The 227,816-nt window shown below is 63.9% G+C and carries 208 protein-coding genes, 2 tRNA genes and 1 pseudogene (1 of these 211 running past the window's edge); 116 read left to right on the forward strand and 95 right to left on the reverse strand.

What is annotated here, in order from left to right:
- The 3 genes from dnaA to recF all read left to right on the forward strand — a co-directional run bounded on the left by dnaA (position 1) and on the right by recF (position 4,112).
- Positions 1-1,431, forward strand: a complete 1,431-nt coding sequence (gene dnaA / locus P6U23_RS00005; protein ID WP_407177603.1) for a chromosomal replication initiator protein DnaA — start codon at positions 1-3, stop codon at positions 1,429-1,431.
- A 306-nt stretch (positions 1,432-1,737) separates the two neighbouring features.
- A complete protein-coding gene (gene dnaN, locus P6U23_RS00010) occupies positions 1,738-2,856 on the forward strand; it encodes a DNA polymerase III subunit beta (RefSeq protein ID WP_407177604.1) in 1,119 nt (372 codons plus the stop codon).
- 116 nt (positions 2,857-2,972) lie between these two features.
- Positions 2,973-4,112, forward strand: coding sequence for a DNA replication/repair protein RecF (recF, locus tag P6U23_RS00015; protein WP_407177605.1), 1,140 nt, complete (start codon positions 2,973-2,975; stop codon positions 4,110-4,112).
- 5 nt (positions 4,113-4,117) lie between these two features.
- Here the strand turns inward: recF and P6U23_RS00020 are convergent, their stop codons facing one another.
- Complete coding sequence (locus P6U23_RS00020; RefSeq protein WP_407177606.1) at positions 4,118-6,034, reverse strand: acyltransferase family protein; 1,917 nt, start codon at positions 6,032-6,034, stop codon at positions 4,118-4,120.
- Between the two features lie 318 nt (positions 6,035-6,352).
- Between P6U23_RS00020 and gyrB the strand changes: the two genes are divergently transcribed.
- The 3 genes from gyrB (at position 6,353) to P6U23_RS00035 (ending at position 11,233) form a co-directional block, all read left to right on the forward strand.
- Positions 6,353-8,788, forward strand: a complete 2,436-nt coding sequence (gyrB, locus tag P6U23_RS00025; protein ID WP_407177607.1) for a DNA topoisomerase (ATP-hydrolyzing) subunit B — start codon at positions 6,353-6,355, stop codon at positions 8,786-8,788.
- Positions 8,789-9,329: 541 nt separating this feature from the next.
- A complete protein-coding gene (locus P6U23_RS00030) occupies positions 9,330-9,788 on the forward strand; it encodes an inorganic diphosphatase (protein WP_407177608.1) in 459 nt (152 codons plus the stop codon).
- Positions 9,789-10,354: 566 nt separating this feature from the next.
- Positions 10,355-11,233 carry a formate/nitrite transporter family protein gene (locus tag P6U23_RS00035; protein ID WP_407177609.1) on the forward strand — a complete coding sequence of 293 codons (879 nt, stop codon included), beginning with the start codon at positions 10,355-10,357 and terminating at the stop codon, positions 11,231-11,233.
- Positions 11,234-11,369: 136 nt separating this feature from the next.
- Here P6U23_RS00035 and P6U23_RS00040 read toward each other — a convergent pair whose 3' ends face one another.
- Positions 11,370-11,741, reverse strand: a complete 372-nt coding sequence (locus P6U23_RS00040; RefSeq protein WP_407177610.1) for a cupin domain-containing protein — start codon at positions 11,739-11,741, stop codon at positions 11,370-11,372.
- A gap of 222 nt (positions 11,742-11,963) precedes the next feature.
- Between P6U23_RS00040 and P6U23_RS00045 the strand changes: the two genes are divergently transcribed.
- From P6U23_RS00045 to P6U23_RS00070, 6 genes and pseudogenes are all read left to right on the forward strand, one after another.
- Entirely contained in the window at positions 11,964-13,196 is a 1,233-nt protein-coding gene (locus P6U23_RS00045) for an acyltransferase family protein (RefSeq protein WP_407177611.1), read from the forward strand.
- Between the two features lie 100 nt (positions 13,197-13,296).
- A pseudogene (murA, locus tag P6U23_RS00050) lies at positions 13,297-14,620 on the forward strand (UDP-N-acetylglucosamine 1-carboxyvinyltransferase).
- Between the two features lie 199 nt (positions 14,621-14,819).
- Positions 14,820-16,223: an MATE family efflux transporter gene (locus P6U23_RS00055; protein ID WP_407177612.1), complete on the forward strand. Its 1,404-nt coding sequence runs from the start codon at positions 14,820-14,822 to the stop codon at positions 16,221-16,223.
- Positions 16,224-16,231: 8 nt separating this feature from the next.
- Positions 16,232-16,711 (forward strand): DUF2867 domain-containing protein, encoded by a 480-nt coding sequence (locus tag P6U23_RS00060; protein WP_407177613.1) that lies wholly within the window; start codon positions 16,232-16,234, stop codon positions 16,709-16,711.
- An 18-nt stretch (positions 16,712-16,729) separates the two neighbouring features.
- Positions 16,730-17,662, forward strand: a complete 933-nt coding sequence (locus P6U23_RS00065) for a DUF429 domain-containing protein (RefSeq protein ID WP_407177614.1) — start codon at positions 16,730-16,732, stop codon at positions 17,660-17,662.
- A 199-nt stretch (positions 17,663-17,861) separates the two neighbouring features.
- Positions 17,862-19,232 (forward strand): MmgE/PrpD family protein, encoded by a 1,371-nt coding sequence (locus P6U23_RS00070; RefSeq protein WP_407177615.1) that lies wholly within the window; start codon positions 17,862-17,864, stop codon positions 19,230-19,232.
- Between the two features lie 15 nt (positions 19,233-19,247).
- Here P6U23_RS00070 and P6U23_RS00075 read toward each other — a convergent pair whose 3' ends face one another.
- Both P6U23_RS00075 and P6U23_RS00080 read right to left on the reverse strand, forming a co-directional pair.
- Entirely contained in the window at positions 19,248-20,099 is an 852-nt protein-coding gene (locus P6U23_RS00075) for a hypothetical protein (RefSeq protein ID WP_407177616.1), read from the reverse strand.
- 49 nt (positions 20,100-20,148) lie between these two features.
- Entirely contained in the window at positions 20,149-21,513 is a 1,365-nt protein-coding gene (locus tag P6U23_RS00080) for an MBOAT family O-acyltransferase (protein WP_407177617.1), read from the reverse strand.
- A 131-nt stretch (positions 21,514-21,644) separates the two neighbouring features.
- Between P6U23_RS00080 and P6U23_RS00085 the strand changes: the two genes are divergently transcribed.
- The 3 genes from P6U23_RS00085 to P6U23_RS00095 all read left to right on the forward strand — a co-directional run bounded on the left by P6U23_RS00085 (position 21,645) and on the right by P6U23_RS00095 (position 26,122).
- Positions 21,645-22,562 carry a pirin family protein gene (locus P6U23_RS00085; RefSeq protein WP_407177618.1) on the forward strand — a complete coding sequence of 306 codons (918 nt, stop codon included), beginning with the start codon at positions 21,645-21,647 and terminating at the stop codon, positions 22,560-22,562.
- A 63-nt stretch (positions 22,563-22,625) separates the two neighbouring features.
- The gene (locus tag P6U23_RS00090) at positions 22,626-23,540 is read left to right on the forward strand and encodes a phosphoribosylaminoimidazolesuccinocarboxamide synthase (RefSeq protein ID WP_407177619.1); all 915 of its coding nucleotides are present in this window, start codon (positions 22,626-22,628) and stop codon (positions 23,538-23,540) included.
- Positions 23,541-23,923: 383 nt separating this feature from the next.
- On the forward strand, positions 23,924-26,122 hold the full coding sequence (locus tag P6U23_RS00095; protein WP_407177620.1) for an SLC26A/SulP transporter family protein: 2,199 nt from the start codon (positions 23,924-23,926) through the stop codon (positions 26,120-26,122).
- A 284-nt stretch (positions 26,123-26,406) separates the two neighbouring features.
- Here the strand turns inward: P6U23_RS00095 and P6U23_RS00100 are convergent, their stop codons facing one another.
- On the reverse strand, positions 26,407-27,900 hold the full coding sequence (locus P6U23_RS00100; RefSeq protein ID WP_407177621.1) for an NAD-dependent succinate-semialdehyde dehydrogenase: 1,494 nt from the start codon (positions 27,898-27,900) through the stop codon (positions 26,407-26,409).
- Positions 27,901-28,022: 122 nt separating this feature from the next.
- Positions 28,023-28,343, reverse strand: coding sequence for a hypothetical protein (locus P6U23_RS00105; RefSeq protein ID WP_407181731.1), 321 nt, complete (start codon positions 28,341-28,343; stop codon positions 28,023-28,025).
- Between the two features lie 342 nt (positions 28,344-28,685).
- Here P6U23_RS00105 and P6U23_RS00110 point away from each other — a divergent pair, with 342 nt between their 5' ends.
- The gene (locus P6U23_RS00110) at positions 28,686-29,879 is read left to right on the forward strand and encodes a serine hydrolase domain-containing protein (protein ID WP_407177622.1); all 1,194 of its coding nucleotides are present in this window, start codon (positions 28,686-28,688) and stop codon (positions 29,877-29,879) included.
- Between the two features lie 145 nt (positions 29,880-30,024).
- Here the strand turns inward: P6U23_RS00110 and P6U23_RS00115 are convergent, their stop codons facing one another.
- A complete protein-coding gene (locus tag P6U23_RS00115; RefSeq protein ID WP_407177623.1) occupies positions 30,025-31,026 on the reverse strand; it encodes an adenosine kinase in 1,002 nt (333 codons plus the stop codon).
- Positions 31,027-31,166: 140 nt separating this feature from the next.
- On the opposite strand from P6U23_RS00115, the gene murJ reads away from it, so the two are divergent.
- The 4 genes from murJ to P6U23_RS00135 all read left to right on the forward strand — a co-directional run bounded on the left by murJ (position 31,167) and on the right by P6U23_RS00135 (position 35,107).
- The gene (gene murJ / locus P6U23_RS00120) at positions 31,167-32,726 is read left to right on the forward strand and encodes a murein biosynthesis integral membrane protein MurJ (protein WP_407177624.1); all 1,560 of its coding nucleotides are present in this window, start codon (positions 31,167-31,169) and stop codon (positions 32,724-32,726) included.
- Between the two features lie 45 nt (positions 32,727-32,771).
- On the forward strand, positions 32,772-33,824 hold the full coding sequence (gene trpS, locus P6U23_RS00125; protein WP_407177625.1) for a tryptophan--tRNA ligase: 1,053 nt from the start codon (positions 32,772-32,774) through the stop codon (positions 33,822-33,824).
- Between the two features lie 113 nt (positions 33,825-33,937).
- Positions 33,938-34,432 (forward strand): universal stress protein, encoded by a 495-nt coding sequence (locus P6U23_RS00130; protein ID WP_407177626.1) that lies wholly within the window; start codon positions 33,938-33,940, stop codon positions 34,430-34,432.
- 105 nt (positions 34,433-34,537) lie between these two features.
- Entirely contained in the window at positions 34,538-35,107 is a 570-nt protein-coding gene (locus P6U23_RS00135) for a NifU family protein (RefSeq protein ID WP_407177627.1), read from the forward strand.
- A 108-nt stretch (positions 35,108-35,215) separates the two neighbouring features.
- On the opposite strand, the gene P6U23_RS00140 is transcribed toward P6U23_RS00135, so the two are convergent.
- The gene (locus P6U23_RS00140) at positions 35,216-36,898 is read right to left on the reverse strand and encodes a PAS domain-containing protein (RefSeq protein WP_407177628.1); all 1,683 of its coding nucleotides are present in this window, start codon (positions 36,896-36,898) and stop codon (positions 35,216-35,218) included.
- 301 nt (positions 36,899-37,199) lie between these two features.
- Between P6U23_RS00140 and tsaB the strand changes: the two genes are divergently transcribed.
- From tsaB to trmB, 12 genes are all read left to right on the forward strand, one after another.
- On the forward strand, positions 37,200-37,901 hold the full coding sequence (gene tsaB, locus P6U23_RS00145) for a tRNA (adenosine(37)-N6)-threonylcarbamoyltransferase complex dimerization subunit type 1 TsaB (protein ID WP_407177629.1): 702 nt from the start codon (positions 37,200-37,202) through the stop codon (positions 37,899-37,901).
- Positions 37,898-38,383, forward strand: coding sequence for a ribosomal protein S18-alanine N-acetyltransferase (gene rimI / locus P6U23_RS00150; protein WP_407177630.1), 486 nt, complete (start codon positions 37,898-37,900; stop codon positions 38,381-38,383). The genes tsaB and rimI overlap by 4 nt, the downstream gene beginning before the upstream one ends.
- A 45-nt stretch (positions 38,384-38,428) precedes the next feature.
- Complete coding sequence (locus P6U23_RS00155) at positions 38,429-38,884, forward strand: Fur family transcriptional regulator (protein WP_024509608.1); 456 nt, start codon at positions 38,429-38,431, stop codon at positions 38,882-38,884.
- Positions 38,885-39,583, forward strand: a complete 699-nt coding sequence (locus P6U23_RS00160) for an HAD family hydrolase (RefSeq protein ID WP_407177631.1) — start codon at positions 38,885-38,887, stop codon at positions 39,581-39,583.
- Positions 39,584-39,686: 103 nt separating this feature from the next.
- Positions 39,687-41,084: a tRNA (N6-isopentenyl adenosine(37)-C2)-methylthiotransferase MiaB gene (gene miaB / locus P6U23_RS00165; RefSeq protein WP_407177632.1), complete on the forward strand. Its 1,398-nt coding sequence runs from the start codon at positions 39,687-39,689 to the stop codon at positions 41,082-41,084.
- A 65-nt stretch (positions 41,085-41,149) separates the two neighbouring features.
- Positions 41,150-42,145 (forward strand): PhoH family protein, encoded by a 996-nt coding sequence (locus tag P6U23_RS00170; RefSeq protein WP_407177633.1) that lies wholly within the window; start codon positions 41,150-41,152, stop codon positions 42,143-42,145.
- Positions 42,146-42,211: 66 nt separating this feature from the next.
- Complete coding sequence (gene ybeY / locus P6U23_RS00175) at positions 42,212-42,721, forward strand: rRNA maturation RNase YbeY (protein ID WP_407177634.1); 510 nt, start codon at positions 42,212-42,214, stop codon at positions 42,719-42,721.
- A gap of 1 nt (position 42,722) precedes the next feature.
- Entirely contained in the window at positions 42,723-43,841 is a 1,119-nt protein-coding gene (locus P6U23_RS00180; RefSeq protein WP_407177635.1) for a hemolysin family protein, read from the forward strand.
- On the forward strand, positions 43,838-45,454 hold the full coding sequence (gene lnt / locus P6U23_RS00185) for an apolipoprotein N-acyltransferase (RefSeq protein ID WP_407177636.1): 1,617 nt from the start codon (positions 43,838-43,840) through the stop codon (positions 45,452-45,454). The genes P6U23_RS00180 and lnt overlap by 4 nt, the downstream gene beginning before the upstream one ends.
- 249 nt (positions 45,455-45,703) lie before the next feature.
- The gene (locus tag P6U23_RS00190; RefSeq protein WP_407177637.1) at positions 45,704-46,120 is read left to right on the forward strand and encodes a helix-turn-helix domain-containing protein; all 417 of its coding nucleotides are present in this window, start codon (positions 45,704-45,706) and stop codon (positions 46,118-46,120) included.
- A 156-nt stretch (positions 46,121-46,276) separates the two neighbouring features.
- Entirely contained in the window at positions 46,277-47,407 is a 1,131-nt protein-coding gene (locus P6U23_RS00195) for a M20 family metallopeptidase (protein ID WP_407181732.1), read from the forward strand.
- Positions 47,404-48,123: a tRNA (guanosine(46)-N7)-methyltransferase TrmB gene (trmB, locus tag P6U23_RS00200; RefSeq protein ID WP_407177638.1), complete on the forward strand. Its 720-nt coding sequence runs from the start codon at positions 47,404-47,406 to the stop codon at positions 48,121-48,123. Before P6U23_RS00195 ends, trmB begins: the two co-directional genes overlap by 4 nt.
- Before the next feature lie 103 nt (positions 48,124-48,226).
- Here trmB and P6U23_RS00205 read toward each other — a convergent pair whose 3' ends face one another.
- Positions 48,227-49,312, reverse strand: a complete 1,086-nt coding sequence (locus P6U23_RS00205) for a DUF2336 domain-containing protein (RefSeq protein ID WP_407177639.1) — start codon at positions 49,310-49,312, stop codon at positions 48,227-48,229.
- Positions 49,313-49,709: 397 nt separating this feature from the next.
- Between P6U23_RS00205 and rimP the strand changes: the two genes are divergently transcribed.
- The 8 genes from rimP (at position 49,710) to pnp (ending at position 60,188) form a co-directional block, all read left to right on the forward strand.
- Positions 49,710-50,459 carry a ribosome maturation factor RimP gene (rimP, locus tag P6U23_RS00210; protein ID WP_407177640.1) on the forward strand — a complete coding sequence of 250 codons (750 nt, stop codon included), beginning with the start codon at positions 49,710-49,712 and terminating at the stop codon, positions 50,457-50,459.
- A gap of 3 nt (positions 50,460-50,462) precedes the next feature.
- The gene (gene nusA, locus P6U23_RS00215; protein WP_407177641.1) at positions 50,463-52,073 is read left to right on the forward strand and encodes a transcription termination factor NusA; all 1,611 of its coding nucleotides are present in this window, start codon (positions 50,463-50,465) and stop codon (positions 52,071-52,073) included.
- Between the two features lie 23 nt (positions 52,074-52,096).
- Entirely contained in the window at positions 52,097-52,795 is a 699-nt protein-coding gene (locus P6U23_RS00220) for an RNA-binding protein (protein ID WP_407177642.1), read from the forward strand.
- Between the two features lie 73 nt (positions 52,796-52,868).
- Positions 52,869-55,589, forward strand: coding sequence for a translation initiation factor IF-2 (gene infB / locus P6U23_RS00225; RefSeq protein WP_407177643.1), 2,721 nt, complete (start codon positions 52,869-52,871; stop codon positions 55,587-55,589).
- Positions 55,590-55,726: 137 nt separating this feature from the next.
- A complete protein-coding gene (rbfA, locus tag P6U23_RS00230) occupies positions 55,727-56,146 on the forward strand; it encodes a 30S ribosome-binding factor RbfA (protein ID WP_024509593.1) in 420 nt (139 codons plus the stop codon).
- Complete coding sequence (gene truB / locus P6U23_RS00235; protein WP_407177644.1) at positions 56,143-57,249, forward strand: tRNA pseudouridine(55) synthase TruB; 1,107 nt, start codon at positions 56,143-56,145, stop codon at positions 57,247-57,249. Before rbfA ends, truB begins: the two co-directional genes overlap by 4 nt.
- A 2-nt stretch (positions 57,250-57,251) precedes the next feature.
- Positions 57,252-57,521: a 30S ribosomal protein S15 gene (rpsO, locus tag P6U23_RS00240; RefSeq protein ID WP_407177645.1), complete on the forward strand. Its 270-nt coding sequence runs from the start codon at positions 57,252-57,254 to the stop codon at positions 57,519-57,521.
- A 489-nt stretch (positions 57,522-58,010) separates the two neighbouring features.
- Complete coding sequence (gene pnp / locus P6U23_RS00245; RefSeq protein ID WP_407177646.1) at positions 58,011-60,188, forward strand: polyribonucleotide nucleotidyltransferase; 2,178 nt, start codon at positions 58,011-58,013, stop codon at positions 60,186-60,188.
- 35 nt (positions 60,189-60,223) lie between these two features.
- Here pnp and P6U23_RS00250 read toward each other — a convergent pair whose 3' ends face one another.
- Positions 60,224-60,382: a hypothetical protein gene (locus P6U23_RS00250; RefSeq protein ID WP_407177647.1), complete on the reverse strand. Its 159-nt coding sequence runs from the start codon at positions 60,380-60,382 to the stop codon at positions 60,224-60,226.
- 52 nt (positions 60,383-60,434) lie between these two features.
- Here P6U23_RS00250 and P6U23_RS00255 point away from each other — a divergent pair, with 52 nt between their 5' ends.
- Together P6U23_RS00255 and P6U23_RS00260 are read left to right on the forward strand one after the other, a co-directional pair.
- The gene (locus P6U23_RS00255) at positions 60,435-60,899 is read left to right on the forward strand and encodes a GNAT family N-acetyltransferase (RefSeq protein ID WP_407177648.1); all 465 of its coding nucleotides are present in this window, start codon (positions 60,435-60,437) and stop codon (positions 60,897-60,899) included.
- A complete protein-coding gene (locus P6U23_RS00260; protein ID WP_407177649.1) occupies positions 60,896-61,495 on the forward strand; it encodes a glutathione S-transferase family protein in 600 nt (199 codons plus the stop codon). The genes P6U23_RS00255 and P6U23_RS00260 overlap by 4 nt, the downstream gene beginning before the upstream one ends.
- 114 nt (positions 61,496-61,609) lie before the next feature.
- On the opposite strand, the gene fabI is transcribed toward P6U23_RS00260, so the two are convergent.
- From fabI to fabA, 3 genes are all read right to left on the reverse strand, one after another.
- Complete coding sequence (fabI, locus tag P6U23_RS00265; protein WP_407177650.1) at positions 61,610-62,410, reverse strand: enoyl-ACP reductase FabI; 801 nt, start codon at positions 62,408-62,410, stop codon at positions 61,610-61,612.
- Positions 62,411-62,539: 129 nt separating this feature from the next.
- Complete coding sequence (fabB, locus tag P6U23_RS00270) at positions 62,540-63,763, reverse strand: beta-ketoacyl-ACP synthase I (RefSeq protein WP_407177651.1); 1,224 nt, start codon at positions 63,761-63,763, stop codon at positions 62,540-62,542.
- A 59-nt stretch (positions 63,764-63,822) separates the two neighbouring features.
- Entirely contained in the window at positions 63,823-64,344 is a 522-nt protein-coding gene (gene fabA / locus P6U23_RS00275; protein WP_407177652.1) for a 3-hydroxyacyl-[acyl-carrier-protein] dehydratase FabA, read from the reverse strand.
- Positions 64,345-64,696: 352 nt separating this feature from the next.
- On the opposite strand from fabA, the gene irrA reads away from it, so the two are divergent.
- A complete protein-coding gene (gene irrA, locus P6U23_RS00280) occupies positions 64,697-65,188 on the forward strand; it encodes an iron response transcriptional regulator IrrA (RefSeq protein ID WP_407177653.1) in 492 nt (163 codons plus the stop codon).
- A 139-nt stretch (positions 65,189-65,327) separates the two neighbouring features.
- On the opposite strand, the gene P6U23_RS00285 is transcribed toward irrA, so the two are convergent.
- Positions 65,328-65,855: an SH3 domain-containing protein gene (locus P6U23_RS00285; RefSeq protein WP_407177654.1), complete on the reverse strand. Its 528-nt coding sequence runs from the start codon at positions 65,853-65,855 to the stop codon at positions 65,328-65,330.
- A gap of 307 nt (positions 65,856-66,162) precedes the next feature.
- On the opposite strand from P6U23_RS00285, the gene P6U23_RS00290 reads away from it, so the two are divergent.
- Positions 66,163-67,164, forward strand: a complete 1,002-nt coding sequence (locus P6U23_RS00290) for a 2-hydroxyacid dehydrogenase (RefSeq protein ID WP_407177655.1) — start codon at positions 66,163-66,165, stop codon at positions 67,162-67,164.
- Between the two features lie 97 nt (positions 67,165-67,261).
- Here P6U23_RS00290 and P6U23_RS00295 read toward each other — a convergent pair whose 3' ends face one another.
- Positions 67,262-68,176 carry a LysR family transcriptional regulator gene (locus P6U23_RS00295; protein ID WP_407177656.1) on the reverse strand — a complete coding sequence of 305 codons (915 nt, stop codon included), beginning with the start codon at positions 68,174-68,176 and terminating at the stop codon, positions 67,262-67,264.
- 119 nt (positions 68,177-68,295) lie between these two features.
- Here P6U23_RS00295 and P6U23_RS00300 point away from each other — a divergent pair, with 119 nt between their 5' ends.
- The gene (locus P6U23_RS00300) at positions 68,296-69,300 is read left to right on the forward strand and encodes an aldo/keto reductase (protein WP_407177657.1); all 1,005 of its coding nucleotides are present in this window, start codon (positions 68,296-68,298) and stop codon (positions 69,298-69,300) included.
- Between the two features lie 195 nt (positions 69,301-69,495).
- On the opposite strand, the gene P6U23_RS00305 is transcribed toward P6U23_RS00300, so the two are convergent.
- Positions 69,496-70,296, reverse strand: coding sequence for a HesA/MoeB/ThiF family protein (locus P6U23_RS00305; protein WP_407177658.1), 801 nt, complete (start codon positions 70,294-70,296; stop codon positions 69,496-69,498).
- A gap of 140 nt (positions 70,297-70,436) precedes the next feature.
- Between P6U23_RS00305 and P6U23_RS00310 the strand changes: the two genes are divergently transcribed.
- On the forward strand, positions 70,437-71,801 hold the full coding sequence (locus tag P6U23_RS00310) for a serine protease (protein ID WP_407177659.1): 1,365 nt from the start codon (positions 70,437-70,439) through the stop codon (positions 71,799-71,801).
- An 85-nt stretch (positions 71,802-71,886) separates the two neighbouring features.
- On the opposite strand, the gene P6U23_RS00315 is transcribed toward P6U23_RS00310, so the two are convergent.
- Positions 71,887-72,195: a hypothetical protein gene (locus P6U23_RS00315; RefSeq protein ID WP_407177660.1), complete on the reverse strand. Its 309-nt coding sequence runs from the start codon at positions 72,193-72,195 to the stop codon at positions 71,887-71,889.
- Positions 72,196-72,237: 42 nt separating this feature from the next.
- Positions 72,238-72,810, reverse strand: coding sequence for a GNAT family N-acetyltransferase (locus P6U23_RS00320; protein WP_407177661.1), 573 nt, complete (start codon positions 72,808-72,810; stop codon positions 72,238-72,240).
- Positions 72,811-73,094: 284 nt separating this feature from the next.
- On the opposite strand from P6U23_RS00320, the gene P6U23_RS00325 reads away from it, so the two are divergent.
- Entirely contained in the window at positions 73,095-73,886 is a 792-nt protein-coding gene (locus tag P6U23_RS00325; protein ID WP_407177662.1) for an AAA family ATPase, read from the forward strand.
- Positions 73,887-73,914: 28 nt separating this feature from the next.
- Here the strand turns inward: P6U23_RS00325 and P6U23_RS00330 are convergent, their stop codons facing one another.
- Complete coding sequence (locus tag P6U23_RS00330) at positions 73,915-74,829, reverse strand: DMT family transporter (protein ID WP_407177663.1); 915 nt, start codon at positions 74,827-74,829, stop codon at positions 73,915-73,917.
- 94 nt (positions 74,830-74,923) lie between these two features.
- Here P6U23_RS00330 and P6U23_RS00335 point away from each other — a divergent pair, with 94 nt between their 5' ends.
- Complete coding sequence (locus P6U23_RS00335; protein WP_407177664.1) at positions 74,924-75,697, forward strand: AraC family transcriptional regulator; 774 nt, start codon at positions 74,924-74,926, stop codon at positions 75,695-75,697.
- 53 nt (positions 75,698-75,750) lie between these two features.
- On the opposite strand, the gene mutM is transcribed toward P6U23_RS00335, so the two are convergent.
- Positions 75,751-76,656, reverse strand: coding sequence for a bifunctional DNA-formamidopyrimidine glycosylase/DNA-(apurinic or apyrimidinic site) lyase (gene mutM / locus P6U23_RS00340; protein WP_407177665.1), 906 nt, complete (start codon positions 76,654-76,656; stop codon positions 75,751-75,753).
- 301 nt (positions 76,657-76,957) lie between these two features.
- On the opposite strand from mutM, the gene ubiE reads away from it, so the two are divergent.
- The 12 genes from ubiE (at position 76,958) to P6U23_RS00400 (ending at position 95,565) form a co-directional block, all read left to right on the forward strand.
- Complete coding sequence (gene ubiE, locus P6U23_RS00345; protein ID WP_407177666.1) at positions 76,958-77,719, forward strand: bifunctional demethylmenaquinone methyltransferase/2-methoxy-6-polyprenyl-1,4-benzoquinol methylase UbiE; 762 nt, start codon at positions 76,958-76,960, stop codon at positions 77,717-77,719.
- Entirely contained in the window at positions 77,716-79,290 is a 1,575-nt protein-coding gene (ubiB, locus tag P6U23_RS00350) for a 2-polyprenylphenol 6-hydroxylase (protein ID WP_407177667.1), read from the forward strand. The genes ubiE and ubiB overlap by 4 nt, the downstream gene beginning before the upstream one ends.
- A gap of 57 nt (positions 79,291-79,347) precedes the next feature.
- Complete coding sequence (coaBC, locus tag P6U23_RS00355) at positions 79,348-80,775, forward strand: bifunctional phosphopantothenoylcysteine decarboxylase/phosphopantothenate--cysteine ligase CoaBC (protein WP_407177668.1); 1,428 nt, start codon at positions 79,348-79,350, stop codon at positions 80,773-80,775.
- Positions 80,772-81,230 (forward strand): dUTP diphosphatase, encoded by a 459-nt coding sequence (gene dut, locus P6U23_RS00360; protein ID WP_407177669.1) that lies wholly within the window; start codon positions 80,772-80,774, stop codon positions 81,228-81,230. The genes coaBC and dut overlap by 4 nt, the downstream gene beginning before the upstream one ends.
- Positions 81,231-81,505: 275 nt before the next feature.
- Positions 81,506-84,010 (forward strand): ATP-binding protein, encoded by a 2,505-nt coding sequence (locus tag P6U23_RS00365; RefSeq protein WP_407177670.1) that lies wholly within the window; start codon positions 81,506-81,508, stop codon positions 84,008-84,010.
- Positions 84,007-85,545 carry a tRNA (adenosine(37)-N6)-threonylcarbamoyltransferase complex ATPase subunit type 1 TsaE gene (gene tsaE, locus P6U23_RS00370; RefSeq protein ID WP_407177671.1) on the forward strand — a complete coding sequence of 513 codons (1,539 nt, stop codon included), beginning with the start codon at positions 84,007-84,009 and terminating at the stop codon, positions 85,543-85,545. Before P6U23_RS00365 ends, tsaE begins: the two co-directional genes overlap by 4 nt.
- A 310-nt stretch (positions 85,546-85,855) precedes the next feature.
- Positions 85,856-86,179, forward strand: a complete 324-nt coding sequence (locus tag P6U23_RS00375; RefSeq protein WP_407177672.1) for a PilZ domain-containing protein — start codon at positions 85,856-85,858, stop codon at positions 86,177-86,179.
- A gap of 117 nt (positions 86,180-86,296) precedes the next feature.
- Positions 86,297-87,019, forward strand: coding sequence for a nucleotidyltransferase family protein (locus tag P6U23_RS00380; RefSeq protein WP_407177673.1), 723 nt, complete (start codon positions 86,297-86,299; stop codon positions 87,017-87,019).
- A gap of 197 nt (positions 87,020-87,216) precedes the next feature.
- Positions 87,217-90,363 carry a double-strand break repair protein AddB gene (gene addB / locus P6U23_RS00385; protein WP_407177674.1) on the forward strand — a complete coding sequence of 1,049 codons (3,147 nt, stop codon included), beginning with the start codon at positions 87,217-87,219 and terminating at the stop codon, positions 90,361-90,363.
- Positions 90,357-93,860 carry a double-strand break repair helicase AddA gene (gene addA / locus P6U23_RS00390; protein ID WP_407177675.1) on the forward strand — a complete coding sequence of 1,168 codons (3,504 nt, stop codon included), beginning with the start codon at positions 90,357-90,359 and terminating at the stop codon, positions 93,858-93,860. Before addB ends, addA begins: the two co-directional genes overlap by 7 nt.
- A 72-nt stretch (positions 93,861-93,932) precedes the next feature.
- The gene (trxA, locus tag P6U23_RS00395; RefSeq protein WP_407177676.1) at positions 93,933-94,253 is read left to right on the forward strand and encodes a thioredoxin; all 321 of its coding nucleotides are present in this window, start codon (positions 93,933-93,935) and stop codon (positions 94,251-94,253) included.
- A gap of 301 nt (positions 94,254-94,554) precedes the next feature.
- Positions 94,555-95,565 (forward strand): ATP-dependent DNA ligase, encoded by a 1,011-nt coding sequence (locus tag P6U23_RS00400; RefSeq protein ID WP_407177677.1) that lies wholly within the window; start codon positions 94,555-94,557, stop codon positions 95,563-95,565.
- Positions 95,566-95,669: 104 nt separating this feature from the next.
- On the opposite strand, the gene P6U23_RS00405 is transcribed toward P6U23_RS00400, so the two are convergent.
- The 11 genes from P6U23_RS00405 to aroA all read right to left on the reverse strand — a co-directional run bounded on the left by P6U23_RS00405 (position 95,670) and on the right by aroA (position 107,008).
- Positions 95,670-97,013 (reverse strand): bifunctional folylpolyglutamate synthase/dihydrofolate synthase, encoded by a 1,344-nt coding sequence (locus P6U23_RS00405; protein ID WP_407177678.1) that lies wholly within the window; start codon positions 97,011-97,013, stop codon positions 95,670-95,672.
- Complete coding sequence (accD, locus tag P6U23_RS00410; protein ID WP_407177679.1) at positions 97,010-97,951, reverse strand: acetyl-CoA carboxylase, carboxyltransferase subunit beta; 942 nt, start codon at positions 97,949-97,951, stop codon at positions 97,010-97,012. The genes P6U23_RS00405 and accD overlap by 4 nt, the downstream gene beginning before the upstream one ends.
- Positions 97,952-98,044: 93 nt before the next feature.
- Positions 98,045-98,881 (reverse strand): tryptophan synthase subunit alpha, encoded by an 837-nt coding sequence (gene trpA / locus P6U23_RS00415; protein WP_407177680.1) that lies wholly within the window; start codon positions 98,879-98,881, stop codon positions 98,045-98,047.
- Complete coding sequence (gene trpB / locus P6U23_RS00420) at positions 98,878-100,095, reverse strand: tryptophan synthase subunit beta (protein WP_407177681.1); 1,218 nt, start codon at positions 100,093-100,095, stop codon at positions 98,878-98,880. The genes trpA and trpB overlap by 4 nt, the downstream gene beginning before the upstream one ends.
- Entirely contained in the window at positions 100,092-100,751 is a 660-nt protein-coding gene (locus P6U23_RS00425) for a phosphoribosylanthranilate isomerase (protein ID WP_407177682.1), read from the reverse strand. Before P6U23_RS00425 ends, trpB begins: the two co-directional genes overlap by 4 nt.
- A gap of 55 nt (positions 100,752-100,806) precedes the next feature.
- Positions 100,807-101,193, reverse strand: coding sequence for a lipopolysaccharide assembly protein LapA domain-containing protein (locus P6U23_RS00430; protein WP_407177683.1), 387 nt, complete (start codon positions 101,191-101,193; stop codon positions 100,807-100,809).
- Positions 101,194-101,311: 118 nt separating this feature from the next.
- Complete coding sequence (locus P6U23_RS00435) at positions 101,312-101,611, reverse strand: integration host factor subunit beta (protein ID WP_024509552.1); 300 nt, start codon at positions 101,609-101,611, stop codon at positions 101,312-101,314.
- A 171-nt stretch (positions 101,612-101,782) separates the two neighbouring features.
- The gene (gene sppA / locus P6U23_RS00440) at positions 101,783-102,763 is read right to left on the reverse strand and encodes a signal peptide peptidase SppA (RefSeq protein WP_407177684.1); all 981 of its coding nucleotides are present in this window, start codon (positions 102,761-102,763) and stop codon (positions 101,783-101,785) included.
- Positions 102,764-103,067: 304 nt separating this feature from the next.
- Entirely contained in the window at positions 103,068-104,786 is a 1,719-nt protein-coding gene (gene rpsA, locus P6U23_RS00445) for a 30S ribosomal protein S1 (protein ID WP_407177685.1), read from the reverse strand.
- A 249-nt stretch (positions 104,787-105,035) separates the two neighbouring features.
- Positions 105,036-105,674 (reverse strand): (d)CMP kinase, encoded by a 639-nt coding sequence (gene cmk / locus P6U23_RS00450; RefSeq protein ID WP_407177686.1) that lies wholly within the window; start codon positions 105,672-105,674, stop codon positions 105,036-105,038.
- Positions 105,671-107,008, reverse strand: coding sequence for a 3-phosphoshikimate 1-carboxyvinyltransferase (aroA, locus tag P6U23_RS00455; RefSeq protein WP_407177687.1), 1,338 nt, complete (start codon positions 107,006-107,008; stop codon positions 105,671-105,673). The genes cmk and aroA overlap by 4 nt, the downstream gene beginning before the upstream one ends.
- Positions 107,009-107,153: 145 nt before the next feature.
- Between aroA and P6U23_RS00460 the strand changes: the two genes are divergently transcribed.
- From P6U23_RS00460 to P6U23_RS00470, 3 genes are all read left to right on the forward strand, one after another.
- A complete protein-coding gene (locus P6U23_RS00460) occupies positions 107,154-107,561 on the forward strand; it encodes a TIGR02300 family protein (RefSeq protein ID WP_407177688.1) in 408 nt (135 codons plus the stop codon).
- A 76-nt stretch (positions 107,562-107,637) separates the two neighbouring features.
- A tRNA-Ala gene (locus P6U23_RS00465) sits at positions 107,638-107,713 on the forward strand.
- 197 nt (positions 107,714-107,910) lie between these two features.
- A complete protein-coding gene (locus P6U23_RS00470; protein ID WP_407177689.1) occupies positions 107,911-108,180 on the forward strand; it encodes a GIY-YIG nuclease family protein in 270 nt (89 codons plus the stop codon).
- Positions 108,181-108,185: 5 nt separating this feature from the next.
- On the opposite strand, the gene P6U23_RS00475 is transcribed toward P6U23_RS00470, so the two are convergent.
- Positions 108,186-108,644: a MarR family winged helix-turn-helix transcriptional regulator gene (locus tag P6U23_RS00475; RefSeq protein ID WP_407177690.1), complete on the reverse strand. Its 459-nt coding sequence runs from the start codon at positions 108,642-108,644 to the stop codon at positions 108,186-108,188.
- Between the two features lie 167 nt (positions 108,645-108,811).
- Between P6U23_RS00475 and P6U23_RS00480 the strand changes: the two genes are divergently transcribed.
- The 8 genes from P6U23_RS00480 (at position 108,812) to P6U23_RS00515 (ending at position 116,189) form a co-directional block, all read left to right on the forward strand.
- A complete protein-coding gene (locus P6U23_RS00480; protein WP_407177691.1) occupies positions 108,812-109,237 on the forward strand; it encodes an organic hydroperoxide resistance protein in 426 nt (141 codons plus the stop codon).
- 138 nt (positions 109,238-109,375) lie between these two features.
- Positions 109,376-110,578 (forward strand): CaiB/BaiF CoA transferase family protein, encoded by a 1,203-nt coding sequence (locus P6U23_RS00485; protein WP_407177692.1) that lies wholly within the window; start codon positions 109,376-109,378, stop codon positions 110,576-110,578.
- A 385-nt stretch (positions 110,579-110,963) separates the two neighbouring features.
- Positions 110,964-112,280 carry a sn-glycerol-3-phosphate ABC transporter substrate-binding protein UgpB gene (gene ugpB / locus P6U23_RS00490; RefSeq protein WP_407177693.1) on the forward strand — a complete coding sequence of 439 codons (1,317 nt, stop codon included), beginning with the start codon at positions 110,964-110,966 and terminating at the stop codon, positions 112,278-112,280.
- A 52-nt stretch (positions 112,281-112,332) separates the two neighbouring features.
- Complete coding sequence (ugpA, locus tag P6U23_RS00495) at positions 112,333-113,214, forward strand: sn-glycerol-3-phosphate ABC transporter permease UgpA (RefSeq protein WP_407177694.1); 882 nt, start codon at positions 112,333-112,335, stop codon at positions 113,212-113,214.
- Positions 113,215-113,344: 130 nt separating this feature from the next.
- On the forward strand, positions 113,345-114,193 hold the full coding sequence (gene ugpE / locus P6U23_RS00500; RefSeq protein ID WP_407177695.1) for a sn-glycerol-3-phosphate ABC transporter permease UgpE: 849 nt from the start codon (positions 113,345-113,347) through the stop codon (positions 114,191-114,193).
- 7 nt (positions 114,194-114,200) lie between these two features.
- On the forward strand, positions 114,201-115,292 hold the full coding sequence (locus P6U23_RS00505; RefSeq protein WP_407177696.1) for a sn-glycerol-3-phosphate import ATP-binding protein UgpC: 1,092 nt from the start codon (positions 114,201-114,203) through the stop codon (positions 115,290-115,292).
- Between the two features lie 157 nt (positions 115,293-115,449).
- Positions 115,450-115,875, forward strand: coding sequence for an Hsp20 family protein (locus tag P6U23_RS00510; RefSeq protein WP_407177697.1), 426 nt, complete (start codon positions 115,450-115,452; stop codon positions 115,873-115,875).
- Between the two features lie 50 nt (positions 115,876-115,925).
- Positions 115,926-116,189, forward strand: a complete 264-nt coding sequence (locus P6U23_RS00515; RefSeq protein WP_024509537.1) for a DUF1150 domain-containing protein — start codon at positions 115,926-115,928, stop codon at positions 116,187-116,189.
- A 278-nt stretch (positions 116,190-116,467) separates the two neighbouring features.
- On the opposite strand, the gene ptsN is transcribed toward P6U23_RS00515, so the two are convergent.
- From ptsN to P6U23_RS00550, 7 genes are all read right to left on the reverse strand, one after another.
- Entirely contained in the window at positions 116,468-116,929 is a 462-nt protein-coding gene (ptsN, locus tag P6U23_RS00520) for a PTS IIA-like nitrogen regulatory protein PtsN (protein ID WP_024512959.1), read from the reverse strand.
- A 235-nt stretch (positions 116,930-117,164) separates the two neighbouring features.
- On the reverse strand, positions 117,165-117,752 hold the full coding sequence (hpf, locus tag P6U23_RS00525; RefSeq protein ID WP_407177698.1) for a ribosome hibernation-promoting factor, HPF/YfiA family: 588 nt from the start codon (positions 117,750-117,752) through the stop codon (positions 117,165-117,167).
- Between the two features lie 176 nt (positions 117,753-117,928).
- Positions 117,929-119,524 carry an RNA polymerase factor sigma-54 gene (gene rpoN / locus P6U23_RS00530; RefSeq protein WP_407177699.1) on the reverse strand — a complete coding sequence of 532 codons (1,596 nt, stop codon included), beginning with the start codon at positions 119,522-119,524 and terminating at the stop codon, positions 117,929-117,931.
- Between the two features lie 92 nt (positions 119,525-119,616).
- Positions 119,617-120,630, reverse strand: coding sequence for an LPS export ABC transporter ATP-binding protein (gene lptB, locus P6U23_RS00535; RefSeq protein WP_407177700.1), 1,014 nt, complete (start codon positions 120,628-120,630; stop codon positions 119,617-119,619).
- A gap of 297 nt (positions 120,631-120,927) precedes the next feature.
- Positions 120,928-121,629 carry an LptA/OstA family protein gene (locus P6U23_RS00540; protein WP_407177701.1) on the reverse strand — a complete coding sequence of 234 codons (702 nt, stop codon included), beginning with the start codon at positions 121,627-121,629 and terminating at the stop codon, positions 120,928-120,930.
- 5 nt (positions 121,630-121,634) lie between these two features.
- Positions 121,635-122,396, reverse strand: a complete 762-nt coding sequence (gene lptC / locus P6U23_RS00545) for an LPS export ABC transporter periplasmic protein LptC (RefSeq protein WP_407177702.1) — start codon at positions 122,394-122,396, stop codon at positions 121,635-121,637.
- 143 nt (positions 122,397-122,539) lie between these two features.
- Positions 122,540-123,154 carry a ribonuclease D gene (locus P6U23_RS00550; RefSeq protein WP_407177703.1) on the reverse strand — a complete coding sequence of 205 codons (615 nt, stop codon included), beginning with the start codon at positions 123,152-123,154 and terminating at the stop codon, positions 122,540-122,542.
- Between the two features lie 338 nt (positions 123,155-123,492).
- On the opposite strand from P6U23_RS00550, the gene P6U23_RS00555 reads away from it, so the two are divergent.
- The gene (locus P6U23_RS00555; RefSeq protein WP_407177704.1) at positions 123,493-124,488 is read left to right on the forward strand and encodes a catalase family peroxidase; all 996 of its coding nucleotides are present in this window, start codon (positions 123,493-123,495) and stop codon (positions 124,486-124,488) included.
- A gap of 67 nt (positions 124,489-124,555) precedes the next feature.
- On the opposite strand, the gene P6U23_RS00560 is transcribed toward P6U23_RS00555, so the two are convergent.
- Entirely contained in the window at positions 124,556-124,924 is a 369-nt protein-coding gene (locus tag P6U23_RS00560) for an antibiotic biosynthesis monooxygenase family protein (protein ID WP_407177705.1), read from the reverse strand.
- A 98-nt stretch (positions 124,925-125,022) separates the two neighbouring features.
- On the opposite strand from P6U23_RS00560, the gene P6U23_RS00565 reads away from it, so the two are divergent.
- Genes P6U23_RS00565 through P6U23_RS00575 form a run of 3 tightly spaced genes read left to right on the forward strand, consistent with a single transcriptional unit; the run spans position 125,023 to position 127,178 of the window.
- Positions 125,023-125,487: a MarR family winged helix-turn-helix transcriptional regulator gene (locus P6U23_RS00565; RefSeq protein WP_407177706.1), complete on the forward strand. Its 465-nt coding sequence runs from the start codon at positions 125,023-125,025 to the stop codon at positions 125,485-125,487.
- A 15-nt stretch (positions 125,488-125,502) separates the two neighbouring features.
- Positions 125,503-125,910, forward strand: coding sequence for a hypothetical protein (locus tag P6U23_RS00570; RefSeq protein ID WP_407177707.1), 408 nt, complete (start codon positions 125,503-125,505; stop codon positions 125,908-125,910).
- The gene (locus P6U23_RS00575; protein WP_407177708.1) at positions 125,907-127,178 is read left to right on the forward strand and encodes an MFS transporter; all 1,272 of its coding nucleotides are present in this window, start codon (positions 125,907-125,909) and stop codon (positions 127,176-127,178) included. Before P6U23_RS00570 ends, P6U23_RS00575 begins: the two co-directional genes overlap by 4 nt.
- Positions 127,179-127,297: 119 nt before the next feature.
- Here P6U23_RS00575 and P6U23_RS00580 read toward each other — a convergent pair.
- Positions 127,298-127,384, reverse strand: a tRNA-Leu gene (locus P6U23_RS00580).
- Positions 127,385-127,534: 150 nt separating this feature from the next.
- Here P6U23_RS00580 and P6U23_RS00585 point away from each other — a divergent pair.
- Together P6U23_RS00585 and P6U23_RS00590 are read left to right on the forward strand one after the other, a co-directional pair.
- Positions 127,535-128,503: a complex I NDUFA9 subunit family protein gene (locus P6U23_RS00585; RefSeq protein WP_407177709.1), complete on the forward strand. Its 969-nt coding sequence runs from the start codon at positions 127,535-127,537 to the stop codon at positions 128,501-128,503.
- A 106-nt stretch (positions 128,504-128,609) separates the two neighbouring features.
- Positions 128,610-128,819, forward strand: a complete 210-nt coding sequence (locus P6U23_RS00590; protein ID WP_407177710.1) for a hypothetical protein — start codon at positions 128,610-128,612, stop codon at positions 128,817-128,819.
- Between the two features lie 543 nt (positions 128,820-129,362).
- Here the strand turns inward: P6U23_RS00590 and P6U23_RS00595 are convergent.
- Positions 129,363-130,169 carry an undecaprenyl-diphosphate phosphatase gene (locus P6U23_RS00595; RefSeq protein ID WP_407177711.1) on the reverse strand — a complete coding sequence of 269 codons (807 nt, stop codon included), beginning with the start codon at positions 130,167-130,169 and terminating at the stop codon, positions 129,363-129,365.
- Positions 130,170-130,365: 196 nt separating this feature from the next.
- On the opposite strand from P6U23_RS00595, the gene P6U23_RS00600 reads away from it, so the two are divergent.
- Both P6U23_RS00600 and queG read left to right on the forward strand, forming a co-directional pair.
- Positions 130,366-131,058, forward strand: coding sequence for a glutathione S-transferase family protein (locus tag P6U23_RS00600; RefSeq protein WP_407177712.1), 693 nt, complete (start codon positions 130,366-130,368; stop codon positions 131,056-131,058).
- A complete protein-coding gene (gene queG / locus P6U23_RS00605) occupies positions 131,007-132,194 on the forward strand; it encodes a tRNA epoxyqueuosine(34) reductase QueG (protein WP_407177713.1) in 1,188 nt (395 codons plus the stop codon). Before P6U23_RS00600 ends, queG begins: the two co-directional genes overlap by 52 nt.
- A gap of 26 nt (positions 132,195-132,220) precedes the next feature.
- Here queG and P6U23_RS00610 read toward each other — a convergent pair whose 3' ends face one another.
- Complete coding sequence (locus tag P6U23_RS00610) at positions 132,221-133,033, reverse strand: alpha/beta hydrolase (RefSeq protein WP_407177714.1); 813 nt, start codon at positions 133,031-133,033, stop codon at positions 132,221-132,223.
- A gap of 231 nt (positions 133,034-133,264) precedes the next feature.
- Between P6U23_RS00610 and infC the strand changes: the two genes are divergently transcribed.
- On the forward strand, positions 133,265-133,804 hold the full coding sequence (infC, locus tag P6U23_RS00615; RefSeq protein WP_407181733.1) for a translation initiation factor IF-3: 540 nt from the start codon (positions 133,265-133,267) through the stop codon (positions 133,802-133,804).
- Positions 133,805-133,925: 121 nt separating this feature from the next.
- On the opposite strand, the gene P6U23_RS00620 is transcribed toward infC, so the two are convergent.
- The gene (locus P6U23_RS00620) at positions 133,926-134,384 is read right to left on the reverse strand and encodes a hypothetical protein (RefSeq protein WP_407177715.1); all 459 of its coding nucleotides are present in this window, start codon (positions 134,382-134,384) and stop codon (positions 133,926-133,928) included.
- Positions 134,385-134,647: 263 nt separating this feature from the next.
- Between P6U23_RS00620 and rpmI the strand changes: the two genes are divergently transcribed.
- Positions 134,648-134,848 (forward strand): 50S ribosomal protein L35, encoded by a 201-nt coding sequence (gene rpmI, locus P6U23_RS00625; protein WP_407177716.1) that lies wholly within the window; start codon positions 134,648-134,650, stop codon positions 134,846-134,848.
- A 79-nt stretch (positions 134,849-134,927) separates the two neighbouring features.
- On the forward strand, positions 134,928-135,287 hold the full coding sequence (gene rplT, locus P6U23_RS00630; protein ID WP_024512940.1) for a 50S ribosomal protein L20: 360 nt from the start codon (positions 134,928-134,930) through the stop codon (positions 135,285-135,287).
- Positions 135,288-135,303: 16 nt separating this feature from the next.
- Here the strand turns inward: rplT and P6U23_RS00635 are convergent, their stop codons facing one another.
- Positions 135,304-135,714, reverse strand: coding sequence for a hypothetical protein (locus P6U23_RS00635; RefSeq protein WP_407177717.1), 411 nt, complete (start codon positions 135,712-135,714; stop codon positions 135,304-135,306).
- A 152-nt stretch (positions 135,715-135,866) separates the two neighbouring features.
- Here P6U23_RS00635 and pheS point away from each other — a divergent pair, with 152 nt between their 5' ends.
- The 3 genes from pheS to P6U23_RS00650 are packed head-to-tail and all read left to right on the forward strand — an operon-like array spanning position 135,867 to position 140,127.
- Complete coding sequence (gene pheS, locus P6U23_RS00640) at positions 135,867-136,949, forward strand: phenylalanine--tRNA ligase subunit alpha (protein ID WP_407177718.1); 1,083 nt, start codon at positions 135,867-135,869, stop codon at positions 136,947-136,949.
- Positions 136,946-139,354, forward strand: coding sequence for a phenylalanine--tRNA ligase subunit beta (pheT, locus tag P6U23_RS00645; RefSeq protein ID WP_407177719.1), 2,409 nt, complete (start codon positions 136,946-136,948; stop codon positions 139,352-139,354). Before pheS ends, pheT begins: the two co-directional genes overlap by 4 nt.
- Positions 139,351-140,127: a sulfite exporter TauE/SafE family protein gene (locus tag P6U23_RS00650; protein WP_407177720.1), complete on the forward strand. Its 777-nt coding sequence runs from the start codon at positions 139,351-139,353 to the stop codon at positions 140,125-140,127. Before pheT ends, P6U23_RS00650 begins: the two co-directional genes overlap by 4 nt.
- Positions 140,128-140,137: 10 nt before the next feature.
- On the opposite strand, the gene P6U23_RS00655 is transcribed toward P6U23_RS00650, so the two are convergent.
- A complete protein-coding gene (locus P6U23_RS00655) occupies positions 140,138-141,562 on the reverse strand; it encodes a flavin monoamine oxidase family protein (protein ID WP_407177721.1) in 1,425 nt (474 codons plus the stop codon).
- Between the two features lie 192 nt (positions 141,563-141,754).
- On the opposite strand from P6U23_RS00655, the gene P6U23_RS00660 reads away from it, so the two are divergent.
- Positions 141,755-142,723, forward strand: a complete 969-nt coding sequence (locus P6U23_RS00660; RefSeq protein WP_407177722.1) for a YiiX/YebB-like N1pC/P60 family cysteine hydrolase — start codon at positions 141,755-141,757, stop codon at positions 142,721-142,723.
- Positions 142,724-142,885: 162 nt separating this feature from the next.
- Here P6U23_RS00660 and P6U23_RS00665 read toward each other — a convergent pair whose 3' ends face one another.
- Positions 142,886-143,161 (reverse strand): metal-sensitive transcriptional regulator, encoded by a 276-nt coding sequence (locus P6U23_RS00665; RefSeq protein ID WP_024512933.1) that lies wholly within the window; start codon positions 143,159-143,161, stop codon positions 142,886-142,888.
- A gap of 52 nt (positions 143,162-143,213) precedes the next feature.
- Between P6U23_RS00665 and P6U23_RS00670 the strand changes: the two genes are divergently transcribed.
- The 4 genes from P6U23_RS00670 (at position 143,214) to P6U23_RS00685 (ending at position 150,077) form a co-directional block, all read left to right on the forward strand.
- Positions 143,214-145,646 (forward strand): heavy metal translocating P-type ATPase, encoded by a 2,433-nt coding sequence (locus P6U23_RS00670; RefSeq protein WP_407177723.1) that lies wholly within the window; start codon positions 143,214-143,216, stop codon positions 145,644-145,646.
- Between the two features lie 96 nt (positions 145,647-145,742).
- The gene (locus P6U23_RS00675) at positions 145,743-146,669 is read left to right on the forward strand and encodes a LysR family transcriptional regulator (protein WP_407177724.1); all 927 of its coding nucleotides are present in this window, start codon (positions 145,743-145,745) and stop codon (positions 146,667-146,669) included.
- 1,044 nt (positions 146,670-147,713) lie between these two features.
- Complete coding sequence (locus tag P6U23_RS00680) at positions 147,714-149,123, forward strand: MFS transporter (protein ID WP_407177725.1); 1,410 nt, start codon at positions 147,714-147,716, stop codon at positions 149,121-149,123.
- 201 nt (positions 149,124-149,324) lie between these two features.
- Positions 149,325-150,077 carry a sulfate transporter family protein gene (locus P6U23_RS00685; protein WP_407177726.1) on the forward strand — a complete coding sequence of 251 codons (753 nt, stop codon included), beginning with the start codon at positions 149,325-149,327 and terminating at the stop codon, positions 150,075-150,077.
- Positions 150,078-150,249: 172 nt separating this feature from the next.
- Here the strand turns inward: P6U23_RS00685 and P6U23_RS00690 are convergent, their stop codons facing one another.
- The 6 genes from P6U23_RS00690 to nth form a co-directional block, all read right to left on the reverse strand.
- On the reverse strand, positions 150,250-151,881 hold the full coding sequence (locus tag P6U23_RS00690; RefSeq protein ID WP_407181734.1) for an MFS transporter: 1,632 nt from the start codon (positions 151,879-151,881) through the stop codon (positions 150,250-150,252).
- A complete protein-coding gene (locus P6U23_RS00695; protein ID WP_407177727.1) occupies positions 151,868-153,028 on the reverse strand; it encodes an HlyD family secretion protein in 1,161 nt (386 codons plus the stop codon). Before P6U23_RS00695 ends, P6U23_RS00690 begins: the two co-directional genes overlap by 14 nt.
- 149 nt (positions 153,029-153,177) lie before the next feature.
- Positions 153,178-154,716: a DHA2 family efflux MFS transporter permease subunit gene (locus P6U23_RS00700; protein WP_407177728.1), complete on the reverse strand. Its 1,539-nt coding sequence runs from the start codon at positions 154,714-154,716 to the stop codon at positions 153,178-153,180.
- A complete protein-coding gene (locus tag P6U23_RS00705) occupies positions 154,713-155,228 on the reverse strand; it encodes an isoprenylcysteine carboxyl methyltransferase family protein (RefSeq protein WP_407177729.1) in 516 nt (171 codons plus the stop codon). The genes P6U23_RS00700 and P6U23_RS00705 overlap by 4 nt, the downstream gene beginning before the upstream one ends.
- Positions 155,225-156,277, reverse strand: coding sequence for a type III polyketide synthase (locus P6U23_RS00710; RefSeq protein WP_407177730.1), 1,053 nt, complete (start codon positions 156,275-156,277; stop codon positions 155,225-155,227). The genes P6U23_RS00705 and P6U23_RS00710 overlap by 4 nt, the downstream gene beginning before the upstream one ends.
- A 135-nt stretch (positions 156,278-156,412) precedes the next feature.
- On the reverse strand, positions 156,413-157,228 hold the full coding sequence (nth, locus tag P6U23_RS00715) for an endonuclease III (RefSeq protein WP_407177731.1): 816 nt from the start codon (positions 157,226-157,228) through the stop codon (positions 156,413-156,415).
- A gap of 22 nt (positions 157,229-157,250) precedes the next feature.
- Between nth and P6U23_RS00720 the strand changes: the two genes are divergently transcribed.
- Complete coding sequence (locus P6U23_RS00720) at positions 157,251-157,772, forward strand: DUF2244 domain-containing protein (protein WP_407177732.1); 522 nt, start codon at positions 157,251-157,253, stop codon at positions 157,770-157,772.
- A 54-nt stretch (positions 157,773-157,826) separates the two neighbouring features.
- The gene (locus P6U23_RS00725) at positions 157,827-158,723 is read left to right on the forward strand and encodes a methylated-DNA--[protein]-cysteine S-methyltransferase (protein ID WP_407177733.1); all 897 of its coding nucleotides are present in this window, start codon (positions 157,827-157,829) and stop codon (positions 158,721-158,723) included.
- A gap of 99 nt (positions 158,724-158,822) precedes the next feature.
- Here P6U23_RS00725 and P6U23_RS00730 read toward each other — a convergent pair whose 3' ends face one another.
- The 9 genes from P6U23_RS00730 to dnaK form a co-directional block, all read right to left on the reverse strand.
- Positions 158,823-159,353, reverse strand: a complete 531-nt coding sequence (locus P6U23_RS00730) for a GNAT family N-acetyltransferase (protein WP_407177734.1) — start codon at positions 159,351-159,353, stop codon at positions 158,823-158,825.
- Positions 159,350-159,973 carry a 2,3-bisphosphoglycerate-dependent phosphoglycerate mutase gene (locus P6U23_RS00735; RefSeq protein ID WP_407177735.1) on the reverse strand — a complete coding sequence of 208 codons (624 nt, stop codon included), beginning with the start codon at positions 159,971-159,973 and terminating at the stop codon, positions 159,350-159,352. Before P6U23_RS00735 ends, P6U23_RS00730 begins: the two co-directional genes overlap by 4 nt.
- Before the next feature lie 28 nt (positions 159,974-160,001).
- On the reverse strand, positions 160,002-160,817 hold the full coding sequence (gene dapB / locus P6U23_RS00740) for a 4-hydroxy-tetrahydrodipicolinate reductase (RefSeq protein ID WP_407177736.1): 816 nt from the start codon (positions 160,815-160,817) through the stop codon (positions 160,002-160,004).
- Between the two features lie 162 nt (positions 160,818-160,979).
- Entirely contained in the window at positions 160,980-161,282 is a 303-nt protein-coding gene (locus P6U23_RS00745; RefSeq protein WP_407177737.1) for a DUF1330 domain-containing protein, read from the reverse strand.
- A gap of 95 nt (positions 161,283-161,377) precedes the next feature.
- A complete protein-coding gene (gene pyrF / locus P6U23_RS00750; RefSeq protein WP_407177738.1) occupies positions 161,378-162,088 on the reverse strand; it encodes an orotidine-5'-phosphate decarboxylase in 711 nt (236 codons plus the stop codon).
- 7 nt (positions 162,089-162,095) lie between these two features.
- Entirely contained in the window at positions 162,096-162,674 is a 579-nt protein-coding gene (locus tag P6U23_RS00755; RefSeq protein WP_407177739.1) for an NADPH-dependent FMN reductase, read from the reverse strand.
- A gap of 51 nt (positions 162,675-162,725) precedes the next feature.
- The gene (locus tag P6U23_RS00760; protein ID WP_407177740.1) at positions 162,726-163,325 is read right to left on the reverse strand and encodes a class I SAM-dependent methyltransferase; all 600 of its coding nucleotides are present in this window, start codon (positions 163,323-163,325) and stop codon (positions 162,726-162,728) included.
- Positions 163,326-163,530: 205 nt separating this feature from the next.
- A complete protein-coding gene (gene dnaJ / locus P6U23_RS00765; RefSeq protein ID WP_407177741.1) occupies positions 163,531-164,667 on the reverse strand; it encodes a molecular chaperone DnaJ in 1,137 nt (378 codons plus the stop codon).
- A 257-nt stretch (positions 164,668-164,924) separates the two neighbouring features.
- Positions 164,925-166,820: a molecular chaperone DnaK gene (gene dnaK / locus P6U23_RS00770; protein WP_407177742.1), complete on the reverse strand. Its 1,896-nt coding sequence runs from the start codon at positions 166,818-166,820 to the stop codon at positions 164,925-164,927.
- A 388-nt stretch (positions 166,821-167,208) separates the two neighbouring features.
- On the opposite strand from dnaK, the gene P6U23_RS00775 reads away from it, so the two are divergent.
- Positions 167,209-168,147: a hypothetical protein gene (locus tag P6U23_RS00775; protein WP_407177743.1), complete on the forward strand. Its 939-nt coding sequence runs from the start codon at positions 167,209-167,211 to the stop codon at positions 168,145-168,147.
- 6 nt (positions 168,148-168,153) lie between these two features.
- Here the strand turns inward: P6U23_RS00775 and P6U23_RS00780 are convergent, their stop codons facing one another.
- The 3 genes from P6U23_RS00780 to hrcA all read right to left on the reverse strand — a co-directional run bounded on the left by P6U23_RS00780 (position 168,154) and on the right by hrcA (position 170,741).
- Positions 168,154-168,597 carry a transposase gene (locus P6U23_RS00780; RefSeq protein WP_407177744.1) on the reverse strand — a complete coding sequence of 148 codons (444 nt, stop codon included), beginning with the start codon at positions 168,595-168,597 and terminating at the stop codon, positions 168,154-168,156.
- A 326-nt stretch (positions 168,598-168,923) separates the two neighbouring features.
- The gene (gene grpE / locus P6U23_RS00785) at positions 168,924-169,547 is read right to left on the reverse strand and encodes a nucleotide exchange factor GrpE (protein ID WP_407177745.1); all 624 of its coding nucleotides are present in this window, start codon (positions 169,545-169,547) and stop codon (positions 168,924-168,926) included.
- Between the two features lie 105 nt (positions 169,548-169,652).
- Complete coding sequence (gene hrcA, locus P6U23_RS00790; protein WP_407177746.1) at positions 169,653-170,741, reverse strand: heat-inducible transcriptional repressor HrcA; 1,089 nt, start codon at positions 170,739-170,741, stop codon at positions 169,653-169,655.
- Between the two features lie 211 nt (positions 170,742-170,952).
- Here hrcA and rph point away from each other — a divergent pair, with 211 nt between their 5' ends.
- Genes rph through hemW form a run of 3 tightly spaced genes read left to right on the forward strand, consistent with a single transcriptional unit; the run spans position 170,953 to position 173,474 of the window.
- Positions 170,953-171,666: a ribonuclease PH gene (gene rph, locus P6U23_RS00795; RefSeq protein ID WP_407177747.1), complete on the forward strand. Its 714-nt coding sequence runs from the start codon at positions 170,953-170,955 to the stop codon at positions 171,664-171,666.
- A gap of 7 nt (positions 171,667-171,673) precedes the next feature.
- Complete coding sequence (gene rdgB / locus P6U23_RS00800; protein ID WP_407177748.1) at positions 171,674-172,309, forward strand: RdgB/HAM1 family non-canonical purine NTP pyrophosphatase; 636 nt, start codon at positions 171,674-171,676, stop codon at positions 172,307-172,309.
- Positions 172,299-173,474, forward strand: coding sequence for a radical SAM family heme chaperone HemW (hemW, locus tag P6U23_RS00805; protein WP_407177749.1), 1,176 nt, complete (start codon positions 172,299-172,301; stop codon positions 173,472-173,474). The genes rdgB and hemW overlap by 11 nt, the downstream gene beginning before the upstream one ends.
- A 7-nt stretch (positions 173,475-173,481) precedes the next feature.
- Here hemW and P6U23_RS00810 read toward each other — a convergent pair whose 3' ends face one another.
- The gene (locus P6U23_RS00810) at positions 173,482-174,711 is read right to left on the reverse strand and encodes a penicillin-binding protein activator (protein ID WP_407177750.1); all 1,230 of its coding nucleotides are present in this window, start codon (positions 174,709-174,711) and stop codon (positions 173,482-173,484) included.
- 231 nt (positions 174,712-174,942) lie between these two features.
- Here P6U23_RS00810 and rsmI point away from each other — a divergent pair, with 231 nt between their 5' ends.
- From rsmI to P6U23_RS00845, 7 genes are all read left to right on the forward strand, one after another.
- A complete protein-coding gene (gene rsmI / locus P6U23_RS00815) occupies positions 174,943-175,887 on the forward strand; it encodes a 16S rRNA (cytidine(1402)-2'-O)-methyltransferase (protein ID WP_407177751.1) in 945 nt (314 codons plus the stop codon).
- On the forward strand, positions 175,874-176,287 hold the full coding sequence (locus tag P6U23_RS00820) for a YraN family protein (protein ID WP_407177752.1): 414 nt from the start codon (positions 175,874-175,876) through the stop codon (positions 176,285-176,287). Before rsmI ends, P6U23_RS00820 begins: the two co-directional genes overlap by 14 nt.
- Positions 176,288-176,323: 36 nt before the next feature.
- Complete coding sequence (gene gshB / locus P6U23_RS00825) at positions 176,324-177,277, forward strand: glutathione synthase (protein ID WP_407177753.1); 954 nt, start codon at positions 176,324-176,326, stop codon at positions 177,275-177,277.
- Positions 177,278-177,403: 126 nt separating this feature from the next.
- Positions 177,404-178,375, forward strand: coding sequence for an MBL fold metallo-hydrolase (locus tag P6U23_RS00830; protein WP_407177754.1), 972 nt, complete (start codon positions 177,404-177,406; stop codon positions 178,373-178,375).
- Positions 178,376-178,549: 174 nt separating this feature from the next.
- Positions 178,550-180,088: a YifB family Mg chelatase-like AAA ATPase gene (locus P6U23_RS00835; RefSeq protein ID WP_407177755.1), complete on the forward strand. Its 1,539-nt coding sequence runs from the start codon at positions 178,550-178,552 to the stop codon at positions 180,086-180,088.
- 111 nt (positions 180,089-180,199) lie between these two features.
- Positions 180,200-180,676 (forward strand): hypothetical protein, encoded by a 477-nt coding sequence (locus tag P6U23_RS00840; protein ID WP_407177756.1) that lies wholly within the window; start codon positions 180,200-180,202, stop codon positions 180,674-180,676.
- A 144-nt stretch (positions 180,677-180,820) separates the two neighbouring features.
- Positions 180,821-183,058, forward strand: coding sequence for an ATP-binding protein (locus P6U23_RS00845; RefSeq protein ID WP_407177757.1), 2,238 nt, complete (start codon positions 180,821-180,823; stop codon positions 183,056-183,058).
- 136 nt (positions 183,059-183,194) lie between these two features.
- On the opposite strand, the gene coaA is transcribed toward P6U23_RS00845, so the two are convergent.
- The 7 genes from coaA to hisB all read right to left on the reverse strand — a co-directional run bounded on the left by coaA (position 183,195) and on the right by hisB (position 187,903).
- Entirely contained in the window at positions 183,195-184,151 is a 957-nt protein-coding gene (gene coaA, locus P6U23_RS00850) for a type I pantothenate kinase (RefSeq protein ID WP_407177758.1), read from the reverse strand.
- Positions 184,152-184,169: 18 nt separating this feature from the next.
- Entirely contained in the window at positions 184,170-184,493 is a 324-nt protein-coding gene (locus P6U23_RS00855; RefSeq protein WP_407177759.1) for a phosphoribosyl-ATP diphosphatase, read from the reverse strand.
- Positions 184,494-184,573: 80 nt separating this feature from the next.
- Positions 184,574-185,350, reverse strand: a complete 777-nt coding sequence (gene hisF, locus P6U23_RS00860) for an imidazole glycerol phosphate synthase subunit HisF (protein ID WP_407177760.1) — start codon at positions 185,348-185,350, stop codon at positions 184,574-184,576.
- A gap of 10 nt (positions 185,351-185,360) precedes the next feature.
- Positions 185,361-186,110, reverse strand: coding sequence for a 1-(5-phosphoribosyl)-5-[(5-phosphoribosylamino)methylideneamino]imidazole-4-carboxamide isomerase (gene hisA, locus P6U23_RS00865; protein ID WP_407177761.1), 750 nt, complete (start codon positions 186,108-186,110; stop codon positions 185,361-185,363).
- Positions 186,098-186,751 carry an imidazole glycerol phosphate synthase subunit HisH gene (gene hisH / locus P6U23_RS00870; RefSeq protein WP_407177762.1) on the reverse strand — a complete coding sequence of 218 codons (654 nt, stop codon included), beginning with the start codon at positions 186,749-186,751 and terminating at the stop codon, positions 186,098-186,100. The genes hisA and hisH overlap by 13 nt, the downstream gene beginning before the upstream one ends.
- The gene (locus P6U23_RS00875; protein WP_407177763.1) at positions 186,748-187,278 is read right to left on the reverse strand and encodes a DUF2628 domain-containing protein; all 531 of its coding nucleotides are present in this window, start codon (positions 187,276-187,278) and stop codon (positions 186,748-186,750) included. The genes hisH and P6U23_RS00875 overlap by 4 nt, the downstream gene beginning before the upstream one ends.
- Before the next feature lie 31 nt (positions 187,279-187,309).
- The gene (gene hisB / locus P6U23_RS00880) at positions 187,310-187,903 is read right to left on the reverse strand and encodes an imidazoleglycerol-phosphate dehydratase HisB (protein ID WP_407177764.1); all 594 of its coding nucleotides are present in this window, start codon (positions 187,901-187,903) and stop codon (positions 187,310-187,312) included.
- 167 nt (positions 187,904-188,070) lie between these two features.
- On the opposite strand from hisB, the gene hslV reads away from it, so the two are divergent.
- Together hslV and hslU are read left to right on the forward strand one after the other, a co-directional pair.
- Positions 188,071-188,631 carry an ATP-dependent protease subunit HslV gene (gene hslV / locus P6U23_RS00885; protein ID WP_407177765.1) on the forward strand — a complete coding sequence of 187 codons (561 nt, stop codon included), beginning with the start codon at positions 188,071-188,073 and terminating at the stop codon, positions 188,629-188,631.
- Positions 188,632-188,744: 113 nt separating this feature from the next.
- The gene (gene hslU / locus P6U23_RS00890; RefSeq protein WP_024511823.1) at positions 188,745-190,046 is read left to right on the forward strand and encodes an ATP-dependent protease ATPase subunit HslU; all 1,302 of its coding nucleotides are present in this window, start codon (positions 188,745-188,747) and stop codon (positions 190,044-190,046) included.
- Between the two features lie 97 nt (positions 190,047-190,143).
- Here the strand turns inward: hslU and P6U23_RS00895 are convergent, their stop codons facing one another.
- Genes P6U23_RS00895 through P6U23_RS00905 form a run of 3 tightly spaced genes read right to left on the reverse strand, consistent with a single transcriptional unit; the run spans position 190,144 to position 193,020 of the window.
- Positions 190,144-190,740, reverse strand: a complete 597-nt coding sequence (locus P6U23_RS00895) for a Smr/MutS family protein (protein WP_407177766.1) — start codon at positions 190,738-190,740, stop codon at positions 190,144-190,146.
- Positions 190,737-192,338 (reverse strand): MltA domain-containing protein, encoded by a 1,602-nt coding sequence (locus P6U23_RS00900; protein WP_407177767.1) that lies wholly within the window; start codon positions 192,336-192,338, stop codon positions 190,737-190,739. Before P6U23_RS00900 ends, P6U23_RS00895 begins: the two co-directional genes overlap by 4 nt.
- On the reverse strand, positions 192,316-193,020 hold the full coding sequence (locus P6U23_RS00905; protein WP_407177768.1) for a Tim44/TimA family putative adaptor protein: 705 nt from the start codon (positions 193,018-193,020) through the stop codon (positions 192,316-192,318). The genes P6U23_RS00900 and P6U23_RS00905 overlap by 23 nt, the downstream gene beginning before the upstream one ends.
- A 370-nt stretch (positions 193,021-193,390) precedes the next feature.
- Between P6U23_RS00905 and secB the strand changes: the two genes are divergently transcribed.
- A complete protein-coding gene (gene secB, locus P6U23_RS00910) occupies positions 193,391-193,882 on the forward strand; it encodes a protein-export chaperone SecB (protein ID WP_407177769.1) in 492 nt (163 codons plus the stop codon).
- 94 nt (positions 193,883-193,976) lie between these two features.
- Here secB and dnaQ read toward each other — a convergent pair whose 3' ends face one another.
- The 4 genes from dnaQ to P6U23_RS00930 are packed head-to-tail and all read right to left on the reverse strand — an operon-like array spanning position 193,977 to position 196,820.
- On the reverse strand, positions 193,977-194,705 hold the full coding sequence (gene dnaQ, locus P6U23_RS00915; RefSeq protein ID WP_407177770.1) for a DNA polymerase III subunit epsilon: 729 nt from the start codon (positions 194,703-194,705) through the stop codon (positions 193,977-193,979).
- A gap of 27 nt (positions 194,706-194,732) precedes the next feature.
- Positions 194,733-195,332, reverse strand: a complete 600-nt coding sequence (coaE, locus tag P6U23_RS00920) for a dephospho-CoA kinase (RefSeq protein WP_407177771.1) — start codon at positions 195,330-195,332, stop codon at positions 194,733-194,735.
- Between the two features lie 31 nt (positions 195,333-195,363).
- Positions 195,364-195,972 (reverse strand): Maf family protein, encoded by a 609-nt coding sequence (locus P6U23_RS00925; protein ID WP_407177772.1) that lies wholly within the window; start codon positions 195,970-195,972, stop codon positions 195,364-195,366.
- 8 nt (positions 195,973-195,980) lie between these two features.
- A complete protein-coding gene (locus P6U23_RS00930) occupies positions 195,981-196,820 on the reverse strand; it encodes a pyruvate, water dikinase regulatory protein (RefSeq protein WP_407177773.1) in 840 nt (279 codons plus the stop codon).
- Between the two features lie 445 nt (positions 196,821-197,265).
- Here P6U23_RS00930 and hemJ point away from each other — a divergent pair, with 445 nt between their 5' ends.
- The 7 genes from hemJ (at position 197,266) to P6U23_RS00965 (ending at position 205,645) form a co-directional block, all read left to right on the forward strand.
- Entirely contained in the window at positions 197,266-197,688 is a 423-nt protein-coding gene (gene hemJ, locus P6U23_RS00935) for a protoporphyrinogen oxidase HemJ (RefSeq protein WP_407177774.1), read from the forward strand.
- 252 nt (positions 197,689-197,940) lie between these two features.
- Positions 197,941-199,206 carry a transcription termination factor Rho gene (gene rho, locus P6U23_RS00940; RefSeq protein WP_024511833.1) on the forward strand — a complete coding sequence of 422 codons (1,266 nt, stop codon included), beginning with the start codon at positions 197,941-197,943 and terminating at the stop codon, positions 199,204-199,206.
- Between the two features lie 320 nt (positions 199,207-199,526).
- Positions 199,527-200,879: a tRNA uridine-5-carboxymethylaminomethyl(34) synthesis GTPase MnmE gene (gene mnmE / locus P6U23_RS00945; RefSeq protein ID WP_407177775.1), complete on the forward strand. Its 1,353-nt coding sequence runs from the start codon at positions 199,527-199,529 to the stop codon at positions 200,877-200,879.
- A gap of 185 nt (positions 200,880-201,064) precedes the next feature.
- Positions 201,065-202,948: a tRNA uridine-5-carboxymethylaminomethyl(34) synthesis enzyme MnmG gene (gene mnmG / locus P6U23_RS00950; protein ID WP_407177776.1), complete on the forward strand. Its 1,884-nt coding sequence runs from the start codon at positions 201,065-201,067 to the stop codon at positions 202,946-202,948.
- A gap of 99 nt (positions 202,949-203,047) precedes the next feature.
- The gene (rsmG, locus tag P6U23_RS00955; RefSeq protein ID WP_407181735.1) at positions 203,048-203,665 is read left to right on the forward strand and encodes a 16S rRNA (guanine(527)-N(7))-methyltransferase RsmG; all 618 of its coding nucleotides are present in this window, start codon (positions 203,048-203,050) and stop codon (positions 203,663-203,665) included.
- Between the two features lie 27 nt (positions 203,666-203,692).
- Positions 203,693-204,544 (forward strand): ParA family protein, encoded by an 852-nt coding sequence (locus tag P6U23_RS00960; protein WP_407177777.1) that lies wholly within the window; start codon positions 203,693-203,695, stop codon positions 204,542-204,544.
- A 222-nt stretch (positions 204,545-204,766) separates the two neighbouring features.
- Entirely contained in the window at positions 204,767-205,645 is an 879-nt protein-coding gene (locus tag P6U23_RS00965; RefSeq protein WP_407177778.1) for a ParB/RepB/Spo0J family partition protein, read from the forward strand.
- 123 nt (positions 205,646-205,768) lie between these two features.
- On the opposite strand, the gene holA is transcribed toward P6U23_RS00965, so the two are convergent.
- The 4 genes from holA to P6U23_RS00985 form a co-directional block, all read right to left on the reverse strand.
- Positions 205,769-206,797: a DNA polymerase III subunit delta gene (gene holA / locus P6U23_RS00970; protein ID WP_407181736.1), complete on the reverse strand. Its 1,029-nt coding sequence runs from the start codon at positions 206,795-206,797 to the stop codon at positions 205,769-205,771.
- 107 nt (positions 206,798-206,904) lie between these two features.
- On the reverse strand, positions 206,905-207,456 hold the full coding sequence (lptE, locus tag P6U23_RS00975) for an LPS assembly lipoprotein LptE (protein WP_407177779.1): 552 nt from the start codon (positions 207,454-207,456) through the stop codon (positions 206,905-206,907).
- Complete coding sequence (gene leuS / locus P6U23_RS00980; RefSeq protein WP_407177780.1) at positions 207,443-210,067, reverse strand: leucine--tRNA ligase; 2,625 nt, start codon at positions 210,065-210,067, stop codon at positions 207,443-207,445. The genes lptE and leuS overlap by 14 nt, the downstream gene beginning before the upstream one ends.
- A 115-nt stretch (positions 210,068-210,182) precedes the next feature.
- The gene (locus tag P6U23_RS00985; RefSeq protein WP_407177781.1) at positions 210,183-211,877 is read right to left on the reverse strand and encodes a diguanylate cyclase domain-containing protein; all 1,695 of its coding nucleotides are present in this window, start codon (positions 211,875-211,877) and stop codon (positions 210,183-210,185) included.
- A gap of 107 nt (positions 211,878-211,984) precedes the next feature.
- Between P6U23_RS00985 and P6U23_RS00990 the strand changes: the two genes are divergently transcribed.
- A complete protein-coding gene (locus P6U23_RS00990) occupies positions 211,985-212,674 on the forward strand; it encodes a YggS family pyridoxal phosphate-dependent enzyme (RefSeq protein ID WP_407181737.1) in 690 nt (229 codons plus the stop codon).
- Positions 212,675-212,713: 39 nt separating this feature from the next.
- Here the strand turns inward: P6U23_RS00990 and P6U23_RS00995 are convergent, their stop codons facing one another.
- Positions 212,714-213,283, reverse strand: a complete 570-nt coding sequence (locus P6U23_RS00995; protein ID WP_407177782.1) for a L,D-transpeptidase — start codon at positions 213,281-213,283, stop codon at positions 212,714-212,716.
- 200 nt (positions 213,284-213,483) lie between these two features.
- On the opposite strand from P6U23_RS00995, the gene P6U23_RS01000 reads away from it, so the two are divergent.
- Positions 213,484-214,170, forward strand: a complete 687-nt coding sequence (locus tag P6U23_RS01000; RefSeq protein WP_024511845.1) for a response regulator transcription factor — start codon at positions 213,484-213,486, stop codon at positions 214,168-214,170.
- 51 nt (positions 214,171-214,221) lie between these two features.
- Positions 214,222-214,665 carry a cyclic nucleotide-binding domain-containing protein gene (locus P6U23_RS01005; RefSeq protein ID WP_024511846.1) on the forward strand — a complete coding sequence of 148 codons (444 nt, stop codon included), beginning with the start codon at positions 214,222-214,224 and terminating at the stop codon, positions 214,663-214,665.
- Between the two features lie 801 nt (positions 214,666-215,466).
- On the opposite strand, the gene P6U23_RS01010 is transcribed toward P6U23_RS01005, so the two are convergent.
- The 10 genes from P6U23_RS01010 to P6U23_RS01055 all read right to left on the reverse strand — a co-directional run.
- A complete protein-coding gene (locus P6U23_RS01010; protein ID WP_407177783.1) occupies positions 215,467-216,615 on the reverse strand; it encodes an L-dopachrome tautomerase-related protein in 1,149 nt (382 codons plus the stop codon).
- A 277-nt stretch (positions 216,616-216,892) separates the two neighbouring features.
- The gene (locus P6U23_RS01015; RefSeq protein WP_407177784.1) at positions 216,893-217,996 is read right to left on the reverse strand and encodes a hypothetical protein; all 1,104 of its coding nucleotides are present in this window, start codon (positions 217,994-217,996) and stop codon (positions 216,893-216,895) included.
- A 130-nt stretch (positions 217,997-218,126) separates the two neighbouring features.
- Positions 218,127-218,942: an exodeoxyribonuclease III gene (locus tag P6U23_RS01020; RefSeq protein ID WP_407181738.1), complete on the reverse strand. Its 816-nt coding sequence runs from the start codon at positions 218,940-218,942 to the stop codon at positions 218,127-218,129.
- Positions 218,943-219,079: 137 nt separating this feature from the next.
- Positions 219,080-219,910, reverse strand: a complete 831-nt coding sequence (locus P6U23_RS01025; RefSeq protein WP_407177785.1) for an outer membrane lipoprotein carrier protein LolA — start codon at positions 219,908-219,910, stop codon at positions 219,080-219,082.
- Between the two features lie 107 nt (positions 219,911-220,017).
- Entirely contained in the window at positions 220,018-222,477 is a 2,460-nt protein-coding gene (locus tag P6U23_RS01030) for a DNA translocase FtsK (RefSeq protein ID WP_407177786.1), read from the reverse strand.
- A gap of 13 nt (positions 222,478-222,490) precedes the next feature.
- Positions 222,491-223,705, reverse strand: a complete 1,215-nt coding sequence (locus P6U23_RS01035; RefSeq protein ID WP_407177787.1) for an aminotransferase class I/II-fold pyridoxal phosphate-dependent enzyme — start codon at positions 223,703-223,705, stop codon at positions 222,491-222,493.
- A 351-nt stretch (positions 223,706-224,056) separates the two neighbouring features.
- Positions 224,057-225,556 (reverse strand): ammonium transporter, encoded by a 1,500-nt coding sequence (locus P6U23_RS01040; protein ID WP_407177788.1) that lies wholly within the window; start codon positions 225,554-225,556, stop codon positions 224,057-224,059.
- 37 nt (positions 225,557-225,593) lie between these two features.
- Positions 225,594-225,932, reverse strand: coding sequence for a P-II family nitrogen regulator (locus P6U23_RS01045; protein ID WP_008142813.1), 339 nt, complete (start codon positions 225,930-225,932; stop codon positions 225,594-225,596).
- A gap of 332 nt (positions 225,933-226,264) precedes the next feature.
- On the reverse strand, positions 226,265-227,572 hold the full coding sequence (locus tag P6U23_RS01050; RefSeq protein ID WP_407177789.1) for an ammonium transporter: 1,308 nt from the start codon (positions 227,570-227,572) through the stop codon (positions 226,265-226,267).
- A 67-nt stretch (positions 227,573-227,639) separates the two neighbouring features.
- Positions 227,640-227,816 carry the 3' portion of a P-II family nitrogen regulator gene (locus P6U23_RS01055; protein WP_407177790.1) on the reverse strand. Its footprint extends 162 nt past the window's final position, so the window shows 177 of its 339 coding nt (coding positions 163-339); its start codon lies off the right edge, out of view; it ends in the stop codon at positions 227,640-227,642.

The following is a 227,816-nucleotide window of genomic DNA, read 5'->3' on the forward strand; positions in this document are numbered from 1 at the left end:
ATGACAAATTCGGAACAAGAACGCTGGTCACGCGTCAAGGGGCGGTTGCGCTCGAGCGTCGGAGAGGACGTCTATACGAGCTGGTTCGCGCGGATGGATCTCGAAGGCGTGCAGGACGAGAGCGTGCATCTTTCGGTTCCAACCCGTTTCCTCAAGAGCTGGATCCAGGCGCATTATGCCGAACGCGTGCTCTCGGCCTGGCAGGCCGAGATGCCGGAAGTGCATCGCATCGACCTCACCGTGCGCTCGGCCGTGCGCTGCGCGACGCCGGTCAAGGAAGCCGCACCTCAACTGGAAGTGCGCCGTCCCGAGCGTGCCGATGCGCGGCCTGCGGTCGAGCTGCGCGCAACCGCGACTGCGCCGGTCTCTGCCGGCCATGATGCGCTGGGCGGCTCGCCGCTCGATCCGCGGCTGACCTTTGCCAGCTTCGTCGTCGGCCGCTCCAACACGCTGGCGCACGCGGCCGCTCGTCAGGTCGCCGAGGGGCGCCGCGGCGATCCCGTGATGTTCAACCCGCTCTACATCCACGCCGGCGTCGGCCTCGGCAAAACCCATCTGCTGCAGGCCGTGACCTGGGCCGGCAATGCGAGCGGCGAACGCAAGGTGCTCTATCTCACCGCCGAGAAGTTCATGTACGGCTTCGTCGCCGCGCTGAAGACGCAGACCTCGCTCGCCTTCAAGGAGGCGCTGCGCGGCATCGATGTGCTCGTGATCGACGACCTGCAGTTCCTGCAGGGCAAGTCGACGCAGGCCGAGTTCTGCCACACGCTGAATGCGCTGATCGACGCCGGCCGCCAGGTCGTGATCGCCGCCGATCGTCCACCATCCGACCTGGAGAGCCTGGACGACCGCGTGCGCTCGCGGCTCGCCGGCGGCCTCGTGGTCGAGATGGGATCGCTCGGAGAAGAGCTGCGGCTCGGCATCCTCAAGTCGCGCGTCGCGGCAGCACGCGTGCATCACGCAAGCTTCGACGTGCCGGAACCGGTGCTCGACTATCTCGCCCGCAGCATCACCCATAACGGCCGCGATCTCGAAGGCGCGATCAATCGCCTGCTCGCGCACTCCAAGCTCAACAACCAGCCGGTGACGCTCGACATGGCGGAGCGGGAGGTGCGCGACCTGATCCGCCCGCAGGAGCCGAAACGGATCAAGATCGAGGACATCCAGCGCGTGGTGGCGCGGCAATACAATGTCAGCCGCTCCGACCTGCTGTCCTCGCGCCGCACCGCGAATGTGGTGCGTCCACGCCAGGTCGCGATGTACCTGGCCAAGACGTTGACGCTGCGCTCGCTGCCCGAGATCGGCCGCCGCTTCGGCGGACGCGACCACACGACCGTCCTGCACGCCGTGCGCAAGATCGAGGCGCTGGTCGCCAAGGACACCGCGCTCTCGGAAGAAGTCGAGTCGCTGAAGCGCCAGCTCCAGGAATAAGGGCCGCCCGTCCCTTGCGGCTGCGTCCGCCCTCCCCCGCGCCGGGAGGGCGGATTTTTTTGCCCCGGACGCTTTCTTGCCCTCGCCTTTAGACCAAGGGCGGAAATCCTCTCCCGTCCCGGTGGGCGCCGGCCAAATCGTTGAAAAGAGGCCCGCAATCCCTTGCGCTCGGGCCCCATCCGCGCCACTTTACGGTCCCCCCGAAAGCCGTATGCTTCAGGCTTGACGGGTGTCATCAGCCGCGGCGCGCCTTGCGCCCGCCGGCATTCCCAAAGACATGCTCTGTCGGATCGGGCGGATATTGCTATGAAGGTCACCGTCGAACGCGCGCAACTCCTCAAATCCCTCGGCCACGTCCACCGGGTGGTCGAGCGCCGCAACACCATTCCGATCCTCAGCAACGTGCTGCTGCGCACCGACAGCACCCAGCTCTCGCTGAAGGCGACCGACCTCGACCTCGAAGTGACTGAAACCCTGGCTGCGGAAAGCGCGGCCGGCGGCTCGACCACGGTTCCCGCGCACATGTTCTACGACATCGTGCGAAAGCTGCCCGACGGCTCGCAGATCGTGCTGGAGGCCGATAGCGACCGCGCGGTGCTGGCGATTCGCGCCGGGCGGTCGCGCTTCACCCTGCAGACGCTGCCCGAAAGCGATTTCCCGGACCTCGCCGCCGGCGATATGGCGCATTCCTTTTCGCTCGCGGCAGCCGACGTGAAGCGGCTGATCGATCGCACCCAGTTTGCGATCTCGACCGAGGAGACCCGGTACTATCTCAACGGCATCTATTTGCACACGGCCGGCAGCGGCCAGGCCGCGACCCTGCGCGCGGTGGCAACCGACGGACACCGCTTGGCGCAGGTCGATCTGCCGCTGCCAGCCGGCGCGGCCGGCATGCCCGGGGTGATCGTGCCGCGCAAGACGGTCGGCGAGGTGCAGCGCCTGATCGAGGACAATGAAGCCGAGGTCAGGATTGAACTATCGCAAGGCAAGATCCGCTTCACCATCGGCAATGTCGTGCTGACGTCGAAGCTGATCGACGGCACCTTCCCCGACTACGGGCGCGTGATTCCGCAGAACAACGACAAGGAACTATTGGTCGACAAGACAGACTTCGCCGCCGCCGTCGACCGCGTCTCGACGATTTCCAGCGAGCGCGGTCGCGCCGTGAAGCTTGCACTATCCTCCGGCAAGCTGGTGCTGAGCGTCACCAATCCGGATTCGGGCAGCGCGACCGAAGAGCTCGAGGTGGAGTATGCCTCCGACCCGCTCGATATCGGCTTCAACTCGCGCTACCTGTTGGACATCGCCGCACAGATCGAGGGCGAGGTCGCGGTGCTGCGCCTCGCCGATCCGGGTTCACCAACCCTGATCCAGGACCGCGATAACAAGAACGCGCTGTATGTGCTGATGCCGATGCGGGTGTGAACCCTTCCCTGTCATGCCCGGCCGCGAAAAATCCCGACTGGCGTGACCTCTACGATGAAATTGTCCGCTAATGCGGACGATCGATTGCCGGGTCAAGCCCGGCAATGACACCGAACATGACCCGTTCCCGCATCCATCGCCTGGCGCTGACGCATTTCCGCAATTATCGCGCGGCCGGCCTTGAGGCGCGCGCCGACATGGTCGTGCTGGTCGGCCCCAACGGCGCCGGCAAGACCAATTGCCTGGAGGCGCTCTCATTTCTTTCACCGGGCCGGGGCCTGCGCCGCGCGACGCTGGAGGATATCGCGGACAATCAAGGTGACGGCTCCTGGGCCGTATCCGCCGAGGTCGAGGGGGCGCTCGGCCTGGCAACGCTGGGCACCGGCATCGAGGCACAGCACGGCGAAGTGCAGACCACCAGCCGGCGCTGTCGGATCGACCGCGAACCGGTCGCCTCCGCAAACGCGTTCGGCGATCATTTACGCATGGTGTGGCTGACGCCGTCGATGGACGGCCTGTTCGTCGGGCCAGCCTCGGAGCGGCGGCGCTTCTTCGATCGACTGGTGCTTGCCATCGACAGCGAGCATTCCAGCCGCGTCTCGGCACTGGAGCGGTCTTTGCGATCGCGCAATCGGCTGTTGGAGGTGCGCAATTTCGACGATCATTGGTGTGACGCGATCGAGCGCGAGACCGCGGAACTCGCGGTCGCGGTGGCGGCGACGCGCGGCCAGACGGCGCTGAAACTGGCAGCGATGCTGCGCACGCGCGGCCAGGCCTCCGCCTTTCCCTCAGCGGAAATCGCGCTGGACGGCTGGATGGAAAATGCGTTGCTCAGCGAACCCGCAACCGCCGTCGAGGACCGCTATCGCGAGATTTTACGCACCAGCCGCGCCCGCGATGCCGCCGCAGGCCGCACGCTGGATGGGCCGCATCTCACCGATCTCCAGGTGATCTATGCGCCGAAAAACATGCCGGCGCGCGATGCCTCGACCGGCGAGCAGAAAGCGCTGTTGATCGGGCTCGTGCTCGCACACGCTACCCTCGTTGCCGAAAGCACCGGCATCGTGCCGCTGCTCCTGCTCGACGAGGTGGTGGCCCATCTCGACCCCAACCGGCGCGGTGCGCTGTTTGCCGAACTGGCCAAGCTCGGCGCGCAGGTCTGGTTGACCGGCGCCGACCCACTGCAATTCAGCGGCATCGGCGAGGCCAGCGATATTTTCGATGTCGAGAGCGGCCGCATCACGCGCCGTGCTTGAAAGACTCAATGCGCCGCCGCCGCGGCTTGCGCCGGTTGGCCATCGAGCACCCTGTCGATGATCGATTGCACCAGGAACACCGATCCCTTCTCGGTGAGGTGGATCGTGTCGCTCGAGGTGATGTCGCTGGCCTGATCGCCGAGCCGCGCCAGACAACCATCGTCGTTGCAAAAGACGTCCCAGGCGGAAATGAATTCAGCCCCCTTCGGCACGAGCTTGGCGCGCAGCTCCGCGTCATACCAATTCGCCGAGACCGATTCAGTCGTGCGCGCTGGAATCAGGCGATGGTGCAGCATGTAATATCGGAGCACCTCGTTCGGCAGTCCGCGCTTCCAGACCGGCTCCGCGCCGAGCACCACGATCCGCGCGCGGGTCTCGCGTTTCAGCACGGCCACGGTCTCGGCGATGTTGTCGATGAACTTGTCCGCGCCTCCATGTAACAGCACGATGTCGGGCTTGAGCTCAACCGCGAGCGCGAGCACTTTGTCGTTCATGGCGCGGCAATTGGGGACACCAGGAATATCGGCGTGCAAGGCCGGAGCGCACGCGCTCGAGGTGAATTGGGCGATGCCGAAGTCGCGCCTGCGTTGCGCCTCGCGCAAGCCCGGCATCAGCGAACCAGCGGTGGAATCGCCCCAGATCAAGAGCAGCGGGCGGCGGTCGCGGTCGACGCAATCATCGGCAAACGAGCTCTCGTGGCTGAGATCGAGCATGCATTGATGCACGCGCCATTTGGCGGCCTGCGTCGGCACCTGCGCCATGGCGCGGATCTCCGCCGGCAGGCGGAAATCGAAGCCGTTCTGACTGACAACAATCATGCCGCCGAGCGCAACCAGCGCCATGGCCGTGCCAAGCGAGGCGACCTTGGCGCTGCTTGGCCGGCCGAAGCGAATTGGGGTTTCGACGAAACGGTACGTGGCCCAGGCCAGTAGGATGCTCAGGCCGATCACCAGGGGCCGCTCCAGCGTCGTCAGCGGCGCGAATTTGATGATCGCGAAAAACACCAGCAGCGGCCAGTGCCACAGATAGAGCGGATAGCTGATCTGGCCGAAAAAGATCATGGTCCGGCTCGACAGCAGATGTCGACAGCCCCAGGCGCCGGGCGCGGACAGCAACAGCACGCTGCCGGCGACCGGCAGCAGCGCCCACCAGCCGGGAAACGCACGCCCGCTGTTGAGCAGCACGGCCGCAACCCCGATCAGCACGGCACCTGCGCCCGCCCGCAGATTGCTTGCAACCTGCGCGCGCCCGAGACGATCGAAGGTACAGGCCAGGGCGCCGCCCGCCAGGAGTTCCCAAGCTCTGGTGAAAGGCAGGTAAAAGGTCGCAACCGGATCCGGGCCAACCAGCGCCAGGTTGAGGGCGAATGACGCAATACCGATCACCAATGCCACCGCGAGCAGGCTCACCCGCGCCCGCGTCGCCAGCATCAGGAGCAGCGGCCAGGCGAGGTAAAACTGCTCCTCGATGCCGAGCGACCACAGGTGCAGCAGTGGCTTTCTGGCCGACTCGACATCGAAATAGCCGGACTGCAGCAAGAGTGCGATGTTGGAGGCAAAGCCGGCGCTGGCGAAGACGTCGGCGCTCAGGCTTGCATAGGCCGACGGCAGCATCCAGAGCCAGCCCAGGACCAGCACGGCGCCCAAGACGACGATCAGGGCCGGAAAGATCCGCCTGATACGCCGCCCATAGAACGCGAGCAGGCTGAAGCGGCCGCGCTGAAGTTCGCGGGCGATGATGCCCGTGATCAGAAACCCGGAAATGACGAAGAAGATATCGACCCCGATGAAGCCGCCCGGCAGGGCGTCGGGAAACGCGTGAAAGATCACGACCAGCAGCACCGCCACGGCGCGCAAGCCGTCAATGTCCGGCCGATAGCGATCTGGAAACACAGGCAGCATCAGCCGGTCCGTAAAGTTCAACGCGTCACCTGCATCAGCAGCGACGGATGGCAGGAGACCTGCGCCCTGCGATCGCCGGCCGATCGGGCGGCCCGTGAGGAGCGATTTCAGACCGGAAAAACCGGTATTTTTAAGGGAAAAGCAGCTTGCGAATCGCGCTTTTTCGGACCTTGAGAACAGGCCTTCCGGCGCCTTGAAAAAGAGCCAAAAAAATCTATGTATTCAAAAGCTTAACCACGGATACTTTGCGCTAGGCGCATCGCATCTTTCGTGGCAGAAATGGCGTCATCAGCGCCTCATCTTCCGCCGCTGATTTGGGACATCCGCAAAAGGTTTCACATGACAGAACCCGCCCGGCAAACCGTTGCCGACACTGAGCATTCGATCGCGAGCGATTACGGCGCGGAATCGATCCGGGTTTTGAAGGGTCTCGATGCCGTTCGCAAGCGGCCGGGCATGTACATCGGCGACACCGACGACGGCTCGGGCCTCCATCACATGGTCTACGAGGTCGTCGACAACGCGATTGACGAGGCGCTGGCCGGCCATGCCACCCGCGTCGAGGTCATTCTCAACCCCGACAATTCCGTGACGGTACGCGACGATGGGCGAGGCATTCCCGTCGACATTCACAAGGGCGAGGGCATTTCGGCCGCCGAGGTCATCATGACCCAGCTCCACGCGGGCGGAAAATTCGACCAGAATTCGTACAAGGTGTCGGGCGGCCTGCACGGCGTCGGCGTCTCCGTGGTCAATGCGCTCTCCAGCAAGCTGCAGCTCCGGGTCTGGCGCGACGGCAAGGAACATTTCGTCGAGTTCGTCCATGGCGAGACGGTGGCGCCGCTGAAGGTCGTCGGCGAGGCCAATGGCAAGCGCGGCACCGAGGTGACCTTCCTTGCCTCCACGGAGACCTTCAAGAATATCGAATATGACTTTGCGACGCTCGAGCACCGCTTGCGCGAGCTCGCCTTCCTCAACTCCGGCGTCAACATCGTGCTGTCCGACATGCGCCACGCGGTCGAGAAGCGCGAGGAGATGCACTATAGCGGCGGCGTCGAAGAGTTCGTCAAATATCTCGACCGCAACAAGAAGGCGATCGTCCCCACGCCCATCATGGTGCGTTCGGAGATGAACGGCATCGGCGTCGAGGCCGCGCTGTGGTGGAACGATAGCTATCACGAGAACGTGCTGTGCTTCACCAATAACATCCCGCAACGTGATGGCGGCACGCATCTGGCCGGCTTCCGCGGCGCGCTGACGCGCCAGGTCAACGGTTATGCCGAAGCCAACGCGAAAAAGGAAAAGATCCAGCTCACCGGCGATGACTGCCGCGAAGGGCTGACCGCCGTGCTTTCGGTGAAGGTACCGGATCCCAAATTCTCGTCGCAGACCAAGGACAAGCTGGTCTCCTCCGAAGTGCGCCCGGTGGTCGAGAACGTGCTCAACGAAGCCTTGGCGGCGTGGTTCGAGGAACATCCGACTGAGGCCAAGGTCATCGTCGGCAAGGTGATCCAGGCCGCCGCGGCACGCGAAGCCGCGCGAAAGGCGCGCGAGCTGACCCGCAAGAATCCGTTGAGCGTGTCTTCGCTACCCGGCAAGCTCGCCGACTGCCAGGAGAAGGACCCGGCGAAATCAGAGCTCTTCATCGTCGAAGGCGATTCGGCCGGCGGCAGCGCCAAGATGGGTCGCAACCGCGAGTTCCAGGCCGTGCTCCCCTTGCGCGGCAAGATCCTCAACGTCGAGCGCGTGCGCACCGACAAGATGCTCTCGAGCGAGCAGATCGGCACACTGATCACGGCGCTCGGCACCGGCATCAGCGACGATTTCTCGATCGAGAAGCTGCGCTATCACAAGATCATCCTGATGACCGACGCCGACGTCGACGGCGCCCACATCCGCACGCTGCTTCTCACCTTTTTCTACCGGCAGATGCGCGAGATCATCGATCAAGGCTATCTCTATATCGCTCAGCCGCCGCTCTATAAGGTGACGCGCGGCAAGTCCGAGCAATATCTGAAGGACGAGCGCGCGCTGGAAGACTATCTGATCGAGGCGGGGCTGGATGACTGCGTGTTCACGCTCGGGACCGGCGAGGAACGCAAGGGTCTCGATCTGCGATCGCTTGTGGACGATGCGCGCGTGATCCGCTCCGTGCTTCGCAACCTGCATAGCCGCTACAACCGGGCCGTTGTCGAGCAGGCCGCGATCGCAGGCCTTTTTGGAAGGGAAATCTATACCAATCCGGAGAATGCCACTGCCGCGGCACAATACATGGCCGGACGTCTGGATAAGCAGGCGGAGGAGGTTGAACGGGGCTGGATCGGACAATTCGTGGAAGGCCAAGGCTTCGTATTCGAACGCACGGTGCGCGGCGTCAAGGATGTCGCCGTCATCGACGACGCCTTCCTTGGTTCGGCCGATGCCCGCAAGCTCCATGAATTTAGAAAGAGGCTGCAGGAAGTATATGACAGTCCCGGCAAGTTGCGGCGGAAGGATTCCGAAACCACCATTTACGGGCCGGTCAGCCTATTCGAGGCCGTCACCGAGGCCGGCCGCAAGGGCCTCAACCTGCAGCGCTACAAAGGCCTCGGCGAGATGAATCCGGATCAGCTCTGGGAGACGACGCTCGACACCGAAGCGCGCTCGCTCTTGCAGGTGAAGGTCAAGGAGGTCGACGAGGCCGACGACATCTTCACCAAGCTGATGGGCGACGTGGTCGAACCGCGCCGCGAGTTCATCCAGGACAACTCGCTCAGCGCGACCGTCGACGTGTGACGGCGTTCCCGCCCGTCGGGGGAACACGCATCGCTGACTCTGCAGCGCAAATCCTTGGCTCAATTCGCGCCTAGCCCTGTCGCAATCCGGGGTTGAGCAGGGCCAACATGTGACGACCCTGTTTTTGCGGGCCGGGCACGGGTCCCGAATTGTCCCATATGGCTGCGTTCCCGGCCAATGCAGGCTCAGTAGCAGCCGTTCACCTTGATTCCCTTCGTTGTGGTCTGCTGCCTGCCGCGGCGCGCTAGCTGCGCAAAGCGCAGCGGCCGTTGTGCTGCACCGCGGCGCCGCACCGAAATGGCTCCAGTGAGAGCCTGTAGAAACCCTCTTGCGGCCGCAACGTTGTCATGCGCGCAGGGATGATTTCGGAGGCGCGCGGAAATCGGGCGCGCACTTGTCGCCGCGCCAACGCACCTAGCGTCCACGATGCTTTTGCCGGCGAGCCGACGCGTCGCCTTGCTGTGTGAGGCGATCGCGGGGCTCTAACATGACGAACCTATCAAAGCTGCCGACCTGGGCTGACAAAAAGCACATCTATGCAGTGGTGGAAACGCCGCGCGGCAGCCGCTGCAAGATCGAGTTCAACCCAAAGCTCAACGCATTTACGCTCGCCAAGCCGCTCTTCGTCGGGCTGACCTATCCTTACGATTGGGGCTTCATTCCGTCGACCAGAGCGGAGGACGGTGATCCGTTTGATGTCATGATCATCCACGAGGCGGCAACGCACCCGGGCATGGTGCTCCGTTGCCGTCCAATCGGCGTTATCGAAGTCCTTCAAAAGACGAACGGCGCAAAGAAAAGAAATGATCGCATCCTGGCGATACCGGACCGGTCCCCATTCGAAGGCGAATTACAGGACGTAAGGCATCTCCCGCCAGCGGCGCTCGATGAATTGCAGCAATTCTTCATTGCCACTGATGCTCTCAAGCAGAAGCGCCTGGAGTTCTTGGGATGGCGCGGCCCGTCACATGCCATGAAGCTCATCAGGAGAGCGTGTTAGTAGGAGCTTGCCATCGGGCTAGGGTCAGATGTCCCATGCCTGCTATGCGCAGTGCAGCGCATCCTTCCCGGAGATCAGGCCGAGCGGCTCTTCCCTAACTTGCTACGCTCAACGCTTAGCCTACGCATCTCCGCTACGGAAGTTCTCATTTCGCGCCTCGAGGAACGTTGGTTCTTCCGGCCGGTTTAAGCGCTTGACAGTTCGGACGCGCACTCCTCAGCAGCGTTCGCCATTAGATGATGGTCGTGCTTGCCGCAGCGCCCTCGGTTCCGGCTCGCGGCAGCGCGGCCGGTAATCTCATGGCGTGGCTGGAGGAAAGGAAAGCGATGACCGATCAAGTCAAGCAGCGAGAACACCGTCGCCGTCGCGATTGCTCGTGCCCCTGCGACCGATGTCGCGCATCCGATCGCGCCGCCCGGTCACGTGACCGTAACGAGCCTTCTGCGCGCCGTCGGGCTTGGATTCGCCGGGCTCGCTGCCCGATGCGGCGGAGGTCTCAGAGTAACGGCGCAAATTCCATTGCGCTTGACGGAGCCGCCAATCTGTTGGGAGCAATGTAGGACAGCATGCCGTACCAGCAGGGCTCCCGAGACTCTCGCCCCAATGCCGAGGGGGCGCAACAGCATCGTTCCGGCGACCAGAACGCGCAGATCACGCAGCGCGAGATCGAGGACGTTGAAGAGCGGTCAAGCCCACGCACGCCGATCATTTATGAGGTCGTCCGGCGACTAGGCGAGGAGGAGATGGCGCGCCCGGCCACCTCGTTATGGTGGTCGGGACTGGCTGCCGGTCTCTCCATCAGCTTTTCGCTGCTGGCCCAGGCTATTCTGCAACTGCGCATTCCGGAGGAAGGCTGGCGTCCGCTTGTGACAAGCCTCGGTTACTCCGTTGGTTTCGTGATGGTCGTACTCTCCCGTCAACAGCTTTTCACCGAAAATACCATTACCGTCGTATTACCGGTCATGGCCAGTTGGTCGATGGCGAATGTCGGGCGCGCCGCGCGGATGTGGGGGATCGTGCTGCTCGCCAATCTCGTCGGCACCCTCTTCGCTGCGGCGTTCTGCACCTTCACGCCGGTGCTTTCGCCAGATCTCAGGAATGAGATGCTCGAAATCAGCAGCCAGATTCTTCAGCATGACTGGATCGAAATGCTGTTCAGGGGCATCGCGGCGGGCTTTCTGATCGCCACCATGGTCTGGCTGCTTCCGGGCGCAGAGAGCGGACAGTTCAGCATCATTGTCGTGACCACGTACCTGATCGGAGCCGGAGGATTCATGCATATCGTGGCGGGCAGCATGGAGGCATTCATGCTGGTGCTGAACCGCATGATGAGCCCGGATCTCATGTTCGTGGCCTTCCTCATGCCGGTGCTCGCGGGCAACATCATCGGCGGCACGGCCCTGTTCGCATTGTTGGCCTATGCGCAGGTCATGAGGGAGATCTAGGCCCCCCGATCGAACAAGGCTACGACGTTCAGATCGATGACAGAGGCCTTGATCCCGACAAGCAAGGCCGGAAGCCTGTTGACGTCATCTCGTCACGATCGGCACCTTGCTCGCAGGCAGGTTCGAAAGAACGTCATCACCCACATTGAGGTGTGCTTCGACGAGCTGCCGGGGTGTCAATGCGAGCCATTGATTGAGCGAGATGTCCGCGTAATGGTCGCTTTTGAAAATTTCGAAGAAGCGCAGCAGGGTCGAACCGGTATTCTCGATATGAACCGGTATTCTCGATATAATGACCCATGGCGAACGGCACGTAACCGACGTCGCCGGCGCGGTAATCAAAGGTTCGCGCTTTCTGCTCTGCCGCAAACACGGTCATGCGACCTTCGCCCTCGATATAATATTGCCACTCGTCGGCTGTGGGATGCCAATGCAGCTCCCGTAAAGCTCCGGGCTCGAGTTCCACCAGTGCGGCATGCAGAGCTTGGGAAGATTTTTGACTTTGCATCTCGAGCGACCCCTGATTCCATGCGAAATCTCGGGCACCCGAGTCTGGGTTATTTCAAGCGAACACCCGCCTGCCTGCGCCAGCCCTCGATTAAGCCTGTCGCTCAAAGGTAGCGTGCACTATAGTTGGACGAGCTAGGGATGCGTCTCGATGAGACAATGCGTGGCGCGAAAGCGCCTCGCAGGATTGATCCCTGAGGTATCCGGCGCGGAGGCGTAGCCGATGGTGAACGGCCTTTCGACCGGTGAGCTGCCGGTCAGCGATCATCTCCGGCCGCGCGCCGGCGGCGACCAGGACCTTGTTGCATCGGTGCCTGCCAAGGCCGGCGCGACGGGGCGCAATGGTGGAATCGATGCGCTCCGCGCGGCGGTGACGCTGCTCGTCGTCTTTCATCATACCGCGATCACCTATGGCGCCATCGGCGGCTGGTATTACAAGGAAATCGCCCCATCGGATACCCCGAGTGGTCTGCTGCTGATCCTGTTCTGTACGGTGAACCAGGCCTGGTTCATGGGCCTGTTTTTTCTGTTGGCCGGCTACTACACACCCCTCGCCTATCAGCGTCACGGTGCAGCCTCCTTTGCCCGCGAACGGTTGACGCGGCTTGGCGTTCCGCTGCTGGTCTATTTCTTCCTTCTCCATCCGGCCACGGTGGCATTGGCTCAAACGGCCAACGGGCGGCCTTTCTTCCGCGTCTTCGAATACCTATGGATGCACGGAAGGTTCGAACCCGGTCCTTTGTGGTTTGCCCAAGCACTGCTGATATTTGGGGGCGTTTGGTTGCTTTGGCGCCTCACATACAAAAGGGCCGAAACCAAGATGCCTGAGAGGATGTACAAGCGTCCGTTTCCGTCCGATGCCGCTCTGCTCACGGCCGCCATCGTCACCGGCATCGCGGCGTTTTTGCTGCGCCTGATCTGGCCCGTCGGAACGAACGTGGCTTTTCTGCAGCTCGGCTATTTCGCCTCCTACATCATGTTGTTCTTTGCCGGCTGCGCGGCGGCCGAGGGACGATGGCTCGAAAATATTCCAGAACGCCAACGGAAAAAATGGCTGCGCCTTGCCTGGATCGCTCTGCCGATTTTTCCTCTCGCGGGCTTGATCGCGCTGAAATTCCACTGGCCGACCGGCAAGGCCGAAGGCGGCTTGAACCTGCAGGCTTTCCTGTACGCCTTCTGGGAGCCGTTCGTCGCCTGGGGATTCATCCTCGGCCTGCTAGCCATGTTCCAGCGTCGCTTTGTCGACTTGAACGGCATCTGGCCGGACCTCGCGCGTCGCGCCTACCTCGTCTACATCATCCACCCGCCGATCCTGCTCGGAGTGGCGCTGGCCTGGCGGGACATCGCGGCGCCCGCGCTCGTCAAATTCCTCATTACCGGCTCGATCGCCTGCGCGCTGTGCTATCTGGCGGCGGGAGCTCTCCTACGCGTGCCGGCCGTTGCGCGGATCGTCTGATTGACGCGCTTGCCAGGTGCGCTGAGCTGTGATGATTGCCCCTGGACATTTGCGACGACCGGCGACGGCACGTGCCTGCGTCACGTCGAAGAGGAACCTTATGGATCACGAACTTCGAAAACCCGAAGCCGTCCGCGCGCCGATCCAGTACATCGTCGAGGGCGGCCATCGCCTGAAGGGCGCCATCGAGCCCTCCGGCAACAAGAACGCGGCACTGCCGATCATCGCGGCCGCGCTCCTCACCGAGCACCCCGTCACACTCGATAACGTGCCACGCATTCGCGACACCGAAACCCTGGTCGAACTGATCCGCTCGGTCGGTGCCGCAGCGGAGTGGCGCGGCCGCAACCGGCTCGTCATTCACGCCAAGGACATTCGCGCCGCCGATCTCGACCCCACTCTCTGCGCCCGCATTCGCGCTTCCATCCTGTTGGCTGGCCCCCTGCTGGCCCGCTGCGGCTCGCTGACGTTGCCGCCGCCCGGCGGCGACGTGATCGGCCGGCGGCGGCTGGACACCCATTTCCTGGCCTTCGAACAGCTCGGCGCCAGCGTGACGGCGACCGATCGGCTGGAGTTCCGCTCTTCGCAGCTCAAGGGCGCCGACGTCTTCCTGGATGAGCCGAGCGTTACCGCGACCGAAAACGCGCTGATCGCGGCGGTGGCGGCACGGGGCACCACTTACTTGCGCAACGCGGCATCCGAGCCGCATGTGCAGGATCTCGCCCATTTCCTGACCGCGCTTGGGGCGAAGATCGAAGGCATCGGCACCAACACCATGGTGATCCACGGCCAGGCCACGCTCGGCCCGGCCACCTATTCCATTCAGCCCGATCATATCGAGGTCGGCTCGCTGATTGGGCTTGCCGCGGTGACGCGCTCGTCACTGCGCATCGTGCGCGCCGGTGTCGAGCATCTGCGCTCGATCCGCATGGGATTCGAGCGGCTTGGCATCACCTGCGAGGTTGCCGGCGACGACCTGATCATACCCTCCCAGCAGACGCTGAAGATCAAGGACGATTTCGGCGGCCATGTGCCGAAGCTCGAGGACCAGCCCTGGCCTGCTTTCCCCGCCGATCTGATGTCGATCGCGATCGTCACCGCCACGCAATGTGACGGCGTGATCCTGATGTTCGAAAAGATGTTCGAATCGCGGATGTTCTTCGTCGACAAGCTGATCGCGATGGGCGCCCGCATCGTGCTATGCGACCCGCATCGCGCCATCGTGGCGGGTCCCAGCCGGCTGCACGGCGCCTCGATGATTTCCCCCGACATCCGCGCCGGCATGGCGATGCTGCTCGCCGCCGTCTGCGCCGAAGGCACCTCCACCATCAAACAACGCCGACCAGATCGAGCGCGGCTATGAGCGCATCGACGAACGGCTCAACGCGCTCGGCGCAAGGATCACCCGCGTGCCGGCGCGGTAGCGCTGGCTAAGCGAATTTGCCTTAGTTTGGTGCGAGCTCTCGAGTATTCTTCGAGGCTCGCTTCGCGAGGCCCCAGGATGACGGCTCGAGCAAATGTGTGCTCGAATACGAAGCGAGCGAGCCCTGCGACCATGCTTCGCATGCGCTAAAGTGCAGATCGCTTTGCCCTGACGCGGCAAACACGGCAGCATGGCGCCCCATGGAACATGCAGTTGAAGCACAGCCCGCCCCGGCGTCGCACGATTTGAGGCGCGCACGGAACCATCTCGCCCTCGAACTTGGCGAAACTGCGAGACTCGCGCTGCCGATGGCGCTGACGCAGCTCGGACAGATCGCGATGATGACGACCGATCTTGCCTTCATCGGACGCATCAGCGCCGAAGCGGTCGCCGCGGCCGCGCTGGCCGGCACGGTCTATTTCGTCGGTTTCACCTTCGGCATGGGCCTGATGTCGGCGGTGGCGCCCCTGGCGGCGCAGGCTTTTGGTGCGGACAATCCGGCCGTGGTCAGGCGCTCGCTGCGCGTGGGCCTGTGGGCCGCGCTTCTGCTGTCGCTGCCGATCATGGTGCTTCCGCTGCGCGGCGAACGAATCCTGCTTGCCCTCGGTCAGGCGCCGCAAACGGCGCAGCTTGCCCAGCAATATCTGTTCGGCCTCGCCTGGGGCGTCGCGCCGGCGCTGTGGTTTCTGGCCATCCGCAGCTTCATGGGTGCGGTCAACCGGCCGGAGCCGGTCTTGTGGATCACGCTTGCGGCTATCCCGGTCAACGCTGTGCTGGTCTATCTCTTGATCTACGGCGAGCTCGGCCTGCCACGGCTGGGATTGTTCGGGGCGGGACTTGCGACCACGCTGGTCAACTGCGCGACATTTCTGGCGGCGCTCTGGTTCGCAACGCGCCGCCGTCCTTTCAGCGATTATCACGTACTCGCCCGTCTCTGGCATTTCGATTGGCCGCTGATGCGACAGCTCATCGTGATCGGCGCGCCGATTTCGATGGCCTTTCTCATGGAGTACGGGCTGTTCTCGGCCGCTGCGCTCTTGATGGGCTTGATCAGCACCACGGCGCTTGCCGCCCATCAGATCGCGCTCCAGGTCGCGGCGATCCTGTTCATGATCCCCTTCGGCATCAGCATGGCGGCGACCGTGCGGGTTGGCCATGCCGTCGGGCGCGACGACGGTCCCGGCATCAGGCGCGCGGGCCTGGTTGCGATGCTGCTCGGCATGGTAATCGCAGCCCTGCTGACGCTCACCGTGGTCGCAGCCCGCTTTGAGATCGCCCGATTTTTTCTGGGCGAGGCCGCCGACAATGCTGACGCGACGATCGAACTGGCTGCAAACCTCCTCCTGATCGGCGCAAGCTTCTTCATCACCGATGCCATACAAAGCATTGCGGTAGGCAGCCTGCGCGGGCTGAAGGACACACGGGTGCCGCTCTTGTTTGCCTGCATCGGCTATTGGCTGATCGGATTCTCCCTTAGGTACGTGCTTGGATTCCACGCCGGCCTTGGCGCCATCGGCGTGTGGATCGGATTATCGATCGGCACTGCCGTGTATGCCGCGCTGTTGGTGCTGCGGTTCCGGCTGCTGGCGAACGCTGAGAATTGACATTCGCCATGAAAGCCCATGAAATCACACCCGAGGTCGATCCCGCCGCCCTGCTCTTCGGCGCGCAATTCATTGACGCGTTTCGTATTGCGACAACCGCGACCAAACTCGATGCGCGCCAGGCGGCGGAGAAGATGTTGACGTTCGGACCGCGCTGGATCGAGGCGCTTCTGACGCTGCGCAACATCCTGGTCAGGCCCTTCGGCCTGAAGACCTCGGGCGCAGGCGAATCAGTTTCGGGCGAGGCAATCGGAATATTCCCGGTGCTCGGCGCGACGCCCGAGCGGCTGGTTGCCGGCTTCGACGACCATCATCTCGATTTCCGCATCGTCATTGACGTCGCCGCCACCGACAACGGACAGCAGATCACCGCAACCACGTTGGTGCGCACACATAACCTGCTCGGCAGGACGTATCTGCAACTGATCATGCCCTTCCACCGCCTGATCGTGCGGACATTGCTCCGGCAGGCCGCGGCGACGCTGTAAGCAGAAGCGGAGTGTGCGGTGACCAGCCCCTTCCGCTTCAACCGTCTCGTCCATTCGGACTGGAGCGTCTTGCCGGCCAAGCGCTGGACGGCTGTCGCGCTTTCGTTGCAGGATAATTGGCTGATCGAGCATCTGGTGCCAACGCCGTCACCCGACCGGCTCCTCGATGATCTGTTGAAGCCGGGCATCCGAACGCTCGCCGGCTTCGATTTTCCCATCGGTCTGCCTTCCGCCTATCTGGACAGGACGGGGCTCAACTTTCTCGACCTCATGTCCGAGCCGTGCTCCATGCATGCGCGGCGTTTCTTCACGCCGGCGGAAACGCTGTTCGACATCTCTCCCACGCAGCCGTTCTATCGAACGCATCCTGCGGGCGGACGGCATGCGGACTTATGCGAGCGCCTCGGATGCGTCTCGTTCGACGAGCTGCTTCGCGACTGCGATAAGGCAACCGAAAACCGGCTCCGCGCGGAGTCGGTTTTCTGGACCGTCGGGGCAAAGCAGGTCGGTAAGGCCGCCCTTTGCGGCTGGCGGGAGGTCCTCATCCCGGCGCTGCGCCGCGGCGGCCGCCTCTGGCCATTCGACGGCGTGCTTGCGGAGTTGGATACGGGCGGCTTGACGATTGCAGAAGCCTATCCCGCCGAGGCCTACCGGCACATTGGAATCCGAGGATTGGTCGGAAAGCGTTCGCAGCAGGGACGGACGACCGCCAGCCGTATCTTGCTCGAATGGGCGTCAAGGCACGGCGTGCGTTTCGATCCAGATATCGTACGACGCCTCTACGACGGCTTTGGCGCGGGCGGCGATGGCGAGGATGCCTTCGACGCCCTTGCCGGATTGTGCGGAATGATCGAGGTCGTTGCCGGACGCCGGGCCGAGATGGCCGATGATCGGACCGTCCGGGCGCAGCGGGAAGGCTGGATTCTGGGGCAGACCGACCTACCCCTCTGATGCCTTGCCGTCCAGAGCCCAAAGAGGCTTTCGTGCCCTACTCATCGATCTCTTCTTCGGGGCTGTTTCCATCCGCGACCATGGCGCCGCGCTTGGCGCGGCTGGCTGGAATGCGGATTTGGGGCGCCCGCAGCATTGAAGATCGCCGGCCGCAGACTTAGAGTTCGCGCAAATTTTCCGTGGTCACAAGGACACCAGGATGGCAGAGGAAACCGCCACGCTGGCCGGCTATGTCGCCGGTTTGAAATTCGAGGAGATTCCACCGGAGGTGCTGGACCGGGCCAAGGTGCTGACGCTGGATTTTCTCGGCAGCACCATCCGCGCGCGGAGTGAGGCCGAATCCACGCCCTCGCTGCTTAGGACGCTCAAGGGACTTTCCCTCGACGGCAAGGGCGAATCGACCGTGTTCGGCGACAGCAAGACCTGGACCCCTGCAGTCGCGGCACTGCTCAACGGCGCGCTCGGCCATTCGCTCGATTTCGACGACACCCACGCGGATTCCTCGTTGCATCCGAGCGCGCCGGTGGTACCGGCGGCCTTTGCTGTCGGCGAGATGGTCGGGGCGTCGGGCCGCGAGGTGCTGACCGCGATCGTTGCCGGTTATGAAGTCTGTTGCCGGCTCGGCAATGCGCTCGATCCGACCTCGCACTACGCACGCGGCTTTCACCCGACCGCGACGGCGGGCACCTATGGCGCGGCAGCAGCGGCCTCAAAACTGTTTGGCCTCTCGGAGGCGCAGACCATCTCGGCCTTCGGCGTGTCCGGCAGCCAGGCCGCGGGCTCGCTGCAGTTTCTGGTCAACGGCGCCTGGAACAAACGCTACCAGGTCGGCGCCGCCGCGATGAATGGCGTGATCGCCGCCACGCTCGCGCGCAACGATTTCGTCGGCTCGATCGAAGCGGTCGAAGGCAAGCATGGGCTGCTCGTCGGCTATAGCGACAATCCGCATCCCGACAAGGCGACCGCGGGCCTGGGCTCGACCTACGAGACCATGAAGATCGGCGTAAAACCCTATCCGAGCTGCCGCTACACCCATGCTGCGCTGGATGCGATTATCGCCATGCGGCGCGAGCACAATCTGACGCCGGACCAGGTCAAGCGCGTCGAGATCGGGCTGCACCGCAACGGCATCACGCTGACAGGCGACGCCGCCACCAAGCGGCACCCGCGCTCGATCGTCGGCGGGCAGTTCTCGATGTTCTTCACCGGCGCGGTTGCGCTCGACCAGGGCCGCTTCGGCTGGGACGATTACGATCGGCTTGGCGACGCCGCAATCGACGCGCTTGCCGACAAGTTCGACGTGGTGCAGGACGATCGCCTCGAAATCGGCCGCACGCATCCCTTCGGCGCCCGCGTCTCCATTACGACCGATGATGGCGTGCACGAGCGGCTGCATGCCGACCCCTCGGGCGAGCCGAATTCCTTCCCCGACGCGAAGGCGATGCAGCAGAAATTCCTGACGCTGGCTCGCCCCGTTCTCAACGGCCGCGCGGAGCAGTTTGCGAATGCGATTCTTGCGCTGGAGCGCTTCGAGAGCGTCGCACAGGCCACGCAGTTGGGGCGGCAGTAACGCCTCTCGCCTGGTTCAGCGCGAGGCGTTATGGCTTTCCAGCTTGGCGAGACTCTCATCGAGAGCGCGGCTCACCAGGACCGCAGAGCGCTCGTCGAGATGGACGCCATCCGCCCAGCGCAGCTCGGCCCTGTCGACATCGATCGACAGCCATTGCTTTGCGTCCGGAAACGCCTTGCGGACGATCTTGCGGGTGATGCGCGTATAGCGCGCCGCTTCGATCGGCCCTTCGCAAGGCAATTCCATCAGCAACACGCGGGTGCCGCGCTGCTCCAGCGAGCGGCTCAATCGGGCGATCTCTGCGACATTCGCCATGGCGGCAGCGGTCGGATCCTCCGTCTCCCGCTCTTGCAGAGCGCGCGCGAGATAGACGCGATTGTCGAAATTGCTGGGCGGCTGCGCGATCAGTTGCTGCAAGGAAGCCGCGACTTGCTCATGCGTGGCGGGCGCATGCCTGAAATTCTCGTAGGCCGCGATCGCGGCGCGAACGGGCCGAAAGAACAGTTCTTGGTGCGACGCGGCGGAGAACCGCTCGATCAGCGCCGCATCGGGCGCGCGCGACAGCACATTGGTTTCGACGAGGACCAATTTTGGGAGCCGCCGCTGGTTCGCGACGATCGCAAGCCCGGTCACCGGCGAGCCGCCGGCCAGCGCCAGATTACGCAGGCCCGGCGTGGCAAAAAATTCTTCCCGGAGGCGGAAGGTGAGCGAGCTGCCGACCAGCACGACATCAGCCACGGGATTATCGATATACCTGTTCAGGGTGACCAACGTGCCGTCCCTGGCGGTCGTCGCGGGCATCTGCAGCCCGTGTCCGAAATGCGCCGTGGCGAGGCCGCAGGCGGCGAAGATCAGCGCTGCGGACATTCCGCATCTCGCTAGCCAGGCCCATGATCCCTGCTGCTTCTGCATCGCGTCAGAACTGGAAGTAGATGAACGCGGTCGTGGGTCCGGCCTCGAGATAGGCCAAGGCCCCCAACGCACCGTAGAGATAGGGCTCCCATGTCGCCAGTCGTCGCTCGAACAGCGCGCTCAGGCGAAGATGCTGCAGGATCACCGGCAGCGAATACAACAATGCGAGATCATGGAACAGTTTTGTCGGGTTCGGATTCGTGCTGGGCGTGAACATGCCCGAGATATAGCTGACCGCGTGATCGAAATTCGGCAGCTTGAAGAAGATCCAGAGCATGGTCACGCAGGAAAACACGACCGCGATGCGAAGCGCACGAAACCCCGCCGAATTGATCGTCTCAAACGTCTTCAGGAACGGCCGCTCGACCGCGAGCAAGAGCCCGTGCATGAGGCCCCAGATGAGATAGCTGAGACCCGCACCGTGCCAGAGGCCGCCCAGGCCCATCACGATGATCAGATTGAGATAGGTGCGGAGCTTGCCGCATCTGTTGCCGCCCAGGGGAATGTAGAGATAGGTGCGCAGCCAGGTCGAGAGCGAGATGTGCCAGCGTGTCCAGAACTCGGAGAACGAGGCCGAGATATAAGGCAGGTCGAAATTGATCGGCAGACGATAGCCGAACAGAAGTCCAAGCCCGATCGCGATCGCCGAATAGCCGAAGAAATCGGCGTAGATCTGATAGCCGTAGAGAATGACGAGCAGCCAGCGATCCTGCGTTTGCAGCGTCTCATAAAAGGGGAAGTCCATATAGGACGTCATCTCGTTGAGGTTGTTGGCCACGTAAAGCTTGAAGAAGAAGCCGGTCAAAATCCATTTCGCGGCCTCGACGACCGGGATGTCCGAAAATCGCTTCGGCTCGATCTGCGGCAAGAAGAGACCGGCGCGCGTGATCGGCCCGGACACGAGCTGCGGGAAGAAGATGATGTAGAGAAAGACGTCGGTCAGGCTTGGGGCGGGCGTCTTCTTCTCGCGCGTCAGATCGACCAAGAGGCTGATGTTGTGAAAGACGAAAAACGAGATGCCGACCGGCAGCGGCAGCCTGAGGAGAAAGTCGATCGCGGCGACGTCGACGAGAACGGGCGCCTTGGGATCGAAGAACAGGAATTTGTATTTGAAGAAGGCAAGCAGTGCGAGGTTGAAGATGATGCCGGCGGGCAGCCAGCGGCGATCGCGGAGCGCCAGCACCAGGAAAAGATAAGTGCCGCCGACGGCAACCCCGAGCAGCGGCAGCAGCTCCGGCTGGCCATATCCGTAGAACAACAGGCTGGCCGCGACGAGAAGGTGGACCTGGAACGGCCTGACCGGCGGCAGGTAATAGACGCCAAACACGATCGCGGCAAATACGGCAAACTGCCACGACGTAAAGGTCATGCCTCGAGGCCTCGCACAGCGCGGGTCTTATGCCATGTTGCGGCCGGCGGGAGCAATCCCCTGCATTCCCTTGGACGGCGGCCGCGCGATCCTGCTATGCTCCTCGGCGATCAACAGAAGAGGCTCTTGTCATGAGCTGGATGCCCTCAAACGATCCCGTGCTCGGTGATCCCCTGTCCTGCGATGCGCTGGAACTCGTGATCGTGCCGCGCACCCGCGACCTCGGCGACGGATTCCAGGTCCGCCGCGCGCTGCCGCATGGCAAGCGCCAGATGGTCGGCCCCTTCATCTTCTTCGATCATTTCGGCCCCGTGCAATTCGTCTCGGGCGCCGGCATGGACGTCCGGCCGCATCCGCACATTGGCCTTGCCACCGTCACTTATCTGTTCGACGGCAAGATCATGCATCGCGACAGCGAAGGCAACGTCCAGGAGATCGAGCCCGGTGCGATGAACCTGATGACCGCCGGGCGCGGCATCGCCCATTCGGAGCGCACGCCCGCCCTCGAGCGCCGCGACGGCCAGAAGATGCTCGGGCTGCAGAGCTGGATCGCCCTGCCGGCAGGCAAGGAGGAGATCGCGCCCAGCTTCCAGCACTATGCGGCCGGCGACCTGCCGATGATCGCCGAACGCGGCTTCACCGCGCGCATCATCGCGGGAAAATCCTTTGGGATTGCCTCTCCGGTGGCGATGGTATCGCCCTGGTTCTATACCGAGGTCACGGCCGACGCCGGAACCAGCGTGCCGCTCGACCCCGACCACGAGGAACGCGCGATCTACCTGGTCGATGGCGAGGTCGAGATCGCGCATGAGCGCTATGAAGGTCCGCGGCTGCTGGTCTTCCGGCCCGGCGATGCCATCACGGTGAAGACGCTTCAACCGACGCGCATGATGTTTCTGGGCGGCGACGCGCTGGAAGGACCGCGGCACATCTGGTGGAATTTCGTTTCCTCCAGCAAGGAGCGGATCGAGCAGGCCAAGCAGGATTGGAAAACCGGCAAATTCGCCCCCGTTCCGCAAGAACATGAGTTCATTCCGCTGCCGGAATAGGCTAGCTCAAGCGCATCTGCCCGCGGACGCTGCCGCGGGCGCGTCAATTCGAAAGTTCTGCCGATGACGACCGTGCTCGCAAGCGATTTACCCCTGCCGAAGATCGGGCGCGGCAAGGTGCGCGACATCTATGCCATCGGCGACGACCGGCTGCTCTTGCTCACCACCGACCGCATCTCTGCCTTCGACGTGGTGATGGCCGAAACCATTCCGATGAAAGGTGCGGTGCTGACGCAAATCAGCGCCTTCTGGTTCAGCGAGCTCGAAGGCGTCGTGCCGCATCACATGATCACCGCCGATACCGACGAGATCATCCGCGAAGTGCCGGCACTGCGGCAGCATCGCGCGGACATTCTGGGCCGCGCCATGCTGTGCCGGCGCACCACGGTGTTTCCCATAGAGTGCGTGATCCGCGGCTATCTCTCGGGCTCGGCCTGGAAGGAATATGCCGCTCAAGGCACGCTCGCCGGCGAGAAGCTCCCGGCCGGCCTCGTGGAAAGCGCCAAGCTCGAGCCTGCGATTTTCAGCCCGGCCACCAAGGCCGAGACCGGGCATGACGAGAACATCACGATCCCGCGCATGCGCGAGATCGTCGGCAACGAGGTCACCTATACGCTGGAGAGCATGACGCGCGCGATCTACAGACTCGGCGAAGAACTCGCGCGCGAGCAGGGCATCATCATCGCCGACACCAAGTTTGAGTTCGGCCGGGATCAGGATGGCCGCATCATTCTGATCGACGAGGTGATGACGCCGGACTCCTCGCGCTTCTGGGCGGTCGACAATTATGTGCCCGGCCAGCCGCAGCCGAGCTTCGATAAGCAGCCCTTGCGCGATTATCTCGACGCCGAGCGCCGCGCCGGCCGATGGAACGGCGAAGCCCCGCCACCGCCTTTGCCGGCGAGTGTGGTAGAGGCGACCAGCAAGCGATATCTCGAGGCTTACAGGCGGATCACGGGGCGCGAGCTGAAAATCTGAGTTCGTCGTTGCGAAGCATCGGTCCGCGCTTCGCGCGGACCCGTTGGCTCGCAATGACGGCGTCTAGCAGCGTGATCTCAATGTTTGACTCCGTCATTCCGGGGCGGCTCGTAGAGCCGAACCCGGAATCTCGAGATTCCGGGTTCACGCTTCGCGTGCCCCGGAATGACGGGAGGGAAAAGAAGGAGCCTACATCTCCGAAACCGATGCTCGCAGACGCCCGCCGCTTCGCATCGGGCGTCGCCCCTCATGGCGGATTGGGGACGAGTGAACCGCCGTCGCCGCATCGGCATCGGGCGAGTTCCACAGTCATAAAAATATGGTTGTGATGACGCGCGCTCCTCGTCTACCACAGGCACGGGTGTCTGGGGTGAATTCACGCGGTGTCAGCTCGAACGGTCAGTTTCCATCCGCCGCTTGCACGCGCGCTCAATGACGTCCTTGGTGGCACCGCTGCCAGCGTTCTGACCGTCACCTTCGGGCTGTCCTATGCGCTGCTGATCTTCGCCGGTCCGCTGGCGCCTTATCTCTCCTATGGGGTCGGCAGCACCTTCATTACCTCGGCGATCATTGCCGCGATCCTCGCGCTCGGCAGCTCACTGCCCTTCGCCGTCGGCGCACCCGACAGTTCGACCGCGGCGATGACGGGCATCCTCGCCTCCTCGCTGGCCGAACGTATCATCGCGACCGACCCGGCCGCGCCGGTGCTTGGACCGGTTTTCCTCACCCTCGCGATGGCGAGCATCTTGACGGGCGTCGTGCTCTGCGGCTTTGGGCTGACGCGGATGGGCCGCGCCATCCGTTATGTGCCCTATCCCGTGGTCGGCGGTTTTCTCGGCGCCACCGGCTGCCTGATCCTGCTCGGCGCGGTCCGCGTCATCACCGGGCAGCGGCTGCAATTGGCCACGCTGGATAGCTTCGCCAACCTGATGACCCTCTACGAGCTCGCGGCCGCCTGCGCGATGGCCCTCGTGCTCTACCTGACCTGGCACCGCTCGCGCACGCCGTTCGGCCTGCCCGTCATCCTGATCGTCGGCACCATTGCAGCGCACCTCGCCTTCCGCCTGTTCGGCATTTCGACGACGGAAGCGCAGAGCCTCGGCTGGACATTTCAGCCGCCATCGCAGATCGCTTTCATGTCGCCATGGGACGTGACTGCGATTGCCCACTATCCCTGGTTCGCACTGCCGGATCTCACCGGCAATCTGATTGCCGTCATTTTCGTCACGGCTTCGAGCACGCTGTTCAACACGACAGGCATCGAGGTCGCAATCCATCGCGAAGCCGATCTCGAGCGCGAGCTGAACGTGACCGGCATCGCCAACATGCTGTCGGGCGTACTCGGCGGCTATACCGGCTGCATTTCGGTCAGCCGTTCCGTGCTCAATTTCAGTGCCGGCGGCAGCGGCCGGCTCTCCGGGCTGACAACAGCCGCAATCTCGGCCTTGATGCTGATCGTCGCGCCGGCGCTGCTCGGCTATATGCCGAAATTCGTGCTCGGCGGCCTTCTGCTCTATCTCGGCGCGGACACCTTGCACAAATGGATCGTGCAGTCGCGTCGCCGCCTGTCGCTGACCGAATACCTTTCGCTGCTCGCGATCATCGGCATCATCCTGCAATGGGGATTCATCGCCGGCATCCTGATCGGCGTGGTGATCGGCTGCGGCACTTTTGCGCTAAGCGCTTCGCGGATCAATTCCATCAAATTCGCCTTTGACGGGTCCGAATATCGCAGCTCGCTCGACCGCTCGCGCGACGATCAGACGATACTGTCGGCGCATGGCAGCGAGGTCCAGGGCCTCAATCTGCAGAGCTATCTGTTCTTCGGCTCGGCCAACCGGCTCTATCAGCACGTCAAGGCGCTGCTCGCGCGCCACCGCGCATGCCGCTATCTCATCTTCGATTTCAAGCTCGTGACCGGCATCGATTCGTCCGCCGCGTTCAGCTTCGCGCAGATCAAGCGTACGGCACAGGATCGCGGCATCAGGCTGGTCCTGGTCCATCTGCCTGTAATGGCCGAGAAGGCGCTGCGCTCGAGCGAGTTCATCTCGCCCGACGTTCTGATCATGTCGGAGCTCGATCATGCGCTGGAGTGGTGCGAGAACGAGATCATTGCGCAACATCAGGGGCGGGTGCGGGAGGAAGCGAATTTGCGCGAATGGTTCACGCAAATCCTCGGCACTGAGGACGACGCCTTCGAGCTGATGCACCGCTGCGAGCGGATCGAGGTCAAGGCCGGCCAGACCGTGGTCAGCGCAGGGGAAGCGGCCGATTCCATGCATTTCATTCTCGACGGCCGGGTTGGCGTGATGATTGCCGCCGAGAATGGCGGCACGAGCCGGGTGCGCAGCCTCGGCCGCTACACCACGATCGGCGAGATGGGCCTGGTCTCACATGCGCCGCGCAGCGCAACCATTCAGGCCGAGGTCGCAAGCGTGCTCTATGCACTGACGGCGCAGCAATTCGAGGCGATCAAGCGCGAGCATCCGGTGCTCGGTCAGAAGCTGCTGACCTATTTCGTCTCTGTGATGGCCGAGCGCCTGAGCTTCGCCAACCGCATGATCGCGGTGCTACGGCGGTAGTGTAGCCCAAGCCAACGCCTCTTAGTGCGTCGTCCGAGCGAAAGCCGGGACCCTCCGCGCAAGCGCTTGGGCTCGTCGCGATACCGCGTGATCTATCGACGGGTTCTCGGTCATGGCGGCACGATCTAGCCGCTGCCGAGAAAAGGCGTGGATGCCCGGGACAAGCCCCGGGCATGACGAGCAAGGTTTGACAGCCTTCGTAACAACCACGGCCGGTGGTTATGGGCCCCCGCTTTCGCGGGGGCGACACAGTGTGACCTCCGGCCTACGTGTGACCTGTGGCCCTACACCCCCGCCATCATCACATACTTGATCTCGAGATATTCCTCCATGCCGTGATGCGAGCCCTCGCGGCCCAGGCCGCTTTCCTTCACGCCGCCGAAGGGTGCAACCTCGGTCGTGATCAGGCCGGTGTTGACGCCGACCATGCCCGACTCCAGCGCTTCGGCGATGCGCCAGACGCGGCCGAGATCACGCGCATAGAAGTAGGAGGCAAGTCCGAACGGCGATTTGTTGCACATCGCGACGACGTCGGCCTCGTCCTTGAAGCGGATCACCGGCGCGAGTGGCCCAAACGTTTCCTCCTGCGCGACCAGCGCATCGGCGCGCACGTCGGAGAGCACCGTCGGCTCGAAGAAAGTGCGCCCGAGTGCATGGCGCTTGCCGCCGGTGACGACTTTGGCCCCGCCCTTTACCGCATCCGCAATATGGCGCTCGACCTTCTCGACGGCGTCCATGTTGATGAGCGGCCCCTGGGTGACGCCGGCTTCGGTGCCGTCGCCGATCTTCATCGCCGCGGCCTTTTGGGAAAGCTTCCGCACGAACTCGTCGTAGATCTTGTCCTGCGCGTAGATGCGGTTGGCGCACACGCAGGTCTGGCCCATGTTGCGGTATTTCGAAACCATGGCGCCTTCCACGGCGGCATCGACATCCGCATCGTCGAACACGATGAACGGCGCGTTGCCGCCGAGTTCGAGCCCGAGCTTCTTCACGCCGACGGAAGCCTGCCTATACAGGATCTTGCCGACCTCGGTCGATCCGGTGAAACCGACGAAGCGCACCGCCGGATGCTCGCACAGCACCTTGCCGATCGGCGGCGCATCACCGGTGATGATGTTGAAGACGCCCTTGGGCACGCCCGCTTTCTCGGCAAGTGCTGCCAGCGCGAGCGCGCTGAGCGGCGTCTCGTTGGCCGGCTTGAGCACCACCGTGCAGCCGGCCGCGAGTGCCGGCGAGACCTTGCGGGTGATCATCGAGTTCGGGAAATTCCATGGCGTGATCGCGCCGCAGACGCCGATCGGCTGCTTGATCGCGAGCAGGCGCGCATCCGGCTTCTGCGTCGGGATGGTTTCGCCATAGACGCGCCGCGCTTCTTCGGCGAAGAATTCGACATAGGCACCACCGATATCGACTTCGCCAAGCGCTTCCGCGAGCGGCTTGCCCTGCTCGGAGGTGAGGATCAGCGCGAGATCCTCGCGGCTGGCGACGATCAGTTCGTACCATTTGCGCAAAATATTCGAGCGCTGCTTGGCCGTGAGCTTGGCCCAGGCGGGGAAGGCGCGTTCGGCGGCCTCCACGGCTTGCGTGCAATCGGCGGCGCTCATCTGCGGCACCTTCGTAAGCTCGACGCCCGTTGCCGGATTGTTCACGGCGAAGACGGGGGTACCGACCCACGCGCCATCGATATAGCAGCGATCCCGCAGCAGCGAAGGATCCTTGAGCCTCTCGCGAAGTGTTTGGGCGCCCTGCGAAGCGCGTGCAGCAGCGGTAGGGGTCATGGCGTTACTCCTCGGATTTTCTGGAATTGACCGTGAATATAGGCGGAAACTCACGCAGGCGCGACCTCCCGAGGACGCGCGGCTGCTTCAAGCTGCATTCAGGGCTACGCCCAAGCGGGCAGTCAGGCGGCGCCGCTCAGATAGGTTTCGCGCCGGCCGATCATGCGTTCCGCGGCGGCCTTGGCGTCCGCCTTCGTCGAGGTGGCGCAGGTGCGGTATTCGAGGTCGGGCAGCACGGCTGGGTCACGACGGCCGAACCAGGACTTGCCACCCACCGGCAACAGCGCAAGGGCCTGTGCAACATTGTCGACCGCGCCGAAGGAATGCAGCGCGCCTGTTGCGGCATAACGAACCTCGTAAATGCCCGGCGAGATCGGTGCTTCCAAGTTCTCGCCGCGCCCTGGCCGGGGATAGCGCTTCCATTCGCTCCAGGTCGAGATCATCATCGCCCCCTCGCGGCCGGTGGCAGCCGCCAATATTCGAAATAAAAAACTTGTCGCCCGTCAGCGTCGATTTGACTGCGGTGCGAACGCGTTACTGCGAAAATAGTTTCAGCGGCAGTACCAAAGGAGCATATCGCCGATGCAACGCAGGCTCATCGCTGCGACGCCGGCTTTGCCCGGCAAATTGCTGCAGAATTTCGAGTAGTCCCCTTTTTGCCACTCCGAGCACGCCGCCCCGATCACGAGATTGCGACCCGTGCGGTGCACAGAAAGCGTTACTTGCGGGATGAAGCGACCGAGAGGAAGATCATCCCGCCAATAAGGTTAACGGGAGGATCCCCTATGCAGAGCGACGTTCAGATCGACGAGGTCCTGCGTCAAAAATCCGACGCGAAAGAAATTCCCGGCGTGGTCGCGATGGCCGCGAGCGGGGACGAGGTGATCTATCAGGGCGCATTTGGCAAACGTGACCTCGCCAAGGACGACCCGATGACGATCGACAGCGTGTTCTGGATCGCGTCGATGACGAAAGCGGTGACCACCGCCGGCGCGATGCAGCTCGTCGAGCAAGAAAAGCTCGCGCTTGACGAGCCGATCGGAAAGGTGCTGCCCGATCTCGCCTCGCCCATGGTGCTCGAAGGGTTCGACGCGCAGGGCGAACCGCGACTGCGTCCGGCCAAGCAGCCAATCACGCTGCGCCAGCTCATGACCCACACCGCCGGCTTCTGCTACGACATGTGGAACGGCGACATGGGGAAATATCTGGAGAAGACCGGCGTTCCCGGCATCATCACCTGCAAGAACGATGCGCTGAAGACTCCCATCATGACCGATCCCGGCTCACGCTGGGAATACGGCACGAACATCGACTTCGTCGGCAAGGCGGTCGAAGCCGTATCGGGCAAGCGGCTCGACGCCTATTTGCGCGACAATCTGTTCGCGCCGCTCGGCATGACCGACACCGGATTCAAAATCAGCGACGACATGCGCCGGCGGCTGGTCGGGATGCATGCCCGCGGGGCCGATGGCGTGCTCGCGCCGATGCCGTTCGAGCTGGAGCAGGACCCGGAATTTCACATGGGCGGTGGCGGCCTTTACAGCACCGCGGGCGATTACATCAAATTCTGCCAGATGATCCTGAACGAGGGCAGCGGCAACGGCCATCAACTGCTCAAGCCGGAGACGGTCGCGTTGATGGCGCAGAACAACATCGGCGACCTCGTGGTCACGAAGATGAGTACGGCGGCCCCGATTTACACCAACGACGTCGATCTCTACCCCGACATGGTCAAGAAGTGGGGTTTGAGCTTCCTGATCAACACCGCGCAGACGCCGGAGGGACGCAGCCCCGGCAGCCTCGCCTGGGCCGGACTCGCCAACACCTATTTCTGGATCGATCCGGCGCGCGATGTTGCCGGCGTGATTCTGATGCAGACGTTGCCGTTTGCCGATCAAAAATGCCTGGAGGCCTTCGCCGGCTTCGAACGCGGCATCTATGATGGTCTCGGTGCCGCCGGCGGCAAGAAGGCGGCGTGAGAGCTACCAAGCTCCCGTTCTCGGCATGGCCGGGCTTGTCCCGGCCATCCACGAACGGGCGATCAGCCCACGTGGATGCCCGGGTCAAGCCAGGTCAAGCCCGGGCATGACGTGCTGAGAGAGCGGTGAATGGAATAGTTCCCTCCTACACCGGCAGTCCGTTCTGCTGCACCAATTCCTTCAACGACACCTGCGGCCGGGCGCCGATGTGCTGAATCACTTCGGCGGCCGCGAGCGCGCCGAGACGGCCGGCATTCTCGTAACCCGCGCCGCGCACCAGGCCGAACAGGAAGCCGGCTGCGAAGAGATCGCCGGCACCGGTGGTATCGACGATCGTCTTGACCGGGAATGCCGGTACCGCGACCACGCCTTCGTTTGAGGCCACCACGCAACCCTTCTCGCTGCGCGTGACGACGCCGAGCTTCGCATCGAGGCGCAACTGCTTGAGCGCGGTATCGAAGTCCGACGTCAAATAGAGCGAGCGCAGTTCGGCTTCATTGGCGAAGACGAGATCGACCGCGCCCTTGCGCATCAGATCCAGGAACTCATCGCGATAACGATCGACGCAGAAAGAATCCGACAGCGTCAACGCGACTTGCCGGCCTGCTTCATGGGCAATCTTGGAGGCCTTCACAAAGGCGTCCTTGGCGTCTTTCGGATCCCACAAATAGCCTTCGAGATAGACGATGCGCGCCGCGGCGATTTGCGCCGGATCGATATCGGCCGGCGTCAAGTGCTGCGCCGCGCCCAGATAGGTATTCATGGTGCGCTCGCCGTCCCCGGTCACCAGGATGTAGGAGCAACCGGTCGCCGGGCCGTCCGCTGCGGGCTTGGTCTCGAATGCGACACCGGCGGCGCGGATGTCATGGGTATAGAGCGCTCCGATCTGATCGTCCTTGACCTTGCCGACATAGGCGGCGCGCGCGCCCAGGCTTGCGATGCCGACGATGGTGTTGGCCGCCGATCCGCCGGACATTTCGGTCGCGGGTCCCATGTCGCGGTAGATCGCGGTCGCACGCGCCTCGTCGATCAGGGCCATGCTGCCTTTGGTCATGCCGTGGCGGCTCAAAAAGGCCTCGTCGGTCCGCACCAGCACATCAAAAATCGCATTGCCGATGGCGAGAACATCATATTTCGCGTCAGTCATTCGGTTGGGGGTCCTGTTACGGCAATTGCGGTTAAGCCCAGAATCCGGTTTCCAGGCGGCGAGAATGCAGGTTAATCCTGTCGCGGCCTATCATGCCCGCCCCCGCAGGAGCAAGCCACGGTTCCGTTCTCGAGAAACGCATGATCCGCTCTTTCCTCACCGTCTCGACAGGAACGCTGGCCTCGCGCCTGCTCGGCTTTGTGCGCGACTCCATGATTGCCGCATTGCTGGGCACTGGCCCGATCGCGGATGCCTTTCTGCTCGGGTTCCAATTGATCAACGTGGTCAGGCGGCTGCTGACGGAGGGCGCGTTGAACGCCGCGCTGGTTCCGGCGTGGCTGCGGCTGCGCGAGAGCAAGGGGGAGGCGGCCGCCGCGGCGTTCGCCGGCAAGGTGCTCGCGACCGTCAGCACCGTCCTGATCGTCGCGACGGCGCTGATGGGCCTCCTCATGCCGTTCGTCCTTACCGCGCTGGCTCCCGGTTTCGCCGGCCGGGAGACGCTGAGGCTCGCCGTCGATGACGCGCGGCTGATGCTGCCTTACGTTGCGTTCGCAGGCCCCTCGACCGTGATGCTGGCGCTGTTTTCCGCGCAATCACGCTTCGCGCTCACGGCCTTCTCGCCGCTCTTGTTCAACATCGCGCTGATCGCGGTGATGATCGCTCTCATCTTTGCCAAGGAGGACGCCGGTTTCGTCGCGCTGACGCTCGCCGCGACGGTGGGCGTCGCCGGCCTCCTGCAATTGCTGATACTGGTTTCACGACGGACAGACAGCCGCATCGCGAGGCCGCTGCGGGTCTCGCTTGACGCGGAGACGCGCGGCTTCTTCGCGCGCGCTGTTCCCGGCATGGTTGCCAACTCCGCGCCGCAGCTCCTGATGGTCGGCGGCGCTATCATCGCTTCATCCTCATCCTCGGCGGTATCCTGGCTCTATTTCGCCAACCGCCTGATCGAACTGCCGCTCGGCATTGTCGGTGTCGCGATGGGCACCGTGCTGGTCAGCGAACTGACCCGCGGCGTCCGTAGCGGCGATGAAAGCGCAATTGCGCAGGCGCAGTCGCATGCGCTCGAACTGGCTGCGGGGCTGGCGCTGCCGGCGACGCTGGGACTGATCGTGCTGAGCGAGCCGATTGTGCGACTTCTGTTCGAGCACGGCGCGTTCACGGTGCAGGACACGAATGCCACCGCGCAAGTGCTGGTCTGGCTTGCGCTGGCCTTGCCGGCGCACGTGCTCACGAAGGCGCTGGCGCCTGCGTTCTTCGCGCGCGAGGACACGGCCACGCCGCTCAAGGCAAGCCTCATCGGCTTGGCCGTCGCGATCCTCGCGGCCTTCATCTTCGATCGCCTGTTCGGCGCAGGCGGCATTGCCGCGGGTGTCGCCCTTGGCGCCTGGAGCAATGCAGGTGCGTTGGCCCGAAGCGGCGTGGCGGCATTCGGCTTTTCGCTGGCGGCTGCGACGCGGCAACGTCTGGGGCGGATTGCAGCAGCCGCCTTCATCATGGCCGGGCTGTTATGGCTTGCGGCGCGTCTGTCGGTGCTGGGCGCACCCGCGCACGGCATGGCCCAGGCCATGTCGATCATTCTGGCGATTGCCGGGGGTCTCGCAATTTACCTCCTCTTGCTCGGACTTTTCGGCGTCGCCGGCTGGCGCGCGGCGGTCAACGCGATCAGGAGCGGCAAGCCGCGCGACTTGCGTAGCTGACGCTTCTCGTGGCAAACGACGGCCCGAAACAGCAGGAAGCTAGCCATGGCCTTCGTGGAACGGGTTTTTTCGGGCGTCCAGCCGACGGGCAATCTGCACCTCGGCAATTACCTCGGCGCCATCGTCAACTTCGTGAAGATGCAGGAAACCCATAACTGCATCTATTGCGTGGTCGACATGCATGCCATCACGGTCGACGTCGACGTCTGGGGCGGCCCTACCCAACTTGCCCATAACACGCGCGAGGTGACGGCTGCCTTCATCGCGGCCGGCATCGATCCGAAAAAGCACATCGTGTTCAATCAGAGTCAGGTCTCGGGCCATGCCGAGCTCACCTGGATCTTTAACTGCGTGGCCCGCGTCGGCTGGCTCAGCCGCATGACGCAGTTCAAGGAGAAGGCGGGCAAGGACCGCGAGAATGCCTCCGTGGGTCTCTACGACTATCCGGTGCTGATGGCGGCCGACATCCTGCTCTACCGCGCCACCCATGTGCCTGTCGGCGAGGACCAGAAGCAGCACCTGGAGCTGTCGCGCGACATCGCGCAGAAGTTCAACAACGATTTCGGCGACTCGATCCGCGGCCATGGTTTCGTCGGCGGCCAGTTCTTTCCGCTGCCGGAGCCGATGATCACGGGACCCGCGACCCGCGTGATGAGCCTGCGCGACGGCACCAAGAAAATGTCGAAGTCGGATGCGTCGGATTATTCGCGCATCAACCTGACCGACGACGCCGATACCATCGCGCAGAAGATCCGCAAGGCGAAGACCGACCCCGAGCCGCTGCCGACGGAAGAGAAAGGGCTGGAGTCGCGGCCTGAGGCCGACAATCTCGTCGGCATCTATGCTGCGCTGTCGGGCCGCAGCAAGCAGGACGTGCTGCGCGATTTCGGCGGCGGACAGTTTTCGAGCTTCAAGAACGCGCTGGTCGAGCTTTGCGTGACCAAGCTATCGCCAATCGCTTCCGAGATGAAACGGCTGGTTGCCGATCGCGACCACGTCGACAACATCCTGATCGATGGCGCCGAGCGCGCAGGCGCGATCGCCGAGGAGACGATGAAGGCGACAAAGGACATCGTCGGCTTCGTCCGTAAGCGCTAGGGTGCTGCGCCGCGCAACGCGGCGCAAGTTGCAAGCTGATGCTCTTCCCTCTCCCCAGGCGGGAGGGGATGTGGCAGCATGCGGCTCGGTTAAGATGCATTGCCGGGACATGCATGGCCACCCAGCGACGAAGCTACCAGGCAGGTCACAAGCCGAAATGCCTGGTCATTGTCGACGATAGCGCTGAATGGGATCGCGCGGTCTATTACGCCAGCCGCTGGGCCATGCGGGTCGGCGGCGGCGTGGTGATGCTGCGCCTCATCGAGACCGAGGACCAGAACCAGCAATGGCTTGGGGTCGCCGACATCATGCGCGCGGAAGCGCATGAGAACGCGAATGCCGCGCTCGACCGCGCCGCCGGACGCGCCAATGGGATCGCCGCGATCACGCCGGAACGCGTGATCCGCGAAGGCGATCCGGCCGAGCAGATTCTCGACGTCATCGAACAGGATGTCGACATCGCGATGTTGGTGCTGGCCGCCAATCCCGGCGCCGAAGGGCCCGGTCCGCTCACCACCATGCTGACCAAGACAGTCGCCTCGTTTCCAATTCCCCTGGTGATCGTACCCGGCGACCTCAGCGACAGCGACCTTGATGCCTTGTCCTGAAAGGGGGGAACCTGCTGTTTTGCGCCCTTGATCGTGCGTTTGCCGTCGCCATCTGCTAGACAGCCCCCACGCGCCGGCCTTGAACCGGCGACGCCGGAGAAAACCATGTTCATTCAGACTGAAGCGACCCCCAATCCCGCCACCCTCAAGTTCATTCCCGGCCGCATCGTGCTCGATGCCGGCACCATGGAATTTTTGAGCCGCGAGGCCGCCGCGCGCTCGCCGCTCGCCGAACGCCTGTTCGACGTGCCCGGCGTCACCAGCGTATTTTACGGCTCGGACTTCATCACCGTGACCAAGGAAGGCAGCGATTGGCAGCATTTGAAGCCCGCCATCCTTGGCGCCATCATGGAACATTACATGTCGGGCGAGCCGCTGCTCGCTGACGGCAGCGCAGGCAGCGATGCGACGCTTGATGAGGACGGCGAGTTCTTCAATGAGGAGGACGCCGAGACCGTCGAGATGATCAAGGATCTGATCGAGACCCGGGTGCGGCCCGCGGTCGCCAATGATGGCGGCGACATCACCTTCCGCGGCTTCAAGGACGGTGTCGTCTATCTCAACATGAAGGGTGCCTGTTCGGGCTGCCCGTCATCGACCGCAACCCTCCAGCACGGCATCCAGAACCTGCTGAGGCACTTCGTTCCCGACGTGGTCGAAGTCCGGCCGATGTGACCGCGGGCGTCGCACCGCGACGCACACGGTCTTCCCGGGGCGGTCCGAAGCACCGACCCCGGGATTCCCGGTTCACGCTGCGCGTGCTCGGGAATGACGACCTAGACCCTACGCCAGCTTGCGCCCGATCGCGGCGGCTTCCGCCGCGGCGCGCTGCATGTTGGTCGACATTTCGCTGGTGACCGCGCTTTGCTCCTCGACCGCGGCCGCCGTCGAGTTCACATATTCCGCGACGTCCTGGATCGCCTTCTTGATCGAGACCAGGGCGCCGACGACGTCGCCCGAAATCCCGTTCAGATTGCCGATCTCCTGATCGATCTTGTCCGTGGCCTGCTTGGCCTGGTTGGCGAGGTTCTTGACCTCGGCGGCAACTACGGCAAAGCCGCGGCCGGCCTCGCCGGCGCGCGCCGATTCGATGGTGGCGTTGAGCGCGAGCAGGTTGATCTGCCCCGTAATGTCGCCGATCAACTGCACGATGCTGCGCATCGACTCCGCCGCGGCCGACAGCCGCTGCGCCTGCTGGTCGGCCACCTCGACCCGGTCGACTGCGGTCGCGGCCGTATCCTTGGATTTGGTCATGGCCTCGGAGATTTCGCGCACCGAGGTGTTCAGTTCCTCCGCGCCGGCCGCGACCTGGTCCATCATGCCGCTGACCTTCTCGCCCTGCAGGCGCGCGATCACCTGGGCCGTGGTCTCGGCGGCGTATTTGACGACCTTGAAAGGCTTACCGTTCAGATCAAGAATCGGATTGTATGTCGCCTGAATCCAGACGTCCCTGCCGCCTCTTCCGATCCGTTTGAACTCGCCGGACTGGAATTCGCCGCGGTTGAGCTTGGCCCAGAAGTCGCGATAGCCTGCGCTGTCCCGTTCGGCCGGGTCGACGAACATGCTGTGATGGCGCCCCTTGATGTCCGACAGCGAATAGCCAAGCGCCTTGCAGAAATTCTCGTTGGCCGTGATGACGGTACCGTCCATGTTGAACTCGATCACCGCCTGCGACTGGCCGATCGCCGCGATCTGGCCGGCGAGATCGGCATTGCGCAGCTTGGTCGCGGTCACGTCGGTTGCGAATTTGATGACCTTGAACGGCTTTCCGTCCTGGTCGAGCAGCGGGTTGTATGAGGCCAGGATCCAGACTTCCTTGCCGCCCTTGCCGATGCGCTTGTATTCCGCCGCATCATATTCGCCCCGATTGAGCTTGGCCCAGAAATCGCGATAGGCCATGCTGTCGCGATAGGAAGGCTCGACGAACATGCTGTGATGCTTGCCCTTGATCTCGGCGAGCGTGTAGCCCATCACGCGCAGGAAGTTCTCGTTGGCCGTGATGACCTTGCCGTCCATGTTGAACTCGATGACGGCCTGAGCCTTGCCGGCCGCAGCGACTTCCGCGGCGAGTTCGAGGTTTTGCAGCCTTACCGACGCATCGCTCCATTCGACCGCAACACCAACCGGCTTTCCCTGACCGTCGCGCAGGGGCGTCGCCACGAGATCGAAGCTGCGGCCGCCTATCTCGATGGTGGCGCGGTGCTGCTCTTTCAGAGAGCCGAGCAATTGGCGCTGGCGCTCGGAACGCTTGTGGAAAATATCGATGTTGCTGCCGACCAGCTTCGTCGCCGAAAAGCCTGGCAGGTCCTTGCGGATGTCGGCCTCCGCGCGTGTGAACAACTGCGTCAACGCGCGGTTGACATGGACGATGTTCAGGTTGGCATCCGCGATCATGACATTGGCGGTGATGAACTCCAGCGCCAGCGATTTCGCCAGCTCCGCTCCACGTGCGCGGCCGTTGAACATCTTGAAATCTCCTTGAGGATCAAACCGATTGTGATGTCCATGGCGACGAGCGCGATCGACGCGAGGGACGGAAGCCTTGCTTGCTAACACCCCAGTTTTTTCATTTTCGGCTAATTTTCGATTAATTATCGTAGTTTCAAGGAGATATATCAATTTCCAGTTGCGTCTACGAGGCAAGACACCGGTTGAGGGTGGCCGCTCAGAACGACCTGCCCAGACGATATTCACAGCCGGCCGGAGGGACTTGGGCGGCGAACGAAGCCTTGACCTGTTTCGCCGCAAAGCATGGTAAGAGCGGAGCATGTTGATCCTTGCCATCGATACCGCGCTCGACGCCTGCGCGGCCGCGATCCTCGATTCCGGCACCGGTACCCTGATCGCGCAGGCCACGCAGCCGATGAAACGTGGGCATGCGGAAGCATTGATGCCGCTGGTTGCCGGTGTGATGAGGGATGCGGGATTGCCGTTTGCCGCTCTCGACCGCATCGCGGTGACCACGGGCCCTGGCAGCTTCACCGGCTTGCGCGTCGGGCTGTCGGCGGCGCGCGGAATTGCGCTTGCGGCGGAAAAGCCGGTCGTCGGATTGACCACGCTGTCGGCTTACGCGGCGCCCGTCGTCAGCGAGAATGACGAGCACCCGATCATCTCCGCGATCGATGCGCGTCACGACCAGGTGTATTTCCAGGTGGTTGGCGGCGACGGCAGTTCGCTGGTCGAACCCAAGGTCGCGCCAATCGGTGAAGCGTTGCAGGCCTCTCGGTTCGGCGCACCTTACCTCGTCGGAAATGCCGCGCGGATATTGGCCGAGCGCTGGCCGAGCGAGGCGCCGCCGCCGGTCAAGGTCGACGCACAGGCAGCGCCCGACATTGCCTGGGTGGCCTGGCTCGGCGCCGCCGTCGATCCCGCTACAGCGCCGGCCCGCCCGTTTTATCTGCGTCCCCCCGATGCGAAGCCGGCCTCCAATCAGCCGGCCCGGGCTCCGCAGGCGGCGGCGACATCATGAATTGGCTCTCCGATTTCTGGGGCGGCGAGGGCAGCGCGTTGGTCGAACCGGCGACGCTCGCGGACGCGCCGCGACTTGCCGAGCTGCACGGCGCCTCGTTTCACCGCGGCTGGGGTGAAGGCGAATTCGAGAGCATGCTGGGCGAGGCCAACACGCTCGTGCATCGCCTGAAGCTGGGGCGAAAAATCATCGGCTTTGCGGTTTCCCGCTTCGGCGCCGACGAGGCGGAGATCCTGTCGATCGCGATCGATCCGCGCTGTCGCGGCCAGGGACTGTCCCGCAACCTGCTTCTCACCCATCTCGGCCACCTCGCAGCCCGCGGCGTGCGCACTATATTTCTGGAGGTTGAGGAAAGTAACCGCCCGGCGCTACGGCTTTACGAGCGGGCCGGATTTGCCGTCGTCGGCCGCCGCGAAAGATATTATCGAGACGCCTCCGGGGAACAATCGAACGCGCTTCTGATGCGCCGTGACTTGTCGTAACATGGACATGGTGGCACAAGGCGCCAGCTCTCAGGGCAACAATCCATGACCGCATTGAAACCTTCGTCAGCACCAAAAACGTCGGGCATCGAAGCGCGTTGCGCCGCCACCGGCATGCGGATGACCGAGCAGCGCCGCGTGATCGCCCGCGTGCTGGCGGAAGCCGAGGATCATCCCGACGTCGAGGAACTCTATCATCGTTGCGTCGCGGTAGACGACAAGATCTCGATTTCGACGGTCTACCGCACGGTGAAGCTGTTTGAGGATGCCGGCATCATCGAGCGGCACGATTTCCGCGAAGGCCGCGCCCGCTACGAGCAGATGCGCGATAGCCACCATGATCACCTCATCAACCTGCGCGACGGCAAGGTGATCGAATTTACCTCCGAGGAAATCGAGAAACTGCAAGCCGAAATCGCCCGCAAGCTGGGCTACAAGCTGGTCGATCACCGCTTGGAGCTGTATTGCGTCCCGCTGGACGAGGACAAGACCTCAACCTAAGTGGCGATCGATCTCATCATCTTCGACTGCGACGGCGTGCTGGTCGACAGCGAGGTCATCTCCTGCCGCGCGCACGCCGACGTGTTGACGCGACACGGCTACCCGATCACGGAAGACGAGGTGTTGCGTCGCTTTCTCGGTGTCTCCGATCGCGAGGCACGCCTGATCATCGAAACCGAACTCGGCCGACCGCTTCCAGATGAAGTCGAGCATCAGGTCAAGAATGCGACGCTGCAGTTCTATGCCGGAGATCTCAAGGCGATTGCCCATGTCGCCGAAGCGATTTCCGCGATCGCCCTGCCGAAATGCGTGGCCTCGAGCGGCACTCCCGAGAAGATCCAGCACGGCCTGACCTGCGCCGGGCTTTACGGCCTGTTCGCGCCGCATATCTTCTCGGCCACTCAGGTCAGACGCGGGAAACCCGCACCCGACTTGTTCCTGTTCGCGGCCAGCCGAATGAACGTATCGCCGGAACGATGTCTCGTCATCGAGGACAGTGTTCCCGGAGTAACCGGAGCCCGTGGGGCCGGAATGGCCGTCCTTGGCTTTCACGGCGGTAGCCATTGCGGCGCCGGCCACGCGGAAATCCTGGAGAAGGCCGGGGCGATGGCGATCTTTGACGACATGCGGCATTTGCCCGCCCTGATTGCTCAAACTGAGCAAAATTCGGCCTCTGTCGCTGGATTTTCACCGGTTTAGCCTATATCTGAGCCACGTGCGTGGCGCATGATCGGGGGTACGTCTTTCCGAAAAGATCATGTTTTAGACCAGCGCGCGCCGTGCCGACACTTAAACAGGGTTCATGAGTCCGAAGCGCAAACTCCACATCAAGTCCTATGGCTGTCAGATGAACGTCTACGATGCCCAGCGCATGGTGGATACGCTGGCATCCGAGGGCTATGTCGAGACCGACAACGCCGATGATGCGGATCTCGTAATCCTCAACACCTGTCACATCCGGGAAAAGGCTTCCGAGAAGGTCTACTCCGAACTGGGCCGGTTGCGCGTCGCCAAGCAGGAAGCCGCTCGCGAGGGGCGCGAGATGCGCATCGCGGTTGCCGGCTGCGTCCCGCAAGCCGAAGGCGACGAGATCGTCCGCCGCGCGCCGGCCGTCGATATCGTGGTCGGGCCGCAGAGCTATCATCACTTGCCGCAGCTCATCGCCCGCGCGAGCAGCGAAGGCCGCGCGACCGAGACCGAGTTTCCGGCCGAGGACAAATTTTCCTTTTTGCCGCAGCCTGCGCCCAGCGCGATCCGCGCGCGCGGAATTTCCGCCTTCGTGACCGTGCAGGAGGGCTGCGACAAGTTCTGTACCTTCTGCGTCGTGCCCTATACGCGGGGTGCGGAAGTATCGCGTCCGGTCGAGAAGATTGTCGATGACGTCAAGCGGCTCGCCGACAACGGGGTGCGCGAGATCACGCTGATCGGCCAGAACGTCAACGCCTATCACGGCGAAGGACCGGACGGGACGAGTTGGAGCCTCGGCAAGCTGCTATATCGGCTTGCCGACATTCCTGGCATCGCACGGCTGCGCTATTCGACCAGCCACCCCCGCGATGTCGACGACAGCCTGATCGAGGCCCATCGCGACGTGCCGGCGCTGATGCCGTTCGTGCATCTGCCGGTGCAATCCGGTTCCGACCGGATTTTGGTCGCGATGAACCGTAAACATACCGTGCGGGATTATTGCGAAACCATTGAACGTTTTCGGCGGGCCCGCCAAGATATTGCTTTTTCATCGGATTTCATCGTCGGCTTCCCCGGCGAGAAGGCGCAAGATTTTTCCGCCACCCTCGCGCTTGTCACGCAAATCGGGTACGCTGCCGCCTATTCGTTCAAATATTCGCCGCGGCCCGGCACGCCGGCGGCGGAGATGCAGGAGACGGTGTCGACGGCTGAGATGGACGAGCGTTTGGCGCGGCTTCAGGACCTGATCAACAGCCAGCAATCGGCCTTCAACGCGGCGGCGATCGGCACCACCATGGACGTGCTCTTCGAGAGCCCCGCGCGCAATCCCGGGCAGATCGTCGGACGCAGCCCCTATCTGCAGCCGGTCCATGTCATGGCACCGCACGGCATCATCGGCCAGGTGCTGCCGGTGCGGATCGAAAAGCTTGAGCGCTTCAGCCTGTTTGGCACGCTTGCCAGCCCCCTATCCGACGTTCGGCCCGCGCCTTCTCAAATGACCATTGGAGCCTGAAACCCTTGCCAAAAAGCGCATCGGATTCGTCTTCGCTCGCTCCCAGCCGCAAATTTGACCGCGACATGCAGATTCCGCCCGAGACGCAGGTCGTCATCGACTTCGACGACAACCGCGCCGTCTCCGCGCTGGTCGGCCCTTACGGCCAGAACCTGGCGCAGATCGAACGCCGGCTCGGCATTGTCGTCGATTCCCGGGGCAACCACATCACCATCGCGGGCTCCCGCGATGGCTGCGACGCCGGCCGCCGTGTGCTCGAGGCGCTCTATGCCCAGGCCGTGCAAGGCCACGATCTCGATCAGGGCGAGGTCGAAGGCGCGATCCGCGCCGTGATCGCGCAAGGTTCGCTGTTCGAATATGACGCCAAGGCCGCCAAGAGCGCGTTCGAGATCATCAACTTGCGCAAGCGCCCGGTGCGGGCACGCACCGCCGCGCAGGACTCCTACATCCGCGCGCTCAAGCGTCATGAGTTGGTGTTCGGGATCGGTCCTGCCGGCACCGGCAAGACCTGGCTTGCCGTCGCCCATGCCGCACAATTGTTCGAGCGCAAGGAGGTCGATCGCATCATCCTGTCCCGGCCCGCGGTGGAAGCCGGCGAGCGGCTCGGGTTCCTGCCGGGCGATCTGCGCGAAAAGGTCGATCCCTACCTGCGCCCGATCTATGACGCCTTGTACGATGTGATGGATGCGCGGATCGTGGAACGCGCGCTGCAGACCGGCGAGATCGAAATCGCGCCGCTTGCCTTCATGCGCGGTCGCACGCTGACCAACGCCGCGATCATTCTGGACGAGGCACAGAACACCACGTCCATGCAGATGAAGATGTTCCTGACCCGGCTCGGCGAGAACAGCCATATGATCGTCACCGGCGATCCCTCCCAGGTCGACCTGCCGAATGGGCAGACCTCGGGTCTCGCCGAGGCCACGAGGCTGCTCAATGGCGTCGAGGGGATCGCACAGGTGAGGTTCACGGCGGACGATGTGATCCGCCACGAATTGGTGGCGCGGATCGTCGCGGCCTATGAAGCCTCGCCCGAAAAGCAGGCGGCCAATCAGATGTGATGGAAGGATCGCGCTGCGCCCGAAGGCGATCTTCGGCCGAAGAGATATTCCGCTCAACCCACTGACATGCCGAACCCAGTCCACCCCATCACCGAAGTCGTTATCGCCGCCGAAGGCTGGCAGAGCGAGCCGGATGCAGAGAGGATCGTCCAGCGCGCGATCGAGGCGGCCGCCTCCGCGTCCGACGCCGACGTCGGCAACGCCGAGCTCGCGGTGATGCTGACCGATGATGAGCGTATTCGCACGCTCAACAAGGATTTCCGAGGTATCGACAAGCCGACCAACGTGCTGTCGTTTCCGGCGCCCGAGATCGGCGGCGCGGACGGCGAGGATGATGCGCCGCGCAGCCTCGGCGACATCGCGATCGCCTATGAGACGGTACGGCGCGAAGCCGACGAAGAGGGCAAACCGTTCGCCGATCACTTGAGCCACCTCGCGGTGCATGGGTTTCTGCATCTGATCGGCTACGATCACGAAACGGACGACGACGCCGAGGAAATGGAAGCCCTGGAGACCGAGGTTCTGGCGCAACTCGGGATTCCCGACCCCTATACGGAACGGGAACGGATGGACTGAGATGCCGGACTCCGAACCGATCCACGACAATCCGCGCAACACGCGCAACCTGCCGGCCGTCGTTCCTGCGAACGAACTCGGCCGCCCCGCCACGGACAACTGGTTCATCCGCGCCATCCGCACCCTGTTCGGCTGGAAACCGGGATCCGTGCGCGACGATCTGCAGGTGGTGCTCGAGGCCGCCGCGCCCGACGATGTCGGCTTCACCGCCGTCGAGCGCACCATGCTGCGCAACATCCTGTCCCTGCATGAGCGGCGCATCGCCGATGTCATGGTGCACCGCGCCGACATCATCGCGGTCAAGCGCGACATCCAGCTCGGCGAGTTGATGGACCGGTTCGAAAGCGCGGGTCATTCGCGCCTCGTCGTCTACAACGAAACACTCGACGATCCCGAGGGCATGGTCCACATCCGCGATCTCTTGGCCTTCATGACCGCGAAGGCCCGCGTCCGCGATCCGGCCAAGACCCGGCGGAAAAAGCCCTTCCCCGCCGGCCTCGACCTGCGTTCGGTCGATCTCGCGATGCCGCTCGCGGATGCCAACATCATCCGCAAGCTGTTATACGTGCCGCCCTCGATGCGCGCGATCGACCTGCTCGCGCAGATGCAGGCTTCGCGCATCCATCTCGCGCTCGTGGTCGACGAATATGGCGGAACCGACGGGCTGGTCTCGATTGAGGACATCGTCGAGCAGATCGTTGGCGAGATCGACGACGAGCACGACAGCGACGAGCCGCCCTCGATCGTGCGGCAGCCGGACAATTCCTTCATCGCCGACGCACGCGCGAGTCTCGAGGATGTCCGCTCGGTGATCGGCGAAGAGTTTGTACCCGGCGAAGCCGGTGAAGAGGTGCAAACGTTGGGAGGCTATCTCGTGAGCCATGTCGGCCGCCTGCCGGTGCGCGGCGAGGTCATCTCCGGTCCCGGCAATTTCGAGGTCGAGGTGCTCGATGCCGATCCGCGCCGCGTGAAACGGCTGCGCATCACCACGCGCAAAGAGCGCCCCGCCTCGCGAACGCAGCGCGAAAGCCGCCGCCGCGAAGCCGCGCCCGACGCCGGTTCGCCCCAGGCCAACGACAACTCCCCGCCAGCTCCCGGTGACGGAGCCGGCCCCCAGTGAGCGTTTCCGACAAATTGCGCGCCGCGGCGCTGTCGGTCATTCTGTCCTGGGGCTGGAAGCGCGCGCTCATCGCCTTTGCCGCAGGGGCGCTCTCGGATCTTGCCATGGCGCCGTTCAACGCCTGGCCGGTGCTGTTCGTGACCTTTCCCGTGGCGGTCTGGCTGATCGACGGGGCCGCCGCCGGCCGCGCGCAAGGGCTGCCGGCAGCGGCGCTGGCGGGCTTTTGGTTCGGTCTGGGCTATTTCGTGCCGGGCCTCTACTGGATCGGCGATGCCTTCCTGGTGGACGCCGCGACCTTTGCCTGGCTGATGCCGTTCGCGGTGCTGGGCCTGCCCGCTTATCTCGCGCTGTTTTCGGCATTCGGCTTTGCCCTCGCGCGCCTGGTCTGGACCAAGGATGGATCGCGGGTGGTGGCGCTTGCCGCCAGTCTCACCATCGCGGAATGGCTGCGCGGGCACCTGCTGACCGGCTTCCCCTGGAATGCGTTTGGCTATGCGCTGACCGAGCCGCTGGCGCTCGCGCAAACGGCTTCGCTGATCGGCATCTGGGGCATGACCTTCCTGACCGTGCTGATCTTTGCCGCGCCCGCCGTACTGATCGACCGCACGGCCCGCGCGCGCGCCTCGTGGACGGCGCCCGTCGCGGCTGTGGTGCTCTTAATCGCGATGGGCGCGTTCGGCGCCGTCCGCCTGGCGATGCACCCGACCAGGATGGTTGCGAACGTCAAGCTCAGGCTCATGCAGCCCAACCTGCAGCAGGACGAGAAATTCAATTATTCCGCCAAGGCGGCGGTGATGAAGAAATATCTCGCACTGTCCGATCGCGCCACTGGACCGAACGCCACGGGCGTGCGCGATGCAACCATTTTGATCTGGCCCGAATCCGCCTTTCCGTTCTTCCTGACGCGCGAGGCGGACGCGATGGCGCAGATCGCCGATCTCTTGTCGAGCGGCCCGAACACGGTGCTGATCACCGGGGCCGTGCGCGCGCCCGACGATCTGCCGCCAGGCGTGCGCGTCACGCGGGCCTACAATTCGATCTACGTGATCGACCATGACGGCGGCGTGCTCTCCATCTATGACAAGTTGCATCTTGTACCATTCGGTGAGTACCTGCCGTTCCAGGACTGGATGGAACGGCTCGGCTTCGAGCAACTCACCCGGGTTCAGGGCGGGTTCATTCCGGGCACCGTGCGCCACACCCTGAAGATCCCGAATGCCCCGCCGGCCCTTCCTTTGATCTGTTATGAAGCGATCTTTCCCTCCGCCGTCGCAACCGCCGACGGGCGTCCTGGCTGGATGGTCAATCTGACCAATGACGGCTGGTTCGGCATCACGACCGGTCCCCACCAGCATTTGCAGCAGGCGCGGCTGCGCGCCATCGAGCAGGGCCTGCCGCTGGTGCGCGCGGCCAATACTGGAATTTCCGCCGTAATCGATCCGGTGGGACGCGTGGTTGCGCAGCTTCCCCTCGGCATCGAGGGCGTCCTGGATTCGGCCCTGCCGGCGGCGATCGTACCGACCGTTTACACGCGCGTGGGCGATAGTCCTGCCGCGATTTTTGTCGCTCTCGCCCTCATCTTCGTCATTCGTCGCCGGCTCTCGCGCGGCTGACGCTTGCATCCTGTTGCTGATTGTTGCTGGAGTTCTGCGCTATCAAGAATTTTTGCAACCGGCGTGCTCCACCAGTTGACAGATCGGCATGGCTCTTCGCATTTTCTGGCACACGAAAAGTCAGGTCACTGTCAGGTTCTCCGCATCACCCCCCGATCTCCCCGCAAGGTTTGACGGTGCTGGCGCCTGTGGCCCATTTGTTTTCGCTTGCCTCGCCGGTTCAGGCCTGATCGCATAGGAGCATCGGAGATGTCGACCAAAGCACCGAACCCTGTTGACAAATATGTCGGCAGTCGGGTGCGGATGCGCCGTATCATGCTGGGAATGAGCCAGGAAAAGCTTGGCGAAGCCCTAGGGCTCACGTTCCAGCAGATACAGAAGTACGAGAAAGGCACCAACCGGGTGGGCGCGAGCCGCATCCAGCAGATTGCGGAAGTGCTGCAGGTCCCGGTCTCGTTCCTGTTCGAAGGCGGGCCAAGCAGCAAAGGCGGCAGCGAGGCCTTTACGGACGGAGCTTCGCCGACTTATGTGTCCGATTTCCTCGCCACCTCCGAAGGGCTGGCGCTGACCCGGGCCTTCACGCGTATCGCCGACTCGAAACTCCGGCGCAGCATTGTCGATCTGGTCGAACAGATCGCCGCGCAAGAGGCAACCGAGAAGGGCTAGAGAGCATGATCCGCCCCGCAGGGCCGCGGTAGCTAACGAACCGGGACGCATTTGCGCGGCGATCATGCTCGAGCAAAGACATCAGCTTTAGGTTTGAGCCAGCGTGAAATCTGGCCTATGTCGTGAGAGGCTTGATCCTCCTCACAGGGCCGCATGATGCTCGAAGTTTCCAATCCCTTTGACGCCTTGACCATCCTTGCCGGCATCCGCCGCTGGGTGGAAATCGAGACGCCGACCGATGCGCCCGCAGAGGTCAACCGGCTGGCGATGCTGGTCGCCGAAGGTTATCGCGATCTGCCCGCACGGGTCGAACGCATTCCGGGGCAGAGCGGCTGCGGCGATCATCTGGTGGCGCGATCGTCCTGGGGCCAGGACGCGCCGGGCATTCTGGTGCTGAGCCATCTCGACACCGTTCATCCCATCGGCTTCATCGAGCGCCTGCCGTTTCGAATAGAGGGCGACAGCGCGTTCGGGCCCGGCATCTACGACATGAAAGGCGGCGCCTATCTCGCCTATCATGCCTTCCGGCAGCTTTGCTTGAGCGGTGAACATTCCGGCCTCGGTATTACCCACCTCTTCGTCTCCGACGAGGAAATCGGCAGCCCGACGTCACGCCGGCTGATCGAGGCCGAGGGAGAAAAGGCCAAATACGTGCTGGTGACGGAGCCCGCGCGCGACGGCGGCAAGATCGTCACGGCTCGCAAGGGCGTCGGACGCTTCGAAATCTTCATCAAGGGCGTGCCCGCGCATGCCGGCGCGCGTCCGGAGGACGGCCGCAGCGCCATCCGTGAACTCGCCAATGTTATCGCGACGCTGGAGTCGATGAACGATCTGCAGCGCGGCATCACCGTCAATGTCGGTGTCGTACGCGGCGGCACCCGCCCGAACGTGGTGGCGGAAGACGCCTATGCCGAGGTCGATCTGCGCGTACCAACCATGGCCGACGCCGACGATCTCGTGTCGAAGATCCTCGATCTGAAATCGCGCAGCGAAGGCGTCAGCGTCACGGTCACCGGCGACTTGAACCGGCCGCCTTACGAGAAAAGCAATGCGGGCGCGGCGTTGTTCGAGCATGCCAAGCAGCTCGCCGCCGAAATCGGCTTCGAGCTTGTCGACACCGTCACTGGCGGCGGCTCCGACGGCAATTTCACGGCCGCGCACACTGCGACGCTTGACGGGCTCGGCGTCGACGGCAAGGGTGCGCACACCCACTACGAACAGCTTTACATCTCCTCGATCGAACCGCGGGCACGGCTGCTGCACCGCCTGTTCCAGACGCTGCGATGAGCGCGGCGGAACGCGATTTCCCGCATCGGGAGGGCGCGCGGCAGTCGGGCTCGTTTTTCGGCCGCCGCAAGGGACACAAGCTCCGCGCCCATCAGACCGAGCTGATCGAACATCTCTTGCCTCGCCTTGCGATCGATATCGCAGAGGCGCCGCCTGGCGATGTCGCGAGCCTGTTTGATCCGCGCGCCGATCAGGTCCGGCTCGAGATCGGCTTCGGCGGCGGTGAGCATCTGGTCGCCGAGGCGCAAGAATTTCCGAGCTTCGGATTCATCGGCTGCGAGCCTTACGTCAACGGCATGGCCAAGATCCTGGCCCAGATCGAAGCCACCAACGTCCGCAACATCCGCCTGCTCGCCGGCGATGCGGCCGAGCTGTTGGCCTGGCTGCCGCCGCGCTCGCTGTCGCGCATCGACCTCATTCATCCCGATCCCTGGCCGAAGCGGCGACACTGGAAGCGGCGTTTCGTCCAGGATGCAACGGTGGCAGCGATGGCACGTGTCCTAAAAGCGGGCGGCGAGTTTCGTTTCGTCAGCGACATCGACGATTACGCCGCCTGGACGCTGTCACATCTGTTGCGTTCGCCCGATTTCGAATGGTTGGCCGAGCGCGCCGATGACTGGCGCTTGCCATGGGCAGGATTCATCATGACGCGCTACGGCCGCAAGGCCGAACGCGAGGGACGCAAGGCGACTTATTTGCGATTTCGGCGCATCTGAGCGTTGCGCGATGGAAGATTGCAGCAGGCTCGTCGTGCCCGGGCTCGACCCGGGCATAACGGAGCGAGTATGCTGTCGCATCGCCCCGGAATGACGGCCCACCTCACACCGGCTGCTGCATCTTCCAGAAACTCACGACGCGGTCCGCGGTCGACGGCATCAGGCGCGCGAAATTGACCCGCGCGGCCTCGATATCCGCCGGCGCGGGGATTCGGTTTGGGCCGAGCCGCAGCAGAATCAGCGCGCGCACGGTCGCCCATTGCAGCCCGACGGTTTTGCCGATGATCAGGATCGGGTCGTGGCGGTCGCCCGAGATCAGCCGGTCCAGGGTCGGGATGCTCACGCCCGACATTGCGGCGAGCGCAGCGACCGACTCTTCGTAAGCGTACTGCTTGGCAAAGCCGAGCAGCGCCGCCTCATTGAGCTGGCCAGCCTCGTGCAGCGCCAGGATCGTGCGGTGAGCCGGGACGAAATCGCGTGTGGCCTTCTCGAACTGCTCCGGGCGACCGAGAATCTCGCTCAGCGCCTGCCTGATCGCAACCTGCCTGTCGGGCTTGACGACGTCGAACAGGCGACGGCGGATGACGTCCAGCGACCCCGCCAGCAACTCCTTCAGGCGCTGCTCCGGCAGATCGTCGCGCTGGCCGACCGTCAACGTCAGCACGGCATCGCGGGCGGCCCGCTTGGTCAGTTCGACAAAGCCCTTCTCGGAAAACACCGCGCCGGCATTGCCCGCGGTACGGCGCACCACATCGCGGTCGCCTCGACGCACCATGACGTCGGTCAGGTCGGCCGAGAGCCTATGGCGCTCCGCCATGGCCAACAAATGGCCCTGGCCCTTCAACCGAGCGACTTCGAGCAGGACCTCCTCATCGAGCACAGGCGAGCGGCGCAACACCGGTGCCGCCACCAGGATTTCGTTCTCCCGCGCAAACTGGCCGACAAGGCTGCGCGGCGCATTGCCCAGCAGCGAGAAGCGCTCGGAGAGCTCGGCGCGCACGACCGTTTCCACATAGGGAACGAGGTCGATCAGGATGTCGTCGAACAGGTCGACGTGGCTCGGACGCAGCCGGGCGGCGTCCCGAAAGAACAGCTCGGCGATCCGGCGCGCAACCTCCGCGCGCCGCTCAGGATTGCCATGCCTGACGATGTCATCGAGTCCCGGAATCAGCGACGCAGCGGCTAACATCAAACCTGCTCGGAACGCATCCGGACCCCACGCAACGCAAGCCACCTCCGTCCCGTTGCGCGGGGCGGGCTTGGTCGACAATTTAGGTTTGGTTGGTGAAGGAAGGGTTAGGCCGGAAGCGGCTGGCCAGCACTCCAAATTCGTCGCGACGCCCGCCCGCCGACCCTTGTCGAACGCCCGAAATATCGCTATATCGGGCTCAACTTAGAGTTCTCACATACGGACAGCGTATTGAGGGTGGGCTCCCCCGGGAACCCGCTCTTTTTTATTACCTGAAGCCGCGCGGCGCCGATACGGATGCCGGCCGAGCTTTGAGGTAAGCGCTGCCGGTCCGGACTTCGGGCAAGCGGAAAGTCCGGCCCAACCAATGCAAAGCTAACTCGTTTTGACGCTGGATATGATCGATCTGACCGCCGCTCGAGAGGATGCCGACCTCCTGGCCGAACCGCGCCTGGTCGTCGAATCCGGCGTGGCGGCACGGGTCGCGGCGATTGCCGGCCCGGTGCTGCAGGGCATGGGCTATCGGCTGGTGCGCACCAGGGTCACTGGTGAGGCCGGCTGCACGGTCCAGATCATGGCGGAACGGCCCGATGGTTCGATGCAGATCGAGGATTGCGAGGCGGTGTCGCGGGCGCTGTCGCCGGTGCTCGACATCGCCGATCCCATCGAGCGCGCCTACCGGCTCGAAATTTCCTCGCCGGGAATCGACCGGCCGCTGGTGCGCCGCTCCGATTTCGAACGCTTCCGTACCCATCTCGTGAAAATCGAGATGGCGGTCGCGCATGAGGGCCGCAAGCGGTTCCGCGGCACGATCGACGGCGTCGAAGGCGATTGCGTGCGCCTGCATCGGGATGACACGCCGGCGGACGAAGATGCCGATGTGCTCCTGAGAATGGAAGACATCGCGGATGCCCGGCTGGTGCTCACCGATGAGCTGATCGCCGAATCGATGCGGCGCGGCAAGGCCGCCGAACGCGAGCTGAAACGTAATCTTGGGCTCGAGCCTCCGATGCCGGAATACGCCAAGAAACAGGCCGATAAGGCCGCGCCGAAACAGAAGAAGCCCGCGCCAAAGAACACAAAGCAACACCGCCTCGCAGCCGAAAGGGCGCGCAGAGGCGAGACCGATCCTGAGAGAGGAGATTGAACCATGGCAGTCAGTGCCAACCGACTTGAACTGCTGCAGATCGCCGACGCGGTGGCGCGGGAGAAGTCGATCGACCGCGGCATCGTGATTTCCGCGATGGAAGACGCGATCGCCAAGGCCGCCCGCGCCCGCTACGGCAGCGAGACCGACGTGCACGCCGAGATCGATCCGAAGAAGGGCGAGCTCCGCCTGTCGCGTCATATGCTGGTGGTCGACAAGGTCGAAAACTCGGCCAACCAGATTTCGCTGGAAGACGCCCGCCGCGCCAATCCGGGCGCCCAGATCGGCGACACCATCGCCGACACGCTGCCGCCGCTCGAATATGGCCGCATCGCCGCGCAATCGGCCAAGCAGGTCATCGTGCAGAAGGTACGCGAGGCCGAGCGCGACCGCCAGTACCAGGAATTCAAGGACCGCATCGGCGACATCGTCAACGGCATCGTCAAGCGCGTCGAATATGGCAGCGTGATCGTCGATCTCGGCCGCGGCGAAGGCATCATCCGGCGCGATGAAATGCTGCCGCGCGAGGTGTTCCGCAACGGCGACCGCGTCCGCGCCTATATTTTCGACGTGCGGCGCGAGACCCGCGGTCCGCAGATCTTCCTCTCGCGCACCCATCCGCAGTTCATGGCCAAGCTGTTCGCGCAGGAAGTGCCGGAGATCTATGACGGCATCGTCGAGATCAAGGCGGTGGCTCGCGACCCCGGCTCGCGCGCCAAGATCGGCGTGATCTCGCGCGATTCCTCGGTCGATCCCGTCGGCGCCTGCGTCGGTATGCGCGGTTCGCGCGTGCAGGCCGTGGTCAACGAGCTGCAGGGCGAGAAGATCGACATCATTCCCTGGTCGCCCGACATCGCGACCTTCGTGGTCAATGCCCTGGCGCCCGCCGAGGTCGCCAAGGTCGTCATTGACGAGGACCGCGAGCGGATCGAAGTCGTGGTTCCCGATACGAACAACCAGTTGTCGCTCGCGATCGGCCGGCGCGGCCAGAACGTGCGGCTCGCCTCTCAGCTCACCGGCTGGGACATCGACATTCTGACCGAGCAGGAGGAATCGGAGCGCCGCCAGGCCGATTTCGAGAACTCCACGCGCGTGTTCATGGAGTCGCTCAATGTCGACGAAGTGGTCGGCCAGCTCCTGGCTTCGGAAGGATTCACCTCGGTCGAGGAACTGGCGCTGGTGGACGTCAAGGAACTCGCCGGCATCGAGGGCTTCGACGAGGAGACCGCAACCGAGCTGCAAAACCGCGCCAAGGAATATCTCGAGCAGCAGGAGGCCGAGCTCGAAACCAAGCGCAAGGAACTGGGCGTCGAGGACGCGCTCAAGAGCGTGCCCGGCGTGACCTCGAAAATGCTGGTGAAGTTCGGCGAGAACGACATCAAGACGGTCGAGGATCTGGCCGGCTGCGCCACCGATGATCTGGTCGGCTGGACCGAGCGCAAGGATGGCGGCGAACAGGCCAAGCATGCCGGCGCGCTCGACGGCATCGACATCTCTCGTGACGATGCGGAACAGCTCATCATGCAGGCCCGCGTCAAAGCGGGGTGGATCACCGAGGCCGATCTCGCCAAGCAGACCGCCGCACCCGAAGCCGCCGACGCGGCGACGGCGTAAGGTCTCGAAGAGATGGCCCGCGCATGCTCGCATCAATCGACCCCGAGCTCGACTTTGGACCGCGGACTGAAAAGTCCGCGACCATGCGAATGTGCGCGGTCAGCCGCGAGGTCCGCCCCATCGACGAGCTGATCCGCTTTGTCGTTGCGCCCACCGGCGAGGTGGTCGCGGATGTGAAACGCAAGCTCCCGGGCCGCGGCCTGTGGGTCAGCGCGTCGCGCCGGACGGTTGCGGAAGCGGTTCGCCGTCACCAATTTAGAAGGGGGTTCAAGCGGGACGTTCGCGTCTCGCCGGCGCTCGCCGACGAAACCGAAGCCCTGCTTGTCCGCAGTGCCATCGAGGCGCTTGCGATCGCTGCCAAGGCTGGCCAGGTCGTCTGCGGTTTCGCCAAGGTCGAAAGCGCGCTGAGGGACCGCCGCATCAGGAACACGGTCCAGGCGCTGATTCATGCCGCGGACGGCGCGCCCGACGGAATCCGCAAGCTGGACGCGCTTCTGAGGCAAAATGCCGGGAATAATACCGAGCCGGAAGGGTTTCCGACCATCACCGCCTTAACTTCGGCAGAATTGGATTTGGCACTCACCCGGTCAAATGTGATACATGCTGCCCTGCTCGCGGGCCCGGCGAGCAAGACATTCCTGTCGCGCAGCCAGACCTTGGTCCGATACCGGATGGCCGACGCGGACAAGACTGCCGGAACCGGGACCAAGAATTCGGACTAGCATTCGAAATAGCGACGACTTGCGGTAAAGACGGTGCGTCTTTCGCACCAGGTAACGAGATTAGGACGACTGAATGGCCGATAAGAATACGCCTGGCGACAAGAAACTGAGTATGCCCAGCAAGACCTTGACGCTGAAGCCGCGGGTCGAGACGGGCACCGTGCGCCAGAGCTTCCCCCATGGCCGGAGCAAGCAGGTCGTGGTCGAAAAGCGCGGTAAGCGCCGTATTGGCGGCGACGCGCCGGTCGAGGCCACGCACGCGCCCGAGCCGGCGGCTCCAAAGGCGCCGCCGCCGAGGGCTCCGATGCCAGGTGGCCGTGCCGGCGCGGGCCCGCAGCAGCCACGCAATACGTCCGGGGTCGTGCTTCGCACGTTGACCGAGGACGAGCACGCCGCGCGGGCCCATGCGCTCGCCGACGCAAAGCTTCGCGAGATCGAAGAGCGCCGCCAGGCCGAAGAGGAAGCCAAGCGGCGCGCCGCGCGCGAGGCCGCCGAGAAGGCCGAGCGTGAGGCTGCCGAGGCCCGCCGCAAGGCCGAGGAAGAACGTCACCGTCAGGAAGAGGAAGCCAAGCGCAAGGCGGAAACCGAAGCCAAGAAGCGGTTTGGCGAGGCCGAGGCTCCCCGCGCGCCGGCCCCTGCTGCCGCTGCCCCGCAGCCCGCGATGGCCCGCACCCCCGCAGGCGCGACCGCGCCTGCCGCCCGCACGCCCGCGGGAGCGCCCGCCGCCCGGACGCCCGCAGCGACACCGGCGGCCCGCGGACCTGCGCCTGTCCGCGCGGCCCCTGCCGTCGCCGCCGAGGCCGACGAGGACGAGGGACCGCGTCAGGTCCGTCGGGGCCCAGGGGGCGCCATGCGCCCGGTGGCAGCACCCAAGACAACGCACAAGCCTTCGCCGCAGAAGCAGCGCGGCCGCCTGACCGTCGTCACTGCTCTCGATGCGGACGACGTGCGCGAGCGCTCGATCGCCTCGTTCCGCCGCCGCACCCAGCGTCTGAAGGGGCACGCGTCGAACGAGCCCAAGGAGAAGCTGGTTCGTGAGGTGACGATTCCGGAGGCCATCACCATCCAGGAACTCGCCAACCGCATGTCGGAGCGCGCGGTCGATGTCATCCGCCTGCTGATGAAGCAGGGTGCGATGCACAAGATCACCGACGTGATCGACGCCGACACCGCGCAGCTCATCGCCGAGGAGTTGGGTCACACCGTCAAGCGTGTGGCCGCCTCCGACGTCGAGGAAGGCCTGTTCGACGTCGTCGACGATTCCACCGACACCGAACCGCGTTCGCCGGTGGTGACCGTGATGGGTCACGTCGACCACGGCAAGACCTCGCTGCTCGATGCGCTGCGCCAGACCAACGTGGTGTCAGGCGAAGCCGGCGGCATCACCCAGCACATCGGCGCCTATCAGGTGACGACGCCGGAGACCGGCAAGAAGATCACCTTCATCGATACGCCCGGCCACGCCGCATTCACCGCGATGCGCGCCCGCGGCGCCAAGGTGACCGATATCGTAGTGCTGGTGGTCGCCGCCGACGACGGCGTGATGCCGCAGACGGTGGAAGCGATCAACCACGCCAAGGCGGCGAGGGTTCCCATCATCGTCGCCATCAACAAGATCGACAAGCTGGAGGCGAGGCCCGACCGCGTGCGAACCGAATTACTGCAGCACGAGGTGCAGGTGGAATCGCTCGGCGGCGACGTCGTCGATGTCGAGGTGTCCGCCAAGAACAAGACCAATCTCGATCGGCTGCTCGAAATGATCGTGCTGCAGGCCGAAATCCTCGACCTGAAGACCAACTCGCATCGCCCGGCCGAAGGCACCGTGATCGAGGCGAAGCTCGACCGCGGCCGCGGTCCTGTCGCGACCGTGCTGGTCCAACGCGGCACGCTGCACGTCGGCGACATCATCGTGGCCGGCGCCGAGATGGGCCGTGTTCGCGCGCTGATCTCCGATCAGGGCGAGACCGTCCAGGAGGCAGGTCCGTCGGTGCCGGTCGAAGTGCTCGGCTTCAACGGTCCGCCGGAAGCCGGCGATCGCCTGGCCGTGGTCGAGAATGAAGCCCGCGCCCGCCAGATCACGAGCTACCGCGCGCATCAGAAGCGCGAGAACGCGGCGGCTTCGATTTCCGGCATGCGCGGCTCGCTCGAGCAGATGATGTCGCAGCTCAAGACGTCGGGCCGCAAGGAATTCCCGCTCGTCGTCAAGGCCGACGTGCAGGGCTCGCTCGAAGCCATCCTCGGTTCGCTGGAGAAGCTCGGCACCGACGAGGTCGCCGCGCGCATCCTGCATGCGGGCGTCGGCGGAATCTCCGAATCCGACGTGACGCTGGCGGAAGGCTTCAATGCCGCGATCATCGGCTTCAACGTGCGCGCCAACAAGGAAGCGGCGGCATCCGCGAAGCGGAACGGCATCGAAATCCGCTACTACAACATCATCTACGACCTTGTGGATGACGTGAAGAAGGCCATGAGCGGCCTGCTTGCGCCCACATTGCGCGAGACCATGCTCGGCAATGCGCAGATCCTGGAGATCTTCAACATCTCCAAGGTCGGCAAGGTGGCGGGCTGCCGGGTCACCGACGGTACCGTGGAACGCGGCGCCAACGTCCGGCTGATCCGCGACAACGTCGTGGTGCACGAAGGCAAGCTGTCGACGCTGAAACGCTTCAAGGATGAAGTGAAGGAAGTGCAGGCCGGCCAGGAATGCGGTATGGCGTTCGAGAGCTATCACGACATGCGTGTCGGCGACGTGATCGAATGTTATCGCGTGGAGACCATCCAGCGCTCGCTGTAAGTCCAAGCCTTACGAAGCGCTTGAAGTCTCGTTCGTCATTGCCGGGCTTGACCCGCAATGCATCCGCCGCAGGCGGACTCTTGAAATGATTTGATGGATGCCCGGGTCAAGCCCGGGCATGACAAGGTCAATTTTCCATGCCCCGTCCTCACCAGAAGCGAAGCTCGACATCAGGCGCTTCGCAGCGCCAACTGCGAGTCGGCGAAGCCGTGCGCCACGCTGTTGCCGATATTCTTCAGCAGGGTCACGCGCACGATCCGGACCTTGAGGGCCACATCATTACGGTGCCTGAGGTCCGGATGTCGCCGGACCTGAAGCTTGCAACCATTTATGTCATGCCACTCGGCGGACGCGACACGGACATTGTGCTCGCGGCGCTCGATCGCAACAAGAAATTCCTACGCGGCGAAGTCGCTCGGCGCGTTAACTTAAAATTTGCTCCCGATATCCGCTTTCGCGTCGACGATCGATTCGACGAAGCGGAACGGATCGAGAAATTACTGAGAACGCCTGCGGTGCAAAGAGACCTCGCACCCGATTCGGACAAAGATCAATGAGCGTGACCCCCGCCAAGGGCGCAATCGGCTCCCAAATGGAGGCCGATTCGCGCGACGATGAGAAAAATATTTTCGCCGAGCTGCGGAGCAATGAGCCACGCGGCCACAATGATCCGCGCGCCAGGAAGCAGCAGCAGAACAACCAGCCGCGTCGCGACAAGCGCGACATCCATGGCTGGGTCGTGCTCGACAAGCCGATCGGCATGACGTCGACACAGGCCGTTGCGGTGGTGAAGCGCCTGTTCCAGGCCAAGCGTGCAGGCCATGCCGGCACGCTCGATCCGCTGGCCTCAGGCGGCCTGCCGATCGCGCTCGGTGAGGCGACCAAGACCGTGCCCTTCGTGATGGACGGCCGCAAACGCTATCGCTTCACCGTGCGCTGGGGCGAGGAACGCGACACCGACGACACCGAGGGCCAGGTCGTCAAGACCAGCGATATCAGGCCGGCGCCGGAGGCCGTCGAAGCGCTGCTGCCGCAATTCACCGGGCTGATCGAGCAGATTCCGCCGCGCTATTCCGCGATCAAGGTCCAGGGCGAGCGGGCCTACGATCTGGCGCGCGACGGCGAGATCGTGGAGCTGGCGCCCCGGCCGGTCGAGATTCACCAGTTAACGCTCCTTGGCCAGCCCGATCGCGACCATTCCCTGTTCGAGGCCGAATGCGGCAAAGGAACCTATGTGCGGGCCCTGGCCCGCGATATCGGCCGGATTCTGGGCTGTTTCGGCCATATCTCGGCCCTGCGGCGAACCGTGGTCGGACCTTTCGGCGAAAACGACATGATTCCGCTGGAACAGTTGGAGGCTTTATGCAATAGAGCCGCGTCGGGCGAGGGAAGCCTCGCCGATGCGCTTTTGCCCGTTGAGACCGCGCTGGACGACATCCCGGCACTGGCCGTCACTCGGGCTGATGCGGCAAGGCTCCACAGGGGCCAGGCCGTTTTGTTGCGCGGACGGGATGCGCCCAGTTGTAGCGGCACAGTCTATGTCACGGTGGCAGGCCGGCTTCTCGCGCTTGCCGAAGTCGGCAATGGCGAAATCATCCCCAAGCGTGTGTTCAACCTGACCGGGCTGACTGCGAGCTCCGGTCGCAACGAAAGAGTTTGACGATGTCGATTACCGCCGAACGCAAAGCGGAAGTCATCAAGGCAAGTGCCACCAAGGCCGGCGATACGGGCTCGCCGGAGGTCCAGGTCGCGATCCTGTCGGAGCGCATCAACAACCTGACCGAACATTTCAAGACCCACGTGAAAGACAATCATTCGCGCCGGGGCCTCTTGAAGCTCGTCTCCACGCGCCGCTCGTTGCTCGACTACTTAAGAAAGACCGACGAGGCGCGTTACAAGGCGCTGCTCGAAAAGCACAACATTCGTCGTTGAGCTTGTTTGGAAGTGCACGCGCGCAGGATTGCGCGCGTTTTTGCATGATTTTTTCGGCAGCCACACATGGCGTTCGAAAGAATCATCGTACGCAGGAGCATGATCCGGAAAGGCCAACCCGGTACTTGGTCGGGGTGGTCACGATTTTCCAAACGGATCATGCTCGCGTGATGAGCATGATCCGGACCGGAAGGCCGCGTAGCAAGGTGGCGGCCGGTTTTCCAGGACAACCATGCTCCGAAGAAGGCGGGCGGAATGGCATTTTGATGAAGCCGTTGCGCTCGAGGTGCGGCCAGCAGCAATTCGGCGGCTGGACGTAACGGGCGAGGTGCCCGTGAGAATCCGAAAGGATGGACGCCATCCGAAAGATGACAACCATGGCAGGATCGCCGGACGCTGACCTCTTGCCGTCAGCGTCCCGCCATCTTGCGCATGGTTTTTGTGTTTTGGGGCGGCCGTTCTTTCGTAAACCGATGAAAGAAGACCTCTATGTTCAATATTCATTCCGTCGAAATCGACTGGGGAGGACGTCCCCTCAAGCTTGAAACCGGAAAGATCGCCCGGCAGGCCGACGGTGCCGTCGTCGCGAGCTATGGCGAGACCGTGGTGCTCGCCACCGTTGTTGCTGCCAAGGCGCCGCGCGAGGGCGTCGATTTCCTCCCCCTGACCGTCGACTATCAGGAGAAGGCCTATGCCGCGGGCCGCATTCCCGGCGGCTATTTCAAGCGCGAGGGACGGCCGACCGAGAAGGAAACGCTGGTTTCCCGCCTGATCGATCGTCCGATCCGCCCGCTATTCGTCGATGGCTGGCGCAACGAGACCCAGGTGATCGTCACCACGCTCTCGCATGACATGGAAAACGATCCCGACGTGGTGGCGATGGTCGCGGCCTCCGCCGCGCTGACGCTATCGGGCGTGCCGTTCAAGGGCCCCATCGGCGCGGCGCGCGTCGGCTTCGTCAACGACGAATACGTGCTGAACCCGACGCTCGACGAGATGGCCGATACCCAGCTCGATCTCGTCGTCGCCGGCACCACCGATGCCGTGCTGATGGTGGAATCGGAAGCCAAGGAGCTCAACGAGGACATCATGCTCGGCGCCGTGATGTTCGGCCACCGCCACTTCCAGCCGGTGATCAATGCGATCATTGATCTCGCGGAGAAGGCCGCCAAGGAGCCGCGCGAGGTCCAGGCCATCGACGATAGCGAGCTGGAGAAGGAAATGCTCGGCGTGATCGAGCAGGACCTGCGCCAGGCCTATGCCATTGCAGTGAAGCAGGACCGCTACGCCGCGGTTGCCGCCGCCAAGGACAAGGTGATGGCGCACTTCTTCCCGGAAGGGCAGGAGCCGAAATACGACAAGCTGCGGGTCGCCGACGTCTTCAAGAATCTCGAAGCCAAGATCGTGCGCTGGAACATTCTCGACACTGGCCGCCGCATCGACGGCCGCGACGTCAAGACCGTGCGCAACATCACCTGCGAGGTCGGCGTTCTGCCGCGCGCCCACGGCTCGGCGCTGTTCACCCGCGGCGAGACGCAGGCACTGGTGGTGACCACGCTCGGCACCGCCGAGGACGAGCAGTTCGTCGATGCGCTGTCGGGAACGTACAAGGAGACGTTCCTGCTGCACTACAACTTCCCGCCCTTCTCGGTCGGCGAGACCGGGCGCCTCGGCGGCACCAAGCGGCGCGAAATCGGCCACGGCAAGCTCGCCTGGCGCGCGATCCATCCCGTGCTGCCGCCGCATCACGAGTTTCCCTACACGGTGCGTGTGGTCTCGGAAATCACCGAGTCCAACGGCTCCTCGTCGATGGCGACCGTCTGCGGCTCGTCGCTGGCACTGATGGATGCCGGCGTGCCGTTGAAGCGGCCGACCGCGGGCATCGCGATGGGCTTGATCCTCGAGGACAGCCGCTACGCCGTGCTGTCGGACATTCTCGGCGACGAGGACCATCTCGGCGACATGGACTTTAAGGTCGCGGGCACCGAGACCGGCGTCACCTCGCTGCAGATGGACATCAAGATCGAGGGCATCACCGAGGAGATCATGCGGGTGGCGCTCGGCCAGGCGCGCGAGGGCCGCATGCACATCCTCGGCGAAATGGCCAAGGCGCTCACCGCCGCGCGTGCCGAGCTCGGCGAATACGCGCCGCGCATCGAGACCTTCAAGATTCCGACCGACAAGATCCGCGAGGTGATCGGCACCGGCGGCAAGGTGATCCGCGAAATCGTGGAAAAGACCGGCGCCAAGATCAACATCGAGGACGACGGCACCGTGAAGGTCGCTTCCAACGATGGCGAGGCGATGAAGGCCGCGATCAAGTGGATCAAGTCGATCACCTCGGAGCCGGAAGTCGGCCAGATCTACGACGGCACGGTCGTCAAGGTGATGGAGTTCGGCGCGTTCGTGAACTTCTTCGGTTCCAAGGACGGCCTCGTTCACATCAGCCAGCTCGCGGACAAGCGCGTGCAGAAGACCACCGACGTCGTCAAGGAAGGCGACAAGGTCAAGGTCAAGCTGCTCGGCTTCGATGATCGCGGCAAGACCAGGCTGTCGATGAAGGCGGTCGACCAGACCACCGGCGAGGATCTGGAAGCCAAGCAGAAGGCCGAAGAGGCCAAGCAAAAGGCCGAGGCCGCGCCGCCGCGCGAAGCCGCCGGCGAGTAAGGCTTGTTGCGACGGGATAAGAAAAGGGCGGCTGTTCAGCCGCCCTTTTTTGTTTCCCGCTCGGATGTCATCGTCCGCGAAAACGGACGATCCAGTGTTCCGGAGACCGGATTGATATGCGGATGCGCCGCGGCGTACTGGATCCCCGCATGCGCGGGCATGACGAGCGGAGTGCGTTCTTCGCGTTGCGCCATGCGGGACAGCCATTTCGGGCTGCGCTATGCTGCCGCCTCGAGGAATGCCTGCATGACATCGCCGATCATTCGCCCCGCGCGATCCGATGAATATGACCAAGTGGCCCGCGTCTGGATGGAGAGCTGGGTTTCCACCGGACTTGCCGAGCCAAGCGGTTTTCTGCTCGCGAATCTGCGCGCACGCATTCCCAGGGAGATCGAAAAGGGCTGGACCCTGTTCGTCGCCGATGACGACGGCGCGCTCGCGGCCATGCTGGCGCTGCATCTGCCGAAGCTCTATCTCGACCAGCTCATGGTGGCGCCGGCCTATCAGGGGCGCTCGCTGGGGCGGCAACTGCTCGCCTTCACGCGAACGCAATTGCCGGACGAGATTTATCTGCGCTGCGTCCGCGAAAACGAAAAAGCCTGGCGCTGGTATGAGCGCGAAGGATTTGTCTTCGAAATGGAAGCTGTTGAGCCGATGACGGGCTTCATGATGAAGCACTATCGCTGGAAAAGGGAGGGAAACGCAACATGATGCAGCTCTACTGGTCGCCCCGCTCGCGCTCGTTCACGGCGCTCTGGCTGATGGAGGAAACCGGCAAGCCCTACGAGCGCGTGCTGACGGACATTTCCACCGGCGCCCAGAAAAGGGTCGAATATCTCGCGATCAACCCGATGGGCAAGGTACCGGCATTGAAAGACGGCGACACCGCCGTCGCGGAGTCGGCTGCGATCTGCGCCTATGTGGCCGAACGCTATCCCGACGCCAGGCTGGCGCCGCCGGTCGGTGATCCCTTGCGCGGCAAATATCTGCAATGGCTGTTCTTCGCGCCTGGCTGCATCGAACCTGCGATGGTGCAGATCGCAACCAAGCTCGAGATGAACCCGGTTGCGGCCGGCTGGGGCGATGCACAACGTGTATTCGACGTGGTCGACGCCGCGCTCGAGAAAGGCCCGTGGATTCTCGGCGACAATTTTTCCGCTGCCGACATCGCGATCGGCTCGGCGCTGAATTTTTCCGTGCGGCTGTTCAAGATGGTGCCATCGCGCCCGTCATTCGACGCCTATCTCGCGCGCTGCGTCGCGCGCCCGGCGTTCCAACGCGCCGAGAAGATCGCGGCGGGCTCTTAAGAGCCGAAGCGGCTTGTAGGGTGGGCAAAGGCGCGCATGCGCCGTGCCCACCATCACGCGGCGAAGCCCGGGCTGGTGGGCACCCTTGCGCTTTGCCCCCACAACGCTCCTGCCTTATTGCGTCTTTAAATCCTCCGGGCGCGGCATCGAGATCACGTTGTAGCCGGAATCGACATAGTGAATCTCGCCGGTCACGCCACCGGACAGCTCTGAGAGCAGATACAGCGCCGAGCCGCCGAGCTCGTCGAGCGAGACGCCGCGACCGAGCGGCGAGTGCTTTTGCTGGAAAGCGAACATGGTGCGCGCGTCGCCAATGCCGGAACCTGCAAGCGTGCGCACGGGACCGGCTGAGATCGCATTGACGCGGATGCCGCGTGCGCCGAAATCGGCGGCGAGATAGCGCACCGACGCCTCCAGCGCCGCTTTCGCCACGCCCATCACGTTATAATTCGGCATCACGCGCACCGAGCCGCCGAATGTCAACGTGACCATCGCGCCGCCGGACGGCGGCATCAGGTCGGCCGCACGCTTGGCGAGCTCGGTAAAGGAAAAGCAGGAGATCAGCATGGTGCGCGAGAAATTCTCGCGCGTGGTGTCGGCGTAACGGCCCTTCAGCTCGTTCTTGTCGGAGAAGGCGATGGCATGCACCAGAAAATCGAGGCCACCCCATTTGTCGCGCAAGGACTGGAAAACCGAATCGACACTCTCGAGGTTTTCGACGTCGCAGGGCAGGACAAGGTCGACATTGAGCGACTCCGCCAATGGCCGGACCCGCTTGCCCAACGCCTCGCCCTGATAGGTGAAGGCGAGCTCCGCGCCGGCGCCCGCGAGCGTCTTGGCAATGCCCCAGGCGATCGAATGATCATTGGCGATGCCCATGATCAGACCGCGCTTGCCCTTCATCAGATTCTGCATCGCCTCTCTCCCTCGTCATGCCCTGGCTTGGCCTGGGCATCCACGTAGATCATCCGCACGCTAAGACGTAGATGGCCGGGACGAGCCCGGCCATGACGACAAATGTAGCTCTCCATGTCATGGAGAAGATTACGCATCCAGCCGCTTGAACACCAGCGTGGCGTTGGTGCCGCCGAAGCCGAACGAGTTCGACAGCACCGTGCCGAGCTTGGCGTTGTCGATGCGCTTGCGCACGATCGGCATGTCGGCAAAAACAGGATCGAGTTCGCTGATGTGGGCGCTTTCGCAGATGAAGCCGTTGTTCATCATCAGAAGCGAATAGATCGCCTCCTGCACGCCGGTGGCGCCGAGCGAATGCCCCGTGAGCGCCTTGGTCGCGGAGATCGGCGGACACTTCTCGCCGGTGCCGAACACCCTGCGGATCGCGTCGATCTCCGGCGGATCGCCGGCCGGCGTCGAGGTTGCGTGCGGGTTGATGTAGTCGACCTTGGTCTTCACGGTCGAGAGCGCCTGTCGCATGCAGCGCTCGGCGCCCTCGCCCGACGGCGCGACCATGTCATAGCCATCGGACGTGGCACCGTAACCGACGATCTCGGCATAGATGCGCGCTCCGCGCGCTTTCGCATGCTCGAGCTCCTCGAGCACGACGACGCCGGCGCCGCCGGCGATCACGAAGCCGTCGCGGTTGATATCGTAGGGCCGCGAAGCCGTGGCAGGCGTATCGTTGTACTTCGACGACATCGCCCCCATCGCGTCGAACAGCACGGACAAGGTCCAGTCGAGCTCCTCGCAGCCGCCCGCGAAGATGACGTCCTGCTTGCCCCACTGGATGGTCTCGTACGCATTGCCGATGCAATGGTTGGAGGTCGCGCAGGCGGAAGAGATCGAATAGTTGACGCCCTTGATCTTGAACCAGGTGGCGAGCGTCGCGGACGCCGTCGACGACATCGCCTTCGGCACCGCAAAAGGCCCGACCTTCTTCGGTCCCTTGCTTCGAGTGATATCGGCGGCCTCCACGATGGTGCGCGCCGAAGGGCCACCCGAGCCCATGATGATGCCGGTGCGCTCGTTCGAGATTTCGGTGGGCCCCAGGCCCGAGTCCTGGATCGCCTGCTCCATGGCGATGTGATTCCAGGCGGCGCCCTGGCCCAAGAACCGCATCGCGCGGCGATCGATCACGCCTGAAGGGTCGAGCGTCGGCGCACCTTGCACCTGCGAACGGAAGCCAAGTTCCGCATACTTCTCAGCCCGCGTAATTCCCGACTTCGCGTCGTAGAGGCTCGCAAGCACTTCCTGGGTGTTGTTTCCGATGGATGAGACAATGCCCATCCCCGTGATGACAACCCGCCTCATGTTCGCCTCGCCTGCCGTTATGCCCTTAAGTCCCTGTTCAACGTTTCCCGGTTCAACGTTCAGCCCGGCGCGGTGCCCTGCTTGAACAGTCCGACCTTCAAATCCTTGGCGCGATAGATAATCTGGCCGTCCACGGAAAGCCACCCGTCGGCGATCCCCAGCACCAGCTTTGAGCGCATCACGCGCTTAATGTCGACGTTGTACACAACCTTCCGCGCGTCCGGCAGCACCTGGCCGCCGAACTTCAATTCACTCAAGCCCAGCGCGCGGCCGCGCCCCTCGCCGCCGACCCAACCGAGATAGAAGCCGACCATCTGCCACAGCGCATCGAGACCGAGGCAGCCCGGCATGACGGGGTCGTTCTTGAAATGGCAGCCGAAGAACCAGAGGTCCGGCTTGACGTCGAGTTCGGCCCGCACCAAGCCTTTGCCGAACTCACCGCCGGTATCGCTGATCTCGGTGATGCGGTCGAACATCAGCATTGGCGGCAGCGGTAATTGTGCATTGCCCGGCCCAAACATCTCGCCGCGGGCGCAGGCCAGCAAATCCTCATATTCGTAACCGGAGCGCCGTTGCAGCATGCTAGGTCGCCTCTCCTCTAAAATCCTCGATCGAGCAGTTTTCCGCGAAACGGACCCCAAATCGCGTGGCAAGCGCACCGGATCGTCGCTTTAACCGGTGCATCTACCTCAGAGTGTCACGACACACTCATACACGCCTGCGCCGATATCGGTGATCGGGTCCGCGCGCTCTCTAACACAGGCTCCGCGGAGGGCAAAGCTCGGCGACACCAGCTAAATCGCCGCATCGGGCTTATAGTTCCGAAAGGCGGGGCAGGCCGGCTCTAGTTGCGAAAAACTTGCATCTGGCGAATTTCCTTCTTATATTGCTAGGCCATAGTCTGAACTCTCCAGCCCGGTGCCTGACGTGGAAATGAACGAAAAGGCGGCGCGTTTGAACGACGAGACCGCTCCTCTCGCGGCCCCAGAGAAGGGCCGGCAGCCGGCTTTGAACGGCTGCCCTTGGCACGATGTTAACGAAATGCTGCAGTCGGCGGGCCTGCGCCCGACGCGACAGCGCATGGCGCTCGGATGGCTGCTGTTCGGCAAGGGCGCCCGGCACCTCACTGCAGAAATGCTGTACGAGGAGGCGACGCTCGCGAAAGTGCCGGTGTCGCTCGCGACCGTCTACAACACACTCAATCAGCTCACCGATGCCGGCCTGCTGCGTCAGGTCAGCGTGGACGGCACCAAGACTTATTTCGATACCAACGTCACCGCCCATCACCACTTCTATCTCGAGCACAATCACGAGCTGGTCGACATTCCCGACCCGCATTTGGCGCTGTCGAAAATACCGGACGTGCCCGACGGCTACGAGATCTCGCGCATCGACATGGTGGTACGCCTGCGCAAGAGGCGCTGAGACGCCTTTGCTACCGGTTATATCGGCATAGCTTTCACACCGTCATTCCGGGATGGTCCGAAAGGACCAGATCCGGAATCTCGAGATTCCCGGTTCGATGCTTGCGCATCGCCCCGGAATGACGCGCTTTAAGCGCGCGTCAGTTCACATGCTCGTCGGCATAAACGCCCCACAGCCGCTGCTGCTCGATCCAGCCGTCAAAGCCATTACCGGCGATGTGGCACCAGTGCGAATCGCATTTCTTGACCTGGGCGATAACGCCGGCCTGCAGGCGCGCAGTCACGTCGCTCGCCATGTCGGCGCTCTCGTGCAGCGCGGCGAGATCATCCTTGTGCTTCATGGTGACGACCGCCGTGCGGCGCCCGGATAGCAGCGAGTGATAGACCCAGCCCTCGGAACCTTCGGAGTCCCGCACGCGCCGCCAATTCTCGAACTCCGCCGTGACTTCAACCGGCAGCCCTGCGCGCGTGTAGACCCAGGCGACGTCATTGTCCTTGGTTGGGCCGGCGCGGACATTCACATGGTCGGATTTCAGGCTGACATAGCGCGGAACGGGCAGCCCGCTCGTGGTGACAATCGTATCCTTCGCCGAAAAACCTGTCGTGACCGAAGCCCCGAGCCAACCGCCAACGAGCACCGCGACCAAACAGAAACGCCCCAACGCCATTCCACTCGCTCCTGCCGAGATTCGCGCAATTCAATTCTTGCGAGCTGAATTGCAGCAATCTGCGCCAGATCCCCTTAAGTCCCCGCCGACGGCCCAGGCTAACGCAGGCCTCTCCCCGCGCGCGGGGTTCTTGTCTTGGCCCCGCCTTCTGCTAGAGAGGACGGAACACCTTAGCGCCAAGACGCGCCCGAGGCCCTCTGACGACCTGAGGCAGATCGGGAACCCCAGGAAACGCCGGGACCAAGCGGCCATGGCAGTGTCGAACAACCGGGTTAATGAGGTCTGAACGGCCTCATGAGTACAGGCCATGTCGGGTAAGAAAAAACCTCTTGTTGTCGTCACACGCAAGCTGCCGGATACGATCGAGACCCGCATGCGCGAATTGTTCGACGCGCGGCTCAATCTCGACGATACGCCAATGACGGCCGAGCAGCTCGCGGAAGCGGCGCGCACCGCCGATGTGCTGGTGCCGACCGTCACGGACGAAATCACCGCCGACCTTCTCAATGCGCCCGACTGCAAGCTGAGGCTGATCGCCAATTTCGGCAACGGCGTCGACAATATCGACGTCGCGGCGGCGCATGCGCGCGGCATCACCGTCACCAACACGCCGAAGGTTCTGACCGAAGACACCGCCGACATGACCATGGCGCTGATCCTGGCGGTGCCGCGGCGGATGATCGAAGGCTCGCTGATTCTGACCGAGGGGCGGAACTGGCCGGGCTGGTCGCCGACCTGGATGCTCGGTCATCGTATCGGAGGAAAGCGGCTCGGCATCGTCGGCATGGGCCGCATCGGGCAGGCAGTGGCACGGCGCGCCCGCGCTTTCGGCCTGCAGATTCATTACCACAACCGCCGTCCCGTAGCGCCGCGCATCGCCGAGGAACTCGGGGCGACCTATTGGGAAAGCCTCGACCAGATGCTGGCGCGGATGGACATCATTTCGGTGAACTGTCCGCATACGCCGGCGACCTTCCACCTGCTCTCGGCGCGGCGCCTCAAGCTGATCCGCAAGGACGCCTATATCGTCAACACCGCGCGCGGCGAGATCATCGACGAGGATACGCTGGTCAAGCTGATCGAAGCAGGCGACATCGGCGGCGCAGGCCTCGACGTGTTCGAGAACGAACCCGCGGTCAACCCGAAGTTCGTGCGCCTCGCGAAAGCCGGCAAAGTGACGCTGCTGCCGCATATGGGCTCGGCCACGATCGAGGGCCGCGTCGAGATGGGCGAGAAGGTCATCATCAACATCCGCACCTTTCTCGACAACCACAAACCGCCGGATCGCGTGCTGCCCAGCATGCTCTGAGACAACGGCCTGTGGTCATGGGTCCCGGCTCGCGCGGAGCCTGTCATCGGGCCGCGCTTTCGCGTGGACCCGTTGGCTTGGCCGGGACGACGGCAAACTATTTGCCGCTCCGCCGCTCCCGCTTGCGCCATTCTCCGACGAAGGCGACGAACGCGGCGAGCGCGGGCGGTGGCTGGCGACGGCTCGGGTAATAGAGAAACGGCCCCGGGAACGGCGGACACCAATCCTCGAGCACGCTCACGAGCGCGCCCGACTTCACTGCCTCGCGGACCCAGCCCTCGAACGTCATCCAGAATCCGACGCCATCGATGGCCGCCCGCAGCGCCAGCGGCTGATAGACCGCGATCAGGCTTGCCGGCGGCGACACTTTGACGATACGGCCCGCCTTCTCGAATTCCCAATCCAGCATGGTGCCGCTGCCGAAGCGGGTGCGGATCGCGGGGTGATCGAGCAGGTGGTTCGGCTCGGTCGGCAATCCATGCTGCGCAATATATTGCGGCGACGCCACGACGGCGTAGCGCTGCGGCGGACCGAGCGACACTGCGATCATGTCCTGCGCGAGATGCTCGCCATAGCGTACGCCGGCATCGAAGCTGGCGCCGACGATATCGACGAACGTGCTCTCGGCGGCGATCTCCAGGTCGACTTTGGGGTAGGCCCGCAGGAACGGACCGACCATCGGCGCCAACACCAGGTCGACCGCCGGCGGCGGCGCGTTGATGCGGAGCCGCCCCGATGGCGCCTCTCGCAGGCCGCGCACCTGCTCCAGCGCCTCGTTCACCTCGGTCATCGCCGGCCCCACGCGCGCCAGGAGCATTTCGCCGGCCTCGGTGACCGCGACACTGCGGGTGGTGCGGTTGAGGAGGCGCACGCCGAGCCGCTCCTCGAGCTCGCGCAGTCGCTGGCTGAGGCTTGAGGTCGAGACCCCCTGCTCGCGGGCTGCGCGGCGGAAATTGCGGGTGCGGGCGACGGCGACAAAGGCCGCGAGATCGCGGTAATCGAAGTCAATCATTGTTCGGTATACTGAACAAGATGTTCAGCATTGTCTAGCTTATCAGCGCAATAAGACACCCTCATATCAGTGGCAACTTCAACTGCGGGCATTGGCCCGCCTCTTCGAGGAGAGCCACGATGGAGAGACGCAGACTCGGTTCGACCGGCCCCAGCGTGTCGGCGATCGGCCTCGGCTGCATGGGCATGTCGGACTTCTATGGCCCCGCCGACCGCAGCGAGAGCATCGCGACCATTCATGCCGCGCTGGATGCCGGCATCACCCTGCTCGACACCGGCGACTTCTATGGCATGGGCCACAATGAAATGCTGATCGGCGAAGCGCTCGCCGGCCGTGACCGCGATTCGGTGCAGATCTCGGTCAAGTTCGGCGCGTTGCGCGATCCGGCCAAGGGCTGGTTCGGTTATGACAGCCGCCCGGTCGCCGTGCGCAATTTCCTCGCCTATTCGCTGCAGCGCCTCGGCGTCGACTACATCGATATCTATCGCCCGGCTCGGCTCGATCCGTCGGTGCCCATCGAAGAGACCGTGGGCGCCATCGCCGACATGATCAAGGCCGGCTATGTCAAGCATATCGGGCTGTCCGAGGTGGGCTCGGAGACCATCCGCCGCGCGCATGCGGTCCATCCGATCTCGGATCTACAGATCGAATACTCCCTGGTCTCACGCGGCATCGAGAGCGACATCCTCAAAACCTGCCGCGAGCTCGGCATCGGCATCACAGCCTATGGGGTGCTGTCGCGCGGACTGATCAGCGGCCACTGGTCGAAGGACCGTTCTGGGCAAGCGGATTTTCGCAAGATGAGCCCACGCTTTCAGGGCGCCAATCTCGACGCCAATCTCACGCTGGTCGAGAAACTGCGTGCAATCGCCGAAGACGTCGGTGCCACGCCCGCGCAGCTCGCGATCGCCTGGGTGGCCGCGCAAGGCGCTGACGTCGTGCCGCTCATCGGCGCCCGCCGCCGCGACCGGCTGACGGAAGCGCTTGGCGCGCTGGATGTCGTGTTGACGCGGGACGATCTCGCCGCACTCGCCAAGACCTTCCCACCCGGCATCGCCGCCGGCGAGCGTTATCCGGAATCGCAGCTCGCGCACATGGACAGCGAGCGAAAGCTGACGGCGTGAACGTCACCGGCGCGCGTCTTTACCTCTCCCCGCTCGCGGGGAGAGTCGGATCGCATCAAAGATGTGATCCGAGTGAGGGGGAGTCTCCGCATGCTCCACTCTCACTGAATTCGCGGAGATAGCCGCTGACCCTGACCCTCTCAGTGCTAGCTTTGCTCGTCGCGCCCCCATGAAGGACGGGAAGAGGGAGGAAGGTCACACATGCGCGCTGAGATCGGTGATCGTCAGCCCATCGCCGTTGAGCGGATTGTTCGGATCGCGCGCATAGCGGAGCGTTTCAAAACGCATGGTGCGCGCGTCCACCATCAACAGCCGTCCGACCAAGCCTTCGCCGAAGCCGACGATCTCACGGATGGCCTCCAGCGCCATCATCGAACCCAGCATGCCCGCGAGCGCACCCATGACGCCCGCTTCGACGCAAGGCGGCACGGTGCCGGGCGGCGGCGGTTCGGGAAACAGGCAGCGATAGGTCGGGTTGAACTCGCCGTTCGCGTTCCTCTCGTGCGCCCGGATGGTGGTGAGCGAGCCGTCGAAAGTCCCGAGCGCAGCCGTGATCAGCGGTTTCGCCGCGAGGAAGCAGGCATCGGAAACCAGATAGCGCGTTTCAAAATTGTCGGAGCCGTCGAGCACGAGATCATAGCCACCGATGAGATCGAGCGCGTTGTCCGCCTTGAGCCAGGTGGCATGCGCGGCGAAGCGGACATGCGGGTTGAGCGCATGGATGCGCTCGGCCGCGGTGTCGACCTTGCGTCGCCCGATGTCGGGCGTGGTGTGAATGATCTGGCGCTGCAGATTGGACAACGAGACCACGTCGTCATCGACCACGCCAAGCGCGCCGACACCGGCCGCCGCCAGATACATCAGCGCGGGCGCGCCCAGGCCGCCGGCGCCGATCACCAGCACGGAGGCCTCCTTCAGAGCGGTCTGCCCAGGACCGCCGACCTCGCGCAGCACGATGTGGCGGGCGTAGCGCTCGAGTTCTTCCTCGCTGAACATGGTCTTGCCACTCCTTACCTTGTTCGCCTGCCGCCCCTCACGATGAGGATACCGAGTTTTCCATGAACCCTGGCGCTGTTGTTGCCGACCAACGAGATGTGCTTAAGCCAGAGCAAGTTCAATCGCCTGCGGGATTTGTCATGAGAGCGATGCTCGCCGCAATGGTCTTCCTGACCTCGACCGTTCTTGCGCAGGCGCAGATGAGCCAGCCGAGCACCGTCGGCACCAAGCCGAAGCAGGTGGCGACCACGCCGGTCCGCCCGGCCGTGCAGACGCCGACCGACAGCGCCAACGCCATGGCGCAGGCCGAACGGCTGGCGCTGCAATCCGACCTCGCCTGGGTCGGCGAATATAACGGCGCCATCACTGGCGACGTCAGCGAGCGCATGGTCGCCGCGATCAAGGAATACCAGAAGTCCCACGGCGGCAAGCCGACCGGCGTGCTCAATCCGCAGGAGCGCAGCGTGCTGGCCGAGACCGCACGGCGGCGCCAGGAGAATGTCGGCTGGAAGATGGTCACCGATCCCGTCACCGGCGCGCGTCTCGGCATCCCCACAAAATTGGTGCCGCAGCAGTCGAGCGACGCCACCGGCAGCAAATGGAGTTCGCCGACCGGCACCATCCAGATCCTGTTGACCCGGCGCAAGGAAGCTGATCCCACCACCACAAAGCTCGCTGACCGCGAAAAGAAGGAGCCGGCAGGACGCAGCGTCGACTACACCGTGATCAAGCCGGACTTCTTTGTTCTCTCCGGCCTGCAGGGCCTGAAGAAGTTTTATGTGCGCGGCACTTTCAGGGGCGATGAAGTCCGCATCATGACCATCCTCTACGATCAGGCAACCGAAAATACCGTCGAGCCCGCGGTGATCGCCATGTCGAGCGCGTTCAATGCGTTTCCGCCGGCCGCGCAAGCCGGAGGTCCGCCGCCGCGCCGGACGGTCGAATACGGCACAGGCGTTATCGTCAGCGACGACGGCGCGATCGTGACGGACCGCGAGGTCACCGACGGCTGCATCGCCATCACCATTGCAGGCTTCGGCCATGCCGACCGCGTCGCCGACGACCCCGAGCACGGGCTTGCGCTGTTGCATATCTATGGCGCGCGCAGCTTGAAGCCTTTGTCACTGGCGAGTAGTGCAGCAGCAGCGGCCGTTGACGTCATCGGCATCGCCGATCCGCAAAGCCAGGGCGGGGCCGCGGCGGTGAGCATCATCAAGGCGCAGCGGTCGCAAGTCGGAGAGGCCGGCGATGCCGCGCTATCCCCGGCGCCAGGGCTCGGCTTTTCCGGTGCCGCAGCACTCAATGATGCGGGCAAGTTTGCCGGCATCGCGCTGCTGAAGCCGGCGACCGTCGCCGGGCCATCGAACGCCACGGCCGCAGCCCAGGCCGCGCTGGTCTCGCCGGAGACGGTTCGTACTTTTCTCAAGGCGAACGGCATTGAGGCGAATGGCTCGTCGACAGACGCCAAGAGCGCCGTAGTCCGCGTGATCTGTGTGCGGAAGTAAGCAATTCCTCGCCACGTCCGGCGTGCGGAAGAGATCAGGCTGCCTTGATGCTTCTCAGGAACGGCCGCAAGCTCCCCAGTCTTGATCATGTTCTCTTTGAAGACAACGACGGCGTGGCCATGAGCCCGATCTCGTCCTGCTTGTCGGCGGCATCCGCAGTCAAGAGGTAGGCGCGGATGGCGCCGATCGCCATCGCCATGCTGCCGCGCAGATCGGCGAAGTCGATCAAGAGGCTCTTGCGTCCATCAGTCGACAGGACGTTGCTTTGGGTTCGGTAGAATGCTGCCGCGTCAATGTTCAGCGCGCGCAGAGCACGGGCCGCGCGAAAGCGCTGCCGTAAGGCGAAGCGGGCGACAGCAGCATTGATGGCACTGCCACCGGCCGCCGCTCGCATCGAAAGATCCTGCCCGTCGGATTCCGCCGGCCTAGCTAACCGTCACTTCCGGCCCTTTTGATGCGCCTGCCGGGCCAGCCAGCTATCGCGGGTGACTTCCCACTTCTCCGAGACCTTCTGGCCGCTGTGGTTCTGCAGCTCGACATAGCCCATGAATCTCGCCCCGGTCTTTTCCTTCACCCGGCGCGAGGCCACGTTGGTGACGACGTTGCAGGCGTAGAAGCGCTCAAGCCGCAGCGTGCCGAATACGAAGTCGTCGACCGCCGCTACTGCCTCGGTCATCAAACCCTGGTTCCAGTACGGCTCCGCCAGCCAAAAGCCGCGGCTGCCGTTCGGAAGGTCCGCCTGCGGCTCGAAGCGAATATTCCCGATCGCCTCCCCGTCGCCCGAGCGCAGCACCAGGACCCACTGATAGATCTCCTCGCCCGCGGCGATCTTCTCCAGCTCGCGTTTGATGAAGGTCTCGGCGCCATCAGCCGGATAGGGCCAGGGAACGATCGTCGCCAGGTTCTTGATGATGTTCCAGTTGTTGAAGTGACGCTGAATCGCCGGCGCGTCCGATAGCGCAAGCGGTCGCAGGATCAGTCGCCGGGTCTCTAGAGTCGGAGTTTCCATCAATCTTCTCACCGCGGGATGAGTGGTCTTGGACTAATCAGCCCGCTCCATCTTCGTGCTCCAGGTAGCGCAGCCGCGACATCACGCACGATCGTACTCGTACGGAGTTGTCACGACTGGCATAATCGGTCATCCTCGGCCATTAGCGAATCGGACTACCGCGATCTCCCTCTCCTTGGGATCGGGCCGGAACGTCCTGAGCGAGAATCGCTCCGCATCGCGAAAGGCGATGCAGCTCAGTGTGGCGTATCCGCAAAACCCCGTAAACTCCTAAGGATAGCTCCATGTATACGATCGTTTTGGCCACCCAAAAGGGCGGCAGCGGCAAGAGTACGCTCGCCATCGGGCTCGCGGTGGCGGCGAGGGGCGCCGGACACAACGTCCGACTGATCGAAACCGACAAACAGGGCACGCTCTCGAACTGGCAGGCCCGCCGCGGCCTGGCCGAACCGATCGTCGAGGCCGTCTACAATGCCGGAGATATCGAGCGGCGCTTACAGGCTCTGGAACGCGGCGGCGTGACGCTCACCGTGATCGATACCGCGAGCGGCACCAATGCCGCGACCACGGCCGCCATCCGCTACTCCGATCTCTGCATCATTCCCGCGCGCCCCAGCGTCGCCGACATCGAGGCGATGGTGCCGACGCTGGCCGTGGCCCGCGCCTGGCGCACCCCGTTCGCCTTCGTGCTCAACCAGACGCCGATTCGCGGCGGCCATCGCGTGAACGACGCGAGTTCGGTGCTCGACGAGCGGGCGCCGCGCGATCTCGCCGAGGTGTTGGCGCAGCCCTTCATCGTGATGCGCAACGACCACCAGGACGCGCTTGCTGCCGGCCTTGCCGTGAGCGAATACGCGCCATCGGGCAAATCCGCCGTGGAAATGCGCGAATTGTGGCAGTGGATCGACAACAGGCTGCACGGCTCGACGGTGGCCCAGGACGAAACTGCGAGCGAATTCAGGGAGGAGCCGTTCCGATTCGTGTTCGCAGAGACTTCTGCCCGGCCGACTGCGCCGGCGGTCCCGCCGCCTTCGGTCTGGCGAGACATCGACCCATCCTGGGACGCTTGCCTTTAGCGTGCGCTGTGAAACGCAAGGCGCTCACTCACTCGGCCGCCAGCGCCGCGCGGCGGAGCAAGGGGCGCCTGACGATCTGCGCGACGGCGACGCCGAGCAGGGCGAGCCCGCCGCCGACGACGTGATAGGATCGAATCGGCTCGCCGAGCACCACGATGGCGCCGGCAGCCGTGAACACGGGCAGCAAGTTCATGAATACGGCACAGCGATTGGGCCCGAGATGCTGAACGCCGCGGACCCAGAAGAACGGCAGCACCACCGAGGCTAGACCGCCGGCATAGGCGATCAACGGCAGGGTATCCCGGTTGAGCTCACGCAGCGGCGCCGGGGTCGCAAGAAAGGCCGGAAACATGATCGCGAGCGCGCATAGCGCCTGCAGATAGGTGGATTGCCAGCCGGTCACGCCGAGATTCCAGCGCTTCAGCAACACCCCGTAAAGCGCGTAGACGACAGCGGCCAGCAGCATCAAGGGGTCGCCGACATGAACACCGGCATGCACGAGCGAGGCGGGGCTGCCGCCGCTGACGAGGTACACGAGCCCGGCCAGCGATAGGAGGCCGCCACCCACCATGCCGACCGTCGGCGGTTCGCCCAGCAGCAGCGCGCTGAGGCCAACGGTCAGCAGCGGGGTCAGCGCGGTGAAGACCGCCATGTTCGTCGCCGTGGTCGTTTCCGCCGCCAGATAGGACAAGCTCTGGAAGAGACACATGGCGAGAAAGCCGAGGATGACGAACTGCCCGAGATGCGGCCAGATCGCGTGCCGGCTGCGCCAGGCCGGGCCGGCGACGAACAGACTCATCAGGAGAACCGCGAGCAGCAGGCGATAGAAGGTGATGGCCTGCGGGCCGATGCTGTGCACTGACAGCCGCGAGACGATGACATTTCCCGCCCACAGGACGATGGCAAGGAAAGGATAGAGGAAGGCAGCATTGCGCTTGAGCATGAGACCTCGCGAGACGGGGGGCAGGCCTGTCTGTTAACGAATCGCGATCTGGTCAGTCTCGCGGTAGAGTGACGAGATCTAGCGAGATTGGGACATGCTCGACGAGCTGGTAAGACGTCACCTCGACTATCACGCGACCCCGCGGCCAATCGCGGCGATGGAGATCGATTATCCGAACGGCACGTCGACCGGATTGCACGCGCATCCACGCGACCAGCTTCTTCATGCGATTACAGGCGTCATGATCGTTCGTTCCGCCGCCGGCTCCTGGGTTGTGCCGCCGAATCGGGCACTCTGGCTGGTCGCGGATCTCGAACATGAGGTGCAGATGTGCGGGGAGGTGAAGATCCGCACGCTGTTCGTCGATCCGGATGCGGCGCCGCATCTGCCGCGAGCAAGCTGCGTCATCGCCGTCTCGCCGCTGCTGCGCGAATTGATCGTTGCCGCCGTCGCCGTGCAGACAGAATATGCGAAAGGCTCGCGCGACGAGCGCCTTCTACGTCTGCTGCTCGACGAGCTCAGGGAGTTTGACGTGTTGCCGCTCCATCTCCCTGCGCCGCACGATCTCCGCTTGCGGACGATTTGCCAAGCGCTGACCTCAACGCCCGACGACATCGCGACCGCCCAGCAATGGGCCGACCGGATCGGCGTGACGGCGAAGACGCTGCACCGTCTGTTCTCGAAGGAGACCGGCATGACCTTCGGCCAGTGGCGGCAGCAGGCGCGGCTCCTGTTTGCCTTGCAGCGGCTCGCGCGCGGCGAGAAGATCATCGACGTTGCACTCGACAGCGGCTATGCGAGCCAGAGCGCTTTCACCGCGATGTTCCGCAAGCATTTTGGGATGCCGCCCAGCGCCTTCTATCGATAGTCGAACGACATGAGCGCCCGGGCCGGCGCATCGACGGCTCCTCCACGCTCATCTCACTTCTGGCACTTCGGGCACCAGAAGGTGGAGCGGCCGTTCTGAGTGAAGCGGCGGATGATGCCGCCGCATCCCTTGGTCTGGCACTTTTCGCCTTCGCGGTCGTAGACCTGAAACGAATGCTGGAAATAGCCGAGGTCGCCGTTGGCCTGCCGGTGATCCCGCAACGATGATCCGCCGGCCTTGATCGCCTCATTGAGCACCGCGTGGATCGCCTCCACCAGACGCGCCGCGTGCTCGGTCGGCTCGCCACCGGCAACGCTCCTGCGTTGCCCGGCCTTGGTGGCAAGTGTTGCCGCCAGGCGGCGCGGCGACAGATGAGCGCGGTACAAGGCCTCGCACACATAGATGTTGCCGAGCCCCGCAACCACGCTCTGGTCGAGCAGCGCGGCCTTCAGGCTCGTCTTCTTGTTGGCACAGGCGCGCGCCAGCATGACGGCATCGAATTCGTTGCCGAGCGGTTCGGGGCCGAGCCCCTGCAACAGCGGCTCCTCGTCGATCGCATTGCGCGCGATGATCTTCATGTAGCCAAAGCGCCGCGGATCGTTGAAGACGACATCCGCGCCCGAGGACATGTGAAACACCACATGGTCATGGGCCTCGTCCTTGTCGCGCGGGTGGTGAAACTGGCCGGGTGCCTGCTCCTCGCCCGCTTTCCGGATACGAAACGACCCGGACATGCCCAAATGCATCAGCAAGACGTCGCCGGAGGCGAGATCAGCGAGCAGATATTTGGCCCGCCGCCCCAGGCCGGTGACCGTCTGGCCCTGCAGGCGGTCGGCAAAATCCTTCTGAAACGGAAATCGCAGGTCCTTGCGGCGGGCTTCCGCCTTGACGATTTTGGCCCCTTCCATCACGGGCTGCAGGCCGCGGCGGACGGTTTCGACCTCGGGCAATTCGGGCATTTTCTCTCGTTCACCTTATGTGGATGACGTGATACCGCCATTGCGCCGGGCGCGCTATGGTCCCGGCGCGGCAAGTCGCCGCCGTCGCGAGCGCCGCGAAGCGGGGAAGCAGTCGGTCTTGGACGCCGTCGTTCCGGGCCGATGCGCCGGCATCGAAGCCCGAAAATCGCGAGATTCCGGGTCTGGTGCCGATGCACCATCCCGGAATGACATAGCCAGTGTGGCCTCGCTGCGCTCGCAATGACAGGCCAAATGTCCTATGTCCGCATCGATCCCGCGGGCACCTCCAGGACTACGAGTAATGAGTCAACCGGACCAGACCACGCATTTCGGCTTTCGAGACGTGCCCCTGGGCGACAAGCAGACGCTGGTCAACCAGGTGTTTCACAGCGTTGCCTCGCGCTATGACCTGATGAACGATCTGATGTCGATGGGCCTGCACCGGGTCTGGAAGGACATCATGATCAACACCCTCAATCCGCCGCAGAGTGATGCGCCCTTTGCGCTGCTCGATGTGGCCGGCGGCACCGGCGACATCGCTTTTCGCGCGGCGAAAGCCTCCGGCGCCGGCTTTCATGCTACCGTCTGCGACATCAACGAGAATATGCTCAATGTCGGGCGCGAACGTGCGCTTCTCCAGCATCTCGACGACCGGGTGTCGTTTGTCGACGGCAATGCGGAGGCGCTCGCCTTTCCCGATCGCAGCTTCGATGGCTACACCATCGCCTTCGGCATCCGGAACGTGCCGCGCATCGATCTGGCGCTGAAAGAGGCGTTTCGCGTGCTGAGGCCCGGCGGACGCTTTCTGTGCCTGGAATTTTCAACCGTCGAGGTGCCGGGGCTCGATCGGCTTTACGATCTATTCTCGTTCAAGGTGATCCCGCCGCTCGGCCGCGTGGTGACGGGCGATGCCGAGTCCTACCAGTATCTCGTCGAGTCCATCCGCAGATTTCCCAAGCCCGCCGCTTTCGCCGACATGATCCGCGCCGGGGGATTCTCGCGCGTCGGCTGGCAAATGCTGTCCGGGGGCATCGTGGCACTGCATTCGGGCTGGCGTTTGTGATTTCGGCAGCAACCCATGTCTTGCGGCTGACCCGCGCCACCTTTGTGCTGGCGCGCGAAGGCGTGTTCGGCGTCGTCGACCCCGCGCTGGTGCCCCCGCCAAGCCAGCTCGCGATCAAGATCGCGCGGCTGATCGAGCGGCGCGGCGCCAAATCCGGCCCCAGGCTGTCGCGCGCGCTGGAGCGGATGGGCCCGGCCTATCTGAAGCTCGGCCAGTTTCTGGCAACGCGCCCGGACGTGGTCGGCGTCGGGCTGGCGCGTGACCTCGAAAGCCTGCAGGACCGGCTGCCGCCCTTCCCGCAGGACGAAGCCGAGGCTGTGATTGAAGCCTCGCTGGAGCGGCCGATCAAGGAAGCCTTTGCCAGCTTCGGTCCGGCGGTCGCGGCAGCCTCGATCGCACAGGTGCATCGCGGCGAGGTGTTGCGCGACGGGGTGCGCCGCCCGGTTGCGATCAAGGTGCTGCGGCCGAATGTGGCCACCCGCTTCCGCCGCGATCTCTCCGACTTCTTCTTTGTCGCACACAAGGCCGAGGCGCATTCGGCGGAGGCGCGGCGATTGCGGCTGGTCGAGGTCATCAACACCATGTCGCGCTCGGTCGCGATGGAGATGGATCTGCGGCTGGAGGCGGCCGCGCTCTCCGAGATGGCGGAAAACACCCAAGGAGATCCGGATTTCCGCGTTCCCGCGGTCGACTGGGACCGCACCACCCACAACGTGCTGACGATGGAGTGGATCGACGGCATCCCGCTGTCGGATCATGCGCGCCTGTTGCAGGCCGACGTCGACCTCCCCGATCTCGGCCGCAAGGTGATCCAGAGCTTTTTGCGCCACGCGCTGCGCGACGGCTTTTTCCACGCCGACATGCATCCGGGCAATCTGTTCCTCGACGATGAGGGGCGGCTGGTGGCGGTCGATTTCGGCATCATGGGCCGGCTCGGCACCAAGGAGCGCCGCTTCCTCGCCGAAATCCTGCTCGGCTTCATCACCCGCGATTATCGGCGCGTCGCGGAGGTGCATTTCGAGGCCGGCTACGTGCCGCCACACCATTCAGTCGAGAATTTCGCGCAAGCCATCCGCGCCATCGGCGAACCGATCCACAACCGCACCGCCGAGGAAATCTCCATGGCGCGGCTGCTGACGCTGCTGCTCGAGGTCACCGGCCTGTTCGACATGCGCACCCGGCCTGAGCTGATCCTCTTGCAGAAGACGATGGTCGTGGTGGAGGGCGTGGCACGCAGCTTCGATCCCAAGCTCGACATCTGGCGGATCGCCGATCCGGTGGTGCGGGAGTGGATCGAGCGCAATCTCGGCCCGATGGGACGCATCCAGACTGCGGCAACCGGCGCCGGCGAGCTCGCGCGGGTGTTCGCGGGACTGCCGACCATCGCCGGCCGTGCGGTGGCCGTGCTGGAGCAGCTCGAGCGCATGACCCGCGAAGGGGTGCACCTGTCACCGGAAACCATCGCCGCCATGGGGCGCAGCGAAAGCAGGAAGACCCGCTGGCGCACCGTCGCGCTCTGGATCATCGCCGCCACGTTCATTGGCATCCTCGTTGCCGTCACACGCCTCTGATTGCATTGCAATCAACGTAGTGCTAGCATTGCAGTCACCGCCACCTCGGAAGCTGCCATGGCCAGCCTGACCATCCGAAAGCTCGATGACGCCATCAAAGCTTCTCTCCGCCTGCGCTCGGCCAGGAACGGCCGCTCGGTCGAGGAGGAAGTCCGGGTGATCCTGCGCGAGTATCTGGATGATAACCCGGTGACCGCGACGGCCGCTCCGGCATCGTCGGCAATGGCGCCTGCTGCATCCCCGCAGCCTGCCCGTGCTGCGGGCGAGGCCCGCGTCACCCTGATCATCGGCGGCGGAATCGCGGCCTATAAGGCGCTGGATCTGATCCGGCGGCTGAAGGAGCGCCATATTCGCGTGCGCTGCGTGCTGACCAAGGCGGCGCAGCAATTCGTCACCGCGCTTGCGGCCAGCGCCCTCTCCGGCGAGCGCGCCTATACCGACCTGTTCGATCCCGAGAGCGAGTTCGACGCCGGCCATATCCGCCTGGCGCGCGACTGCGACTTGATCGTGGTGGCGCCGGCGACCGCCGACCTGATGGCGAAGATCGCGCATGGTCATGCCGATGATCTCGCCAGCGCCATTCTGTTGGCCGCGAGCCGGCCGATCCTGCTCGCGCCCGCGATGAACCCGATGATGTGGAGCAATGCGGCCACGCGCCGCAACGCCGAGCAGCTCAGGCGCGACGGCATCCATTTTGTCGGCCCCAATGCGGGCGAGATGGCGGAAGCGGGCGAAGCTGGCGTCGGCCGCATGGCCGAGCCCTTGGAAATCGCGGCCGCCGCGGAGCGCTTTCTGCGCCCGGTGGCGCCGCAGCCGCTCTCCGGCAAGCGCGTGCTGATCACGGCCGGCCCCACGCACGAGCCGATCGATCCCGTGCGCTACATCGCCAACCGCTCCTCCGGCAAACAAGGCTTTGCGATTGCCGCCGCCGCACGCGCCGCCGGCGCCGAGGTCACGCTGATCGCAGGCCCGGTCGAACTCGACGATCCCAACGGCGTTGCGGTGGTGCATGTGGAATCCGCCCGCCAGATGCTGGAGCGTGTGGAAGCGGCGCTGCCGGCGGATGTCGCGATTTTCGCCGCCGCGGTCGCCGACTGGCGCGTCGCGCATGAGGGCGGGCAGAAGCTGAAGAAGACTTCAGGTCACCTGCCGCCGCCGCTTGAACTGGTCGAAAACCCCGACATCTTAGCGACCATCTCGAAACTGAAGGAAAGGCGGCCGGGCCTCGTCATTGGTTTTGCCGCCGAAACGCAACATCTCATCGCCAACGCCAAGGCCAAGCTGGAGCGCAAGGGCTGCGATTGGATCGTCGCCAACGACGTGTCCCCCGCAACCGGCGTGATGGGCGGCGACCGCAACACCGTGCATCTGATCAGGCGCAAAGGTACCGAGGTCAGTGTCGACGACTGGCCGATCATGACCAAGGACGAGGTCGCCGTCGCGCTGGTCGCGCAGGTCGCCGAAGCAGTAGGGAAGCCCGCATGAGCAGCGCCATCAAAGTCGAGGTTCTGCGGCTGCCGCATGGCGAAGGCCTGCCACTGCCCGCCTATCAGACGACGCATGCGGCCGGACTCGACCTGCTGGCGGCGGTTCCCGAGACCGCGCCATTGGTGCTCGGGCCGGGCCAATACGCGATGGTGCCGACCGGCCTCAGCATTGCGCTGCCGGAAGGCTATGAGGCCCAGGTGCGGCCGCGCTCGGGTCTCGCCGCCAAGCATGGCGTGACGGTGCTGAACGCGCCGGGCACGGTGGATGCGGATTATCGCGGCGAGATCTGCGTGCTCTTGATCAATCACGGCCGCGCGCCCTTCACGATCCGGCGCGGTGAGCGCATCGCGCAAATGGTCATCGCAGCCGTGTCGCAAACCGAACTCATTCCGGTGAAGTCGCTCTCGCCCACCGAGCGCGGCGGCGGCGGATTCGGTTCGACCGGCCGCTAGGACGTGATGAGTTTTGGTTGGATCGGTCCGCGCCGCGCACGCGGCTCACCTCTCCCACTGGCAGAGGTGGACCACCGCGCTCACGACGAACAAGCGAATTCATTTTCATCAAAATGAAACGCGCGCGGTTCCACTTTTTGCACAACAAGATTCACGTTCACGGTCTGGACTCTTACCCCTAGAGTCCCCCTGGCGATATTGTTCTTTGATTCGCGAACGGCGCGGCAAGGCGATCCGCGACCGCTCGCGAAAATTCGTGCGGTTTTGGGGCAATCATGTCAGGCGTAATCGTGGCGATGCGTCGGACGCTGCTGTCGTGCACATCGCTGGCACGCAACGGCCTGGGCGGACTTGCCACAGCAACGCTGTGGCCGGGCAGCAGCGCTCAGGCCGCCGACATCTCGGCGCTCGACAGCATCGCGACCACCCTCGCCTTCAACCGCCAGGACATCGCGGTACTCGCCGGAGTCCTGGCACTGCTCGGTTTCTCGGTGGTATCGGCCATTCTGCTGGTGCGCGCCCGCGTGGGCGCGGCACGCGACGAGGCGCGGCTGCGTGGCCGCATTGGCGATCTCCAGGTCGAGGCCGACAGCTACCGCGCGTTGCTGTTCGCCGAGCCGCAGGTGCTGATCGCCTGGGCCGCCGGCGACGACCGCCCGCAGATCTCCGGCGACATCTCGCTTCTGGTGCATCAGGATCTGCCGCAGCGCGTGCTTGCCTTCGGCACCTGGCTGCCGCCGGAACCGGCGCTGCAGATGGATCATGCGGTGGATGCCTTGCGCGAGACCGGCGAAGGCTTCTTGCTCAATCTCACCACCGCGAACGGACGCGCCATCGAGGCGATGGGCCGCGCCATCGGCGGGCAGGCAATCGTGCGCATCCGCGAGCTCAGCGGGCTGCGCAGGGAACTTGCGGAAACCAACCTGCGCTATCGACAGCTCACGGAGGAAACCGAGCTATTGCGCGGCTTCGCCGCCGCGGCACCCTGGCCGATTTGGGCCCGCGGCACGCAGGGCGGCCTGACCTATGTCAATGACGCCTATGCCCGCGCGGCCGACGCGGCCGGCATCACCGATGCCATCAGCCGCAATCTCGAACTGCTCGACAGCGCCGACCGCACCGACATGGAACGCGCGCTGAAGAGCGGGACGAGTTTCAGCGCGCGCCTGCCGATCGTCGCCGGCGGCGAGCGGCGCATCTACGACGTGCGTGCCGTCAATATCGCAGGCGGCAGCGTCGGCATCGCCATCGATGCCAGCGAGGCGCATGCGCTGAGCTCGGCCCTGGTGCGGATGGCGGAAGCGCATCGTCGGACGCTCGACCAGCTCTCCTCCGGCGTTGCCGTCTTCAACGGCCAGCGCCGGCTCGCCTTCTATAACGATTCCTACCGGCGGCTATGGGACCTCGAGCCGGCCTTTCTCGACGGCCATCCCGATGATTCCAGTGTCCTGGATCGGCTGCGCGCCGCGCGTAAGCTGCCCGAGCAGGCGGATTTCCGCGCCTGGAAAGCCAAGCTGCACGAGGCCTATCGTGCGGTCGAGACCGCCAAGGACACCTGGTTCCTGCCCGACGGCCGCGCGCTCAGCGTGGTCACCACGCCCAATCCCGAAGGCGGCGTCACCTATCTGTTCGACGACGTCACCGAAAGCCTCGATCTGGCGCGGCGGTTCGACGGCCTGATCCGCGTCCAGCGCGAGACGCTGGACAGCCTGGCCGAAGGCGTCGCCGTGTTCGGCAGCAACGGAAGGGCGCGTCTGTTCAACCCGGCCTTTGCCAAAATGTGGAAGCTGTCGGCGGAGGCGCTGCGGGAGGAGCCGCATATCGATACCGTCGCCGCCTGGTCCAAGCCGCTGTTCGACGACGCACGGGCCTGGCAAATCGTCCGCGAGGCGATCACCGGAATCGAGAACCGGATCGACGTGCCGCTCAAGATGGAACGCAAGGACGGCAGCGTGCTCGACTGCCTGATCCGGCCGCTTCCGGACGGCGCCACCATGGTGACCTTCCAGGACATCACCGATACCGAAAATGTCGAGCGCGCACTGCGCGAAAGCAACGAGGCGCTCGAGGCCGCCGGCCAGATGAAGATCGATTTCGTCCACCACGTGTCCTACGAATTGCGCGCGCCGCTGACGACCATCATCGGTTTTGCGCATTTCCTCAGCGATCCCTCGACCGGGCCGCTGACACCGAAACAGGCCGAATACCTGGACTACGTCACCAAATCGGCCAACGCGCTGCTGGCCCTGACCAACAACATTCTCGACCTCGCCACCATCGATGCCGGCGCGATGCGACTGGAACTCGGGCCCGTCGACGTGCCGAAGGCGATCGCCGCCGCGGCCGAAGGCGTCCAGGACCGGCTCGCCACCGACCGCATCCACCTGAGGGTCAATATCGCCCCGAACATCGGCAGGTTCGTCGGCGACGAGCGCCGCGTGGTCCAGGTGTTGTATAATCTGCTGGCCAACGCTGTCGGATTTTCGCCACAGGACGCAGCCGTCGTGATCAACGCCATCAGGACCGATCACAGCATCATCTTCACCGTGACCGACTCAGGCCCGGGCATCCCGCCCGACATGAAGGACAAGGTGTTCGACTGGTTCGAGAGCCGCTCCCACGGCTCACGCCACCGCGGCGCCGGGCTCGGGCTGTCGCTGGTGCGCTCCTTCGTCGAGCTGCACGGCGGCAAGGTGCGGGTGGATTCGGCGATCGGCAAGGGCACCACGGTGACTTGCGAATTTCCGACCGATCAGGCGCAGCGTCACGCAGCGGAATGACGGAAGCTGCGACATTCTCGGCGCTGCTGGCCGACGAGGCCGCGACCGCGCATCTGATGGCGGATCTCGCGCTGCTGATCGGCCCCGGCGATGTCATCACGCTGTCGGGCGACCTCGGCGCCGGCAAGACCACCGCGGCGCGGGCGATGATCCGCTACCTCGCCGACGATGAGGAGCTGGAGGTCCCAAGCCCCACTTTCACGCTGGCGCAATCCTACGATCTGCCATCCTTTCCGCTCGTTCACGCCGACCTCTACCGCGTCAGCGACGCGAGCGAGCTGGAAGAGATCGGACTCTCGCCATTGCCCGAGGCAACGGTTGTCCTGATGGAATGGCCGGAGCGCGCCGGCGACATGCTGCCGGCCGACCGCATCGACATCAATTTCAGCCATCGCCCCGAGCACGACACCGGCGCACGCGCCGCCGAGGTCAAAGGCTTCGGCAGGGGCGCGGCGCAGGTCGAACGGCTGAAGTCGCTCAGGCAATTCCTCGAGCAGGCCGGCTTTCTCGCAGCCAGGCGACGCCGCATGGCCGGCGATGCCTCCATCCGCTCCTATGCGCGGCTGCTGCGCGACGGCGAAAGCCTCATCCTGATGAACTCGCCGCGGCGGCCGGACGGGCCGCCCGTCTATGACGGCAAGCCCTATAGCGCCGCGGTGCATCTGGCCGAGGACGTTAAACCCTTTGTCGCCATCGCGGGGGGCTTGCGTGCGCATGGTTTCTCCGCGCCCGAGATTTATCACGCCGATCTCGAGAGCGGGTTTTTGATCACGGAGGATTTCGGCAGCGAGTGCTTCTTCGAAGGCGATCCGCCACACCCGATTCCGGACCGCTATGAGACGGCGACCGACATGCTGGCGGCGCTGCACGGCAAAACGCTGCCGGAAACGCTGCCGCTGGCACCGCATGCGGACTTTCGCATTCCGCTGTTTGATACCGATGCGCTTTTGGTCGAGATCGGATTGATGGCGGAATGGTATCTACCGGATCGCGGCGTCACGCTGACTGAAGTCTTGCGCGCCGAATTCCTCGAGCTATGGCGGGAGCTCCTGGAAACGCCGGCGGCGGCCGCAAAGAGCTGGGTGCTGCGCGATTTCCATTCCCCCAACCTGATCTGGCTGGAGGAGCGGGCTGGAATCGCCCGGGTCGGCCTGATCGATTTCCAGGACGCGGTGCTGGGCCCGGCTGCTTATGATTTGGTGTCGCTGCTGCAGGACGCGCGGCTCGACGTTCCAGAACAGCTCGAGCTCTCGCTTCTGTCGCGCTACATCAAGGCGCGGCGTGAGGCCGATGCCAATTTCGATGCGAGCGCCTTTGCCGCGCTCTACGCCATCATGTCGGCACAGCGCAACACGCGCCTGCTCGGCACGTTCGCCCGGCTGAACCGGCGCGACGGCAAGCCGCATTATCTGCGCCATCAGCCGAGAATCTGGACCTATCTGACGAGGTCATTGGCCCACCCCGCCCTCGCGCCGATCAAGGCCTGGTATGCGGCCCACGTGCCGCCGCCTGCTCCGTCATTTACCGCTTCTTAGTCAATATTCCGTTAGTCTCGCGCGAGCGGCATTGTGTCCAGAAGTCGCGGCGCTGCTCTCAAACCATCATCCCCGCGCAAACGGGCTTCGTCGTTTGTCGCTGGAGGTGCTCGCCACCGGGTCCGCGCGAAGCGCGGCCCGATGACAGGCTCCACGAGCCTCGAAGGATGAACGGCCCGGCCGTAACAAACGTGGCCGTCCACCTTTCGAGACGGCTGCATAGCGGCCTCCTCGGGGCGAGCGGGATGGTTGAGCGCCCGGCCCTCTGGAAGGACCAACTTGCCTCCTGACGTGAAGGCTGGAGCGGAAGATGACGAATGAACGGCGCACCGGCGACCGCGTCGTGTTCGAACGCGGCATACCGGCGTTTATGATGGGCATCGACGGAACCTGGCGGCGCAACTGCATCCTGGAGGATGTGTCCGAGACCGGCGCGAAGCTGACCGTCGAGGGCTCCGTCGAAGGGCTGCATTTGAAGGAATTCTTCCTGCTGCTGTCGTCGACCGGCCTCGCCTACCGGCGCTGCGAGCTGTCCTGGGTCAATGGCGACCAGATCGGGGTGAATTTCATCAAACAAGGCGACAAAAGCAGGCGGGACGGACGACGGCAGACGCTTGACCCGGCGGTCGTATAATCGTCATCTCGGATCGCTATGGCAGCGGGAATGCGTGCCGACCGAATCAGCGCGGGTAGCATCATCAGCGCGATAGGACCGGCCTCCAGAAGGAAAACAGCTCGAGACTCCCTGAACATGTCGGTCAAGCCCACCAAAGCCATGGTTCTCGCCGCAGGCCTCGGACTGCGCATGCGCCCGCTGACCGATCACAAGCCGAAGCCGCTGGTCGAGGTCGCGGGGCAACCGCTGCTCGACCATGCGCTGGACAAGCTCGCAGACGCCGGCGTCAGCGAGGCCGTGGTCAATGTGCATTATCTGCCCGACCAGATCATCGCCCATGTCGCCTCGCGCACGCGTCCGCGCGTGATCATTTCCGACGAGCGCGATCGCGTGCTCGGCACCGGCGGGGGCGTGGTCAAAGCGCTGCCTCTGCTTGGCACGGCTCCGTTCTTCCATCTCAATTCGGACACGATGTGGATCGACGGCGTGCGCCCCAACCTGACGCGGCTGGCCGAGACCTTCGATCCCGCGCGGATGGATATTCTGCTCTTGATGGCGCCGACCGCGAGCAGCATCGGCTACAGCGGCTGCGGCGATTACGCCATGCTGCCCGACGGCGCCTTGCGCAAGCGTCGCGAGAACCAGGTGGTGCCGTTCGTCTATGCGGGTGCGGCGATCATGTCGCCCGCGATCTTCACGGAGGCCCCCGCCGGCGAGTTCTCGCTCACCAAGATGTTCGACCGCGCCAACGAGCAGGAACGCCTGTTCGGCCTGCGGCTGGACGGCGTCTGGATGCACGTGGGAACGCCGGACGCGATCGCCGCCGCTGAAGAGGCGTTTTTGGAGAGCGTGGCGTAACGCGCTTTCGTCGTAGGATGGGTTGAGCGTAGCGAAACCCATCACAACCGGCCGTGGAGCGATGGGTTTCACTTCGTTCAACCCATCCTACAAAGCCTTGCTCGATCTATCCCCGCAATCCCCTGGACAACTCCCGCGCATGACCAACGCGCCGCTAACCCCTATATTGCGCGCAAATCGGTCGAATCACCAATCTCATGCGCGTCTACAGCGTTCCCCTCTCCGTCCCCTTTCTGCGCACCGTGATTGCCGCCCTGATTGACGGCAGGCTGGTCGCGGGCTTTGACGCGCGCGAGGATCCGGCGCGGCTTGCGGCGGCGACGCTGTATCTGCCGACCCGCCGCGCCGTGCGCGTGGCGCGTGAAGTCTTCCTCGACGAATTGAGCACCGATGCCGTGGTGCTGCCGCGCATCGTCGCGCTCGGCGATATCGACGAAGACGAGCTCCTGTTCGGCGACGAGGCCGACCTAACAGGTGGAACCGCGGCGCTCGAGATTCCGCCAAAGCTCGGCGAGCTGGAACGCCGCCTGACGCTGGCACGGCTGGTGGCCGCCTGGGCCAAGGGCGAAGTGCTGGCGCCGCTGGTCGTCGGCGGCCCTGCCTCGACGCTGTCGCTCGCCTCGGACCTCGCGCGGCTGATGGACGACATGGTCACGCGCAACGTGCCGTGGGACGCACTTGACGATCTCGTGCCCGATCAGCTCGACCAATATTGGCAGCACTCGCTGCAATTCCTGCAGATCGCGCGCCAAACCTGGCCCGCTCATCTCGCCGAAATCGGCAGGATCGAGCCGGCGGCGCGGCGCGATCTATTGATCGCGGCGGAAGCGAAGCGGCTGAGTCTGCATCATGCCGGCCCGGTCATTGCGGCAGGTTCGACCGGCTCGATGCCGGCCACCGCAAAATTTCTTCACGCCGTGGCGAAGTTGAGAAACGGCGCCGTGGTGCTGCCGGGCCTCGATACCGATCTGGACGAAGCGGCCTGGAAAACCATCGGCGGCACCAAGGACGCGCAAGGCAAATTCGAGATTCATCCCGCCTCGAACCATCCGCAATATGCCATGCACGCCCTGCTCAAGCGTTTCGGCATCGAGCGCCGCGACGTCGAGAGTCTCGTCCCGCCGGCACCGCATGGCCGCGACGTGCTGCTGTCTGAGGCGATGCGGCCTTCGCATGCGACCCACCATTGGCACGAGCGGCTGCAGCAGCCCGACGTCGCCGCCGCCATTGCGCGCGGCATGACCAATGTGGCCGTCGTCGAGGCGCCGAACGCCGAGATAGAGGCGCTCGCGATTGCGGTCGCCATGCGCGAAGCACGGCACTTGCAGAAATCCGCCGCGCTCGTCACACCCGACCGCGCGCTGGCGCGCCGCGTGATGGCCGCCCTGAGCCGGTGGAATCTCGATTTCAACGATTCCGGTGGTGAGGCCTTGATCGAAACCTCCGCCGGAGTTTTCGCACGCCTCGCGGCCGAGACGATCGCAAAGCGGCTGGAGCCGCCGACGCTGCTCGCGCTGCTCAAGCACCCGCTGTGTCGCTTGGGCGGCACGGCAGGCGCGTTCAAGCCCGCCATCGAAGCCTTGGAACTGGCGCTGCTGCGCGGCACGCGGCCGCAACCGGGCACGGCGGGCCTTTCGCACGAGTTCGCGCGCTTCCGCGATGAACTCGGTAAATTGCGCCGCGGCGAGCCCTGTTCGCTGCATGTGGCCGAGCTGCGGGCGCGGCTCACGCAGACACAGCTCGACCGCATCGAAACCCTGATCGCGATGCTGAAGGCCGCGCTCGCGCCGCTGGAAAGCCTCGCTCCACTAAAGCCCTACGACTTCGCCGAGCTGGCGCAGCGCCATCACGAGGTGCTGATCGCCTTGTCGCGCGACGAGCGCGGCATTGCGCTGGCCTTGGAGGGACAGGATGGCGCGGCGCTCGCCGCGGCGTTCGACGATCTGCTTGCGGAGCAACGGCGCAGCGGTCTGATGCTGCAGCTCCCCGACTATCCCGAGCTGTTCCAGACGGCCTTTGCGGATCGCGCGGTGCGGCGGCCGGAACGTGCCGGGGCCACGCTCCACATCTACGGCCCCCTGGAATCGCGGCTGATGCAGGCCGACCGCATCATCGTGGGCGGGCTGATCGAAGGCGTCTGGCCGCCGGCGCCGCGCATGGACCCCTGGCTGAGCCGACCGATGCGCCATGAGCTTGGCCTTGACCTGCCGGAGCGGCGTATCGGCCTCTCCGCCCACGACTTCGCCCAGTTGCTTGGCGGCGAGGACGTCATCCTCACCCATTCCGCCAAGGCCGGCGGCGCGCCGGCCGTGGCGTCGCGTTTCCTGCATCGGCTGGAGGCGGTCGCGGGCGAGGCGCTCTGGAAAGCCGCCAAGGGCAGAGGCGCGCATTACGTCCGCTTCGCCCAAGAACTCGATCGCCCGGACAAGGTCGAGCCGATCGCGCAGCCCGCGCCAAGGCCGCCGCGCGCCACCCGGCCCCTCAAACTGTCGGTTACCGCGATCGAGGACTGGCTGCGCGATCCCTACACCATCTACGCCAAATATATCCTACGGCTGGATGCGCTCGATCCTGTCGACATGCCGCTGTCGGCGGCCGATCGCGGCTCGGCGATCCACGATGCCATTGGCGAGTTCACCAAGGCGTTCGCCGAGAAGCTTCCCGAGGAGCCGGCGCGGACCTTGCGCGAGATCGGCGCCCAATATTTTGCACCGCTGATGGAGCGCCCCGAGGCGCGGGCGCTGTGGTGGCCGCGCTTTCAGCGCATCGCGGCCTGGTTCGCCGATTGGGAGGTGGCGCGGCGTGAGACGATCGAGGCGATCGAGGCCGAGATCCGCGGTGAGATCGCGATCCCGCTCGACAACGAACGCAGTTTCAAGCTTTCGGCGCGCGCCGACCGCATCGAGCGTCGCCGCGACGGCACGTTCGCCATTCTCGACTACAAGACCGGCCAGCCGCCGACCAGCAAGCAGGTGCGCATGGGCCTGTCGCCGCAGCTCACGCTGGAAGCCGCGATCCTGCGCGAAGGGGGCTTCGCCGGCATTCCAGCCGGCAGCTCCGTCGGCGAGCTGATCTATGTCAGGCTCTCCGGCAACAATCCACCCGGGGAAGAACGCGTGCTGGAGTTGAAGATCAACAAGGGCGACCAGCCGCAGCCGCCCGATGTCGCCGCCGACCAGGCGCGGCGCAAGCTCGAAGCGCTGGTGCGGGCTTTCGATGATGAACACCAGGCCTATACCTCGCTGAACCTGCCGATGTGGAGCAACCGCTACGGCACCTATGACGATCTCGCCCGCATCAAGGAATGGTCGGCGGCGGGCGGTTTGGGGCTGGAAGAATGGTGAAGGCGCCGCGTCCCATACCGGAGGCCGTGCGCGCCACGCAAGCGCGCGCGTCGGATCCAACCGCATCGAGCTTCGTCTCGGCGAATGCCGGCTCGGGCAAGACGCATGTGCTGGTGCAGCGGGTGATTCGGCTGTTGCTCGCCCGCGTGCCGCCGGAGAGAATCCTCTGCATTACCTTCACCAAGGCCGCCGCCGCCAACATGGCGGAGCGAGTGTTCTCGACGCTCGGCCACTGGGTCACGCTCGATGATGCCGCGCTCGATGCCGCGATCCGCGAGGCCGGCATTCCCTATCCCAACGCGCGCTTGCGTGCGGAGGCGCGCAAATTGTTTGCCAGCGCGCTGGAAACGCCCGGCGGCCTGAAGGTGCAGACCATCCATGCGCTCTGTACCCGCCTGCTGCAGCAGTTTCCCTTCGAGGCCAACGTTCCCGCGCGCTTTGCCGTGCTTGATGACCGTGACCAGGCCGAGATGATGGAGCGCGCCAATCTCAAAGTGTTCCTGGAAGCGTCGCGCGATCCGCAAAGCGCCACCGGACGGGCGCTTCTAACCGCGATGGCGAGCGCAGCCGACGTTACCTTCAAGGATGTGGTGCGCGAAGCCTGCCTGTCCCGCGATCACTTCATGCGCTGGACCGATGCCGCCGGCACCGCCGAGGCCGCGGCGGCGCAAATGTCGGCAGCGCTAGGCGTCAGCGCCGCCGATCGCATCGAGGACGTCGAAACCGACATTCTGGATGGGCGGTTCCTGCCGCGCGCACGCTGGCAGGAGATCGCCTTGGTGCTCGAGACCGGCAGCAAGTCGGACCAGGAGCAGGCAAGCCGCTTGCGCGCGGCGCTGGCGTTTTCCGGCAGTGCGCAGGTCGACGCCTACCTGACCGTGTTCCTGACCGACGACAAGACGCCGCGCAAATCCGTCATCACCAGGAAATTTGCCGATGCCAATCCGAGCGTGGCGCGGCTGTTCGAGGCGGAAGCCGCACGTCTGGACAGGCTGATCGAGAAGCGGCGGGCACTGGCGGTGCGCGACCGCACCCAGGCCCTGCTTTACATCGCAACCGCCGCCGCGGCCAATTACCGCCGCGAGAAGACGGAGCGCGGCCTGCTCGACTATGACGACCTGATCGACAAGACACTCGAGATGCTGAACCGCTTCTCCTCGAGCTGGGTGCATTACAAGCTCGACCGCGGCGTCGATCATGTACTGATCGACGAGGCGCAGGATACCAGCCCCAAGCAGTGGGACATCATTGCTCATCTGATCGAGGAGTTCACCTCGGGCGAAGGCGCGCGCGAGGGCGTGACCCGCACCATCTTCGCCGTCGGCGACGAAAAGCAGTCGATCTTCTCCTTCCAGGGCGCCGCTCCCCATGAATTCGACCTGCGCCGCCGCGCGCTGAAAAAGAAGTTCGAGGACGCCGGGCTCAAATTCGATCCCGTCTCCTTCACTTATTCGTTCCGCTCGGGGCCGGCCATCCTGCAATCCGTCGACCACGTGTTCCGGGACGAGGCGATCTACCGCAGCATCCATGCGGAAAACACTTATCCCGTGCATGAATCGCTGACCGACGCCGGCCCCAGCCTGATCGAGTTCTGGGATTTGGCGCAAGCCGATGACAAGCAGGACATCGAAGGCTGGCGCGCGCCGTTCGATGGCGTCTCTGCGACCAGCCCCGAAGTCAAGCTCGCGCGCCGCATCCAGGCCGAGATCAAGCGGCTGATCGAGAGTAGCACGATGACCGGACATGCCGGCGCGCGGCGGCCGCTGCGCTACGGCGATGTCCTGATTTTGGTGCGCAGGCGCGGCAACGCGTTCGATGCCGTGATCCAGGCCTTGAAGCACGCCAATATTCCGGTCGCCGGTGCGGACCGCCTGAAGCTGACCGAACACATCGCCATCATCGATTTGATGAATCTTGCCGATGCGCTGCTGCTCCCGCAAGACGATCTCGCCTTGGCGGTGGCGCTGAAAAGCCCGCTGTTCGGCCTGGACGATGACGATCTCTTCGAACTCGCCTGGGAGCGCAAGGGCAGCCTGCGCCAGGCGCTGGCGCAGCATGCCGCAACAGACGAAAAATTCCGCGCGGCGTTCAAGCGGCTCGAGCAGTGCGAACGCCGTTCCGCCAATGAGACGCCGTTTGCCTTCTACGCCTGGCTGCTCGGCGGCGACGGCGGCCGCAACCGGTTCTTGCGACGGCTGGGCCAAGAGGCCAATGACGCGCTCGACGAATTTCTCGAGCTTGCCTTGAACTACGAGCGCAAGGCACCGGCTTCGCTGCAGGGCTTCCTCGCCTGGCTGCGCGCGGCCGACACTGAAGTGAAGCGCGACATGGAAATCTCGCGCGACGAAGTCCGCGTCATGACCGTGCACGGTGCCAAGGGGTTGGAGGCCTCCGTGGTGTTCCTGGTCGACACGACCTCTTCGCCGGCGGACACGCAACGGCTGCGGCTGATCCATCTGCCCGATGGCAGAGACGGCGAAGTCGTGGTCTGGGCCGGGCGCAAGGCGGATGATCCGGCCGCAGTCGCCGGCGCCCGCGCCGCGATGCTGGGCGACATTGAGGACGAATATCGTCGCCTGCTCTATGTGGCGATGACGCGCGCGGCCGATCGCCTGATCGTCGGCGGCTGCATGCCCGGCAACATGAACAGCGTGCGAAAGCTGTGCTGGTACGACCTGATCGCGAGGGGCCTCGCCAATTCCGGACTGACGGAACAAACCATCGAGACACCCGATGGTCCGGTGAAGCGCTTTTCGCGGCCACAGGATGCGCTTCCCGCCGCGGGCGCCGCGGAGCCGACCGCGACCGGCGCGCCTTGTGAACTGCCGGAATGGCTGGCAGTCCCGCTGCCGGCACTCGCTCGCATCGACAATCCGCTGCGCCCGTCGGATGCGGGTGGCGCGGGCCGCGGCATGCGGCCGGGCGAATCGCCCGTGCTGCGCTCGCGCGCCATGCAGCGTGGCACGCTGGTGCACCGTCTGCTGCAATCGCTGCCTGACATCGCGGCGCCGCGACGGCGCGACACCGCGCTTGCCTATCTCGCCCGCAATGCGGCTGACTGGAGCGCGGACGAGCGGGGCGCGCTCGCGACAAACGTGCTGGCGCTGATCGAGGATCGCCGCTTCGCGCCCGTGTTCGCGGAAGGAAGCCGCGCCGAAGTCTCGATCGTCGGCCGGCTCGACTTGCCCGGGCGGCCGCTAGTATCAGGCCAGATCGACCGCCTGGTGGTGACGGACCGCGAGGTGCTGATCGTCGACTTCAAGACCAATCACAATCCGCCCGCCAACGCCGCCGAGGCGCCGGAGCATTACGTCCGCCAGCTTGCCCTGTACCGGGCGGTGCTGGCCAGGCTTTATCCGCAACGCAGCATAAGGACCGCGCTTCTCTGGACCGAAACCCCTGAATTCATGGAGATTTTACCGCCCGCGCTGGACGCGGCGCTGGCATCCCTGGATCGGGCCCCAGGCGCGCTTGACCCGGCAAGACCCCGTTCATAGGTTTTGTTGCATGATCCCGGGCGCGATTCTTTCACTTGCCGCGCCTTTCTCCAACTTAAGCGAGGTAGTCCCATGGCCGTTGGTAAAGTATCTGACGCCGATTTCGAAGCTGAAGTGCTCAAGGCGTCCGGCCCGGTCGTCGTCGATTTCTGGGCCGAATGGTGCGGCCCCTGTCGCATGATCGCGCCCGCGCTTGACGAGATCGCCGGCGCCATGGGCGACAAGGTCAAGATCGTCAAGCTCAACGTCGACGAGAGCCCCAAGACGGCTTCCAAGTATGGCGTGATGTCGATCCCGACCTTGATGATCTTCAAGGGCGGCGAAATGGCGTCCCGCCAGGTCGGCGCCGCGCCGAAGCAGAAGCTGCAGCAGTGGATTTCCGCTGCGGTCTGACCCCTAGCGTCGATAGCAATCTTTTTAGAATGGCCGGCGATTTTCGCCGGCCGTTTGCGTTGAGAGGACAGTTGTCGCCTTACGGCATAACCGTTTTGGACTGAAACGAACTCCTAGCTCTCACCGGCAGCCTGAGGTGCTCGCAGGGCGAGCGCCTCCAGCGACAAACGGCGACGCCGTTTGCGCGGGGATGACGGTCAAGCAGCGTGCCTGCTCCGGTCCAAAATAATCACCGCCCGGAGGTCTTTCCTTGTCTCCTCGCGCCCGAAGAGCCGCTTCCCAACACCGCACAACCGAGGCGATGGAAGCGCGATCGGTCGATGTGATCCCGCAAGGGAACGAATGGCAATACGAACCGAAGTGGGACGGCTTTCGCTGCCTCTTGTCCCGCGACGGCGACAAGGTCGATCTGCGCTCGAAATCCGGCGAGGCGCTGGCGCGCTATTTCCCCGAATTGGTCGAGGCGGCGCTGCGGCTGAAGGCGACCTCCTTCCTGCTCGATGGCGAGATCGTCGTGCCGCACGGCAAGGGCTTCTCCTTCGACGATCTCTTGCAGCGGATTCATCCCGCCGCCAGCCGGGTGAAAAAACTGTCGCAGGAAACGCCGGCGCTCTTTATCGCTTTCGACCTGCTCGCCGACCCGAAGCATCGCGAGCTTGCCACGCAGGCGCTCAGCGAACGCCGCGCCGCGCTGGAAGCCTTCGCCAAAGCCAATTTCAAATCCAACCCGACCTTCCGCCTGTCGCAAACAACGACCAGCTACGCGACCGCACGAAAATGGCTGGCGGAGTCGGGCGGCGGCTGCGACGGCGTGATCGCGAAGCGGCGCGACCTGCCCTATCAGGCGGGAAATCGCGAGGGCATGCAGAAGATCAAAAAGCTCCGCAGCGCCGATTGCGTGGTCGGCGGCTTCCGCTATGCGACCAAGAGCATCGCCGGCAAGAAGGTCGTCGGCTCATTGCTGCTCGGGCTCTATGACGATGACGGCCTGCTCAATCATGTCGGTTTCACCTCGGCGATCAAACAGCAGGACAAACCCGCGCTCACCGAAAAACTCGAACCGCTGATCGCCCCGCCCGGCTTCACCGGCAATGCGCCGGGCGGCCCCAGCCGCTGGTCGACCGAACGCTCGACGCAGTGGTGTCCGCTCAAACCAAAGCTCGTGATCGAGGTCTGCTACGACCATTTCTCCGGGATGCGGTTTCGCCACGGCACCTCGATCCTGCGCTGGCGCCCGGACAAGGCACCGCGGCAATGCACCTTCGATCAGCTCAAGCAGAAGGCGGCCGATCCGAGAAAGCTGCTGGCTTGAGGGATACCGAGTGAGCGGAGCTGAGTTGGTTCACTCGGTTCACCTCTCCCCGCTGGGGAGAGGTCGATCGAATTCGTGGCCCGACCGATTTAAGCAATCATCCTCTACACCGGCGGCGTGCCGTTGAGCGCCAGCACGTGGCCGGCCAGATAGAGCGAGCCCGTGATCAGGATCCGCGGCGGCACCTCGTAGGCGAGCCGCGCAATCGCGCACAGCGCCGCCTCCACGCCATCGGCGATCTCCACGCGCATGCCGAGCGCACGTGTGGCATCGGCGACCTTTTCCGGCGGCATCGCATTGTCCTGCCCGGGAATTGGCACGGCGATGATGTGGCGCGTCAGTCCGGCGAAATTGGTGAGAAATGCCTGGGCGTCCTTGTTGGCCATCATGCCGGCGACCACCACCAGCGGGCGCGACACACGTTCTTCCAGATCGCCGAGCGCCGCCGCGGCGACGCGGCCGCCTTCCGCGTTGTGACCGCCATCCAGCCAGATCTCGCAACCTTGCGGGCCAAGGCCGATCAGGCTCCCTGCGGAAAGCCGCTGCATCCGCGCCGGCCATTCGGCATTGACCATGCCGGCCTCAAACGCGGCATGCGGAATCCTGAGCTTGTCGACCACGCGTAAGGCCGCAATTGCAAGCCCGGCATTGTCGAACTGATGCCGCCCGAACAATTTTGGCGCGGCGAGATCCATGAGACCGCGATCATCCTGATAGACCAGCCGGCCGCGCTCCACGCCGACATGCCATTGCTGGCCCGCGGCATAAAGCGGCGCACGCCGGCGCCGCGCCTGCAGCTCGATCACGTCCATCGCTTCTGGCGGCTGCTCGGCGCAGACGACCGGGACGTTGCGCTTGATGATGGCGGCCTTTTCGCCGGCGATCGAGGTCAGGCTATCCCCGAGGAAGTCGGTGTGATCCATGCTGATCGGCGTCAGCACGGCGGCAAGCGGCGTCTCGATCACATTGGTTGCGTCCAACCGGCCGCCGAGTCCGACTTCCAGCAGCACCGCATCGGCCGGATGCTCCGCGAAAAGGCAAAAGGCCGCCGCGGTCTTGGCCTCGAAAAAGGTGATGGGATCGCCGGCATTGGCCTGCTCGCAGCGAGCAAACGCCGCGCATAATTCATCGTCGGTCGCCAGTCGGCCGCCGCCGGCTTGGCCGAGCCGGAAGCTCTCATTGATGCGCACCAGATAGGGCGAGGTATAGGTGTGAACGCGCAAACCTGCGGCTTCCAGGATCGCGCGCAAATAGGCGACCGTCGAGCCCTTGCCGTTGGTGCCGGCAACATGGATCACCGGCGGCAGCTTTTGCTCGGGATGATCGAGCTGCGCGAGCAGACGATGGACACGATCAAGCGTGAGATCGATCCGCTTGGGATGCAGCGCGGAGAGCCGTGCGATCAGCTCGTCGAGCCGCGCTCGCGGTGTATCGGCGGCCGCGTTCACGCGTGCGGAGCGGCCGGCGCGACGTCGGGCGCCGCGATGATCGTCGCCGGCTCGGGAACGAGCGGCGCTGTTTTCGCCCCGCCCGGCAGCGCAGGCGATTTGGTCAGCAGCCGTAACAGGCGCGCCAGCGTCGGACGCAGATCGTGGCGATGCACGACCATGTCGACCATGCCGTGGTCTTTCAGATATTCGGCGCGCTGAAAGCCTTCCGGCAGTTTTTCGCGAATGGTCTGCTCGATGACGCGCGCGCCGGCAAAGCCGATCAGGGCGCCGGGTTCGGCGATGTGGACGTCGCCGAGCATGGCATAGGAGGCGGTCACGCCGCCGGTGGTCGGGTTGGTGAGCACCACGATATAGGGCAGCCGCGCCTCGCGCAGCATCTGCACGGCCACCGTCGTGCGCGGCATCTGCATCAGCGACAGGATGCCCTCCTGCATGCGCGCGCCGCCGGAGGCCGCGAACATGATGAACGGCGATTTCTTCTCCACGGCCAGTTCCATGCCGCGGACGATCGCCTCGCCCGCCGCCATGCCGAGCGAGCCGCCCATGAACTCGAAATCCTGCACGGCGATGACGACGCCCGCGCCTTCCAGCTTGCCGTAGCCGACCTTCACGGCATCATTCAGATTGGTGCGGGCGCGCGCGTCCTTGACGCGGTCGGCATAGCGCTTCTCGTCGCGGAATTTGAGGGGATCGGGCGTCACCTCGGGCAGCGCCACGTCGAACCAGGTCTCGTTGTCGAAGATCGATTTCAGCCGCGCCACCGCGCCCATGCGCATGTGGTAGTTCGAGCCGGGGATCACGAACTGGTTGGCCTCGACGTCCTTGTAGAACACGAGCTGCCCGGAATCGGGGCACTTGATCCACAAATTCTCCGGCGTCTCCCGCCGCAGCATGTTGCGGATCTTCGGCCGGACCACGTTGGTGAGCCAATTCATGTTTCGCTCCGGTTTGCGATAAGCCTTGCCGATCGCATGGGATATATGGCGGCTGCGCACGGGCCGGCAAGCCGCCGCTGAACTCCAAGCGGCCTATTCCGCAGCCGCTTGCGCGCCTCGGACGCCCTGCGCCAAGGACGCAGCCAGCTCCGCTACCGCATCAACGGTGTTCGCGGTCGCCTGCCCCTTGGCATCGAGGCTCGCGCGCAAGGCATCGACCAGCGCGGTGCCGACCACCGCACCGTCGGCATGCTCGGCAATGGCGCACGCCGCTTGCGGGGTCTTGATGCCGAAACCGACGCAGACCGGCAGGCTGGTATGCCGCTTGATCCGCGCGACCGCCTCGCTGACCGCCTTGGAATCGGCGGCCGCCGCACCGGTGATGCCGGTGATCGAGACGTAATAGACAAAGCCGGAGGTATTGGCGAGCACCGCGGGCAGCCGCTTGTCGTCGGTGGTCGGCGTCGCCAGGCGGATGAAGTTGAGCCCAGCCTTCAACGCAGGCACGCAGAGCTCGGTGTCTTCCTCCGGCGGCAGGTCGACGATGATCAGGCCGTCGACGCCGGCGGACTTCGCGTCCGCGAGGAACTTGTCGACACCATAGATGTAGATCGGATTGTAATAGCCCATCAGCACCAGCGGCGTCGCATCGTCGTCCTTGCGGAAGGCGCGCACCAGCTCCAGCGTCTTCTTGAGCGTCATGCCGCCCTTGAGCGCGCGCACGCCCGCGGCCTGGATCGAAGGCCCGTCCGCCATCGGATCGGTGAAGGGCATGCCGATCTCGATGACATCGGCACCCGCCTTCGGCAGCGCCTTGATGATGGCAAGCGAGGTCTGGTAATCGGGATCGCCGGCCATGACGAAGGTCACGAAAGCCGAGCGTCCCTCGCGCTTGAGCTGAGCGAAACGCGCATCGATGCGGGTGGTCATGACTTCTTTCCCCGCAGGATGTCGCCGACTTGCGGGACGTCCTTGTCGCCGCGGCCGGAGAGATTGACGACCATCAAATGATCCTTGGGCCGCTGTGGCGCGAGTTCCATCACTTTGGCGATCGCATGCGCGGACTCCAGCGCCGGGATGATGCCCTCCAGGCGTGACAAAAGCTGGAACGCAGCGAGCGCTTCGTCGTCGGTCGCGGAGAGATATTTCACGCGCCCGATTTCATGCAGCCAGGAATGCTCCGGGCCGATGCCGGGATAATCGAGCCCCGCGGAGATCGAATGAGCGTCCTGGATCTGGCCGTCATCGTTCATCAGCAGATAGGTGCGGTTGCCGTGCAGCACGCCCGGCCGCCCGCCGGCGATCGAGGCGGCGTGCAATTGCGTCAGCCCGTGGCCGGCCGCCTCGACCCCATAGATCTCCACACTGGGATCATCGAGGAACGGATGAAACAGCCCGATCGCATTGGAGCCGCCGCCGACGCAGGCAATGAGCGAATCCGGCAGCCGTCCCTCGGCTTCCTGGAGCTGCTTGCGCGTCTCGTTGCCGATCACCGACTGGAAGTCGCGCACCATCATCGGATAGGGGTGGGGGCCTGCGACCGTGCCGATGCAATAGAAGGTGTTGTGCACGTTGGTGACCCAGTCGCGCAGCGCTTCGTTCATCGCGTCCTTCAGCGTGCGCGAGCCCGACTGCACCGGAAACACTTTTGCCCCCAGCATCTCCATGCGGATGACATTGGGCTGCTGCCGCGCCACGTCGACCGCGCCCATATAGACCACGCATTCCAGGCCAAAGCGCGCGCAGAGCGTCGCGGTGGCGACACCATGCTGGCCGGCGCCGGTCTCGGCGATGATGCGCTTCTTGCCCATGCGCCGCGCCAGCATGATCTGGCCGAGCACATTGTTGACCTTATGTGAGCCGGTGTGGTTGAGCTCCTCGCGCTTGAGATAAACCTTGGCGCCGCCGAGATGCTCGGTCAGCCGCTCAGCCAAGTAGAGCGGCGAGGGCCGGCCGACATAGTCGCGCAGGTAGCCGTTCATTTCCGCCTGGAACGCCGGATCGGCCTTGGCCTCGGCATAGGCCTTCTCCAGGTCGAGGATCAGCGGCATCAAGGTTTCCGCGACAAAGCGGCCGCCGAAGATGCCGAAATGGCCGCGCTCATCGGGGCCGCTGCGGTAGGAATTTGGTCTTGCGGGAGTCATCGGATGGCCAGCTCTTGCGTCGCGCGCGCGGCGCGGATGAAGCGTTCGATCATTGCGGGATCCTTCACACCGGCCGCACGCTCGACCCCGGAGGAAACGTCCACGCCGCCTGCGCGCGTGACGCGGACGGCCTCGGCGACATTGTCGGCGGAGAGCCCGCCGGAGACCATGAACGGCAGCGTGATGTCCAGATTTTGCAGGACGCGCCAGTCGAAAACGGCGCCCAGCCCGCCCGGCCGCGTCGCGCCCTTGGGCGCACGGGCGTCGAACAGGATGCGATCACAGACGGCGGCATAGTCCGGCAACACGGCAAGGTCGGCAATGGTTTCGACGGCGAGCACCTTCATCACCTCGAGCCCGAATTTGCGCTTGAGGTCGGTCACGCGGGCGCCGCTCTCGCGACCATGCAGTTGCAGGATGTCGGGCTTGAGTGCCTCCACGACATCGGAAAGCGTGGCATCGTCGGCATCGACCGTCAACGCGACCTTTTTCGCGCGGCCGCGCACCTGGCCGCCGAGCTCGCGCGCGGCCTCAAGCGACAGGTGCCGCGGCGAGGGCGGGAAGAAGACGAACCCCACCATGTCCGCACCCGCGCTGAGCGCCGCATCAAGCGTCTCGCGCGTGGACAGGCCACATATTTTGACCAGCAGGGACATGGGTCTCGGTTAACGAAAAACGCTTCTGACGAAAAGGGTTTCTGACCGGGGCGGTTTACAACGTCGCGCCCTGCTTGTCTCGCCCGGAAACCCCGTAAAAGCCGCCTTGCGAGGGGGCCGGAAGCCCCCGGGTTTCCGGCCCCCTGCTGGTCGCGCGCAGACCGGCCAACTCAGCCCGCAGCGAGCGGGCGTCGGCCTCGTGCCGACGTGCTGCCCGCCGCCAATGCCGCTGACCGAGCCAGGTTGCGCAGCCGCCTGCAATGACGCCGACGATCGCCACCGCGATGATCAGCGCGAACAGCGGCATGGATACCGCAAGCGCGGGATCGGCCGAATTGAAGGGATCGAACGAGACCGTGACGAAATGCCGGTTCGCGACCGCAAAGGCGATGAAGATCAGGGCCAGCGGAATCACGATCACATAGGTGATGAATTTTCGCATGAATCGCGCTCGCGTTGATCGCCGTTGTGCGGCCGCCGCATCGTACGCCATGGCCGATACGGCAATTGAGGCCGATACAGTATTTTTGAGGCCTCTACTTAGGCCATCGCGCTAAACCTTAGCCGCCGCTTTCTGGATTGTCGCGGTTCAGCCGTTCGCGCATTTCCTTGCCGGTCTTGAAGAACGGCACGTTCTTCTGATCGACCGGAACATGCGCGCCGGTGCGCGGATTGCGCCCCGCACGCGCCGGACGGTGCTTGACCGAGAACGCGCCGAAGCCGCGCAACTCGACCCGATCGCCGCGCGCCAAGGCCGCAACGATCTCATCGAGGATGGCGTTCACGATGTTCTCGACATCCCGCTGGTAGAGATGCGGGTTGTGCTCGGCAATGCGCTGAACCAGTTCGGATTTGATCATCGAAAGGTGGGCCCGGGAGCGTGGGCCATCATTTCCGTGAAAATACCTTGAATTGTCAAGACGCTAAATCAAATTTGGGCGCGATGAAAAGGTGTGACAAAGGGCGGAAATTGGGGTTTGTCCCGATACCCGCAATACGGGAAAACTCGTCATAAATGGAATTCGTGCCCCTCAATTGGTTCCGGCGGGCTCCCAAAGCGCCAACATTCCATCCAGACTGACGCGATCTACGGCTTGCGTCATGCCGGTCAGCTCGATTTGCTGCGCGATGCCGCGCAGGCCCAACGCATCCAGCGTAATGGACGCGGCCGTGCGCAGGAATGTGAGATCGCCGAAGCTCGGGGTGAGCTTGTAGTCGCGCACGGGCAGATCTTTTTTGACCTTCTTCTGCTCGACCAGCCAGGCGATCGCGGTTCTTTCATCGCCGAGCTGATCGATCAACTTGAGATCGACCGCCTGGCGTCCGGTGAATACGCGCCCATCTGCGACTTTCTCGAGCAGTTCGTCGTCCATGCCGCGACGTTCCTTCACCAGCCCGCGGAACCACGCATAGGAATCCTTCACCAGCGCATCCAGCGCCGCGCGCGCTTCGGGGCTTGTCGGTTCATAACCGTTGGGCGCCGCTTTCAGCGGCGATGACTTCACTTCCTCGATCTTGACGCCGATCGTCTTCAAGAGCTCGGCGACGTTCGGATATTGAAACAGCACGCCGATCGAGCCGACCAGCGAACTCTGCTGCGCGACGATGTGGTCCGCGGCAATCGCTGCGATATAGCCGCCGGAGGCCGCGAGGCCCTCGACGACCACGACCAGCGGCTTCTTCGCTTTCAGCTCCGTCAGCGCGTTGTAAAGCTGTTCCGAGCCGGCTGTGGTGCCACCGGGCGAATTGATATGAACGATCACGGCCGCGGCATTTGACTTACCAAGCCGCTCCAGCGCCTCGACGCGCTCCTGGTTGCTGCGAATCAGGCCTTCGATGTTGACGCGCTCGATCGAGCCCGCGGTGGTGAACGTGCTGCGCCCGCGCGGCGACACCATGACGGCGACCGCGACAATGGCCGCGATCGCAATCACGGCGGCGGACACACGCCAGAACGTCAGCTTGCGGCGCATCCTGCGGCGATCGACGATCACGTCCGAATCAAGCGACATCGAAATGCTCCCAATTACCTCTCGCGCGCGTTTCGCATTGGCTACGTCAGCAACGCGGGATCTCCATACACCAATTGCCGCCTAATATGAAGAAACCGTGGCCCATCGTCGCATTGCGAAAGCTGGGGCCTCGAACCGAAGGCCCTCGCGAACCGTCATCCCCGCGCAAACGCTTCGCCGTTTGTTGCTGCAGGTGCTCGCGAAAGCGAGCCTCGAACGGACGATGCGCACGAGGGAGATAAGCCAACAAAAAGGCCCCGGCAAAGTGCCGGGGCCCTGATTGCGGCGAACGCCAAGCGTCCGCTTACTTGTCCTTGTCGACGCCGCGGTTCTTGAGCGCGGTGCCCAGGATGTCGCCCAGCGTCGCGCCCGAATCGGACGAGCCGTACTGCGCGATCGCCTCCTTCTCCTCGGCGACTTCCAGCGCCTTGATCGAGACCTGCACCTTGCGGGCCTTCTTGTCGAACTGGATCACCCGCGCATCGACCTTCTCGCCGACGGCGAAGCGGTCGGCACGCTGGTCGTTGCGGTCGCGCGCCAGCTCCGAGCGCTTGATGAAGGTGGTGAAGTCTGTACCGACGATCTTCACCTCGATCCCGCTCTCCTTGACCTCGAGCACTTCGCAGGTCACGACGGCGCCCTTCTTGACGTCGCCGGGCTCGGCGAACGGATCGCCTTCGAGCTGCTTGATACCGAGCGAGATGCGCTCCTTCTCGACATCCACGTCGAGCACCACGGCCTTCACCATGTCGCCCTTCTTGTAGTTGTCGATCACCTGCTCGCCCGGAAGCTTCCAGTCGAGATCGGACAGATGCACCATGCCGTCGACGTCGCCCTCGAGCCCGAGGAACAGGCCGAACTCGGTCTTGTTCTTGACCTCGCCCTCGACCACCGATCCGACCGGGTGCTTCTCGATGAAGACCTCCCAGGGATTGCGCATGGTCTGCTTGAGGCCAAGCGAGATGCGCCGCTTGACGGAATCGACTTCCAGCACCTGCACTTCGACCTCCTGCGAGGTCGAGACGATCTTGCCGGGATGCATGTTCTTCTTGGTCCACGACATCTCCGAGACGTGGATCAGGCCTTCGATGCCCGGCTCCAGCTCCACGAAGGCGCCGTAGTCGGTGATGTTGGTGACGCGGCCGTGGAAGCGGGCACCGAGCGGATATTTCGCTTCGATCCCCTGCCACGGATCGTCCAGGAGCTGCTTCATGCCGAGCGAGATGCGGTGCGTCTCGTGGTTGATCTTGATGATCTTGACCTTCACCGTCTGGCCGATGGTCAGAACCTCGGTCGGATGGTTGACGCGGCGCCAGGCGATATCGGTCACGTGCAGGAGGCCGTCGATGCCGCCGAGATCGACGAACGCACCGTAATCGGTGATGTTCTTCACCACGCCGTCGATGACCTGACCCTCTTCGAGATTCTGCACCAGTTCCTGGCGCTGCTCGGCGCGGGTCTCTTCCAGCACCGTGCGGCGGGAGACGACGATGTTGCCGCGCCGGCGATCCATCTTGAGGATCTGGAACGGCTGCGAGTTGTTCATGAGCGGAGCGACGTCGCGGATCGGGCGGATATCGACCTGCGAGCGCGGCAGGAAGGCCACCGCGCCGTCGAGATCGACGGTGAAGCCGCCCTTGACCTGGTTGAAGATGACGCCCATCACCTTTTCGTTGTTCTGGAACGCCTTCTCCAGCTTGCCCCAGCTCTCCTCGCGCCGCGCCTTGTCGCGCGACAGCACGGCCTCACCGAGCGCATTTTCGATGCGGTCGAGGAACACCTCGACCTCGTCACCGACCTTGAGATCGCTGTCGCGGCCGGGGCCTGAAAATTCGCGCAAGGCGACGCGGCCCTCGGTCTTCAGGCCGACATCGATGACGGCCATGTCCTTTTCAATCGCAACCACCTTGCCCTTGACGACGGAGCTTTCCTGCAGGTTCCCGCCGGCGAAGGACTCATCCAGCATCGCGGCAAAATCATCGCGAGAAGGGTTGTAAGTATTAGCAGCAGTAGTCGAAGCCATTTGCTCTCCACTTGCGGAAATCTTGCCGGCCATTGCGGTGAGGGGGCGTATCGCACGTGAAGTGGTCCGAGGTCCGCAAAGCCCTTGGACGACCGCCTGTCGCGCTCGGAAGCGCACCATGGCGGGCCGGCAGAAGCCTGCACGTTCGATACGGTGATTTAGGTCCGGAAACGGATCAATCTCGAGATCATTCGAGATTTCGATCAGATCAAGGCGGGAGCGGGTATTCCTCCAATGACGGCGACGGGATCAGCCCCGCTGCCGGCCCGCTCGGACGGCCTCGACGATGTCGATGGCGGCCCGGACGCCCGCCTCTATATCGAGATTGCTGTTATCTAGCAAGTAAGCATCCGGGGCCGGCTTTAAAGGGGCAACGGCCCTGTTCTTGTCACGCTCGTCGCGCTGCAGGATGTCCTGAAGCACGGCGGCCTCGTCGGCGTCCTCGCCCCTCGCCCTCGCCTCCAGGGTACGGCGGCGGGCCCTGACCTTGGGGTCGGCGACGACGAAGATCTTCACATCCGCATTGGGGCAGATCACGGTCCCGATATCGCGGCCGTCAAGCACCGCTCCCGGCGGATCGGCGGCGAATTGACGCTGGAAGTTGACCAGCACCTCCCGGACCTTGGGGAAAGCGGACACCACGGAGGCGGCCTCCCCGACCTTCTGCGTCTTGAGCACAGGATTGCCGAATTTTTCCGGATCGAGCTCCAGCGCAGCGGAGACGGCGAGCACCTCGCTGTGGAGGTCCGCCCCCGCCTCGATCAGCGCATAGGCGACGGCGCGATAGATCACGCCGGTGTCGAGGTGGCGATAGCCGTAATGCTTGGCGAGGCGCTTGCCGAGGGTCCCCTTGCCGGATGCGGCCGGCCCGTCGATGGCGATGATCATGAAAACTCCGCCCCGAGCGCGCGCATCATCGGAATGAAATCCGGAAAGCTGGTGGCGATGAAGGCCGTATCGTCGACCCTGACCGGCTTGTCGGACGCAAGCCCCATCGCCAGCGCGGACATCGCGATGCGATGGTCCATATGCGTTGAGACCAGGCCGCCGCCAGGCACATGCCCCCGACCCTCCACGATCAAATCGTCGCCGGAGATTTCGACCTTGACCCCATTCACGCGCAGCATGTCCGCGGTGGCCGCAAGACGGTCGGATTCCTTGACCCGCAGCTCCTGCAGGCCGCGCATGATGGTAGTGCCCTCGGCAAAGGAGGCCGCGACCGCCAGGACGAGGTACTCGTCGATCATCGATGGCGCGCGTTCGGGAGGAACCTCAACCCCGCGCAGTCTGGAGGCGCGGACGCGCAGGTCCGCCATCCCCTCGCCGGCGTCGGTGCGCACGTCGGCTTCCTCGATGGAAGCGCCCATTTCCCGTAGCGTGGCGATGAGCCCGGTGCGAAGCGGGTTGGTCATGACATCGGACAGGAGAATGTCGGAACCCTCCACGATCAACGCCGCCACCAGCGGAAATGCCGCCGAGGACGGATCGGCCGGCACCACGACCTCGGCGCCGTGCAGCTCGCCCTGACCGGTCAAGGCGATGCGGCGGCCGTGGCGACCCTCCGGCGTGGAGACGATCTCGGCGCCGAAATGTTTCAACATCAGCTCGGTATGATCCCGGCTCGCCTCCTGTTCGATCACGGTGGTGACGCCGGGGGCCGCGAGCCCCGCCAGCAGCACGGCCGATTTGATCTGGGCCGAGGCGACCGGCGTGCGGTAGGTGATGGGCACCGGGTCGCGCGCGCCTTGCAACGTCAGCGGCAGGCGACCGCCTTCGCCGCCGGCGGTCACCTTCGCCCCCATCAGTTCCAGGGGATCGAGCACCCGCCGCATGGGGCGGCTGCGCAAGGAGGCGTCGCCATCGAACACGCCCGCGATGGGACAGCCTGCGACCGCGCCCATCACCAGGCGGCAGCCGGTGCCGGAATTGCCGAAATCGAGCGGGGCCTTGGGCTGGGCGAAGCCGGACACGCCGACGCCCTGAACCTGCCAGGCGAAATCGCCGGTGCGTTCGACGGAGGCGCCCAGCGCGCGCATGGATTTAGCGGTGTTGAGGACGTCTTCACCCTCGAGCAGCCCGGAAATCCGGGTCTTGCCGACGGCCAGGGCGCCGAGAATCAGAGCCCGGTGCGAGATCGACTTATCGCCGGGGACGCGCGCTTTTCCACCCAAGGGGCCGCTGGCGCGCGCCTCCAAGGGGGTCGGATGGTCGGAATGGGTCAACTTTGTGTCCTTTGCCGGCGGCAGGTAACACAGGGGCGGCGCCACGTCACGACCCTCTAATTTCTTGGCTGCCGCGCTATTGACAGCGGGCGCTCAACTAGCCAAGTGAAGCTCCGCTTTTTCCGACATTGCCAGGATTCCGCACGTGGCCAAACCCGATCTTGGAACCAAACGCATTTGCCCGACCACGGGCAAGAAATTCTATGACTTGAACAAGAATCCCGTGATCTCGCCCTATACCGGCGAAGTCGTACCGATTGCCCCTGTTGCGCCCGTCCGTGCCCGCGGCGAGGCCGCGCGCGCCACTGCCTCCAACGAAACCATGCCGGAGACGATGGAAGCCGAAGAGCTGGTGCCGCTCGAGGAGGCCGATGCCGAGGAGAACACCGGCAAGGTCAAGGCGATCGTTCCGGAGTCGGAGGACGATATCGAGATCGACGAGAGCCTCGAGGACGATGATGACGATTCGACCTTCATCGCCGACGATGAGGAAGAGGGCGAGGAGGACGTCACCGACATCATTGGCGACGTCGGCGGCGACGAGGAGACTTGAGCTTCTCGCCGAAGTGTGATCAACGAACGTCCGTGATGATCCGGCGCGCTGCCCAAAGTACGCCGGCCTACCTGATGGGGCCATAGCTCAGCTGGGAGAGCGCTTGCATGGCATGCAAGAGGTCGGCGGTTCGATCCCGCCTGGCTCCACCACGCTTCGCCTTCGGCTACGCGTGGCGCAGCCCGCGTAACCGAAGGCGAAGCGTGCCCGGCGTAGCCCAAAGGGCGAAGACGGGCCTGCCAACAAACGCTCAGTTCTGCCTCCATAGACTCGGCGGCTTCTAGTCTAGGCGAAGGTACCAGCTTGAGGCTGCGCTCTGCCTCCTGCCGACCATCACCCTGGGGCAACGATGTGGTACGTCTATATCATCCGGAGCGTCGATTTCCCTGAGCAGGAGTACACTGGTGCGACCGAGGACTTGAAACAGCGAATACCTGATCATAACGCCGGAAAATCAGCCCACACCGCCAAATACAAACCCTGGAAATTGGTTTGGTATTGCGCTTTTCCCGACAAGCGGAAGGCGCTGGAATTTGAGACATACCTCAAGTCCCATTCAGGCCGGGCGTTCGCGAAGAAGCGCTTGCTATCATCGGCCGAAGTGGACGGCTCCCGGTAAGCCCCCTACTCCCCCACGGCCGCATTGAGCTGATCCCTTAGCGCCACCAGGCTCTTGCGCAGGCCCGACGCCTCCCCGATCGAGCAGCCGGACGCCGCGAGAATCGCCTGCGGCACTGTCCTCGCCTTGTCCCGCAGAGCCTGGCCATGCGGCGTCAGCGCGATCAGCACCTGTCGCTCGTCCTCGGCCGACCGCGTCCGCTTGATCAGGTGGGCGGCTTCCAATCGCTTCAGCAGCGGCGTCAGCGTACCGGAGTCCAGCAACAACCGCTCGCCGATCTCCTTCACGGGCACGTCGTCGCGTTCCCACAGCACCAGCATGACGAGATACTGCGGATAGGTCAGACCGAGCCGGTCGAGCAGCGGCTTGTAGACGCGGTTGAACGCATGCGCGGTCGAATAGATCGCAAAACAAAGCTGATGGCCCAGCATGAGCTGAGCGTCATTGAGGGATTTCTTCACCATTCTGCGTCTCTTCAAGCCTCGCCGCCGGGAACATTCCAGCGCCCGCCCGCACCCCGGATCGATTGCGCACAATGTAATCACGAAAATTCGATCGGCCAATTATATTGTGCACAATATAATTGTGTGCAATGTAGACGCACCTAAACCGATAGACCCCGGAGACGATCATGTCCGTGAATGTGCTCTACAAGACCAGCGCCAAGGCCACCGGCGGCCGCGACGGCCACGCCGCGACGCTCGACGGCGCGCTGGACGTCAAACTCACCACGCCGAAGGAATTGGGCGGCGCCGGCGGTGCCGGCAACAATCCCGAGCAACTCTTCGCCGCAGGCTACGCCGCCTGCTTCATCGGCGCGATGAAGTTCGTGGCGTCCCAGGGCGGCCCGAAGGTGCCGGCCGACGCCTCGGTGACCTCGACGGTCGGCATCGGACCGCGCTCGGAGGGCGGCTTTGGGCTGGACATCGAGCTTGCGATCTCCCTGCCCGGGCTGGCGCGTCCCGAGGCCGAAGCGCTGGTGACCAAGGCGCATCAGGTATGTCCTTACTCCAACGCGACCCGCGGCAATGTCGATGTCCGCCTGAAGGTCGTCTGAGGAGCGGGCCTCGCGCTGCCTTCCGCGGCGCGGCATGCGTCGGCGGAAGCCAGGGGCAGGCGGCGGCGCATTTGCGCTGCCGTGTCCGCGATGCTTAATGGTTCGCGAATCCCAAACCAAGCTCGCGAACGCATCTCCATGACCACTCAACCTGCTCCCGGCGCGATGGCCGGACTGCGCGTGATCGACCTCACGCGCGTGCTCGGCGGCCCCTACTGCACGCAGATCCTGGCCGATCACGGCGCCGACGTCATCAAGGTCGAGCCGCCGGCCGGCGACGAGGTGCGCGACTGGGGTCCGCCCTTCCACGAGGAAGACGCGGCCTATTTCGTCGGTATCAATCGCAACAAGCGCTCGATCGGCCTCGACCTCGCATCCGAGGGCGGTCGCGCGGTGCTGATGAAGATGCTCGAGGGCGCCGACGTCTTGATCGAAAATTTCAAGCCGGGCACGCTGGAGAAATGGGGCATCGGCAGCGAGAGCCTGCGGGAAAAATTCCCTGCCCTGGTGCATTGCCGCATCTGCGGCTTCGGCGCCGACGGCCCGCGCGGCGGCAATCCCGGCTATGACGCGATCATCCAGGCGATGACCGGCATGATCGCCGCCACCGGCTCGCCGGAGAGCGGGCCGATGCGGATCGGCGTGCCGCTCGTCGACATCACCACCGGGCTTTATGCCGCGATCGGCATTCTGATGGCGCTCTCGGAGCGGCAGAAATCAGGGATCGGACAGTTCCTGGAAGTGACGCTGTACGAGACCGGGCTCGCCATCATGCACCCGCACACCGCGAATTATTTCATGCACGGCAAGCCGCCGGCCCTGACCGGCAACGAGCATCCCAACCTCGTGCCTTACGCGATCTTTCCGACGAAAACCGACAACATCTTCATCGGCGTCGGCAATGACGGCACCTTCCGCAAGCTCGCCAAAGAGATCGGCAAGCCCGAACTCGCCGCCGATCCGCGCTTTGCGCGCAACAAGGACCGCGTCGCCAACCGCGAAGCGCTGCGTGCCGAACTTGCGGCGGTGTTCTCGCAGCACCAGGCCGAGCCGCTGTGCAACCGTCTGCTCGCCGCCGGCCTGCCCGCCGGTCCCGTGCAGAAGATCGACCAGGCGCTGACCAATCCGCACACGATCTACCGTGGCGATGTGATCGAGAAGGATTGGTACAAGGGAGTCGCCTCGCCGATCCGCCTCGATCGCACCAAGCCAAGCCTGCGCCGCGTGCCGCCGAAATTCAGCCAGCACGCCCAGGAGGTGCTCGCCGAGCTTGGTTATTCGGACGATGAGATCGACGCGTTGGTGGCGAAGGGCGTGGTCTGCCCGGAACGGAAGCGATGATCTGAACCAACGAGATAAATCGTACGGTCGTCCTGGCGAAAGCCAGGACCCATAACCACAAGCGTCAATCGCGACGCGACTCACGATCCTCCGTCATGCCCGGGCCTGTCCCGGGCATCCACGTCTTGGGTTGCTCGGGCGATCACGTAGATGGCCGGGACACGCCCGGTCATGGGCCGCGGGTCGGCTGTTGCCGGCTTCATTAACGTTTGCGGTTATGGGTCCCGGCTTTCGCCGGGACGACAGCGGTGAGGGCCTTCTGCGGCCAATTTCCCGTTTCCCCATTCCCACTTTTCCCCTCTAACCTCCCCTTGTCATAAGGTCATTTGCGCGTCATTGAGCATTGCTAACGCGCAAGAACATCGTACCAACGGGAGGGGGTTTGATGGCTTATCGAGGGTTTGGTGCTGCCGCAGCCGGCGTTGTCACGCTTGCGTTTGCCGCCTCGCCTGCGTCGGCGGTGACCGAGATCCAGTGGTGGCACGCCATGACCGGCCCGAACAACGACGTGGTGGTCAAGCTCGCCAACGACTTCAACGCCTCGCAAAGCGACTACAAGATCGTGCCCACCTTCAAGGGCTCTTACGCCGACACGCTCAATGCCGGTATCGCGGCCTTCCGCGCCGGCAATGCGCCTGGAATCATGCAGGTGTTCGAGGTCGGCACCGCGACCATGATGTCGGCCAAGGGCGCCATCAAGCCGGTGTTCGAACTGATGAAGGAACAGGGCGAGAAATTCGATCCGCAATCCTATCTGCCGGCGATCACAGGCTATTACTCCACCTCGAAGGGCGACATGCTGTCGTTCCCCTTCAACTCGTCGAGCATGGTGATGTGGGTCAATCTCGACGCGCTGAAGGAGGCCGGCATCGCCGAGCCGCCAAAGACGTGGCCGGAGGTGTTTGCGGACGCGAAGAGGCTCCATGCCACGCATCCGACCTGCGGCTTCTCCTCGTCCTGGATCACCTGGGGCCTGATCGAGCAATTCTCGGCCTGGCACAACGTGCCGATCGGCACCAAGGCCAACGGCCTCGACGGCTTTGACACCGTGCTGGAGTTCAACACGCCGCTGGAGACCAAGCTGCTGGAAAACCTGGTCGAGCTGCAAAAGGACAAGAGCTACGATTATTCGGGGCGCACCAACACCGGTGAAGGCCGCTTCACCTCGGGTGAATGCCCGCTCTACATGACCTCGTCGGCCTTTTATCCGAACGCCAAGGCCAACGCGAAGTTCGCCTACACGGCGGTGCCCATGCCCTACTTCCCGGATGTCGCCGGCGCGCCGCAGAACTCCATCATCGGCGGCGCCTCGCTGTGGGTGATGGCCGGCAAGTCGGCAGACGAATACAAGGGCATCGCAAAATTCTTCACCTTCCTGTCCGACACCGACCGCCAGGTCTACCTGCACGAGGTCTCCGGCTATCTGCCGATCACCAAGGCGGCCTATGAGAAGACCAAGGAGTCCGGCTTCTACGACAAGAACCCGATCCTGGAGGTGCCGCTGAAGGAACTGACCAACAAGCCGCCGACGGAGAACTCGCGGGGCTTGCGCTTCGGCAGCATGGTGCAAATGCGCGACGTGTGGTCGGAAGAAATCGAAGCGGCGCTCGCCGGCAAGAAGTCGGCCAAGGCCGCGCTTGACGCTGCGGTGTCGCGCGGCAACCAGATGCTGCGGCAGTTCGAACGCACGGCCGTGAAGTAACGGCCTGGATCGCGGCCGGGCGCGCCGGCCACGATCGCCACGCGGGGGCAGCATGGAGAACAGGGCGATCTTTTCCGGCAAGCTGCTGGCGTTTCTGCTGGTGGCCCCGCAGCTCGCGGTCTCCCTGATCTTTTTCTATTGGCCGGCGGCGCAGGCGCTATGGCAGTCGTTCCTGGTACAAGATGCCTTCGGTCTCTCGACCGAGTTCGTCTGGTTCGAGAACTATGCAGCGCTCTTGAAGACGCCTGAATATTACCAGGCCATCGGGGTGACCTTCGTCTTTTCGATCCTGGTGGTGACCTTCTCGCTCGCCATCGGGCTACTGCTTGCGGTGATGGCCAACCGCAACATCGCTGGCGTGCAGATCTACCGCACCTTCCTGATCATTCCCTACGCGGTGGCGCCGGCGGTCGCGAGCGTTCTTTTCATCTTCATGTTCCAGCCCGGGCTCGGCATGATCGCCCGCACTCTGCAGCGCGCCGGCATCGACTGGAATCCGGTGCTCAACGGCACCCACGCGATGATCCTGGTCGTCATCGTCGCGGTCTGGAATCAGATCAGCTACAATTTCCTGTTCTTCCTCGCCGGGCTGCAGTCGATTCCGAAAAGCGTGATCGAAGCCGCCGCAATCGACGGCGCCAGGCCGATGCGGCGGTTTTGGACCATCGTCTTCCCGCTGCTGTCGCCGACGACGTTCTTCCTGATCATCGTCAACATCACCTATGTCTTCTTCAACACGCTCGGCATCATCGACACCGCGACCGGCGGCGGGCCGAACGGGGCGACGCAGACGCTGGTCTACAAGGTGTTCCAGGACGGCAAGGTCGGCGCCGATCTCGGCGGCTCGGCGGCGCAATCGGTGATCCTGATGATCATCGTGGTCGTGCTGACAGCGTTTCAATTCCGCTACGTCGAGAAGAAGGTTCATTACTAGAGCATGATCCGGAAAAGTGGAAACCGGTTTTCCTCGCGACAAACGGCAAGCGTTTGCGCGGAGATCATGCGCAAACAAGGAGATGAGATCATGATCCGATTCCGTCTAACCGGATCATGATCGGAACGCCATGGTCGAGCATCGTCGTTTTGGAAATCTCCTTCCGCACCTGGTCTTGCTCGCCGGCGTCATTGTCGTCGCCTTCCCGGTTTACCTCGCCGTGATCGCCTCGACCCACGACAACGCCGTGATCGCCAACGGACAGATGCCGCTCTATCCCGGCACCGAGGGTCTCGAGACCTATTGGCACACGATCGCCTCGGGCACTGGCAAGACCACGCGTCAGCCGGTCGGCGGCATGATGCTGGCGAGCCTGATCATGGCGACCGGGATCGCGGTCGGCAAAATCGCGATCTCGATCATCTCGGCCTATGCCATCGTGTTCTTCGCCTTCCCGTTCCGGATGATGGCGTTCTGGACCATCTTCATCACGCTGATGCTTCCGGTCGAGGTGCGGATCTACCCGACCTACAAGATCACCTCCGACCTCTCCATGCTGGACTCCTATTCCGGCCTGATCCTGCCGCTGATCGCCTCGGCAACGGCGACGCTGCTGTTTCGCCAGTTCTTCATGACGGTGCCGAAAGAACTGGTCGAAGCCTCCAAAATGGACGGCGCGGGCCCGATCCGCTTCTTCTTCGATACGCTGCTGCCGCTGTCGGTGACCAACATCGCCGCGCTGTTCGTGATCCTCTTCATCTACGGCTGGAATCAATATCTCTGGCCGCTCCTGATCACGACGCGCGACGACATGCAGACCATCGTCATCGGCATCAAGAAGATCATCGACGTGCATGACGCGCTCACCGAATGGTCGGTGGCGATGGCGACCGCCGTGCTGGCGATGCTGCCGCCGGTTGCGGTCGTGGTGCTGATGCAGCGCCTGTTCGTCAAAGGCCTGATCGAGACGGAGAAGTAAGGCAGCCATGGCCAACGTCGCGCTTCGCAATGTCCGCAAGGCCTATCCCAACGGCTTCGAGGCCATCAAAGGCGTCGATATCGAGGTTGGCGACGGCCAGCTCTGTGTGCTGGTCGGCCCGTCCGGCTGCGGCAAATCCACGCTGCTGCGGATGGTCGCGGGCCTCGAGACGGTGACATCGGGCGAAATCGACATCGGCGGACGCGTGGTCAACAAGGTCGAGCCGGCCGATCGCGACATCGCGATGGTGTTCCAGAACTACGCGCTCTACCCGCATATGAGCGTCTATAACAACATGGCTTACGGCCTTCGTAACCGCGGCATGGCGAAGGGCGAGATCGACACCCGCGTGCAGGAAGCGGCGCGCATTCTCGAGCTCTCCGCCCTGCTCGATCGCAAGCCCGGACAATTGTCCGGCGGCCAGCGCCAGCGTGTGGCGATGGGCCGCGCCATCGTGCGGCAGCCGAAGGCGTTCCTGTTCGACGAGCCGCTGTCCAATCTCGATGCCAAACTCCGGATCGCGATGCGCGTCGAGATCCGGAAATTGCAGCGGCGGCTCGGCACCACATCGATCTATGTCACCCACGACCAGCTCGAGGCGATGACGCTGGCCGATATTCTCGTGGTGATGAATGGCGGCCAGGTCGAGCAGATCGGAAACCCGTTGGAGGTCTATCAGAGGCCGGCGACGACCTTCGTTGCCTCCTTCATCGGGGCGCCACCGATGAACCTGATCGGCTTGCGCGAGGCCGGCATCACGCTTGCGGGCGCAGGCAGCGAGGCCGGCATTCTCGGCATTCGCCCGGAGGACCTGCAGATGGTGGACGGCGCGGTGCCCGATGGTGGCGTCGCGTTCGAGCTGACGGTGGAGGCGATCGAGCGCGTAGGCGCGGAGACCTACGTCTACGGCCTGCGCGCCGAGCAGGCTGGCGGCGCGGCCGTCAGCACCAGGCCCGGAGAATTGCCGCCGGGCGAAATCCTGGTCCGGATCCCCGGCCAGAGCGGGCCTGCGATCGGCGAACGCATCCGCGCCGCCGCGGTGCGGGAGAAGCTGCATCTGTTCAGCACCGACGGGCGAAAGCGAATCGCGTTGGGTTAAGCCGCCTTAAGGAAGCCCTGGATTATGATTCGCTCGTTGCCAGGAGACGGTTCCAGCGCGCTTGAACAGGCTTCCATTCGTGCCCATATTGCCGCTCAAGGGGTGCCGCAAGGGCCCTGAAACATCAAAGTCGCTTTCCGCGAGGACTTTGTAAACTATGTCTCGTGTTCCATCGTTATCCAGTCCGTTCCTGCTGGGATTTGACGAGATCGAGCGCGTGCTCGACCGGGTCGTCAAAGGGGCCGACGGCTACCCTCCCTACAACATCGAGAGGTGCGACCGTACCAACGGCCAGCCCGAACGGCTGCGCATCACGCTGGCGGTGGCGGGATTTACCCGCGACCAACTCGATGTGACCATCGAGGAAAACCAGCTCGTGATCCGCGGTCGCCAGCAGGACGACAAGGCACGGCAATACATCCATCGCGGCATCGCCGCGCGCCACTTCCAGCGTACTTTCGTGCTGGCGGAGGGGATGCAGGTGCTGGGCGCGGACCTGAAAAACGGGCTGTTGTCGATCGATCTCGCCCGGCCTGAGCCGGAGCGGATCGTTAAGACAATCGCTATCAATGAACACGAATAATGGAACGAGTGGCGGACTCGACCGCTTGTGGCTCAGAAGGAGTCGAGACCATGACTGAAGGTAATGTTGCGTCAGAAACCCCTGTGTCCCCGGAGGCATTGGCCCATCTGGGTGAGGGTCATATCGCCTATGTGAAGCAGATCCGTTCCGAGGATGTGCCGGAGCTGTTTCCGCAGGCGCCGAAAATCGCGCCGGGCTTGAAGCTTTTCGCGCTCCACGCCGCCGACGGTACGCCGATCATGCTCACCGACTCGCGCGAAGCGGCGATTGCCAATGCCTGGAGCAACGAGCTGCAGGCCGTCAGCGTCCACTGACGTAAGGCACCAGAGAGGAATTCGAAGACGGCGGGCGCCTCTGATCGATCAGAGGCAGCCCGCCGTTTTTATTTTGTTTACCGGGCGTCGACCCTGAACCGTCATGCTGAGGCGCCGGAGCGAAGCGGAGGCCTCGAAGGATGAACGGCCCCGCTGATACAGCGGGGCCATCGCCCTTCGAGGTTCGCTGTCGCGAGCGCCTCCAGCGACAAACGGCAAAGCCGTTTGCGCGGGGATGACGGTTTGAGATTAAACGCGTGCGGAAACAAAGCCGCTGATCAAGCCGCGCTCGCCGGCGGCAGCGCCAGGACCGAATAGATCGCCTGTGCGTCGCGCGAGGCGCGGAGCTTCTTGGCGATGTCCTGGTCCCGCAGCAGCCGGGCGATCCGCGCCAGCGCCTTCAAGTGGTCGGCGCCGGCGCCCTCGGGCGCGAGCAGCAGGAAGACCAGGTCCACAGGCTGGCCGTCCATGGCTTCGAAGTCGATCGGGCGCTCCAGGCGGGCGAACAGGCCAAAGATCTTTTCCAGCTTCGGCAGCTTGCCGTGCGGAATGGCAACGCCGTAACCGACGGCGGTGGTGCCAAGCTTTTCGCGCTGCAAGAGGACCTCGAAAATGGCCCGCTCGTTCTGCCCAGTAAGCTCCGCCGCCTTCGCGGCGAGTTCCTGCAGCGCCTGCTTTTTGCTGTTGACCTTCAATGCCGGGAGAATCGCCTCGGGTGCGACCAGATCGGTAATCGTCATGGGGCGTTCCGAGGGTGAATTGAACCGTCAGGTTGCGAAATAGGCCTTTACTGGCCGTCGTCAAGAAGTTGGAGAGGAAGGCGGGGTTTACGCCCGAGCCCGGGTCCTTGGTTGGGGGGCTTCTACTCCAACGCAACGGCTGTGCCAACTCCCGGCATGCGTTCCGCGCGTCCTAATCCTAAAAACCGTGGACGACGGGGCGAGCGCCAAAATTGTCATGTTTGCCACCGGTTTATCAGGATTTGACGGTCGGCGGATCGATCCAGCCGACATTGCCGTCCGCGCGGCGGTAGATGATGTTCACACGGCCGCTCGAGCCATGCTGAAACACCAGGCAGGGCGCGCCCGTCAGGTCCAGTTCCATGACCGCCTCGCTGACCGACAGCCGCTTCAAGGACGTCGTTGCCTCCGCAATGATCACCGGGCTGTAGCCGGTGACCTCTTCCTCGCCTTCGTCCGGTGCCTCGATGACATAGCTCGGCGCTTCCAGATCGGCCATCGCCGCCGCGGCCGCATGGGCCTTGCGCGCAGAGCGATCCTTGAGCCGGCTCTTGTACCGGCGCAGCCGCTTTTCGATCATCAGGAGCGCCTGGTCGGCGCTGGCATAGGCGTCGGGCGCGTTGTAGTCGGCCTCTAGGGTGATTCCGGAATCAAGATGCAATGCGCAATCGGTGCGGAAGCCAAAACCGTCCTTGCTCAAGGTGATGTGGCCGGAAAAATTGCCGTCGAAATATTTCCGCAAAACCTCCTCGGTGCGCTCGCTGATGCGACCGCGCAGCGCCTCGCCGACGCTGATGCTTTTTCCCGAGATCCGGAGAGTCATTTAAAGCCTCCCTTGGGATGCCTTGCATGGTTGCCTTGCTCGGCATGATCGTCCGGGCAAAGCGGTCCGCGCTCGTTCCGGATCATGCTCTCGCAGGAATCGACACTATCCCGATTTGAGAGGGACGCAATCCGGGGAAGCAGGGAAGCGGCCGCGCGCTGTGTCGCAGCGGAACTTCACACCGGCAGCACCAACGCGCTCTGCTTTTCGCGGCGGCGTTGCACCGAGGAAGGAATGCGCATCGCTTCGCGATATTTCGCGACCGTGCGGCGCGCGATGTCGATTCCGGCCTCGCGCAGTTTTTCCACGATGGTGTCGTCGGACAGGATCGCGTTCGGATCCTCGCCATCGATCAGCCGCTTGATGTGATGCCGCACGGCTTCCGCGGAATGAGCTTCGCCGCCATCGGCGGAGGCGATCGAAGCGGTGAAGAAATATTTCAGTTCGAAGGTGCCGCGATTGGTCGCCATGTATTTGTTGGCGGTGACGCGCGAGACCGTCGATTCATGCATCTGGATCGCGTCCGCCACGGCTTTCAGATTGAGCGGCCGCAAATGCGCGACGCCGTGGGTGAAGAAGCCGTCCTGCTGCCGCACGATTTCGGTCGCGACCTTCAGGATAGTGCGGGCGCGCTGGTCGAGCGCGCGCACCAGCCAGGTCGCGTTCTGCAGGCAATCGGTGAAGTAGGATTTGTCGCCGTCTTTCTTGATGGTCTTCGACAGTTCCGCGTAATAGGTCTGGTTGACCAGCACGCGCGGCAGCGTGTCGCTGTTGAGCTCGACCTGCCAGCCGCCGTCCGGACCCGGCCGCACATAGACGTCGGGCACCATGGTCTGCAGCCGCGAGGTGCCGAACCTCAAGCCCGGCTTCGGATCGAGACGGCGAATCTCGCCGATCATGTCGGCGATGTCTTCGTCATCGACGCCGCACACCTTGCGCAAGGCAGCGATGTCGCGCTTGGCCAGCAGATCGAGATGCTCGACGAGGGCCTGCATCGCGGGATCGTAGCGGTCGAGCTCGCGGAGCTGGATTGCAAGACATTCGCTCAAATTGCGCGCGCAGACACCGGGCGGATCGAATTTCTGCAGCACCGCGAGCACCGCCTCGACCTCTTGCGGCGTGGCGCCCAGGCGCTCGGCCGCCTGGCCCAGATCCGGCGGCAGATAGCCGGCTTCGTCCACGAGATCGATCAGGTATTGTCCGATCATGCGCTCCGCCGGCGAGCTGAAGGCCACCGCGAGCTGCTCGGCAAGGTGATCGGCGAGCCGCACTTCGGCCGCAACAAAAGCCTCGAGATTGTACTCCTCGTCACTCGAGGCGCCGCCGCCCCATTCGGTATAGGCGGTCGGGGTGGCTTCCTGCGCGTGGCGCGCGGCCGCCTCGGCCGGCTCCTCGGAAAAGACGTTGTCGAGCCCGGTGTCGAGGGTCTGTTCGATCTCGGCGCGGCTGCCGAGATCGGGGCTCAGCCACTCTTCCTGGCCCGGTTCGAAGCCCTCGCCGCCGGCCGCTTCGGATTGGCCGGGCGTAAAATCCTCGCCGCCATCGGCGTCCGAATCGGAGAAATCGGCCCGCCCCTCGGCCTGCTCGCCAGCGATCGCAGGCTCGGGGCCGTCGTTGGCCCGCTCGAGCAGCGGATTGCGCTCCAGTTCCTCTTCGACGAAGGCGGACAGGTCGAGATTGGACAATTGCAGCAGCTTGATCGCCTGCATGAGCTGCGGCGTCATCACCAGCGACTGCGATTGACGGAACTCTAACCTTTGCGTCAGCGCCATCGAAGCAAAAACCGTTCCTTAAAAATTGGTCCGATTCTTGCTTATCTTACTCTGAGGCCGATGTACACGGCTTGACGAATTGAAATAAAGAACTACAGGCGGAACTCTTCGCCGAGATACAGGCGGCGAACGTCGGGATCGCTGACGATCTCCTCGGGACTGCCCTCCGTCAAAATCTCGCCGGCGTAAACGATGTAGGCGCGGTCGGTCAGGCCTAGCGTCTCGCGCACATTATGGTCGGTGATCAACACACCGATGCCGCGATTGGTGAGATGGCGAACCAGGTCCTGAATGTCGCCGACCGCGATCGGATCGATGCCTGCGAATGGCTCGTCGAGCAGCATGTAATTCGGGCGGGTGGCGAGCGCGCGCGCAATCTCGACGCGGCGCCGTTCGCCGCCTGAGAGCGCGATCGACGGCGTCTTGCGCAGCCGTGTGATGTTGAATTCGTCGAGCAGCGAATCGAGTTCCGCCTCGCGCTTCTTCTTCGAGGACTCCACCACTTCGAGCACCGCGCGAATGTTCTGCTCCACGGTCAGGCCGCGGAAGATCGAGGCTTCCTGCGGCAGGTAGCCGATGCCGAGCCGCGCGCGCTGATACATCGGGAGCTGCGTCACGTCATGACCGTCGAGCTCGATCGCACCGCGGTCCGCCTTGATCAGCCCGGTGATCATGTAGAACACGGTGGTTTTGCCGGCGCCGTTCGGCCCGAGCAGGCCCACCGCCTCGCCGCGGCGGACATAAATGCTCACGCCGCGCACGACTTGGCGGCTGCCGAAGCTCTTTTCCACGCTATGCACAGCCAGGTAGCCCTGCCGTCCCAACAGGCGGGGCGCGGCCGCCCCGTTGCCCCTCGCGCCGGTCTTGGCTGGCGGCTTGGCCGGTCTCTGCGGCGGGCGCGCCCGCGGCGCCTGTGGCGCTTCCGCGTGCTGGGTGCCTCTCAGATCCACGCCGGGGATCGGCGTTTCACGCGCGATCGGCGGCGCCTCGCGCACCGGGCTCGCCACCATGTCGCCGAAGGCGGTGATATCCTCGCGCGCGCGCGCAAACCCGCTCCGGCCGCTTTTTGCGGGGCGCCGACGGAACATGCCGAAAAAATCCACCATCCCCGCTTCGCTTTATGCCTCTTGAAGGTGTTCCGTGGCTCGCTGCCGGCGGTTCGATCGGTTCGCCCAGCATGCAGCAATGGGTGTTCCTTGCCCAGCGGAACGCCCGGTCTCAGGACGCGCAGCTATATTCCCCATCATTTGGGACCGAAAGCGGGCACCTTACGCGACCCGTCATCCTCAGGGTGACGGGACGCGTTGAGAGCTCGTTTCGAGCTACACGACCGTAAGCTAGATACAGGCTTGCGCTCCCACCTTCAACTGCACCGCCTCAAGCGGCCTCGGAAGTAATTGAAATCACTTCGGTTTATTCGAGCCTAGGGCGGGCAAGGGCGATCCGCTGCCCTGCCCTGGCGCGCCGCAGCCGCTGCCGCCCTGCCCCGACTGGTTGATGAACAGGCCCTGCACCTTGCCCGAATCGGACTCCACCCGCGAGACGCCGGTGGTCATGTCGACGAACAGCCGGTCGCCCCGCAGCACGTTCTTGCACTGGGTCAGCACCACCCCGCCGAGCATGGTGATCAGGTTGGTCTTGGTATCGAAAACCGCGGTCTCGCCGGTGACGACCTGGTCCTTCTGGGTCACGACCACGTTGCCGTGCGCCTCCAGCCGCTTGATCGACGAACTGCCGCTGGGCCCTGGGGTGGCCGACTGCATGGGCGCGCCTTTCGCCGGGGCCTTGCCCTTGGCGGGCGGCTGCTGCTTGTCGGAACTTGATTCGTAGAACACCACGAGCGTCTTTGAGGTCATGGTGGTGTCGCCCTGCACCACCTTCACATTGCCCGAGAAGGTTGCTTCCTTCTGCTTGTCGCGCATCTCCAGCGACGCCGCCTCGATCTGGATCGGCTGGTCGCGATTCTGCGAAAAGCCCTGCATCGCATTGGGCACGCCTTGCACGGCACTTTGCGCACTGGCGCCGAACGCGACCGCGAACGTCACGGCAAAGCCGCACAGCAAAAGCTGTCCGCTCGAATTGCCCAACCGCGAGAGCTTGCGCATGCGTATCACTTGGAATGCGTGGGTTTGCCGGAAGCGGACCGCGGCTTCGGCGATGGGGCAGGCGGCGCCGGTTCGACCGGAGCTGCGGTCGCGCTGGTCTGGTCGCCTGCTGGCTGCTCGGCGTCGAGGTGATCCAGATGCATCACGACATTGCCTTCGAAACGCACCACCGCGCCGCCGTCGATGATCTTCATGCGATCGGAGGACAGCGTTCCATTGGTCAGCTTCACATCGACATGTTCGTCGGAATCGACGGTGTTCTTCGCCATGTCGACGAAGGCATGGGTGAGGCGCGCCTCATAGCCTGTCGTGGTCTGCAAGAAGATATCCTTGCGCAGGTCGATCGTCTGCTGCTTGTTGTCGAACAGCCCGGTGAGGGCATCGAGCGTCACGGTCGAGCGGTCCTCCATCAGCACCTTGGCGCGCACCTTGTTCAGCTCGACATGATCGGGGTCGGTCAGGTCCTGGGTCGCGGTCTTCGCCCAGAGCTCGTACGGGCGCTGGTCGGGCGTGTAGCCCGACAGATGCGGCGATTCCATGGTGATCTTGGTGCCGGAGACCACGAGGTTTCCGACGTCCAGCGGCAATTTGGGCATCAGCATCCGGAACGGATTGAAGATCGAGATGCCGACGATCATGGCCAGCGCCAGCAGCACGGCCGCCGGTACCGCGACGCGCAGCGTCCGCACCATCCGGCTGTGGCGCGCGGCAATGGCAAAGCGCGCCTCGAGGCTGGCCTGGTAGGCTGGGTTCTGGACCGAATTCACCGCTGCTCCGCGTGCGAGGGTTGCCCCTCATTGTAACCCGCATTGCCCCATGACGCAGTCGGGAACTGGACGCGCGACTGTGACCGAAACGGGGCAGGGAGGTCACCTCTCCGAAAAGGCAGAGGTGACCCAGAGCCTTCGCCTCACGAATGGGCAAAAATATCCTCTAGCTCCCAACCCTGCAGGTCGAGCTTGGCCCGGGTCGGCAGGAACTGGAAACAGGCCTGGGCCAGTTCGGTGCGCCCCTCGCGCGCCAGCATGGTATCCAGGCGCTCGCGCAGGGCGTGCAGATGCAAGACGTCGGACGCCGCGTAGGCCAGTTGCGGCTCGGACAACTGCTCCGAGCCCCAATCGCTGGACTGCTGCTGCTTCGACAGATCGATGTTGAGCAGCTCGCGCACCAGATCCTTCAGGCCGTGGCGATCGGTATAGGTGCGGGTGAGGCGGGAGGCGATCTTGGTGCAGTACAGCGGCTGCGGCATCACGCCGAAAGCCTGGTACAGCACCGCGATATCGAAGCGGGCGAAGTGAAAGATCTTGGTGATGCCGGGATTGGCGAGCAGCGCCCTCAAGTGCGGCGCGTCGGTGTGCCCCTGCGGGATCTGCACCACGTCGGCACTGCCGTCGCCGTTCGACAATTGCACGACACACAGCCGGTCGCGATGCGGATTGAGCCCCATGGTCTCGGTATCGATCGCAACCGACGTGGTGTAGCGGGAGAGATCAGGCAGGTCGCCGCGATGCAGGCGTACGGTCATGAAAATCTGGCCTCTGGAAATAGAGCCTCTGGTCGATTCGAATGCGGCAAACAGCCTAACGCCCAAAGCCGCCAGGGGCGAGCGGGCGAGCGGGTCTTTTCGCTAGCAAAATCCGCCAAATTAGCAACCCACCGGCGCGACCATCGCCCCCGCCGGCACCAGGCGCGCCGTCACCGCCCAGTCCGCCGGTGGGTAGGCAGCTTGAAAGTTAATGGCTGTCAGCCCGGGCGAACTATGTTGGTGGCGCGGTTTGGTTTAGATTGATCGCAGTGGGCGCTTTTTTAGCCAATCTGAAACCGCTTTCCGTATGCGCTCCTTCGTCAATCGGGAGGATGGTCATGCGATCGTTTCAAAGCATTGCTCTGACCGCTGCATTGTCCGCGCTGATCGCTGCAGCCGCGACCTGCACGGGCGCCGAAGACGAACCGCTCGGCGTTCGGCTGGTCAATCAAATGAATGCGCTTTACGGCCAGCATCCGGGGGTTCGCGCGAACCACGCCAAGGGCGCCGTATTTGAAGGCACGTTCACGCCGGCTCAGGGCGCCGACGTCCTCAGCTCGGCTGTCTTTCTCAAGGGCGCTCCGACGCCGCTCGTTATTCGCTTTTCAAATGCCGGAGGCGTGCCGGATGCGCGCGACAACGACCCTTCGACCGGGGGTGTCCGCGGCATGGCCATCAAATTCCGTCTCCCTGACGGGAGCGAGCAAGACATGGTCTGCATCTCGGCAAACAGCTTTCCGGTGGCGACCGGAGAGGATTTTCTGGCTCTGCTGCAGGCGATCGGCGCGAGCGGTCCCGACGTACCCAAGCCGACGCCGCTCGAGAAATTCCTGTCGACCCACCCGGCCGCGGCCGCGTTTGTCGGCACGCCTCGACCCGTGGCGGTCAGTTACGGCACGCAGCCTTTCTTCGGCGTCAACGCTTTCAAGTTCACCAATGCGCAAGGAACAGCCAAGTTCGGCCGCTATCGCATCGTGCCCGAGAGCGGAGCTGCTTACGTGAGTGACGAGGAGGCGGCGAAGCGTCCTCCTGACGCCCTCGCTGACAATCTGCGGGCATCGGTCGAAAAGGGGCCCGTCAAATTCCGCCTTCTGGTGCAGGTTGCCGCCGCCGATGATCCAACAACGGATGCCACGAAAGTCTGGCCGGATGACCGGCCGACCGTGGAGCTCGGCGAAATCGCTGTCACCAAGGCCTTGGATACCAAGAAGGTCGAGAACGATTTGCTGTTCCTGCCAACCAACCTGGCGGCCGGCATCGAGGCGTCGGACGATCCGATCATCAATACGCGCACCGAGGCGTACGCGGAGTCGTTCAGCCGCCGGACCAAATAGACCGTCGACGATCGCGGAAAGCGCGCAGGGCGGATGAGCCGACCGCGTAATCCGCTGTCTGCCGTGCTCATGCGACGCAGATGCCCGATACCGCGACCTTCTGGAACAGATGCGGGGAGGCAACGGCCGAGGAGGGGTAAGCCGAGAGTTTCGCCCTGAACTCCGGATGCGTGAACGCGGCCCGAAAATCTGCGGTGGACGCCCAGATCGCATAGTTGAGATAGGTCGGGCTGTCGCCGATCGCGCGGTGAAGCTGGGTGGAGATGAAGCCCGGCTGGCGCTTCATGAACTCCGCATCGTCCTGCCAAACCTTGAGGAAGGTCTCTTCGTCCGCCCGGTCGAGCGTGAAGACGTTCACGAGGACGACGGGGCTCGCATCGATCGTGATCTGGCGGTCAATCGGGAAGGCGGGGTCGAGAGGGCGCAACGATGGCATGACACACTCCCCTGAATTTGGTTGTATAGCACCAACTTGGTACGATATGAGCATAATGACATTGACATCATGATGTCAATAGTGCCTGATGGTGACGTATGAAAAGGATCGAGCGGACGCCCGCGGGCGAGGCCCTGAGCGGCCTCGTCCTCGACATGTTCAGGGTCAACAGCCTGCTTCTGACCGCCGGCGACCGCCTGGTTGAGGCGCTCGGGCTGACCAGCGCGCGCTGGCAGATCCTTGGCGCCATCATCGCCGCCGAACGGCCGCAGCCGGTGGCGTGGCTGGCGCGCGACCTCGGCGCCAATCGTCAAAACGTGCAGCGGATCATCAATGACCTGCACGCGGAGGGGCTCGTTGCCTTCGAAACCAACCCGCACCACCGGCGGGCGCAACTCGTGGTCTTGACCGAGAAGGGCAGACAGACGTTCGAGGCCGCCATGCGGTTGCAGGCGCCCTGGATCAACAGCCTCGCGGACGGACTCGCGATCAAGGACATCCAGGCGACGCACCGCGTCATTCTGGCCTTGCGGCAGAGGCTGGAGGGGAATGGGCGGGAGTAGCGAACGCAGGATGGATTGGCCGAAGGCGTAATCCGCCGTCGGGACGGGCAGGCTATCGGCGGGTTACGGCTGATCCTTGGTCAGTTGGCCCTGCATCCGAACCACAGCGGCGGGCGCGCAAGGCTTGCCGCTTTCGCTCTCGAAGCCGGCTTTCTCCTGTTCGGCGGCAATCGCTCTCAAGGAGTGGCGGCCACCCCAGAGCGTCTTTCGGCGCAACCGATTCGCGCTTTCCTCGTGCAGCTCATTGCCTTTCCGAATTCCCTGAATTCCTTCGATCCGTTGCACAGATCCCACAATCCGGCGCGAACTCCGCGTTTCCGCGGAACTTCTGCGATGCGAGGCCGTGAAATCGTCCCGGACCACCCTATCTGTTGCCAGTTCCTCGCCCCCTTTCTCCCCCTTCGCAACGAACGAGAGCCATGACCGAACAAACCCTGGCAGCGCCAATCGACGATCAGCAGGAACGCCAACGCGGCTTTTCGCGCTACCAGTCACTCCTCATCGCGCTGCTCGCGTTCACACAGTTCACGATCATTCTCGACTTCATCATCATGTCGCCGCTCGGCGCCATCCTGATGCCCTCGCTCAACATCACGGCCGGGCAATTCGGCGTCGCGGTTTCGGCCTACGCGTTCAGTGCGGGAATTTCGGGTATTCTGGCCGCCGGCTTTGCCGATCGCTTCGATCGCAAGCGCCTGCTGCTGTTCTTCTATGTCGGCTTCACGCTCGGAACCCTGCTCTGCGCGGTGGCGCAGAACTACCATGTGCTGCTGCTCGGCAGGATCGTGACCGGATTGTTCGGCGGCGTGATCGGCTCCGTCGTGCTTGCCATCGTCACCGACCTGTTCCCGCTGCATCTGCGCGGCCGCGTGATGGGATTCGTCCAAACCGCGTTCGCCGCGAGCCAGGTGCTCGGCATCCCGGCCGGGCTGTTTCTCGCCAATCACTGGAACTGGCACGTCTGCTTCGCTGCGATCGTCGGCCTGTCGATCGCAGCGATCGCTCTCATCGCCTTGGCGATGGAGCCGGTCAATGCGCATCTGCGGCTCAAGCAGGACAAGAATCCCTTCCACCACCTGATCGCGACCGTCGGACAGCCACGCTATACGCTGGCCTTCGCAGTAACGACGCTGCTGGCGACCGGCGGGTTCATGCTCATGCCGTTCTCCAGCGCCTTCACCGTGCATAATCTCGGCATCGATATCGTGAACCTGCCGACGATCTATCTCGTCTCCGGACTGTTCAGCATCGTCACGGGCCCGCTGGTCGGCAAGGCGAGCGACGCTTTCGGCAAATATCCGACCTTTGTTTTCGGTAGCGTGGTGTCCGTCATCATGGTGCTGATCTACACCCATCTCGGCCACGTCTCGCTCACGACCGCGATCCTCGTCAACGTGCTGATGTTCGTCGGCATCTTTTCACGCATGATCCCGTCGCAGGCCTTGATGTCGGCGATCCCCGACGCGAGCCAGCGCGGCTCGTTCAACGCAGTCAGCGCGTCGCTGCAGCAGTTCTCCGGCGGGCTTGGCGCGACGCTCGCCGCCGCGATCATCGCGCAAGACCCTGACGGTTCGCTGATCCATTTCGACCGGCTCGGATACGTCGTCGTCACGACATCGATCCTCTCGCTGATCGCGATGTACTTTGTGCAGAAATCGGTGGCAAATCGGGCCGGCAGACGGATCGTCTGACCGCAAGCGTACTGGCTTGGCGCAATGGGGCGCCCCGTCACGACGGCGATGCATGGGTCACCGGCCTGCTACCTCCATCGATCGCAGGCAACACCATTTTGCGTCGAAATCCCGCAAAATGGTGCCCAGGAAAGGACTCGAACCTTCACGGCTGTGAGGCCACTGGCACCTGAAGCCAGCGCGTCTACCAATTCCGCCACCTGGGCATGGGGGCGGTTACTACGGGGCCGTCGCGCGCTTGTCAAATTGCAGATTGGCGTTCTGATTAAGCTGTACAGAAATCGCCTGATGGCGTATCGGCAAATCCGCTAAATAGCCGCCGTTCCCTCGAATTTGGCCCTTAGGACACGTTACCCATGCCCTCCAATCTGGACACCCTGGTTACGGTTTTCGGCGGATCGGGTTTTCTGGGCCGAGCCGTGGTTCGGGCGCTGGCCAAGCGCGACTACCGCATCCGTGTGGCGGTGCGGCGGCCGGAGCTGGCCGGGTACCTGCAACCTCTGGGGCGGGCCGGGCAGATCCACGCGGTGCAGGCCAATCTGCGCTACCCGGTTTCCGTCGAAGCGGCGATGCGCGATTCCCATCTGGCCATCAATCTGGTCGGCATCCTCGCCGAAAGCGGCGCGCAGACCTTCGATGCGGTCCAGACGGCCGGTGCCGAGACCGTGGCCAAGGCAGCGGCCGCCGCTGGAGCCGAGATGGTGCATGTCTCCGCAATCGGCGCCGACGACAAGTCGACCTCGGCCTATGCCCGCGCCAAGGCTGCCGGGGAAAAGGCGGTGCTGGCCACGCTGCCGTCCGCGACCATCATGCGCCCCTCGGTCATGTTCGGGCCTGAGGATCAATTCACCAACCGTTTTGCGGCCTTGGCCCGGATCTCGCCGCTGCTGCCCCTGATCGGCGGCGGGGTCACGAAGCTGCAGCCGGTCTATGTCGGCGATGTCGCCTCGGCGATCGCGGAGGCCGCCGACGGCAAGACCAGGCCGGGCGCCACATACGAGCTCGGCGGCCCCGAAGTTCTCTCCATGCGCGAGATCATGGAGCTGATCCTTGAGATCACCGATCGCAAGCGCGCGCTGGTCTCGCTGCCGTTCGGACTTGCGAAATTCCAGGCCGCGTTCCTGCAGTTCGCGCCCGGCGCGCTGAAGCTGACGCCGGACCAGGTGGAGCTGCTGCGCACCGACAATATCGTGTCGGAGGCCGCGAAAGCCGCCGGGCTGACGCTGGAAGGGCTCGGCATCACGCCCGATTCGCTGGAAGCGATCGCCCCGCAATATCTCTGGCGCTTCCGCCCCGCCGGGCAGTTCCAGCGCAAGAGCGCGTAACGGCGCCGTTACACCGCGACGTCCACTCGTCATGGCCGGGCTTGTCCCGGCCATCCACGTCTTGGTGCCGCGGGAAAGACAAACGATGCCTGGGACAAGCCCGGGCATGACGACCTTTTTGCTTGCCAGCCGGCATGCATCACAAAGCCAAAATCGATTCGCCCGTCAGGCAAACCTGTTCGATACCAGCTTGCCGCTTCTCGCACGAGGCTCTTCAAGCCGGCGAAAACGCCTGCGCGCAAAAGCCAATTTCGCCCGCGCTCTCAAGCTGATTTGGGTCGTCCAGATCCGCGCGCAAAAATATTCCGCTTTGTGATCACCCCAAATCAGTCGCATCCTTCGCGCGTCCCGCCTCGATTGAAGAGGGGCGTGTCGCGAACGTCACGGACGTGGAGGCGGGATGCGGTGGACGCGGATGTATCGAAGACGAACGATACGGATGCGGACGGCGAAGTCGTGTGGTCCTGGCGCCCCAAGGCTGGCGCCAAGTTTTGCGAAGATGCGTGACCGCATCTCGCTGGCGACGGTGACAACAAAGTCTGGCTCACCGGGGAGAGCGCGGAGTAAGCCGTAAAACCACTGTGCAGGGAATGCCGGGTTGTCTCGGCTGAACCTGTGGTCAACGCCCCGCGCACTTTTTTCGCGCGGGGGCCATGGGTGCAGCCAGCACCCGGCATTCCCTGCTCCCTCTATGTTTTAGGGAGGGTGGTCGTTGAAGCAAAACTCGGGCGAATTCCGTCGCGAGAAGGCGCACGCGCATCCTCCTGCTGTTTGAAAATCGAATCCGCCTTTGTTGCCGCGCGCTGACGCCTCAGGATGACGGGTCAAGAGCTTTCGAGCGAGGCAGGCTGTGAAAGCCTCACCGCCCCATCGCCAGCGCGACCAGCCCGAGCGTGCCGACAATCACGCGCCACCATGCGAACAGTGCAAAGCCGTGACGCGTGACATATTCCAGGAAAGTCTTCACCACCACGATCGCGGTGACGAACGACACGACGAAGCCGATCGCAATGATGCCGAGATGATCGGCGGTCATGTCGGCGCGGTTCTTGTAGAAGTCGTAGGCGAACGCGCCGATCATGGTCGGGATGGCGAGAAAGAACGAGAACTCCGCCGCCGCGCGCTTGTCGGCTCCGAGCAGCATCGCCGAGACGATGGTCGCGCCGGATCGGGACGTGCCGGGGATCATCGCCAGACACTGCGCGATGCCGATCCACAGATACATCGGCAGCGGAAATTTCGTCGCGTCATGTTCGCGCGGCTTGTGGTCGAGCTGGTCGACCCAGAGCAAGATGGCTCCGCCGACGATCAGCGAGAAACACACGACCCAGGGATTGAACAGGAACTCCTTGATGTACTTTCCGGCAAGCAGGCCGATCACGACCGCAGGAAAGAACGCGAGCAGCACGCCGATGACGAAGCGTCGAGCGGCGGGGTCACTGAACGTGCCGAGCGCGATCCGCGACAATTTCGTGAAGTAGAGCGCGACGATCGCCAGGATCGCGCCGAGCTGGATCAGGATGTCGAAGCTCTTCCAGAAATTGTCTTCGCCGAGCTCGAAGAAACGACCCGCGAGCAGCAAATGGCCGGTCGAGGACACGGGCAGGAACTCGGTGACGCCCTCGACGACGCCGAGGATTACCGCACGCAGCGTATCTGAGATCATTCTCTGTCCTGTTGTGGGTCGGAGGTCTGATACGATCGGAATTCGGCCAAAATGACGCGTTCTTGTGGCGTATTCGTTTCCTTGCCGCAATCGCAAAATGCGCGCGGCCATTGCCTCGTACGTTTGCTTAGGTAGTTTCGCCGCTTCCAACCAAAGTTGGTGGTTTCTTAAGCACCCCCTAATATTCACAAGGCTGATGTTCACACTGTTCCATCACCCGTTCTGTCCGCATTCGCGCTTCATCCGGCTTGTGCTCGGCGAATACGGCCTCGATCTCAAGCTGGTGGAAGAGCGCGCCTGGGAGCGGCGCGAGGGTTTTTTGGCGATGAATCCGGCCGCTACCACGCCGGTATTATTCACCGAAGGCGAGCCTGCCATACCCGGTGCCGCCATCATCGCGGAATACATCGACGAGACCCGCGGGCGTGAGATGGGCGACCGCCGGCTGTTGCCGACCTCGATGAGCGAACGCGTCGAGGTGCGCCGCCTGATGGCCTGGTTCAACGAGAAATTCTTCGAGGAGGCCTCGAATCCGCTGGTCACCGAGCGCATCTATAAGCGCTTCATGAGCGAGGAAGATGGGGGCGGCCCGCCTGCGGCCGACGTGATCCGCGCGGCCAAGACCAATGTGCGCTATCATCTGGCCTATATCGGCTGGCTGGCGCAGCGGCGGAACTATCTGGCGGGCGAGCGGCTGACTTATGCGGATCTCGCCGCGGCGGCGCATCTTTCGGCGATCGATTATCTCGGCGACGTGCCATGGATCGAGAACGACGCAGCAAAGGCCTGGTATGCGCGGATCAAGTCGCGTCCGTCGTTCCGTCCGCTGCTGTCCGAATGGCTGGCGGGCGTGCCGGCGTCGCGGACCTATGTGGATCTCGATTTCTGAGCGAGAGCGACAAGAAACGGCTCACCGAACTGAAGGCCGCGCTGACGAGCGAAGCGCACGCGCTCGGATTCGACTGCGTCGGCGTTGCCGCGCCCGACACGATCGCGGATGCGGGACGGCACTTCTACGAGTTCCTCGCGACCGGGGCCCACGGCGATATGGATTGGCTCGCCGCTCAACCGGAGCGCCGCGCCGACCCGCGCGGGCTGTGGGGCGAGGTGCGCTCGGTGATCATGCTTGGGGTGAACTACGGGCCGGACCAGGATCCGCTCGACATCCTCAAGCAACGCTCGCGCGGTGCGATCTCGGTCTATGCGCGCGGCGACGACTATCACGACGTGATCAAGAAGCGCCTGAAGACGCTGGCGCGATGGCTGGTCGCCGCCAGCCCTTGCGAGGTGAAGGTGTTCGTCGATACCGCCGCCGTGATGGAAAAGCCGCTCGCGCAGGCGGCCGGGCTGGGATGGCAGGGCAAGCACACCAACCTGGTGTCGCGCGAATTCGGATCGTGGCTTTTTCTCGGCGAGATCTTCACCACGCTCGATCTGCCGCGCGACGAGCGCGAGATCGATCATTGCGGCTCCTGCCATGCTTGCCTCGATATCTGTCCGACGGCGGCGTTCCCCGCGCCCTACAGGCTCGATGCGCGCCGCTGCATCTCCTACCTCACCATCGAGAACAAGGGCGCGATCCCGCGCGAATTTCGCAAGAGCATCGGCAACCGCATCTATGGCTGCGACGACTGCCTGGCGGTGTGCCCTTGGAACAAGTTCGCGCAAGCGGGGCGTGAGACCAAACTTGCCGCCCGTGCCGAATTGCGCAGCCCTGAGCTCGCACGGCTTGCGCAGCTCGACGACGCGGCCTTTCGTGCGCTGTTTACGAAATCGCCGGTCAAGCGCATCGGCCGCGACCGGTTTGTCCGCAACGTGCTGATCGCAATCGGCAATTCGAATGATCCGGCGCTCGCGCCGGCAGCGGAGCGACTGCTTTGCGACGCCAGCCCGCTGGTTCGCGGCGCCGCCGTGTGGGCGCTATCGCAATTGCTGCCGCGGGAGCGGTTTGAGGTGCTGGCGGCGGAAGCAAGCCTTGCGGAGAGCGACGAAGCCGTGCGCGAGGAATGGCGATGCGTTTCCTAGCCGTCGCACCGGGGCATTGTCGCAACTCACGCCATCTCGGCAACAGCGGCGATGATGCGCGCGATGTCCTGCGGCCGCGACAGACGGTGATCGCCATCCTGGATCATGGTCAGCACCACGTCTTCTGCCGGCAGTCGATGCGCCAGCCGCAACGCGTGCTGCCAGGGCACGTCGGGATCCTGCGCCCCCTGCAGGATGCGAACCGGGCACCCGACGTCAATGCTCGCGCCAAGAAGCAGGTGGTTGCGACCGTCCTCGATCAGGTTCCTGGTGATGGGGTAGGGATCGCCATAGTCGGACGGCCGGTGCCAGACGCCCTTTTCCTGGATCTCGCGGCGGGCCTGCGGCGAAAAGCCCTTCCACATCAGCTCCTCGGTAAAATCCGGCGCGGGCGCGATCAGCACGAGGCCGGCGATGGACGCACTGCTTTGAGGCGAAGCATCAGCCCCAGGGGCATCGCCTTGGCGCTTGGCGATTTCGCGCGCCAGCAACAGCGCCATCCAACCGCCCATCGAGGAGCCGATCACCACCTGCGGCCCGCGGCAGAATTGCGCGAACACGGCCAGGCTCTCTTCCAGCCAGTGCCCGATGGTACCATTGAGGAAATCGCCGCCGGATTCGCCGTGTCCGGAATAATCAAACCGCACGCAGGCGCGGCCATGCTCGGCGGCCCAGGCGTCGAGCGCCAGCGCCTTGGTGCCCTTCATGTCGGATTTGAAGCCGCCGAGCCAGAACAACCCGGGCGAGCCACCTTGGCGGGCGCGCACTGCGATCCGGCGCGCCGGCTCCTTGCCAACCTCGATGAAGGCCGGCTGATCGGTTGCGGCGGAACTGGTCATGGAACGTTTACTCGGCTCTGCTGTTTGAGTGGGCACGCCCAACGCAAGGGCGACCAGGCTTTAGGGCTTTCCATGTGCTTGCGAAATACTCGCGCGCTCGCTATCTCGACCGGCGTGGCCAAAATGCCTCGTGCGTCGTGCTTTTTCGCACACCCTCACGCGAGTGCGCTTGCCCCTTGAAGCTTATTACTTCAAAATATCGACATCGTTCACAACCTTGGAGAAGGACCCATTCGCCGTCCCAATAGAGCCCCGCCCGCTGCCAGCAAAGACGGGCCGCGCGTCAATGATGATATTCGTAATGCGCAGATCCAGTTGATCGATCAGAACGGCACTAACCGCGGCACTGTCGAAACCGTGGTTGCTATCAAGATGGCCCTCGAAGCGGGCATGGATCTGGTAGAGATTTCGCCGAACACCAGCCCTCCCGTCTGTAAGATTATGGACTACGGGAAGTTTAAATATTCGGCGCAGAAAAAGGCCGCGGAAGCCCGCAAGAAACAGAAGACGGTCGAGATCAAGGAGATCAAGCTCCGGCCGATGATCGACGACCACGATTACGACGTGAAGATGCGCGCGATGCAGCGCTTCTTCGAGGAGGGCGACAAGGTCAAGATCACGTTGCGCTATCGCGGTCGCGAGATGGCGCACCAGGAGATCGGCACCAAGCTCCTGGACAAGATCAAGGGCGACGTCGCCAACATTGCCAAGGTCGAACAGGACGCCAAGTTCGAGGGACGCCAGGTCGTGATGGTGCTCGCACCGCGCTGATTTGGATCCAGCCCCGGCGAAGGCCGGGGCCTGCCTCCGGCACCATCGAGGCCCACACCTGACGGCAAGACGGAAACGGCCCCGGGGGTGGCGGGGCTGCTTCTTTTGACTCAATTGCTTTTCAGCCGCGCGTCGCCTGCCAGGTGCCACTGCAGGGGGCGCCGGAAATGATCCCGCGCCAGCCGCCGGCGCCGTAATTGCCCGCTAACCGGCCGCCGCCCGACGCGTGGGACGCACCGACGCTGACGCTGACCGCCACCGTGCCGGCGGGGCTGACCCGGCCATTGACCCTGCCACCGCCCGCGGAGGACACGCGGCCACCCCAGACGGTGAAGGGAACGCTGAGGCCGGAACTGCAGGTCCCGCGCGTGGTCGCGAAAACGACGTTCCAGATGCCGTCATAACGGCCCGGATAGGCATAGGGGCTTGGATAAGCATAGGCGCCGTGGGCTCGCGTTCGTGCATCCGCCGTACCGGGAGCGATTGCGGCGGCCATCGCCGCAACGGCCAGCATCAGGAGCGGGGTTCGAAAGCGGCGAAACGGAGTGAGATTCGCTGAATTTTGGACTGCAGTCGTCATCGTCCTGCTCCGATCTGCTTCGGGAGGCCAATATCGGGTCCTCGGCATATGGGTTGCGCGGTTCATCGTTGCCAATTGCGCCGCTCTCTGTCATAAGCGCAGCCTTCGATCGCCCGGCTGATTACGGGCTGCCGTGGCGATCAACGGTGCGGTTGCCTGCCTTTGTCAGGAAAACCTGAGCACTTCCAACGCTCTAACGAGCATTTTAGCCGGCCGACGCCCCTCGCGGGCGCGTTGGTGTTGCGGCCATGAAGGAGAGCCAAATGCCCAAGCTGAAGACCAAATCGGGCGCCAAGAAGCGCTTCAAGGTGACTGCCAACGGCAAAGTGATGCATGCCCAGCGCGGCAAGCGCCACGGCATGATCAAGCGGACGAACAAGCAGATTCGTCAGCTCCGGGGCACGCGCGCGCTGTTCAAGACCGACGGCGACAATATCAAAAAGTACTTTCTGCCGAACGGCTGATCGGACTTTTCGCGCAACGAGTTTTGGCCGCCTCCGCGCGGCATCCCCCATCACCAGTTCACATTGAAGGATATACGTCATGTCTCGCGTCAAACGCGGTGTGACCGCCCACGCCAAGCACAAGAAAGTCTACAAGGCCGCCAAGGGCTATTACGGCCGCCGCAAGAACACCATCCGCGTCGCCAAGCAGGCGGTCGAAAAGGCCGGCCAATATGCGTTCCGTGACCGCAAGCGCAAGAAGCGCACCTTCCGCGCGCTCTGGATTCAGCGCCTTAACGCCGCGGTCCGCCCGTTTGGCCTGACCTATAGCCGCTTTATCGACGGACTTTCCAAGTCCGGCATTGTCGTCGATCGCAAGGTGCTGTCGGATCTCGCTATTCGCGAACCGGCCGCGTTCCAGGCGATCGCCGAGAAGGCCAAGGCGGCGCTCGCCGCCTGAGGGCGAAAACGCGAGGCTAGCGGGCGCCGGCGCCCGCTGCTTTCAGCGTCTGATGCGAGTAGCGCTGGGCGAGCTCCGCCCGGCAGAACGCTGCGAACGAAAGATACATGGTGCCGGACTCGTTCTGGTATTTCCGGTCGCAGGCCCGCAGGCCGCGCTGATAGCCGAGCTTTTGGGGCGCCCTCAGGCGCGTCAAGAAATCCGCCTCGCACTTTTTCTGCACGACAGCCCCGAACCGGACGTCGCCGCTCGCGCCGTATTCGCAGGCCTCGAACACTTTCATTGCGCGGTCGCAACTTGGAGCTTCGTTCAGCGCGGCGATCACATCGTCCATCTGGGTGGACTTGGCGGGGCATTGGTCGGCAAATGCCGGGGCCGCGGAGACGAGATACACGACCAGGGCGGCCAGAGGGAGTTTGCTACGCATCGCGCGACACCTTCTGTGTTCGCTCCATTGGTGAAGCCCGCAACCGAAAGGGTTCAACAACGCCGAAAGCGTCGAGGTTTACAGGCTTTTCGCTTGACGTTCCGGCCCTTGCACGGCGACAACGAGCCGCCTTTTGAAGAAAGGGACTGACCGTGTCCGACCTCGCCAGCCTTGAACAAACCATCCTTGCCCAGATCGCCGCGGCAGGCGACGAGGCCGCCCTGGAAGCGGTACGCGTCTCGGCGCTCGGCAAGAAAGGCTCCATCTCGGCGTTGCTTTCGACGCTCGGCAAGATGTCTCCGGAGGAGCGCAAGACGCAAGGCGCCGCGATCAATCTCGCCAAGGACAAGGTGACATCCGCGCTAGCCGCGCGCCGCGAGGTCCTGAAATCCGCCGCGCTTGACGCACGGCTCGCCAGCGAGACCATCGACGTCACCCTGCCGGTACGCGAAGCGCCAGCCGAGGCGGGCCGCATTCATCCGCTCAGCCAGGTGATGGACGAGCTGACGACGATCTTTGCCGATATGGGCTTTTCCATCGCCGAAGGTCCCGACATCGAGACCGACGATTACAACTTCACCAAGCTGAACTTCCCGGTTGGCCACCCGGCGCGGGAGATGCACGACACCTTCTTCTTCAACCCGAAGGAAGACGGCTCGCGCCTGTTGCTCCGCACCCATACCTCGCCGGTGCAGGTGCGTACCATGCTGAGCCAAAAGCCGCCGATCCGTGTGATCTGCCCGGGCCGCACCTATCGCATCGATTCGGACGCGACCCACACGCCGCAATTCCACCAGGTCGAGGGGCTCGTCATCGACAAGGGGTCGCATCTCGGTCATCTCAAATGGATCCTGCACGAGTTCTGCAAGGCATTCTTCGAGGTCGATCACATCAATATGCGCTTCCGGCCGTCGTTCTTCCCCTTCACGGAGCCGTCGCTCGAGGTCGACATCCAATGCCGGCGCGACAAGGGCGAAATCCGCTTCGGGGAGGGCGAGGACTGGCTGGAGATTCTCGGCTGCGGCATGGTGCATCCGAACGTGCTGCGCGCCTGCAACATCGATCCCGACGAGTACCAGGGTTTTGCCTGGGGCATGGGTATCGACCGTATCGCCATGCTGAAATATGGCATGCATGATTTGCGGCAGTTATTCGACGGCGACGTGCGCTGGCTCACCCATTACGGCTTCCGGCCGCTCGAAGTCCCGACGCTGGCGGGAGGGCTGAGCGCATGAAATTCACGCTGTCCTGGCTGAAGGAGCATCTTGAGACCGACGAGCCGCTCGAAAGGCTCGCCGATAAGCTCACCATGATCGGACTCGAGGTCGAAAGTCTCGAGGACAAGGCCAAGCTGCTCAAGCCCTTTACTATTGCGCGAGTGATTTCGGCCGAGCAGCACCCGAATGCCGATCGCTTGCGCGTCTGCATGGTCGATACCGGCAACGACAGCGCCCCCGTGCAGGTCGTCTGCGGCGCGCCGAATGCGCGCGCTGGCCTGATCGGCGTGTTCTCACCGCCGGGCACCTTCATCCCCGGCAAGAACGTTACGCTCTCGGTCGGCACCATCCGCGGCGTTGAGAGCCGCGGCATGCTGTGCTCGGAGGCCGAACTTGAGCTGTCCGAAAATCACGACGGCATCATGGAGTTGCCGGCGGACGCGCCGGTCGGCAAGAGCTACGCCGAATGGGCGGGACTGGGCGATCCCGTGATCGAGATCAATCTCACCCCAAACCGGCCCGACTGCACCGGCGTGCATGGCATTGCGCGCGACCTGGCCGCCGCCGACATGGGCAAGCTCAAGGAGCCGGCGATCAAGCCGATCAAGGGCGAGTTTCCCTGTCCGGTGAAGGTCACGGTTGACGACGAAAACCTCTGCCCGGGTTTCGCGCTGCGGCTGGTGCGGGGGGTGAAGAACGGTCCCTCGCCCAAATGGCTGCAGCAGCGTCTGGCCGCGATTGGGCTGCGCCCGATTAACGCGCTGGTCGACATCACCAACTTCATGACGTTCGACCGTGCCCGCCCGCTGCACGTATTCGACGCCAGGAAGGTGAAGGGGAATCTCGTCGTGCGGCGCGGCCGCGAGGGCGAGAGCCTGCTGGCGCTCGATGGCCGGACGTATAAGCTCGACAGTAGCATGTGCGTCATCGCTGACGAGCATGGCGTGGAGTCGCTGGCTGGCATCATGGGCGGCGAAGCTTCCGGCTGTGACGAGAACACCACCGACGTGCTGATCGAATCGGCGCTGTGGAATCCGATCAACATCGCCCAGACCGGACGCAAGCTCGGCATCAATTCGGATGCACGCTACCGCTTCGAGCGCGGCGTCGATCCGGCGTTCATGGTGCCAGGGCTCGAGCTCGCAACCAAGATGGTGCTGGAGCTGTGCGGCGGCACGCCATCGGAAAACGTCGTGGTCGGCAAGGCTTTCGCCGATGACCGCGTCGTCGATTTCCCCTTGACCGAAGTCAAGCGGCTTGCCGGCCTTGAGGTGTCGCTCACCGAGACGCGGCGCATTTTGTCCCATCTCGGCTTCATGATGGCCGGCAACGGCGCCGTCGTGAAGGTCGCGATTCCGTCCTGGCGCTCCGATGTCGAAGGCAAAGCCGATATCGTCGAGGAGATCGTGCGCATTGTCGGCGTGGACAAGGTGCCGGAGACGCCGTTCGAACGCGGTGAGGCGCCGCGCAAACCGGTGCTGACGCCGATCCAGCTGCGAACTCGGCGCGCCAAGCGCGCCGCCGCCGCGCGCGGCATGGTGGAAGCGGTGACCTGGTCCTTCATCTCCAAGCCGGCGGCTGAACTGTTCGGCGGCGGCAAGAGCGAACTCGCGCTGGCGAACCCGATTGCAGCGGATCTTTCGGACATGCGGCCCTCGCTTCTGCCGGGGCTGATCGCGGCCGTGCAGGCGAACGTCGATCGCGGCTTTTCGGACGTCGCGCTATTCGAGGTCGGACAGGTCTTCCGTGGCGATCGGCCGGAGGATCAGTTCGTCGCCGCGGCGGGCGTTCGCCATGGCTTTGCGACCTCGCAAGGGATCGGCCGACATTGGTCGAGTTCGAAGACAGCGGACGCATTTGACGCCAAGGCCGACGCGCTGGCGGTGCTTGCAGAAGCGGGCGCGCCGATGCAGGCGTTGCAGATCGTGCCCGGCGGCCCTACCTGGCTGCATCCGGGACGTTCGGGCACGATCCAGATCGGTCCGCAGAATGTGCTGGGCTATTTCGGCGAACTGCATCCGCGGACCCTCGAGGTGCTGCGCGCGGACGGACCGCTGATGGCGTTCGAAATCATCCTCGACCGGATTCCGCTGGGCAAGCAGCGGCCGACGCGAGCGAAGCCGCCACTCGAACTGTCGGCATTCCAGCCGGTGTCGCGCGATTTCGCGTTCATCGTCGATCGCGATGTGAAAGCGGGCGATATCGTGCGGGCAGCACAAGGGGTCGAGAAGAAGCTCATCACCGACGTCAGCGTTTTCGACGTGTATGAAGGCAAGGGCATCGATGAAGGCAAGAAGTCGATCGCGATCGCTGTCGTCATGCAGCCGCGCGAAAAGACCATGACCGACGAGGAGATCGAGGCGGTTGCCACCAAGATCGTCGCCGAGGTCGCCAGGAAGACCGGCGGCACGTTGCGGGGATGATGCCGCTCGGCTTGGTTCCGGCCGAAGTCGGCATCCGGGCGGCCATCGGCATCTGTGCCATTGCCTTCGTTTCCGGAACGGCGCGGGGCTTTTCCGGTTTCGGCTCTGCGCTGATCTTCATGCCCCTGGCAAGCAGCATGGCCCCGCCGCAACTTGTCGCGGCACTGCTGCTGATCATCGATTTCATCGCCGCCGCGCCGCTGATTCCGAATGCGTGGAAGCATGCCGACCGCAAGGCCACCGCAACCATCGTCGCTGGCGCTTTGATCGGCGTACCGCTCGGAACCTACTTTCTCACGCGGCTCGATCCGGTCACCACGCGCTGGATCATCTCGGCGTTTGTAGCAGCGCTGCTGGTGCTGCTGCTCTCCGGTTGGCGCTACCGGGGCAAGGACCACCTCGCGCTGTCGGTCGGCATCGGCGGCTTGTCCGGCTTTTGCAGCGGACTGGCGCAGACCGGAGGTCCGCCGATCGTCGGCTATTGGCTCGGCCGCCCCATCAAGGCCGAGATTGCGCGCGCCAATATCGTGTTGTTTTTCGCGGCGTCCGATTTCTTCTCGCTCGCGAGCTACGTGCTCGCAGGCCTCATCAATCTGGACGCCATCAGGCTCTCACTTCTGGTCGGACCCGTCTATGCGATCGGCGTTGCATTCGGGGCGTTGCTGTTCGGCCGCGCGAGCCAGGCCGTATTCCGCGCGATTTGCTACGTCCTGATTGCCCTGGCTGTGATCGTCGGCCTGCCGATCCTCGACGGCGTGCTGCGCCACGGCTGACGCGGCTATATCAATCGAAAGGCGCAGCCGATCGCCTCGGTCCGCTGCGGCGATAGGTTTTTGCACCTCGCGGCGGTGGCGGGGCCGGCTCGGCCTCCTTCAGCGCGCCGATCTTGCGCAAGGCCGCGTCTGCGGCGCGTTCGCCGCTTTCCCAGGCGCCGTCGACTGTTCCCCACAGGGTCTCGTGAGTTGCCTCGCCGGCAAAAAACAGGCTGCCGACCGGCTCGCTCAGGATCTTGCGCGATGGCTGGCCGCCGGGCACCGCCGCCGACATCGCGCCGCGCACGTAAGGCATCGCGTTCCAAAGCGTCGTGCTGGTCAGCTTGATCGCCGATGTCGCATCGCTGCCGAACAGCTTCGTCAGCCACTCCGTCGCAAAGGCGACCATCGCCTTCTCGCCCAGCGCGGTGAGATCGCGGCCGAAGGAGCCCGCGACATCGACCACGCACAGCGACGAGCCGCCGACATTGGCCAGCAGCATCGCGGTTCGCGTTGCACTGCTTTGCTCGATGAGGATCTCGTCATGGCCTAGACCCATGGGATTGCCGGGCAGTTGCAGCGCGATGTGATCATAACTGCCGAGGCCGAGGTTCGCCGCAGCGTCGAGCTGGCGCTTGGGAAGATCGGGCATGAACTTGATGGCGCCGCCGGCAAGGACGTTGCTTGATGCGGTGATAATGGCGGCGCGCGCTACGATCTTGCCGGCGGGCGTCTCCACCGCAACGTCGCGATTGGACCAACCGACGCGGGTAGCGGGTGTCGAGAGCGATATGGGCAACTGGCCACCGAGCTTCGCCATCAACGTGCCGAGCCCCTGGCGACAGCCGAGCACGGCAGAGCGGTCTTGCGCGCGGGCCTTGTCGAACGCGGAAAGCTCCTTCAGATCCTTGCCCGTCGCGTTCGGGCCAAGCATGAATTCCACTGTTCCGGTCCAATCGCCGAGATCCTTGGGCAGGACCGAGGCGCAGGACACATCGAGCCGACCGCGTGCGGCATCGTCGATGGCCCGATTGGCGCGCACCAACGCGGCGAGAAATTCTTCCGTTTCGCCGGCGCGGGCAAATCGACGCCCAATGCGAATCTTTTGACCGAGCGAGGCAGGCGCGACATCCAGCCCCACATCACGGGCCAACTTGATGAGCGGATTGGTCTCGGGATTATGGATCCAGCGCGCGCCCCGATCGAAGGGGACGTCAAAGGTCGTTACATCGGTGGCGCAACGACCGCCGATCTGGCTCGTCGCTTCGACCACGATGACCTTGCGGTTGGCGGCCAAGACGCGTCGTGCCGCAGCAATGCCGGCCGCGCCCGCGCCGATCACGACAATATCGGCCTCTCTCGGCGCAGGTGCCGCGGCCCGCGGAGCCGCGGCGAGAACGGGCGTTGCCGCAAGGGCCGCGGATGCCGAGAGAAAGCCGCGGCGCGTTATCGTCATGGCATGGTTTCCGAAACTTTGAGATCGCGAGAACGTGAGGCGAACTTGCCGCATCTCCCCCTGCGCGGCAACCCGTCATGGTGAATCAATCATGATTGATCCGCCTCGCCTCGTGAACGAAATTGCAACGGCCGTTTGTCATGATATGAGAAGGGAAAAAGGCGGCCGGCAAGGCCGCTCGGGGGGATCCTTATGGGCGTCATGCTCGATACCATCGGCAAGCTGATCGCCGGTTACCTGCAAACCGAGCTGCCCGGCTATGAACCGTTTACGCCGAGCGACCCGGAATATCTGCGCGGCGTGATCGCTCCCGGCGACGTGCTACTGGTCGAAGGCAATAACCGCGTTTCCGGCATCATCAAATACCTGACGCAGTCCACCTGGTCGCATGCCGCGCTCTATGTCGGCCCGGTCGACGGCGCCGCGGAGCCCAATGGCGAACCGCACGTGCTGATCGAGGCCAATGTCGGCGAGGGCGTCGTATCGGCGCCGCTGTCGAAGTATTATTCCTACCACACACGAATTTGCCGGCCGGTCGGCCTGTCCTATGAGGACCGCAACACCGTGTGCCGCTATGCCATCAACCGGATCGGCTTCGGCTACGACACCAAAAATATCCTCGACCTGATGCGCTATTTGATTCCGCTGCCGGTGCCGCAGCGCTGGCGGCGGCGCTTGATCGCCTTCGGCTCGGGCGATCCCACCAAGATGATTTGCTCGGCGCTGATCGCGCAGGCTTTCGACGCCGTGCGCTATCCAATCCTGCCCAAGATCACCCGCGCAGGCTCGCGGCAGGCTCGACGCGAGATCCTGCATATTCGCGATTCCTCGCTCTACATGCCGCGCGACTTCGACATCTCGCCCTATTTCGAAGTCGTCAAACCCACTATCGTGCACGGCTTCGACTACACGGCCCTGCATTGGGCGGACAAGCAGAAGCCGCTCCCGGAGGTAGCGGGCGAGTTCAGTGTGTTTCAGGAAGCGGTCGACTCGCCGTCGCTTGTTCCTGAAGAGACTGACGCGCAGGCGCCGCTTGCGCCTGAGGAAGTGACGCCGGTGGACGAGGCGCGCATCACCGTGGACGAGCACGCCCTGCGCAGCGCAGATGCCGAGTTGGGGCGCCCGGAGCGGCGCGGCGCGGACGGCGCGATCGCAGCTTAGCGTCTCCGACACTCGATCCGTTCTCCCTGTGCAAACGGCTTCGCCGTTTGTCGCTGGAGGCGCGAGCCAACGCCTCCGCGCGAAGCGCGACCCGATGACAGGCGCCACGAGCTTCGAAGGATGACGGGGATAGTCCGAATGCAGGGCCCGGCCTGATCGCGCCTACCTGTCCGACCGCCCAATCACCGCCATCAGCTCCGCGATCTTCTGACGTTGGTCTGCCTTGTCGCCGCTGGCGATCGCGTGCTCGACGCAATGCGCGACATGATCGCGCAAGACCTCTTCCTCGACCCGGCGCAAGGCGGCGCGGACCGCCGCGATCTGGGTGACGATGTCGATGCAATAGCGGTCCTCTTCAACCATTTTTGAGAGGCCGCGAACCTGGCCTTCGATCCGGCTCAGGCGTTTCTGCACGGATGCCTTGATGTCGTTTCGCATGTCGCCTATATACCCCTACCGGGTATGGGTTGCAAGGGACCGGAGCATTGAGATGGCGAAGACGGCGGATACGCATTCGGATCACAACGCTCATTCAGGCTGCTGCGCTGCCAAACCCTCCGCTCCGACTGCGCAATCCGCTTGCTGCGGCGCTCACGCGGATCACGCCGCCCATGCCGACGGGCACCATCATGAGGCTCAGAGCGTCCGCGATCCCGTCTGCGGCATGAGCGTCGATCCGGCAACGTCCAAGCACCGCTTCGACCATCGCGGCGAAACCTTTCATTTCTGCTCGGCCGGCTGTCGCACCAAGTTCGCGGCCGATCCGGCAAAATATCTCGACAAGGCGAAGCCGGAACCCGAAATGCCCGCCGGCACGATCTACACCTGCCCGATGCATCCGGAGGTGCGGCAGGTTGGACCCGGCACTTGTCCGATCTGCGGCATGGCGCTCGAGCCCGAGGTCGCAAGCCTGGAGACCGGACCCAATCCCGAGCTCATCGACATGACGCGGCGCTTCTGGATCGGACTCGCGTTGTCGGCGCCCGTGGTGGTCCTTGAAATGGGCGGCCATCTCGTCGGCGGCCACAGCCTCATTGACCAGACCCTCTCGAACTGGATCCAATTCGTTCTCGCAACGCCCGTGGTGCTGTGGGCGGGCTGGCCGTTCTTCGTTCGCGGTTGGCAATCCATCGTCACGCGCAACCTCAACATGTTCACGTTGATCGCGATGGGCACCGGTGTGGCTTATCTCTACAGCCTTGCCGGCACGCTTGCGCCGCAGATCTTCCCCGCCACGTTCCGTGGACATGACGGCGCGGTCGCGGTCTATTTCGAGGCAGCCTCCGTCATCACCGTCCTCGTTCTGCTCGGGCAGGTGCTGGAATTGCGCGCGCGCGAAGCCACATCGGGCGCAATCAAGGCGCTGCTGCAGCTCGCGCCAAAGACCGCCCGGCGCATCGGCGAGGACGGCGCCGACCATGAGGTCGCGATCGATACGCTTGAGGTCGGCGACAGATTGCGGGTCCGTCCCGGCGAAAAAGTGCCGGTCGACGGCGTCATTCTCGAAGGCCGCTCCGCGCTCGACGAATCCCTGGTAACAGGCGAATCGATGCCGGTCACCAAGGACGTCGGTGCCAAGGTGATTGCCGGCACGCTCAATCAGTCCGGCAGCTTCGTCATGCGCGCCGAAAAGGTCGGCCGCGACACGCTGCTTTCGCAGATCGTCAAGATGGTCGCGGACGCGCAGCGCTCGCGCGCACCGATCCAGCGGCTCGCAGACCAGGTCGCGAGTTGGTTCGTGCCGACGGTGATCGTCGTAGCGATTCTCGCCTTTGCCGCCTGGAGCTGGTTCGGGCCCGAACCGAAGATGGCGTTCGGCTTGGTGGCCGCTGTGAGCGTGCTGATCATCGCCTGTCCCTGTGCACTGGGATTGGCCACGCCGATGTCGATCATGGTGGGCGTGGGACGTGGCGCGCAGGCGGGCGTGCTGATCAAGAACGCCGAGGCGCTGGAGCGCATGGAGAAGGTCGACACGCTGGTGGTCGACAAGACCGGCACGCTGACCGAAGGAAAGCCGAAGGTGGTTGCCATCGTTCCGGCTGCCGGATTTGAGGAAAGCGAACTCCTGCTGCTTGCCGCAAGCGTCGAGCGCGCCAGCGAGCATCCGCTGGCCGATGCGATTCTGCGCGCCGCCAAGGAGCGCGCGCTCGAGCTGAAGCCGGTCGAGCAGTTCGATTCGCCGACCGGCAAGGGCGCGACCGGCAAGGTCGACGGCCAATCCATCGTGCTCGGCAATACAAACTATCTCGGCTCGCTCGGCATCGAGGTGGCCGTGCTCGCCGGCGAGGCGGAGCGTTTGCGTCAGGACGGCGCGACCGTGCTCAACATGAGCGTCGATGGCAAGCTCGCCGGATTGTTCGCGATCGCTGATCCGGTCAAAGCCTCGACGCCGGAGGCGTTGAAGGCGCTTGGCGCCGAAGGCATCCGCGTGATCATGCTGACCGGCGACAACCGCACCACCGCGCAGGCGGTCGCGCGCAAGCTCGGATTGTCCGAAGTCGAGGCTGAGGTGCTGCCCGACCAGAAGAGTGCGGTGGTGACCAGATTGCGCGATGCCGGCCGCATCGTTGCGATGGCCGGCGACGGCGTCAACGACGCGCCGGCGCTTGCGGCCGCGGAAGTGGGCATCGCGATGGGGACCGGAACCGATGTGGCGATGGAAAGCGCCGGCGTCACGCTGCTGAAGGGCGATCTTGGCGGCATCGTGCGCGCGCGCAAATTGTCGCAGGCCACCATGAGCAATATCCGCCAGAACCTGTTCTTCGCGTTCATCTACAACGCCGCCGGCATCCCGATCGCCGCGGGCATCCTCTATCCCGCATTCGGCATCCTGCTGTCGCCGATCATCGCGGCGGCGGCGATGGCGCTCTCCTCCGTGAGCGTGGTCGGGAATGCGTTGCGGCTGCGGGCTGTGAAGCTGTAGCAGTTCCGGCTGGCGTGGATGCACGTGAGGCTTTCGCGAGCCATCTGAAAAATATAAGCTGCCGGACGTTACATTCGTGCTTCCAGAACGTTCGGCATGGACTCCCGGCAGCTTCGCTACTTCATCGCCGTTTACGAGCAGCGCAACCTGTCGCGCGCGGCGGACCAGGCGAGCGTCGCGCAGTCCGCGCTGAGCCATCACATCTCCAATCTCGAGGCCGAGTTCGCAACGCCGCTGTTCGAGCGCAAGCCGCGTGGCATGGAGCCGACCGCGGCCGGCGAGCGCCTCTACGAGCATGCGCGCATCATCCTGCGCGCGATGGCGGCCGCCGAGCGCGAGATCCGGGAGGGCAGCCGGGCGGTCGCCGGCGACATTTCGATCGGCATGGCCAATTCCGGCGTGAAGGCGATCGGCGTGCCTTTGATGCGCACGGTGCTGAGCAAATATCCCGACCTCAAATTGTCCCTCACCGAGAGTCTGTCCGGCGCAACGCTGATGCATCTGATGGCCTCGGAGGTCGATCTCGCGCTGGTTTACAATCCACCATCGGAAGAGGATCTGATCGCCGAGCCCGTGCTGGAAGAGCAGATGTTCTGCGTCGGGACCTCCAAGCTCCTCGGCAGTCGCAAGGTCCCGATCAGCTTCGAGGAGGTGACGACGCTGCCGCTGATGACGCTGGTGCACGGCCTTTCCTCCCGCGCCTTGCTCGACGACGCGGTATTGTTGAAGCGACTCGAAGCCAACACCATCCTGCACCTCAATTCGATCACTGGAATGACGGGGGCGCTCCTGGCCGGGCTCGGCTGCGCAGTCGCCACCAAACTCTTTGCGCAGGAACATCTGGAGGCGGGACGCCTCGTCGCGCGCGAAGTGATCGAGCCGAAGCTGACGCGCACGCTCTATCTCTGCCGCCTGCGCAACCGTCCCATGACCTACGCCATGGAAGAAATGCGGCGGCTGATATTGACCCTGATCGCCGATCAGGTCGGGCAGGGCGCCTGGAAGGCGGAGTTATTGATCTAGAGTTCCGTTTCATCGACATCGGCCATTTTCCGATTCAACTTTCGAAGAGCCAAGCTTCTGATGCTTCGGGGGCCTCATGGTTCGAGACGCGCTGCGCGCTCCTCACCACGAGGGTCTTGCTTCGTGCTGCGCCGGACGCCTCATCCTGAGGAGCCGGCAACGGCTCCGCGCAAAGCGCGGCCCGATGACAAACTCCGCGGCATCTCGAAGGATGGGCCGCGAGTTATGCTGCCGCGCGTTCGCATTCTCGCGACGCCTTTCGCCCGAGTCATGCATCACCATCGCCCTCCCTGGAGAACAGAGGGCGCAGGGAAGGCCGGGTGGCCGCTGCACCCGGGGCCCCGCGCAAAGGAAATTGCGCGAGCGCGCGTTGACCACAGGTACAGGCGGTGATCACACCGGCCTTCCCTGCGCGCATGGTTTACGGCTTCCTTCGTGCTCTTCCCGGTGAACCAGGCTTGATTGCCACCGTCGTCAGCGCGCTGCGATAAGCATCGCCGCCAACTTGGCGCCTGCATGGGCGCGCCAGAACCACACGACTTCGCCGTCCGCGATCACGCCGCTCGTCTGTCGGCATTTTCGCGGCCACCCGCAGCCCGCCTCACGTTCGTGACGATCGCGATCCGTCCCTCTGCATCGAGGCGGGATGCGCCAACGATACGCCTGATTCTGGTTTCGGAAAAACAGAAATATTTTCGATTGCGAGGATTGACAGGAATTCGCGCCGGCTGCTTGTCGGGCAAATCAATGCCAGGAATGTCCTTGCGCCACGCGCTGACAAGGGCCGGGCTTTCCGGCCGCCCACGTTTGAGCCGGTGGATGGGCCACGGTGCGGCTTCGCCCGACACACAGCAAGGCCGTTTGCGCGAGGGATGACGGGGCAAGGATCTCACGCCATCGATTTTCTCGAACGCTCTGATCGATATGTTCGTCTGGATTTCCGGATGATAAGCGCCAACATGGCGGCTGGACCATTCTCGTCAAGAAAGATGGCCGATCGGCAAGAACATCGCGGCATCATCCGCGCTTTCCGGGGAGGACAGTATGAGCGCCGTCGGGATCGACACGACCCTTGACTTGGCGGATGCGGCGAGCGGCCCGAGCGAGATTTCACGTCGGCTCGAGCGCTTGCCTGCATCACCCCATCTCTGGCGGCTGGTGATCCTACTGTCGCTCGGGGGCTGCTTTGAGATCTATGACCTGTTCCTGACCGGCTACATCGCGCCGGGTCTCGGCCGCAGCGGGCTCCTGAGCACTACCACCGACAGCTTCTTCGGTTTTTCCGGTATCGGTGCCTTTATCGCCGCGACATTCGCAGGCCTGTTTGTCGGCACGTTCTTCCTGGGTTTCCTGGCGGACCGGTTTGGACGCCGCTTGATCTTCACCTGGGCACTGCTGGCCTATTCGGCCGCGTCCGTCCTCATGGCCTGCCAGACCACGTCCGGCGGGTTGCTGCTATGGCGCTTCATCGCCGGCATCGGCATTGGCGTCGAGATCATCACCATCGACGCCTATATCACCGAGCTCGTGCCGAGCGGCATGCGTGGCCGCGCCTTTGCAGTCAATCAGGCGGTGATGTTCGCCGCCGTGCCCGTGGTCGCTTTTCTTGCCTGGTGGCTGGTGCCGCTATCGCCTTACGGGATCGATGGCTGGCGCTGGGTGGTGCTGATCGGCGCCACCGCCAGCATGGTGATCTGGATCCTGCGGCTGTACCTGCCGGAAAGCCCGCTCTGGCTGGCGCGCCACGGCCGCACCAGCGAGGCTATTGCGATTCTCAGGACGCTCGAAGGCGCAACCGGGACCCACGCGGCCTCCGAACGTGTGGTGATCGGACGCGCGACCGGCATCGTTCCAAAGGCCGCCTTTGCCGACCTCTTCAGGGCGCCCTATCTGTCACTCGTCGTCCTGTTCATGATCTTCAATCTCTGCCAGGCCTTCGGCTTCTACGGATTCGCCAATTGGGTCCCGACGCTGCTGGTGGAGAAAGGCATTACCGTCACCAAGAGCCTGCAATATTCCTTCATCGTTGCTTTCGCCTACCCGATCGCGCCCCTGCTCGCCGCGAGCTTTGCCGATCGCTTTGAGCGCAAATGGATCATTGCGGGCTCCGCCCTCGCCATCATCCTTTTCGGGCTGATGTTTTCCCAACTCATCGCGCCGGCGCTGCTGATCCTGTGTGGCGTCCTGCTCACGGCGGCCAACACGACGATGTCCTACGCGTATCACGCCTACCAGACCGAGGTGTTCCCGACCGCCGTGCGGGCGAGGGCGGCAGGCATCGTCTACTCCATGAGCCGGGTCAGCGCGATGTTTTCGGGCTTCATCGTCGCCTTCATGCTGCGGGAGAGCGGCGTCACCGGTGTGTTCGGACTGATCACCGCCGCGATGGCGGTCGTGATCGTGGCGCTCGTCGCTTTTGGACCGAACGTCCGGGGCCGGCCGCTGGACGCTTAGAACGGCGGCCGAGCTCAACGAATTTGAGCGGACGCATCCAGCCTCTGGCGTGATTGCGAGCGCAAGCGGAGCAATGACGGATCTTGTTACAGGCACTCGCCCGGCCCGCGACGTCACCGGCGAATGCTCCGGAACGAGCCTTGCGCTGTCCGCAAAGCATGTCTACCTCTCGCACGACCCTTCGGGAGAGGTAATACCGATATGCTCGACGCTGCCGTCAAGGCGCTTGCGCAAATGCTGTCGCCGCCGATGCGCTCCATCCTGTGGCGATCGATCGGGCTTGCTTTGGTGCTGATCAGCGTGCTGGCGATCGGGTTGCAGCGGCTCCTGAGCTGGCTTGCGACGTCAGGCGAGAGCTGGGCGGAGGCGGCGCTCGGCCCCGGCGCCCACACGCCGCTCTACGTGCTCGCCTGGATCGTTTCCGTCGCCGCCGGGCTCGGCATCGTGTTCGGGGCGATCCTGTTGATGCCGGCGATCACCTCGCTGGTCGCAAGCCTGTTTGTCGATGAGATCGCCGATCATGTCGAACGCGAATATTATCCGGCCGAGCGCCCCGGCATCGCTTTGCCGTTCGGCGTCGCGATGCAGGAAGGCATCAAGGCCGCGCTCTTGAGCATCATCGTCTATCTGATCGCGCTGCCTTTCGTGTTCGTGGCCGGCGCCGGATTCATCGCCTTCTTCATCGCGACCGCCTGGCTGCTCGGGCGCGAATATTTCGAGCTTGCCGCCATGCGCTTCCGTCCCCCGGAAGAGGCCAAGGCGATGCGACGGGATAACGCGGCGGTCATCTTTACCGCCGGCCTCTTCATCGCCGCCTTCGTGTCGATCCCGATCGTCAATCTGGCGACGCCCTTGTTCGGCATGGCTTTCATGGTTCACATGCACAAGCGCCTGTCGGGGTCGCGGCCTGAACTGATCGAACCGACGCGGCGGCCGCAGGCCTCATTGCGCTGAGCTGGCAGTCGCTGCTGAGCGCGCAGAGCCGGACGAACCTCATTGCGAGGAGCGAAGCGACGCAGCAATCCAGACTGTATCCGCGGAGAAAGTCTGGATTGCTTCGCTTGCGCTCGCAATGACGGGCCTTGGTTGAAGGCGCTCGCCTCACCAGCTTGAGCGGCGAGATACGCTACGCCTTAACGGACACACCGCAGCGGCGCATCACTGTCTTTGCGAAGCCAAACGGCTCCGGCGTAAATGGACCCGGCGGTGGAGGGGTGATGAAGGCCACCACGATCAAGGCGGCGATCGCAAGCCAGAAGCACAGCCAGAAGCCGTCGATATAGGCGAGCACGTTGGCCTCGCGCTGAACCTCTGCGGCGAGCATCTCCACCGCGCGGGCCGAGGCTGTACCCGTGCCATGGCTGGCAAAGTAATCCGAGAAGCTCTTCAGCATCCGCGTCACCTCGATGCTGCCATTCTCGACATGCAGTCCGATATAATTGGAATGGATCTGCTCGCGCACGCGCAGCCAGGTGCCCATCAGCGCCACGCCGATCTCGGCGCCGCCCAGCCGCATGATCTGGATATAGGCCGCGAACGCGGTGGCGCGCGTCGGATCGGAGTTGGACAGCGCCATGATGATGATGGGCAACAGCGTTAATGCCTGCCCGATCGATTGCAGCAGCACGATCGCGACAAAATTCTCGCGCGCCCAATCATTCGTGAGCTGCGTCCCAAGCAGATTTGCCGCCGCGAACACCGAAAAGCCCAGCACGACCACGGTGCGCGGGTCGAAGTGGCGTAGCGCATAGATCGACAGCGGCACCAGCACGACCATCGGCAGCGCCCCATAGGTGAGCAGCAACACGCCGGTTTGTTCCGGCCGCAGGGCGGCGACGACAGAGAGAAAGTTCGGCACCAGAGATGAGTTCGACAGGCTGGTGAGGGTGTAAAGCAGGATGACGACCAGCGAGAGCCCGACATTGCGCGAAAACAGCACGTTGACATGGGCCCAGGGCTGCCGAACCAACGTCTCGTTAATGAGAAAGGCGACGAACAGCACGCCGCCGCCGATCAACAGGGCCATCACCGTACCCGCCTCCAGCCAGTCGAGGCGATTGCCCTGATCGAGCCCGGCGTAGATCATCGACACGGACGTTCCGAGCAGCAGCATGCCGCCCCAATCGGCATCCTTGAGCAGCGCCCTGTTCACCGGCTCGTGCGGCGTGCCGAGATAGACCATCAGCGCCATCAGCGGCGCAATCAACGCGCCCTGCCAGTAAATCCACTGCCAGCCGAGATGCTCGACATAGAAGCCGACCGCAGACGGGCTGGTGTCGAGGGCGAAGCCGACCCGGATCGCGTAGATGGAAATTGCCGGCAGCCACCATCGGATCGGAAGATTGCGGAAGATGATCATCAGCGTCGCGGGCACGAAGGTGCCGAGCAGCATGCCATGAGCGATGCTGAGCGCGATCAGGATCGGGTAGTGGTGGACGAGGGGGATCACCAGCGAGATCACCGCGTAGACCAGGCTCGGAACGCCCAGCACGCGACGCAGGCCGAACACCGTCGCTAGCCACGCCACGGCAGGCGCGATGAAGATCTGCGAGCCGATCGCTGCGGTGGAAAGCCAGGCGCCTTCGTCGAAGCCGAGCGAGAACGCGCCGCGCAGATCCGGCAATCCGATCGAGGTCAGCCGGCTGTCGAAATTCGCCAGGAATGCGCCGAGCAGAACGGCGCCGACGGCAAACAATGGCCGGCGGCCGACCTCACCGCGAGAGACGGGGCCGCGATTGACCTCATCATTTTGCGCCATTTGCGCCGGCATCATCGGTGTGAATCCGGGTCTCGACCGACATCCCCGGCAGCAGATGTTCGAGCAGCGGCTGGTTCGGGTCGAAAGCGATGCGGACCGGAATCCGCTGCACCACCTTGGTGAAATTGCCGGTCGCGTTATCGGGCGGCAGCAGCGCGAATTGCGAGCCGCTGGCCGGCGCGATCCGCTCGACACGGCCGCGCAGCTTCTGCTTGGAGAAGGTATCGACGGTGATATCGACGGGTTGGCCGGATCTCACATTGGTGAGCTGCGTTTCCTTGTAGTTGGCGATCACGTAGACATTGGGCAGCGGCACGATGTTGATCAAATTGCTCCCGATGTTGACGTAATCGCCCGGCTGCACCTGCCGCTCGCTGACGACGCCATCGAACGGCGCCGTGATCCTGGTGTAGCCGAGCTTGAGCTTGGCCGCGACCAGCGCCGCCTTGGCGGCTTCGAGATCGGCGGCACGTTGCTTCTTGGTTCCCTGCAGGACCTCAAGCTGATGACGTTGCGCGGCGACGACCGCGCGGCTCGCACGGACATCGGCCTGCGCTTTTGCGTAGGCCGCGGTGGCCTGCTCCAGGCGCTGCCGGGTTCCCGCATCGGTCTGCGCCAATGATTGCTGACGCTGCTGTTCCTGCTGCGCCTCGACCTCCAGCGCGCTGGCCGAGACCTGCTGGGCTTCGGCCTGTGCGATGGTCGCATATTGCAGTTCGATCTGGTTAGCGAGGTTGTCGAGCGCCGCCTGTGCGGCGGCGACGTTCGCATCGGCCTGCGCCACCTGCGCCTGGTAGTCGGCGGGATCGATCTGGACGAGAAGGTCGCCGGTCTTGACGCGCTGGAAATCGCTGACCGCGACGGTGAGGACTTCGCCCGCGACCCGGCTGCTGAGCCTCGTCAGATCGGCGCGAACATAGGCGTCATTGGTGGTCTGGATGGCTCTGCTGCCGACCCAGGAGTCCCAGCGCAACGTGGCCAACGCGACAAAGGCGAGCGCAACAATCACGGCAAACAGCGGGATCGCGAGCCGGGCCAAGGTGCTGCGTACCGGCGGTGACGCAGCCATGAATGGTTCGGATGACGGCGCGGGCGGCGTCGGCTGATCCGGTAGCGCCACCCGCATGGTCTGGTCCTGCTGGCTCAAATCCGCTCTCCCATCGATCGATCCGCCGCCGAGCAGATCAGCCTGACCTCAGGTCTCGATGATGACCCTACGGCAAAGCGTCCGCTACGGCGAGGGGGCGCGGATCGTCAATCGTGCTCAGGTATAACCGAGGACAGGCGGGCCGAGCGTCAGTTTGGGCGTTCCCGCGCGAGCATCGCCAGCAACAGACCCAGCACGGCCACGCCGGCGAGCATTGCCCAGGCCTCATTGACGCAGAGCGCGAGCGAGGCTTTTTCCACCATGGGGCGAACGAAGGCGATTTCCTCCGCAGTGGGCGGTCCCGCTGGCCGGTTCGCCAGCAGTGATGGATCGAGCCCGATCGCCTGCGCGGCGGTGAGATCGCCCGCGACAAGTCGCGCGCGAAAATCCTCGGCGTAGATCGCGACCCGGCCATAGAGGATCGTATCGATCAAGGCGATGCCGATGGCGCCGCCGAGGTTCCGCATCAGATTGAACAGGGCGCTGGCATCGGCGATCTCCTTCTCCACCAGCGCACCGAGCGCGATGCGGGTCGGGGGCAGCAGACAGAACATGATCGCAACCCCGCGCAACACCTGCGGCCAGAACATCTCGGCAAAGTCGGCCGTTCGGGGTTGAAAGCTGCTCAGGCCGAGGCCCAGCGCGAACAGCGCAAAGCCGGCCGCCGTCAGCGCCCGCGCGCCAAGCCGGCTCTCCAGGATGGCCGCAAACGGCGCGGCGAGAAGCTGGGCCGTCCCGGTCACCAGCATGATGGTGCCGATCTCGAACGCACCATGTCTGCGCACAAAAGAGAGAAACACCGGCATAAGATAAACCGAGCCGTACAATCCGACCCCGAGGCAAAAGCTCAGCGCGCAACCGACGGCAAATGAACGCTGCTGCAAGGCCGCCAGCCGCACGATCGGATGCGCGCTGCGCAGCGTCCGCCGGACGAAGGTGCCGATGCAAAAGCTGCTCGCGAGCAGCAGCCCCGCACAGGCTGGCGACAACCACCCCCGATGAGGAGCTTGCTTGAGCCCGATCTCGAGACTTGCGAGCGCGACGACCAATAACAGAAGCGCGAAGGCGTCCAGCTTGACCAGTTCGGCAAGATCGGTCGGCTGGCGGGGCACGAGCCGCGGCGTCAGCACAGCGACGATCAATCCCGGAATGACATTGATCAGAAACAGCCACGGCCAGGACCAGGTCTCGGTGATGAAGCCCCCGACCACGGGTCCGATCGTCGGCGCCAGCACCGCGACCGCGCCGCCGATTGTGGTGGCGATCGCGTGAAGCCGCGGCGGAAACAACAGGAACACGGCCGCAAACACCGCCGGAATCAGGACGCCGCCGGAAAAGCCTTGCACGACACGGAAGACGAGCAGCGTGGAAAGACTGCCGCTGAAGGCGCAGCCGATCGAGGCGGCCGTGAACAGGCTGACGCCTGCGGCAAACAGCCAGCGCAAGCTCAAGACGCGCGTGAACAGGCCGGTGAGGGGAATGGCGATCACTTCGGCAATCAGATAAGCGGTCTGGATCCAGCTCATCGCTTCAGGTGAAATATGCAAAGCGCCCTGAATGCTCGGCAGCGAGGTCGCGACCACCTGGATGTTGAGGATCGCCATGAACATCCCAAGGCACATCAGCAGGAAGCCACCCCAGATCGCGATGGGCGGCGCCTCCTGACAAATCTTCGGCGGCTGCGTCATGGCACGGCGCGCGCGAATGGCCTGCTGAACGTCGCAAGCGCGCGGGCCTCGGTGCGAATGCGGATGAAGAGCGCAATGCCGTTCAGCACCGAGAAGAGCAGGGCCACTGAGGGCAGGTGCAGGGCCAGCGGCAGCAAGGCAATCTCGCCGGCGACAACGGCGTAATTGGGATGCGAGACATAACGATACGGCCCGGACGCGATCAGCGGTTCGCCCGGCACCACGATGATGCGCGTGGTCCAGCGTGAACCGAGGCTTGAGAGAATCCAGAGGCGAAGGCCCTGCAGCACAACGAACGCCGCAAGCAGCAGCCAATCGACCTGCTGGTTGCGGCCGAGCATCCACAGCGCGATCAGCCAGGCCACGTGCACGGCGACGATGAACGGATAATGGCGGGCGCCGACCTCGATCGCACCGCGCGCCAACAGCCGCTTGGTATTGCGGCGAGACAGCATGAGCTCGCCGAGCCGCTGCAGCGTGACCAAGGCAAGAATGATCGCAGCAGCGCTCACGCGGCGTGCCGCAGCGCGACGCAGCTTGCGGTGAAACCGGGGCCGAGCGCGGTCAGCAACGATCGTCGCGGCAGGCCCTTCGCGACCGCGCGCTCGAGCACGAACAGCACCGTCGGTGCGGACATGTTGCCGTAGTCGGCGATGATCTCACGCTCGTGGTCAAGCATGCCCTGATCGAGCGATAGCGCCCGCTCCAGGGCGGTTATGACCTTGCTGCCGCCGGGATGGCAGACAAAGCGATCGATATCGCTGGCAGCCAGCTCCATTCGCGCGAGGATTTCGGCAACAGCGGGACCCAAATGTCCGGCGACGAAGTCGGGAATGGTGCGCTGGAAGATGACGCCAAACCCTTCCGGATCGACACTCCAGCCCATGATGTCGAGCGTCTCGGGCCACAGTTTCTCGCCCGCGGCCTCGATCCGCGTCGCACCGCCATCGCCGGCGCGAAGGACAAGCGCGGCCGCGCCATCGCCGAATAGGCTCGCCGCAACGATATTGGCCTTGGTCAGTTCATCATGGCGGACCGCCAGTGTGCAGAGCTCGAGGACGACGAGCAGCACGTTGGTCCCCGGCCGCGCCTGCGCCAGTCGGCCGGCGATCGACAAGCCCGAGACGCCGCCGGCGCAGCCAAGCCCAAACACCGGCACGCGTGAGACGTCGGCGCGAAATCCCATTTTGCCGGCAAGCCGCGCCTCCAGCGTCGGCGTGGCGATGCCGGTCGAGCAGACGGTCACGACAGTGTCGACGTCGCGGGCCGCAAGATCGGCACGCGCGAGCGCCGCTTGCGCCACGTTGACGAACAGAGCCTCCGCGCCTTCGAGAAAGGCGCGGGTCCGCTCCGGCCAGCCGCGCGGCTCGAGATACCATTCGATCGGCTTCACGCCGTAACGATTGCGGATGCCGGTATTGGCGAACAGGCTCGCCAGTGTCTCGAATTGCTCGTAGCGCGCGGAAAGGATGCTGCGCGCCGCTTCAAGAACCTGCCGCTGGTGAAACTGGTGCGGCGGTACCGAGGTCGCGAGCGACACAAGCGCGGCCGTGTGGTCCATGTGATTGTCCCTGCCTCTGCGATGAACCCCGGGGGATTCAACCGCACGCCGGTGCGGTTATTTCGGCGGCGGACCGGCAGCGGCCGACACATGTCTTCAATATAAATTGAATAGCGCGAGCGCGTGGGCGCGCGGCTAGACCGTCTTTTCCGGCCAGCGGCAGAGATCGTTGATCAGGCACACTTCGCAGCGCGGCTTGCGGGCAAGGCAGGTGTAGCGGCCGTGCAGAATGAGCCAATGATGCGCGTGTAGCATGAACTCGGGAGGGATCACCTTCTCCAGCCCAAGCTCGACGTCGAGCGGCGTCTTGCCGGGCGCGAGCCCGGTGCGATTGGCGACGCGGAAGACGTGGGTATCGACCGCCAGCGTATGCTCGCCATAGGCCATGTTGAGCACCACATTGGCGGTCTTGCGTCCCGCGCCGGGCAAGGATTCGATCTCGGCGCGGGTGCGCGGCACCTCGCCGCCGAACTCCTCGATCAGCTTTCGCGAGAGCGCGATCACGTTCTTCGCCTTGGTGCGGTACAGCCCGATGGTCTTGATGTAATCGCGCAGGCGCTCCTCGCCGAGTGCGAGCATTTTCTGCGGGGTATCGGCGACCTCAAACAGTTCGCGCGTCGCCTTGTTGACGCCGGCATCGGTGGCTTGCGCGGAGAGCACGACCGCAACAAGCAGCGTATAGGGATTGAGATGCTCCAGTTCGCCCTTCGGCTCCGGGTTGGCTTTGCGAAACCGCTCGAACGCCTCGCGGATCTCGGCAGGCGTCCAAGGCCTTGATGCTTTGAGTGATTTGGCTTCAGACGACTTTGCCTTAAGCGCCTTTTTGGCGACGCGCGTGTGGCCCGGCCTGGCCTTCTTGACCTTTTTGGCTTTGGCCTTCTTTGCCGATTCTTTCGGCAGCGATTGAACGCGCGTGGGTTTGGCGCGTTGAGCGCGGGTGATTTTCGCCATGATCGGGATATACTGACAGGCCATGACCGCAGGCAATGATTTTGATCCCGATACGGCCGACCCGGAGTTGTTCAGGGCGCTGTTGACGCCGCATCGGTCGCTCAACCGCACCGGCTTTGTGCTGGTGATGGTGCTTGTGAGCGCGATCAGTTTCGCGGCCGGCATGGTCTTTCTGCTGATGGGCGCCTGGCCGGTATTCGGCTTTTTCGGGCTCGACGTGCTCGCGATCTATTGGGCATTCAAGATCAATTTCCGCCGCGCCCAGGCCTGCGAGCAGATTTCGATCACCCCGTCCGAACTGCGGTTGCGCCGCGTGAGCCACCGCGGCCATGTGTCCGAATGGGTATTCAATCCGCTGTGGGTGCGGCTCGACCGGGAAACCCACGAGGAATTCGGCATCGAGCACCTCTATCTCTCCTCGAAAGGCCACCGGGTGGCGATCGGGAGCTTTCTGGGTCCCGACGAAAAGGCCAGCTTTTCCAAGGCCCTGATCGCGGCATTGAACGCAGCCCGGCGGGGACCCAGCTACAATCCGGTAGCCTGAGGCGAATCGGAAATCGGGTGGTTTCGAAGACCTGACTGCCCTACATCGTGGGTCATGATGTCATTTGCCATACATGACCATCGCCTGGCCAAGCCAGGCCCACAGAGCGCGGCGCTCCGCGACTATGATTCCGTGCGCAGGGCGATCGCCTTCATCTCTGAACATTGGCGCAGCCAGCCGACCATCGAGGCGATGGCGGATGCAGCCGGCGTGACGCCTGATGAGCTGCATCATCTGTTTCGCCGCTGGGCCGGGCTGACGCCCAAGGCCTTCATGCAGGCGCTAACGCTCGATCACGCCAAGAACCTGTTGCGCGATTCCGCCAGCATCCTCGATGCCGCGCTCGACTCCGGCCTCTCGGGACCGGGCCGGCTGCACGATCTGTTCGTCACCCATGAAGCGATGTCGCCAGGCGAATGGAAGAATGGCGGCGCGGGACTGATGCTGCGCTACGGCTTTCATCCCTCGCCCTTCGGCACCGCAATCGTGATGACCACGGCGCGCGGGCTTGCGGGGCTGGCCTTCGCCGATCCCGGCGAGGAGCAGGCGGCGCTTGCCGACATGCAGAGCCGCTGGCCGAAGGCGACCTATGTCGAGGATTATCTGTCCACCGCGCCGGTGGCGCAGCGCATCTTCGACCCCAAATTGTGGCGAGCGGACCAGCCGCTGCGCGTGGTGCTGATCGGCACCGATTTCGAGGTGCGGGTCTGGGAGACGCTGCTCAAGATCCCGATGGGCCGCGCGGTGTCCTATTCCGATATCGCCTGCAAGATCAAAGCACCCACCGCCTCGCGCGCGGTCGGCGCGGCTGTCGGCAAGAACCCGGTGTCCTTCGTGGTGCCGTGCCATCGGGCGCTCGGCAAGGACGGCAAGCTCACCGGCTATCACTGGGGCGTCACCCGCAAGCAGGCGATGCTCGGCTGGGAGGCGGGGAAAGTAGGGATGCAATAAACTGTTGCGGTCATTCCGGGGCGCGCGCCAGCGCGAACCCGGAATCTTGAGGTTCCCCGTTCGCGTCTTCGACGCGCTGGGGAACGATATGCGAGACAATCACCGCTGCAGCCGCTTCCAGAACACCGCGGTGTCGCAGAGGCGTCCATCTGGAAATAGCGCGTAATTCGGAATGACGCCGCTTTCGGTCCAGCCCGCGCGCTTGTAGAGCCGGTAGCCGCTTTCGCCGGGCACGGTGTCGAGCACGAGCAGCCAGCGTCCCCGCCGCCTTGCCTCCTGTTCGACCTCCGCCATCAAGGCCGCGCCGATGCCGCGGCCGCGCGCGGAGCGATGCACCAGCATTTTCTTTACGTCGGCGCGGTGCGGCTGGTTCGGCGGCGTATCCAGCCCGAGCTGCACCGTGCCGACAATGCGGCCGTCGAGTCTTGCCGCGAGCAGCACCGTATCGCCCGCACCAACGGACGCCGCGACCTTGCGGAAAAATCCAAGCCCGTGCTCTTGCGAGAACGGCGCCATGAAGCTGACGCTGGCACCGCCCGTGACGCAATCGACGAGCACGGTGGCGAGCTGATCGATCGCGCTCTCCGCGATCGGCGCATCGAGAATGGAAATCGCGAGCTCGCCGCTCACGCCGCCAGATCAAGCTTTGACGCCACCGTCGCGTCCGCGTTCAGGCGATAGATGATGGGCACGCCGGTCGCGAGCTCGCGCTTCAAGATGCCTTCCGGCGTCAATCGTTCCAGCACCATGATCAGCGCACGCAGCGAGTTGCCGTGCGCGGACACCAGAGTGCGTTCACCGCGCAGCACGCAGGGCAGGATCTCCTGCACATAATAGGGCAGGGCGCGCGCCAGCGTATCCTTCAGGCTTTCGCCGCCGGGCGGCGACACATCGTAGGACCGCCGCCAGATGTGGACCTGCTCCTCGCCCCAACGCTTGCGAGCGTCGTCCTTGTTGAGACCGGCGAGATCGCCGTAATCGCGCTCGTTCAGCGCGAGATTTGTCTTGGTCGCAAGCCCGGTCTGTCCGAGCTCGCCAAGAAGGATATCCAGCGTGTGCTGCGCGCGCTTCAACACCGAGGTGAAGGCGATGTCGAATTGCAGGCCCTTCGCCTTCAGCTTGTGGCCGGCATCCTTCGCTTCCTCGATGCCCTGCGGCGTCAGGTCCGGATCCTTCCACCCCGTGAACAGATTCTTCAAGTTCCATTCGCTCTGGCCGTGGCGCACCAGCACAAGAAGTCGCTCGCTCATTGTTCTGATTTCCGAAGTTGTTCGAGATCTAGATGTCGCCCAAGCCCAGCACGTCGGCCATGCTGTAGAGCCCGGGCTTCTTGCCATGCGCCCAAAGCGCCGCCTTCAGCGCACCATGAGCAAAGAGAACCCGGTCCTCGGCGTGGTGCGAGAGGATCAGACGCTCAAATGGACCGGCAAAGATCACGCTGTGATCGCCGGCGGCGGTGCCGCCGCGCAGGGACGCAAAGCCGATGTCGCCGCAGCGCCTTGAGCCTGTGACACCGTCGCGGCCGCGCGCCGAATGATCTTCCAGCTTGATGCCGCGGCCGGCGGCTGCGGCTTCGCCCAGCATCAGCGCGGTACCCGAGGGCGCGTCGATCTTGCCCCTGTGGTGCATTTCCAGGATCTCGATGTCGAAGCTTTCGTCCAGCGACTGCGCCACGCGCTTGACCAGCGCGGCGAGCAGGTTGACGCCAAGGCTCATGTTGCCAGACTTCACCACGACGGCGCGCGAAGTGACGCTGTTGATCACGGCTTCGTCCGACGACGACAGCCCGGTCGTGCCGATGACATGCACCAGGCCTCGCTCGGCGGCGATCGCGACATTGGCAATGGTGGCCCGTGGCACGGTGAAATCGAGAATGCCGTCGGCATTGGCCGACAGCGTCCAGAGATCGGCCGACAGTTCGACGCCGTTGGCGGGCAGGCCAGCGAGGACGCCGGCATCCTTGCCCAGAAGTTCCGAGCCGGGCGCCTCCAGCGCACCGGTCAGCACCGCGCCCGGTGTTTCCGAAATCACCCGCGTCAGCGCGCGGCCCATGCGGCCGCCGGCGCCTGCAACAATCAATCGCATGTCGGCCATGGTTCTTCCTCTTCGCCGCCTCTTGTAGCCGGGCCGGACCGTTCCAGCAACCGACCGGCGCGCACGCCGCTCGCGCCAAGCCGACCGGACTGAGGTCAGCCAGCCCGTGCCAGGGACAACGAAACAAGGCGCCGCCGGTGCCCGGCGACTCTCACCAGCGCTTTATGGCTGCGGGCCGTCGTAGCCCTCGATGATAATGAGATCGGCGGTCGAATGCGGCTGCCGCACCTTGATGTTGTCCTGATATTCCGGCGAGCGATAGCACGCGAGGGCCGTCTCGTAGTCCGGAAATTCGATCACCACGTTGCGCGAGCGGCTTTGACCCTCGACGCCTGTAAATTTGCCGCCGCGCACCAACAAACGCCCGCCGAATTTCTTGAAGATGGCCGGGTTGGCTGCTGCGTAGGCCTTGTAGCCCTCTTCGTTGTGAACGTCGACGCGTCCAATCCAATAGCCCTTCGCCATGTTCGTTGTTCCTCCTTCTTTCGTCCTCTGAGGCGTGATCGGATTAAGCTCGATCGGTTGCCCGGCGGCTCCGACCGATTCATCCTCATCGCAGTTTAACGAGCCGATGCCTGCGCGATCTCGACCACGATGGCCTCGGCCGCCGCTTTGGGATCGGCCGCTTCGAGAACGGGACGTCCCACCACGAGATAGTCGGCGCCCGCGGCGATCGCACGCGCCGGCGTCATGATGCGCTTCTGATCGCCGCTGGCCGCACCCGCCGGCCTGATGCCCGGCGTGACCAGGCTCAGCCGATCGCCGACCACCTTGCGCAAGGACGCCGCCTCCTCGGGCGAGCAGACCAGCCCGTCGATGCCGATCTCCTGCGCCTGCCGGGCGCGTGTGGCCACGAGATCGGCGACGCCGAGCCGGTAGCCGGCCGCATTGAGATCGTTGTCGTCGTAAGAGGTGAGCACGGTGACTGCGAGGATCTTCAAACCGGAGTCGGCGCGGCCCTCGAGTGCCGCTTTCATGGTTTGCGGATAGGCGTGCACGGTGAGAAAGGTCGCGCCGAGCTTGGCGATGCTTTCGACGCCGCGCGCAACCGTGTTGCCGATGTCGTGCAGCTTGAGATCGATGAAGACCTTCTTGCCCTCGTCCGCGAGCTTGCGCACCAGCGGCAGGCCGCCGGCAAAGGCAAGCTGATAGCCTATCTTGTAGAAGGTGACCGCATCGCCGAGCCGCGCCACCATCGCTTCCGCCGGCTCAAGGCCGGGCAGGTCGAGCGCCACGATCAACCGGTCGCGCGGAGCAATCTGGGACGGCATTCTCACCTCACATCATGCGCTGGGAAACATCGATCAACTGCCTCACCAGCGCTTTCAGCGCCTCGATATCGGCCGGATTCCTCAATCTGTCCATATCGTCATAGGCCTGATCCGCGAACGAAAGCGCGAGCTGGCTTGGAATCACGGTGGCCTGCAAGGCCGACAGAATCAGCCGCAAGGCTGCCAGCACCCGCGTTCCGCCGAGGCGGCCCTCCGAAGCGGCAGCGACCGCGAACGGACGCATCCGAAACACCTGACCGCGCGCCTCATGCGGATCCTGCACCCGGCTCACCCAGTCGATCGTGTTCTTCAATAGCGGCGGCACCGAGGAATTATATTCGGGGGTGACGAGCAGAATGCCGTGATGGGCGGCCATCATGCGCTTGAGATTGACCGCATTCTTCGGCACGCCGGATTTCGCCTGCAGGTCGCCGTCATAGATCGGCAGCGGAAAATCGGCCAGCGACAGCCGCGTGACGTCGACCCCGGCTTGTGCGAACTCGTAGGCCGCCTGCGCCGCGAGCTTCGCATTATGCGAGCCGGTGCGCAGCGAAGCGGGGATCACCAGGATTTTCAGTGCGGCCATGACCGATAATGCATTCGCCGTCATTGGCCCCGACGAATGCGCCGGGCGGATTTAACGCTTGCGATACACCCACACGCGCGCCGGCGGAAGATTCATCCAGATCCGCTCGGAGGCTTCCGTCGACACCCCGGGCAGCGATTTCGGGATCGGCGGCACCACCGAATAGGTATACTGGACGAAGGGCGCGCCCGGCGCCAGCGCCGTGAACGCGTCGCGGATGAGGCGGAGCCGCGTCAGCATCGGTTTGGTCACCAGCGGCAGGCTGGAGACGATCGCCGTCGCGGGCTGGCTCAGTACGTTCCAGAGCGTATCGCGCAGCCGGTAAGCATCGCCCTGCACCACTTTGGCCTGCGGATAGCGGTCGCCCAAAAGCGCGCAGAAGCCCGGATTATATTCGACCAGCACCAGTCGCTTCGGATCGATGCCATGGTCGATCAGCGCGCTGGTGATCGCGCCGGTACCCGGTCCAAGCTCGATCACCGGGCCGTTGGAATTGCGATCGACATATTGCGCCATGGTGCGGGCAAGCGGCCGACCCGAGGGCATCACTGCGCCGACATGGAGTGGCTTCTCAATCCACGAACGCAGAAAACGAACCTCGTCGTCGAGACGAGGCTTTTTCAACGTACGCACGGATGATTGCGAGGGCATATCCACTAACCAGACGGGACCGCGGCATCGCGGCGGATGTCAGAAAACAGTCACAAAGACGTATAGGTAGCCGACGAGGTGGTCAAGACGAACCGCCGCCGGGCCGGCCCTCCGCGCCCGACGTGATTTGACGATAACAGCATGCGTTCGCTGATGTTTTTGCGGCGAGCCGCGTGTGAAAACGAAACGGCCCGACGCATGGCAGCTAGCTGGTTGCCCGATTGCCGAAGAAATCCTTGACTTTGGCGAAGAAGCCTGCGGCTTCCGGCTGCGTCGCACCGGACGACAGCTTTTCGAACTCGGCCAGCAACTCCTGCTGCTTCTTGGTGAGGTTCTGCGGCGTCTCGACCATGACCTGGACGTACATGTCGCCCATCTGGCGCGAGCGCAGCACCGGCATGCCCTTTGACGCAATGCGGAAACGCCGGCCGGATTGAGTCCCCGCAGGGATCTTCACCTTGGTCTTGCCCTTGTCGATGGTCGGCACCTCGAACTCGCCGCCCAATGCCGCCGTCACCATCGAGATCGGCACGCGACAATGCAGATCGGCGCCATCGCGCTGGAAGAACGGGTGCGAGGCCAGGGAGAGGAAAATGTAAAGGTCGCCGGGCGGGCCGCCGCGAACACCGGCCTCGCCTTCGCCCGCAAGCCTGATCCGCGTACCGTCTTCGACGCCCTGCGGGATGTTGACCGAGAGCGTTCGCTCGCGCGCCACCCGGCCCGAGCCCGAACAGGACGGGCAGGCGTCTTCGATCATCTGGCCGCGGCCCTGACAGCCTGGACAGGTCCGCTCCAGGGTGAAGAAGCCCTGGGCCTGGCGCACCCGACCCGCCCCGCCGCACATGCCGCAAGTCTTCGGCTTGGTGCCGGCCTTGGCACCGGTGCCCGAACAGGCCTCGCAGGTGACGGAGACCGGAATCTCGATCTGCGCGGTCTTGCCCTGAAAAGCTTCCTCGAGCGTGATTTCCATGTTGTAGCGCAGATCCGCGCCGCGCTCGCGGCCGCCGCTCCTGCGCTGCCCGGCCATGCCGAACAGGTCCTCGAAAATATCGGAGAAGGACGACGCAAAGCCGGCGCCGAAGCCCGCACCGGCGCCGTTGAACCCGCCGCCGTTCTCAAAAGCGGCGTGACCGTAGCGGTCGTAGGCCGCGCGTTTCTCGCTGTCCTTGAGGACCTCGTAGGCCTCGTTGATTTCCTTGAAGCGGATCTCGCTGCTGGCATCGCCCGGATTGCGGTCGGGATGCCATTTCATGGCAAGCTTGCGAAACGCCGCCTTCAACTTGGAATCGTCGGCGTCACGTTCGACCCCGAGGGTTTCATAGTAGCAGCGCTTGGTAGACATTGCTGAACTCTGCTGAGCCAATCGCGGTTATCGTAGCGCGCGAAATCGCCGCGCAACGGCACCCATACCCTTGCCCCTCACGGGGAAGGTGACGGGTTCAACATAATTGATTGACGTTGACCGATCGTAACAGGCGGGGCTTGCGCACCCGCCAAACCTTTCGAAGGCGAGTCGCCCGGGGGCGGCCTCCCCCTCATCGGGGGAGGCGCTTGCGGAGTGGAGGATTCCACGCGCCCGCATGACGACCCTCGCGGGCTCTAAGCGGACTTCTTCTTGTCGTCGTCGACCTCGGTAAACTCCGCGTCGACGACGTCGTCCTTCGCCGCGGCCTTGGCGGCATCGCCTTCGGCCTGCTGCTTGTACATGGCCTCGCCAAGCTTCATCGAGACCTGAGCCAGCGTGTTGGACTTGGCCTTGATCGCCTCGGCGTCGTCGCCCTTCAGCGCTTCCTTCAGGTCGCTGACCGCGTCCTCGATGGCGCGCCGCTCGCTTTCCGCGATCTTCGAGCCGTGCTCGGCCAGCGCCTTCTCGGTGGAATGCACCAGCGCATCGGCATGGTTCTTGGCGTCGACCGCCTCGCGGCGCTTCTTGTCCGCGGCCGCATTGACCTCGGCCTCCTTGACCATCTTCTCGATGTCGGCTTCCGACAGGCCGCCGGACGCCTGGATGCGGATCTGCTGCTCCTTGCCGGTCGCCTTGTCCTTGGCCGAGACGTTGACGATGCCGTTGGCGTCGATGTCGAACGTCACCTCGATCTGCGGCATGCCGCGCGGGGCCGGCGGAATGCCCATCAGGTCGAACTGACCGAGCATCTTGTTGTCGGCCGCCATCTCGCGCTCGCCCTGGAAGACGCGGATGGTCACCGCGTTCTGATTATCCTCGGCGGTCGAGAACACCTGGCTCTTCTTGGTCGGGATCGTGGTGTTGCGGTCGATGATCCGGGTGAACACGCCGCCCAGCGTCTCGATGCCGAGCGACAGCGGGGTCACGTCGAGCAACAGCACGTCCTTGACGTCGCCCTGCAGCACGCCCGCCTGGATCGCGGCACCCACGGCGACGACCTCGTCGGGGTTGACGCCCTTGTGCGGCTCCTTGCCAAAGAGCTGCTTAACGACTTCCTGAACCTTCGGCATGCGGGTCATGCCGCCGACCAGCACCACCTCGCCGATCTCGCCGGCGGTCACACCGGCATCCTTCAGCGCCTTGCGGCAGGGCTCGATGGTCTTCTGGATGAGATCGTCGACCAGCGCCTCGAACTTGGCGCGGGTCAGCTTCATCGTCAGATGCTTCGGACCGGATTGATCCGCGGTGATGAAGGGCAGGTTGATTTCAGTCTGCGTGGTCGAGGACAGCTCGATCTTCGCCTTCTCGGCAGCCTCTTTCAGGCGCTGCAGCGCGAGCTTGTCGTTGCGCAGGTTGATGCCCTGCTCCTTCTGGAACTCGTCGGCCAGGTAGTTGACCAGCCGCATGTCGAAATCTTCGCCGCCCAGGAAGGTGTCGCCGTTGGTCGACTTCACCTCGAAAACGCCGTCGCCGATCTCCAGAATCGAAATATCGAAGGTGCCGCCGCCGAGGTCATACACGGCGATGGTGCCCGATTTCGATTTGTCGAGGCCGTAGGCGAGCGCAGCCGCGGTCGGCTCGTTGATGATGCGCAGCACCTCGAGCCCTGCGATCTTGCCGGCGTCCTTGGTCGCCTGGCGCTGGGCGTCGTTGAAATACGCGGGAACGGTGATGACGGCCTGATCGACTTTCTGGCCGAGATGGGCCTCCGCGGTCTCCTTCATCTTCTGCAGGATGAAGGCGGAGATCTGCGAGGGCGAATAGGTCTTGCCGTCGGCTTCGACCCAGGCATCGCCGTTGGATGCCTTGACGATCTTGTAGGGGACGAGCTTTTTGTCCTTCTCGACCATCGGGTCGTCATAGCGGCGGCCGATCAGCCGCTTGACTGCGAAGAACGTGCGCTCGGGATTGGTCACCGCCTGGCGCTTGGCCGGCTGACCGACGAGGCGCTCGCCGTCATCGGTAAAGGCGACGATCGACGGAGTCGTCCGCATGCCCTCTGCGTTCTCGATGACCCTGGCGTTTTTGCCATCCATTACGGCAACACAGGAATTGGTGGTGCCGAGATCGATCCCAATGACCTTTCCCATGGTCTCTTATCCTTCCGTTTGCGGCAGGTTGGCTGAGCCCTGACGGCGCCCTAATCCGAACCCCCTCTAGATCAAATACTCGCGATATTGCGACGGTGAGCCTCATATAGGAGGGGCCCATAGGCCCGCAAGGACCGGACCGCAACCTTGGCCCATGAAAAGCCCTTCCATTTGAAAGATAATATCGGCCGGCGTCCCCGACCTTGTTAACAATACGATTGGCACGGGAAGGCGCGACCGCGACCGGGCCGGCGACATCGCGCACCCTGTTGCCGCCGTGTCAAAACCGCTAAAAGCCGCCAAATTGGATGGAGAGGGCCCCTGACGCCACGAGGGGCCGCGCAGGCCGACCATCGAACGGCCTCAATGCAACCCAAAAAGGTCCTTCATGAAGCCTCTTCGACTCCTGACCGCTCTCGCCTTGCTCATGGCGGCGATGCGGCCCGCCTTCGCTGCCGATGCCATCTTCCCGAAGGGCCTGCGGGTCGGATTGACGCCGCTGGTCGGTCTTGCTCCTTCAAAGACCTTTTCCGGATTTGAATCGGAAGACCACAGCGTCAAGGTGCTGGTGGCAGAGTTGCCGGCAGCCGCCTATGGCGAGGTCAAGAACGCGTTCACCGCCAACCCGGCGGGCACAGGCAGCGTCAAGCCCGAAAGCATCGAGACGACGGCCGGGACGGCTTACTACACGGCCGAAACCGCCAAGGACGGTGCCGCGACCGTGCGGCGCTATTCGATGATCCTGCCGGGCGGCACCTTCTCCGGTTATGTCGCCGTGCAGGTCCCGGAGAATGCCGCCAAGATTTATTCCGACGATGCCGTTCGCCAGATGTTCGCTTCGGCGACCATCCGCAAGGAGGTGCCCGTCGAAGAGCAACTTGGCTTGCTGCCGTTCAAGCTCAGCGATCTCGCCAGTTTCAAGAACGTCAGAACGCTGGCGCCGGGCGCCGCCATCATCCTTGCCGACGGCGACGAAGCCACCGGCTTTGAGCCCGCGCCGTTCATGATCATCGGCGTCATCGGCGCGACTCCGCAGGAGCCGGATGACCGCGCCCGCTTCGCACGGCAGGCGGCGACCCAAATCCCCGGCGTTCGCGAGGCGAAGATCACGGTGGCCGAACCAATCCGGATCGACGGCATGCCGGCCTATGAAACGCGGATCGATGCGATCAGCGGCAAGGACAATACCCCTGTTACCGTCGTGCAATGGCTGCGCTTTGGCGGGGCGACCTCGCTGCGCATCGTCGGCAGCGCGCCGCGCGATCAATGGTCGGCCGCCTTTCCGCGCTTCCGCGCCGTGCGCGACGGCATCCAGCCCAAGAGCTAGCGCGTTTCACGTTTTGATGGAATCGTATCCGGCGTTTTCGAAATAGTTGCTGCATTCGTTGGGCTGGATGGTTGTGACGAGGCTGCCGATATGGCGGCAAATCTCGTCGATCGTGCGCTTTTGGGCGGTGCGCATCCAGTGCTTGATCTTGGCGAAGGCCTGTTCGATCGGATTGAGGTCCGGCGAGTATGGCGGCAGATACCAGAGCCTTGCGCCGGCGGCTTTGATCAGGCGGCGCAGGGCCGCCGACTTGTGGCTGCCGAGCACCGGCTTACGGTGGCCGCCTATCTTGCCAGGCGCTACCGAGCCGGTCTGGCGATGACGCTGCGACCACTTCACCACGGACGACACCGCAACGCCAAACCTCGCTGCGACCGAACGACAGCTCTCACCCTTCGCAACCGCCGCAACAACACGCTTACGCAGGTCATTGGAAATTGGTCGAACCATCGGATGCTGGCCTCCAGTCCCAGCCAGCATCTTGAATCACATTCGCCCCAAAACCGGAATCCCTCCCGATTCAATTAAGCTGTGAACCGCTCTAGGAGCTAGGCTGGGCAGATCGAAGCGAGCACCCATCCATCACCGTCATCCCAAGAGGCTCGCCGTGCGAAGCAGGGCGAGCCTCGAAGGATGATGGCCCCGCTGCTGCGAGAGCCGGCCATCGCCCTTCGAGACGCTTGCTCCGCAGGCTCCTTTCGGGGTGACGGTGACAGATGAGCGTTCGCTTCAGCGTGAGACAGTCGTCACGCCCCAATAATGACTTGAACCGCCGATCAGGCCGCGCTGCTCGGCTCGTTGCCGTTGGCGGCCGTTGCCGCCGGCTGCTTGGCACCGCCCTTGGACACGCCGACCAGCGCCGGCCGCAGCACGCGCTCGCCGATCGTGTAGCCGGACTGCACCACCTGCACCACAGTACCTGCGGGAACCGAGGGATCGGGAACCTCGTACATGGCCTGGTGGAAGTTCGGATCGAACTTGCTGCCTGACGGATCCAGCCGCTTCACGCCGTATTTTTCCAGCGTGTTGTGCAGCGACCGTTCGGTCAGCTCCACGCCTTCGATCAACGCCTTGAGCCCGGGGTCGGCATTGGCGCGTGCTTCGGCCGGGACCGCGTCAAGCGCGCGCTGCAGATTGTCGGCGATATCGAGAACATCGCGTGCGAAACCCGTGATGCCGTACATCCGCGCATCAGCCACTTCCCGGGCCGTCCGCTTGCGCAGGTTCTCCATTTCGGCCAGCGTGCGCAACATCTTGTCGCGCGCGTCCGCAGCCTCTTTCGCCAGGGCCTCGGCCGAGGCCGGTTCAGGATCGTCGGGCATGACGTAGGGCTTCGAGACCACCGGCTCGTTGGGCTGCGCCGGGTTTGCCGGATCGTTCTTAAACTCGGAATCGGACATAGACGGCCTTTTCGAGAAATCGCTCGGTTGACTTGAGGGCTTTGGGGTCCGCGCGGGATATCGTGCTTTGGGGGACGAAAATCAAGCGCTCGTGATTCCCTCGCGTCAGCCGCCCAGGATGCGGCTGACGATCCGCGCCGCATAGTCCACGGTCGGAATCACGCGCGCGTAGTTGAGCCGGGTCGGCCCGATCACGCCGAGCACGCCTACGATATGGCCCGCAGCGTCGCGATAGGGCGCGACGATGGTGGAGGAGCCCGACAGCGAGAACAATTTGTTCTCCGATCCGATAAAGATGCGCACGCCCTCGGCGCTCTCCGCGCGCCCGAGCAGATCGATCACGCCGCGCTTGGTCTCGAGATCGTCGAACAGGAGGCGGACCCGCTCGAGGTCTTCCAGCGCATGCAGATCGTCGAGCAGGTTGGCATGCCCGCGCACGATCAACTGGCGATCTTCGCTCTCGCCGCCGGACCAGCTCGCAAGGCCCGCGGCAATCACTTTTTGCGTGAGCTGATCGAGCTCGGCGCGGGCGTGCGCCAGCGCGGTCTCGAGCTCGAGCCGCGCTTCGGCGAGCGTGCGGCCGCGGATCCGCGCATTGAGAAAGTTGGAGGCTTCGGTCAGCGCCGAAGAGGGCACGCCCGGCGGCAGCGTCAGCACGCGGTTCTCGACCTGGCCATCCTCACCGACCAGGATGACCAATGCGCGTTCCGGCTCGAGCCGCACGAACTCGATGTGTTTCAGCCGCGCATTGGATTTCGGCGTCAACACCACGGCAGCCGCCCGCGTCAGCCCTGACAGCCGCGTCAGGGCCTCGCCAAGCGCGGCCTCCACGGATTGTGCGCGCCCGACCGCCACGAGCTGGCTCTGGATCGATTGCCGCTCATCCTGGGTGAGATCGCCGATCTGCATCAGGGCGTCGACGAAGAACCGCAAGCCGAGCTCCGTCGGCAGGCGCCCGGCCGAGGTATGCGGCGCGTAGATCAGGCCGAGCTGTTCCAAGTCCGCCATGACGTTGCGCACCGAGGCCGGCGACAGCGGCACGGCGATGAGCCGCGAGACATTGCGCGAGCCGACGGGTTCCCCGGTCGCGAGATAGCTTTCGACAATTTGACGAAAAATCTCCCGCGACCGCTCGTTGAGCTGCGCGAGCCCCGCAGGCGGCATCATCAGGTGGATGGGATCGTGTTGGGCCAATCGTCACTCCATCAAGCGGCCTGGAGCAGGGCCGCGCTCCGGTCTCCGCATGAGCGGGATCTGTCCGGTTTCCGGATCATGCTCATAATTTGTTCGTCCGTGGCCCCTCTGACAAGCGGGAGATCGGGCGAGTTAAGGGCTTGCCGCCCTGCCGTCCCCCTCCTACAAGCTCCCGCGAGTCACATTCTTTGCCGGATTTTGGAGGATTCCCATGCGGCCGAGCCGCCGTGCCCCGGACGAACTACGCGCCGTGACCCTGGAACGCGGCGTCGTCAAATATGCCGAGGGTTCATGCCTCGTGAAATTCGGCGACACCCACGTGCTGGTGACGGCAACCCTGGAAGACCGTCTGCCGCCCTGGCTGAAGGGCCAGGGCCGTGGCTGGGTCACCGCCGAATATGGCATGCTGCCGCGGGCGACGTTGGAGCGGACCCGCCGCGAGGCATCCGCCGGGAAACAGAACGGCCGCACCGTCGAGATCCAGCGCCTGATCGGCCGCTCGCTGCGTGCCACGGTGGATCTGGAAGCCTTGGGCGAACGCCAGATCACGATCGATTGCGACGTGCTGCAGGCCGACGGCGGCACCCGCACCGCCTCGATCACCGGCGCCTGGGTTGCCCTCGCCGATTGCATCAACTGGATGAAGGCGCGCAACATGGTGAAATCAGGCGTGCTGCGCGACAATGTCGCGGCCATTTCCTGCGGCATCTATAACGGCACGCCGGTGCTCGATCTCGACTACGCCGAAGACTCCGAAGCCGAGACCGACGCCAATTTCGTCATGACCGGGGACGGCCGCATCATCGAGGTGCAGGGCACCGCGGAAAAGACGCCGTTTTCGGAAAGCGAGTTTCTGGCGCTGATGGCGCTCGCGCGCAAAGGCGTGGCGCGGCTGGTCGATCTGCAGAAGATGGCGGTGGCTTAAAGAACTCATGCATCGGCAGATCACAGGCAAGCTCGTCATCGCGACCCACAATCCCGGCAAGCTCGCCGAGATGCGCGAGCTGTTGGCGCCACATGGGGTCGAGGCGGTGTCAGCGGGCGAGCTTGGGCTGTCCGAGCCGGACGAGACCGGCGATACTTTCTCGGCCAACGCCCGGATCAAGGCAGTCGCCGCGGCAAAAGCAGCGCAATTGCCCGCTTTCGCCGACGACTCCGGACTTGCGGTGGATGCGCTCGGCGGCGCGCCCGGCATCTTCTCGGCGCGCTGGGCCGGGCCGAATAAGGATTTCAACACGGCGATGGCGCAGATCGAACGGCTGTTGCAGGAGCGCGGCGCCACGACGCCCGACACGCGGCGGGCGCATTTCGTTTCCGCGCTTTGCGTTGCCTGGCCCGACGGCCATATTGAGGAAGTCGAGGCGCGCGCCGACGGCACCTTGGTCTGGCCGCCGCGCGGCACGGCCGGCTTCGGCTATGATCCGATGTTCATGCCCGATGGTTTCGATCGCACCTTCGGCGAGATGACCAGCGTCGAAAAGCACGGGCTGCCGCCGTTGGGACTGGGCCTGTCGCACCGCGCCCGTGCCTTCGTCAAGCTTGCGGAGATCTGCCTTGATGCGCGCTAGGGTAGGGCAGGGCACGCAGACGCCGACCGCCTTCGGCGTGTATGTGCATTGGCCGTTCTGCCTTTCCAAATGTCCCTATTGCGACTTCAACAGCCATGTGCGGCACGCGGCGATCGATGAAGCGCGCTTTGCGCGCGCCTTTGCGCGCGAATTGGAAACCACGTCTGAACGCATTCCCGGCCGCACCGTCACCTCGATCTTTCTCGGCGGCGGCACGCCCTCGCTGATGCAGCCGCAGACGGTGGGCGCAATCCTGGACGCGATCGGCAAATCCTGGCGCCTCGCGCGCGACGTCGAGGTGACGCTAGAAGCCAATCCCACCAGCGTGGAAGCGACGCGCTTTGCCGGTTATCGAAGTGCCGGCGTCAATCGTGTCTCGCTCGGTGTGCAGGCCCTCGACGACGCCTCATTGAAGGCGCTTGGACGCCTGCACAGTGCGCGGGAGGCGCTGGATGCCGTCGCCATCGCACGCAAGTCGTTCGAGCGTTACTCCTTCGACCTGATCTATGCGCGTCCCGAACAGACGCCCGCAATGTGGGCCGAGGAATTGCAGCTTGCGATCGCGGAGGCCGCGGAACATCTGTCTCTCTATCAACTGACGATCGAGGAGGGCACGCCCTTCTTTGGCCTGCACGCCGCCGGCAAGCTGAAAACGCCGGGCGAAGCGACGGCACGCGCGCTTTATGATGTGACGCAAGAGGTCTGCGCGCGGCACGACCTGCCGGCCTATGAAATCTCCAATCACGCGCGCAAAGGCGCGGAATGCCGCCACAACCTGGTTTACTGGCGTGGCCAGGAATATGCCGGCATCGGTCCCGGCGCGCATGGCAGGCTCGATATCAACGGCACGAGACACGCGACCGCGACGGAAAAGCGACCCGAGGCCTGGCTGATGCGCGTCGAAGCAAACGGCCATGGCGTCGTGATCGACGATTGCTTGAACAGCGAAGAACGCGCCGACGAGTTCCTGCTGATGGGACTGCGGCTTGCGGAAGGCATCGATCCCAAGCGCTACGCCGCGCTCGCCGGCCGGCCGCTCGATCCACGTCGCATCGCGCTGCTGCGCGAAGAGGGCGCGATCGCGGTTGGAACCGATGGGCGGCTGCGCGTGACGCAGGCCGGCTTTCCGGTGCTTGACGCGGTGGTGGCGGATCTCGCGGCGTAAGCTCTTTCTACGCGCCAAAGCTCTTCGGCGATCCCGCGACCGGCACGCTGCTGCCGGAGCCCACCCGCATCACGGCCAGGCCGCGTTCGTTGGTACCGTCGGAGCGGAAGCGGAATAGCCCGTCAATGCCGGCAAAGCCGGAGGGATTGGTCAACACCTCCGACGAGAAGCGCGGCCCGCCTTGCGTCCTGGCCAGCGCCGCGACGAGTGCCACCGAATCATAGGCTAGCGTCGCGGTCCGCACCGGCTCGGAGCCGAATCGGGTGCGGTACCGCCCCGAGAAGGCGCGGAAACCGGACGGATCGGGCGCCGCGAACAGGCCTCCTTGCAGCGACGCGCTGGCGTAAACGCGCGGATTGTCCCACAACCCGGTGCCGAGCAACTGAATGTTGCGCAAATTCGCGCCCGCCGCGCTCAGCGCATCGGCCGTCGCGACCACCGAGTCACCGTCATCCGCAAGCAAGAGCGCGTCGGCTTGGCCGAGCGCTTGCACCACCGTGCGTGCGGGCGTTGCGCGGTCGGCGCCATATCTTTCGAACACGGCCACGCGGGCCCCGCGTTTACCGACTGCCTGCTTGAACGCGGCCTCGACCACGTTGCCGTAGGCGTTATCCGGCAGAAGCGCGGCAAAGGAGCGCTTTCCGATCGAGGAGGCATATTCGACGATGCGATTGACGTCTGACTCCGGCAGAAAACTCAGGAGATAAACGCCGCGGCCGGCGATGCTGGAGTCCGTGGAGAACGCGATCACCGGGATGTTGCGCGCGCGCGTGACCTGTGCCGTCGCGGGAACCGATGCCGCAAAGAGCGGCCCCAGAACGATCTCGGCGCCCTCGTCCAGCGCCTGTTGCGCGCCTTGGGCGGCCCCTTGCCCGGTTCCGGCATCATCCTTGATCAGAAGCTGGATGTTGGGATTCTGGAACTCGGCGAGCGCCATTTCGGCGGCGTTCTTCATCGATTGCGCCGCCACCCCGGCATTGCCTGCCGCTGAGAGCGGCAGAATCAGGCCGACCTTGACCTGACCGTTACCGGCCGTCATCGGCTGCTGGGGCGGCCCGCTAGGGGCAGCTTGGGGCTGGGAACCGAAGGAATTGGAGAACTGATTCAGGCTTTGCTGCGCGCCGGTGCAGGCGCTGAGCACGGGAGCGCCGAGAACGAGGCCTAGCGCCGCCCGCCGGGTGACCCGCGGGACGTGCGGACCCGAAAACAAAGGCCAGGGATTAAGCGGGTCCACCATTAGATCTCTTAGCTTGGCCGGCCCCGAGGGGCGGCCAGACCTCCTTCCAAAAGGATCAGGAGGACGGAGTAAGGCATATTGTCAGCGAATGGTTTACCAAAACAAAAAGATTATGGCACTGCCGAGCCGCCGCAACTTGCCGTTGGCAGCCTCTTATCACCGCTTTACATCGTGCATGGGCAGCACTCACGAGTGTGGCGCCAGGACCATCTCCCCTTTAAGCTCGGCCTTATGCGCGCAAAAACGGCTCCGATAAATACGCAAGCTGGCGGGGAACATCGCGAGTTTTCCATCGCTGGCCATGTTTTGTCGGCGCCGAAGCCGCCCGCTGGTCTTTATCTCGTAGCAACCCCGATCGGCAATCTCGGCGACATCACCCTGCGCGCCCTGGAAACCCTGGCCGGCGTGGACCTGATCGCCTGCGAGGATACCCGCATCACCCACAGGCTGCTCGAACGTTACTCTATTTCGGCCGAGCTCACGCCCTATCATGAGCACAACGCGGCAAGCGCCCGGCCGAAACTCCTGGAACGACTTCGCGAGGGCGAAGCGGTCGCGCTGGTTTCGGATGCCGGCACGCCCCTGATCTCCGATCCGGGTTTCAAGCTGGTCCGGGAGGTCTGCGCGGCCGGCTATGCCGTTACGGCGATACCGGGGCCCTCCTCGATCCTGACGGCGCTCTCGCTGGCGACGTTGCCCACCGACCGGTTTTTCTTCGCCGGCTTTTTGCCGCCGAAGCAGGCCGCGCGCCGCGCGCGGCTGACGGAACTCGCGCGCATCGACGCCACGCTTGTGGTGTTCGAATCAGGTCATCGCGTGCAGGAGACGATTGCCGATCTCGCCGGGACCATGGGTGCACGCGAAGCGGCGATCTGCCGCGAACTGACCAAGTTGCATGAAGAGGTGACGCGCGCGCCGCTCACGGAGGTGGCAGCGGGAGCGGACCAGCTCGAGACGCGCGGCGAGTTCGTGCTGGTGATCGGGCCGCCGGACGCGGCTGCGCAGGCCATGAGCGCCGAATCGATGGACGATCTCCTCCGCGACGCGCTCGCCCATTCCAGCTTGAAAGATGCGGTGGCGCAGGCGGTGGAAGCATCGGGCCGGCCGCGCCGCGAGATCTATGCCCGCGCGCTCGAGCTCGCCAAAGCCGTGAAGACGGGCCATGGCCAAACGTGACGGCCCACCAGCGGCGGACATAGCCGCCAGAGCGGCCTCGCCCGCGCGCGTAGCGGCGTTTCGCACCGGACTGTCGGCGGAAAGCCGTGCCGCGGCCTATCTGATGGCCAAGGGCTATCGCATCCTCGCCAAGCGCTTTCGCACGCCCCACGGCGAGATCGACATCGTCGCAAAGCGACGCAATCTGCTCGCCTTTGTCGAGGTCAAGGCTCGCGCCACGCTCGACGACGCGGCGTTCGCGGTGACGCCGCGCCAGCAGGCCCGTATCATCGATGCCGCGCAAGCCTGGCTGATGGCGCATCCCGAGCATGCGGAATTGGAGCTGCGCTTTGATGCCATGCTGATTGCGCCGCGGCATTTGCCGCGCCATGTGCTAGCAGCATTCGACGCCAGCCCCTAAAAAGACATCCTCCTCTCGAGCTCACGGACCCCGCCAATGAAATTGAACGTCGCCGTCCAGATGGATCCTATCGCGCGCATCAATATCCGCGGCGATTCGACCTTTGCGTTGCTGCTGGAGGCGCAAAAGCGCGGCCATGCGCTCTCGTATTACACCCCCGACAAGCTCTCGCTCTTGGGCGATGAGCTGGTCGCCCCGGTCCAGGTCCTGGCCGTGCGCGATGAGCCCGGCAATCACTTCACTCTCGGCGAGCCCCGGCGCGAGCCGCTCAACGCATTCGACGTCGTCCTGCTCAGGCAGGACCCGCCCTTCGACCTCGCCTACATCACGTCGACGCATTTCCTCGAGCGGCTGCAGCCCCGGACACTGGTGGTCAACGATCCCGTGGCCGTGCGGAACGCGCCGGAAAAACTGTTCGTGATGGATTTCCCGCAATTAATGCCGCCGACGTTGATCTCGCGCGATCTCGACGAGATCAATGCGTTCCGCGACACCCATGGCCCGGTCGTCATGAAACCGTTGCATGGCTTTGGCGGCGCCGCGGTGTTCCGCATCATGCCGCAGGACATGAATTTCGGCTCGCTCTACGACATGTTCTCCGTGACGTTCAGGGAGCCCTGGGTGATCCAGCGTTTCCTGCCTGAGGTGAAGAAAGGCGACAAGCGCATCATCCTGGTGGATGGAGAATTCGCCGGCGCTGTCAACCGCGTGCCGGCCACGGACGATCTGCGCTCCAACATGGTGCGCGGTGGCGCGGCGACGGCCACCGATCTCACTGACCGTGAACGCGAAATCTGCACCACTATAGGACCGGCGCTGCGCGAACGCGGTCTTCTGTTCGTGGGCATCGACGTGATCGACGGCTATCTCACCGAGATCAACGTCACCTCGCCAACCGGCATTCGTGCCGTGGCGAAGCTCGGCGGCCCGGACATCGCCGCCAAGATCTGGGACGTCATCGAGGCCAAGCGCGCAAACACAAAAGCCTGATCGCGCCGCTTTCGAGACGCCCTCCAAAGGCCCCAAAGCGGTTTCAGCCTCCACAATCTGGACGGGTAGGTCCGTCCGGACACGACGTCATCGCTCAAGAACGTCATAAAATGTGGAGGAAGACGCATGACATATCCTGTTTCACGGCGATCCTTGCTCGCACTCACCGCGGGTCTTAGCGCAACGACCCTGTTCTCCGGCAATGCATTGGCGCGCGAGCCCAAGCTTGGCACCCAGTCGCCCTGTTTCCATCGCTTCATGCTCGGCGATGCGGAGGTGACGGTGGTGTCGGATGGGCCACTACCGCTCGGCAATCCCAAAGGCACCTTCACCGGCGCGTCCGACGACGAAATCAAGAAGATGCTGACGGACAACTTGCTCAGCCCCGACAACATCGTGCTCGAGCAGAACTCGCCGATCGTGAACACGGGCGACAAGCTCGTGCTGTTCGACACCGGGATGGGAACGGCCAAAACCTTTGGTCCGACCACGGGGCGGCAGCAGAAGAGCATGGCGGAGGCCGGCCTCAAGCCGGAGGACATCGACGCCGTCGTGTTCACCCACGCCCATATCGATCACATCGGCGGTGTGGTCGATGGGAGCGGCAAGGTGCTGTTCCCGAACGCCCAGTACTACATCGCGCAAAGCGATTACGATTACTGGACCGACGAAGGCCGGATGAGCGGGCCGCTCAAGGAGTTCATCGTGCATGCGCGCAAGAACCTGCTGCCCGTGCGCGACCGCCTGGTGTTCTATAGGGACGGCCAGGAATTCCTGCCGGGCATCCAGGCACTCGCCGCGCCGGGACACACTGTCGGCCACCACATCTTCATGATCTCGTCAGGCGACAAGTCGTTCGCGTTCCTCGGCGATCTCACGCACCACCAGATCCTGCTGATGGAAAGGCCGCGCATGGAGTTTTCCTATGACACGGACCCGAAGCAGGCGGCGGAAAGCCGGGTGAGGATGCTGGACATGCTGGCGGCCAACAAGATCATGGTCATGTCCTATCATTACCCATGGCCGGGCCTCGGCCATGTCGTGAAAAGCGGCGAAGGCTTCCACTACATCCCGCAACCGATGCAGATGCTGCTTTGAACAGGCCGCGACGGGGGCGGCACTGGCCGCCTCCCGTCCGCTCGCCTCGCTTGCGCAGAGGCGCGGCTTCTTCCCTGGCCCGCACGGCTTCAGTGTTCCCGTAATGTTCTTGCCAGGTGAGCGGTTTTCCGCTACCTTGAATCGCGAAGAAAGTGGCGGCGGGGCGGGGGCGGCATGGTCCAACGCGTTTCAACGGTTGCCTTTGAAGGCATCGAGGCCCGGGCGGTCGACGTGCAGGTGCAGGTCGCGCCTGGCCTTCCGGCTTTCACGATCGTTGGTCTGCCCGACAAGGCGGTCTCGGAGGCGCGCGAGCGGGTGCGCTCGGCCCTGATCGCTTCGGGCCTCGCGCTGCCGGCGCGGCGAATCACCGTCAATCTCGCGCCCGCCGATCTCCCGAAGGAAGGCAGCCATTACGACCTGCCGATCGCGCTCGGGCTGATGGCGGCGATCGGGGCGATCCCGCCGGATGCCTTGAACGGCTTCACCGTGCTCGGCGAGCTCGGGCTAGACGGCTCGATCGCCGCGGTCGCGGGCGTGCTGCCGGCTGCCATCGGTGCGAACGCACGCGAGGAAGGGCTGATTTGCCCCTCGGCTTGCGGCGCGGAGGCGGCCTGGGCCAGTCCGGACATCCAGATCATCGCCGCCAATTCCCTGATTCAGATCGCCAACCACTTCAAGGGCACCCAGGTCCTGTCGCGGCCGCAGCCCAAAATCCATGAAGAGACGGTCTCCTCGCTCGACCTCCGGGACATCAAGGGCCAAGAAAGCGCCAAGCGTGCGCTCGAGATCGCGGCGGCCGGAGGCCACCATCTGCTGATGATCGGCGCGCCCGGCGCCGGCAAATCGATGCTGGCGGCGCGGCTTCCCTCGATCCTGCCGCCGCTGACGCCCTCTGAACTGTTGGAAGTATCGATGATCGCCTCCGTCGCCGGCGAAATCCAGGGCGGGGCGCTGACCTCGCGGCGGCCGTTCCGCAGCCCCCATCATTCCGCCAGCATGGCGGCGCTGACCGGCGGTGGCGTGCGCGCAAGGCCCGGCGAGATCTCGCTCGCCCATCAGGGCGTGCTGTTCCTGGATGAGCTGCCGGAGTTCGACCCGCGCGTCTTGGATTCGCTGCGCCAGCCGCTGGAGAACGGCGAGGTCTCGGTCTCGCGCGCCAATCACCGCGTGACCTATCCTGCGCGTTTCATGCTCGTTGCCGCGATGAACCCGTGCCGCTGCGGCCGCGCCTTCGAGCCCGGCTATTCCTGCAAGCGCGCGCAGATCGACCGCTGCACTGCCGATTATCAGATGCGCATTTCGGGGCCGTTGATGGACCGCATCGACCTGCGCATCGAGGTGCCGGCGGTGACCGCGGCCGACCTGATTCTGCCGCCGCCGGCGGAAGGCTCGGCCGAAGTCGCCGCCCGCGTTTCCGCCGCGCGCGACATCCAGCGCGCCCGCTATGCGTCGGCCGGTCTGCCGCAGATCCGCACCAATGCGGAGGCGCCGGCCTCGCTGCTGGAAGAGGTCGCGCAGGCGGACGCGCAAGGACAGAAGCTGCTGCGCGATGCCGCCGAAACCATGCGCCTGTCGGCGCGCGGCTATCATCGCGTGCTCCGGGTTGCGCGAACGCTCGCCGATCTCGACGGCGCGGATAAGATCGGCCGACTGCATCTCGCCGAAGCGCTGTCCTATCGGGCATTGGCCGAGGACGTCAGGCACGCCGCGTGAGCGACGTTTACGGGCCACGTCGCGCATCAACCAGCCGGTAACGAGTTTTCTTTACGCTCCGCCAACCATAAGCCGCGCGCCCTTTGCGGCCTTGGTCGAGTGAGTGCCCCGATGTTGCGTTTCAAGTTGCGTTTCACGGTCCTGGTCGCAGTGGTTCCTTTGATCGCGGGTGCAATACTGGCCGGTGTGCAAGCATTCGAGCGTCCGCGTCCCTGCATTGCCGTCGGCGCGACGACGCTCGAGATCGGATCCGCGCCCTGGCACGCCGACCTCCATGTCAGCTTCACCGACGATCCCTCGCTTGCAACCGTGCGGGTCGCAGTGACCGACAGCGCGGCCAACGCCGACTTCGCCGTAATCGACGATGTCGATGACGGGCAGGAGAACACCTGCAAAGCAACCGCGGCGACGCAATTTGTCGCGCTGTCCGCGCAGCCCTCGACCTCCGCTCCCGTGATCTACCTTTCACATGACGGCCCGGCCGACTATCGCATCTTCGTCAGATCCAGACACTTCACCCTTCGCGAGGCCGCCGCGCTGATCGTCGGCGCGCACGGGGAACGTCCGCGCCTTGCCGCCGCGTTCTGAAGTCGTCCTTAACCCTTCATCAACCCTGTTCGCATCGGGCTGCGCCACGTGGGCGCGCTTCAAAGAGTTTGCAAGCGTCGGCCCGGCATCGTCCGCATGCGGGGCAGCGTGCGCGCGCTCAGCACGAGCTGAAGGTGGTCGGCGATGGAAAGACCTTTCCGGATCAAATTGCGCATGCGCCGTTTCGCGCGGCGGCATCGTTGGCTCGTCTCTTCCGTTCGCTCCTTCATGATCTTTTCCGCCGTCTTCGGCGGCGCTTATGGATTCATCGACGGCAGCCGATCGAAATATTATGACGCGCACGCCTTTGCGATCGGCGCGAGCTTTCTGTTTGCGGTCGCCTGCGTCGCACTCGCGACGCTGAGCATCCGGCTGCGCTGGCTGCGCAAGAAGCTGCGCAAGATCGCCCTGCACAATGAAAGACTGGCCGACCGCAACTGGGAATTGCAGGAAGCCGAGGAGCGCGCCCGCAATCTGTTCGAACAGCAGGGCGATTTGATCGTGATGCGCGATGCGGACGGGTGCATCACCTTCGCCAATGACGCCTTCCGCGAACTTGCGAGCCGACCGCGCGAGGAGCTGATCGGCAGCCGTTTTGCGCTGCCGGTTCTCGAGCAGGGCGAGGCCGCGCTGGAGCCGAATGGCACGCGAACTCATGACCAGAAGATCGCAACGCCCTTGGGTCCGAAATGGATCGCCTGGCGCGAAGGCCTCGTTCGCGCCGATGCCGGCCGGCCGGCGGAGCTGCAATGCGTCGGCCGCGACGTCACCGACCGCTCCGAGACCGAACGCGCGCTCGCCGACGCCCGCGATCAGGCGGACGCGGCCAACCGCGCCAAGTCGCGTTTTCTCGCCATGGCCAGTCACGAGATCCGCACGCCGCTCAATGGCATCATCGGCATGAGCGGCCTGTTGCTCGACACGCCGCTGACGGCGGAGCAGATGACCTATGCGAAAGCGGTGAAGACGTCGGGCGAGGCGCTGCTGTCACTGATCGAGGAGCTGCTCGACTTCTCCAAGATCGAGGCCGGCAAGATCGATCTCGAACAACGCCCCTTCGCCCTGACCGCCCTGGTCGAAGAAATCACTGAACTGTTGGCGCCGCGCGCGCAGGCAAAGCAGCTCGAGATCGCAGCTTACGTCGACGAACGCTTGCCGACGCAAGTGGTTGGCGACGCGGCGCGCTTGCGGCAGGTGCTACTCAACCTCGCCGGCAACGCCATCAAGTTCACCGCAAACGGCGGCGTGACCTTGCTCGCCGAGCCCGGGACCAGGTCGGACGAAATCAGCTTCATCGTGCGCGACACCGGCATCGGCATTGCGCCGGAGGCGCTGGAGCGGATCTTCCGCGAGTTCGAGCAGGCCGATGACCAGATCGCCAGACATTTCGGCGGCACAGGCCTCGGATTGAGCATTTCCGAGCGCATCGTCAAACGCATGGGCGGCCGCATCACGCTTCAGAGCCAGCCGGGGGCCGGCTCGACCTTCGAAGTCTCGCTCCCGCTCCCGGCAGCGGAGGCCGCGGCGCAGCCGGCCTTCGCCGCGCCCGAGCTGGCAGGGCGGTCCATCATGCTGGTCACTGCGCAAGGCATCGAGGCCTCGCTGGTATCGCGGCGGCTGCAGCGTTGGGGCGGGCGGACTTGCCTGGTTTCAGATCCGGACGTGGCGCAGGCATTGTTGCCCGAGCGCTCCTGGCACGCGGTGTTGATCGATCACGCGCTCGGCACCGACGCCGTCGAAGCACTGGGCGAGGCCGCGCGGCGTCACGCCATGCTCCGGCTGCTGATGGTCACCCCGGCAAGCCGGCACGAAGGCATGTCCAGCGCCTTCACCGGTTATCTCGTCAAACCGCTGCGGGCTGCGTCCCTTGCCGCGCGCCTGGCGATGCCGCCCGAAATCGCTGCGCCCGCGCTCGGCGCCGACGGTCTGGCTGAAGTCACCGACGAGGTCGCATCGACCCAGGAGAACGCGACCAAAGGTCTGTCGATTCTGGTTGCCGAAGACAACGAGATCAACGCACTTCTGATGCGATCGCTGCTCGTGAAGCTTGGACATCAGGCTGTGATCGCCACCGATGGCGAAGCGGCCCTGGAATCCTGGCTGGCTGCGAAATCAGCCGGCACGCCTTATGACCTGGTGCTAATGGACATCCAGATGCCGAAGCTCGACGGCATTGCCGCCGCCAAACGCATCCGTACCCATGAAGCCGGGCAGGCGGGGCCGCGCACGGCGATCCTGGCGCTCACTGCCAATACGCTGGTGGAAGATCGTTATGCCTGTTTCGAATCGGGCATGGACGGTTTCTTGATCAAGCCGCTCGATCGCGAAAAGCTGGAGGAAGCCTTGAGCGGGTTGATAGCGGGACGGCATGTGGTGGCGTAGGGCTGTCCTCTCCCGTCATTGCGAGCGAAGCGAAGCAATCCAGACTCTCTCCGCGGATGCAGTCTGGATTGCTTCGTCGCGGAGCCGGTCATCGGGCGCGCGTTCGCGCGACCCGTTGGCTCCTCGCAATGACGAATTACAGCCGCCGCAGCGCCACCGTCTCCACGACATGGTCGGCGCCCTTCTTCAGGATCAACGTCGCCCGCGGCCGCGTCGGCAAAATGTTGTCCTCGAGGTTGGCAAGGTTGGTGCGCTCCCAGATCGCGATCGCGGTGGCGGTAGCTTCCTCGTCCGAGAGCAGCGCGTAGCGGTGGAAATAGGACCTGGGATCGTGGAATGCGGTGTCGCGCAGCGCCAGAAAGCGCTTGACGTACCATTCGCGCAGCACCGGCTCGTCGGCATCGATATAGACCGAGAAATCGAAGAAGTCGGACACGACCGGCACGGCCTTGCCGTCGCGCGGCAGCGGCCCGGTCTGCAGGACGTTGACGCCCTCGACGATGAGAATGTCGGGCCGATCGAGCTCGATCCATTCGTTCGGCACGATGTCGTAGGTCAGGTGCGAATAAACCGGCGCGCGGACGTGGCTCCGCCCCGACTTGATGTCGCTCAGGAACGACAGCAGCCGCGGCAGGTCATAGCTCTCCGGAAAGCCCTTCTTCTGCATCAGGCCTTCCTGCTCCAGCACCGCGTTGGGATAGAGAAAGCCGTCGGTCGTCACCAGATCGACCTTCGGCCGCGGCGACCAGCGCGTCAGCATGGCCTGCAGCACGCGTGCCGTGGTGGATTTGCCGACCGCTACCGATCCTGCGACGCCGATGATGTAGGGGACCTTGCGGTCGCGGATGCCTAGGAACTGGCGTTGCGCGTAATAGAGCCGCTGCATGGCATCGATATAGATCGAGAGCAGGCGCGACAGCGGCAGATAGATCTCCTCGACCTCCTTGAGGTCGAGGCGGTCATGCATCGAACGCAAACGGGAGAATTCGCCGGGCTCCAGCGTCATCGGCGTGTCGTTGCGCAAGGCCGCCCACTGCTCCCGCGTGAAGATGCGGTAGGGGTTATATTTCTGGTCGGGGGCGCGGATATCCATGAGGCCGCCTCATCGTGCTCAGTCGCGCTTGCGCGACGCTTTCTCTTCCAATCCGGACATTGACGTTCGCTGCGCGAGCGCGGCCTCGACGTCCTCGAGTTTGACGCCGCGGGATTTCAACAGAACCAGCAGGTGATAGATAAGATCGGCGCTTTCGGCGATGAGGTGCGCGCGATCGTTTTCGATCGCTGCGATCACGGTCTCGACCGCCTCCTCGCCGAGCTTCTTGGCGCAGTGCTCGGCGCCCTTGTCGAGCAGCTTCTTCGTATAGGACGCCTCTCCCCCCGATGCCGCGCGGGCATCGATGGTGGCGGCCAGGTCATGGATGGTAAAACGCGACATCACCGTAACTCAAAGGCGCGCCTCACCCGGCAAGCGCCGTTCTCCGCGCGCTGATGTAGCACTTTTGTGACGCGGAGTCGTCAGGGATCGAGCCGCATCGGCAGCCCGGCGCGGACCATGTGGTCTTTCGCCGCTAGGATGGTAAATTCCCCGAAATGGAAGATCGAGGCCGCCAGCACAGCGGTGGCGTGTCCTTCGCGGATACCTTCCACCAGGTGATCCAGGTTGCCCACCCCGCCGGAGGCGATCACAGGCACGGGAACGCTGTCGGCGATCGCCCGCGTCAGCGGGATGTCGAAACCCTGCCTGGTGCCGTCGCGGTCCATGGAGGTTAGGAGGATTTCGCCGGCGCCCAGCGAAACCACCTCCTGGGCGTATTCGATGGCGTCGATCCCGGTCGAATTGCGCCCGCCATGGGTAAAGATCTCCCAGCGGTCCGAGCCGCCCGGACGCTTGACGCGCTTGGCGTCGATCGCCACCACGATGCACTGCTCGCCGAACTTCTCCGCGCCTTCCTTCACGAATTCGCGCCTGGCCACCGCGGCCGAGTTGATCGAGACCTTGTCCGCCCCCGAGCGCAGCAGCGTCTTGATATCCTCGATGGTGCGCACCCCGCCGCCGACCGTCAGCGGCATGAAGCAGGCCTCGGCAGTGCGCCGGACCACGTCCAGCATGATGCCGCGGTTCTCGTGGGTCGCCGTGATGTCGAGGAAGCAAAGCTCGTCGGCGCCGGCGGCATCATAGGCGATGGCCGCTTCCACGGGATCGCCGGCATCGCGCAGATCGACAAAGTTGACACCCTTGACCACACGTCCGTCCTTGACGTCGAGGCAGGGAATGACGCGCACCTTGAACATCGAAGACCCCTCAAGCCCTGCCGCGCGCATCGCGGATCAGCGCCAGCGCGGCGGCGGGATCAAGGCGCCCATCGTAGAGGGCGCGGCCCGCGATCGCTCCGGCCAGTTTCTTCGCGCGCGGCGACAGCAGCGCCTTCACATCCTCGATCGAGGCGAGACCACCCGAGGCGATGACCGGGATCGAGATGCGCTCGGCGAGCGCAATGGTCGCATCGAGATTGAGACCTTTCAGCAGCCCGTCGCGGGAGATATCGGTGAAGATGATGGCGGCGACGCCGGCGTCCTCGAAGCGCTGCGCGATCTCCAATGCGGTGATGTGTGAAGTCTCCGCCCAGCCTTCGACGGCCACCTTGCCGTCGCGCGCATCGAGCCCGACCGCGACCCGGCCGGGATGCTTTTTCGCAGCGCTCTTGACCAGTTCGGGATCGCGCACCGCCGCGGTCCCGATGATCACCCGCGAAATCCCCTTCTCAAGCCAGGCCTCGACGGTCGCGAGATCGCGGATGCCGCCACCGAGCTGCACGGGAAGCGTAATCGCCTTCAGCATCGCCTCGACCGCATGGGCGTTCATCGGCTTGCCGGCAAACGCACCATCGAGATCGACCACGTGCAGATATTCGAACCCCTGCGCGGCAAAGCTGCGCGCCTGCGCCGCGGGATCGAGGTTGAACACCGTGGCGCGGGCCATGTCGCCTTGCTCAAGCCGCACGCACTGGCCGTTCTTCAGGTCTATCGCGGGGAAGAGAATCACGGCTTCCACTTCAGGAAATTGGAGATCAGGGCGAGGCCAAAGCGCTGGCTTTTCTCCGGGTGAAACTGGGTGCCGATCGCGGTGTCCTTGGCCACGATCGCCGTGACGGGCCCGCCGTAATCGGCGCGCGCCAGCACATCGGCCTCGTTGGCGGCGTTGAGGTGATAGGAGTGCACGAAATAGGCGTGGCGGCCCTTCGGCCCCAGCGGCAGGCGCTCCAGCACCGGATGCTCATGCGCCAGGTCGAGCGTGTTCCAGCCCATGTGGGGAATCTTCAAGGCTTCGTCGCGCGGCGAAATCTTTTCGACGTCACCTTCGATCCAGTTGAACCCGTCGGTAACCACATGTTCCTTGCCGCGCGTCGCCATCAACTGCATGCCGACGCAGATCCCGAAGAACGGCCGCGCTTTCTGGCGCACCGCTTCGGTCAGCGCCTCGAGCATGCCGTCCAGCGCATCCAGGCCGCGGCGGCAATCGGCGAATGCACCGACGCCGGGCAGCACGATGCGATCGGCCCGGTACACAGTGTCGGGATCTCGGGTGACCACGATCCGATCGGGGTTTTCGGCGCTTCTGGCGGCGCGCTCAAACGCCTTGGCGGCTGAGTGCAGATTGCCTGAGCCGTAATCGATGATGGCGACAACACTCATCGTTGTCCTCCCGGCTCTGGGAACAATCCGATAATGCCGCTTCCCGGCAGCGAGGGCGGCTTTGAGAATGATTGACCGGGAACGTCGCGCGTCGGCGGCGGCGCGCCGCGATCGACCGCCTGCTGGTCGTTGACGATGCCGCGCTGCTTGGCGGCCCAGCGGTCGAAAAAGCGCCGTTCGGCCGCTTCTTCATCATCGGCCACGACGACGTCGAGCTGCCGCCAATGATGCCGCAACAAGGTCCAGCGCCGCAAACTCCCCGCTTCGAAACCCATCAAGATGGCAAGGATGAGATCGGCCAAGAAGATCGCCGCGGATCCCGCGCCCAATCGTCGCAGGGCGAGGTCGAGCGCGACGACCACGATCACCCAGCCGACAAGCGCCAGCCACAGCCGATGCCAAATCAGCCAGATCGGCGCGAGCAGCGCCGCCCAGAAATGGAAGCCGTCGCGCACGAACACAAACTGATCGGTGGCGCGGAGATCGGCTCCGTTCGCCGTGGGAGCATGAACTGTATAGACCGGCATCGCATCTCTCCGACCAGCCGACCAAAAGCGGTCAGCCGCCGAGCTGACCCTTGGTGGACGGCACTTCGCCCGCGGCGCGCGGGTCGATCGCAACGGCCGTCCGTAGCGCCCTCGCCAGACCCTTGAAGCAGGATTCGGCGATATGATGGCTGTTCTCGCCATATAGGGTCTCGACATGCAAAGTCACGCCCGCATTCATGGCAAAGGCGTTGAACCACTCGCGCACCAGTTCGGTGTCGAAGGCGCCGATCTTGTCGCGCGGAAACGCCACCTTGAACACCAGGAACGGCCGCCCCGAAATGTCGATCGCCACGCGCGACAGCGTCTCGTCCATCGGCATGTGCACCGAGGCATAGCGGGTGATCCCGGCCATGCCGCCGAGCGCCTGCTTCACGGCCTGGCCGAGCGCAATGCCGACGTCCTCGGTCGTGTGGTGGTGGTCGACATGGAGATCGCCCACCGCCTTCACGCTGACATCGATGCGGGAATGCCGCGCCAAGAGATCCAGCATATGGTCGAAGAAACCGATGCCGGTCGAGACGCTGGACGCGCCGGTGCCGTCGAGGTTGACGCTCACCTCGATGTCGGTTTCCTTGGTCTTACGCTTGATGGTGGCGCTGCGCATGAAAAGGGGATTTCCTCGGTTCAAAAGCGCGGCCCTTTTAACAGGCGGATGGCCCCTTCGCCACTCTCGGGATGCGCCAACCAGGGCTGAACTTCCGCCTATGGTGACCGGCCCCTGATTGTAAGGGAGCCCGCCAACGCCTAAATCAGGGCCGAATGAGGTATCCCATGCAATCATCACCCAATGAGCCGCTGGTCTGGCACGGCACGACGATCGTAACCGTCCGCAAGAGCGGTAAGGTCGTGATCGGCGGCGACGGCCAGGTCTCGATCGGCCAGACCGTCATCAAATCCAACGCCAAGAAGGTCCGCAGGCTCGGCAAGGGCGACGTGATCGGCGGCTTTGCCGGCGCGACCGCCGACGCCTTCACCCTGTTCGAGCGGCTGGAGAACAAGCTCGAGCAATATCCGGGGCAGCTCACCCGCGCCGCGGTCGAGCTGGCCAAGGATTGGCGCACCGACCGTTACCTGCGGCGGCTGGAGGCGATGATGATCGTTGCCGACAGGGACGTCTCCCTGGTGCTGACCGGCACCGGCGACGTGCTGGAGCCCGAGGCCGGCGTGATGGCGATCGGTTCGGGCGGCAACTATGCCCTGGCTGCGGCGAGGGCATTGATCGATTCGGAAAAGGATGCCGAGGCCATCGTGCGCCGGTCGCTGGATATCGCCGCGGACATCTGCGTCTTTACCAATCGCAGCGTGACCATCGAGACGCTGCAAAGCGGCTAGTCGCGCCGATGGTACGCTCCCGGACTGCAAGATCCCGGATGGGCCCTGCATTACCTATGGTTCACGATTGAAGCGGCTTGTTCCGGTCGCATTCCCATCCTAGCTAGAGCCCCATGACAGACTTCTCTCCTCGTGAAATCGTCTCCGAACTGGATCGTTTCATCGTCGGCCAGGCCGATGCCAAGCGCGCGGTTTCGATCGCGCTCCGCAACCGCTGGCGCAGGCAGCAGCTCGATAACGGCCTGCGCGAAGAGGTCCTGCCGAAGAACATCCTGATGATCGGGCCGACCGGCGTCGGCAAGACCGAGATCGCACGCCGTCTGGCGAAGCTCGCGAGCGCACCCTTCATCAAGGTCGAGGCCACCAAGTTCACCGAGGTCGGCTATGTCGGCCGCGACGTCGAGCAGATCGTCCGAGACCTCGTCGAAGTCGCGATTGCTCAGGTGCGCGAGCGCAAGCGCAAGGACGTTCACGCCCGGGCCCAGCTCGCCGCCGAAGAGCGGGTTCTCGATGCGCTGGTCGGCGCCAATTCGAGTGCGGCGACGCGCGATTCCTTCCGCCGCAAGCTGCGGGCCGGCGAGCTCAACGACAAGGAAATCGAGATCGAGACGCAATCCTCGGGCGGGTTTCCGATGTTCGAGATTCCGGGCATGCCTGGCGCACAGATGGGCGCGATCTCCATCGGCGATATCTTCGGCAAGCTCGGCGGCCGCACCAAGACGCGACGGCTGACGGTCGCCGGCTCGCACGATATTCTCGTCAACGAGGAATCCGACAAGCTGCTGGACAACGATCAGCTCGTGCAGGAGGCGATCACCGCCGTCGAGAACAACGGCATCGTCTTCCTCGACGAGATCGATAAGATCTGCGTGCGCGACAACCGCGTCGGCGGCGACGTCTCGCGCGAAGGCGTGCAGCGCGATCTGTTGCCCCTGATCGAAGGTACCACGGTATCGACCAAGCATGGCGCGGTGAAAACCGACCACATCTTGTTCATTGCCTCCGGTGCGTTCCACATCGCGAAGCCCTCGGATCTGTTGCCGGAGCTGCAGGGCCGCCTGCCGATCCGGGTCGAGCTGCAGGCGCTGACGCGCGACGACATGCGTCGCATCCTGACCGAGCCGGAAGCGTCGTTGATCAAACAATATGTGGCGCTGATGAAGACCGAGGGCGTGACGCTCGACATCACCGATGGCGCGATCGATGCGCTCGCCGACGTCGCGGTCGCCGTCAATTCCACCGTGGAAAATATCGGCGCGCGCCGGCTGCAGACGGTGATGGAGCGCGTACTGGACGAGATTTCCTTCACCGCGCCGGACCGCAATGGCGAGACCGTGCAAGTCGACGCCGACTACGTGAAGAAGCATGTCGGCGATCTCGCCAAGAACGCCGATCTCAGCCGGTTCATTCTGTGATCTGCTGACGTATCGATGGTCGCGGCGACGGGACTATCCTCTTCTGTTTGAGCATGACCTTTTCGGAAAACCGCTGCACGCTTTTCCGGATCATGCTCTATCCTCGTGCGCGCCTGACGCGCACGTAGAGCGCGCCTTCGCCGCCATGACCAATATGCGCCTGCTCGAATCCCACCACGAGCGCGCGAAATTCCGGCAGGCTCAGCCAATGCGGCACCTGGCGGCGTAGCACGCCACGCTCGGATTCGCCGGCGGCCACAGTGCCCTTGCCCGTGATCACCAGCACGAAGGTCAATCCCTCATGATGCGCGCGTTGGAGAAATCCCAGCAGCGCGCGATGAGCGCGGCTTTGCGTCATCCCGTGCAGGTCGAGCCGAGCATCGATTTCACTCATGCCTCGCGACAGCCTCGACCGTTCGCGGCGGCCGAGCGGGACCAGCGGCGGCGCCGGCGGCCTCTTGCTCGGTTTTGAGACGGCAACAGAGGGCGGCGCTTTAGCGAGCGCCTTCGGACGAACGGTGGCGGGCGCCGGCGCAAGCTCGGCAGGTTGCGGCTTCGCCGGGCGGGATTTCTTCCGCAACGGCTTGACCTGCTTTGCCACGTGTTCCCATAGCGCGCGCTCCTCTTCGCTCAACGCGCGCCTGCGGCGGGGTGCGGATAGATCCGCAATGGAGAAAGAGCCCGGACGTTTCATCGGCGATGAGAGCGCCTGAACTGAGGCGGCCGCTCTGCAGGCGGGGCCTCTTGCGGCCGCGGCGCGGGCAGCGGAACGACTTGCGGCGCGGCGCCGGTCGCCTGCGCGACGGTGGAAGGGGCCATAGGAGCCATGGCCTTTTGATCCTGCGTCTGTTCCTTGATCTGACTTTTGATCTGATCTTGAACTTGTTCTTTGACCTGCTCCTTCGCCGGTCCGTTCGGCTCATTCTTCGCCGTATCGTTTTGCGGAAACAGTTTCGCGATCTGGTCGGACGGCCGTGGATCGGGCAACGGCATCTTGCGGCCGCGCGCAACCGGATCGAGGCCCTTCGGCACCAGCATCACGAAATGCATATTGTGCCGCAGGCGGCCGGAGACCTTGCCGGCTTCGGCGCCGGCGCCGAAGTAGAGGTCGGCGCGAGCGGGACCCACGATCGCAGAGCCGGTGTCCTGCGCAATCATCAGCCGATGAAACGGCGTTTTGGCTTGCGCGGATTCGATCGGCAGCTCGCCCTCGATGAAGAACGGCGTGCCGTACACATGCAATGCGCTGTCGACCGCAATCGACCGGCCCGGCGTCAGCGGCACGCCTTGCGCGCCGACGGGCTCGTCCTTGTCGGAAAGTTGCACTTCGCGGAAGAAAACGTAGGACCGATTCTGCCGCCGCACGTCGTTGGCCGCCTCAGGGTTCTGTTCCATCCATTCCCTGATCTTCTGCATCGACATCTGTTCCCTGGGAATGATGCCGCGGTCGATCAGGACGCGGCCGACCGCGGTGTAGGGATAACCGTTGTGGGCGTCATAGTTGATTCGGATGGTCGAGCCGTTCTCAAGGTGAATCCGCGCCGACCCCTGTATCTGCGCGAACAGGAGATCGGTCTGGTTCTTGAGCCAGCAGATCTCCAGGCCACGGCCGGCGATAGCCCCGTCCTCGATCTGGGCGCGATCGTAATAGGGCACGAGCTTGCGGCGGCCGATCTTGCGATAGACAGAACCCTTGTTGGGCAGGTTGGGAGCGTCCTGCGCATAACCGCGCACGAACAGGTTGGACGGGCGGCGATAGACCGGCACGTTGTAAATATCGCTCTGCGTCCGCGACCCCTCGAGCACCGGCTCGTAATAACCGGTAACGAAACCATTGTCCTCGCCGAGCCGCGAGATTTGCAGCGGGATGAAATGCCGCTCGAAGAACAGCCGTGCGGTGGCAGGATCGGAAATCTGCGTCTCGCGGGCAAGCCGGCAGGGATCCCGAAGCGAACTCCCCAAAGCCTTGTCATCCGCAAGGATCGCATGCGGAGCCGCAATCGGCTTGCAACTCGTACGGAAGGCCTTGTAGGCCGCGAGGTGATCGTCTTCGTTCCAACCAGCTATCTCGGCCCAGCTCAGCGGAACATATTGGCTGCCGGCGATCTCCAGCGGAAAATCCAGCCGCGGATAGGGCAGGTGGCGAACGGTGGGCGCAGGAGCGTGACGCGCCCGCCAGCTACGGGCTGCCCACGCGGCAAGCGGTATCAGCGATAAGGCCGCCGCGGTGATGCAGAATGCCGCGGCGTATCGCTTTAGCCTGTTCGGGTCAGTGAGCGCTTCCCGTGCCAACCAGCTTCCAGTTTGGATCGCGTGAGGTGGTGTCTCGGGCGAAGGTCCAGATATCGGTGATATCGGCGACCTTGTCCGGATTGCCGTCGACAATCGTGCCGGCCTTGTCACGCGTGACCGAGATCATCTGCGAAACAAAGCGGACCGTGAGTTGCGCGACCCGGTCGCGCAGCTCGGCGCCGACCAGCTCTGCCTTGTCGATCGAAACGAAGCGAGTCTCGGTTTTTTGTTCGTGCTTCTCACGGTCCTTGATGACCGTCTCGAAGCTGTCATAGACCTCGGACGACAAGAGATCGCGCAGCGCGCGGCGATCGCCGTTGGCAAAGGCGAGCACGATCATCTCGTAGGCGCTGCGGGCGCCGGACAGGAAATGCTTGGGATCGAACGAGGAGTCCTGCGCGGCAATGGCATCCAGCCCCTGCGCGAGCGTCGTGCCCGGTTCGGTCAGCCCCTTCCAGCGATCGGTCGGCGGCGTGACCTCCACGGTCGGAATCGGCGGCGGTTGATCGATGACCTTCCCCGGCATCGGAACCACGCCGCTGTCGGGTGTCCCCGGCAGGGGATTGCGCGCGGCGCGGTCGAACGGCGGCCGTTCGCTGCCGGTGCGCTGCCCCAGCACGTTGCGCAGCCGCAGGAAAATGAACACGGCCAACGCCAGGAAGATGATGGTATAAATATCCACGTCGCTTTCCTCGGTCCCATGCCGGCGAGGGGCCGGCCATGGAAGCGTTCCCTTTGATGGAACGGCTTAACACTACATCATTGTTTCAAGTCAGACGATGTAGGCACGAAATCTTGCCCGGCCAATGCGCGTTCGGTGAGGCGAATTGTAGCGCGTTTTGCGGCCGAGGGGAAACCCGATCCTTGGCCAGAAATCGCGCATCTTCAATCATTTAGGACGCCCGTTTGTGCGGCCGGCCGGCCGTTCCGACGCAGCCCACGACTTAGGGCTAATGAGCCGGCCTTTGTAGGGCGGCATCCTTGTGGAGAGAGGCACGGCTATGTTAGCCACTCGCTCCAACAGAAGGCTTTTTGCGCCAGGAGAGACTTTCATGACCAACGGCAACGGTGCCCCTTCCGCGGCGGGCGCTCCGCCCCAGCTCAACGTGCTGGCGCAATACACCAAGGACCTCTCCTTCGAAAATCCGAACGCGCCGTCGTCGCTGACGCCGCAGCCAACCCCGCCGCAGATCAACATCCAGATCAACGTCGGCGCCAACAACCTCGCCGAGAACGAATATGAGGTGACGCTTTCGGTCGAGGGCAAGGCGGAGAGCGCCGGCAAGGTGATGTTCTCCTTCGAGCTGATCTATGCCGGCGTGTTCCGGATCGTGAATGTGCCGCCGGAAAACCTGCATCCGCTGATCATGATCGAATGTCCGCGGCTGTTGTTCCCGTTCGCGCGCGAAATCATCGCCACGTCCGTGCGCGATGGCGGTTTCCCGCCGCTGATGCTGGATCCCGTGGATTTTGTCGGCTTGTACCGGCAGAACATGGAACGCCAGGCCGCGGCCGCCCAGGCGGCTCAGGTCAAGCCGAGCTAAAGGCGCGGTCCATTCAGGATCACCTGTCCCCGCGGGAGAGGTGGAGTTTGATTGCAGCCAGGGCGCAATCCAATCCCATCCAGGCGACGCTGGTTTAACTCGCGGCCGCAGCCGGCGCCGTCTCCGCCATGGCGGGCAGGAAATCGTTCCAGATCGCCTTGTCGCCCAAGGTCGCGATGAAGGCGCGGTGTGCTTCGCGATCGGCATCGCTGACACGCGGCGCGAGCGGCACCAGGCGTTGCCGCCGCTGCGTCTCGGCGGTCCCGCTGACGCGGATCTCGCGAGTATCGGTGGCCAGGATCAACGACGACTGCCGTGCCCCGATCAGATCGACGTAAACTTCTGCCAGAAGCTCGGCGTCCAGCAGTGCACCGTGCTTGGTGCGGTGGGAGTTGTCGATCGCATAGCGCGAGCAGAGGTCGTCCAACCGGTTCGACACGCCCGGATGTTTGCGCCGCGCTAGAAGCAGCGTGTCCACCAGGCGTTCGCGCTGGATCGCCGGCAATTTCAGCCGGTCGAGCTCGGCATTGATGAAGCCGATGTCGAAGGAAGCGTTGTGGATGACCAGCGGCGCATCACCGATGAACGCCAGGAACTCCTCCACCACCTCGGCAAACAGCGGCTTGTCTGCCAGGAACTCGTTGGTAAGGCCATGCACCGCCACCGCTTCGGCGGAGACGACACGCTCCGGATTGATGTGCCGGTGGAAGGTCTGACCGGTCGGCATGCGGTTGAAAATCTCGACGCAGCCAATTTCAACCAGGCGGTCGCCGCGCAGGGGGTCAAGGCCGGTGGTTTCGGTATCGAGGACGATTTCACGCATGGATCGGACCGAAGGCTAGCGCGCGAATCAGGAGCGCCGTCGCGGCATTTTAACAACCTCGGCCAGAATGTCCCGAATCTGGCCGCGGACCGGATCAAGTCCATGCGAGGTATCCACGACGAAGTCCGCACGCCTGCGCTTCTCGGCGTCGGGCATCTGCCGCGCCAAAATGGAGCCCAGCTTCTCCTCGGTCATATTCTCCCGCGCCAGAATCCGTTGACGCTGGATCTCCGGCGAGGTCGTCACCACCACCACGGCATCGACGCGCTTCTCGCCGCCCGTCTCAAACAGCAGCGGCACATCCACAACGGCGACTGGCGCGCCGGCGCGTTCGGCGTCTTCAAGGAATTTCTGGTGATGGCTGCGCAGCATCGGATGCACGATCTCTTCCAGCCGCTTCATCGCCGCAGGATCATGCACCACCTTGGCGGAAAGCCGCGCGCGGTCGACCTTGCCATCGACCGTCGTGCCCGGAAAAGCTGCCTCGATCGCCGGCGCCGCCTCGCCCTCATAGACTTTGTGTACGGTGGCATCGGCGTCGTACACGGGCACACCGGCCTCCGCGAATAATTTTGCGGTGGTGGATTTCCCCATTCCGATCGAGCCGGTCAACCCCAGGATCAGCATCGTATGCTCTTTCGCCTGATATCAGGGGCTCTCATAGCGCCAGCAAATGCTGGCTGCGCAGAAAACTGAGCAGCGGCAGAAGCGGCAAGCCGAGAATGGTGAAGTGATCGCCCTCGATGCGTTCGAAGAGATGCACACCAAGACCCTCGAGCTGATAGGCGCCGACACTTGCGGTCACTCCGTCACCAGCCTCATCGAGATAGGTGGCAATCTCAGCTTCACTCAGCGGCCGCATCGTCATGCGCGCCACGGCGACGGTCTCGAACAATATCTTGCCCGCACGTGCGAGGGCCACGGCCGAATGCAATTCGTGCACGCGGCCGGCCAGCGCGCGCAATTGCTCGGCGGCCTGAACGCGCCCGGCAGGCTTAGTGAAGAGCGTCTCCCCGACTGCCAGCGTTTGATCGGCGCCGATCACATATCTGTCCACTTCGAACATCGAGACCGCCAGCGCCTTCTCGCGCGCCAGAAACGCGGCGATCTCGCCCGGCGTGGCAAGCGCCGCGCTCTGCTGAACCGCACGTTCGTCGATATTGGCGGGAATTGCCTCAAACTCGATTCCCGTGTTGCCGAGCAGCGCCTGACGGGCGTGGCTTTGCGAAGCAAGGATGAGGGGGGTTGTTCCACGCCAAATCGTCATCGCCGGCCTCATTCCGCAAGCCGCTGCCGCTGCCGATCCGAGTACAGCTTGAGCACAGCGGCCGCCGTTTCCTCGATCGATCGGCGCGTCACGTCGAGCTGCGGCCAGTTGAACCTTGCGCTCAGCTTGCGGGCATAGGCAACCTCGTCGGTCACGGCCTGCCGATCGATATAGTCCTCGCTGCTCGGACCTGCGCCCATGCTGAGCAAGCGGTTTTGCCGCACCTGGATCAGGCGCTCGGGCGTCGCATGCAAACTCACCACGAGCGGCTTTATCAGCGTTTCGAGCTGGTGCGGGATCGGGATGCCCGGAACCAGCGGAACATTGGCGGTGCGGATGCCGCGATTGGCGAGATAGATCGAGGTCGGCGTTTTGGAGGTGCGGGATACGCCGACGAGAACAACGTCGGCCTCCTCCAACCCTTCGACATGCTGGCCGTCGTCATGCATCATCGTGTAGTTGAGGGCGTCGATGCGCTTGAAATACTCGGCATTCAGCACGTGCTGGGCACCGACCCGGCCGGCGGTCGCGGCACCGAGATAGGCCTCGAACAACTGCATCACCGGACCGATGATCGACAGGCTCGGAACATTGATTTCCTTGCACTTGGACTCCAGCCGGCTGACCAGATCCTTCTCCAGAAGCGTGAAGAGGACGATGCCGGGCGATTCCTCGATCTCGTCCAGCACCCGATCGAGCTGCTTCTGGCTGCGCACCAGCGGATAGACGTGTTCCACCGGCGTCACATTGGCGTATTGCGCGGCAACCGCGCGCGCCACCGTGATCAGGGTTTCACCGGTCGAGTCGGACACCAGATGAAGATGGAAGTAGTTGCCTGTGGTGGGCACTGCGCTCTCTTAACTTCTGTGGATCCCTGTGGAGGTTATCCGAGTCAAGTGCTCCGCCTTCGCAAGCAGCGGACAACCCGAATTGTTCTTCACATCGCCTTGCTAAAGGACAAGTCGCCTTGATCGGCGCAATGATAGTGGGGTTATGTGGACTTGTCTCTGCATAAGGTGCCGACAAGGAGCAGCAAACACCTGATGCCAGTGCAATTATCCCGCCTTGCGTCGGTCAGCCCGAGAATGTTGAGGGATGTGAACAAGCCTCCGGCAATTGCCGAATGGCGTTGCGTGAGTCCAATCCACCGTCACCTAAGACTCAAACCTTAAGATTCTAAAATTTTTTGGTTTAGGGGCGCCGTGCTTGCGGATATGTCTCGCTCCCAGACGGGCAGGTGCCTCCGACGAGGTCGCGGGCCAGGTGATGCAGCGGTGAAAAGCGAGGTGTTCGATGTATGAGTGGATCAAGGCGCTCCACGTCATTGCCGTCATCTCATGGATGGCGGGCATGCTCTATCTGCCGCGGTTGTTCGTCTATCATTGCGAGGCGGAGAAGGGATCCAAGCAGTCCGAAACCTTCAAGGTGATGGAACGGCGGTTGATGCGGGCGATCATCAACCCGGCGATGATCGTCACTTGGCTTGCCGGCCTCTATCTGGTCTGGACCGGACATTGGTATCTATCGGGGTGGTTTCACGCAAAGCTGCTGCTGGTCTTGATCATGTCAGCCGTGCACGGCTTCTTTTCGCGCTGGCGCCGGGATTTCGAGGCTGACCGGAATACCCGCAGCCAAAAATTCTATCGTATTATCAATGAAGTGCCGACCGTGCTGATGATCTTCATCGTCATCCTGGTTATCGTGAAGCCGTTTTGATGGGCAGCTCCGCGCATCATTCGATCATCTCGCCTGCTTGCGGAACGCCGGCCGATTTTCTATATTGTGTTTATCCCACCCAACGCAGGCGGATGCGGTCGCGTCCCGGTCTAGGCCGGCCGCCGCATCAGGTTTGAAGCCTAACCGGCGCTTTCCTCAGCTACAGACCTGCGGACCTTTGCTCTTGGCGTCCGCTTTTCTCGAAGCCCCTTGCACTCCCCTCCGTAAAAAATGCTCCACAGGACTACCCCAATGCGGGAAATCAAACTCCAGGACCTCAAATCGAAATCGCCGGCCGAGCTAGTCTCGTTCGCGGAAGAAAACGGGGTCGAAAATGCCAGCACCATGCGCAAGCAGGAGCTGATGTTCGCCATTCTCAAGCAACTCGCGATCCAGGAAATCGACATCATCGGCGAGGGCGTCGTCGAGGTTTTGTCCGACGGATTCGGGTTCCTCCGCTCGCCCGACGCCAATTATTTGCCGGGACCGGACGACATCTATGTTTCGCCGTCCCAGATTCGTCGTTTCGGACTTCGCACAGGCGACACCATCGAAGGCCATATCCGCAGCCCCAAGGAAGGCGAGCGCTATTTCGCGCTGCTCAAGGTCAACACCCTCAACTTCGAAGATCCGGAAAAATCCAAGCATAAGGTCAACTTCGACAATCTGACACCGCTGTTCCCCAACCAGCGGTTCCGGATGGAGATCGACGACCCCACCAGGAAGGATCTGTCCGCGCGGGTGATCGATATCGTCGCGCCGATCGGCAAGGGCCAGCGTGCCCTGATCGTGGCGCCGCCGCGTACCGGTAAGACGGTGCTGATGCAGAATATCGCGCACTCGATCACGCACAATCACCCCGAGTGCTACCTGATCGTGCTTCTGATCGACGAGCGTCCGGAGGAAGTCACCGACATGCAGCGTTCGGTGAAGGGCGAGGTTGTGTCCTCGACCTTCGACGAGCCGGCAGCCCGCCACGTTCAGGTTGCAGAAATGGTGATCGAGAAGGCCAAGCGGCTGGTCGAACATGGCCGCGACGTCGTGATCCTGCTGGATTCGATCACCCGCCTGGGCCGCGCTTACAACACGGTGGTGCCGTCATCCGGCAAGGTGCTGACCGGCGGTGTCGACGCCAACGCGCTGCAGCGGCCAAAACGTTTCTTCGGCGCGGCGCGCAACATTGAGGAGGGTGGTTCGCTCACCATCATCGCGACCGCCCTGGTGGATACCGGCAGCCGTATGGACGAAGTGATCTTCGAAGAGTTCAAGGGCACCGGTAACTCGGAACTGATCCTCGACCGCAAGGTCTCGGACAAGCGGACCTTCCCGGCGATCGACATTTCGCGCTCCGGCACCCGCAAGGAGGAGCTGATCACCGATTCTCAGGTGCTGAAGAAGATGTACGTGCTGCGTCGGATCCTCAATCCGATGGGCACGATGGATGCGATCGACTTCCTGCTCGACAAGCTGCGCAACACCAAGAACAACGCCGAGTTCTTTGAGTCGATGAACACCTGAGAAGTTGCGACTAGGTTTGAGAGAGGGCGCTCGGGCAAACGGGCGCCCTTTTCATTTTCGATTGGGGCGTTCTAATCGAGGTGCATCACGATCATGCTGCGGTGCAGCAAACAATCGAATTGCCCGATCGTGAAGTAAGCGTCCGAGACTATTCGCATTTTTCGGACGTGTGTTTGCACCTGATTGCTGGAGTTGCAGCACATGCTGCGGCAGTGTTGCGTTTTGAAACCGCAGCATCGCCGGTCGATAGCGAATCGTTGCGGTCATGCTGATGCAATGACGTTGCCTTTGGATGGATCGCGGCTCAAACAGGGAGAGCGATGCATCCGCACGATCAGACCATCTTTGCTTTATCCTCCGGCAGACCGCCGAGCGCGATCGCGGTCGTCCGCGTGTCTGGCGGACAGGCCGGACCCGCTCTTGCAAGGCTTGCGGGCAAAATTCCGCGACCGCGGGTCGCGACGAGAGTGTTGTTGCGAGATGCGGGGTCGCAGCCGCTAGACGATGCCGTGGTGCTTTGGTTTCCGGCGCCGGCGAGCGCGACCGGCGAAGATGTCGCCGAATTTCACGTTCATGGGGGACGGGCGGTGCTCACCGCTTTGTTCGATGCGCTCTCGGCGATCGAGCATGTGCGTCCCGCCGAACCTGGCGAATTCACCCGCCGCGCCTTCGAAAATGGCAAGCTTGACCTGACGGAAGCGGAAGGTCTCGACGACCTCATCCATGCCGACACGGATCGTCAGCGCCGTCAGGCTCTGCGTCAGTTGCGCGGGTTGCTCGGAGACAAAGCGCGCGATTGGCGCGCGCGCATCATCGAAGCCTCGGCGCTGATCGAGGCCGGGATCGACTTTTCCGACGAAGGCGATATTCCGGCCGAGTTGATCGCGCCAGCGCTTGCGAAAGTGCAGTCGCTGCTCGTGGAGATCGAGAAGGTGCTCGCAGCCCAAGGTAAGGGCGAGCGGCTGCGGGAAGGGCTGGTGGTCGCGATTGCCGGTCCTCCGAATGTGGGCAAGTCGACCCTGATGAATCTGCTCGCCCGGCGCGAGGTCGCGATCGTCTCTCCCCATGCCGGCACCACGCGGGACGTCATCGAGGTTCAGCTCGATCTCGATGGCTACCCGGTCACGGTGATTGACACCGCCGGCATCCGCGAGACCGAAGATCCCGTGGAGCAGGAAGGGGTGAGACGAGCGCAGGCGCGGGCCGCGGAAGCGGACTTGGTGCTGTGGCTCACCGACAGTCAGGACGCGGTGCCTCCGCGAGAAAACTCGGCCCCGCTCTGGCCGGTGCGCAACAAGATCGATCTCGGTCAAGGTCGGGACATCAAAGGCCGAGAGGGCGCCGACGTCTCGGAATCTGCAGGGGAGCCCAGCTTCAGAATCTCCGCGGTCACGGGCGAGGGGGTTTCCGAGCTGATGGCAGGGCTGATCACCTTCGCCGAGCGCTTCTTTGGCGGCGGGGAATCCGCTCTGATCACCCGGGAGCGACAGCGCGCTTTGCTTCAGGAGACCGCATCATCGATGCAGCGGTGTCTGGCCGTGATTGGCGAAGGTGAGGAGCTTGCGGCGGAGGAACTGAGGCGGGCTTCTTACTGCTTGGGGAAGCTGCTCGGCCGCGTCGATGTCGAGGATATACTGGACGTGATCTTCCGCGAGTTCTGCATCGGCAAGTGAAATTTCGGCAGAGTGGTTAACGGGAGGTTTCTCTCGGACTTGTTTCACGTGAAACAGCGGAGGGATACAGATACAGAAGCGGGCCATCGATCGTTTCACGTGAAACATCTCGCGTAGCGGTCCTCCGCCTGGCCCGCAGGCGAAATATCTTCCGGCTTTTGTCGTCCCGCGCTAGAAGTCCGGCCATGATTGCGAGTTCAGACTCATTCGACGTCATTGTTATCGGCGGCGGCCATGCCGGCTGTGAAGCCGCGGCCGCGGCCGCGCGCATGGGTGCAGCGACCGCCCTTGTGACCCACCGGTTCGCAACCATCGGCGCCATGTCCTGCAATCCCGCGATCGGTGGGCTCGGCAAGGGACATCTGGTCCGCGAGGTTGACGCGTTGGATGGCCTGATGGGGCGGGTCGCCGATGGCGCAGGGATTCAGTTCCGCGTTCTGAACCGTCGCAAAGGTCCGGCCGTCCGCGGACCCCGAGCGCAGGCTGATCGCAAGCTCTATGCCGCAGCGATGCAGGCCGCGATCCGGGAGACGCCCAATCTAAGCGTGATCGAGGGGGAGGCGGATGAGCTGATCCTTTCGGGGGATCGTGTGACCGGCATTCGGCTTGCCGATGGGCGCGTCCTGACGGCCGGAGCGGTGGTTATCACGACCGGCACATTTTTGCGGGGGCTGATCCATCTCGGCGAGAAGAACTGGCCGGCGGGGCGTGTCGGCGAAGCGCCGGCGATGGGGCTTTCGAAATCCTTCGAGCGGGCGGGCTTCGCCCTGGGCCGTCTGAAAACCGGTACGCCGCCCCGGCTCGACGGCACGACAATTGACTGGGCTGCGGTCGAGATGCAGCCGGGCGATGATCCGCCCGAGCCATTTTCGACGCTGACCGACCGTATCGTCACGCCGCAGATCCAGTGCGGCATCACCCGGACGACGCCAGCGACCCATGAGGTGATCCGGGCCAACGTGCACCGCTCCCCGATGTATTCGGGTCAGATCAAAAGCACCGGCCCACGCTATTGCCCCTCGGTCGAAGACAAGATCGTACGCTTTGGCGATCGCGATGGGCATCAGATTTTTCTGGAGCCGGAAGGCCTGGACGATACGACGGTCTATCCCAACGGCATTTCGACGTCGCTGCCGGAAGAAGTTCAGCTCGCGATCATCGCGAGCATTCCGGGCCTGGAGCGGACGCGCATGATCCGCCCGGGCTACGCGATCGAATACGACCATATCGATCCGCGGGAGCTCGATCCGACGCTTCAGACCAAGCGGCTTTCGGGACTGTTCCTGGCCGGACAGATCAACGGCACCACCGGCTACGAAGAAGCTGCTGCTCAGGGGATCGTCGCCGGGCTGAATGCTGCGTTGGCGGCGAGCGGGGCGATGCCAATCGTGTTCGACCGCGCCGACGGCTATCTCGGGGTGATGATCGACGATCTCGTCACCCGGGGGATCACCGAGCCATACCGGATGTTCACCTCGCGCGCCGAGTATCGGCTGACGCTGCGGGCCGACAATGCCGATCAGCGCCTGACCGAGAAAGGCATTGCGCTCGGCTGCGTCGGCGAGGCGCGCACTGCCCGCCACCGGGCCAAGATGGCCGCACTCGAAGCGGCAAAGTCGCTGGCGAAATCCTTGACGCTGACCCCCAACGAAGCGGCCAGGCACGGAATCTCCCTGAACAGGGATGGGCACCGGCGCTCGGCGTTCGAACTGCTCGCTTATCCCGAGATCGGCCTGGCAGAGGTCCAGCGCATCTGGCCGGAACTCGCGGCCATCGAGCCCGGGATCGCAATCCACCTTGAGATCGACGCCAAGTATGATGTCTATCTCAAGCGCCAGACGGCTGACGTCGACGCCTTCCGCCGCGATGAAAGCCTGGTGTTGGCGGATGTGGACTACAATGAGGTGCCAGGGTTATCGAACGAGGTGCGCGCGAAGCTGATCGCGGCACGGCCTTGGACGGTCGGCCAGGCGGGCCGGATCGATGGCATGACCCCCGCTGCACTTGGGATTCTCGCAGCCTATCTGCGCCGTGAAGCACGGCGGAAGGCGGCGCGCGCAAGTGGCTAGGCGTTTCACGTGAAACAGCACCGGAAGCAGGCCAGGGGAGCAGGCGAGAACACCTCGACTCCGGCCAAGGTCAGTTCCGAGGATCTCGCCGACGATAAGGTGGCGGCGCTGGCGCTGGCGCCCGTTTCACGTGAAACAGAGCTGCGCTTGGATCGCTACACGGCCCTCCTGCGGGAGTGGCAAGCGAAGACCAAGCTGGTCGGGCCCTCGACGCTTCCGCATCTCTGGACTCGGCACATCGCTGATTCGCTGCAGCTCCTGGCGCTCGCGCCATCCGCGAAAATCTGGGTCGATCTCGGCAGCGGCGGCGGATTTCCCGGCGTCGTTTTGGCCTGCGCTCTCGCTGACACGCCCGGCGCGGAGGTTCACCTCGTCGAACGCAACGCCAAAAAGGCCGCGTTTCTGCGTGAGGCCTTGCGAATCACGTCAGCACCAGGCGTGGTACATTTGGCCGAAATCAGAGATATTGTGGATAGATTCGCGGGCCCTGCCGATTGTGTCACCGCGCGGGCGCTCGCTCCGTTAAATCAACTCATCTACTTTGCAGAACCGCTGGTGCGAAAAGGTGCAAAAGCGCTGTTTCTGAAGGGTCAAGATGTTGAGGCAGAGTTGACCGAAGCTACCAAATATTGGAAGTTTCAGCCGAAACTTCACTCCAGCCGTACCAGCGGGCAGGGCTGGATCGTCGAAATCGATCAGATCGACCGGCGCGCTTGAGCCCGCAACAGCACATGGCAATCGGCGATGACCGTAATTGATGAGGTTTATCAAGAGGATACGACGGCGAGCCCGCCGGGTCACCCGCGCATCCTCGCGCTCGCCAATCAGAAGGGCGGGGTCGGCAAGACAACCACCGCGATCAACTTGGGGACGGCACTCGCTGCGATCGGCGAGCGGGTCTTGATTGTCGATCTTGATCCGCAGGGTAATGCCTCGACCGGGCTCGGCATCGACCGGCGCAACCGTAGCTGCTCGACTTACGATGTGCTGATCGGGGAGGCGGGCCTCCGCGAGGCAGTGGTGCCGACAGCGGTGCCGCGTCTGCATATCGCGCCCTCGACCATGGATCTCTCCGGTCTCGAGCTTGAGCTCGGCACCACGCCCGGCCGCGCCTTCCGCCTGCGCGATGCCATCGCGGCGCTGAACAACAACGTCTCGCCGGACAATGATTACACCTATGTGTTGATCGATTGCCCGCCTTCGCTCAACCTGCTCACGGTCAACGCGATGGCCGCGTCGGATGCGATCCTGGTGCCGCTGCAATGCGAGTTCTTCGCGCTCGAAGGTCTGTCGCAGTTATTACAGACGGTGGAACAGGTGCGGACCACGCTCAATCCGAACCTGTCGATCCACGGCATCGTGCTGACCATGTTCGACTCGCGCAACAACCTGTCGAACCAGGTGGTCGCCGACGTCCGGCAGTTCATGGGCAGCAAGGTCTACAAGACCATGATTCCGCGCAACGTGCGCATCTCGGAAGCGCCGTCCTACGGCAAGCCAGTCCTGGTCTACGACCTCAAATGTGTCGGCAGCGAAGCCTACCTCAAGCTTGCGACGGAAGTGATCCAGCGCGAGCGCGAGCTGCGGACGAGTTGATCCCATGGCGTCATTCCGGAGGAACCGCATAGCGGATCGATCCGGAAACCAGATGTTGTGAAACGACTCGTGATTCGAGATTCCGGGTTCGCATCCAAGTCGGCTGTTGCCGGACTTGGACACCAATAGATCCGAACTCCAGTAGACCCGAGTTCGGGCCGCGCGTCCCGGAATGACAACAGAGGAACAGGAGCGCTTAAGTTGAATCCAAGGGAGCTGGCGATGGCCGACGAAGCGCGTTCGCGACTGGGCCGCGGTCTTGCAAGTCTGATCGGTGATGTCGGCGGCGAGGCCAAGCATGCCGAACGGCCGCGCGGCCAGCGCAAGGTGCCGATCGAATTTCTAAAGCCCAATCCGCGCAACCCGCGGCGTACTTTTTCGGACGCCGAACTCGCCGAGCTCACCAACTCAGTCAGGCAGCATGGCGTCATTCAGCCGATCGTGGCGCGGCCGGTGCGCGGCACGCAGGATCGCTTTGAGATCATCGCCGGCGAGCGACGCTGGCGCGCGGCGCAGGCGGCCGGCCTGCATGAGGTGCCGATCGTTCCGGTTGATGTCAGCGACAGCGATGCGCTGGAGATCGCGATTATCGAGAACGTGCAGCGCGAAGATCTCAACCCGATGGAAGAGGCGCAGGGCTATCACGCGCTCGCGGGCGAGTTCAAACGCAGCCAGGAAGAGATCGCCAAGATCGTCGGTAAGAGCCGCAGTCACGTCGCCAACATGATGCGGCTGACGAAGCTGCCGGCCGAGGTGCAGGCCTATATCGCGACGGGGGAGCTGTCCGCCGGCCACGCCCGCGCGCTGATCAACGTGCCCGACCCGCTCGCCGCCGCCAAGCGCATTGTCGAAGAGGGTCTCAATGTGCGCCAGGTTGAGGCGCTCGCCCATGAAGAGGGCGTGCCGGAGCGCAAACCGCAGAAGCCGCGCAGCGCCAAGGTCAAGGACCCCGATACGGTTGCGCTGGAGAAGCGTGTCAGTGATGCCCTCGGACTTGCCGTCTCCGTCAATCATCGCGATCCCGGCGGCACCGTGCAGATCAACTACCGCAACCTCGAACAGCTTGACGAAGTGATGAAGCGGCTGGCGCGGTCTGGCTGAAGGTTACACTTCGCTGTCCCGTCATTCCGGGGCGAGCCGAAGCCTCGAACCCGGAATCCCGCGCCACAATCTCTGGATTCCGGATTCGCGCGTTCGGCGCGCCCGGAATGAGGGTGCAAGACGTCACCCTCGCCGCTTGGCGTTCACCGCAATCGACAGCAAGGTGCGTTGCGCGATGACCGCGGCCAGCGACGGTTGCTTGCGCATGTCCAGAGCAGCCGTTGCAAGCTGATCGATGATCGCAAGGAGCCGCGTGGGATTGAAATTGCGCAGCGCAGTTTCGACCGCGCCTTTGCGTGAAAAATGCAGCCGCGGATAGCCGCCTTCGAGCAGGGATGAGAGTGGCGTACCCTCGCCAAGCGCGAGGGCCGATTTGTGCAGCCAGGCCGCCTGACGCTGCGCGGCCGCGATGATCACGCCGGGATAGGTGCCGGCCACCATCGCCTTGGCGAATTCGGTTTCGACCAGTTCGGGCTTGCCGGCGAAGGCGCCATCGACGATGGGATCAAGTTTAAGCTCCGACGCATCGGCAACGACGGCCATCACATGGTCGAGCGTCACCTCGCCCTCGCCATGGGCAAACAGTGTCAGCTTGCGCAGCTCGTTGCGCGAGGCCTGGCGGTCGCCGCCGAGCAAGGACGTCAGCGTCGCGCGCGCTTCCGGCGCGATGCGCAGATTGGCGAGCCGCAGTTCATCGTCGATCAGCTTCGCCAGATCGCGCTCGGTGTCGGGATAACAGCCGATCGCGACCGCGGTCTTGGCCCGCTCACACGCCTTGCGCAGCGGCGATTCGGGGCGCAGATCGCCGGCCTCGATGACGATCCGGCAATCTTTCAAGGGCGTGTCGGCCAGCGTATCGACGCCACTGGCGAAGCTGCGCGAGCCGGCGCGCACGCGGATGGCGCGGCGGCCGCCGAACAAAGGCACCGTCAGGGCTTCGTCGACCAGGCGGGATGGTTCGGCGGCCAGCTCATCGCCATCCAGCTTCACCAGCGAAAAGGGGTCATTCGGGTCATCGACGGCGGATGCCAGCAGCGCATCCGCGCGCTCGCGTACCAAGCCTGTGTCCGGTCCATAAAGCAGAATGATCGGCCGCCCCGGATCGGGCCGGGCGAGGAACGTATCGATGTCTTTTCCGCGCAGCGCGACCATTGGTTCAGTCATTCCGGGGCGCGCGTGAGCGCGAACCCGGAATCTCGCTCAACAAGCTCTGGATTCCGGGTTCGCTCACTAAAGCGAGCGCCCCGGGAATGAGGAGTTCACGTGCCAGCTACGAAGAACGAGGCGAGCCGTGTCTGAATATTGTCCGCAATTTCCTGCGCGGCGCGGTCTTCGGCGTCACGGAAGGCACGCGAGCGCGCGAAGCGCTGATAGGAGCCCGGCATGTCGTAGGAGACGCGGGCAAAGGTGCTGCCGTTCAGCACCGATTTGTTGCTTGCAATCTCGATCAGCGTGTACTGCGCGTCGATGCCAAAATTCTCACTGGTCGGCAGCGCCGTGTTCGGATCGACCAGCACCGAGGAGCGGCTGGTGGTGAACTTCAGGACCAGCCGATGCGTCGGCGGCATGCCAGTGGCGTTGCCGTAGAGCTTGAACGCCAACGCGTTGCGGATTTCGACCCCGATTCGAGCCTCGCGCGAGCCGTTGGGCTTGTCGACCGGCGGCACTTCGACGCCCAGCAACTTTTCGCGCAAATCGGGCGTGCCGTTGGTGTGCTCGGCATACATGGGCTGAAAGCAGCCGGCTGTCAGCGCCGCCAAAGCGACCACGGCCAGCAGCCGAGCGGCAACGCACGTTTTAGCCAACCACATTCACGATCCTCATGGGAACGATAATGACCTTGCGGACGGCTTTGCCGCCCAGCGCGGCTTTTACCGCATCGAGCGCCAAAACGGCAGCCTCAATTTCCGGATTTTGGGCGGTCTTGGCCACCGTCACCTCGCCGCGTTTCTTACCGTTCACTTGGACCACCAATGTGACCGCGTCTTCAACCAGCAAATCGCGTTCGATTTGCGGCCAATTGGCTTCCGATATCAATCCTGACTGCCCCAGCACCTGCCAGCACTCCTCAGCCAGATGCGGCATCATCGGCGCGAAGAGCTGCACGAGAATCAGCGCGGCCTCGCGGACAGCCCAGCGGAGGTCGGCCGTTGGCTGACCCTGCCTGGCCAGCACGTCGGCCAGCGCATTGGCGAATTCGCGGATATGGGCGAGGCAAACGTTGAAATGCAGCCGCTCGATGCCGCCGGACACCTTGTCCAGGGCACTGTGGGCGGCCTTGCGCAAAGCTGTGGCCTCAGGGCCGAAGCTTTGCGGCCGGTCCGCCGGCGCATTCCTGGCGATCTCGGCTGATTCGTTCACCAGGCGCCACAGCCGCTGCACGAAGCGCGCCGCCCCCTGCACCCGTTCGTCGCTCCAGATCACGTCGCGATCGGGCGGCGAATCCGACAGCATGAACCAGCGCGCGACGTCGGCGCCATAAGTCGCGATGATGTCGTCGGGGTCGACGGTGTTCTTCTTCGACTTCGACATCTTCTCGATCGAGCCGATCGTCACCTCTTCGCCGGTGTCGATCAAAAAGCCCCGGCGGCCGTTCGCGCCGGTCTCCACTCTGACCTCGGCGGGCATGACATAAGTGCCGTCCGGCTTCTGGTAGGTCTCGTGCACCACCATGCCCTGCGTGAACATGCCGGCGAACGGCTCGTCCATGCCGATATGGCCGGTCGCCTTCATCGCGCGGATGAAGAAGCGGCTGTAGAGCAGATGCAGAATCGCGTGCTCGACGCCGCCGATATATTGATCGACCGGCATCAGCCGATCGACCACAGGCCGCGTGGTCGGACTGTTCTCGTTCCAGGGATCGGTGAAGCGCGCAAAGTACCAGGACGAATCGACGAACGTGTCCATGGTGTCGGTTTCGCGCTGCGCCTCGCCGCCGCATTTCGGGCAGGTGACATGCTTCCACGTCGGGTGATGGTCGAGCGCATTGCCCGGCCTATCGAACGTCGCATCTTCGGGCAGCGTCACCGGCAGGTCCTTCTCCGGCACCGGCACGACGTCGCATTTGGGACAATGGATCACCGGGATCGGGCAGCCCCAATAGCGTTGCCGCGAGATACCCCAATCGCGCAGGCGGAAATTCACCTGGCGTTCGCCGACCGGTGCGTTGCCGCGCAGCTCCCTTTCCAGGCGCTTGGCGACTTCTTCCTTTGCCTGCTCGATGGTCATGCCGTCGAGAAAGCGTGAATTGATCATGCGGCCATCGCCGTCATAGGCCGTGTCCGTGATCACGAATGTCTTGGGATCCTGACCTTCGGGGCAGACCACCGGCGTGTTGCCGAGCCCGTATTTGTTGACGAAGTCGAGGTCACGCTGATCGTGCGCGGGGCAGCCGAAGATTGCGCCGGTGCCATATTCCATCAGCACGAAATTGGCGACGTAGACCGGCAGCCTCCAGCTCGGATCGAACGGATGGATGGCGCGGATGCCGGTGTCAAAACCCTGCTTCTCCGCGGTGTCGATGATCTCCTGCGCCGTGCCGATGCGTTTGATCTCGGCGATGAACTCCGCCAGCTTCGGACTCTTACCGGCCGCGGCCTGGGCGAGCGGATGATCGGCCGAAATCGCCATGAACTTCGCGCCGAACAGTGTGTCGGGCCGCGTCGTGAAAATCTTCAGCTCGGTCTCGCCGGCGGGCGTCGTGGCAGGGTCAAGCGCGAAGCGGACAAGCAGGCCTTCCGAACGGCCGATCCAGTTGCGCTGCATCAGCCGCACCTTGTCCGGCCAGCGGTCGAGCGTGTCGATCGCGTCGAGCAGCTCCTGGGCGTATTTGGTGATCTTGAACACCCACTGGTTCATCTCGCGCTGTTCGACGATCGCGCCCGAGCGCCAGCCGCGGCCGTCGATCACCTGCTCGTTGGCGAGCACGGTCATGTCGACCGGATCCCAGTTCACCTTGCGCTTCTCGCGCTCGGCGAGGCCTGCGCGCAGGAAATCCAGGAACAGCTTCTGCTGATGCTTGTAGTAGGAGGGATCGCAGGTCGCGAATTCGCGTGACCAGTCCAGCGACAGACCGATCGAACGGAGCTGCTTCTTCATCGCAGCGATGTTGTCGTAGGTCCACTGCTTGGGCGCGATCTTGCGCTCGATCGCGGCGTTCTCCGCCGGCAGGCCGAAGGCGTCCCAGCCCATCGGGTGGATCACGTTGAAGCCCTTGGCGCGCATATAGCGGGCTAGCACGTCGCCGAGCGTGTAGTTACGGACATGGCCGATATGGATGCGCCCGGACGGGTAGGGGAACATCTCGAGCACGTAATATTTCGGCCGCGGATCGTCGTTCTTGGAGGCGAAGATCGCCTGTTCGTCCCACTGGCGCTGCCAGCGCGGCTCGGCTTCGCGGGCGTTGTAACGTTCGGAACTCATCAAATCGCAGGCTTTTTCGTGGATTCGGGGCCGTCGTAAAGACGGCGGACTAGGCCACAAAAACGGCCGGGGGGTCAACGCCCAACGCGTTCAAAAGCTGCCGGGCAGGGCCGCCTCAGCTTGCGATGGCGATACCGTTGCCGCCGCTGGGACGCCCAAAACCGTGCTCGACCACGGTGTTGCGGCCGCGGTGTTTGGCGGCATAAAGCGCGGCATCGGCCGCCTCGATGAGCTCACCTGGGTCCTGGCTGTCGCTCGGGGTGGTGCAGGCCACGCCGACGCTGACCGTGACGCACTGGTGCAGGGACGTCCGGTGCGGCAGCGCCAAGTCCTGCACCGACGCGCGCACCAGTTCGCCGACTTCGCGCGCGCGGTCCGCGGTTGCATTCGGGAGCAGCAGGCAGAACTCCTCGCCGCCATATCGCCCTGCAAATCCCATGGTTTCCGCGGCGATCGCGGCAAGAGTTTCGCCGAGCTTGGTCAGGCAGGCATCGCCTTCGCGATGACCATAGGTGTCGTTGTAAAGCTTGAAATGATCGACATCGATCATCAAGAGCGACAGCTCGCACCCATATTGCTGGGCCTTCATCCATTCAAAATCCAGCCGGCTCTGGAAGCCGCGCCGGTTGGCGAGCCCCGACAACATGTCGATCGAGGCGATCACAGTGAGGCGGTCGTTAGTGGCGAGCAGCTCGCGCTCGCGCTGGCTCAGTTTTGCCGCCATCGCGTTGAAGGCACGGGCGAGCGGGACGAATTCGGACGGGAGATGATCGCGCGTCGCGCGCGCCGACCAGTCGCCGTGGCCGAAGCGTTTTGCTGTCCCCGCCAGGATCTGGATCGGCTGCACGATCAGCTTTTCCGCGGCGATCAGTGCGCCCAAGAGCACGAACAGGCTGACGAAGCCGAGCTGGAGGTAAGCGGTCCTGATGTCGCGATCGATCGCCGCGGTGGCCTCGTCCTCGTCATTGCTGACGATCAGGCGCGCGCCGGTTCCGGCGATCCGCGCAAAGCTGATCGCGCGTTTCGAGCCGTCCGCGGCGGTGAAGGAAAGCGAGCCTTCGTCCTCGTCCGACGTCAGGGCCGGCTCCGCGATCGCGGACAGCAGCGGCACCTCGTCCAGCGACTTACCCACCAACTGCGCCGGATTCGAAGGCGCTGCGAGCACGGTTCCATTGCTGTCCACCAGCACGGCCGACACCCCAGGCCGCCGGCCGAGATTGCTCATCACCTTCGACATCCAGTCGAGATTGACTGAAGCGAGCACCACGGCATCGTTCTCGCTATTGAGCGCCGCGACCGGATAGGCCGCCATCACCATGGGGACGTGACTTTCTCTGCCAAGGAGGAAATCGCTGAAGACGAAGTCGCGAGTCTCCCGGGCCTTCTTGTAATAGGCCCGATCGCTCATGTCGGCGCCGACGGCGGTGTTGCTGGTCGAGCACTGCACGCGTCCGTCACCGCCGACGATCAAGATATTGCGGATCCAGGGCAGGTTGGTTGGCAGGCTCGCGCGCAGCATGTCGCAACTCTTGCCGATGCCGCCGACGGAGGCGCGGATATAGGCGGCGGACTTCAGCACGGTCTCGACCGAGGAGATGACTTCGCGTTCGGTGTCGGCGCTGTGCTTGGCGAGACTGGAAAATTCGGCCGCGGCGGCCGCGATCTGCTTGGACCGCGCATCTTCCAGCGAGCGGGCGCGTTCCAGCATCAGGGGCGCAACCAGGATCACCGCAAGCAGTGCGAGCCGCGCGCGGATGCCTAAGAGCTGCTTGAGTTTCGCTCGTTTACGGTTGAAACTGACGCGAGACATCTTCTTTCCCCTACCCCCAAGCGAGGGTACCGGGAATGGTTCAAGAAGCCTTTCCCGAACTCGGTAAAATTAGAGCTACCCCCGTAGAACTACGAGCTTCTCGATCCATGGCGCCTGATCATTCGTCCGCTGTAACTCCGCATTCACCAAGCGCACTTGCCCAAGTGGAAGCGGAGATCGCGCGTGCCTGTGCGGAGGCCGGGCGCGATCGCGCCTCCGTCACCCTAATTGCAGTCTCGAAAACGTTCGGCGCGGAGCACATTGTGCCGACAATCGAGGCCGGACAGCGCGTTTTCGGCGAGAATCGCGTGCAGGAGGCCAAGGCCAAGTGGCCAGCGTTAACGGTATCTTACCCGGACATCGTGCTGCATCTGATCGGACCGCTGCAATCCAACAAGGCCAAGGAAGCGGTGGCGCTGTTCCATGCGATCCATTCGGTCGACCGTCCGAGTGTTTGCCAGGCGTTAGCCAAGGAAATCGAATCTCAGAAAAAACATCCCGAACTCTTTGTGCAGATTAACACCGGCGAGGAGCCGCAGAAGGCCGGCATCGCGCCGGCGCAGGCCGATGCCTTCATTGCGAGCTGTCGCAAGGACTACGGTCTGACCATTTCGGGCCTGATGTGCATTCCGCCGGTCAACGAGGCGCCGGCACCGCACTTTGCGCTGACCGCGAAGATTGCCGCACGCAATGGTTTGCAGAAGCTTTCGATGGGCATGAGCGCGGATTTCGCCGTCGCGATCAAATTCGGCGCCACGCATGTGCGCGTCGGCTCGGCGATCTTCGGACACCGTTAGGTGTTTGCGTTGTTGCAATGACGATCAAGAGACGTCGCCTTACCCGATGATGATTTTGGTTCGTGGCGACAAGCGCCGCAAGAGCTGCAGCATGGCCGCCCTGGTCATCGAGATGCAGCCCGCCGTTGGGCCAAAATTGTCGCGCGCCAGATGCAGGAACACCGCACTGCCGCGGCCGGCGATGCGCGGCCGCGTGTTGTGGTCGATTTCGACGATGAAATCGTAGAGATGATCTTCGCGCGTCAGCCGGTCGCCGTCGTGCCCCGGCGCGAGGCGCAGCGGCCGATTGTAGTGCCGGTCGGTGGGGTCTTCGCACCAGGCATCATCGCCGCGGATCGGTCGCACCGGTAAAAAGCTCCGCGGCCGTGGGCTACGGTCGGCGCGCCACCAGACGCGCCTAGGCCGGAACGTGCCCTTTGGAGTCCCGCCGTCGCCCTCGCGCTTGTTGGCCACAATGCCGCCACGGCCGAGCGCGACCGGGATGGTGAGCCCGCCCCCGGTCAGCCAGCCGCGGCGGGGATCGCCCGCAGCCGTGCGAATCGACACAAAGGAAAGCGGCCGATCACGCCATAATTTATCATAAGTGATTGAAATAGCCTGCTTTTTCATGGAAATTTTCGAAGCTGCATAGTGCCCCTGCATTACAGGACATTCATCTGAATGGCGCGCCATTGTGGAGTAAGGTGTAAACCGACTTGTGAATCGGTCACGGCCGCCTACTTCAACACGTATCCACTGGAGGTGGCCTACCGTAACCGGGCCGGTCGAAAGCTGTTTGCTCCCGCCGCGGCCCCATAGAGGATGTACCCATGGCCAATGCCCGCAAGATCCTGATCGTGGATGACGATACCGATCTGCGCGATACGTTGGTGGAGCAATTGTCGCTGCACGACGAGTTCGAAGCCTCTGCCGTCGATACTGGTGCCAAGGGCGCCAGCGCCGCGAAGGCGAATTCACCCGATCTGGTCTTGATGGATGTCGGCCTGCCCGATACCGACGGGCGCGAAGTGGTGCGCTCCTTGCGCAAGGGAGGCTTCAAGGCTCCCATCATCATGCTGACGGGGCATGACACCGACTCGGACACGATTCTCGGGCTCGAATCCGGCGCCAACGATTATGTGGCCAAGCCATTTCGATTCGCCGTGCTGCTGGCCCGCATCCGCGCGCAGCTCCGCCAGCACGAGGCCAGTGAAGACGCGGTGTTTTCGGTCGGCCCCTATAGCTTTCGGCCCGGTTCGAAGATGTTGACCAGCGCCAATGCCAGAAAGGTACGGCTGACGGAGAAAGAGACCGCGATTTTGCGCTTCCTTTACCGCGCGGGGCAGTTGCCGGTTTCGCGCGAGACGCTGTTGCAAGAAGTGTGGGGCTACAATTCAGGCGTCACCACCCACACGCTGGAAACCCACATCTACCGGCTCCGCCAGAAGATCGAGAAGGATGCTGCCAATCCGGAGATCCTGGTAACGGAGGCCGGTGGCTACAAGTTGGTGCCGTGATACGTTCGGGACACCGAATCGCCGAAACGTGTCCCCGATCAGCGGTCCTGAATGTCGATCGAAGATGATGTGGCCCTGCTCGAGCGGGTCCCGACGCTGCGCCTGTTGGGAAGCGCGGCGCTGCGCATGCTGGCGATCGGCTCCGAGCAACGCGACGTGGCGCGCGGCGATACGCTTTTCAAGCAGGGCGACGAAGCCGATTGCGGCTATGTCGTCCAGCGCGGCGCGTTGCGTGTCCAGGACAACAGCGGCGCGGAGATGACCGCAGGCCCCGGTTCCCTGATTGGCGAGCTCGCGCTGGTGGTGGCGATGCGCCGCCCCTCGACCGCTACTGCGCTGGAACATTCCACCGTCATTCGCATCGCGCGCAGCCTGTTTCAGCGCGTGCTGGAGAGCGATCCGGCGGCTGCCCTCCGCCTGCGCGACGAATTCGCCAACCGCTCCGCCCAGATCGCGAGCGATATTCTGATGGCCGGCGCGAAGCTCAATACGTAGCGCCGTCGCGCCGCGCGGGTTTTTCTCTGATTCGATTGTCAAACAGCCAGGCTTCCGGTCATTCGGGGGCCTCATGGTTCGAGACGCGCTGCGCGCTCCTCACCATGAGGGTCTTGCTTCGTGCCGCGCCTTGACGCCTCATCTTAAGGAGCCGCCAACGGCTCCGCGCAAAGCGCGACCCGATGACAAACCCCGCGGCATCTCGAAGGATGGGCCGCGAGCTATGCTGCCGCGCGTTCGCATTCTCGCGACGCCTTTCGCCCGAGTCATGCATCGCCATCACCCTCAGAGAACAGAGGGCGCAGGGAAGGACGGGTGGCCGCTGCACCCGGGGCCCCCGCGCAAAAGGAAATTGCGCGAGCGCGCGTTGACCACAGGTACAGGCGGTGATCACACCGGCCTTCCCTGCGCGCATGGTTTACGGCTTACTTCGTGCTCTTCCCGGTGAACCAGGCTTGATTGCCACCGTCGTCAGCGCGATGCGATAAGCATCGCCGCCAACTTGGCGCCTGCATGGGCGCGCCAGAACCACACGACTTCGCCGTCCGCGATCACGCCGCTCGTCTGTCGGCATTTTCGCGGCCACCCGCAGCCCGCCTCACGTTCGTGACGATCGCGATCCGTCCCTCTGCATCGAGGCGGGATGCGCGAATCATACGGCTGATTCGTGCTTCGGAAAAACAGAAATATTTCTGCGCGGCCGGATTGACAGGAATTTTGGAAGCGTGCCCGCCGGGCAAATCAGTCGTCTTCGTCGGGGTTGACGTGCGCCAAAAGCGGCATCGCCTTTCGGATCACGCGCTAACCCGGCAGCTTCACCTTGAAGATCGCAAAGGGACCGGATCGCGGCCGGTTGTTCTTGAACGCGACCTCCCAGAGATGGGAGTCGGCGATGTAGAGATAGCCGCCGCTGATCGCGAAGCCGTCGGCCCAGGAAAGCTTGGAGGGATCGCTGACAAAGGTGCTTGTGCGCAGCTTGTGGCCCGGCGCGAGCGTCATCGCCGCCACGGTCGCGTGCTCGAGATCGCCGCCATAAAGCGTGCCCTGCGAATCCATGATCAGGCCGCCGCTCAGCACCGAGCTGCCGAGATATTCGACCTTTCTGGCCAGCTCCGCCTCCGAGAGCTTCTCGTCGCGCAACGCGGCCGTCGGCACGCGCCAATAATTATGGTCGGTGAGCGGGCGGTAGTACAGCCATTCCGCATCCGGCGACAGCGCGATGCCGTCGGCCTGGATCGCGGCGACCGAGCCGTCCGGCCGCAGCGCCGCCTCCTTGCCGATCATCAGGTGCTGCTTCGGATCGGCGAAGGTCGAGCGATCGCCAACGAGGACCTGTCGTGCCTTGCCGGTCCTCAGGTCGAGCACCACCAGGCTGCCTTTGTTGGCGGCATTGGTGAGATAGGCGTAGTCGTGCGCGAGGTCGATGCGGAGGTCGTTCAACGAATCCTTCGGCGACACCACGCCCTTGAAATCATATTGCCGGATCACGCGGTTCGTCGACAGGTCGAACTCGACCAGTTTGGGCGGCAGTCGTTCTTGATCCAGCTTCGGCAGGGAGGAATCGAGCGCCCATAGATGATCGGCCTTATCAACCCAAAGCGCCTGAACCGAGATCCATTGCGAGGCGCCGTCTCCCTGCTCGTTGAAGTTATTCCATGCCGCGTCGGGATAGGGTGTCACCGCGCCCGTCTTTGGATCGACCTCGACCATGCTGAATCGAGAGCGGAGCTGGGAAGCCGGGGCCGTCGCAAACACCCGGCCATTGGCTGAGACGCCGATCCCGACCAGGCGAAAATCGTCACCGAACGTCTTCACGGTTTGTAGCGGCGGTCCAATTGTGCCGCTGCTCTCGTGATGGGAGCTCTCCGCCGCGGCAGGCGCTGTCGCCAGCATCGTTGCGACCAAGAGAATTTCGAGCGGCGCGCGGCGCAATCCTGCTGTCATCGTCATGGCCAACGGTTGCGGTGAGACCAGCGCCTGGATAATCGGCGTGGCGCGCGGCCGGTTCCCTCACAATGGGATGATCGAGAGCTACGGACCAAGCGTGTGATTTGGTCCGTCATTCCGGGGCGAAGCCATGGCATCGAACACGGAATCTCGCGCCACACCGCTGGGTTTTCGGGTTCGCTCGCGTTCGCGAGCGCCGCGGAATGACGTTCCTACGTCAGCGTCACCGGCACATGGTCCGACGATCGAGATCGCCGCCTCTGTACTCAACCATCGCGCTTCAGCGAGACCTGATCTCTTGAAATTTAGAAATCGCCCGCTCGAACTTGCCGGTGAAGAGCCACATCGCATCTAAGATTTCGCGGAAGGTTGCGGATGATCGTGCCCTCTCGGCGTGTCCAAGGGCGAAGATGCCGTTGTTTCGCAGATATCGCATGATCCTTCCGTCGGAAATCCTGTAGTCGAGCAACTGGCCTGAGTTGAGTGCGGTTCGTGCCGGAGTGGGAATGATCTGGATGAGCTCGAAGAACTTCATCTGATCGATCGGGTTTGGCAGTGTCTTTGCGATATCAGGTATTTGCAGAAAGAGTTCTGCGTGTGCGTTCATCAGGCCATCCCGCACGGCGGTCCAGTGGTTGAACCGACGATCCAGGCCGCCGGCACGTCGCTCTTCCTTTTCATCGCGCGCGATGAGCTGCGGATCAAAGGCCGCTATCGAGGCCTTGATGCTTTCCCACCTTCTCCGGCCATTGCGATCTTCGGATGGCGCCGTCTGGAAACTGCCCTTGTAGGTATTGGAGCGCGCATTTCCTGCATTTTGAATCCCGCTCGTCTCGGCAAAGAACAATCCCAGGCTGATACGGCCTGCGGCTTCGGCACTGGCGGTGTCGAGGCCTTTGGCGCGCGCGATCGCGACGCCCAGGTCGATCACATCCTTGAACGGCGTCGCCGAGCTTTGCGCGTTGGCGGGCGGGGCCTCCATGATGTCGAAGAGTCTTCTGTACTCGTCGACCAGCGGTTCATTGTCCGCATCAAAATATTGCGGGAGGATTCCGAATTTGTTGGGCCGGCCGATTCTTGATGGAAGCGCATCCGTGAGGTCCTTGTACGTGCTCATCATGTTGATGCGTGCGAGGTAAAGGGCCTGTCCCGGCAGGTTCGGAAGCACCTGGTGCGAATCGATCTGGCGGCGCCGCTCGGCAAGGATTGATTTGAACTCGCTCAAGGCGTGCTCGTAGGCGCTCAGCGCATCCGCTTGCCTGCTTGAAAGCGCGCTCGGTTGGGCCGTGGCGGAGGACACGACGCGCAAAGCGCTCGGCGCAGCGAGCAAGAGTGCGAGGACAAGCGCAATCCTGATTGCGATGGTATGTCTCTCTCTGCCCATGGCGGCACCTTCGCAGTGCGTGGAGCGGATTAGGGAAGCGCAATCCGCCGATAGCCGGCCCCTCTACCCGTTGCGCAGCAACTGTTGCCCTTCGTTATGGGCCCCGGCTTTCGCCGGGGCGACGGCAAGCTCAAACCTCCAGCGTCACCGTTACCGGTACGTGGTCGGATGGACGGTCCCAGCTACGGGCGTCGCGCAGGATCTGGAAATCGCTCACCGTGTTCTTCAGCGCACGCGAGACCCAGATGTGGTCGAGCCTGCGGCCGCGGTCGCCGACGGTCCAGTCGGCGGCACGATAACTCCACCAGGTATAGACCTTTTCCGACAGTGGGATGCGCTCGCGCGCGACGTCGAACCATTGCCCGCGCTCTTGCGCGGCCAGCAGCTTCTCGCATTCGATCGGCGTGTGCGAGACCACCTTCAAGAGCTGCTTGTGCGACCACACGTCGTTCTCGTGCGGCGCGACATTGAGGTCGCCGACCAAGATGTGGCGGTCCTCGCCGCGCGGATGCAGCGGCTCGCACGCCTTCATCTCGTCGAGGAATTTGAGCTTGTGATCGAACTTCGGGTTCGCGTCCGGATCGGGGATGTCGCCGCCGGCGGGCACATAGAAATTATGCAGCACCAGGGGCTTGGCAAACTGCGCCTTGTCGCCGAACGCAACCGAGATGTGGCGCGAATCGATCTTGTCGCAGAACGTCCTGACATCGGTGGTCTCGAACGGCAGTTTCGAAATGATGGCGACGCCGTGATAGCCCTTCTGCCCGTTCAGCGCGATGTGCTCATAGCCCAGGCGCTTGAAGCGCTTGAGCGGGAAGGCATCATCGATGCACTTGGTTTCCTGCAGGCAAAGCACATCGGGCCGCGCCGATTTGATGAATTTCGCGACCAGATCGATGCGCAGCCGCACCGAGTTGATGTTCCAGGTTGTCAAGGAAAGACGCATGGGAGCTTGCGTCATAGCATAGATCAAACTGCTGTCGATTCCCGTCATGGCCGGCCTCGTCCCGGCCATCCACGTCTTTTTTGCTGCACCACGTGGATGCCCGGGGCATGACGGCCTTCCCGGCGGAGGACGCGTGCCTACCCCGGCGAGCCCGGATAGCGCGTGAAATCGATCTTGAACAGGCCCGGGTCGATCTTCTTGGTGGTATCGAGGTTGTAGACCGCGACCGTGGTGTCGTATCCCTGCGGATCGGTCACCGTCCACTGTTTGAGCTGGCCGTCCTTGGCGCCGACCATCAGCATCAGGCGGCTGGTGCCGACGAGGGCCTGTTTCTCCTCGATGGTGACGCTGATGAAGACGTCATCGGCGCTGACGTTCACGACATTGGTGTCCTTCATCAGATCGATACGGTCCGACAAAAGAAAGCGCAGCGGCGTCTGCGAGAGCGGATAGATGTCCTGGGTCGCGAGATTGCGGTCGCGCACCGCAAGCGAGGAGCCGTCGGCGATGATCTCGATCGGGGTCGGCGGATCATATTCGAAGCGGACCTTGCCCGGTTTCTGGATATAGAAGTCGCCCTTGGTCTTGGTGCCATCGGGACCCACCTGCACGAAATTGCCGACCAACGACTGCAGCGAGGAGAGATAGGCGCTGACCTTGGCGGCCTGCGCCTTCTGATTGGCATCGAAGGTCTGAAAGATGCTGGTCGGCACATTGCGACGTGGATCCGGAATGATCGGCTCCGGCGGCGTCGGCTGCGCCGCGGCCGTCGTCACTGGACCGCGCTGCGCTTCGCTCAACTGAATCTTTCCGCGGTCCTTCGGGGACGGTTTCGGAATCGGAACGGTCTGTGCCGACAGCGGCACCGCAAGCGCGATCAGTGCGGCCGCGACCAATAGCGTCGCCGCGACGCAGGCGCCGCGAGAGACGAATGATTCGGCCGATCGAAGTGCTGGATCTTTAAGCAACGCGTCGTCCTGTCTGGATTCGGGCCACTTTACCGTGGTTCGGCAGGCGGAGATATGGCTTTTCCGTGAAATATGGAGTTCGTGTCCAAATTCCGTGCGCGCGGCAATTAAAAGCCGCCTTCTTCTTCGGGGACCAGAATTTCGCGTTTGCCGGCGTGATTGGCCTGTCCCACGATGCCTTCGAGTTCCATCCGCTCCATGAGCGAGGCAGCGCGGTTATAGCCGATTTGCAGACGGCGCTGAATGTAGCTGGTGGAAGCCTTGCGGTCGCGTTTGACGATCGCCACGGCCTGCGCGAACAGATCGCCGCCGCCATCGCCACCCATGCCGGTCGCATCGAACACGGCGCCGTCTTCCTCGCTCGGCTCTTCCGCGGTGACGGCTTCGAGATATTCCGGCGCGCCCTGTGTCTTCAGGTAGCGCACCACTTTTTCGACCTCTTCGTCCGAACAGAACGGGCCGTGGACACGGCTGATGCGTCCACCGCCAGCCATGTAGAGCATGTCGCCCTGTCCGAGCAGTTGTTCGGCGCCCATCTCGCCCAGAATGGTGCGGCTGTCGATCTTGGATGTGACCTGGAACGAGATGCGGGTCGGGAAATTCGCCTTGATGGTGCCGGTGATGACGTCGACCGACGGCCTTTGCGTGGCGAGAATCACGTGCAAGCCCGCCGCGCGTGCCATCTGCGCCAGCCGTTGCACCGCGCCTTCGATATCCTTGCCGGCCACCATCATCAGGTCGGCCATTTCGTCGACGATGATGACGATATAGGGCAGGGGATCGAGATCGAGCTTTTCTTCCTCGTAGATCGCCTTGCCGGTCTCCTTGTCGAAACCGGTATGCACCGTGCGCGTCAGCTCCTCGCCTTTGGTGCGGGCTTCCGCAAGGCGTGCATTGTAGCCGTCGATGTTGCGCACCCCGAGCTTGGCCATCTTCTTGTAGCGTTCTTCCATCTCGCGGACCGCCCATTTCAGCGCGACGACGGCTTTCTTCGGATCAGTCACGACGGGAGTCAGAAGATGCGGAATGCCGTCATAGACCGACAGTTCGAGCATCTTGGGGTCGACCATGATCAGCCGGCACTGATCGGGGCGCAGCCTATAGAGCAGGCTGAGGATCATGGTGTTGATCGCGACCGATTTGCCGGAGCCGGTGGTGCCGGCGATCAACAGATGCGGCATGCGCGCGAGATCGACGATGATGGATTCGCCGCCGATATTCTTGCCGAGGCAGAGCGGCAGTTTTGCAACCGATTCGTTGAACTCCTTGGCGACGAGCAGTTCGCGCAAGTAGACTTTTTCGCGATGCGCGTTCGGCAGCTCGATGCCGATGGCGTTGCGGCCGGGAACGACGGCGACGCGCGCGGAGAGCGCGCTCATCGAGCGCGCGATATCGTCGGCGAGCCCAATGACGCGCGAGGATTTGATGCCGGGTGCGGGCTCGAGCTCGTAGAGCGTGACCACCGGGCCGGGATTGGCCTTGACGATCTCGCCGCGGACGCCGAAGTCCTGCAGCACGCCTTCCAATGCACGCGAATTTGTTTCCAACTCGCTCTTGCTGAGCGGCTGGCGATCGGCCGCCCTGGGCGCAGCGAGCATCGACACCGACGGAAGATCGAATTTCTCGGAGGTTTTCCGCGCCGGCGTGCGGGGCGCGGCCTTCTTGCGCGGGGCGCGCGCGGCGGGCTCCTCTTCCTCTTCTTCCGCTTCCTCATCCACGTCGTCGTCGAAATCCTCTTCGGCCTCGGGCGCCAAAGCGGGCGCGCTGCGGCCGCCGAGATTGGGCTCCTGGCGTTCAAAGGACAGGCGCGGCTGCGACGTGCTCGAGACCAGCGAGCGATAGGCCCTGCCGAGCAGCCAGATCAGGCGCGCCTTCGCGCTCATCAGCGCGTGGAAGATCCATCCCAGGGAGACCGAGCCGCGATCGTCTTCCTCCGCTTCCTCGAAAGGCGCATCTTCATCGACGATGGTCGCGTCATCCTCCTCGACCTCGCGCGCGCCGAAGCCGCCGGCGAGGAGGAAACTTGCGGTCATGGCGAGGAAGAGAATGATCCCGAGCACGAAGCGATAGACGAAGCCCGGTGGCCCGAACACCACGGCCGGCGCGCGCACCAGCGCATCGCCGACGACGCCACCGAGTCCGGTCGGCAGCGGCCAGGCGCCATTGTGCGGCCAGCAGCTCGCAAAGCCGGCGGCGAGCGCGGTCGCGAGCACCCAGCAGCCGAAACGCAGCGCCTCGCGGTCGAACGGCCGGTGGTTCATCATCCGCCAGCCGCGCACCGCGAGCGGCAGGATCGCCATGATCGATCCGAGCCCCAGGATCTGCATCAACAGGTCGGCGCCGATCGCGCCGGGATAGCCCATCAAATTATGAATGGCGCGCGAGGTCGCGTGGCTCAGCGACGGGTCCTGAACCGACCAGGTCATCAGCGCGGCGGCCGCCACGCCGGACAGGGCGATCAGCCCGAGGCCGGCGAGCTCGCGCAAGCGCCGCGCCAACGCCTCGCGAATCGAGTTCGGCAAGTGACCGACCAGCGGAATGACACGTTCGATCGCCGGCATCCTCATGCGCCCCTAGCGCTTACTCCAAGGTCTCGACCAGCCGATGCAGCGCTTCGGCCGTCGACTCGCTGTCCGACACCAGCGCCAGGCGGATGTAGCCCGCGCCGGGATTGAAACCGTCCGCCTGCTGGCGCGCCAGATAGCTGCCGGGAATGACGCGCACGCCGGCGTCCCGATAAAGTCTGACGGTTACGGCTTCGTCGCCGCCACGATCGGACACGTCGAGCCAGACGCAGAAGCCGCCGTCCGGCCGCTTGTAGCCATAGCGGCTGCCGAGGATCTGGTCGGCCAGATCGAATTTGATTCGATAGAGCCTGCGATTTTCCTCGACATGAGCCTCATCGCTATAGGCGGCCACCGCGACATGCTGCAGCGGCACCGGCACTTGCGGAGCCGCGACATTGCGCAGCTCGTGGAACAGGCTGATGAATTGCTTGTCGCCGGCGGCAAAGCCGACGCGCATGCCCGGCAGATTCGAACGCTTCGACAGCGATTGGAATACGACCACGCGGGCGAAGTCCGGCCCTGCGCATTCCAGCGCACTGCCCGGCGCCTCGCGGGTGTAGATTTCCGAATAGCATTCGTCGCTCAGGATCACGAAGCGATGCCGCTCGGCGAGCTGCCTCAGTCGCCTGAAGTAGTCAGGCGAGGCGACCGACCCCTGCGGGTTGGCGGGGGAGGCGATGTAGATCGCGACCGTCCGTGCGAGCAGCGGCTCATCCAGCGAATCGAGTTCGGGCAGGAAACCGTTGGCAGGCGTGGTCGGCAGATAGACCAGTTCGCAACCGGCCGCGCGCGCACCCGCCCCATAGACCGGATAGAACGGGTTCGGCATCAGGATCGCAGGTCTGCCGCGGCGTTCGCCGACATAGCGCGCCGCGGTGATGGCGGCGAAGAACAGGCCCTCGCGGCTGCCGTTGAGCACCAGAATTTCGCTCTCGGGATCGACGGGGCGCGGCAGCTTGAAACGGGTGGAGAGCCAGGCGGCGGCGGCTTTGCGGAACGGCTCGATGCCCTTGGCCAGCGGATAGCGGCCGAATTCGGCAATGTGCTGGGCGAGCACGTCGCCGACAAAGCCGGGCAGGGGGTGCTGCGGCTCGCCCAGGGACAGCGTAATCAAGGGCTTGCCGGGCTTGTACGGCGCCAGAAGTTCCGCCGTGCGGGCAAAGGGCGAGCGTTCGCTGTCCTGTTGGCCGGCGCCTTGCGGCGTGCGGGATGGAGCGGTCAGAGGCATACGTAAAGCGCCAGTACTCGAGACAAGACCGCCGATCACGTTGACGGGACCGGCCGGAAGCGGATCAGATCACCATAGATAGGGCGAGGTTAAGACGCGATTAACCATCGAAGCCAGCGGTGATTTTGGCACCTCCGGACTCCTAAAAACCACTTTCGGGGCGGCTGTGCCAGCCAGGATTCGGCGGACGGCCTTCCCAAGTTCCGTTAGCGCCGCGGCAGGCGCAAGAGAACAAAAAGAAAGGGGCTCCAACTTGCGCTGGAGCCCCTCAACGGTCGGGGCATTGCCGGGTATGTGCCCAAACCGAAGTTGTGGGCGCGGCCTGTTACGCTGAGCCGCGCCCCGGGAGGATCACATGTTGTAGGCGCGTTCGCCGTGGTCGGTGATGTCAAGGCCCTCGCGCTCCTGCTCGACCGAGGGACGCAGGCCGACGATGAGATCGACGACCTTGTAGAGGATCGCCGAACCGATGCCGGACCACACCAGCGTGGCCAGCACGGCCTTGCTCTGCGCGATCATCTGGGTGGCGAGGTCGTACGTGCCGGCGTTGTTGCCGGTGATGTTGGTGTAGTCGGTGATGCCGACGCCACCGAGCGCAGGATTGACCAGGATGCCGGTGCCCAGCGCGCCGACGATGCCGCCGATGCAGTGCACGCCGAACACGTCGAGCGCGTCGTCATAGCCGAGCGAGTTCTTCACCGTGGAGACGAAGAACAGGCAGATCGGCGAGACCACGAGGCCCAGCACCAGCGCGCCGACCGGGCCGGCGAAGCCGGAGGCCGGGGTGACGGCGACGAGACCTGCCACCGCGCCGGAGCAGATGCCGAGCAGCGACGGCTTGCCCTTGACGATCCATTCGCAGAGCAGCCAGGACAGCGCCGCACCGGCGGTCGCGACCATGGTGTTGACGAAGGCGAGCGCGGTGGTGCCGTTGGCCTCGAGGTTCGAGCCGGCGTTGAAGCCGAACCAGCCGACCCACAGCAGCGAGGCGCCGATCATGGTCATGGTCAGCGAGTGCGGAGCCATCAGGTCCTTGCCGTAGCCCACGCGCTTGCCGATGATGAGCGCGCCGACGAGGCCCGCGATGCCGGCGTTGATGTGCACCACGGTGCCACCGGCGAAGTCCAGCGCGCCGGCGCCGGCGAGCCAGCCGACATTGCCGGTGACTTCGTCGAGCTTGGCCTGGGCTGCGGTCTTGGCTGCGGCGTCGGTCGCGGCGGCCAGGGCCTTGGCGGCGGCCGCAACGTCATCCGGAGCGGCCACGTACCAGACCCAGTGCGCGATCGGGTAATAGATGAAGGTCGACCACAGGAGGATGAACAGCATCACCGCCGAGAACTTGATGCGCTCGGCGAAGGCGCCGACGATCAGGGCCGGCGTGATCATCGCAAACGTCATCTGGAACACGAAGTAAGCGAGTTCCGGAATGACAACGCCGTTGGAGAAGGTCGCCGAGGTCGAGCTGGCATCGACACCGTGCATGAAGGCCTTGGTGAAGCCGCCGATATAGGGCGTCATGCTGCCGCCGTCGCCGAAGGCGAGCGAATAGCCGTAGATCGTCCAGGTCACGCCGATCATGGAGACGATCGCAAACACCTGCGTCAGCACGGACGCCATGTTCTTGGTGCGGACCAGGCCGCCGTAGAACAGCGCGAGGCCGGGGATCGACATCATCAGGACGAGGGCGCTGGATGTGAGCATCCAGGCCACGTCGCCCTTGTTGGGAACGGGTGCGGCGGCCGCGGCAGGTGCCGCGTCTTCGGCGAACGCCGCATCGACGAAGCCCGCGACGCAGAGCGCAGCGAGTGCGAGGGCTGCCCATCCCGCGCGGGTGGGACGCTTAAACGTCATTTTCAATTACTCCTGAGTGATAAGGGTGAGCGCGAAATCAGAGGGCCGCCGCATCCGCCTCGCCGGTGCGGATACGAACCGCATGGTCGAGGTTGATGACGAAGATCTTGCCGTCGCCGATCTGGCCGGTTTTCGCGGCCGATGTGATGGCATCGATGGTCTTGTCGACCTGGTCCGATGCCACAGCCACCTCGATCTTGATTTTGGGCAGGAAACTCACGGCATATTCGGCGCCGCGATAGATTTCGGTATGACCTTTCTGGCGGCCATATCCCTTGACTTCAGTGACCGTGAGACCATGAACGCCAATGGCGGTCAGGGCGTCGCGGACTTCCTCGAGCTTGAATGGCTTAATAATCGCCATAACAATTTTCATGGGTCCTATCCCCGCTTGGGCCCGGTGTGGACGAGGCCGGGCGTTGTCGACTGAGGTTCACCACGCGGAGAAAAATTCACAACGCGGGGGCACAGCCGCGACCGGAGGAATCAAATGCCGTGCCAGATCGACGGCATGCCCTAACGGATTATGAACGCGGGTCTTTTCGCGTTTTACGAGAATGGGCGCGACCTGTGCTATTTGGTCGCGCCCAAGGATTAATCAGTGTTGCTCAAATCGTGCGCACGCCAACGTCCCGACACAATCGTGCTCATGCGCCGGGCAGCAGGACGCCTATGGAACGGTAATGGGGTGCTGGATTTACCAGTTGTTTACTGCAGCGCCTCGCCATGTTGCGAAATATCGAGGCCTTCCAGCTCGTGTTCCCGCGATACCCGCAGCGGCACGAACACGCTCACCAGTTTGAGGATCACGTAGGTGACGCCGGAACACCAGGTCAAGGTGACCGCGACCCCGTAGAACTGAACCAGCAATTGCTCTGCGTGGTCCTCGATCACACCGGACACGCCGCCGATCGAGGCGGTCGCAAAGACGCCGGCGAGCAAGGTGCCGGTCAGGCCGCCGACGCCGTGCACGCCGAAGACGTCGAGCGAATCGTCGTACTTGAAACGTTGCTTGAGCCAGGTGCAGGCCCAGTAGCACACCGCACCCGCGATCACGCCGATGATGACGCCATGCCAGGGCGCCACAAAGCCGGACGCCGGTGTGATCGTTCCGAGACCTGCGACCGCGCCCGAAATCATGCCGAGCACCGACGGCTTGCGGCGGGCCGACCACTCGATCGCGCCCCAGGTCAAGGCGCCGGCGCAGGCGGCCAGATGGGTGGCGATGATCGCCATCACCGCGCGCGAGTCCGCCGCTAGCGCCGAGCCGCCGTTGAAACCGAACCAGCCGACCCACAGCAGGCCGGTGCCCATCACCGCGAGCGACAGGTCAAACGGCGACAGGTTCTCGTAGCCATAGCCCTGGCGCTGGCCCAGCACCCTGGCGGCGACCAGTCCGCTGACGCCCGCGGATAGATGCACCACCAGGCCGCCGGCAAAATCCACAACGCCCATGCTGGCGAGAAAGCCGCCGCCCCAGATCCAATGCGCAAGCGGGACATAGACCAGCACGAACCAGGCGATCGAAAACAACAGATAGGCGGAAAACCGCATGCGGTCGGCCACCGAGCCCGCCACCAGCGCCACCGTGATGATCGCAAACGTCATCTGGTACAGCATGAACAGAGCTTCGGGGATCGTCTTGGCGGCAGGATGCACGCTGTCCATGCTCATGCCGGCGAGGAAGATGCGATCCAGCGCGCCGACCCATGGGCCGTCGCCGGTGAACACCAGCGAATAGCCGAACGTCGCCCACAGGATCGAAATGATCATCACCGCGGCGAGGCTCTGCGCCATGGTCGCCAGCACGTTCTTCTTGCGTACCATGCCGGAATAGAACAGCGCGAGGCCGGGAATGGTCATCATCAGCACCAGCGCGGTGGCGACGATCATCCATGCCGTATCGGCGCCATCGACGCTTGACGTCGCCGCAAAGGCCGGCGTCGACGCGCAGGTGATCGTTGCAAGTCCGATGAGCGCAGCGCAGCGCGCTCCGCGAAGCAGGAGTGCCCCCATTGTCATGTTCCCGGCATGATGGCGCGGCCGCCGTCGGTGCCGGTCGCGCGGCTGAAGAGAGTCAAGGTCAGAGCGCGTCGCTGTCGGTTTCACCGGTGCGGATGCGCAGCGCGTGATCGATGGGCGTGACGAAAATCTTGCCGTCGCCGATCTGACCGGTGCGCGCATGCGTCGTGATCACCTCGATCGCCCTCTCCGCGACGTCGGAAGCAACGGCGATTTCGATGCGCAGCTTCGGCAGGAA

Origin of the sequence: Bradyrhizobium sp. STM 3562 (genome assembly GCF_045571435.1) — a bacterium.
Lineage (GTDB): Bacteria > Pseudomonadota > Alphaproteobacteria > Rhizobiales > Xanthobacteraceae > Bradyrhizobium.

Excerpts from the sequence above, each read along its gene's own strand:
- recF (WP_407177605.1), top strand. The coding sequence starts at position 2,973 with ATGACCCGTTCCCGCATCCATCGCCTGGCGCTGACGCATTTCCGCAAT.
- rpsA (WP_407177685.1), bottom strand. The coding sequence starts at position 104,786 with ATGGCTTCGACTACTGCTGCTAATACTTACAACCCTTCTCGCGATGAT.
- P6U23_RS00220 (WP_407177642.1), top strand. The coding sequence starts at position 52,097 with ATGCTCGCATCAATCGACCCCGAGCTCGACTTTGGACCGCGGACTGAA.
- P6U23_RS00680 (WP_407177725.1), top strand. The coding sequence starts at position 147,714 with ATGAGCGCCGTCGGGATCGACACGACCCTTGACTTGGCGGATGCGGCG.
- P6U23_RS00925 (WP_407177772.1), bottom strand. The coding sequence starts at position 195,972 with ATGACGATTTGGCGTGGAACAACCCCCCTCATCCTTGCTTCGCAAAGC.
- P6U23_RS00135 (WP_407177627.1), top strand. The coding sequence starts at position 34,538 with ATGTTCATTCAGACTGAAGCGACCCCCAATCCCGCCACCCTCAAGTTC.
- P6U23_RS00295 (WP_407177656.1), bottom strand. The coding sequence starts at position 68,176 with ATGATTGACTTCGATTACCGCGATCTCGCGGCCTTTGTCGCCGTCGCC.
- rbfA (WP_024509593.1), top strand. The coding sequence starts at position 55,727 with ATGCCCCGTCCTCACCAGAAGCGAAGCTCGACATCAGGCGCTTCGCAG.
- dnaN (WP_407177604.1), top strand. The coding sequence starts at position 1,738 with ATGAAGGTCACCGTCGAACGCGCGCAACTCCTCAAATCCCTCGGCCAC.
- P6U23_RS00195 (WP_407181732.1), top strand. The coding sequence starts at position 46,277 with ATGCTCGAAGTTTCCAATCCCTTTGACGCCTTGACCATCCTTGCCGGC.
- P6U23_RS00505 (WP_407177696.1), top strand. The coding sequence starts at position 114,201 with ATGGCCAACGTCGCGCTTCGCAATGTCCGCAAGGCCTATCCCAACGGC.
- dut (WP_407177669.1), top strand. The coding sequence starts at position 80,772 with ATGAGCAGCGCCATCAAAGTCGAGGTTCTGCGGCTGCCGCATGGCGAA.
- P6U23_RS00430 (WP_407177683.1), bottom strand. The coding sequence starts at position 101,193 with ATGCGAAAATTCATCACCTATGTGATCGTGATTCCGCTGGCCCTGATC.
- P6U23_RS00760 (WP_407177740.1), bottom strand. The coding sequence starts at position 163,325 with ATGCCCTCGCAATCATCCGTGCGTACGTTGAAAAAGCCTCGTCTCGAC.
- P6U23_RS00995 (WP_407177782.1), bottom strand. The coding sequence starts at position 213,283 with ATGAAAAAGCAGGCTATTTCAATCACTTATGATAAATTATGGCGTGAT.
- P6U23_RS00085 (WP_407177618.1), top strand. The coding sequence starts at position 21,645 with ATGAGCTGGATGCCCTCAAACGATCCCGTGCTCGGTGATCCCCTGTCC.
- P6U23_RS01010 (WP_407177783.1), bottom strand. The coding sequence starts at position 216,615 with ATGACGATGACAGCAGGATTGCGCCGCGCGCCGCTCGAAATTCTCTTG.
- P6U23_RS00075 (WP_407177616.1), bottom strand. The coding sequence starts at position 20,099 with ATGTCCGCAGCGCTGATCTTCGCCGCCTGCGGCCTCGCCACGGCGCAT.
- grpE (WP_407177745.1), bottom strand. The coding sequence starts at position 169,547 with ATGTCCGATTCCGAGTTTAAGAACGATCCGGCAAACCCGGCGCAGCCC.
- dnaJ (WP_407177741.1), bottom strand. The coding sequence starts at position 164,667 with ATGTCTACCAAGCGCTGCTACTATGAAACCCTCGGGGTCGAACGTGAC.
- P6U23_RS00665 (WP_024512933.1), bottom strand. The coding sequence starts at position 143,161 with ATGCGAAACGACATCAAGGCATCCGTGCAGAAACGCCTGAGCCGGATC.
- P6U23_RS00690 (WP_407181734.1), bottom strand. The coding sequence starts at position 151,881 with ATGGCGCAAAATGATGAGGTCAATCGCGGCCCCGTCTCTCGCGGTGAG.
- fabA (WP_407177652.1), bottom strand. The coding sequence starts at position 64,344 with ATGCTGCAACGGCGCTCCGGTTACGAATATGAGGATTTGCTGGCCTGC.
- P6U23_RS00560 (WP_407177705.1), bottom strand. The coding sequence starts at position 124,924 with ATGCCATCGTTGCGCCCTCTCGACCCCGCCTTCCCGATTGACCGCCAG.
- P6U23_RS00845 (WP_407177757.1), top strand. The coding sequence starts at position 180,821 with ATGGAAAGACCTTTCCGGATCAAATTGCGCATGCGCCGTTTCGCGCGG.
- P6U23_RS00110 (WP_407177622.1), top strand. The coding sequence starts at position 28,686 with ATGCAGAGCGACGTTCAGATCGACGAGGTCCTGCGTCAAAAATCCGAC.
- P6U23_RS00130 (WP_407177626.1), top strand. The coding sequence starts at position 33,938 with ATGGCCACCCAGCGACGAAGCTACCAGGCAGGTCACAAGCCGAAATGC.
- P6U23_RS00100 (WP_407177621.1), bottom strand. The coding sequence starts at position 27,900 with ATGACCCCTACCGCTGCTGCACGCGCTTCGCAGGGCGCCCAAACACTT.
- P6U23_RS00260 (WP_407177649.1), top strand. The coding sequence starts at position 60,896 with ATGATGCAGCTCTACTGGTCGCCCCGCTCGCGCTCGTTCACGGCGCTC.
- mutM (WP_407177665.1), bottom strand. The coding sequence starts at position 76,656 with ATGCCCGAATTGCCCGAGGTCGAAACCGTCCGCCGCGGCCTGCAGCCC.
- P6U23_RS00365 (WP_407177670.1), top strand. The coding sequence starts at position 81,506 with ATGTCAGGCGTAATCGTGGCGATGCGTCGGACGCTGCTGTCGTGCACA.
- P6U23_RS00255 (WP_407177648.1), top strand. The coding sequence starts at position 60,435 with ATGACATCGCCGATCATTCGCCCCGCGCGATCCGATGAATATGACCAA.
- cmk (WP_407177686.1), bottom strand. The coding sequence starts at position 105,674 with ATGATCATCGCCATCGACGGGCCGGCCGCATCCGGCAAGGGGACCCTC.
- P6U23_RS00830 (WP_407177754.1), top strand. The coding sequence starts at position 177,404 with ATGACATATCCTGTTTCACGGCGATCCTTGCTCGCACTCACCGCGGGT.
- fabB (WP_407177651.1), bottom strand. The coding sequence starts at position 63,763 with ATGAGGCGGGTTGTCATCACGGGGATGGGCATTGTCTCATCCATCGGA.
- P6U23_RS00985 (WP_407177781.1), bottom strand. The coding sequence starts at position 211,877 with ATGTCTCGCGTCAGTTTCAACCGTAAACGAGCGAAACTCAAGCAGCTC.
- P6U23_RS00425 (WP_407177682.1), bottom strand. The coding sequence starts at position 100,751 with ATGTCCCTGCTGGTCAAAATATGTGGCCTGTCCACGCGCGAGACGCTT.
- holA (WP_407181736.1), bottom strand. The coding sequence starts at position 206,797 with ATGGTCGCGCTGCGCGGAAAAGACATCGATACGTTCCTCGCCCGGCCC.
- P6U23_RS00315 (WP_407177660.1), bottom strand. The coding sequence starts at position 72,195 with ATGCGAGCGGCGGCCGGTGGCAGTGCCATCAATGCTGCTGTCGCCCGC.
- P6U23_RS00115 (WP_407177623.1), bottom strand. The coding sequence starts at position 31,026 with ATGACTGACGCGAAATATGATGTTCTCGCCATCGGCAATGCGATTTTT.
- trpB (WP_407177681.1), bottom strand. The coding sequence starts at position 100,095 with ATGACTCCCGCAAGACCAAATTCCTACCGCAGCGGCCCCGATGAGCGC.
- P6U23_RS00675 (WP_407177724.1), top strand. The coding sequence starts at position 145,743 with ATGGACTCCCGGCAGCTTCGCTACTTCATCGCCGTTTACGAGCAGCGC.
- P6U23_RS01020 (WP_407181738.1), bottom strand. The coding sequence starts at position 218,942 with ATGCGTCTTTCCTTGACAACCTGGAACATCAACTCGGTGCGGCTGCGC.
- P6U23_RS00875 (WP_407177763.1), bottom strand. The coding sequence starts at position 187,278 with ATGCCGGTCTATACAGTTCATGCTCCCACGGCGAACGGAGCCGATCTC.
- P6U23_RS00550 (WP_407177703.1), bottom strand. The coding sequence starts at position 123,154 with ATGACCGTACGCCTGCATCGCGGCGACCTGCCTGATCTCTCCCGCTAC.
- trpS (WP_407177625.1), top strand. The coding sequence starts at position 32,772 with ATGGCCTTCGTGGAACGGGTTTTTTCGGGCGTCCAGCCGACGGGCAAT.
- queG (WP_407177713.1), top strand. The coding sequence starts at position 131,007 with ATGGCTGGCGGGCGTGCCGGCGTCGCGGACCTATGTGGATCTCGATTT.
- P6U23_RS00375 (WP_407177672.1), top strand. The coding sequence starts at position 85,856 with ATGACGAATGAACGGCGCACCGGCGACCGCGTCGTGTTCGAACGCGGC.
- rho (WP_024511833.1), top strand. The coding sequence starts at position 197,941 with ATGCGGGAAATCAAACTCCAGGACCTCAAATCGAAATCGCCGGCCGAG.
- P6U23_RS00895 (WP_407177766.1), bottom strand. The coding sequence starts at position 190,740 with ATGAAACGTCCGGGCTCTTTCTCCATTGCGGATCTATCCGCACCCCGC.
- P6U23_RS00170 (WP_407177633.1), top strand. The coding sequence starts at position 41,150 with ATGCAGATTCCGCCCGAGACGCAGGTCGTCATCGACTTCGACGACAAC.
- P6U23_RS00250 (WP_407177647.1), bottom strand. The coding sequence starts at position 60,382 with ATGGCGCAACGCGAAGAACGCACTCCGCTCGTCATGCCCGCGCATGCG.
- mnmG (WP_407177776.1), top strand. The coding sequence starts at position 201,065 with ATGATTGCGAGTTCAGACTCATTCGACGTCATTGTTATCGGCGGCGGC.
- dapB (WP_407177736.1), bottom strand. The coding sequence starts at position 160,817 with ATGGCCGACATGCGATTGATTGTTGCAGGCGCCGGCGGCCGCATGGGC.
- infB (WP_407177643.1), top strand. The coding sequence starts at position 52,869 with ATGGCCGATAAGAATACGCCTGGCGACAAGAAACTGAGTATGCCCAGC.
- P6U23_RS01000 (WP_024511845.1), top strand. The coding sequence starts at position 213,484 with ATGGCCAATGCCCGCAAGATCCTGATCGTGGATGACGATACCGATCTG.
- ugpB (WP_407177693.1), top strand. The coding sequence starts at position 110,964 with ATGGCTTATCGAGGGTTTGGTGCTGCCGCAGCCGGCGTTGTCACGCTT.
- P6U23_RS00480 (WP_407177691.1), top strand. The coding sequence starts at position 108,812 with ATGTCCGTGAATGTGCTCTACAAGACCAGCGCCAAGGCCACCGGCGGC.
- P6U23_RS00620 (WP_407177715.1), bottom strand. The coding sequence starts at position 134,384 with ATGACGACTGCAGTCCAAAATTCAGCGAATCTCACTCCGTTTCGCCGC.
- P6U23_RS01005 (WP_024511846.1), top strand. The coding sequence starts at position 214,222 with ATGTCGATCGAAGATGATGTGGCCCTGCTCGAGCGGGTCCCGACGCTG.
- P6U23_RS00840 (WP_407177756.1), top strand. The coding sequence starts at position 180,200 with ATGTTGCGTTTCAAGTTGCGTTTCACGGTCCTGGTCGCAGTGGTTCCT.
- P6U23_RS00470 (WP_407177689.1), top strand. The coding sequence starts at position 107,911 with ATGTGGTACGTCTATATCATCCGGAGCGTCGATTTCCCTGAGCAGGAG.
- P6U23_RS00040 (WP_407177610.1), bottom strand. The coding sequence starts at position 11,741 with ATGCAAAGTCAAAAATCTTCCCAAGCTCTGCATGCCGCACTGGTGGAA.
- P6U23_RS00335 (WP_407177664.1), top strand. The coding sequence starts at position 74,924 with ATGCTCGACGAGCTGGTAAGACGTCACCTCGACTATCACGCGACCCCG.
- hpf (WP_407177698.1), bottom strand. The coding sequence starts at position 117,752 with ATGACTCTCCGGATCTCGGGAAAAAGCATCAGCGTCGGCGAGGCGCTG.
- hisH (WP_407177762.1), bottom strand. The coding sequence starts at position 186,751 with ATGAGTGTTGTCGCCATCATCGATTACGGCTCAGGCAATCTGCACTCA.
- hisB (WP_407177764.1), bottom strand. The coding sequence starts at position 187,903 with ATGCGCAGCGCCACCATCAAGCGTAAGACCAAGGAAACCGACATCGAG.
- rpmI (WP_407177716.1), top strand. The coding sequence starts at position 134,648 with ATGCCCAAGCTGAAGACCAAATCGGGCGCCAAGAAGCGCTTCAAGGTG.
- murJ (WP_407177624.1), top strand. The coding sequence starts at position 31,167 with ATGATCCGCTCTTTCCTCACCGTCTCGACAGGAACGCTGGCCTCGCGC.
- hslU (WP_024511823.1), top strand. The coding sequence starts at position 188,745 with ATGACAGACTTCTCTCCTCGTGAAATCGTCTCCGAACTGGATCGTTTC.
- P6U23_RS00775 (WP_407177743.1), top strand. The coding sequence starts at position 167,209 with ATGAAGCCTCTTCGACTCCTGACCGCTCTCGCCTTGCTCATGGCGGCG.
- rimP (WP_407177640.1), top strand. The coding sequence starts at position 49,710 with ATGATCGATCTGACCGCCGCTCGAGAGGATGCCGACCTCCTGGCCGAA.
- P6U23_RS00745 (WP_407177737.1), bottom strand. The coding sequence starts at position 161,282 with ATGGCGAAGGGCTATTGGATTGGACGCGTCGACGTTCACAACGAAGAG.
- lptB (WP_407177700.1), bottom strand. The coding sequence starts at position 120,630 with ATGGTGGATTTTTTCGGCATGTTCCGTCGGCGCCCCGCAAAAAGCGGC.
- P6U23_RS00070 (WP_407177615.1), top strand. The coding sequence starts at position 17,862 with ATGGCAGAGGAAACCGCCACGCTGGCCGGCTATGTCGCCGGTTTGAAA.
- P6U23_RS00435 (WP_024509552.1), bottom strand. The coding sequence starts at position 101,611 with ATGATCAAATCCGAACTGGTTCAGCGCATTGCCGAGCACAACCCGCAT.
- P6U23_RS00400 (WP_407177677.1), top strand. The coding sequence starts at position 94,555 with ATGGAAGCGCGATCGGTCGATGTGATCCCGCAAGGGAACGAATGGCAA.
- P6U23_RS01030 (WP_407177786.1), bottom strand. The coding sequence starts at position 222,477 with ATGAGGATGCCGGCGATCGAACGTGTCATTCCGCTGGTCGGTCACTTG.
- P6U23_RS00515 (WP_024509537.1), top strand. The coding sequence starts at position 115,926 with ATGACTGAAGGTAATGTTGCGTCAGAAACCCCTGTGTCCCCGGAGGCA.
- ptsN (WP_024512959.1), bottom strand. The coding sequence starts at position 116,929 with ATGACGATTACCGATCTGGTCGCACCCGAGGCGATTCTCCCGGCATTG.
- P6U23_RS00960 (WP_407177777.1), top strand. The coding sequence starts at position 203,693 with ATGACCGTAATTGATGAGGTTTATCAAGAGGATACGACGGCGAGCCCG.
- addA (WP_407177675.1), top strand. The coding sequence starts at position 90,357 with ATGGTGAAGGCGCCGCGTCCCATACCGGAGGCCGTGCGCGCCACGCAA.
- P6U23_RS01040 (WP_407177788.1), bottom strand. The coding sequence starts at position 225,556 with ATGACGTTTAAGCGTCCCACCCGCGCGGGATGGGCAGCCCTCGCACTC.
- P6U23_RS00780 (WP_407177744.1), bottom strand. The coding sequence starts at position 168,597 with ATGGTTCGACCAATTTCCAATGACCTGCGTAAGCGTGTTGTTGCGGCG.
- rpoN (WP_407177699.1), bottom strand. The coding sequence starts at position 119,524 with ATGGCGCTGACGCAAAGGTTAGAGTTCCGTCAATCGCAGTCGCTGGTG.
- P6U23_RS00510 (WP_407177697.1), top strand. The coding sequence starts at position 115,450 with ATGTCTCGTGTTCCATCGTTATCCAGTCCGTTCCTGCTGGGATTTGAC.
- ybeY (WP_407177634.1), top strand. The coding sequence starts at position 42,212 with ATGCCGAACCCAGTCCACCCCATCACCGAAGTCGTTATCGCCGCCGAA.
- accD (WP_407177679.1), bottom strand. The coding sequence starts at position 97,951 with ATGAATTGGCTCACCAACGTGGTCCGGCCGAAGATCCGCAACATGCTG.
- rplT (WP_024512940.1), top strand. The coding sequence starts at position 134,928 with ATGTCTCGCGTCAAACGCGGTGTGACCGCCCACGCCAAGCACAAGAAA.
- ugpA (WP_407177694.1), top strand. The coding sequence starts at position 112,333 with ATGGAGAACAGGGCGATCTTTTCCGGCAAGCTGCTGGCGTTTCTGCTG.
- P6U23_RS00990 (WP_407181737.1), top strand. The coding sequence starts at position 211,985 with ATGGCGCCTGATCATTCGTCCGCTGTAACTCCGCATTCACCAAGCGCA.
- P6U23_RS00380 (WP_407177673.1), top strand. The coding sequence starts at position 86,297 with ATGTCGGTCAAGCCCACCAAAGCCATGGTTCTCGCCGCAGGCCTCGGA.
- P6U23_RS00575 (WP_407177708.1), top strand. The coding sequence starts at position 125,907 with ATGACCGAACAAACCCTGGCAGCGCCAATCGACGATCAGCAGGAACGC.
- tsaB (WP_407177629.1), top strand. The coding sequence starts at position 37,200 with ATGTTGATCCTTGCCATCGATACCGCGCTCGACGCCTGCGCGGCCGCG.
- fabI (WP_407177650.1), bottom strand. The coding sequence starts at position 62,410 with ATGCAGAATCTGATGAAGGGCAAGCGCGGTCTGATCATGGGCATCGCC.
- P6U23_RS00300 (WP_407177657.1), top strand. The coding sequence starts at position 68,296 with ATGGAGAGACGCAGACTCGGTTCGACCGGCCCCAGCGTGTCGGCGATC.
- P6U23_RS00080 (WP_407177617.1), bottom strand. The coding sequence starts at position 21,513 with ATGACCTTTACGTCGTGGCAGTTTGCCGTATTTGCCGCGATCGTGTTT.
- trxA (WP_407177676.1), top strand. The coding sequence starts at position 93,933 with ATGGCCGTTGGTAAAGTATCTGACGCCGATTTCGAAGCTGAAGTGCTC.
- trmB (WP_407177638.1), top strand. The coding sequence starts at position 47,404 with ATGAGCGCGGCGGAACGCGATTTCCCGCATCGGGAGGGCGCGCGGCAG.
- coaE (WP_407177771.1), bottom strand. The coding sequence starts at position 195,332 with ATGCTGATCCTGGGGTTGACCGGCTCGATCGGAATGGGGAAATCCACC.
- P6U23_RS00325 (WP_407177662.1), top strand. The coding sequence starts at position 73,095 with ATGTATACGATCGTTTTGGCCACCCAAAAGGGCGGCAGCGGCAAGAGT.
- truB (WP_407177644.1), top strand. The coding sequence starts at position 56,143 with ATGAGCGTGACCCCCGCCAAGGGCGCAATCGGCTCCCAAATGGAGGCC.
- P6U23_RS00835 (WP_407177755.1), top strand. The coding sequence starts at position 178,550 with ATGGTCCAACGCGTTTCAACGGTTGCCTTTGAAGGCATCGAGGCCCGG.
- rsmI (WP_407177751.1), top strand. The coding sequence starts at position 174,943 with ATGCGCGCAAAAACGGCTCCGATAAATACGCAAGCTGGCGGGGAACAT.
- P6U23_RS00595 (WP_407177711.1), bottom strand. The coding sequence starts at position 130,169 with ATGATCTCAGATACGCTGCGTGCGGTAATCCTCGGCGTCGTCGAGGGC.
- pnp (WP_407177646.1), top strand. The coding sequence starts at position 58,011 with ATGTTCAATATTCATTCCGTCGAAATCGACTGGGGAGGACGTCCCCTC.
- P6U23_RS00485 (WP_407177692.1), top strand. The coding sequence starts at position 109,376 with ATGACCACTCAACCTGCTCCCGGCGCGATGGCCGGACTGCGCGTGATC.
- irrA (WP_407177653.1), top strand. The coding sequence starts at position 64,697 with ATGAACGAAAAGGCGGCGCGTTTGAACGACGAGACCGCTCCTCTCGCG.
- P6U23_RS00035 (WP_407177609.1), top strand. The coding sequence starts at position 10,355 with ATGCCGTACCAGCAGGGCTCCCGAGACTCTCGCCCCAATGCCGAGGGG.
- P6U23_RS01015 (WP_407177784.1), bottom strand. The coding sequence starts at position 217,996 with ATGGGCAGAGAGAGACATACCATCGCAATCAGGATTGCGCTTGTCCTC.
- rpsO (WP_407177645.1), top strand. The coding sequence starts at position 57,252 with ATGTCGATTACCGCCGAACGCAAAGCGGAAGTCATCAAGGCAAGTGCC.
- P6U23_RS00710 (WP_407177730.1), bottom strand. The coding sequence starts at position 156,277 with ATGGACCACACGGCCGCGCTTGTGTCGCTCGCGACCTCGGTACCGCCG.
- P6U23_RS00565 (WP_407177706.1), top strand. The coding sequence starts at position 125,023 with ATGAAAAGGATCGAGCGGACGCCCGCGGGCGAGGCCCTGAGCGGCCTC.
- P6U23_RS00610 (WP_407177714.1), bottom strand. The coding sequence starts at position 133,033 with ATGACCAGTTCCGCCGCAACCGATCAGCCGGCCTTCATCGAGGTTGGC.
- P6U23_RS00855 (WP_407177759.1), bottom strand. The coding sequence starts at position 184,493 with ATGTCGCGTTTTACCATCCATGACCTGGCCGCCACCATCGATGCCCGC.
- P6U23_RS00285 (WP_407177654.1), bottom strand. The coding sequence starts at position 65,855 with ATGGCGTTGGGGCGTTTCTGTTTGGTCGCGGTGCTCGTTGGCGGTTGG.
- P6U23_RS00810 (WP_407177750.1), bottom strand. The coding sequence starts at position 174,711 with ATGGTGGACCCGCTTAATCCCTGGCCTTTGTTTTCGGGTCCGCACGTC.
- P6U23_RS00055 (WP_407177612.1), top strand. The coding sequence starts at position 14,820 with ATGGAACATGCAGTTGAAGCACAGCCCGCCCCGGCGTCGCACGATTTG.
- pyrF (WP_407177738.1), bottom strand. The coding sequence starts at position 162,088 with ATGCCGTCCCAGATTGCTCCGCGCGACCGGTTGATCGTGGCGCTCGAC.
- P6U23_RS01045 (WP_008142813.1), bottom strand. The coding sequence starts at position 225,932 with ATGAAAATTGTTATGGCGATTATTAAGCCATTCAAGCTCGAGGAAGTC.
- P6U23_RS00320 (WP_407177661.1), bottom strand. The coding sequence starts at position 72,810 with ATGGAAACTCCGACTCTAGAGACCCGGCGACTGATCCTGCGACCGCTT.
- P6U23_RS00045 (WP_407177611.1), top strand. The coding sequence starts at position 11,964 with ATGGTGAACGGCCTTTCGACCGGTGAGCTGCCGGTCAGCGATCATCTC.
- mnmE (WP_407177775.1), top strand. The coding sequence starts at position 199,527 with ATGCATCCGCACGATCAGACCATCTTTGCTTTATCCTCCGGCAGACCG.
- P6U23_RS00330 (WP_407177663.1), bottom strand. The coding sequence starts at position 74,829 with ATGCTCAAGCGCAATGCTGCCTTCCTCTATCCTTTCCTTGCCATCGTC.
- hisF (WP_407177760.1), bottom strand. The coding sequence starts at position 185,350 with ATGTTCAAGGTGCGCGTCATTCCCTGCCTCGACGTCAAGGACGGACGT.
- coaBC (WP_407177668.1), top strand. The coding sequence starts at position 79,348 with ATGGCCAGCCTGACCATCCGAAAGCTCGATGACGCCATCAAAGCTTCT.
- nth (WP_407177731.1), bottom strand. The coding sequence starts at position 157,228 with ATGGCGAAAATCACCCGCGCTCAACGCGCCAAACCCACGCGCGTTCAA.
- P6U23_RS00670 (WP_407177723.1), top strand. The coding sequence starts at position 143,214 with ATGGCGAAGACGGCGGATACGCATTCGGATCACAACGCTCATTCAGGC.
- P6U23_RS00735 (WP_407177735.1), bottom strand. The coding sequence starts at position 159,973 with ATGAGCGAGCGACTTCTTGTGCTGGTGCGCCACGGCCAGAGCGAATGG.
- P6U23_RS00290 (WP_407177655.1), top strand. The coding sequence starts at position 66,163 with ATGTCGGGTAAGAAAAAACCTCTTGTTGTCGTCACACGCAAGCTGCCG.
- P6U23_RS00090 (WP_407177619.1), top strand. The coding sequence starts at position 22,626 with ATGACGACCGTGCTCGCAAGCGATTTACCCCTGCCGAAGATCGGGCGC.
- P6U23_RS00190 (WP_407177637.1), top strand. The coding sequence starts at position 45,704 with ATGTCGACCAAAGCACCGAACCCTGTTGACAAATATGTCGGCAGTCGG.
- dnaK (WP_407177742.1), bottom strand. The coding sequence starts at position 166,820 with ATGGGAAAGGTCATTGGGATCGATCTCGGCACCACCAATTCCTGTGTT.
- gyrB (WP_407177607.1), top strand. The coding sequence starts at position 6,353 with ATGACAGAACCCGCCCGGCAAACCGTTGCCGACACTGAGCATTCGATC.
- P6U23_RS00305 (WP_407177658.1), bottom strand. The coding sequence starts at position 70,296 with ATGTTCAGCGAGGAAGAACTCGAGCGCTACGCCCGCCACATCGTGCTG.
- P6U23_RS00660 (WP_407177722.1), top strand. The coding sequence starts at position 141,755 with ATGGGCGTCATGCTCGATACCATCGGCAAGCTGATCGCCGGTTACCTG.
- hemJ (WP_407177774.1), top strand. The coding sequence starts at position 197,266 with ATGTATGAGTGGATCAAGGCGCTCCACGTCATTGCCGTCATCTCATGG.
- P6U23_RS00475 (WP_407177690.1), bottom strand. The coding sequence starts at position 108,644 with ATGGTGAAGAAATCCCTCAATGACGCTCAGCTCATGCTGGGCCATCAG.
- dnaA (WP_407177603.1), top strand. The coding sequence starts at position 1 with ATGACAAATTCGGAACAAGAACGCTGGTCACGCGTCAAGGGGCGGTTG.
- ugpE (WP_407177695.1), top strand. The coding sequence starts at position 113,345 with ATGGTCGAGCATCGTCGTTTTGGAAATCTCCTTCCGCACCTGGTCTTG.
- pheT (WP_407177719.1), top strand. The coding sequence starts at position 136,946 with ATGAAATTCACGCTGTCCTGGCTGAAGGAGCATCTTGAGACCGACGAG.
- P6U23_RS00755 (WP_407177739.1), bottom strand. The coding sequence starts at position 162,674 with ATGGCCGCACTGAAAATCCTGGTGATCCCCGCTTCGCTGCGCACCGGC.
- ubiE (WP_407177666.1), top strand. The coding sequence starts at position 76,958 with ATGAGTCAACCGGACCAGACCACGCATTTCGGCTTTCGAGACGTGCCC.
- P6U23_RS00060 (WP_407177613.1), top strand. The coding sequence starts at position 16,232 with ATGAAAGCCCATGAAATCACACCCGAGGTCGATCCCGCCGCCCTGCTC.
- rph (WP_407177747.1), top strand. The coding sequence starts at position 170,953 with ATGCGGCCGAGCCGCCGTGCCCCGGACGAACTACGCGCCGTGACCCTG.
- gshB (WP_407177753.1), top strand. The coding sequence starts at position 176,324 with ATGAAATTGAACGTCGCCGTCCAGATGGATCCTATCGCGCGCATCAAT.
- P6U23_RS00820 (WP_407177752.1), top strand. The coding sequence starts at position 175,874 with ATGGCCAAACGTGACGGCCCACCAGCGGCGGACATAGCCGCCAGAGCG.
- secB (WP_407177769.1), top strand. The coding sequence starts at position 193,391 with ATGACCAACGGCAACGGTGCCCCTTCCGCGGCGGGCGCTCCGCCCCAG.
- P6U23_RS00310 (WP_407177659.1), top strand. The coding sequence starts at position 70,437 with ATGAGAGCGATGCTCGCCGCAATGGTCTTCCTGACCTCGACCGTTCTT.
- P6U23_RS00105 (WP_407181731.1), bottom strand. The coding sequence starts at position 28,343 with ATGATCTCGACCTGGAGCGAATGGAAGCGCTATCCCCGGCCAGGGCGC.
- P6U23_RS00965 (WP_407177778.1), top strand. The coding sequence starts at position 204,767 with ATGGCCGACGAAGCGCGTTCGCGACTGGGCCGCGGTCTTGCAAGTCTG.
- P6U23_RS00650 (WP_407177720.1), top strand. The coding sequence starts at position 139,351 with ATGATGCCGCTCGGCTTGGTTCCGGCCGAAGTCGGCATCCGGGCGGCC.
- dnaQ (WP_407177770.1), bottom strand. The coding sequence starts at position 194,705 with ATGCGTGAAATCGTCCTCGATACCGAAACCACCGGCCTTGACCCCCTG.
- P6U23_RS00140 (WP_407177628.1), bottom strand. The coding sequence starts at position 36,898 with ATGTTCAACGGCCGCGCACGTGGAGCGGAGCTGGCGAAATCGCTGGCG.
- nusA (WP_407177641.1), top strand. The coding sequence starts at position 50,463 with ATGGCAGTCAGTGCCAACCGACTTGAACTGCTGCAGATCGCCGACGCG.
- P6U23_RS00700 (WP_407177728.1), bottom strand. The coding sequence starts at position 154,716 with ATGACGCAGCCGCCGAAGATTTGTCAGGAGGCGCCGCCCATCGCGATC.
- P6U23_RS00720 (WP_407177732.1), top strand. The coding sequence starts at position 157,251 with ATGACCGCAGGCAATGATTTTGATCCCGATACGGCCGACCCGGAGTTG.
- P6U23_RS00685 (WP_407177726.1), top strand. The coding sequence starts at position 149,325 with ATGCTCGACGCTGCCGTCAAGGCGCTTGCGCAAATGCTGTCGCCGCCG.
- P6U23_RS00725 (WP_407177733.1), top strand. The coding sequence starts at position 157,827 with ATGATGTCATTTGCCATACATGACCATCGCCTGGCCAAGCCAGGCCCA.
- P6U23_RS00180 (WP_407177635.1), top strand. The coding sequence starts at position 42,723 with ATGCCGGACTCCGAACCGATCCACGACAATCCGCGCAACACGCGCAAC.
- miaB (WP_407177632.1), top strand. The coding sequence starts at position 39,687 with ATGAGTCCGAAGCGCAAACTCCACATCAAGTCCTATGGCTGTCAGATG.
- P6U23_RS00655 (WP_407177721.1), bottom strand. The coding sequence starts at position 141,562 with ATGACGATAACGCGCCGCGGCTTTCTCTCGGCATCCGCGGCCCTTGCG.
- P6U23_RS00155 (WP_024509608.1), top strand. The coding sequence starts at position 38,429 with ATGACCGCATTGAAACCTTCGTCAGCACCAAAAACGTCGGGCATCGAA.
- rimI (WP_407177630.1), top strand. The coding sequence starts at position 37,898 with ATGAATTGGCTCTCCGATTTCTGGGGCGGCGAGGGCAGCGCGTTGGTC.
- addB (WP_407177674.1), top strand. The coding sequence starts at position 87,217 with ATGCGCGTCTACAGCGTTCCCCTCTCCGTCCCCTTTCTGCGCACCGTG.
- rdgB (WP_407177748.1), top strand. The coding sequence starts at position 171,674 with ATGCATCGGCAGATCACAGGCAAGCTCGTCATCGCGACCCACAATCCC.
- lptE (WP_407177779.1), bottom strand. The coding sequence starts at position 207,456 with ATGTGGTTGGCTAAAACGTGCGTTGCCGCTCGGCTGCTGGCCGTGGTC.
- P6U23_RS00635 (WP_407177717.1), bottom strand. The coding sequence starts at position 135,714 with ATGCGTAGCAAACTCCCTCTGGCCGCCCTGGTCGTGTATCTCGTCTCC.
- P6U23_RS00600 (WP_407177712.1), top strand. The coding sequence starts at position 130,366 with ATGTTCACACTGTTCCATCACCCGTTCTGTCCGCATTCGCGCTTCATC.
- hslV (WP_407177765.1), top strand. The coding sequence starts at position 188,071 with ATGCAATCATCACCCAATGAGCCGCTGGTCTGGCACGGCACGACGATC.
- P6U23_RS01050 (WP_407177789.1), bottom strand. The coding sequence starts at position 227,572 with ATGGGGGCACTCCTGCTTCGCGGAGCGCGCTGCGCTGCGCTCATCGGA.
- sppA (WP_407177684.1), bottom strand. The coding sequence starts at position 102,763 with ATGTCGCTTGATTCGGACGTGATCGTCGATCGCCGCAGGATGCGCCGC.
- trpA (WP_407177680.1), bottom strand. The coding sequence starts at position 98,881 with ATGACCACCCGCATCGATGCGCGTTTCGCTCAGCTCAAGCGCGAGGGA.
- leuS (WP_407177780.1), bottom strand. The coding sequence starts at position 210,067 with ATGAGTTCCGAACGTTACAACGCCCGCGAAGCCGAGCCGCGCTGGCAG.
- hemW (WP_407177749.1), top strand. The coding sequence starts at position 172,299 with ATGCGCGCTAGGGTAGGGCAGGGCACGCAGACGCCGACCGCCTTCGGC.
- P6U23_RS01035 (WP_407177787.1), bottom strand. The coding sequence starts at position 223,705 with ATGCCTCTGACCGCTCCATCCCGCACGCCGCAAGGCGCCGGCCAACAG.
- P6U23_RS00205 (WP_407177639.1), bottom strand. The coding sequence starts at position 49,312 with ATGTTAGCCGCTGCGTCGCTGATTCCGGGACTCGATGACATCGTCAGG.
- coaA (WP_407177758.1), bottom strand. The coding sequence starts at position 184,151 with ATGGATATCCGCGCCCCCGACCAGAAATATAACCCCTACCGCATCTTC.
- P6U23_RS00585 (WP_407177709.1), top strand. The coding sequence starts at position 127,535 with ATGCCCTCCAATCTGGACACCCTGGTTACGGTTTTCGGCGGATCGGGT.
- P6U23_RS00555 (WP_407177704.1), top strand. The coding sequence starts at position 123,493 with ATGCGATCGTTTCAAAGCATTGCTCTGACCGCTGCATTGTCCGCGCTG.
- tsaE (WP_407177671.1), top strand. The coding sequence starts at position 84,007 with ATGACGGAAGCTGCGACATTCTCGGCGCTGCTGGCCGACGAGGCCGCG.
- P6U23_RS00540 (WP_407177701.1), bottom strand. The coding sequence starts at position 121,629 with ATGCGCAAGCTCTCGCGGTTGGGCAATTCGAGCGGACAGCTTTTGCTG.
- P6U23_RS00590 (WP_407177710.1), top strand. The coding sequence starts at position 128,610 with ATGACGACCTTTTTGCTTGCCAGCCGGCATGCATCACAAAGCCAAAAT.